The sequence below is a fragment of the Curtobacterium sp. MCLR17_031 genome (genome assembly GCF_003234775.2).
In the GTDB taxonomy this organism is placed as follows: domain Bacteria; phylum Actinomycetota; class Actinomycetes; order Actinomycetales; family Microbacteriaceae; genus Curtobacterium; species Curtobacterium flaccumfaciens.
On sequence record NZ_CP126270.1, the window covers coordinates 2,281,518 to 2,512,203 of the forward strand.

Sequence of the window (230,686 nt, forward strand, 5' to 3'; positions counted from 1 at the left end):
CTGAAGCCGTGGGACATCGCAGCCCTCGTCCCCATCGTCGAAGAGGCCGGTGGCCGCTTCACCTCGCTCGACGGCGATCCCGGGCCGTGGCACGGCAGCGCGCTCGCATCGAACGGCCTGGTGCACGACGCCGTCGTCGAGGTCATCCGCCGCGACTCCTAGGCACGGTCGGCGGGCAGGTCAGCCCCGCTCGGCGGACCCCGGCGCCTCGGTCCGCTCGGCGGATCCGTTCGCCCCGGCGCGCTCGGCGGACCCCGCAGCCGCGTCCGAGTGCTCGGCGTCCCCGTCCGACCGCCGCGCCGCCCGACGACGCGCCACCAGGTCCGCACCGGCCAGCACGAGCGCCAGCGCCATCAGCGACACCGTGAACGTCGTGCCGCTGCGGAACGCGTCGTGGTACGCGTCGAGACGAGCGCCGGAGCCACCGGAACCCGAGCCCGCCGCCTCGCTCCGCACGATCCCGTAGAAGATGCTCGTGGCGACGGCGGTGCCGATCGCGGTGCCGACACGCTGCCCGAGCTGCTGCATCGACCCCGCCACCCCGGACTGCTCGACGGGGATCTCGGCCAGGGTCAGGGTCTGGTTCGGCGACACCACGAACCCGCCACCGAGTCCGCCCACCAGGAACGCGCCCGCCATCGCCCACGGCGTGACCTCCGGCGGGGTGGCGACGGCGGCGACCATGAGCAGCAGGAAGCCGACGACGACCATCCCGAGCCCGGCGACGACCAGCGCCCGCCCGACCCGGTCGACGATCCGTCCGCCGACGTAGGAGCCCACGGCGCTCGTCGCGGCGAAGGGGATGCTCACCATGCCGGCGAACAGCGGCGAGAGCCCGAGGCCCTCCTGCAGGTACAGCGTGACCATGAGGAACGACGCCGGCAGCGCCGCGAAGTAGACGGCGACGATCGACAGCCCGTTGCGGTACGACGACAGCCGGAAGAGCTCGAAGTGCACCACGGGCGACTTGCCCTGCCGCTTGAACCGCTGCTCCCAGAGCACGAACAGCACGAGGAACACCGCGAAGCCGACCAGCCAGAACCAGCGGGTCGCGGAACCACCCCCGCCGCTGGTCAGCACGAACGGCAGCATCAGGGTGATGATCGCGGCGCCGAGCAGCAGGATGCCGACGATGTCCAGTTCACGGTCCTGCGCCTTCCCCTGGGCACCCTTCGGCAGCAGGCGGACGGCGAAGAGCAGTGCGGCGATCCCGAGGGGCACGTTCATCCAGAACAGCAGCCGCCAGCCGGACTCCTCGCCGCCGATCGCGATGAGGCCACCGCCGATGGTAGGCCCGAGGGCGGTGGAGATGCCGATCATCGCCCCGAAGAGCCCGAACGCGCGGCCCCGCTCCGGCCCGCGGAACAGCTGCTGCACGAGTCCGATGACCTGGGGCATCTGGATCCCGGCGGCGAAGCCCTGCAGGATCCGCGTGACGATCAGGACCTCGATGTTCGGTGCGACGGCGCACAGCAGGCTCGATCCGGTGAACGCGCTGAGCCCCACGATGAACATGACCCGTCGGCTCTTCAGGTCCCCGAGCCGACCAGCGGGCACGAGGGCGAGGCCGAACGCCAGCGCGTACCCCGCCACGATGAGCTGGAGCGACGAACTGGTGGCCCCGAGGGACTGCTCGATCGAGGGCAGCCCGACGTTCACCTTGGACAGGTCGAGGATCGTCAGGGCCGCCACCGCCACGCACACGGCGAAGGCCCGCCACCGGGTGCGGTCATCGAGGCGGGCGTCGGTCGGTTCGGCGTTGGACATCCCGTCCTGGCTACACCTGCGACGACGAACGAGGTCCGGACAGACCTGTACCCCGGTTCCGTCCGGAGGACCCGGATCGGGGTCAGGAGGGCGGGTGCCACTCCCCCGTCGTGGCCCCCCGTACTGGGGGCACCGTTCTGGACATCTGGTCGCGGGAGTCCGCCTCGCGGACCGGTACCTGAGTTATCGTGCTCCAGACGGCAGGTCACGTGATGCTCTCGGATTCCCTAGATCCGGACGGCGGAACAGACCGGTCGTGTTCGTCCGAAGACCCTAACCCGAGGGGTGATACAGACGATGACATCATCGTTCCCGAGCGGAACCGAGTGCACCCACACTCGTCGACCGCATCCAATCCACGACAGTTCCGGCGCGCGCTCAGTTGCCGCCGCTCGTCCGCACTCCGCCACGGTCACCCGCCGTGCAGCAGTCCGGTCCGCCTCCGTGCGCCCCGTCGCAGCGACCCCCGCGTTCGCCGACGCCCTCCTCGCAGCATCCGCCTCCGGACCCGGAGGCCGGTGAGTCATGGCACTCACCGGTCGACGTCTCGAGGTCGACCGGATCGCGACCCTCGCAGTGCTCCCACGGGAGTCCGCGATGGTCGTGGTCGGCGACCCTGGTTCCGGACGCAGCAGCGTCCTCGACGCGGTCTCGAACCGCGTTTCCCTCCCCGTCGTCCGGGTCGGTGTCAACGGGAGTGAATCCCGTTGGCCACTGGCCGGGGTGACCTCCCTGTTCACCGCGCTCGACGACCCCCGAGCGACCGCGCACATCGCCCACCTGCTGCAGGCCGGCGGGACCGCGGCCGCCGTGACGGCCGGGCTGGCGGCGGCGCACGACTTCCTCGACGCCGTGCACGCCCTGACCCTCCCGCCGACGCTCGTCCTCATCGACGACCTCGACCGGATGGACGCGGAGAGCCAGGAACTCATCGCGTTCCTCGCCGGACGACTCGCGGGCACCGCCCTGCGCGTCGTGGCGACGGTCCGTTCGGTGCCGTCGGACGGTCCGCTCGCGGCCCTGCCGACCCTGCGCATCGAACCGCTGGCATCGGACGAGGCATTGATCCTCGCCCGGGCCATGGCACCGGCCGAGGCGAACGACGGCGTCCTCGCCGTCCTCGCCGAGGAGACCGGCGGCAACCCCGGCGCGCTCCGCGAACAGCTCGCGGTGCTCACCCGGGAGCAGCTCACCGGCGCGGAGCCGATCGTGCTCCCGCTCCGACCCACTCCGACGACCGAGGCCATCGCGGCACTCGCACTCGGGCCCGCCGCGGGACGCGATCTGGACGTCCTCGCGAAGCTCGCCCTGGTGCCCGTCGCGAAGACCACGGCGTGGGACCGCGACGAGCTGGACGACCTGGTCGGGGCCGGTCTCGCGACCGTCCGCGGCCAGAGCGTCACCGTCCGGCACCCGCTGGTCCGTTCCGCGCTCTACTGGCGGATGCCCGCCCGTGACCGTCGTGCGGCACACGCCGAGCTGGCGACGGCGAGCGCGGAGACCGACCCGAGGTCGGCCGCGTGGCACCGGAGCTTCGTCGACGACGTCCCCGACGTGGTGGCGCTGCTCCAGGCCGCACGGTCGTACGTCGTGGACGGCAACGTGCACGCCGCGATCGCCCTGACCGAGCGTGCACTGCACGTCGGTGGCGGGACCGAGGACGAGCACGTCGCGCTCCTCGGGGTCGCGGAGGCCATGCTCGGCAAGCGCCTGCTCGGCTTCGCCGCGCGGTACCTCGCGGCGCTCCGTCCGTTCCGGACGACGCCGAACGAGGTCCGCCGGCTCCGCCTGCAGTACTCGGCCGAGTACCTCAGCGGTGACGCCGTGCACGCGGACGAGCTGCTCGTCCCCGTCGACGCGACCGACCCGGCCGAGGTGGACGCCGTCGCCGGGCTGATGGCCATGGTGGCGTGCTTCCGTGCCGAGGCGTGGGAGCTCGACCAGGCCAAGGACCTGCTGCACCGGATCGAACCGCTCGAGGGGTCGGCGTCCGCGCACACCCTCGAGATCGCGACGACCGCGCGGGAGCTCATCGCCGCCGTGGACGGCGTGCTGCCGCCCGACACCGAGCTGCACGACGGGCTCGCGACGTCGGAGCTCGTGGCGATGTCCGACCCGGCCCTGCTGCTCCTCGCCCACGCGCTGAGCATCGGAGAGCGCTACCGGAGCGCGCGACGGGTGTTCGCACTCGTGCTCGCCCGGGGGCAGGAGACCGCAGCGGTGTGGACCGAGGCGGCGCGCTACCTGACGGCCGAGAACGAGGTGCGCTCCGGGAACTTCCGGCAGGCGCTCCGCGCGATCGACGTGTGGGAGTCCGGTTCGTCCGTCGCCGAGCGGTTGCGTGAGCCCTCCAGGGCGATCACCGTCGCGTGGCGGCACTTCGCCGAGGGCCGTTCCGCCGAGGCGCTCGACGTCGTGGACCGGTGCCTCGCGCACCGTTCGACGAGTCGGCTCTGGGGTGCGACGGCGAAGCTGCACGCGCTCCGCGGCAAGGTCCTGCTGCTCGACGGCCGCCTCGACGAGGCAGCCACCGCGCTCGAGGCAGCCGACGCCATCGGTCGGTCGCTCCGGAACCCCGCGGTGCTCCGGCACCTCGGCGACCTGGTCGAGGCGTACGTGCGGCTCGGACGGATCGACGACGCCCGGACGATCACGGCCCGCCTGGCGGCGGACCACCACGCCCGGCCCGGACGCTGGGGTGCCCTGGTGCTGGCGCGGAGCCTCGCGCTCGTCGCCGACGACACCACCCGCGAGCCGGCCCGTCGCCGTGCGCTGGAGCTGTTCCAGCCGCACGACTCGCAGTACGAACGGGCTCGCACGTTCGCGGCGTTGGCCGCGGTCGGCAACCCGGCGGAACGGCCGCGTCTCGGCGCGGCGGCCGCAGCGGCGTACGAGGCGGCCGGCCTGCGTCGACCGCTCGTGACCCCGGCGCCGGCTGCGGCGATGCCGCAGTTCGGCACGGGCTCGTCGTCGATCCGGTCCGCACCGGTGCTCTCGCCGGCGTTCCCCGGGACGCCGCGCAGCGCCCCCGACGCGTCGGCGGTGCTCACGTCACTGACCGCCGAGGAGCGTGCGGTGGTGCAGAAGGTCACCGAGGGCTACCGCAACCGCGAGATCGCCTCGTCGCTGTTCATGTCGCAGCGCACGGTGGAGCTGCGGCTCACGCAGATCTACCGCAAGGTCGGCGCGCGGTCGCGATCGCACCTGGTCGCGCTCCTCACGTAGGAGACGCACCACAGGACGGACGGGAGGCCCGGTACCAGCTGGTACCGGGCCTCCCGTCCGTCGTCCCTCGCGTGGTGCGACGACGGTTGCGGGAGTCCGCACGCGACCGCAGCGCGGTGCGCCACCGCACGCGGGGAACCGCAAGAGCGTCCGACGGGTGTTGCCGTGTGGTCGGCGGCGGGTGAGGCTTCTCCTGCACCGACCGCCGTGCCCCTCCCCCGGGGGCCAGCCCGCGGTACCCCGTCCGGTACCCGAACCCCTCGGCCCAACGACACCGACGTCCGTCCTCGCCTGATCCGAGGACGGGCGTCGGATCCCGGGCCGGGAGGCCCCGGACGCGCGGCAGACCCGACGGCGGTCGGTGCCGCACCAGTCCCACCTCCCCGTTCCACCCACCCTCGTTCCCCCGAAGGGACAGCCGATGTGCGGCATCATCGCGGCCCGCGTGTCTGACGACGCGACCCCCTACCTGCTCGACGGACTCGAACGACTCGAGTACCGCGGGTACGACTCCGCCGGCATCGCCGTCCGGACGGCCGGCGGCCGCACCGAGACGATCCGCTCGGTCTCCCGCGTCGGCGACCTGCGGACGCTCGTCGCTGCACGCTCCGGTGACGCGCTCACCGGCGTCGGCATCGGTCACACCCGCTGGGCCACGCACGGTGCCGTGCGCGAGGCGAACGCACACCCGCACGCCGACTGCACCGGCCGGATCTCGATCGTGCACAACGGCATCGTCGAGAACGCGGAGCGGCTGCGGCAGACGCTCGAGGCGCAGGGCCACCGCTTCCGGTCCGACGTCGACTCCGAGGTCATCGCGCACCTGGTCGAGCGGGCGCTGGCGGTCGACCCGGACCTGATGCTCGCGGTGCAGATCGCGACGGCGCAGCTCGAGGGCTCGTGGGCGATCGTGGTCCTGGACGCCCGGGACGGCCGCATGGTCGTGGCGGCGGACCGTTCGCCGCTCGTCGTCGCCCGCTCCGGCCGCGGTGACTTCGTGGCGAGCGACATCGGCGCGATCGCCGAGTGGTGCGAGACCTTCGTGGCGCTGCGCGACGGCGACGTCGTCGAGCTCGGCGAGGCCTGGACCTGGTCGTCCGACGGCATCACGGTGCCCGTGCCGTTCCCCACGCCGTCCCCGTTCGCCGCCGCCGCGCTCGACCTCGGCGACCACACCGACCACATGGCGAAGGAGATCGACGAGCAGGCCGACGTCGTCGCCACGATCCTGGACCGGGTGACCCGCCGCACCGCCGACGGCAGCATGTGGGTGGGCCTCGGCCTGGCCGGCTTCCACCGGCTGGCGATCGTCGCCTGCGGCACGTCGCTGAACGCCGGCCAGGTGATCGCGACCGCACTGCGCGGGATCGGTGGTGTGCCGACCGACATCGTCGTCGCGAGCGAGGCCGACCAGGCCGTGCTCGGTCCGGGCACCCTGGTCGTCGCGATCAGCCAGTCCGGTGAGACGGCCGACGTGCTCCGCGCCCTGGACCGGTTCGAGGACCGCCACCCGGTGCTCGCGCTGACGAACAACATGCACTCCTCGCTCGCCCGACGCGCCGACGCCGTGCTCGACTGCCACGCCGGCCCGGAGATCGGGGTCGCGGCCACGAAGACGTTCACGGCGCAGGTCGTGGTGGGCGTCGCGGCGATGATCTCGGCGATGGTGGCGTCCGGCCGCATCGAACCGTCGCGCGCCCAGGTGCTCGTCGACGAGCTGCTCGACCTGCCCGCACGGATCGAGCACGCCGCGCGGGTGTCCGCCGAGCGGATGCCGCTGCTGGTGTCGAGCGTCAAGGAGGCCACGGGCTTCCTGTTCCTCGGCCGCGGTGCCGGGCTGCCGTACGCCGCCGAGGGGGCCCTGAAGCTCAAGGAGCTCAGCTACCGCTGGGCCGAGGCGTACCCCGCCGGCGAACTCAAGCACGGGCCGCTCGCCCTGGTGGACGACGGCACCCCGGTGGTCGTCATCGACCACGGTGAGCCGAAGATCCAGTCGGCGATCGCCGAGGTCCGGGCCCGCGGCGGCTTCGTCATCACGATCGGCGGCGAGTCCGCGGACATCCCCGCGCTCGGCCGCCGTGGCACCGGTGACCTGGCCTGGGGCGCGATGACCGCCCCGTGGGGTCCGCTCGAAGCCGTCGTGCCGCTGCAGATGCTGGCCCGCGAACTGGCCCTGCAGCTCGGGTGCGACGTCGACAAACCCCGGAACCTGGCGAAGTCGGTGACGGTCGAATAGCCGGGCGCCGACGCGTGAACCGTCTGACGGTCTTCCTCGCCGTCCTCACCGCCCTGGCGATCGCCGGCACCGTGGTCCTGGTCACGGTGGTGCTGACGACGCCCGGGCTCTCCTGACCGGATCCCGCAGGGTCTTCCTGGGCGGGGCTGCGATGCTGGTCACTTGACCACCGCAGCCCCGCCCCTCGTCTTCGTCGCGCTCCTCGTCGGCGCCGTCCTGCCGTTCGTGCCGTTCGTCGGCCGTGTGGCCCGCATCGCCGCGACCATCGCGCACGAGGTCGGGCACGCGATCGTCGTCGTGCCGTTCGGCGGGCGGATCCAGCGGATCGAGCTGCACCCGGACGGGTCCGGCGAGGCCTGGGTCCAGCTCGGCCGGGTGCCCGGCGGCATCCGGTGGCTCGTCCGGATCCTGAACCTGTACGCCGGGTACAGCGCACCCCTGTGGGCGGGCGTGCTCCTGGTGACCGGGGTGCTGCACGGCTCCCGCTGGCTGCCCGTGGTGGTGCTCGCGGTCATCGGGCTCGTGGCGCTGGCGTTCGTCCGGAACTGGTTCGGCCTGCTCGTCGTGCTCGGCTTCGACGCGCTCGCCCTGTGGGTGGCCGTCCGCCCGTCCGAGGCCACCGTCCTGGTGGTCGCCGCCGTCGGGGCGTTCTTCGTCGTCGACGGCCTGCGCTCGGTGGTGCAGGTCGGTCGCTGGCTCGTCACCGGCGCCCGGGTGCAGACCGACTTCCACATCGCCGCGGCCGAGATGCGGGTGCCGGCGTCCCTGTGGTTCGTGCTGTTCGTCGCCGTGAACGCCGTCGCCGTGTGGCTGGCGCGCGAGCCGCTGCTCCAGGTCTGGGACACCGTCGTCGCCGGAGTCCGCGCGCTCGTCTGAGGGGTCGCGGCCACGTAACCGGGGGCCGCAATCGCCTGTCCGCGCCGAGGGGCTGCGAGGCTACCGCCAGACGACCCCCGGAGGTGTCCCATGGCGACCGACGACCACGGCTTCGCGACCGAGCAGGTACACGGCGGCTTCGTGCCCGATGCCGGGCACGGCGCCCGGGTCCCCGCGATCCACATGTCCTCCGGGTTCCTGTTCGACGACTTCGACCAGGCCCGTGACCGCTTCGCCGACACCGACGACGGCTACACCTACACGCGCCTCGGCAACCCCACGAACGCGGACGTCGAGCGTCGCGTGGCGCTGCTCGAACGCGGTGTCCAGGCGATCCTGGTCGGCAGCGGTCAGGCTGCGGCGACCGTGGCGTTCCTCGGTCTGCTGCAGGCCGGCGACCACGTCGTCAGCGCCCGGAGCATCTACGAGGGCACGCGCGGGCTGCTGCTGCAGAACCTCGGCCGGCTCGGCATCGAGGTCGACTTCGTCACCGATGCCCGCGACCTCGACGCCTGGGCCGCCGCGGTCCGACCGAACACGAAGGCGTTCTTCGCCGAGACGATCCCGAACCCCAAGAACGACGTCCTCGACATCACCGGCGTCGCCGAGACCGCGCACCACGCCGGCGTCCCGCTGATCGTCGACAACACCCTCGCCACGCCGTACCTGGTGCGCCCGGTCGAGCACGGTGCGGACATCGTCGTGCACTCGGCGTCGAAGTTCCTGTCCGGCCACGGAGCCGGACTCGGCGGTGTGGTCGTCGACGGTGGCCGGTTCGACTGGTCCGCCGCCCCCGAGCGCTGGACCCACCTGACCAGCCCCGAACGGTCCCTCGGCGGCGAGAGCTACGTCGAGCGGTACGGCAACCGGGCCTTCGCCGTGTTCGCGCGCGACGTCGTCGCCGCACGCATCGGCCCGGCGCCGTCGCCGTTCAACGCGTTCCTGCTCCGCCAGGGCATCGAGACGCTGTCGCTGCGGGTGGAACGCCACTGCGCGAACGCGCTGGCCGTCGCGTCCTGGCTGGACCAGCAGCCGGAGGTGACGAGCGTCGACCACGCGGGCCTGGCCTCCAGTCCGTTCCACGACCTCGCCCAGCGCTACCTGCCCCGCGGGGCCGGGTCCGTCTTCGCCTTCACGCTCGCCGGTGGCGAAGCCGCCGCGCGGGCGTTCATCGACGCCGTGCAGCTGTTCAGCCGGATGACCCACCTGGGCGACGTCCGCTCGCTGATCCTGCACCCGGCGACCACCACGCACGCCGGCCGCACGCCGGAGGAGCGAGCCGAGCAGGGCATCGACGACGGCCTGATCCGCCTGTCGGTCGGCATCGAGGACGTCGCGGACCTGCTCCGCGACCTGGAACGCGGGCTCGACGCGGTGCGGTCCGCAGACGCCGCCGGCGGCCTGGAGGCACGTGGAGCGTCCGACGCGCACCGCACGGCGGTCGGTGGGCCGGCCCTCGATCGGCAGGGGCGCTGAATGGCCGAGCTGCAGCACTTCGGGTACTTCTTCTCCCGCGGCTTCGGCCCGCAGGCCTGGGGCCGGTCCGACTGGGACTGGGGCCACGACTGGACGAAGCCGGACCTGTACCAGCAGTCCGTCCGGACGCTCGAGCAGGCCGGCATGGACCTGGTCATCGCCGAGGACGCCGTCTCGCTCGGCTCCCCCGCCACCCTCGACCTGCGCATCCGGCAGGCGTACGGCGGCCCGAAGCACGACCCGCTGCTGCTCGCCCCGTACCTGTTCGCAGCGACCTCGCACATCGGCATCGCGCCGACCGTCAACGCGGGCATCACCCCGCCGTACCTGGCGGCACGGCAGTTCGCGACCCTGGCGCACCTGTCCTCGGACCGTCTGGGCATCAACGTCGTCACCGACGTCGGCAGCGCACGCCACGCCGGCCTGCCGCCGCTGCCGCACGACCAGGCGTACGACCGCGCCGAGGAGTGGATCACGCTGCTCCGTCGGCTCTGGCACTCGTGGGGCGACGCGTACGTCGGCGCACCGGACTCGTGGCACTTCGCGGACGGCGACGCGCTCGACGCGTTCCACCACGAGGGCACCCACTTCACCGCCGACGGTCCGCTCAACGCCCTGCCGCTGGCGTCGGACCCCGTGGTCGTCTCCCCCGGTGGCTCGGGCCGAGGGCTCGCGTTCGCCGGGACCCACTCGGACGTGCAGCTCGCGCTCGCGCCGCTGTCCGCCGCCGCGGTGACGGAGTACCGAGCCCGCGTGATCGCGGCAGCCGAGGCCGCAGGGCGCTCCACCGCGGACCTGCGGATCCTGTTCGTGCTCAAGCCCGTGATCGTGTCCTCGCCGGAGGAGGCCGACCGCATCGTCGCGGCATCCGAGCACCCCTCCGACGACGCCCTGCGTGCGGCGGCGATCGCGTGGTCGAGCGACTCCGAGACCGACCTGCTCGCGCTCGACCTGGACGCCCCGGTGCCCGACGGGACCTTCGGGGAGCACGTCTCGGCCGGCACGATCCGTGGGTTGCTCGGGGACACCCCGGACGCACCGCTGCGGGAGCTGCTCACCCGCAAGGCGCGGCAGGGGCGGATCGCGCCGGGGTCGGGATCACGGTCCGGGTTCGTCGGGACGGCGGACGAGTTCGCGGACTTCATCGAGGAGCTCGGCAGCGACGCCGACAACGACGGGATCATCTTCTCGGGCGACCTGCACCCGGCGCAGATCCACCGGATGTTCGGCGACCTGGTGCCGGTGCTCCGGCGCCGTGGGCTCCTGCGACGGGAGTACGGCGCCGGAGGGATCCGGGCGAACCTGTTCGACTTCTAGCGGGGCGGCTGCGAGCTACTTCTTCTTCTTGGACTTCTTCTTGCCGTCGTCGTCCTTCTTGGACTTCTTCTTGCCCTCGTCGTCCTTCTTGGACTTCTTCTTGCCCTCGTCGTCCTTCTTGGACTTCTTCTTGCCGTCGTCCTTCTTGGACTTCTTCTTCCCGTCGTCCTTCTTGGACTTCGCCTTGCTCGCACCCATCGGCAGCGGCAGGACGGCCGACACGGCCTCCGGCTCCGCCTGCGAGGCGTCGTCGGACGCAGCCTCGGTCTCCGGCGACTCCACCCCGTCGATCGGCTCGACGACCACGGCCGAGCCGGTGTCCAGCTCGACGTCGACCGCGTGCTCCTCGAGCACCGGCGCCAGGGCGTCGGCGACCCGCTCGACCGTCAGCACCGCGTCCGCCTCAGCGAGCCGGAGCAGGGCCTGCGCGGTCCGCACCCGGGTGGTCGCCTTGCGCGCGAGGACGTCGGATCGTGCCCCCTCGAGGAACGTGCGCAGGTCGCGTTCCACGGCGGAGCGTCCGCGCGGGGCAGCGCGGTCGAGCCGATCGAGTTCTCCGGCGACCCCGGAGACGTCGTCGGCGACGTGCTCGTGGCGGACCGACTCGATGAGCGCGGCGAGGGCAGCGGCGGCACGTTCGACCCCGGCGGAGCGCTGGTCGAGCACGACGAGCATCTCGACCACCGAGCCGTACGTGACGGTCTCGAGCCGCACCGGTTCGGCACCGCGGCCGCGCACGACCAGGCGGGTGTCGGGGTTCGGCAGCCATGCGGCGAGGGCGGCGACCGTGGCGACGGAGCCCACGATCCGCTCGTACTCGCTGAGCACCACTCGTTCCTGCTCCCGCAGACGGACACGGATCGCGATCTCCTGCACCACGTGCTGACCTCTCGTTCGGGTTCGACGCGAGCGTGTTCTGCGCGCCTGCTCCGGAGCGTAGTCCTCGGACGTGGCGGAACAGCGAACGCCCCGGCACTGTCCAGGGGACGGTGCCAGGGCGTTCAGGTGGCGCAGCGTGACAGCGGTTCGTCGTTCGGCGAATGGTGGAGATGGGGGGAATCGAACCCCCGTCCATCGCTGCAATTCGACGTCTTCTACGGGCGTATCCGGATAGTTCGTTCTGCTCGGCCCCGTCCTTTGCTACCGGCTTCTAGGACGACGGGCCCAGTCTCAGTGCAAGTCCCGCACGGCCCTGAGGCGCAACCGTGCAGCAAGTCCTCTGGATGACGTCGGGATCAGGTTAGAAGACGGTCACCTGGCCGACGGACTTCATGTGCTGGGCTGCTTACGCAGCGAGAGCGAAGTCAGTGCGCTTGGAATTGGCACTTGTTGTTTTCCACGGATCGTTTACGAGATAACCGTGGGTCCTCGGCCCGCTTCCCGTCGGCACACAGGCAATGTCGAAACCGATCATCCCCATGCGGGCCGGACGTGCGAGCCGCTGTCACGCTGTTGAGTTGCCAATGCCCCTGTCGGAGCAGTCCCTCAGTCTAGCCGAGGAGGTGCGTCGGCGCTACTCTCCGACGCGGTTCCGGGTGCGCATGGCCCGCTCGGCCTCACGCTTGTCGGTCTTCTCGCGCAGGGCCTGGCGCTTGTCGAACTCGCGCTTGCCCTTCGCCACGGCGATCTCGATCTTGGCCCGACCGTCGTGGAAGTAGATCTGGAGCGGCACGAGGGTGTAGCCGCCCTGGGCCGTCTTGTGCGAGATCTTCACGATCTGCTGCTTGTGCAGGAGCAGCTTGCGCTTCCGCCGCGGAGAGTGGTTGTTCCACGTGCCCTCGGTGTACTCCGGGATGTGCACGGCGTCGATCCACGCTTCGCCACCGTCGATGTAGGCGTACCCGTCGACCAGGGACGCGCGCCCCATCCGCAGGGACTTCACCTCGGTGCCGGACAGGACCATGCCCGCTTCGTACGTGTCCTCGATGAGGTAGTCGTGCCGGGCGCGACGGTTCGTCGCGACGATCTTCTCCCCGCGTTCCTTCGCCATGACGACTCCTCTCGATGGTGACCGGTGCAGTGCGCTGCGTGGGTGGTTCCGCGCAGCCCTACAGACTACTCAACACGAAGCGGGCGGCGCACCTTCCCGGCGCGCCGCCCGTTCGCGGATGCTGTGCTGCGTCAGACCTTCAGGTACCGGCGGATGGCGATCGACGCCGATGCCGCGGCGAGGAGCACCCCGATCACGATCACCGCGGGGACCACGATGGCCGCGTCTCCCATGCCGATGAACGCCGTGCCGGTGAAGCGCTCCGCCAGGAAGTTCCGGACGAAGAACCAGACCACGGCGGTGATGGCGCCTCCGGCCAGGACGGCTCCGATGGCGGCGGCGATCACCCCCTCGAGCACGAACGGTGTCTGGATGAACCGGTTCGACGCACCGACGAGCCGCATGATGCCGAGCTCTCGCCGTCGACTGAACGCCGACAGGCGGATCGTCGTCGCGATGAGCAGCACCGCGGCCACGAGCATGAGCGCCGCGATGCCGATCGCCGTGTACGACGAGGCGTTGAGCAGGTTGAAGATCGGCTGCAGGTACCCGCGTTGGTCGACGACGCTCTGCACGCCGGCGACCTTCGACAGGCTCTCGACCAGGACGTCTGCCTGCGAGGGGTTCTTCAGGTTCACCCAGAAGGTCTCGTTCAGGTACTCCGGCTTGACGAACTCCGTCGCGGCCGAGTCCTTGAACTGCTCCTTGAACCGGGTGAAGGCCTGGTCCTGGTTCTCGTAGTAGGTCTTCTCGATGTACGGCTTGAGCGTCGACGAGTCGAGCTGCGCCTGGACCTGCTCGCGCTGGTCCGCGGTGGCCTTCGCGCCGGTGCAGTTGCCCGTGGTGTCGGTGTCGGTGCACAGGTAGACGGCGACCTGCGCCCGGTCGTACCAGTACCCCTTCATCTGGTTGATCTGCATCTGGAGCAGGATCGCGGTGCCGACGAAGGTCAGGGAGATGAAGGTCACGAGGACGACGGAGACGACCATCGACGCATTGCGCCGCAGGCCCGAGCCGACCTCGGACATGACGAGCCCGAGCCTCATCGGATGAGCCCCGGGATCGTCTGGATGCCGGTGGTGTTGGACACGGTGCCTCGCTGGATCGGGACGGCCTGGGTCTGGTAGCCGCCGGACTGCTCGTCGCGCAGGACGGTGCCGTTCGAGAGCTCGATGACCCGACGCTGCATCTGGTTCACGATGCTGGCGTCGTGCGTCGCCATCAGCACGGTGGTGCCTCCCTGGTTGATGCGTTCGAGGAGCGCCATGATGCCGGCGGACGTGGTGGGGTCCAGGTTTCCGGTGGGCTCGTCGGCCAGCAGGATCGCCGGCTTGTTCACGACGGCGCGGGCGATGGCCACACGCTGCTGCTCACCACCGGAGAGTTCGTGCGGCATGCGGGAGGCCTTGCCGGCGAGACCGACGAGCTTCAGCACGTCGGTCACGGCCTCGCTGATGAAGCCCTTGCTCTTGCCGATGACCTGCAGCGAGAACGCCACGTTGTCGAACACGTTCTTGTTCGGCAGCAGACGGAAGTCCTGGAAGACCACGCCGAGGTTGCGGCGGAAGTACGGGACCTTCCGCGAGGCCAGGGACCCGAGGCGCTGCCCGAGCACGTGGATCTGCCCGCTGGTGGGCTTCTCCTCCTTGAGCACGAGGCGCAGGAAGCTGGACTTGCCGGAACCGGACGCGCCCACGAGGAACACGAACTCGCCCTTGAGGATCTCGAGGGTGAGGTTGTCGAGCGCCGGACTCGGGTTGCCCGAGTAGACCTTGGTGACCTGGTCGAATTTGATCATGACCGGATCAGGGTAGGTCGCCCCGCTTGGAAAGCAAGCGAGGCGCGCGGCTCAGGAACCCCTACTCGGCAGCGGATTGCTTGCGCCAGCGGATGCCCGCGTTGATGAAGCCGTCCAGATCGCCGTCGAACACGGCTGAGGGGTTGTTCACCTCGTGCTCCGTCCGGAGGTCCTTCACCATCTGGTACGGCGCCAGGACGTAGGAGCGGATCTGGTCGCCCCAGCTCGCCGTGATGTTGCCGGCGAGTTCCTTCTTCTTCGCGTTCTCCTCTTCCTTCTTCAGGAGGAGCAGGCGCGACTGCAGCACGCGCATGGCGGCCGCACGGTTCTGGATCTGCGACTTCTCGTTCTGCATCGAGACGACGGTGCCGGTCGGGATGTGCGTCAGGCGCACCGCGGAGTCGGTCGTGTTGACGGACTGCCCGCCGGGGCCCGACGAGCGGAACACGTCGACGCGGATGTCGTTCTCGGGGATGTCGATGACGGCGGTCTCCGGCATGAGCGGGATGACCTCGACCGCGGCGAAGGACGTCTGGCGCTTGCCGGCGGCACCGAACGGCGACATCCGCACCAGGCGGTGGGTGCCGGCCTCGACCGACAGCGTGCCGAACGCGTGCGGGGCGTCGATCTCGAACGTCGCGGACTTGATGCCCGCCTCTTCGGCGTACGAGGTGTCCATCACCGTGGTCTTGAAGTTGTGCTGCTCGGCGTACCGGAGGTACATCCGGAGGAGCATCTCGGCGAAGTCCGCCGCGTCGACCCCACCCGCGCCGGCGCGGATCGTGATGACCGCCGGGCGGTCGTCGTACTCACCGTCGAGGAGCGTCTGCACCTCGAAGTCGCCGATCATCTTCTGGATCGCCTTGAGCTCGGCGAGCGCTTCGTCGGCGGACTCCTGGTCGTCGCCCTCGTTCGCCATCTCGACCAGCACCTCGAGGTCGTCGATGCGCTGCTCGGTGTCGGTGATCTTCTTCAACTCCGACTGGCGGTGCGAGAGCGCGCTCGTCACCTGCTGCGCGTGGTCGACGTCGTCCCAGAGGTCCTGGGCCCCGGCCTGCTCGCTGAGGTCGGCGATCTCACGCTGCAGGCGGTCGACGTCGACCACCGAGCGGATGTTGCCGAAGGTCTCGCGAAGGGCGGAGAGCTGCTCGGTGAAGTCCAGTTCGACCATGGTCATCGATCCTACCGGCGCGAGTCCGACTCGGCCGACCGGGGTCAGTAGTCGATGTGCTCCGTCCGTGCCGACGACAGGGCACGAGTGGCCGCCTCGGCGATGGCCTGGGCCCTGAGCCCGTCCTCCAGGGAGACCGGCGGCTCGGATCCGGACTCGAGCGACGCGACGAAGGCGGCGAGCGTCGCGGCGTAGGTGGGCTGCACGCGCTCGAACCAGCCGTCGTGGAGTCCGTCCGCGACGATGTGCCCGTCGGTGTAACGAGCGACGTTCCCGCGGTGGTTCCGCCGCGACTCGACGAGTCCGGACGACCCCATGACCTCGATGCGCTCGTCGTAGCCGTAGCCGGTGCGCCGCACGCTGTCGATCTGCACGAGCGCGCCGGAGGGCATCGTGAGGGTCGTGACCGATGTGTCCACGTCGCCGAACTCGCGGATGGCCGGGTCGACGAGCGCCGAACCCGCCACCGCGACCGTCACCGGATCCTCGCCGGTGATCCACCGCACGAGGTCGAAGAAGTGCACGGTCTGGTCGCGGAGCTGGCCGCCGGAGACCCGCAGGTAGTCGAGCGGCGGCAGGGACGGGCCACGGGAGCTGAGCTGGAGGAGCTCGACCGCACCGATCTCCCCCGCGGCGACGATGCGTTGCAGCTCGGCGTGGTCACGGTCCCACCGCCGGTTGAAGTCGAGCATCGCCGGCACGCCGCTGGCACGCACGTGCTCCACCACCGCGACCGCGTCGGCGTACCCGGCAGCGATGGGTTTCTCGCAGAGCACGGCGATCCCGGCGTCGGCGGCAGCGTGCAGGTGCTGCGCGTGGGTGTCGGTGGAGGAAGCGACGAAGACCGCGTCGACCTGCGCCGCGTCGAACGCCTCGTCCTGGGTGAGCGCCCGCGTGCCGTGCCGTGCCGCCAGCGATGCAGCGCGGTCACGGTCGACGTCGTGGATCCCCACGAAGTCGACGTCGGGATGCGCTGCGAGGGACGCGGCGTGCACAGCGCCGATGAACCCGGCACCGACGAGTGCGAAGCGTTGCGTCATGATCAGCCCACCAGGATCGCGGTCAGGTCGTGCATGGTGCGTGCGACGACGGCGGGATCCTGTTCGTTCGCCCGGTCGGAGAACATCTCGGTGACCCACCATCCGTCGTACCCGGTGGCCTTGATCGCGTCGACCCACTGCTGCAGCGGGATCGCACCGCCTCCGATGACGACGTTCCGGTGGACGGCTTGGTCGGGAACCGTCCGGTCACGGTCCAGGTCGAACCCGTCCGACAGGTGGACGGCCTTGATGACCGACGCGGGTAGCGCTCGGACCTCGGCCAGCGTGTCCCCGGTCGTCCAGAAGTGCCAGGTGTCGAGTGCGATCCCCACGTTGTCGCGCCCGGCCTCCTCGATGATGTCCAGCGCGTGCCGGCATCGGTTGAGGTGCGCCCAGGCGAGGGGCTCCAGGTAGACCTCGAGCCCGTGGTCCGCGGCGATGTCCGCCGCCAGACGGACGTTCGCACCGGTGATGCGGACCGCTGCGTCCTCGTCGAGTCCGAGCGTCGCCCGGTACCGGGTGTCGTCGTCGGCCAGCCGGCCAGCGCGGTGGTCACGGACGACGGCGGAATCGACCGGCCCGGTGCACAACTGCACGATGGGCGCACCGACGGCGGTCGCCACACCGCACATGCGCTCGACCTCCGCGATGAAGTCGTCGCGACCGGCGCCTTGACGCTCGATGTCGAGCACGGCACCGAGCCCTGTCACTTCGAGACCCTCGAGCAGTGGCGGCAGTGTCTGGACGTCGTAGCCGGCATCGAGGTACCGGTAGAGCTTCGGGCTCTGCAGCTCGATGCCGCCGTAGCCGGCTTCCTTCGCGAGGCGGACGTCCTGGACGACGTTGCCGTGGAACGTCGTCGTGACGTTCATGGAGATCTTCGGGGGCATCTGCGCTCGCTTCGTTGGACAGCAATGGAACAAACTGGACCGGTCCAGAATAGGACTAGCCTGCTCTCATGTCGAGACCGCACCACGCTCCGACCATCCGGGACGTCGCCGAGCGCGCCGGGGTCTCGAAGTCGCTGGTCTCACTCGCGCTCCGCGGCGACCCAGGGGTCAGCGACGCCCGTCGGGCGGCCGTCGAGCGAGCAGTCGACGAACTCGGCTACCGACCGAACCGCGCAGCCAGGAGCCTCGGCGAGCAGCGGACGGGCACGGTCGGGGTGCTCCTGAACGACCTGCGGAACCCCTGGTTCGTCGACCTGCTCGCCGGCCTCACCGCGACACTCGACACCGTCGGACTGGCACCCATCCTCGTCGACTCGGCGACCACACGGCGCGTGGGCGGTTCGCCCGTGGACATGCTCCTGCGACAACAGGTGGACGGCATCGTCGTGGTCGGCACCACAGAGGACGACGCCGCCCTCCGTCGGGCGGTCCAGGAGGTCCCGGTGGTCCTCGCCGGGACGTACGAGCCTGACGACCTGCACGCCGACGTGGTCGTGAACGACGACCATGCCGGCGCGTCGATCGCGACCGAGCACCTCCTCGCGCTCGGACACACCCGGATCGGTCACCTCGTCGGCCCGGGGCGCGTCGGAGAGCTCCGCGAGCAGGGTTTCCGCGCGACCATGACCCGCCACGGTGCCGACGCCGTCGTGGTGCCGGCCGGCATGAGCGAGGAGAGCGGGTACGCGGCGGCCCGACGAGTCCTGGGCACGGCCGGCCGGCCGACCGCGCTCGTGGCCTACAACGACCTCGTCGCCATCGGCGCGTTGTCCGCGGCCGACGACCTCGGCCTCGTCGTCCCGGACGACGTGTCACTCGTCGGGTACGACGACACCTACCTCGGCAGCATCCGGCACATCTCGCTCACCACGGTCGACAACGGGACGTTCGCGATCGGGGCCCAGGCGGCACGGTGGCTCGGTGAACGCGTGCAGGGGCGAGACCCGGAGCCGCGCGTGCACCGAGTACCGGTGTCACTCGTGGTGCGGCGCACCACGAGCGGTCCGAGACCGACGGACGGCGACCGCTGACGACGACGTCGCCGACGGTCCGGGGTCCCAGCGCGCCCGCCTGTCCGGCGTGCACCCGGAAGGCCGACAGGGAGGCCCGGTGCGGGTCCGTCCCGCTTGTCGCGGTCTTCCTCCGCACGCCTCGCACCCCCGTCCCGGCCCCGTCATCCGGGCCTCCGGTGCGACCTGGCGATCGCGTACCGTCGCAGCCGCACACCCCCGCGGCGCTCGGTCGACAGCAGGACGGCGTCGTAGTGCTCCAACACCCCGACGGAGCCGTCGTTGTCATCACGGCAGACGGCGATCACCGGGTCGATCCCGACGCGCGATGCGTGCGCGAGCACCTGGCCCAGCGCCCAGGTCGCCACGCCTCGGCCCCTTGCCGAGGGGCGGATCCCGTACCCGACGTGGCCGAACCGCTGCACGCCGGCCGCGTCTCCCGGCGCCCGGAGTGCGATCCCGCCCAGGACGCGGCCGTCCTCGACGATCCACCAGAGCGCCCCAGGTCTGGCGTGCAGTCGGCCGACCCAGGTGCGGAACCCGTCCTCGTCGCCGACGTCGTCCTGCGCGGTGATCCCGAACCCGTCCTCGTGCACACCCGGCCCCCACTCGGCATGCGCTTCGGCCCACGCCTCGTACAACGCCGTCTGTGGCCTCACCAACTCGAGCATGTCCAAGTATCACAACGAAGCGGGTCGGTGGCGATCCCCTCGTGCGGATCAAACGGCAGTCGCTTCCGGAGTCGCACGCGCGACCCGGACCGACCGTGCGCCGTAGAGTCGAGAGACTCTCGACGTCAGGACCAGAACGATGACCAGCCCCGCAACCGACCCGGCCGGAGCCGAGCGGTGGGCAGCCGCCGCCCGGCTCGCCGACGGCCAGAGCGACGACGGGCTCCGCCGCCGCCGGACGGGCGTGTTCGTGTGGGTGGGGGCACTCGTCCTGGTCTCGTGGGCCGTCGGGGTGGTCCTGGCACTGGTGCTGGTGCCGGCCGCCGGGAGCAGCCACGCGAGTGGCGGCGGTGGCGTGCAGCTGCTCGTCCAGCTCGTGCTGTTGCTGCTCGGGCTGGTCGTCGGCATCGTCGGTTTCGTGTGGGCCTTGCGCTCCGGTCACTACGTCACTCGCTGGCGATCGGTGAGCAGCCCGCTCTCCCGCGCGGAGCAGCGGTCAGTGCGGCGCCAGATCGCCGGCAAGGAGCCGATCGACGCCGAGCACGCGGACATCGTCGCCGCGGTGGCCGCGGAGAACCGTCGAGCCACGCTCGGGATCCTGCCGATCTTCGGCGCCGTGATGCTGTTCGGCGCCTCGACAGCGGTGAGCACGGACAGTCTGCCCATCAAGCTGGTCGAGCTCGTCGCGTCGTTCGCGGTGGTGCTCGGGCTCGTGCAACTGGCCGTGCAGTACCGACGAGCCGGGCGGTTCCTCTCGGAGCGCCCCGTCAGCTGATGTCGTCCGGCTGGCCGCCCGCACCGCTCGACCGTCGGCGGCGTCGGCTCCTCAGGACGAGCAGGAGACCGACCAAGGACGCGGCGCTCCCGAGGAACACCCCCGCCCCGACCCACGTCGTGACGGACGTGCCGTGCCCGAAGAGCGCGTTGATGAGCATGCCGAGTCCGACGGCCACGCCGGTGAGCAACACCGCGCAGGTCGGTTCGAGCCACGGAGGCGACAGGAGCGACCGTCGGTCGACCGGGAAGCCGCTATCCAGTCGAGCACGTGCAGCTCGCTCGCGGTCCTGGATCGCGATCCCGATCGTCGGCCCCCAGAACGCCACCGTGGCCTGGCTGCCGTCGGGATCGACCAGGACCAGGATCGCCAGCGTCGCCACCGCACCGCCGAGGTACCACCAGGGGAAGACCCGACGGATCGGGACGGCCCAGCGGCTGTCCCGCCGGGTGCCGTTCCGCGGGTGGTGCTCGCCGCCACTCGTGGCCACGGTCAGCGCTCCCGGCGCAGCCCTCGGATGAGCAGGGCGGTGCACACCAGCATCGTGCCGGAGACCAGCACCGCGGCCCCGAGGACGGCTGTCGGCGTACTTCCTGCGGACACGAGCAGCACGATCCCGATGAGCGCGAGCGGAGCACCGGCGAGCAGACCCACCAGGTCGGCACTGCCCTGCGGTTTCGGAGTGGTCACGGGCTCAGGCTACCGGCGTGAGGGCCGGGATCGCGGCCGGGCGAACAGCGCATGCCCGGAGGGCTCCCACTACCGCCCGAGCAGCGGCTCCCGCGACGCCATCCCCGCGGCACCGGCCCGAGCGACGGCATCGGGCAGCGCCGTCAGGAACGCGTCGACGTCGGCATCGGTCGTCGTGTGGCCGAGCGTGATCCGGAGCGCACCACGGGCGTCCTGCTCCGACAGCCCCATCGCGAGCAGCACGTGCGACGCCTCGGGCACACCGGCCTGGCACGCCGACCCGGTCGAGACCGCGACCCCGGCTGCGTCGAGCAGGAACAGGAGCGAGTCGCCCTCGCACCCGGGGAACGTGAAGTGCGCGTTGCCCGGCAGCCGGTCGAGCGGGTCCCCCATCAGCACCGCTGACGGCACGGCCGCACGCACCCCGGCGACCAAACGGTCCCGCAGGGCGACGAGCGACGGGTGCGGCATCGGCTCGGCGACGACCGCGCCGGCCGCGACACCGAAGGCCGCAGCCGCCGGGGCGTCCTGCGTGCCGCTCCGCACCTGCCGCTGCTGCCCACCGCCGTGGATGAGGGGTTCGACGGTGGCCTTCCGTCCGAGCACGAGCGCACCGATCCCGACGGGCCCGCCGATCTTGTGCGCGGAGACGCTGAGGGCGTCGAGGCCGGACCCGGCGAACGACACCGGCACCTGCCCGTAGGCGGCGACCGCGTCGCTGTGCACGGGCACGCCGGCGGCGTGCGCGAGCTCGACGATCCGTGACACGGGCTGGATGGTGCCCACCTCGTTGTTCGCCCACAGGAACGTGACCAGGGCGACGTCCGAGGCGTCGGCGAGTCGCGCCTCCAGTCCGGCGAGGTCGACGCGACCCTGCGCGTCCAACGGGACCACGTCGATGACAGCGCCCTCGTGCGTCTCCAGCCAGGTCAGGGTGTCGACGGTGGCGTGGTGCTCGCCGCCCGGGACGACGATGCGGGGCCGCTGGCGGTCGCGCTGGCGAGCCCAGAACAGGCCCTTCACGGCGAGGTTGATGCTCTCGGTACCGCCGGAGGTGAACACGACCTCCACCGGGTCGGCGTCGAGCGAGCGGGCGACGGCGGCGCGGCCGTCCTCGAGCAGCATCTTGGCGCGCTGGCCGGCGCTGTGGATGGACGACGGGTTGCCGACGGTGCCCAGGGCATCGGTGAAGGCGGCGAGCGCCTCCGGCAGGATCGGCGTCGTCGCGGCATGGTCGAGGTAGACCGACAAATGCACCCCCTGGATCGAGCAGTGTCCAGGATACGCGCCGGTCCTCGTACCCTTGTCGCGTGCACGAGACAGCGATCGACCTGACGCCGGGGTTCTCCCTGGGCGGGACCGTCCCCCGGTTCACCCTGCGGTCCGCGACGGCGACGGGCGTCGTCCTGGTCGTGGCGAGCGCGGGGAGCGCCGACGGAGCCGACCCTTCCGACGTGCGGCCGACGCGGTACCCGCTCGAGCGCGTGCCGGACACGGACGAGTGGACCGGCGAGGTCCCCGGGATCGTGCCCGGCGACCGCTACCACCTGCTCGTCGACGGACCGGTCGGGCCGCGGCACGAGTTCGACCCGACGCGTCCGTTGCTCGACCCGTACGCGCGGGGCATCCTGCCGACCGGCGACGACGAAGCGGTCGGCCCCCGGTGGACCAGCGTGGTCGTCGACGACGCGTTCGACTGGGGCGGCGTCGTGAAGCCGCAGGTCCCGCTCGACCGTGCCGTCGTCTACGAGGCGAACGTCCGCACCCTGACGGCCGCGAACCCGCACCTGCCGGAGCACCTGCGCGGCACGTACGCCGGGGTCGCCCACGAGAGCACGATCGCGCACCTGCACCGCATCGGCGTCACGACGCTCGAACTGCTGCCCGTGCAGGCGTTCGACACCGAGCGGTGGCTCCGCGACGCCGGCCGGCAGAACGCCTGGGGCTACAACACGCTCGGGTTCTTCGCCCCGCACGCCGCGCACGCCTCGGCACCGGCGCAGCAGGAGGGCGCCGACGCCGTCCTGCGCGAGTTCAAGGGCATGGTCCGGCTGCTGCACCAGGCCGGCATCCAGGTCGTCCTCGACGTCGTCTACAACCACACCGCGGAAGAGGGCCTGGGTGGTCCGACGACGAGCCTGCGCGGCATCGACGGTGCGAACCGCTACCGCTGGGCGCGCTCCGCGTCACCGTACCGGGACAGCTACTACGACACCACCGGGTGCGGGAACACGCTGGACACCTCGGTCGAGGCGACGGCGGACCTCATCGTCGACAGCCTGGTGTACTGGGCGCGCGAGGTGCAGGTCGACGGGTTCCGCTTCGACCTGATGGCCGCCCTGGCCCGCGACGGCGAACACCGGTTCGACCCGTCGCACCCACTGCTCGAGCGCATCCGGAACCACCCCGACCTGCAGGACACCCTGGTGATCGCCGAGCCGTGGGACGTCGGCCCGGACGGCTGGAAGACCGGGGAGTTCGGCGCGGCCGGGCACCGCACGAGCGAGTGGAACGACGGGTTCCGCAACACGGTCCGCCAGTTCTGGCTCACCGACATCGCCGAGGAGCGCCGCACCGGCCTGCCGCAGACCGGGATCGGTGCGCTCGCCGGAGCCCTGACCGGCTCGCGTCACGTCTTCGGCGCCGATCGCGGCCCGCTGGCGAGCGTCAACTTCGTCACCGCGCACGACGGCTTCACCCTGCTCGACCTGGTGTCGTACGACGGCAAGCACAACGAGGCCAACGGCGAGGACAACCGCGACGGTTCGAACGACAACCGCTCGTTCAACCACGGCATCGAGGGCGACACCGCCGACCGCGGGGTCCGTGCCGCGCGCGGCCGGTCGATGCGCAACCTGGTGGCGACCCTGATGCTCTCCGCCGGGGTGCCGATGCTCACCGCCGGCGACGAGCGGAGCCGCACGCAGCACGGCAACAACAACGCCTACGTGGTGTCCGACGACCTGACCCCGGTGGACTGGTCCGACGACGAGGACGCCGAGACGATGACCGAGGCCGTCGCCGCGCTGGCCCGGTTCCGTCAGGCGCACCCGTCGCTCCGCCCCACCCGCTTCGGCGTCGAGGGACAGGAGACCCCCGGGGCCTCGCGGATGTCCTGGTACGGGCCGGACGGGCACCCGATGACGATCGAGGGCTGGGACCAGCCCGTGCACCGCGCCCTGCAGTACTTCGTCGAGTCGACGCCGGAGCACGAGCCCTTCGACCGCGTCCTGGTGGTCGTGCACGGCAGCGGCCGCACCCGCGACCTGACCCTGCCGGTGCGCGAGGACGTCCTCGGGTACCGCCTGGCCTGGTCGAGCGAGAAGCACCGCGACCACGAGCGCCTGCGTCCCGCCGGGCAGGTCTTCACCGCCTACGGCCCCGGCATCCACCTGTTCGAGGTGGCGTAGCGCCGAGCGGGCGGGTACGGCCCGGCGTCGCGACCGGATGGCGGACGGGAGGCCCGTGGCGGCCCCGCCACGGGCCTTGCGTCCGGTCCTCAACAGGCTCCACGGCGCGCCCGGCCCTCCACAGCGGGCCGATTCCGGGGAACGCGGAGCCGCTCGCCGGGTAGCGTCGCTTCCGTGGCCACCGCAGACCGACCCCGCCGCCCGAAGATCGGGCGCATCCCGATCACCGAGCTCGCCCCGAGGACGCCGAACGGCTTCCCCGGCAAGGCATTCGACGGCGAGGTGATCACGTTCGGTGCAACCGTCTTCCGAGAAGGACACGGCATCATCGGCGCCGACCTCGTCCTCGAACGCCCAGACGGTGGAACCCGCACCGTCCCCATGACCCTCGGTGCCCCCGGCACCGACCGCTACGAAGCCACGGTGCAGGTCGACCACGTCGGCGTCTGGACCTGGCACGTCGAGTCGTACTCCGACGACTGGGCGAGCTGGCTCCACGGCGCACGTCTGAAGATCGCGGCCGGCGTCGACACCGAGGCGACCCTGCTCGACGGTGCCGTGCTGCTCGACCGGCTGGCCGAGGAGACCGACTCCCCCGCCGCCACCCGTGCCGCCGCACGCGTCCGCGACACCGACCTCGACCCGGCCGAACGCCTGGCCGCCGTCGACGACCCGCGGATCGTCGCCGAGGTCGAGGAAGCCCCGCTCACCTCGCTCCGGACCCACTCCGCCACCCAGCTGCTCGACGTCGAACGCACCCGCGCCGGCGTCGGCGCCTGGTACGAGTTCTTCCCCCGCTCCGAAGGCGCGAAGAAGAACCCCGACGGCTCATGGAAGAGCGGCGACTTCCGCACCGCGGCCCGCCGCCTGCCCGCCGTCGCCCGGATGGGCTTCGACGTGATCTACCTGCCGCCGATCCACCCCATCGGCACCACCGCCCGCAAGGGGCCGAACAACACGCTCACGCCCGGGCCGAACGACCCCGGCAGCCCCTGGGCGATCGGCTCCCCCGAGGGCGGGCACGACGCGATCCACCCCGACCTCGGCACCGAGGACGACTTCCGCGACTTCGTCGAGACGGCGAAGAACACCGGCATGGAGGTCGCGCTCGACTTCGCACTGCAGTGCTCCCCCGACCACCCCTGGGTCACCCAGCACCCGGAGTGGTTCACGCAGCGCGCCGACGGCTCCATCGCGACCGCCGAGAACCCGCCGAAGCGCTACCAGGACATCTACCCGATCCAGTTCGACACCGACCCCGAGGGCCTGGTCACCGAGGTCGAGCGTGTCCTGCGCCACTGGATCGCATTCGGCATCCGCATCTTCCGCGTCGACAACCCGCACACCAAGCCGCTCTGGTTCTGGGAACGGGTCATCCGTGAGATCCGCGACGAGCACCCCGACACCGTGTTCCTCGCCGAGGCGTTCACCCGCCCGGCGATGATGCGCGCGCTCGCCGAGGCCGGGTTCCAGCAGTCGTACTCGTACTTCACCTGGCGCAACACCAAGGACGAGATCGAGGACTACTTCACGGAGCTCTCGCACGAGACGAGCGACTACCTGCGCCCGAACCTCTTCGTGAACACGCCCGACATCCTCACCGAGTACCTGCAGTTCGGCGGCCGTGCCGGCTACAAGGTGCGCGCGGCGCTCGCCGCCACCGGCGCTCCGACGTGGGGCATGTACGCCGGGTACGAGCTGTTCGAGGACGTCGCCCGTCCGGGCTCGGAAGAGAACATCGACAACGAGAAGTACGAGTACAAGCCGCGCGACTTCGCCCTGGCCGAGGCCGAGGGTGCGTCGCTCGCGCCGTACGTGACGATGCTCAACCGCCTCCGTGCGGCGCACCCCGCGCTGCGACAGCTGCGGAACCTGCACGTGCACGCCGCCGACGATCCGGCGATCGTCGTCTACTCGAAGCACCTGTCGGGCGAGTACATCCGGTCAGGACGCCCCGACACCGTGATCGTGGTCGCCAACGTCGACCCGCACTCCGCCCGTGAGACCACCGTGCACCTGGACCTCGCCGCACTCGGTCTGCCGACCGAGGGCCTGTTCGACGTCCGTGACGTCGTGACCGGTCAGCGCTGGACCTGGGGCGCGTCGAACTACGTCCGCCTGGACGCGTTCCAGGAGCCCGTGCACCTGCTCGTCGTGGAAGGACCCCACCGATGACCCCCGAACCGACCGACCCCACGAAGCGCGGACCGGCCGTCCCGCCGGTGCCGCCTCCGCCGCCGGCCGTGCCGCGGTACGAGCCGAAGGTGTCCGCGCCCGACGAGGACCTGCCCGGCGCTCCGCCGGTGCAGCGCGAGGCGCCCGACCGCGGCGTGGCGGAATCGGCCACGCTCGCCGGGCACCCCGCCGACCCGACGCACCCGCGGCAGCCGTCCGTGGCAGCCGCAGCATCGTCCGACGTCCCGACGGCCCCGACCGGAGGCGCTGCACCCCTGGTCCGCCCGGCCTCCGTCGACGCGCCCGTCGCCCCCGGCGCCGCTGCTTCGGCGCCGACTGCTGGCTCGGCTCCGGCCGCCGCTGCCGCCACCGGTACTGCCACGGATCCGCGTCCGGCTCCGATCGAGGACTGGCTGCGTCTGCAGGTGGCAGAGGGCCGCTGGTCCCAGCCGCACGACGTGCTCGGCCCGCACCCGGTCGACGGCGGCACCAGCGTCCGCGTCGTCCGGCACCTGGCCCGCGCGGTGCGCCTCGTGCGCCCCGACGGCGACGACATCGAGCTCACGCACGAGGGCGACGGGCTCTGGGCCGGCGCCACTGCCGAGACCCTCGGTCGCTACCGCGTCGAGTCGGAGTACGACTACGACGAGTCCACGGACGAGGACGACGCCACCTGGACCACCGACGACGCGTACCGGTTCGCCCCGACGCTCGGCGAGCTCGACCTGCACCTGTTCGGCGAGGGCCGTGACGAGCAGCTCTGGCACCACCTCGGCGCACACGCCCGCACGGTCGACGGTGTCGACGGTGTCGCGTTCGCCGTCTGGGCACCCCGGGCCACCGCCGTCCGCGTGATCGGTGACTTCGAGGGCTGGGAAGGCCGCACCACCGCGATGCGCCGTCTGAGCGACCTCGGCGTCTGGGAGCTGTTCTGGCCCGGCGCAGTCGTCGGCCAGCGCTACAAGTTCCAGATCCTCACCGACTCCGGCTGGGTGGAGCGGGCCGACCCGTTCGCCCGCGAGGCCGAGATCGCGCCCGCCACGGCCTCCGTCGTCACCGAGTCCACGTACACGTGGTCCGAGGGCGACGCCGCGTGGATGGAGCGCCGCGCGCAGACCACCACGCACGACGCCCCGATGAGCGTCTACGAGGTGCACCTCGGCTCGTGGCGCCCCGGCCTGTCGTACCGCGAGGTCGCCGACCAGCTCATCGGGCACATGGAGTACACCGGCTTCACGCACGTGGAGTTCCTGCCGCTCGCCGAGCACCCGTTCGGCGGGTCGTGGGGCTACCAGGTCACCGGGTACTACGCACCGACCGCGCGCTTCGGTTCGCCGGACGACCTGCGCTACCTGATCGACCGCCTGCACTCCGCCGGCATCGGCGTGATCATGGACTGGGTCCCCGGGCACTTCCCGAAGGACGAGTGGGCCCTCGGGCGCTTCGACGGCTACGCGCTGTTCGAGCACCCGGACCCCCGCCGCGGCGAGCAGCTCGACTGGGGCACCTACGTGTTCGACTTCGGACAGCCGCAGGTGCGCAACTTCCTGGTCGCGAACGCGCTGTACTGGTTCGAGGAGTTCCACATCGACGGCCTGCGGGTCGACGCGGTGGCCTCGATGCTGTACCTCGACTACTCCCGCACCGACTGGCTGCCGAACATCCACGGCGGCCGCGAGAACCTCGACGCGATCTCGTTCCTGCAGGAGACGAACGCGACGGCGTACAAGCGCTACCCCGGCATCGTGATGATCGCCGAGGAGAGCACCTCGTGGCCGGGCGTGACCCAGCCGACGAGCGCCGGCGGACTCGGCTTCGGGCAGAAGTGGAACATGGGCTGGATGCACGACTCGCTCGAGTACGTGCAGCGCGACCCCGCGTACCGCAGCTACCACCACGACGAGATCACGTTCTCGTTCGTCTACGCGTTCAGCGAGCAGTTCACGCTGCCGATCAGCCACGACGAGGTCGTGCACGGCAAGGGCTCCCTGTACGGCAAGATGCCCGGCGACGAGTGGCAGAAGCTCGCCAACGTGCGCGCCTACCTGGCGTTCATGTGGGCGCACCCCGGCAAGCAGCTGCTCTTCATGGGCCAGGAGTTCGCCCAGCCCGCCGAGTGGTCCGAGGCGAAGGGCCTCGACTGGTGGCTCCTCGACCAGCCCGGCCACCGCGGTGTGCAGGACCTCGTCGCGGAGCTGAACCGCGTGTACAAGGACTCCCCGGCGCTCTGGACACACGACTCGACGGCCGACGGCTTCGAGTGGCTCGAGGGCGGCGACGCACCGCACTCGACCCTCGGGTTCCTGCGGAAGGACGGCGACGACCGGGTCGCGGTGTTCGTGAACTTCTCCGGCGTGCCGGTGGAGCGTCGCTTCGGGCTGCCGACCGCCGGCGAGTGGCACGAGGTCCTCAACACCGATGCTGCCGAGTACGGCGGCTCCGGAGTCGGCAACCTCGGCGTCGTCACCGCAGAGGACACCCCGTGGGCGGGCCGCCCGGCCTCGGCACACCTCGTGGTGCCGCCGCTCGGCGCCGTCTGGCTGAAGCTCGCCCAGTAGCCCGGCCAGCGTCCGCGACGCGACCGACGGACAGACGGGAGGCCCGGTGCCAGCTGGCACCGGGCCTCCCGTCTGTCTCGTGCCGGGTCTAGTACAGCGCGTTCGCCAGGCGGCGACGCGCCGCGACGACGCGCGGGTCCTCACTGCCGATGAGCTCGAAGTACTCGACGAGCCGGACGCGCAGGGCCTCACGGTCGTCGCCGAACACCGTCGGCACCAGGTCCAGGAGACGCCCGAAGGCGTCGTCGACGTGCCCGCCGGAGATGTCGAGGTCGGCGACCGCGAGCTGTGCCTGGACGTCCTTCGGGCCGGCGGCAGCGGCCGCACGGATCTCGTCGGCCGTCCGGCCGCTCAGCCGGTCGAGCAGCGACACCTGTGCGAGCCCGGCCACGGCCATCTGGTCGTGCGGGTCCTGCAGGATCGCGGTCTTGTACTCCTCGATCGCGGTGGCGTAGTCGCCCTGCTCGATCGCGTCGTACGCGGCCTGGTGGTGCGGCGGGAGCGGCTCCGGCTCCGGCTCGCCCTGCTCAGCGTCGACCTCGGTCGCAGCGCCGTCGACGGTCACGCGACCGGCCACGCCGTTCTGCTCGGCGGCCTGGAGCACCTGCTCGTAGACATCGCGGACCTGCGCCTCGGGCAGTGCCCCGACGAAGAGCCCGAGCGGGCGTCCACCGATCACGGCTGCGACGGTCGGGATCGACTGCGCCTGGAACGCCTGCACGAGCTGCGGGTTCGTGTCGGCGTCCACCTTGGCGAGCACCACGCGGCCGTCGTACTCCGCGGTGAGCTGCTCGAGGATCGGCGAGAGCTGCTTGCACGGCCCGCACCACTCGGCCCAGATGTCCACGATGACCGGGACGACGTTCGACAGCTCCAGGACGTCCTGGAACGTCGCGTCGGTGACGTCGATCACGAGCGACGGGACGGTCAGGTCTGCACCGTTCACGGTGCCGGCCTCGGTGCCGGGAACGGCTCCGCCGGCGGAACCCGCCGAGGCCGGAGCACCGGACGGCTGGGGCGGCCGCTGTGCACGGTCGACGAGGGACGACAGGTCCACGGCTCCGCGGAGCCCGGACGGGGTCGGGGGGATGTTGCTCATTGCACCTCACTCGCTGCGGTCAGGCCCTGTGTGAACCCGAGCAGGACCACTTTGCCATCCGAGGCGACCGGCGGCACGTAGAAGAGCAGCTGGACGCTGTAGGTCGCGCTGATGCCCTTCTTGCTCGTGTCCACACCGGACAGTGCCTTGACGGCACCCTCGGTGTTCACCTCGGCGCCCGACGCGGTCGGGGTCACCTTCTCGATCTCGTCCAGGTCCGCGGAGACCAGGGCACCGGCGTCGTCGGTCGCGATCGCGACGGCGGAGTCGGCGGGCACCTCGGACGAGTACTCGATCTTCGCCGTGTCCGGCAGGGCCTTGGCCTTCTTGTCCTTGTACGCCTTGCCGATGGTGGTGCGGAGCGCATCGCCCTCGGTCGCGAACAGGTCGGCGTACTCGCTGGCGGTGTCCTTCGACAGGATGTCGCCGTAAGCGGTCGCGACCTGGTCGGGCTGGATCGTCAGGAGCTTCGACTCCGGCGCGAGCAGTGCGGCGCCGATCGTCGTCGGGGCGAGGCTCGGGATCTTCGCGTCGGCTTCGAGCGAGACGTCGTACGCCACCTTGTAGGGATCGCGGGCGGTGTCCTGCACCAGGGTCAGGGCCTGCGGCGCGGACTTGGCGTCACAGTCCTCGGCGACGATCGTGAAGACCGTCCGGGGCCAGGTGTCGGTCTGCTGCGGCAGCGCGACGCACACCTGCGCGGCCGAGATCGCTGGCGGTGCCTTGACGTCCGAGTCCTTGCCGCGGATCGAGTAGTTCGCCAGACGGAGGTCGAGCGCCGCTCCGGAGAACCGGGTCCGGACCAGGTCACGGTCGCGCGCCCCGTCGGCCTGCTTCGCGACGGCGGCGGTGCGCTGCACGATGCGGGTGATCTGCTGCTTGGTCGCAGCCGTCGGCTCGGTCGTCTCAGCAGCCCCCGTGGCGGTGGCCGTCGGGGTCGGCGTGGCGAGCGACGGGTCGCCGCCCTGCGGCCAGTAGTCCGAGGAACAGCCGGCCAGGGTCAGGGCGCCGACGAGCAGCACCGGGACGCCGACGAGGGCGCGCGTGCCGCGACGACCGCGGCGCGGTACCTGCGCTCCGGCGGCGGCGGCTCGACGGGACGCACGCACCCGCGGCGGGCGGCTGCCACCACTGCGACGGCGGGGACCGCGGCCACGGCGCTGGTGCAGGAAGGCGAGGACGAGCAACACGAGGCCTCCGAGGACGAACACGCCGCCGGCCACGAGCAGCGGACCGACCGCCGGCGTCGCGGTGTCCTGCGGCCAGGTGACGGACACGTCGCTCGGAGCCGCGGCCTTGCCGTCGCTCACGACGAGGACCGAGACGTCCTGCGGCAGGCGGACGGTGAACTGTCCGGCACCGTCGTACTCCTGGTACCAGAGGTCACTGCCCTTCGGCGAGGGGACGCTGGTCTCGCTGCCCGAGGTCGACCCGACCAGCGAGCCCTTCTCGGCGTCGAAGCGGAGCGTGGTGTGCTCGGCGTCACCGATCCAGGCGTCGACGTCGGCGGTCTTGCCGTAGGCCGCGAAGACCTTGCCGGAGCCGGACACGTTGATGCGCTGGTAGCCGGGGTTGGCGTTGAGCGTCGTCCCCGGGATCACGGTCACCGGGGCGGAACTGGTCGTCGAGCTCTCGGCCACGAGCGAGGACGGCGGCGCGAACACGGTCCGCTGTCCCACCGCCAGCGCCACGAGCAGCAGACCGATGACGAAACTGACGATCGCCAGGACGAATCGCACGAACTCTCTCCCTACCGCGCCGGGGTGGGGATGTCGGCGCGCGAATCAGCGACTCAGGATAGCGAGCAACGCTGGACAGCGCATCAATCCGCGCTGTCGCCGGACTCAGACGACCCGCTCCGGCCGCCACTACAATCGACCGCGGGCCGATCCAGGCCCTCCGCCGAGCACCCAGGAGCGACACGTGGCGAACGACGAGGCCGAGTTCGGGACCGAGCTGCGGGGGTACCGCCGCGACGAGGTGGAGCGTTCGCTGAACGACCTGCGCCGCGAGCTCATCAAGTCGAACAACGACCGCGCCGACGCCGCGAAGGAGATCCGTCTCCTGCAGGCCCGGGTCTCCGAACTGCAGGGCGAGCTCGACGAAGCCGGCACCCCCACGTACAGCGGACTGGGCACCCGCCTCGAGTCCACCCTGCGTGTGGCCGAGGAACAGTCGACCCGCCTCATCAGCCAGGCGGACATCGACGCCCAGCGGCTCCGTGCCTCGAGCCGCGCCGAAGCCGAGCGCACCGTCCGCGAGGCCCAGGAAGAAGCGCGCGACACCCTCGAGGACGCCCGCACCCGCGCCACCAACGAACTGACCCGCGCCCGCGCCGAGGCAGCCGACACCGTCGAACGCGCCCGCGCCGAGGCCGGTCTCCTCACGCAGGACGCCCGCAACGAAGCCGCCGCGATCCGCGGGGCAGCCGTGACCGAGGCCGCCGAGGTCCGTTCCGTCGCCATCCGCGAGACGAACGCGCTGCGCGCCCAGGTCGAGCACGAGGTCGCCGAGCTGCGCGAGATCGCCCAGCGCGAGTCAGCCGACGCCCGCACCGCCGCCGCCGAGCTCGACCGCGAGACCGAGCACCGCCGTTCGGTCTTCGAGGCCGACCACGCACGCCGTACCGAGGACCTCGACCGCGAGGAGACGACCCGACGCGAGGCCCTCGAGCGCGAGGTCACCGAGGGTCGTGCCGCCTGGCACCGCGAGCGTCACGAGGAGCAGCAGGCACACGCGCTGGCACTCGAGACCGGTCGCGCCGAACTCGAGTCCGAGGTCACCCGCCGTCGCGCCGAGCTCGACACCGAGGTCGCCGACCGCCGCCGCGAGCTCGACGAGGAACTCGCTGCCGCCCGAGCCCAGTGGGACCGCGAACTCGCCGCAGCCCGCACCGCACTCGAGCAGGAGATCGAGGCGGCCCACGCACAGCTCCGCGTCGACGAGGAGCAGACCCGCGTCGAGAACGCACGACTGGTGCAGGAGACCGCCGACCGGATCGCCCGTGAGCTCGAGGAGCACGACGCCCGGATCGCGCAGGAGCGCGCCGAGGCCGACGCAGCAGCCGAGCGTGCCGTCCGGGAGCACGAGAACGCCATCGCCGCCCGACGCGAGCGCGAGCACGCCGAGGTCGACACCGAGATCGCCGACCGCCGCACCGCCGAGCTCGGGGTGCTCGAGGCCGAGCGCACCGCCCTGCGGCAGGAGATCGACACCGCACGCGCCGCCCTGGTCAAGGAGCGCGACGAGGTCCGTGCCGAGATCGCCCGGGAGCGCGACGAGGCCCGCACGACGCTCGAGTCGGAACTCGCGTCCCGCCGCGACGACGCCGAGCAGGACTACCTGCGGAAGCACCACGAGACGGTGACCGAGACGCAGAAGTACCTGGACGAGGCCAACCTGCAGCTCGCCGAGGCCACGCGCCGCGCGACCGAGGCCCGCGAACGCGCGGAACGCCTGCAGCAGGAGGCCGACGACCTCGAGCGCACCAGCACGGCCGAGGCCCAGGAGCACGCCCGCACCATCGTCGCCGACGCGCAGGACCGGGTGCACCGGATGGTCGCCGACGCAGAGGAGCGTACCGCCGGCGTCATCGCCGAGGCCGAGGACCGCCTGGCGGCGATCCGCACCGAACGCGAAGCCGTCGCGGGCTACCTCGAGAACCTCCGCGGGGTCCTCACGAACGCCACGAGCCTGCTCGGCACGGCACCCGCCGCAGCGTCCACTGCGGACGCTTCCGACGACGTGGACGCGACCGACCGCTGACGGTCCACGGCCTGGAGGCGCGACCCGCGCCTCCAGGCCGTCCCACCTGGTGCAGGTGGCGGGCCGCAGGGCGTCGTGCAGACGTGCTCAGACGGGCCAGTGGGTCGGCAGCGGGGCGCTGCCCGGCACGACGAGGTCGGCGATCGCGTCGAGGACGATCCGCACGTACCGCTCCCCCACCCACAGGTGCTTCGCACCGTCGACGGGCACGACCCGAACGTTCGGGGCGAGCGCGAACCGTGCCGCCGCGGCCTCGGGCTGCAGGAAGTCGTCGTGCTCGGGGACGAGCGCCACGACCGGGACCCCGACGGCAGCCCAGCGGGCGAGCTCCTCGTCCGAGGTGCGGTGCAGCGGCGGGGACAGCAGGACGACACCGGCGACCGTGCCCGCCTCGACGTGTTCGAGCGCGTGCTTGAGGATCACCTCGGTGCCGAAGGACCACCCCACCAGCCACGGCGTCGGCAGGCCGCGGTCGACGACCTCGGCGACGGCGGCGCGCAGGTCGAAGCCCTCGGACACACCCTCGCCGAAGACGCCCTCGGACGTGCCGCGCGGGGACGTGACGGACCGGAAGTTGAACCGCAGCACCGCGATGTCGGCGAGGGCGGGCAACCGTGCAGCGGCCTTCTTCAGGACGTGCGAGTCCATGAACCCGTGCGCGGTCGGCAGGGGGTGGAGCGTGACGATGGTCCCGCGGGCCGGGGTGTCGGCCGGCTCGGCGAGTTCACCGACGAGCGTCAGGTGGTCGTCCGTGACGAGCTCGACCTCGGTGCGACGGGCCGGCAGCACGGTGGCGGATCGGATCTCGGTGTCGTGCGTCACGTCGTGCTCGGTCATGCGATGCTCCAGCAGTGGTTGTGCCAGTGCCGGCGCGACGCCAGGTCGGCGGCGTCACCGAGCACGCCGTCCGCACGCCAGACCACCACGTGGGCGGTGCCGGGAAGGACGCTTCCGCCGCACCCCGGGCAGATGTACTCCTTCTGCGCCGACGCGGCCGAGATCGGCTGCACCTGGTACTCGCGACCGTGACGGACCTCGGTGCGCTTCCACGAGCTCATCAGCCGGTCGAGGGTGGTCTCCTCGTCAGGCTCGACGTCGCGACCACGGGGACGCCGCGGTCGGTTGCTGCGCGGCACCCGAGCAGCCGATCAGTACCAGTTGTTGGCCTGGCTGTGTCCCCAGGCACCGCAGGGGGTGCCGTAGACGCCGGCGATGTAGTTGAGACCCCAGGTGATCTGCGTCGCCGGGTTGGTCTGCCAGTCGGCGCCGGCCGTCGCCATCTTGCTGCCGGGGAGGGCCTGCGGGATGCCGTACGCACCGCTGGGGTTGTAGGCGTTCACCCGCCAGCCGGACTCCTTGTTCCACAGCGAGACCAGGCAGTTGTACTGGTCGGTGCCCCAGCCACGAGCCGTGACCTGCTGCAGGGCGATCGCCTGTGCGCTGCCCGGGTCGGGCGTCGCGGCGGTGGCGGCGAGCGTGTTGGCGGCCGAGACCGGCTGGGTCTCGGTGGCCGCGGCGTCCGCGCTGTCGTCGGTGGTCTCGGCGTCGGCCTCGTCCTCTTCGATGACGGGCTTGACGACCTTCGGGGCCGGGACGGTGACGTCGTAGCCGTCACGGTCGGCGGCGGCCACGGCGTAGGTGCCGTGCGCTGTGTACTGCTGCGGCGCCGGCGGCGTCTTCACGAGCACCGGGGTGTCGACGGCGGCCTGTGCCACGTCGGCCTGCAGCGGGTTGAACAGCGAGCCGCCGACGAACAGGAACACGCCGACGAAGGACATCATCGGGGCGACCGCGCGCTTGCGGGCGACGGCGTTCACCGACGACGTGGTGGGCTTCACGAGCTTCGGCGTCGCACGGCGCTGCACCGTCGCGGTGCGCTGCTTCGCGGGACGCTGGTCGGCGTCGACCAGGGCGTCGTGGGCGAAGGACGCCACACGCTCGTCGGAGACGCGGTTCGCCGCCACCGACTTCGGCGTGGCGACCGGACCCGTCGTCGCGGGCGCTGCCTGCGAGGTCACCCCGAACGCCGACGTCTCCGTCGTGCGGGTTCGCTGCATTGCCGCGCGGCGCTCACCGGAAGCCTGGAGGCTGAGGTGCTCGCGGGTATCGCGGTCGGAGCTTGAGTCTGCCGTGTGCCTGCCCATGAGTAGGACCAGGGTAACGGAACGATCACGGAAAGCGAAGCACCTGGGGACAGCGCGTCGTCAGCGGACAGCGAGCATCACTTCGACGACGGCGTCGAGCAGTGCGTCGACCTGCGCCTCGCGGTACCCGCCGTGCTTCGGGCGGAAGACGATCGAGCGGACCTCGGTGAGGCTGAGCGGCTTGCCTTCGCGGAAGTACCCGGCGAGCCGGGCGGCGAACGCGTCGACGTCCTTCGGGTGGTAGCCGGTGCCGAGCACGCTGACCCGGCTGAACCGCTGCCCGTCGGGCCGCTCGAGCCGCGCCACGACGTCGGAGGCCTTCGTCCGTGCCTCGGCGTACCAGGCCTTCTTGCCGACCTCGCTCATCTCCCGCTCACGCTCGCGGGCCGCGAAGGCGTCCTCGAGTCGCTCGAGTGCGGCGTCGACGTGCGACGTGGAGTAGCCGCCCTTGCGCATCGAGAACGCCGTGGCGCGGATCTTCGCGGCCTCGATGCCGGGGGCGCTGTCGTCGGCGGAGTACGCGCGCCGGGCGTCCTCGAGGAAACGCTCGACTTCGTCGACGTCGTAACCGAGGGCGGAACGGGCTGCGGTCGGGAAGGTGGTGGCCACGGCGTCATTCTGCCAGTCCGGACCCCCGGCACAACCTGGACGCGCTGAGTGCGGCGTTCAGCCCGGCACGTGCGCGGTCAGTGGTTGACGACGAGGTACAGCACGTAGGCCACCGCGGCGGACGGCAGGATGCTGTCGATGCGGTCGAGCAGGCCGCCGTGACCGGGCAGGAACGACGAGATGTCCTTGATGCCGAGGTCGCGCTTGATCATCGACTCGGTGAGGTCGCCGAGCGTGGCCGAACCGGAGATGAGCACACCGAGCAGGACACCGGTCCACCAGGGCAGCCCGAGCATGAACACGGTCACCAGGATGCCGACGACGATGCTCGCCGCGACGGACCCGGCGAAGCCCTCCCACGTCTTCTTGGGACTGATGCGGGGTGCCATCGGGTGCTTGCCGAGGTTGAGGCCCGTGGCGTACGCGCCGGTGTCCACCGCGACCACCACCAGGATGAAGCCGATCACCCAGAGGTTGCCGGCCGGCTGGGCGGAGAGCAGCACGACGCACGCGCCGAGCAGGGAGATGTAGGCCTGGACGAACAGCCCGTTCGTGAGGTCACGGGCGACGTTGCCCGCCGGGGGCTTCTGCCGCGCGACGGCGACCTCGAGCAGTCGCCAGACGCTGATCAGGACGATGCCGCCGAGCAGGGTGAACAGCGCCGCCACCTGGCCGAGCAGGAACGCCGCCGGCACGATCGCGATCGCGACGGCGACGCTCGGGATCCGCGGGACGTCGCGGCCGGCGAACCGCATCGCGCTCGTGAGTTCGTAGACGCCGACGCCCAGCAGGAACGCCGCGACGACCATGAAGGACGGCGGCCAGAGGAGCAGCGTGCCGAGCATCACGACCGCGAACGCGAGCGCGATGCCGATCGCCGCCGGCAGGTTGCGCCCGGTCCGCGCGGTCAGCGCTTCGTTGCGCGCGCCGAAGTCGGCCTTCCGCTGGCGGAGCTGCGCCTCGAAGTCGGTGCGCGCCGCTCGTGCGCGCGCATCGAAGTCTTGACGGAGCCCCTTCTTCACGGGCCCGCTCGACGCGGGCCCGTGCTCTGCTGTGGGGCGGTCATCGCCCTGGTCGGAGCGACGCATCAGACCTCGAGGAGTTCGGCTTCCTTCTTCTTCAGCGACTCGTCGATCTGGTCGACGTGCTTCTTCGTCAGGGCCTCGAGGTCCTTGTCGCCGCGCGAGATCTCGTCGTCGGAGATCTCACCCTTGAGTGCGTCGAGGTCGTCCTTGGCCTTGCGGCGGATGTTCCGGACGACGACCTTGTGGTCCTCACCCTTCGTCCGCACGAGCTTGACGAACTCCTTGCGGCGGTCCTTCGTGAGCTCGGGGATCGTCACGCGGACGATGTCGCCGTCGTTCGTCGGGCTGGCGCCGAGGTTCGGGAAGGTCGCGATCGCGCGCTCGATCTCCTTGAGCGCCGTCTTGTCGTACGGCGTCACGATGAGCGTGCGGGCCTCGGGCGTCTGCAGCGACGCAAGCTGCGCGAGCGGCGTCGGCGTGCCGTAGTACTCGACCGGGATCTTCTGGAAGAGCGCCGCGTTGATGCGGCCGGTGCGGACGGTCGAGAAGTCGTCCTTGGCGACCTCGACAGCCTTCGCCATCTTCTCGGTGGCTTCGGTCAGGACATCACTGATCACGGTGTTACTCCTTCGGTACTGGCGTCGAGTCTAGTCAGCGCCGGGGGTCAGTTGCTGACGACGGTGCCGATGCGCTCGCCACGGATCGCGGCCTGGACGTTGCCGTCGCCCTCCATGCCGAAGACGTGCATCGGCATGCCGTTGTCCATGCAGAGCGAGAACGCGGTGGCGTCGACGACCTTGAGGCCCTTGAGCAGCGCGTCCTGGTAGGTCACGTGGTGCAGCTTCTCGGCGGTGGCGTCCTTCTTCGGGTCGGCGGTGTACACGCCGTCGACGCCGTTCTTGGCGACGAGGACCTCGTCCGCCTTGATCTCGAGCGCACGCTGCGCCGCCACCGTGTCGGTGGAGAAGTACGGCAGTCCGGCACCGGCGCCGAAGATGACGACCCGGCCCTTCTCGAGGTGCCGCTCGGCGCGCCGCGGGATGTACGGCTCGGCGACCTGGGTCATCGCGATGGCGGACTGCACGCGGGTCGCAGCGCCCGCCTGCTCGAGGAAGTCCTGCAGCGCGAGTGCGTTCATCACCGTGCCGAGCATGCCCATGTAGTCGGCCCGCCCGCGGTCCATGCCGCGCTGCGAGAGCTCTGCTCCGCGGAAGAAGTTGCCCCCGCCGACGACGATCGCGATCTCGACCTCGCGCGCGGCGACGGCGATCTCCTTGGCGATGGTGCCGATCACGTCGGGGTTCACCCCGAGGGAGCCGGCGCCGAACGCCTCTCCCGACAGCTTCAGCAGAACGCGGCGTCGTCCGGTCTTCTCGTCGGTCATCTGGTCCGCACCCTTCGTCGTGGTCTCGTGGAAATGTACTCGCGGATGTGTCGCGCGCGTGTCGTGCCGGCGCGCGCGAAAAACGGGGCCAGGAACCTGGTTGGTTCCTGACCCCGTCACGGGTTCGTTACGCGCCGACCTTGACGCGGGCGAAGCCCTGGATCGTGATGCCGGCGTTCTCGGCGGCCTTCGCGACGGAGATCTTGTTGTCCTTCGCGTAGTCCTGGTCGAGGAGCGACACCTGCTTGATGTAGGCGTTCACCCGGCCCTCGACGATCTTCGGGAGCGCAGCCTCGGGCTTGCCCTCTTCGCGCGTGATCGCCTCGACGGTCGCACGCTCCTTCTCGATGGCCTCGGCCGGGACCTCGTCGCGGGTCAGGTACGTCGGGTTCGCGAACGCGACGTGCTGTGCGATCGAACGTGCCTCGGCGGCGTTGTCACCCTCGTACGCGATGACGACGGCGATCTGCGGCGGCAGGTCCTGGCTGGTCTTGTGCAGGTAGATCTCGAAGGCCGAGCCCTCGACACGGCGGACCGTGCGGACCTCGAGCTTCTCGCCCAGCGCGGCAGCCGACTCGTTGACGACCTCGAGGACGGTCTTGCCGTCCAGCGGTGCGGCGTTGGCGGCAGCGACGTCGGCGGCCCCGGCAGCGGCGACCGCGCCCAGCACCTTGTCGGCGAGGGTCGTGAACTTCTCGTTCTTCGCGACGAAGTCGGTCTCGCTCGCGAGCTCGACGACCGTGGCGGCGCCGTTCTCGGAGGTCGCGACGACGACGCCCTCGGAGGTGGCACGGTCGTCGCGCTTGGCGACGGCCTTGGCACCCTTGATGCGGAGCAGCTCGACGGCCTTGTCGTAGTCGCCGTCGGCCTCGACGAGCGCGTTCTTCGCGTCCATCATGCCGGCGCCGAGGTCCTCGCGGAGCTTCTTCACGTCAGCAGCGGTGAAGTTTGCCATTGACTGGAGTCCTTTCTGGACTGTACGTGTGTGGAGAGTGGAGTGCAGTCGGGGCGCCGGACCCGGTGGGGTCCGACGCCCCGGCGACTCACTCGGCGGGGGTGGTCTCCGCGGCTGCCTCGGCCTCGGCCGTCGGCTCCGCGTTCTTCGCCTCGTCGGCGATCGGCTCGCCGATCTCCTTCGCGGCGACCTGCGCGTCAGCGTCGTTCTCCTCGACGGGGGCGGCGGGCGCCTCGGTCGTGGCGGCGGTCTCGCCACCGAGGAGCTCCTGCTCCCACTCGGCGAGGGGCTCGCTGGCCTCGTCCTCGTCGCCACCGTTGTGGCGGGTCTTCAGGCCCTCGGCCGCAGCGTCGGCGACGATGCGGGTCAGGAGGCCGACGGAGCGGATCGCGTCGTCGTTGCCCGGGATCGGGTACGTGATCTCGTCGGGGTCGCAGTTGGTGTCGAGGATGCCGATGATCGGGATACCGAGCTTCTGCGCCTCGTCGACTGCGAGGTGCTCCTTCTTGGTGTCGACGATCCAGAGCGCGCTCGGGGTCCGCGTGAGGTTGCGGATACCACCGAGGGTCTTGTGGAGCTTGTCCAGCTCGCGCTTCTTGATGAGGAGCTCCTTCTTGGTGAAGCCCTTCGTCGTGTCGTCGAAGTCGATCTCCTCGAGCTCCTTCATGCGCGCGAGGCGCTTGGAGACCGTCTGGAAGTTCGTGAGCAGACCGCCGAGCCAACGCTGGTTGACGTACGGCTGGCCGACGCGGGTCGCCTGCTCGGCGATGGAGCCCTGGGCCTGCTTCTTGGTGCCCACGAAGAGGATCGTGCCACCGTGCGCGACCGTCTCCTTGACGAAGTCGTACGCGCGGTCGATGAAGGCCAGCGACTGCTGCAGGTCGATGATGTGGATGCCCGAGCGCTCGGCGAGGATGAAGCGCTTCACCTTCGGGTTCCACCGACGGGTCTGGTGTCCGAAGTGGACGCCGCTGTCGAGCAGCTGGCGGATGGTGACGACGGCCATGTGCCGTCCTCCTTCTGTGTTCTCGGCGCGCAGCCGTGCTCTCGCACGTCGCTGCGGACCTGTTGCGGTTGTGTCGATCACGACCGTCGGTCGTGGTCCCTGGTGTCCTGGCACGCGACCGCCCGCTCGTGAGAGCGGGACCGGTGGTCGGGTACCGAGCCCGTGAGGGCCTGGTGGACACGCGAAGTCAGCGCGCATCAGCACGCTGCTGGATAGATGCTAACAGAAGGGAGGCCCGGATCACGCGCGCCTCGCGGCTGACGTGATCCGGGCCTCCTGTCCGGTCGATCCGGCGGATCCCGGCGGATCCGGCCGTCCTGATCAGGCCTTGGCGTTCACCGTGTCGCCGTCGGCGGAGATGCCCATCTCCTCGAGCGAGCGGCCCTTGGTCTCCGGGATCTTGGCGATGACGAAGAACAGCGACAGCAGCGCGAACAGCGCGTAGATGCCGTAGGTGACCGTCAGGTTGAAGCCGGACAGCACGGGGAACGAGATCGTCACGATGAAGTTCGCGATCCAGTTGGCGGCCGAGCCGATGCCCAGCGCCGTGGCGCGGATGCGGTTCGGGAACATCTCGCCGAGCAGGACCCACATGAGCGGGCCCCACGTGGCGCCGAAGGACACCACGAAGAGGTTCGCGAAGATCAGCGCGATGACGCCCCACGAGCCGGGGAGGCTCGGGCTGCCGTCGACGATCGTCGCCTGCGAGAACGCGATGGCGACCATGGTGAGCGAGACGAACATGCCCGCGGAACCGGCGACGAGCAGCGGCTTGCGGCCGACCTTGTCGACCAGGAAGATCGCGATGAAGGTGACGGCGACGTTGACCACCGAGGTGATCGTGGAGATGAGGAACGAGTCTTCTTCCTTGAAGCCGACGGCCTGCCAGAGCGTCGTCGAGTAGTAGAAGATCACGTTGATGCCGACGAACTGCTGCAGCACGGCCAGGATGATGCCCACCCAGACGATCGGCTGGAGCCCGAAGCGGTTGCCCCGGATGGAGCCCTTCTTCTCGTTGGCTTCCTTCTCGATGCCGTCCTGGATCTCCTCCAGGCTCGTGTTCACGGTGTCGCGCGGGACGATCTTGCCCATCACGACGCGCGCATCATCCGCACGGCCCTTGGTGAGCAGGTAGCGCGGGGACTCCGGCAGCGTGATCGCCAGGACGCCGTAGACGACCGAGGGGATCACCCCGACCAGGAACATCCAGCGCCAGGCGGCCAGGCCCCAGACCTCGGCCGAGGCGCTGCCCGCGGTGACGGCGAACAGCTGGTCGGACAGGAGCGCCGCGAAGATACCGAGCGTGATCGCCAGCTGCTGGAACGAGGCCAGCCGGCCGCGGATCGCCTTCGGGGAGACCTCGGAGATGTACGCCGGTGCGATGACCGAGGCGGTACCGATGCCGAGACCGCCGACGAGACGCCAGATCACGAGGTCCCACGTCGCGAACGCGAACGCCGAACCGATCGACGAGACGAAGAACAGCACGGCGGCCCAGAACATGATCCGGGTGCGGCCGTAGCGGTCGGCGAGGCGGCCGGCGAAGTAGGCGCCGAACGCGCAGCCGATCAGGGCCGATGCGACCGCGAAGCCGCTGGCCGCGTCGGAGAGGTTGAACTCGCCCTTGATCGCGTCGACGGCGCCGTTGATGACGGACGAGTCGAAGCCGAACAGGAAGCCACCGACCGCCGCCGCGATGGCGAACAGGGTGACCTTCCCCTTGAACGCACGGTCTTCGCCGTGCCCGGTGGTCGTGGTGGACACGATGCTCCTGGGTTCTGCCGCCGTGCCGGTGTGCAGCACGGTGCCCCGGCGGTCGGCTGGTTCGCCGTCCGAGCGGCGTTGCGTGTTCCGGAGCGGCCCCGACTGTACTCCTCGCTCGGGATCTGGTCATAACCGGGGGCGTGATCGGGACGGCGCGGGGTCGGGCGGGCTCGCTTGGGCGCCGACGCGGAACGACACTGTCGCCGTCGTACGACGTCGGTTCTGTCGTTTCCGTCCTCGGCACGTTCCTCCCCAGGCCTGGAGGCGCGACTCCCCCTCCACAGATCTCCTCGGTCCGCCCCGGGGCCGGGTTCCACTGCCCAGGCTGGTGACATGCGATCGAGCGCACGTCCCGTCCTGCTGTCCGTGGTGTGCGCGGCGGTGCTGGGCGGGGCCGTGGTGGTCGGTGCCGTGCCGTCGACGGGAGCCGGGGCGTCGGTGGGGTCCGGGGCATCGGTGGGCACTGCGACCGATTCGGGCCGGGTCGAGGCTCGCTGGGTCTGGCCCACCGGATCGCGGGTGGTCGAGCGCGCGTGGGAGGCACCGTCCTCGGACTACGCCGCCGGCCACCGGGGCCTCGACGTCCCGGCCGCCCTCGGCAGCACTGCCTCGGCGGTGGACGACGGCACCGTGGCGTTCGCCGGCGCGGTCGGTGGACGCACCGTCGTCACCATCGACCACGGCGACGGACTCGTCAGCACCCTCGACTCGGTGACGCCCCTGGTCGCCGCCGGAGACGAGGTCGTGCAGGGCTCGCCGGTCGGGCGCGTCTCGGTCGGGCACTGTCCGGCGTCGGCGCCGTGCCTGCACCTCGGTGCTCGTGTCGACGGTCGCTACGTCGACCCGATGGCGTACCTGCCAGCGGCTGAGTGGCCGGTGCTCCTGCCCGAGTCGGCCTGGCCCGGGTGAGCGGAGCCGCCCGGAGACCTCCCGGAGACCGACCGAAACCGACCGAAACGACCGGGAACCGACCGGAACGCACGTCGCTCCGCCGTCAGGCGCGCGGGTGCGCCGTCCGGTAGACCTCGCGCAGCCGCGCCGACGACACGTGCGTGTAGATCTGCGTCGTGCCGAGGCTGGCGTGGCCGAGGAGTTCCTGCACCGCGCGCAGGTCCGCTCCCCCGTCGAGCAGGTGTGTCGCCGCGGTGTGCCGGAAGGTGTGTGGCCCGCTCGGGCCCTCGCCCGGCAGGTCACCGAGCAACCGCGCCACCACGCGGTACGCGCTGCGGACGCCGAGTCGGGCACCACGGTCGCCGAGGAACAGCGCCGTGCTTGCAGGTCCCTCCACCCGTGCGGCGAGGGTGGGCCGTCCGCGCTCGAGCCACGCCTCGAGTGCGTCCCGCGCCGGCACCCCGAACGGCACCACGCGTTCCTTGCCGCCCTTGCCGAGCACCCGCACGGTCAAGCGTCCGCGATCGACGTCGGTCACGTCGATCCCGACGAGTTCGCTGACCCGGATGGCCGCCGCGTACAGGAGCTCGACCAGGGCCAGGTCCCGCAGCGCCGTCGGGTCGTCCGTCGCCGCTCGTGCACCGAGCCCGTCGAGCAGGACGCGCACCTGGTCGGCTGACACGACGCGGGGAAGGTGCGCCCCGCCCTTCGGCGCACGGAGCCGGACCCCGGCGTCGGTCGTGGTCACCCCGGTCTCGCTCGCCCACCGCGTGAACGCCCGCACGGACGAAGACCGCCGAGCGATCGTCGACCGAGCGAGCCCCCGGTGGTCGGCGTCCCACAGCCAGTCGCGCAGGAGCTCGAGCTCGACGTCGGCGACGCGGTCGACCCCTCGGGCGTCCGCGAAGGCCACGAGCTGCTCGAGGTCGTTGGCGTACGCGCGCAGGGTCTGCTCGCTGAGGCCACGCGCGTGCCGGGCGTGCCCGAGGAAGGTGTCCACCGCCACCACGAGTCGACCGTCCGTCCGCGCAACCACGACGCCAGCGTACGGCTGTCGACCGTCATGCCCGGCCCCACCCGCCGCCGCTCGCGACGACGAGTCCTTGCAGCTGCGCCAGGGCGAGCGCGTCGGCGACGTCGGCCGTCGACATGCCCGACCGGCGGGCGATCTCGGCCTCGGGCAGAGCGCGACGACCGAGCGCGTCGAGCACCCGGAGCACCTCGGGATCCTGCCGGCCGGACAGGAGCGGTTCGTCCCGCACCGCTCCACCCCTCGTCCCGGTCGCCGGTCTCGTCGCCGCGACCGGATCGCCGGGGTGCACGACGATCTGCGCCCGCCCCTGTGCGATGAGCCGGTGGCACCCGACCGATGCCGAGGACGCGAACGCTCCCGGCACCGCGAACACGGGCCGGCCGAGCTGTGCGGCGTGGTGGGCGGTGTTGAGCGCCCCGGAGCGGGCGCCCGCTTCGACCACGACCGTGACGTCGGCCAGCGCGGCGATCAGCCGGTTCCGGGCGAGGAAACGCCACCGCGTCGGTCGCGTCCCTGGTGCCGACTCGGCGAGCAGCGCCCCCTGCCGCGCAACGTTGTGGAGCAGCTGCGCGTTGCCCACCGGGTAGAGCTGGTCGATGCCGCCCGCCAGGACGGCGACCGTGGGCGTCCCGGCGGCGACGGCGACACGGTGCGCCACCGCGTCGATGCCGTAGGCACCCCCGCTCACGATGAGGCATCCCGCGTCCGCCGCCGTCGAGGTGATCTCCGCCGCGGCCTCGGCACCGGCCACCGTGTTCGCCCGGGACCCCACGACCCCGAGCGCCGGCATCCCGTCGCCGAGGCGTGCACCCGTGCTGCGTGTCCAGAGGACCACCGGGGCGTGCGGCCCGAGGTCGTTCATCGCGGACGGCCACCCGTCGCTCTCGGGGACCAGCAGTCCGGCACCGACCGCACCGGCCGCCGCGAGCACGTCGCCCACCTCGACAGCGGCCATTCGGGGCCGCCAGCGTTCCACCGCAGTCTGCAGCACGCCGAGCAGCACCGCTGGGTCCTCGGCACCCGGCACCTCGGCGTCGACGCAGCATCCCAGCAGCGAATCGAAGTCTCCGTCGGCGGCGAGCAGCACCGCACCGAGTGCGCGCTCGGGTCCGAGGCCGCTGAGGAGCTCTCCGGCGACGGAGTCCCCCGGTTCGACGATGGCCGACCAGGCAACCCGTGCCGCGGCCTGCACCGGATCCACCGCGGCACCGCTCCGTCCCAGCAGGCGCGCCACGGTGTCGAGGAGCTCCGTGCCCGCCGGCATCACAGCGCGCTCCGCAGGGCCAGGGCACCCCGGACGTGCGCTGCTGTTGGCCGCTCCACCGCGTCGAGGTCGGCGAGTGTCCACGCCAGGCGCATCACACGGTCCCACCCGCGCATCGTCAGGGTCCCGAGGTCGAGTGCGCGGTCGAGGTCCGCCGTCGACCCGGGTTCGATGCGTCCCTCAGCTCGGAGCCACGTCCCGGTGACCTCGGCATTGCGCGTCCATCCTGTGCCGTGCAGTCGCTCCGCCATGCGGGCTCGTGCTGCCGCGACCGCCGCACGCGCGACCGCCGTCGTCGGGGTGCTGCCGTCCGCGTCCCGCATCCGACCCGTCGTCACCCGGGGCACCAGCACCCGGATGTCCATCCGGTCGAGCAGCGGCCCGGACATGCGGCCGAGGTACCGGCGGACGGTGCTCGGCGAGCACTCGCACGGCTGCCCGTGCGCACCCCCGGCGTTGCCGCACGGACAGGGGTTCGCCGCCAGGACGACCTGGCAGCGTGCGGGGAACTCGGCCGCTCCCGCCGCACGGTGGATCGTGATCCGCCCGGACTCGAGCGGTTGCCGGAGCGCGTCGAGCACGGCCCGCGGGAACTCCGGCGCCTCGTCGAGGAACAGGATGCCCCCGGTGGCGCGCGACACGGCTCCGGGACGCAGGACCCCGGATCCACCGCCGATGAGCGACACCGCCGACGCGGAGTGGTGCGGGGCTTCCCACGGTGGCTTCGTGCTCCACGACGCGGGGCCCAGCCCGGCGACGGACCGGACCGCGGCGACCTCGAGCGCGGTCTCGTCGTCGAGGTCGGGCAGCAACCCGGGCAGCCGTTCGGCGAGCATCGTCTTGCCGGCGCCCGGCGGCCCGAGCAGCAGTGCATGGTGCCCACCGGCCGCCGCCGCGATGAGCGCTCGGACGCCGACCGGGTTCCCCACGACGTCCGACAGCTCGGCCACGGGACGCGGCACCGCTGTGACCGGGACCGGCAGCACCGGGTCGACCTCGACCGTCGGCAGGAGCGCCCCGGCGTCGATCGCCGCCGCCCGCAACGAGTCCACGCCCCGGATCCGGACCCCGCCGACCACACGGGCCTCGGTCAGGTTGCCGACGGGCAGCACGACGCGGTCCACACCGGCGTCGCGCGCGGCGAGCAACATCGGGATCACGCCGGGGACCGGACGCACCCGCCCGTCGAGGCCGAGTTCGCCGATGTAGACGATGCGCTCCGAGACGTCCGGCGCGAGACCGGCACCGGCGAGCACGGCCATCGCGATGGCGAGGTCGAACCCCGAACCGCGTTTCGGGATCGCCGCCGGGGTCAGGTTCACGGTGATCCGGCGGGCGGGCAGCGGACACCCCGCGTTCGCCGCCGCGGATCGCACGCGTTCCCGTGCCTCACCCAACGAGGTGTCGGGCAGACCGATGATGCTGAACGCCGGGAGCTGACTGGTCAGGTGCGCTTCGACCTCGATGCGGCGACCGGTGACCCCGAGCAGCGCGACCGCGGCAGCGCGACCGATGCCCGTCACAGCACACCCGCCAGGTGCTCGACGACGGTGCGGGGACCGTCGACGTGGACCGCGACGACGTCCACCCGGACCGCGCGCGCCGAGACCTCGGGATGCGCGTCGAACCACTCGGGCACGAGTCGTCGCATCCGGGTGAGCTTCGCCGCAGTGATCGCCTCGAACGGGTGACCGGTGGCGGCACCGGAACGGGTCTTCACCTCGATGAAGGCGAGCGTGCAGGAATCCCACGCGACGATGTCGATCTCACCGCGCGCACATCGCCAGTTCCGCTCGAGCACGCGGAATCCCCGGGCTTCGAGCCAGGCCACCGCTCGCTCTTCACCGAATCGTCCGAGTCGGCCGTTCCGGAGCGACCGCCCCGGTGCTCGTTGCACGTCTTGTTCCATGTCGTTGCCTCCACGACAACGATCTCCGGAACGCACACACCGATCGGCGAACTCGGAGACTCTGTGGAATCAGTGCGGACGAATTGCCCCTGTGGAGGAAAGAAGAAGGACCCGGGTGATCGAGATCACCCGGGTCCTGCTGCAACGAGCGTCAGTGCGCTGCTGCGTAGGCTTCCTGCACCTGCGTCGAGATGCGCCCGCGGGAGGAGACCTCGTACCCGTTCTCCTTGGCCCACTCGCGGATCTTGCCGAGTTCTTCGGAGTTGCCGCGCTTCGGGGCGGACTTCGGCGCGGAACCGCCGCCGGTGCGACGACCGGAGACCTTGCGCGCTGCGGCGATGTAGTCGGAGATCGCCTCGCGGAACTTGTCGACGTTGTCGTTCGACAGGTCGATCTCGTACGACGAACCGTCGAACGCGAATTCGACCGTCCGGCCTTCACCGGTGGTGATGGGGGAATCGTCGAGGTCGTCGACGAGCTGGACGGTGACCTTCTGTGCCATGGGGTGCTCCTGTTCGTGGGGCTGTTGTTTCCCCATCAGAATAGCGCGCGCATTTCCCGGACGGTCCGGATCAGCGGCGATTCACCGAGAAAGAAGCAGGAAAAAGGAAATTGACGATCACTCGTCGAGTGCGAGTTCCTTCGGCAGTTCGAGTTCCCGCGTCGTGAGTTCCTCGACATTCACGTCCTTGAACGTGAGTACCCGGACACCCTTGACGAACCGGTCGGAACGGTAGACGTCCCAGACCCAGACGTCGTTCATCGTCAGTTCGAAGTAGAAGTCGTGCTCCGTGTCACGGCGCACGAGTTCGACCTCGTTCGCCAGGTAGAAACGGCGCTCCGTCTCGACCACGTAACGGAACTGCGACACCACGTCGCGGTACTCGCGGTACAGGGCCAGCTCGACCTCGCGGTCGTAGTCGTCGAATTCGTCCTCATCCATTGCGCCCACAGTCTACGGCGACGGAGGCCCGTGCGGACGACGGGCTCAACCGGCGAGGGCGTCGAGTTCGTCGAACCCGTCCAGCGCGACGCTCGAGGCCTGGTGCAGCCACGACTTCCGGTGCAGCGCGTGCGCCCCGATCGCCCGGATCGCGTCGTAGTGCGCCGTCGACCCGTAGCCCTTGTTCGACACCCACCCGTAGTGCGGAGCCTCGTCGTGCGCGGAGATCATGAGCGCGTCACGAGCGACCTTGGCCACCACGGACGCCGCGGCCACCGAGGCGCAGTCGCGGTCGGCCTTGACCCGGACGACGACCTCGAGCGGATCGGCGGCCGGACGGAGCGACGCGGGCAGCGCACGGCTCAACCAGTCGAACGAGCCGTCGAGCACCACCACCGCGCCGTCGAGGGACACCCCGTCGGCGACCAGGGAGCCGAGCGCCTGCGCACCGGCTGCACCGAGAGCGGGCACGATGCCCTGCTGGTCGACGAAGTCCGCCGAGGCCATGCCGACCGCCGTGCGCGCCCAGCGCTGCACGACGGGCACGAGGTCGGTCCGGCGCGCCTCCGACAGCAGCTTCGAGTCCGCGAGCCCCTGGGGCACACGACCGATGTCGAGCGTCACCGCGGCCACACCGACGCCGACCGGACCGGCGATGGCGCCACGGCCGACCTCGTCCATGCCGATGACCGTCACGCGGCCCTCAGCGAGCAGACGTTTCTCGACCCGGAGCGACGGACGGACGGCGGTCACTCGTCGCGCTCCTCCACGCCGGCGAACACCTCAGGGTGGTCGTCGAGCCACGTCCAGCGGCTCGCCGGCCACGAGATGACGAACGCGCGACCCGTGACGTCGGACATCGGGACGAAGCCCTTCGACGGGGTGTCGCCGTTGTACCGGGAGTCCTTCGAGTCGTTCCGGTTGTCGCCCATCACCCAGATGGTGCCCTTCGGCACGGTGACCGAGAAGTCGGTCGCCGAGGCCGGTGCGCCGGCGGGGAGCTTCAGGTACGGCTCCTTGATCGGCACACCGTTCACCGACATCTGCCCGAGGTCGTTGCAGCAGGACACCTTGTCACCGGGCAGACCGATGACGCGCTTGATCAGGTGGTCGTCGCTGTCACCGGTGCCGAGACCGACCTGGGTCAGCGCCCAGTCGATGGCCTTCGCGGGCTGGGTGTCCGGCGTGACGCTCGGCACCTCGGACCCGGTGAGCCAACCGCCCGGGTCCTTGAAGACGACGACGTCTCCCCGCTTCAGCGCCACGGCGCCGGGGACGAGCTCGTTGACGATGACGCGGTCGTTGATCTGGAGCGTGTTCTCCATCGACGCCGACGGGATGTAGAACGACCGGATCAGGAACGTCTTCACCAGGAACGACACGAGCAGTGCCGCGATGAAGATGATGACGAGGTCGCGGAGGAATGTGAGGACACCGTTCCGTTGCTTCTCGGCACGTGGCCTGCGCCCGGAATCCTCTGTCGTGTCCGTCATTTCCGCTCTCGTTCGAACCACTGACTCCCCGCAAATGGGAAGAGCCCCCCGTCGATGCACAACCGTACATGGACGAGGGGCTCGCAGCGGCGTCCGGCTCGCGGACGTTCACTGTGAAGGCGATCAGGCGTCGCGCTTCTCCTTGATCTTGCGGCGGGCCGCCTTGCCGCGGAGCTCGCGCAGGTAGTAGAGCTTCGCACGACGGACGTCACCCTTGGTGACGATCTCGATGTGGTCGATGATCGGCGAGTGCACCGGGAACCAGCGCTCGACGCCGACCTGGAAGCTCACCTTGCGGACCTTGAAGGTCTCGCCGATGCCGTGGCCCTGACGGCCGATGACGACTCCCTGGAAGACCTGGATACGCGAGCGCGTGCCTTCGATGATGTTGACGTGCACCTTGATGGTGTCGCCGGGACGGAAGTCCGGGACGTCGGTACGCAGCGATGCTGCGTCGACGTTGTCGAGGAGCTGGCTCATGGTGGGTTTCACTCTCTGCGGACGCGCACGGGTCGCCGCGGATCGAAGGTTCGGAAAGTGGTGGTGCGTGCCCGGTGTCGGCGACTCCCCCGTGGCAGAGTCCAGCCAGGGCACAGCGTTCAATACTGCCACAGAGAGCGCGGGAGACAAAACGACGAGGATGGACCCATGATCGAACTCCGCACCCCCGCCGAGCTGGACGGACTGCGCGTCGCCGGCCGGTTCGTGGCCGACGTCCTCGACGAGCTGCTCGAGACCGTCGACGTCGGCGTCAACCTGCTCGACCTCGACCGCGTCGCGGCCCGGATGATCGCCGACCGGGGTGCCGAGAGCTGCTACGTCGACTACCACCCCTCGTTCGGCATGTCGCCGTTCGGCAAGAACCTCTGCACCTCGGTCAACGACGCCGCCCTGCACGGCCTGCCGCACGACCAAACCCTGCAGGACGGCGACCTCGTGAGCCTGGACTTCGCAGCGAGCGTGGACGGCTGGGTCGCGGACTCCGCCGTCAGCATCCAGGTCGGCACGCCGCGCGACGAGGACCAGGCACTGATCGCCACGGTCGAACGGGCACTGGCCGCCGGCATCGCCCAGGCAGCTCCCGGCAACAAGCTCGGCGACGTCTCGCACGCCATCGGTCACGTCGCACACCAGGCAGGCCACAAGGTGAACCTGCAGTTCGGCGGGCACGGCGTCGGTCGCACGATGCACGGGGACCCGCACGTGCCGAACGACGGCCGTCCGGGTCGCGGCCTGATGCTCCGGCCGGGTCTGGTCGTCGCGATCGAGCCGTGGCTCATGCAGACCACCGACGAGCTCTACCAGGACGACGACGGCTGGACGCTGCGCAGTGTCGACGGCTCACGTGCCGCGCACGTCGAGCACACCGTGGCGGTCACCGAGGCCGGCCCCGAGGTCCTGACCCTGCGTCGCGCCCAGCGCGACCAGTAGCGAGCCTGGAGGCGCGGCACCAGCTGGCACCGCGCCTCCAGTCCGTCACGCGTCGTCCCCACCCCACGGAGGCGACAGATCTCGCGGCCGCGGACCGTCACAACAGCGAAAGCGACAGATGTCCGCGGATGTTTCGCGGACATCTGTCGCTTTCGCGAGATGGGTGGCGCTACTCGTCGGGCAGCAGGTCCGGACGGACGCGCCGCGTCCGCTCCAACTGTTGCTCGTGCCGCCAGGCACCGACGCGGGCGTGGTGCCCGCTGAGCAGGACATCGGGGACGTCGAGGCCGCGCCACGACGCGGGCTTGGTGTACGAGGGGTACTCGAGCAGGCCGTCCTCGTGGGACTCCTCGACCAGCGACTCGGGGTTGCCGACGACGCCGGGGACGAGTCGTCCGACGGCCTCGATCATCGCCATCGCGGCGACCTCGCCGCCGTTCAGCACGTAGTCGCCGAGCGAGAGCTCGACGACGGTGGCGCGTGACGACGCCCACTCGAAGACGCGGGCGTCGATGCCCTCGTACCGCCCGCAGGCGAACACGAGGTGCTCCGACGTCGACGCGAGCGACCGTGCGATCGACTGTGTGAAGGGCGTGCCGGCCGGCGTCGGGACCACCAGGGTCGACGAGCCGTCGGGGCGGAAGAGCGCCTCGAGCGCCTGCGCCCACGGCTCCGGCTTCATCACCATGCCGGCGCCACCGCCGTACGGGGTGTCGTCGACGGTGCGGTGCCGGTCGGTCGTCCACGACCGCAGGTCGTGCACGTGCAGGTCGAGGAGACCGCCGGAGCGGGCCTTGCCCAGCAGGGACACGTCCAGCACGGAGAAGAACTCCGGGAAGATCGTGACGATGTCGATCCGCACGGGGACTAGTCCGTGACCGTCTCGGGGCGCGAGGTGTCCTCGGGATCCTCGAACAGGCCCTGCGGCGGCGTGACCGTGACGGTGCCGGCGGAGATGTCGACCGCGGGCACGATGGCCGAGACGAACGGCACGAGGACCTCGCCGCGGGACGGCGTGTCGATCGCGAGCAGGTCCTGTGCGGGCATGTGGTCCACACGGGCGACCGTGCCGACCTCGACGCCGTCACGCAGGACCTTGAGCCCGACGAGCTGGTGGTCGTACCAGGCGTCGTCCTCACCGGTCTCGGCGTCGGCGTCCTGCTCGACCCAGAGGATGATGCGAGCCAGGGACTCGGCCGCGGTGCGGTCGTCGATCCCGGCGAAGAACGCGACGGGGTGACCGTTGTACCAGCGGAGTTCGTCCAGCTCGAGGGTCTTGCCCGACCACGGTGAGTCGTCGGGGACCTGGAGCGTGAAGGTGGCGCCCGGGGTGAACCGACGATCCGGGTCGTCGGTGTAGAGCTCGAGCTTGATGCCGCCCTTGAGCCCGTGCGCCTTCGTGATTCGACCCACCCGGAGCTGGGTCGTCTCCCTAGGAATCGGTGTCCACCACGTCGACCCGCACGCGCTTGCCGTCGGCCAGGGCCGTGACGAGCGTGCGGAGCGCCTTGGCGGTGCGCCCGGCGCGACCGATCACGCGGCCGAGGTCCTCGGGGTGCACGCGCACCTCGAGGACCTCGCCGCGTGGGGAGGTGGAGCTGGCGACGCGCACGTCGTCAGGGTGATCGACGATCCCCTTGACGAGGTGCGTCAGCGCGGATTCGAGCAAGGACTACGCCTCGGTCGTCTCGTCGGCGGTCTCGGCGTCGTCGGCCTTGGCGGCGGGAGCCGTCTTCTCCGACTTCGGCTTGAGCACGGCCTTCTTCGAGGAGTCGACCTGGAAGGCCGGCTTCGGCTCGGCGACCTTGACCTTGGACTCGGTGTCCTTCTCGCCCTTGAACTTGGCCCAGTCGCCGGTCAGCTTGAGGAGGGCCGCGACCTGCTCGGTCGGCTGCGCGCCGACGCCGAGCCAGTAGAGCGCACGCTCGGACTCGATCTTGATGACCGAGGGCTCCTCGGTCGGGTGGTACTGACCGATCTCCTCGAGGACACGACCATCGCGCTTGGTGCGCGAGTCGGCGACGACGATGCGGTAGTAGGGCGCACGGATCTTACCGAGACGCTTCAGACGGATCTTGACAGCCACAATTGCTCCTGTTTGCTTTCGTTGTGGTTGAACTGGAACCGCGGGCGTGGGGGCACACACGGCGAAAGCTCGAGAGAGATCGCTCACAGCTGGATAGAGGGTCGAGCTGCGGCGATTCGACCGTTCATTCTTGCAGATTCCCGGCCGTGATGCGAGCCGACTCGCTACGGCGCGAGCCGCCGCACCGCTTCGAGGGCTTCGGACGTCGCCCGGACCGCGTCCACGCTCCGTGCGTCCCGCGCGCCACCGACGACGGCGTAGGGCACGCCGGCGGCCTGGAGGCCCGTGGCGAGTCCGTCGGGCGCGTCACCCCCGGCGTCGCTCGCGCGCTCCTGCCCGGCGCAGACCACGACGGTGTCCGCCGGCACGCCGACCTCGTCCCCGTGCTCGTCGCGGATCCAGAGCACCCCGGGTTCGATGCGCAGGTACTCCTGCACGCCGCCGACCATCCGCACCCCGGCGTCCCGCAGCCGACCGATCGCGACCCAGCGCGAGGTGATGCCGATCCCCTGGCCGAACTTGCCTGAACGCCGGAGCACCGTCACCTGCGACCCCGGTCGGGTGGTGCGCCGTACCGCGGGGAGGCGCTGCGGCACGTCGCCGACGAGCTCCTCGGACACGTCGAGGTCCCAGCGGGCCGCGAACTCGGCGGCCCGGACGACCTCGTCGGGTGACTCGGTCAGGAACGCCGCGGTGTCCACGCCGATGCCGCCGCCGCCGATGATCGCGACGGTGCCCTCGGGTACGCCGTTCCGCAGGGCCTGCTCGTAGGACAGCACGTGCGGCAGGTCGCTGCCGGGGACGTCGATGCTCCGCGGGACGACCCCGGCCGCGAGCACGACGGCGTCGCTGTCGACGAGGTCCCGAGCCGTCGCCGGGCGTCCGAGGTGGATCGTGGCGCCCCGCTCCGCGAGTTCGGCGCGGGCGGACCGCACCGTGGCGGCGTAGTCCTCCTTGCCCGGGACGAGTGCGGCGAGACCGAACTGGCCGCCGAGGCGGTCGGACGCCTCCCAGACGGTGACGTCGTGGCCCCGGCGGGCGGCGTCCACCGCGGCGGCGAGCCCGGCCGGTCCGCCACCGACGACGTCGACGCGCTTCGGGTCGGTGGTCGGGCGGGCGGGGAACGCGACCTCGCGGGCGGCACGGGGGTTCACCAGGCAGGACACCGGTGCGCCGATGATCGAACGGTCGAGGCACGCCTGGTTGCAGCCGATGCAGGTGTTCACCAGGGCGAACTCGCCCGCGAGCGAGCGCGACACGATGGCGGGGTCGGCGAGGAACGGTCGGGCGAGGGCGACGGCGTCGATGGTCCCGTCGGCGAGGACGGCCTCACCGTCCCGCAGGTCCGTCATCCGGTTCGAGGCGATCACGCGGACGTCCGGGTACGGGGACGCGCGCACCACCGCGGCGATCCGTGTCGCGTACGCCAGCCAGGCCCCGTGCGGCACCGAGGCCTGCACGGTCGGGGTGCGGGACTCGTGCCAGCCGATGCCGACCGAGATGCCGTCGAGCCCGAGCGGCAGCAGGTCGTGCACGAGCGCGTCGACCTCGTCCTCGGTCGACGAGCCGGGCATCAGGTCGGCGCCGGACAGCCGGATCGTCACGGCGAGCTCGGGCACCGCGGCGCGCACGGCCCGGACGACCTCGATCGCGAAGCGCCGACGCCGTTCCGCGTCACCGCCCCACTCGTCGTCGCGCAGGTTCGTCAGCGGCGACTGGAACTGGTTGATCAGGTACCCCTCGGACGCCATGATCTCGACGCCGTCGAACCCGATCGCGCGCGCGGTGCGGGCCGCGGCGGCGAAGTCCTCGATGGTCCGCACGACCTCGGCCGACGTCAGCTCGGTCGGCACCACCCCGCGGGCGGCCGCCCACGGCAGGGCCGAGGGCGCCACGACGCGCTGCGGGTCGCCGTGCCGGTCGACCATGCCCGACGCGAGCGCGTACCGCCCGGCGTGGAACAGCTGCGCGAGGATCGTCCCGCCCTCGTCGTGCACGGCGTCGACCGCCACCCGGAACCGCTCGTCGGCTCCCCCGACGCCGAACACCGCGAAGTCCGGACCGCCGCGGGCCTCGTCGTTCACCGCGATGCCGCCGGTGATGATGCACGCCGCCCCGCCGGCCGCCCGTTCGCGGTAGAAGGCGGCCATGCCTGCTCCGCCGTCGTCGTGCACCTCGAGCCCGGTGTGCATCGACCCCATCACCACCCGGTTCGCCAGGTGCAGGGGGCCGAGGGTCCAGGGTGACGCGACGGTCCGGAGGGACTCCGGCACGACGGGGGCGGAAGCGACGCTGCTCATGCGCCTATTCTGCGGTGTCCGCGGCCGGAGCGTCTGCCGGCAGCACCGCGTCGCGGAGGGGCGACGTCGTGTCCGACCAGTACGGCGGGGCGATGACCGTCAGCCCACCGTCGACCGAGAGCACCTGCCCGGTGATGTACCCGGCCTTGTCGGACAGCAGGAAGTCGACGGCGTCGGCCATGTCGTCGGCCGTCCCGGGGCGCTGCAGCGGGAGCTTCTCGAGCACGGTGTCCATCGGGGCCTGCCCGGGGACCTTCGTGTAGAAGTACTCGAGCGAGTCGGTGTCGATGAGGCCGCCGTTCACCGCGTTGACCGTGATCTGGCGCGGGCCGAACTCCACCGCCATGTACTTCATGTACGCCTCGCTCATGGCCTTGGCGGCACCGAGTGCGGCGTAGGTCGGGAACGCCCGGAGCGATCCGTACGACGTCACGACGACGATGCGGCCACCCCGGTCCATGAGTTCCGCGGCGCGCTGGGCGCCGAGCACGAACGAGCGGGCGTTCGTGGCGTAGCTGCGGTCGAGGTGGTGCAGCTTGAGGTCGGCGACGGGCTTGAACGCGCTGGCGGCGGCGTTCGCGACGAACATGTCGAGGCGTCCGTAGGTGTCGCGCACCAGGTCGAACAGGGCGTCGATCGACTCCGGCTGCTCGATGTCCACCTGCGCCGTGATGCCGTCGCCGCCGGCCGCCTTGACGTCGGCCAGGGACTCCTCGGCCAGGTCGGCGTTGCCCTTGTACGTCACCACGACGGTGACGCCGCGCTGGCCGAGCTTCTGCGCGAGCAGGCGGCCGATGCCGCGCGAAGCGCCGGTGATCAGTGCGATGGGCGAGCTGAGTGCGATGGGTGCGTTGGTGCTGTCGGTCACTGCGGTCCTTCAGGTGAGTGGGAGACGGACGGGAGGCACGGGGCGGGCCCGCCACGGGCCTCCTGTCCGGTGGTTGGGTGCGGTCTAGAACCCGGCCTGGCCGGTCACGACGGCGCGGCCGACGATCAGCTTCTGGATCTCGTTGGTGCCCTCTTCGAAGCGCTGCGCGCGTGCGTCGCGGTAGACGCGCTCGATGGCGTTGCGCTTCCAGTAGCCCTGCCCGCCGTGCACCTGCAGGGCCTTGTCGGTGACGCGCGCGAGCATGTCGACGGCGACCATCTTCGAGGCGCTGGAGAGCGTGCCGGCGTCGGGGCGGTCGTCCTCGTAGGCGCGGGCGGCCTCGAGCACCAGGGCGCGTGCTGCAGCGATGTCGGCGTAGTTCTCAGCCAGGTAGAACTGGATCGCCTGGCGGCTGGAGAGCTGTTTGCCGAAGGTCTCACGCTTGTTCGCGTACTCGACGGCGAGCTCGTTCGCCCGCTCCGCGAGCCCGACGGCGCTCATCGCGACGGACACCCGGCTCGGCAGCAGGAAGCCGCCGAGCGCGACCTCGAGGCCCTGGCCCTCCTCGCCCAGGCGGGCGCTGGCGGGGATCGGGGTCTCGGTGAACCGCAGGATCGCGTGGTCGGTGCCGCGGATGCCCATGGTGTCGGAGTCGTCGATCACCTCGGCGCCCGGCAGCCCGTTGTTCGGCATGAGGAACGCGACCGTGCCGTCCTGGCCGCTCGTCCCCTCGAGGCGGGCGGCGATGAGCCAGTGGTCGGCCTTGACGCCGAAGGTGATGAGGTGCTTCTCGCCGTTCATCACGTAGGTGTCGCCCTCGCGCCGGACGGTCGTGCGGATGTCCGCTCCGGTGCCCGCGGTGGCCTCGGTGAGGGTGAACGCGACGAGCGTGTCCCCCGCGACGGACGGCTTGACGACCTGCTCGATCTGCTCCGGCGTCGCGTAGGGAGCCATCGCGCGCCAGGTGCCGTTGATGACGTGCACGAGCATGCGGATGGAGGCGTGCGAGCGGGAGACGACCTCCATGATCTCGAGGTAGCGCGAGAAGGGGATCGCCCGTCCGCCGAGCTCCGTCGGGGCGGCGAGGCTGAGCCACCCCTTGTCCTTGAGCTCCTGGAACAGCTCGGGGGCGACCCGGCCGGTGCGCTCGATCTCGTCCGCCCACTCCTCGCCGGGGCCGCGGACCCACTCGGTGACCTCGGCCTTGAGCTGCTGGAAGGCGGCTTCGTCGAAGCCCGTGCTCGTCTGCTCGACGATCGTCATCGTGTCTCGTTCTCCTTCGTCGCGACGAGCGCGGCCGCCTGCTCGCGCAGGATGTTCTTCTGGACCTTGCCGACCGCGTTGCGCGGCAGCTCGGTGGTGTACTCGAGTCGTTCCGGCCAGTAGTACTTGCTCACGCCGGCCGTGTCGAGGTGCTGCTGCATCCCGGCGAAGTCGAGCGGCTCGTCCGCGCGGGCGTTCACGACCCAGGCGCAGGCACGCTCGCCGAGCCGCTCGTCCGGCATCGCGACGATCGCGACGTCCGTGACCAGCGGGTGCTGGTACAGCAGGTTCTCGATCTCGACGACGGGGATCTTCTCGCCGCCGCGGTTGATGACGTCCTTCACGCGCCCGGTGATCGACAGGAAGCCCTTCTCGTCGACCTTCGCCAGGTCGCCGGTCCGGTACCAGCCGTCCGCGGTGAACACGTCGTCGGTCAGGTCCGGGCGGTCGAGGTAGCCCGCGAACATCGTCGGCGAGTGCAGCTCGAAGTTGCCCTCGGTCCCGGCGGGCAGCTCGATCCCCGCGTCGTCGACGATGCGGATCGCGATGCCCGGCAGCGCCCGGCCGTCGTGACCGTACGCGTCGGCGGGGTCGTCGCTCGGGCTGGACAGGGCTCCGAGACACGTCTCGCTCGTCCCGAAGGCGCCGAGGATGGCGCTGCCGAGCACCGTGCTCGCTCGCTGGGCCAGTGCGCGGGGCACCGCGGCGCCCGTCGGCACGAAGATCCGGAGCGACTCGGGCTGCGGAGCACCGGCCTCGACCAGGTCGACGAGGTCGGTCAGGAACGGCGTCGCGCACTGCACGAAGGACGCCCGGGCGACCCCGAACGCCTGCTCGAGTGCGACGCGGCCGTCCCACACCGGCTGGATGACCTGCGGGGCACCGAGCCGGAACGCCAGCAGCATGCCGTACAGGAACCCGGTCTGGTGGGCGAGCGGCGACGGGATGTAGATGCGGTCGGCGCTGGTCAGACCGGACTGCGCCACGTGCATGGCGGTCGCGAGCCCGAGCGTGCGGTGCGGGTGCTGCACGCCCTTCGGCTCCCCCGTGGTGCCGGAGGTGAAGAGCAGCTGGCAGACGTCGTCCGGCCCGGGAGCGTGCGACGCGATCTCGTCCACGTCGACGTGCACGGCGGCGAGGGCGTTCTCGAAGTAGCGCCAGTGCCAGTCGCTCGCCACGACCCGTTCCAGGGCGTCGGCGGGCAGCGGCGGCTGGTTCGTCGGGGTGTCCCCCTGCCCGCGGGCCTCGGCGCGGAGCACGATCACGTGCTCGAGCGACAGGCGACGGTCCTGCGCGGCGGCCTCGTCGATGACGTCGAGGAGTTCGAGCGCGGGACGGCGCTTCCGGAACACGTTCGGCAGGAAGACCACGCGGGCCTTCGAACGCGCCAGCGTCATCGTGGTCTCGCGGGGACCGAACACCGGCATGATCGGGGTCGCGACGGCGCCGATCTGGATCGCACCGAGGGTGATCGACACGAACTCGCGCCAGTTCGGCAGCTGCATCGCGACGGATTCACCCGTGCGCACGCCGAGTTCGAGCAGCAGGGCGGAGACCCGGTCGGCCTCGTCCTGCAGCTCCTTCCACGTGGTGTTCGCGGGGGTCGCACCGCCGACCTCGATCACGGCGAGGCCGTCGGGGTCGGTCTGGGACAGGGCACGGACCCGCTCGCTCAGGACGAGCGGGTCGGCGTCGACGCCGGCGAGCTCGGGCACGGCGACGGCGGGCTGCGGGGCGGTGGCCTGCGCGGCGGGCTGCGGGGCGGTGGCCTGCGCGGCGGGCTGCGGGGCGGTGGGCTGCGCGAGCGGCTGCTCTGTTGGCTCGGGCGCCGCGGACGTCTCGAGGGGCATGCCCAGGTGCGTGCGGACCCCGTCGGCCTCGGCGGCGTCGATCCGGTCGTCCCGCGCCACCTGGGCTGCGAGCCGGTCGCCGACGGACATGTCGAGCCCGACGGAGTTCATCGCCTCGAGGAACGTCGGGTAGGAGATCCGGTAGGCACGCGGGTAGGTCAGGCCGGACACCCCGTCGGCACCCGACGCCGCGACCGCGAGCGACATCAGCACGCGGTGGTCGTTGAACGAGGACATCGGCGCACCGTGCAGCCCGGCCGCACCGACACCGGTGACCCGCAGCTCGTCCGCGCCCTGCTCGGCACGGCCGCCCATCCGGTTCAGCTGGAGCATCGCCGCCACGCGGTCGGACTCCTTCAGCCGGATGTGCGCCACGTTCCACAGTCGGCTCGTGCCCTCGGCGAAGGTGGCCATCGTCGACAGCACGGGCAGCAGGTCCGGGATCGGACGGCAGTCGACGTCGAGCGGCCGGAGCGGGGACCCGTCGTGCTCGATCCGGACGAAGCCGGTCTCCTCGTCGATCCGCATCGGGACGCCCATCGCGGTCGCGAGGTCCAGGAACTCGCTCTCCGGGTGGTCGGTCTCGGCCGTCGTCGTGGCCGTCATGCCGCGCAGCAGCACGTTCGACTCGCGGGTGCCGGCCGCCGCGATGCCGAACGCTGCGGAGCCGATGTCGGGCGGGATGACGTAGTCGTGCGGGGTGGCCTGCTGGCCCGCCGGGATCCGGTACTCGAGCCAGTCGTCGGAGACCTCGACCGTCAGGCCGAACTGCCGCATCATCCGCACGGTGAGCTCGACGTAGGGCTGCTCGTTGAGCCGCCCGCCGGTGATGTGGATCCGGGTCTCGTGCTCGGCGAACGGTGCCACCAGCAGCAGCCCGGACACCCACTGCGACAGGGTGCCGGCGATCGTCACGTCACCGCCGCGCGGACGCTTCGGCTGCACGGTGACGGGCGGGCAGTCGTTCGTCGCCTCGAGCTCCACCCCCATCTGCGTCAGCGAGGTGAGCAGCGCCTTGATCGGCCGGCGCTGGAAGTACTTCATGCCCGACAGGGTCATCGGGCGGTCGGCCAGCGAGGCGAGCCCGGTCATGAAGTAGAGCGTGGTGCCCGAGGACCCCATGTTGAGCAGTCCGTCGGCACCGCGCGAACCGTGGTCCACCACGTCGGTGGCCTGGTACCGGCCGCCCAGCCCGGTCACGTGGTACGCGTTCCCGCGCCGCTTGACGTCGACGCCGAGCGCGCGGAGCGTGCCCACGGTCCACTCCACCTGTCGCGTCGCGCTCACCCCGGAGACGACACTCGTCCCCTTCGCGAGCGACGCGAGCACCAGCGCGCGGTGCGCGTGGTACTTCGAGACCGGGATGTCCAGTTCTCCGACGAGCGGGGCGTTCGTCCCGCGCACCACCAACTGCATGCGTACCTCTTCCCTGTAGGAACATTTCAACGGTACGCCCACAGTGGAACTAGTTGCAGGACGATCCGCACGATCGGGACAACGCTTCGTTGTGCGTGTCCGACAAGGACCCGGGCAGGATGGACGGCATGGACATCCGCTTCACCGAGTCCCGCCCGTCGACCATCGGCGTCGAGTGGGAACTCCCCCTGGTCGACCGGTCGACCGGCGACCTCGCTCCCCGCGCCCCCGCCGTCATCGCCGCCGTGCACGAGCGGCTCGGTGACCACGACCGCGTCACCGAGGAGCTGCTGACCAACACGGTCGAGGTCGTCTCGAGCGTCCACGACCGCGTGGGGGCTGCGACCAGCGAGCTGTCCGGCATCATCGGCGAGGTCATCGACGCCGCCGAGCCGCTCGACGCCCAGGTGATGTGCTCGGGCACGCACCCGTTCGCGGTGTGGGACCAGCAGGAGATCACCCCGGACAGCGAGCACTACACGACCCTCATCGACCGCACCCGCTGGTGGGGACGCCAGATGCTCATCTGGGGCGTGCACGTGCACGTCGGCATCGACGACCGCGACAAGGCCGTCCCGATCATGAACGCGATGCTCGCCTACGTCCCGCACCTCCAGGCGTTCACCGCGTCGAGCCCGTTCTGGGGCGGCACCGACACCGGGTACGCCTCGAACCGCGCCCTCATGTTCCAGCAGCTCCCGACCGGCGGGCTCCCGCCGCAGCTCGGCGCCTGGGCGAACTTCGAAGAGGTCGTCGGCGACCTCACGCACACCGGCGTCATCGACGGCGTGAAGGACCTGCGCTGGGACATCCGCCCGTCGCCCGGCTGGGGCACCCTCGAGAACCGGGTGTCCGACGGCATCTCGACCCTGCACGAGGTCGGCGCCGTCACCGCGCTCGTCCAGTGCCTGGTCACCGCCTGCTCGGACCGGCTCGACGCCGGTGAGACCCTGCCCACCATGCAGCCGTGGTTCATCCGCGAGAACAAGTGGCGCGCGGCCCGCTACGGCATGGAGGCCGAGATCATCACGAACGTCGCCGGCGACGAGCGGCTCGTGACCGACGAGGTGCACGACCTGGTGCAGCGGCTCGACCCGATCGCCGAGCGGCTCGGCTGCCAGGACGAACTGCACCACCTCGACACGATGATCGAGCGCGGGGCCTCGTACCAGCGGCAGCTGCAGGTCGCGCAGGAGAACGGCGGCGACCTGCGCGAGGTCGTCCGCCACCTGGTGACGGAGTTCCGCGAAGCGCTCTAGCCGCGACCGCCCCGGATCGGGCGTACCTGGTCGAATCGGGCGTACCTGGTCGTTCCTCCCGACCAGGTACGCCCGATTCCACTTTCCATCGCGCGTGCGATGGGAAGGAACGTCGCGGCGCGACCACGAACGGACGGGAGGCCCGGTGCCAGCTGGCACCGGGCCTCCCGTCCTGGGGGCATCGGCAGTCCACGGCGAACGCTACAGTTCCCCTGTGGCGGGGGAGGCAGCACAGCGCGGACCGGCGACGGTGATCCGTGCCGGCGCGCTCGTCGACGCCGGTCGACCGGAACAGGCACTCGCCGAGGTCAGGGCGGTCGAGCACGACGAAGGCGAATCGATCGCCGGACAGCGCGTACGCGCCCTGGCGCTGCTCGCGCTCGACCAGCCGGATGCGGCGTGCGAAGCTGCTCGACGAGCGGTCGCTCTCGCGCCGGGTGACAGTACCTCCCTCCGCGTGCTGTCGACCGCCCTGCTCCGCTCTGGGGACCGGATCGGAGCGGTCGAGGCCGCCCGTCGTTCGGTCGCCGCGGACCCGGGATCGTGGCAGGCGCACGCTGCGCGAGTCGATGCCCTCTGGCTCGGCGAGCAGAACCGCTTGGAGGCGATGCGGGCGAGCTTCGAGGCCGTCCGCTTGGCTCCCACCGAACCGTTCGTGCACCGCCAGCACGGCGACCTCCTGCTCGCCGTCGGACGGCAACGGGAAGCGCAGGACGCGTACCGCCGGGGGCTCGCGCTCGCTCCGGAGGACCGAGGGGCACGGCACAACCTGGCGGTGTCACGGCTGCGACGTGGCCACGAGAGCGAGTCCGCGCTGGTCTTCGCGGGCATCCTGTCGACGAACCCGACGGACGCCACAGCACTGCGGAACCTCATGATCGGCGTCGTCAACCCACTCGCCCGCATCCGGGTGGCCCTCGGCGGCGCGGCAGTGATCACCGCCTTCGGCTTCCTGGCGACGATCGACAGCGGGGATCCGGGGACGGAGCGCTGGGCGACCACCTTCCCGCCGGTGACCGCCCTCGCCGTGATCGCCTTCATCGCCCTCCGGTTCACCTCCGAGGCACGGCCTCGCCTCGCCTTCCTCGTCTCGGTCGCTCGACGAGCGGTACCGGGTTGGGGACTCGTGGCGCTGGTCCTCGGTGTCGCGACCGCGATCTCCGTGACCGGGCTGTTCCTCCCACCGGTCGTTGCCCTCGTCGCGCAGGGTCTCGTGTTCGTCGGGGTCGTCATCGCGTCCGTCCTGATGAAGCGCATCCTGCGCGCCTTCCCGAGGACCCGCCCAGCGGTGCACGAGGACGACGATGACGACGGGTGACGAGCTCGCCCTCGCGACCGAACTGCGCCTGGCCTGACGCCGCGTCGCGCGACACCACCGAACCGACCGCTCCGAGAGGACTCCCGATGAACGACGACCCGGTCCACGACGACCCGGTGATCGGCGCGCTCCGACGCGCGGTCGACGGCGCGCCCCACGACGTCGCACTGCGTGTCCACCTCGGTCGTCTGCTCCTCGAAGCCGGACGTCCGGCTGAGGCGACCGCCGAAGCGGCAGCCGCACTCGCCATCGCACCGACCGACGCCGCGGCGGGCGCGCTCATGCTGGCGGTGCTGCGCCCGGGTGCCGCCACGGCACTCCCCGCGGACGCGCCGACCGACGCTCCCGCCGCTGGTGCGCCGTCCGACTTCGACTGGCACGCCGCGGAAGAGCAGGTCGAGCACATCGTCGAACCGTCCTTCGTCGAGGACTCGGCTCCCGACCCGGACCTGCCGTCGGCGTTCTCGGTCGAGCCGTCGGAGGTCCGGTTTGCGGACGTGGGCGGGATGGAGGCCGTCAAGCAGCGGCTCACCGTCGCGTTCCTCGCCCCGCTCGCGAACCCCGAGCTCCGGGCGTTGTACGGCAAGAGCCTCCGCGGCGGTCTGCTGCTGTACGGCCCTCCGGGGTGCGGGAAGACGTTCATCGCCCGGGCTGTCGCCGGCGAGCTCGGCGCACGCTTCATGAGCGTCTCCATCACCGACGTCCTCGACCCCTACCTCGGCGCGAGCGAGCAGAACATCAGGGCGGTCTTCGAGGCCGCACGCGCCGCGGCTCCATGCGTGGTGTTCTTCGACGAGGTCGACGCGCTCGGCCAGCGACGGAGCCAGACCCGCAGCTCGCACGTGCGCGGGATGGTGAACCAGCTGCTCACCGAACTCGACGGCGTCGACGGCGGGAACGAGGGCGTGTTCGTGCTGGCTGCGACGAACCAGCCGTGGGACGTCGACCCCGCGCTCCGTCGTCCGGGTCGGCTGGACCGGACGGTGCTCGTCCTGCCGCCGGACGCCCCGGCACGCGACGCGATCTTCCGCGGGCACCTCCGCGACCGACCGGTCGAGGGCATCGACCCCGCAGCGCTCGCCAAGCGGACCGAGGGCTTCTCCGGTGCGGACATCGCCTACGTGTGCGAGGTCGCCGCCGAGCACGCGCTCATGGACAGCATCACGACGGGCACTGCACGGCTCATCGGGATGCCGGATCTGCTCGCCGCCCTGAGTGAGGTCCGGCCCTCCACGAGCGCCTGGCTCGAGACGGCGCGGAGCGTCGTCCTGTTCGGCGAGGACGACGGGACGTACGCCGACCTGCGCGCGTACCTCAAGAAGTCCAAGCGCTGAGTGACGGACGGGAGGCCCGGTGCCAGCTGGCACCGGGCCTCCCGTCCGTCAGATGGTCGCGATCGCGAGCCGCGTCAGCGACCCAGGAACTTCTGCAGCGACGCGAGCTCTTCCTCGGTCGGCGCCTTGCCGCCCTTGGCGCCGCCGAGGCCGAGGCCGGACCCCTGTGGTGCCTGCTGCGGCGCGGCCGCCGCGCCGGCCGCGAGGGCTGCGCGCTTGGCGGGGTTGCCCACCTTCGACTTCTTCTTGCCGCCCTGCTGCTGCTTCTTGCCGCCGTGCATGCCCGGGATCGGCCCCATGCCCGGCATCTGCGGCACACCACCGCGGGCGACGGTCTTCATCATCTTGGCGGCCTGCTCGAAGCGGTTGACCAGCGCGTTGACCTCGGTGACCGTCGATCCGGCACCGCGCGCGATGCGGAGACGGCGCGAACCGTTCAGGAGCTTCGGGAGCTCGCGCTCCTGGGGCGTCATCGACTGGATGATCGCCTCGGTGCGGACGATCTCGCGCTCGTCGAAGTTGTCGAGCGCCTCGCGCATGCCCTTCGCTCCGGGGAGCATGCCGAGCATGCCCTTGATGGAGCCGGCCTTGCGGAGCTGCTGCATCTGCTGCAGGAAGTCGTTCAGCGTGAAGTTGTCGGTCGCGATCTTGTCCGCGACCTTGCGCGCCTCTTCCTCGTCGAAGGCGCCCTGCGCCTGCTCGATGAGGGACAGGATGTCGCCGAGGTCGAGGATGCGGCTCGCCATGCGGTCCGGGTGGAACGGCTCGAAGTCGTCGAGCGACTCACCCGTCGACGCGAACATGATCGGCCGGCCGGTCACGCTGGCCACCGACAGGGCTGCACCACCGCGGGCGTCACCGTCGAGCTTGGAGAGCACGACACCGGTGAAGTCGACGCCTTCCTGGAACGCACGCGCCGTGTTGACGGCGTCCTGACCGATCATCGCGTCGATGACGAACAGGACCTCGTCGGGGTCGACAGCCTTGCGGATGTTCGCGGCCTGCTTCATCAGCTCGGCATCGACACCGAGACGACCTGCGGTGTCCACGATGACGGTGTCGTACTGCTGGTCGATCGCGGCCTTGATGGCGTTCTTTGCGACCTTGACCGGGTCGCCGACACCGTTGCCGGGCTCGGGCGCGAAGACGTGCACGCCGGCCTGCTCGCCGACGACCTGCAGCTGCTGCACGGCGTTCGGACGCTGAAGGTCCGCCGCGACGAGCATCGGGGTGTGGCCGTCCTTCTTGAGCCACTTGCCGAGCTTGCCCGCGAGGGTGGTCTTACCGGCACCCTGCAGACCCGCGAGCATGATGACCGTCGGCGGCTTCTTCGCGAACTCGAGCCGTCGCTGCTGCCCGCCCAGGATGCCGACGAGTTCCTCGTTGACGATCTGGACGACCTGCTGTGCCGGGTTGAGCGCGCGGTTGACCTCGTCGGAGAGGGCACGCTCGCGCACCGATGCGGTGAACGCCTTGACGACCTCGAGCGCGACGTCGGCGTCGAGGAGCGCCCGCCGGATCTCGCGGACGGTGCCGTCGACGTCGGACGGAGTCAGCCGACCCTTGCTCCGCAGATTGCGGAAGGTCTCGGTCAGCCGATCGGAGAGTGAACCGAATTGCGCCATGATCCGTCGATTCTACAAGGCTCCCGCCGACGGCACCGGCCCGTTCACCGCAGGAGGACACCCTCGGTCAGTTCGAGCGGCACCCCGAGCCCCACGTCGATGACCACCGGCGCGCTCGACGGGCTCCGGTCACCGGTCGGGAACCAGCGTCGGTCGGGCGACACCAGGATCACGAGACCGTCCACGTCGCCGACCGCCGCGAAGGACTCCCCCGGCGGGTTGGCGTACGGATCGAGACCGGCGCGTCGCAGGGCCTCGACGGCGCCGAGGACGTCGGGGACGGGGACGCCGACCTCACTGACGGAGACGAGCGGGACGGCCGTGTTCTCGCCCACGTCTACGGGCAGGTCCCGCCGCTCGATGAGCTCGAGGAGCTGCTGGTCGGGCCCCTCGAAGTAGACCGACCGCGAGTTCCAGTTCGGCGGCCCCTCGAACTCGTCCTGGTCATCCGTACCGAGCACCGTCGTCAGCCCGGCGATCCAGGCCTTGGCCGCGTCGAAGGCCCCCGTGGGGATCGTGATCGCCAGGTGCAGGGCTCCGGTCATCTCCGGCAGTTCGCGGAACACGAGGAGCGTCGACCCCACCACGACGCGCACCGTGGCGTCGACGGCCTCCACCGGACACCCCAGTCGTTCGTAGAAGCGGGCGGTGTCGGCGAGCGATCGGGTGGCGAGCTGTACCTGTCGGATGTCCATGTCCACATCGGACCATCTCAACCTTTGTTGAGGTCAAGCACAAGGTTGTTGGACGCCGTCCAGAAACTGTCGTACGCTCGCGGCATGCCGGAACTCGAGATCGTGCGCCACCACGGCCCGCTGACCTACGCGGACGGCCTCGCCCTGCAGCGGGACCTGCACGCCGACGTCGTCGCCGGCCGCTCCCCCGGGGCCCTCGTCCTCTGCGAGCACCCGTCCGTGTACACCGCCGGACGCCGCACCGAACCGTCCGACCTGCCGACGAACGGTGCCCCGGTGGTCGACACCGACCGCGGTGGCCGCATCACCTGGCACGGCCCGGGGCAACTGGTCGCCTACCCGATCGTCCGGCTCGCCGAACCCCTCGACGTCGTCGCCTGGGTGCGCGACCTGGAGCAGGTCGTTATCGACGCCGCGGCTGCCGTCGGAGTGCACGCCGAACGGGTCGCGGGTCGCAGCGGCGCATGGGTTCAGGGGACGGACGGGTCCCCCGCCGCCAAGGTCGGCGCGATCGGCCTGCACGTCGCCGAGGGCGTGACGAGCCACGGCATCGCGATCAACTGCGACAACGCCCTCGACGCCTACGCCGCGATCGTCCCGTGCGGCATCGCGGACGCCGGGGTCACGACGCTGAGCGCCGCGGCGGCGCACGTGGGGCTCGCTCCCGTGACCGTCGACGACCTCGCACCCCTGGTAGCGCACGGCGCCCAACAGGCCGTCGACGGCATGCACAGCGGCCACCGGATCAGCACGACGACCCCCAGCACCAGCACGAGCACCAGCACCGCGCCCGCCCGACAGGAGACCCTCGTATGACCCTCGCCCCCGAAGGCCGCCGCATGCTCCGGGTCGAGGCCCGGAACGCCGAGACCCCGATCGAGACGAAGCCCGCGTGGATCAAGACCCGTGCCACCCAGGGTCCGGAGTTCCGCGAGCTGTCGAGCCTGGTGCGCGACAAGCAGCTGCACACCGTCTGCCAGGAGGCCGGCTGCCCGAACATCTTCGAGTGCTGGGAGGACCGCGAGGCCACCTTCCTGATCGGCGGCTCGCAGTGCACCCGTCGCTGCGACTTCTGCCAGATCGACACCGGCAAGCCCGAACCCCTCGACCGCGACGAGCCCCGCCGGGTCGCGGACTCCGTGGCCGAGATGGGCCTGCGGTACGCGACCGTGACCGGCGTCGCCCGCGACGACCTGCCCGACGGCGGCTCCTGGCTCTACGCCGAGACCATCCGGGCGATCCACGAACACTCCCCCGGCACCGGCGTCGAGATCCTGGTGCCGGACTTCAACGGACGACCGGACCAGCTGGGCCCGGTGTTCGACGCCCGCCCCGAGGTCTTCGCTCACAACGTCGAGACCGTCCCGCGGATCTTCAAGCGGATCCGGCCGGCGTTCACGTTCGAACGCTCCCTGGACGTCATCACCCAGGGCCGCGACGCCGGACTCGTCACGAAGTCGAACCTGATCCTCGGCATGGGCGAGGAGCGCATCGAGATCGAGGACGCCCTGCAGCGCCTCTACGACGCGGGCACGGACATCATCACGCTGACGCAGTACCTCCGCCCGTCGCCCCGGCACCTGCCGGTCGCGCGCTGGGTCAAGCCGGAGGAATTCGTCGAGCTCCGCCAGGTCGCCGAGCAGATGGGCTTCGCCGGGGTGCTCGCCGGACCGCTGGTCCGGTCGTCGTACCGGGCGGGCCGGCTCTGGGCGCGGGCGACGGTGGCCCGCGGCGGCTCGGTTCCCGAGCACCTGGCCCACCTGCTCGACGCGACCCCTGGTCGCCAGGCCGTCTGACGCGCGCGCGGCGCGGCCGGCGTTTCGCGCTGAGCGACAGTTCACGGGCTGCCGAGCACGTGAACTGTCGCTGAGGCCGAAATCCCGTGCGTGCGGACGACGCTCCGGACAGACGGGAGGCGCGGTGCCAGCTGGCACCGCGCCTCCTGTCCGTCAGGTGGTGACGGCTACTTCGCGTCGGCCTCGACCGACTCCTTCGGCTGGCCGGTCGGGGTGAGCCCGCGCTCCTGGCGGCGCTTCGAGACCACCAGCGACGCGGTCGTGGCGACCGCGATCGTCAGCGCGATGAAGCCCAGCGAGAACCAGATCGGGATCTCCGGCGCCCACTCGATGTGCTCGCCACCGTTGATGAAGGGCAGCTCGTTGACGTGCATGGCGTGGAAGACGAGCTTCACGCCGATGAACGCCAGGATGACGGCCAGGCCCTGGCCCAGGTAGATGAGGCGCTCGAGCAGGCCGGCGATCAGGAAGTACAGCTGCCGGAGACCGAGCAGCGAGAACGCGTTCGCCGTGAACACGATGAAGGCGTCCTGCGTCAGCCCGAAGATCGCGGGGATCGAGTCGAGCGCGAACAGCACGTCGGTCAGGCCGATGGCGACCATGACGAGCAGCATCGGGGTGAACAGCCGCTTGCCGTCGACGCGGGTGGTCAGGCGGTCGCCGTCGTAGTGGTCCGAGGTCGGGATGATGCGCTTGAGGATCCGGATGAGCCGGGATTCGCCCTCGCTGCCGTGGTCGTTGCCGCTGCGGGCCTGTGACCAGGCGAGCCAGAACAGCAGCGCACCGAAGAGGTAGAAGACCCACGAGAAGTTCTCGATGATCGTGACGCCGAGGGCGATGAAGACGCCGCGGGCGACGAGCGCGATCGCGACGCCGACCAGCAGGACCTTCTGCTGGAACTCCTTCGGCACGGCGAAGCTCGACATGATGATGAGGAAGACGAAGAGGTTGTCGACCGACAACGCCTTCTCGGTCAGCCAGCCGGCGAAGTACTCGCCACCGGCCTGTCCGCCGCCGAACACCAGGATCCCGATGCCGAACAGGATCGCCAGCCCGATGTAGAAGGCCGACCAGAACGCGGATTCGCGGATGTGGGGCACGTGCGGCGTACGCACGTGCGAGTAGAAGTCGAACACCAGCAGCGCGAGGATGCCGGCGATCGTGATGAGCCAGACGAAGAGTGGGACGTCCACGGTTTCCTTCAGGTAGGGCGCGCCGCTGCTGTGCGGGTACGCCGAGGCCTGAAGGTCTCTTCCGTCGCCCCGCACCGGAACCGGTGCCGCACGACCGGCGCCCCGGGGCCGGATCGTTCCGGACCGTACTGACGGGGTCACCGAGAGGGAATACTCCCCTTCGTGATCCCGAGCATACCGGGCACAGCGGACATGTGCCGCGCTCTAAGCTGGGAGCATGGCGAGTTCTTGGTCACTGTCCACACGGCTGCGCGGCCTCTTCCAGCGCAAGACGATCGACGAGACCACGTGGGAGGACCTGGAGACCGCCCTCATCGGCGCCGACTTCGGGCCCGACATCTCCGAGGAGATCATCGAGGACCTGCACGCCCGCGTCGACCGGTACGGCACGACCGACCCCGCCGACCTGCAGCGCATGCTCCGCGAGGTCCTCGAGGAACGGCTCTCCAAGCTCGACACCACCCTGAAGCTCAGCGCGCGGCCCGCCGTGGTGCTCGTCGTCGGGGTGAACGGCGTCGGCAAGACCACGACGATCGGCAAGTTCGCCAAGTTCCTGAAGACCTACGACCGCACCGTCCTCGTCGGCGCGGCGGACACGTTCCGCGCCGCGGCGGTCGAGCAGGTCGCCACCTGGGCCCAGCGCGCCGGTGTCGACGTCGTCCGTCCGTCGCAGCCCGGGCAGGACCCCGCGTCGGTGGCGTACCAGACCGTCGAGAAGGCGATCCGGGACCAGACCGAGATCGTCGTCATCGACACCGCCGGGCGGCTGCACACCAAGGCCGGCCTGATGGACGAGCTCACCAAGATCAAGCGCGTGGTCGAGAAGCAGACCGAGATCAGCGAGGTCCTGCTCGTCCTCGACGCGACGACCGGCCAGAACGGCCTCGCCCAGGCCCAGGCCTTCATCGAGGGAGCGGGCGTGACCGGGCTCGTCATCACGAAGCTCGACGGCTCGGCCAAGGCCGGCTTCGTGCTCAGCGTGCAGGAGAAGACCGGCATCCCGATCAAGCTCATCGGGCAGGGCGAGGGCATCAATGACCTGACCGGCTTCACGCCGCACGTGTTCGTGCAGAACCTCGTCGGCTGAGCGAACGCATCGGCACGCCGAGGAGTAGCGTCCCTGACGGTCCGGGCATCTGCTCGGTCTCGTTCCAGGGATAGGAGACCCTCATGCCCGCACTGCTGATCATCGCGATCATCGTCGGCCTCGTCCTGCTCTTCAGCGGCATCTTCGTCGGTGCGCTGAAGTTCCTGCTCTGGGTGGGCATCGTGCTCATCCTGCTGGCGGTCATCGGCTGGCTGCTCCGGACGATCCGCGGTCGCGCGTAGCGACCCGGCGTCCTGTCCGGACGCACCTGACAGAACGGGAGGCGCGGTGCCAGCTGGCACCGCGCCTCCCGTCTGTCCGTGGTGACGCGCACGGCTCTCCGAAAGCGACAGATCTCGGTACCGGCCCGAGGCGATCCTCGCGAAAGCGACAGATCGCCGCGAACTGTCGGCGGAGATCTGTCGCTTTCGCGAAACGGGGTGCGAAGCTCGGGCGGCTACGCGACCGCGTCGGCCGGCTCGCGCTTCTGCACCCGCTGGCCGACGACGGCGGAGACGCCGTCCTGCCGCATCGACACCCCGTACAGGGCGTCGGCGATCTCCATCGTCCGCTTCTGGTGCGTGATGACGATGAGCTGCGACGACTCGCGGAGCCGCTCGAACACGGTCAGCAGGCGGCCGAGGTTGGCGTCGTCGAGCGCCGCCTCGACCTCGTCCATGATGTAGAACGGCGACGGCCGAGCGGTGAAGATCGCGACGAGGAGCGCCACCGCCGCCAGGGACCGCTCGCCGCCGGACAGCAGGGTCAGGCGGTCGATCTTCTTGCCGGCGGGCTTCACCTGCACGTCGATCCCGGTGCCGAGCAGGTCGGTCGGGTCGGTCAGGTTGATGGACCCCGAGCCGCCCGGGAACAGGATCGGGAAGATGACGTCGAACGCTTCCTTCGTGTCGTTGAAAGCGGACTCGAAGATCGTCTGCATCTTCGTGTCGAGCTCGTCGATGATCGTCAGCAGGTCCGTCCGGGTCTTCTGCAGGTCCTCGAGCTGCTCGGCGAGGAACGCGTGCCGCTGCTCGAGCGCCTGGAACTCCTCGAGCGCGAGCGGGTTCACCTTGCCGAGCTGTCCGAGGTCGCGCTCGGCGGCCTTGAGTCGGCGCTCCTGCTCGGCACGGACGTAGGGCACGGTCTCGACGTCGGCGGGGTCGACCTCGTCGGTGGTGTCGAACTCGGGCAGGGCGGGGCCGCCGGGCAGCGTGGACTCGGCGTCCACGAGGGTCAGGTCGTCGGCGTCGGGACTCGCTTCTGCAGTTGCTTCCTCCGGTGCCTCCGGTTCGGTCGCACCCGCGGCCTCGGCCGCGGCGGCCGCCGCTGCGCGCTCCGCCTCGCGGTGCTTCCGCGCGCGCACCCGCGGGTCCACGAGCACGTCGACCGGCACCGGCACGTGCGGCCCGTACTCGGCCACCAGCACGGCCTCGGTCAGCCCGAGCTCGCTCTGCGCCCGGTCGAGGACGCCGGACACGTGCAGCTTCTTCTCGTAGATCTCCATCTCGAGCGAGTGCACGCCGTCGGTGATGGTCTGCAGGCGGTCGCGGAGCTCGCGCTCCTCGTTGCGGATCGTCTGCAGCTCGGTGTTGCGCTTCGACCGCTCGGCTTCTTCCGTCGCCAGCTGCACCCGGGCCTCGGCCAGCGAACGGTCGACCGCACCGAGCACCCCGGGCAGGTCGGCGAGCACGGCTTCCGCGGTCCGGATCTGGCCGCGTCGGATGACGGCGAGCCGCGCGGCCTCCTCGGCAGCGGCGCGCTCCGCCTCGAGCTGGCGTTCGAGCTGGTCGGCGCGGTTCCGTTCGGCGCGCACACGCTCGCGCACGGTCTCGACCTGGATCCGCTGCTCGACCTCGGCGGCACGTGCGGCCTCGAGCGCGTCCTGCAGCGCGGGACGCTCGGAGGCGTCGACCACGGGACGCTCCTGCTCGGTGAAGGCCCGGTGCGCCGACTCGGCTTCGGCCAGCACCGCCTCGGCGGTCTCGACGGCGCCGTCGGTCTCGGCCAGCGCGGCACGCAGCCGCTCGACCTCGGCCGCGGCGTTCTCCGCCTTCGCCCGCGACGACGCGCTCGTGCGGTCGTACTCGGCCTTCGCCCGCGTGTACGCGCGGGATGCTGCGTCGGCCTCGTCCGCACGGCGGCGTGCGTCCTCGACGGCACTGCGTGCGGCCTGGAGGCCCGTGGCCGCGTCCTCGGCGTCGGTCGCGATCGCGTCGCGGCGGGTCACGGCGTCGTCGCGCTCCGCGACGAGCTCGATGCGCGAGGTCACGCGCTCCCCGCCGCCGGTCACGCGGACCGCACGGACGAGGTCGCCGGACCGCGTGACCACCGTGGCGTGCGGGGCGGCGGTGAGCACCGCCTCCAGGTCGAGGTCGTCGGTCTCCGCGACCAGCATGTCGCGCAGGATCGACGCGAGCGCCGGCGGTCCCTGCACCAGGTCGGTGGCACGGCGGACGCCGGTCGGCAGGGTCTCGGGCAGGGCGGTGGTGACGGACGCGGCATCCGCGACGACGACGTCGATCCGGCCGAGGTCAGCAGCGCGGGCGTGGTCGACGGCGTCGAGCGCCGCACCCCGGTCGTCGGCGAGGACGGCGTCGGCGAGTCCCTCGAGCGCGGTGGCGATCGCGGCCTCGAACCCCGGCGACACCGTCAGGCTGTCGGCCAGGCGACCGACGATGCCCGCGCGACCGGCGTCGATCAGTGCCTGCGAACCGTCGCGGACCTCGATCGACATGCCGAGCGCGGTGACCCGGGCGTCGAGGGCGTCCCGCTCGCGTTCGAGGGTGTGGAGGCGGTCGCGCTGCTCGTCGCGCGTGGTCTGGGCCCGTTCGAGCTCGGCACGCGCCTGCTCCAGGGTCTGCGCGAGCGCGGTCTCGTCGACACCCTCGGACGGGTCGACACCGAGTTCGGCGAGGGCCGCCGCGGCACGCTCGGCACGCTCCCCGGCCTCGGCCAGTGCCCGCTCCCGCCGCTCGCGGTCGGCGACGGCGGAACCGCGCTTCGACCGGGCGACGTCGACGGCGCTGGCGAGCCGCTGCGCCTCGAGGTCGTGCTGCGAGACCCGGGCAGCCTGGACGGCGATGCGTTCGTCCAGGGCGTCCAGCGCGGCGCGTGCGTCCTGCACCGCGCGGGCGGTCGTCGCCGAGCCGCCCTGCATCTCGTCGGCGCGGGCGGCGAGACGGTCGGCCTCGGCACGGACCCCGGCGACCTGCTCCTGGGTGACGGTGGGGCCCTGCTGCGGGGCGTCGGCCTGCTGCGCGAGGAACATCAGGCGCTGGTTCGCCAGGCTCGACAGGCCGCGGAGGCGCTCCTGCACGCTCTCGAGCCGGTGCACCACGGTGCGGGCGCGGTCGACGTCGTCGCCGACCATGCTCTGCTCGACGTGCTGCTGGCGCACCCGGGTCTGGTCGAGCCGCTCGGTCAGGACGATGCGCTCGGACTTGCGGCCCGCCTCGACCTCCTGATGGTCGTGCAGCTCGCGGCGCAGGCGCACCACGTCGTCGGCCAGGATGCGGGCCTTGGCGTCGCGGAAGACCGCGGCGACCGACTGGGCCTTGCGCGCGACCTCGGCCTGGCGCCCGAGGGGCTTCAGCTGCCGCCGGATCTCACCGGCCAGGTCGGACAGGCGGGTCAGGTTCGTCTGCATCGCGTCGAGCTTGCGGAGGGTCTTCTCCTTGCGGCGACGGTGCTTCAGGATCCCCGCCGCCTCCTCGATGAAGCCGCGGCGGTCCTCGGGGGTGGCGTGCAGCACCTTGTCGAGCTGCCCCTGCCCGACGATGACGTGCATCTCACGGCCGAGGCCGGTGTCGCTCAGCAGCTCCTGCACGTCGAGCAGCCGGCAGTTCTCGCCGTTGATGGCGTACTCGCTGCCACCGTTGCGGAACAGCGTGCGCGCGATCGTCACCTCGGAGTACTCGATCGGCAGCAGACCGTCGCTGTTGTCGATGGTCAGCAGCACCTGGGCCCGACCGAGCGGACCGCGGGTCGAGGTGCCGGCGAAGATGACGTCCTCCATCTTGCCGCCGCGCAGGGTCTTCGCACCCTGCTCCCCCATCACCCAGGCCAGGGCGTCCACCACGTTCGACTTGCCGGAGCCGTTCGGGCCGACGATGCACGTCACGCCCGGCTCGAACGCGAACGTCGTCGGCTGCGCGAAGGACTTGAACCCCTTGATGGTCAGGCTCTTCAAGTACATGCGGTCTCCGGATGCTCTGGTTGGCGTCAGGCTAACGCGTGCGGGCGCGGGGACGGGGTTGGCACACGGGGCAGATGTGGCTCGACCGGTTCATGAAGGCCTCGCGCACGATCGTCGTGCCGCAGCGTGGGCACGGCTTCCCCTGCTGCCCGTAGACGTTCAGGCGCTGCGAGAAGTACCCGGACTGCCCGTTGACGTTGACGTACTGGGCGTCGAAGCTCGTGCCGCCGTCCTCGAGCGCCCGGCGCAGGATGGCGCGGACCTCGTCGAGCAGTCGTCGCAGGTCGGCACGGGTGAGGCGGTCGGCGGCGCGGTCGTAGTGCAGCTTCGCGGCCCAGAGCGACTCGTCGGCGTAGATGTTGCCGATGCCGCTCACGACGCCCTGGTCGAGCAGCACCCGCTTGATGCCGCTCGAACGCTTCCGGGCCATCGCGGTGAACCGGTCGTCGTCGAACGCGGGGTCGAGCGGGTCACGGGCGATGTGCGACACCTGCCCGGGCACCCACCGGCGCCACACGGCGTCGGGTTCGATCGCGTCGACCTGCCCACCGAACCCGGCGGGAGCACCGTCGATCGTCGGCACCATCGCGTCGATCGCCATCGAGCCGAACGTGCGCTGGTCGACGAACTCGAGTTCCACCGGGGGCTCCGCCGCACCCGAGCGGTCCGTGCCCGCGGGCTGCACGTCGATGAGGATCCGCCGGTGCTTGGCCGCCGGTCGACCACGGCCGAGCAGGATCTGCCCGCTCATGCCGAGGTGGGCGACGAGTGCCTCGGGGCGGTCCCCGTCGTGCTCGGGCTGCAGCGGCATCCAGAGGAACTTGCCCCGGCGGACGGCGGCGGCGATCGTGCGACCGATCAGTCGGTCAGCGAAGTCCTCGGCGGGGCCGTCGTGCCGGGTGAGGGCACGGTCGTCGACCACGTCGACGTGCAGGACCCGCGCGCCGCTGACGGCGGGTTCGAGGCCGGCGCGGACGACCTCGACCTCGGGGAGTTCGGGCACGCGGTCAGGCCGCTCGACCGGACAGCCGGGTCCAGGCGTCGAGCGCGGCGGCCATCTCGGCGGCCTTCTTGCTCGACCCGGTGCCGGTGGCGATGTCCTCGCCCTGCAGGACGACCGTCGCCATGAAGGTCTTGTCGTGGTCAGGGCCGGTCTCGGTGACGCGGTACGCCGGGTTGCCGAGCGAACGGCTCGAGGCGAGCTCCTGCAGGCTCGTCTTCGGGTCCATCGCGGCGCCGAAGCGGTCCGGGTCGATCATGAGGGGTTCGACCAGGCGGAGCACGAGCTCGGTGGCCGGGTCGGGACCGGCCGACAGGTACGTCGCGCCGATGACGGCTTCGACGGTGTCGGCCAGGATCGACGACTTGTCGCGCCCGCCGGTCTGTTCCTCGCCCTTGCCGAGGCGCAGGTAGCGGCCGAGCCCGATCATCCGGGCGATCTCGGCCAGCGCCACGGTCGACACCAGGCTCGCCCGTCGCTTGGCGAGGTCACCCTCGTCGAGGTCGGGGAACGACCGGTAGAGCTTCACGGTCACGGCCTGGCCGAGGATCGAGTCCCCGAGGAACTCGAGGCGCTCGTTGTGCTTGATGCCCCCGTGCTCGTAGGCGTAGGAGCGGTGCGTCAGGGCGAGCTGGAGCAACTCGAGGTCGATGTCGGCCCCGAGGATGCCCTGCAGACGAACGACGTCCGGCCCCGCGGGGCGAGACCCCGCAGCGCCGGACGTTGTCGTCATGCGTTCGGTCCGATCAGACGTCGGCGACCTTGCGGCCCTTGTACTCCATGTACAGGGGCGTGCCGGCCGAGTCCTCGACGACCTTCGCGCGGTGCGGGAGGCTGTAGGTGACCTGACCGTTCTCGATCGTCTTCACGAGCTGGATCGGCGTGGCCTTCCACTGCGAACGACGGGCGTGCGTGTTCGCACGGGACTGCTTGCGCTTGGGAACGGCCATGGTGAATCTCTTTCGGTTGGTCGGTGGTCGGTACGGGGGCTGGCGGTGTCGGGACCTACTCGGTCTCGGCCCGCTCCTCGCCCTCGGTGGTCTTCGGTGCGGTGGTGTCACCGTCGGTGCTGTCGTCGAGCTCGATCGCGCTGAGCGCTGCCCAGCGGGGATCCAGCACCTGACGAGCGGGCTGCTCGCCGAGGTCGGCCAGACGCTCACCCGTCACCGGGTCGAGTCCTGGGCAGTCCGGTCGGCAGACCGGCTGGAACGGCAGCGACAGCACCACCGCATCTCGAACGACCTGTTCGGTGTCCACGTGGTCATCGCGAACGAAGAAGTCGAAATCCTCCGAGGCATCATACGCGAACAGCTCGGCGAAATCGACCTCGATCGGTTCGCTGATGTCGATGAGGCAGCGCGAGCACTCCCCCGTGGCGTCGGCCGAAGCGTGTCCGGACACGAGGACGCCCTCGTGCAGGCCTTCGAGTTTGACGTCGATGTGCAGTTCGGCGCCCTGTCGGACGCCGATCAGACCGGCCCCCATCGCGTCGGGCACCTCGATGTCGAGCGAGTGCTCGCGCATCTCACCCGGCCGGTGCGCGAGGTCGCGCACGCGCAGGGCGTAGGGGCTGTTCACGGGGGAAGACACGATCGACAAGCCTAGCGCGATCGGGGCCGAGAGTCGAGGTGGCGACAGGCGTGTCCGGACGCGGTGGGCGCGGTGCGCGTGCTGGGCAGGCTGGCGGGTGTTCTCAGCGGGCGTGCTCAGCGGGCCGCGAGCGCGTCGGCGACCGTCTTCGGCACGTAGGGCGTGACGTCACCGCCGAGGGACGACACCTGGCGGATCAACGAGCTCGACACGTGCGCCCGCGACGCCTCGGGCAGCAGGAACACCGTCTCGACGTCGGCCAGGTGGCGGTTCATGATGGCCATCGGAGTCTCGTACGCGACGTCCTCGCCGGACCGCACGCCCTTCACCAGGACCTTCGCCCCGACCTGCCGGCAGTAGTCGACCAGCAGCCCGGACGTCCACTCGCCGACCGTGACCGTCTCCGGCGCGCCGACCTCGACCAGCGAGTCCTTGATGAGCCGGACCCGGTCGACCGCCTCGAACATCGCCGGCTTCTTGTCGGGGTTGTGCACCACGAGGACGTGCACCTCGTCGAAGAGCCCGGCCGCGCGGCCGATGACGTCGAGGTGCCCGAGGGTGACGGGGTCGAAGGAACCGGGGACCACCGCGATCTGCGCCATGGCAGCGACGATACCGCCCGCGACGCTGTGCCCCGGGGTCAGTTCTTGCCGAGGAACGCCGCGTCGGACTCGTCGAGGCGCCGGGCGAGGGCGTCGCGGAGGGCCGGGGACCCCTCGAGCTCGGGATCGGGTTCGAGCACGCGCTCCGCTTCTTCCCGCGCGTCGACGATGAGGTCGGCGTGCTCGACCACCCGGAGCAGGTTGAGCGAGGACCGCCCACCGGACTGCCGTTCGCCCAGGACGTCGCCTTCACGTCGGAGTTCGAGGTCGACCCGGGCGAGCTCGAACCCGTCGTCCGAGGCGGCCACGGCGTCGACGCGCTCGCGCGAGGTGGTCTCGAGCTCGGCCGAGGTGACGAGCAGGCAGACACCGGCCCACTGCCCACGACCGATGCGGCCGCGGAGCTGGTGGAGCTGCGAGACGCCGAACCGGTCGGCGTCGAGGACGGCCATCATCGCCGCGTTCGGGACGTCGACGCCGACCTCGATCACGGTGGTCGCCACGACCACGTCGAGGTCGCCGGCGGCGAAGGACGTCATCACGCGGTCCTTCTCGTCGGCGGTCATCCGGCCGTGCAGGACCGCGATCGAGCGCCCTTCGAGCACGGGCATGGTGCGCATCCGCTCGGCGGTGGCGAGCACGGTCGCCGGGGCGCGCTTGGGGGCGTCGTCCTCGCCCTCGGCCGGCTCCGGCTCGCCGTCGTCCTCGGTGTGCGCGTCGTCGATGGCCGGGCAGACGACGAACGCCTGGCGGCCCTTGGCGAGTTCCTCGGCCATGCGGGACCAGATCCGGGGTTCCCACCCGGGGTGCTCCGCCAGCGGGACCGTGAAGGTCTCGACGCCGGCGCGCCCCGACGGCATGCCCGTGATGGTCGAGACGTCGAGGTCGCCGAACACCGTCATCGCGACGGTGCGCGGGATCGGCGTCGCGGTGAGCACGAGCACGTGCGGCGGGGTCGTGCCCTTGGTGCGGAGGGCCTCGCGCTGCTCGACGCCGAAGCGGTGCTGTTCGTCGACCACCACGAGCCCCAGCTCGGCGAAGTCCACCCGGTCGCCCAGGAGCGCGTGGGTGCCGACGACCAGCCGTGAGCTGCCCGACACCGCCGCGAGCAGGGCCCTTCGACGTTCGTCGGTGGACTGCGACCCGGTCAGGATCACCGGTCGGAGCTCGGCGGCCAGGTCCGGCCCGAGGAACTTCACGATGGAGCGCAGGTGCTGGGCCGCCAGCACCTCGGTCGGGGCGATGAGCGCGGACTGGCCGCCGGACTCGGCCACCGTGAGCATCGCCCGGATCGCCACGAGGGTCTTGCCCGAACCGACCTCGCCCTGGATCAGCCGGTGCATGGGCCAGGTGCGGGCGAGGTCCTGGTCGATGTCGGCCCCGACGGCCCGCTGGTCGTCCGTCAACGTGAAGGGCAGGGTGGCGTCGAAGCGCTCGAGGATGCCACCGGGGGCGGCCACGCGCGGGGTGGCCGCGGTGCGACGGGCCGCGATCCGGCGCTGCACCAGGGCGGTCTGCAGCACGAACGCCTCGCGGTAGCGCAGGGCATCCTGCGCGCGCTTGAAGTCCGCGACCTTCTCGGGACGGTGCAGCAGCTCGAGGGCACGGCGGAACGGCACGAGATCGAGCCGGGACCGCGCGGACGCCGGCACCGGGTCGGGCAGGTCCGGCAGGGTGTCGAGGACGATCCCGATGGACTTCGCGATCTGCCAGGACGTGAGCGAGGCCGTCGCCGGGTAGATCGGGATCGGCTGGCGCGACCACCGGATCGCTTCGTCGGAACCGGGCTCCGCCGTGGCGCGGGGGTCGTCGGGGTCGAACAGCTCGTAGTCCGGGTGGGCGAGCTGCCGGGCACCCCGGTAGTCGCTGACCTTGCCGGAGAAGATCCCCCGGGCGCCGGGGACGAGGTCCTTCGTGCGCCACCCCTGGTTGAAGAACGTCAGGGTGAGCAGGCCCTTGCCGTCGCCGATCTTCGCTTCGAGGATCGAGCCGCGGCGCGCGCGCATGGTGCGTTCACGGACGTCGACCACCTCGGCCACGATGGTGACGGGTTCGCCGATCGCGAGCGAGTCGAGGGCCGTCAGGGCACCACGCTCGGCGTAGCGGCGGGGCGCGTGCTCGAGGAACTCCCCCACCGTGCGGTAGCCGAAGGCCTTCTCGATCGCGGTCGCCGTCCGACCGCCGAGCACGTTCGCGAGCCGCGCGTCGAGCGGCGCCGGACCGAGGTCGGGCGCGGCCGGCGCAGCGGGGGTTCCGGAGGTGACCACGTTCCAACGGTACCGGGCACGACCGACCCCACCCGCGCCTCCTGAGCGGCTTGTGGAGAACGCCGGACCGGACGCGTCGGGCCGATACGGTGGCTGCATGACCCGCATCATCGCCGGCGCCGCCGGCTCCCTGACGCTCCGGGTGCCGAAGTCCGGCACCCGCCCGACGAGCGACCGCGTGCGCGAGGCGCTGTTCTCGTCGCTCGAGGCACGGGGGCTCGTCGAGGCCACGTCGGTGGCCGACCTGTACGCGGGGACGGGCGCGCTCGGGCTCGAGGCGGCGTCCCGCGGTGCGGCCGAGGTGGTCCTGGTCGACCGGGCGTCCGCCGCCGCGCAGGCCTGCCGGGCGAACGCGAAGGCCGTGCAGCAGCGGGTGCCGGGCGTCCGGATCGATGTGCAGCCGCAGCCGGTGCTCGGGTACCTGCGCGGGACCGTCCGCACCTTCGACCTGGTGTTCATCGACCCGCCCTACGACGTCACCGAGCACGAGCTCGCCGAGGTGCTCGAGGCCCTGTCGCCGAAGCTGACGCCGGATGCCGTCGTCGTGGTGGAGCGGAGCAAGCGCTCCCCCGAGCCCACCTGGCCGGCGGGGCTCGCGCCGTTCAGCAAGCGCAGCTACGGCGAGACCGTCGCGTGGGAGGCCGTCGCCGCCGACTGAGGCAGCCGGTCAGCCCGGTCAGCCGGCGGCGCCGTCCCAGTCCGCGTAGGGGTCCCAGCCGGTCGTCGGCACCGGCGACCCGGCACGCAGCAGGTCCGCCTCAGCACGCTCCCGGACGACACCGATGCGCCGGAAACCCCCGGGCAGAGCCGTGCCTGCCGGGAACGTGGCGAGCAGTCCGTGGTCTTCGCCACCGTGCAGCGCGACCTCGTCGAGGTCGGTGGCGGCATCGAGTTCGAGCGTCACCCGGCTGGCACGGGCGAGCCGACCGGCGTCGATCGCCAGGCCGTCGGACAGGTCGAGCATCGCGGTGGCCCCGGCCCCGGCCGCGAGCGGCCCGTCAGCGATCGGGGGCACCGGGCGGCGCTGGCGTCCGACGTCGGCGTCGACATCCGCGCCGCTCACGACCGTCGCGGTGCGGTCCGGCTCGCCCCGGCCGTCGACGCCGTCGCGGAACAGCCGGGACAGCCCACGGGCGGCACGTCCGAGCTCGCCGGACACCGCGAGCACGTCACCGACGCCCGCGCCCGACCGCAGCACAGGCGCGCGGCCGAGCAGGTCACCGAAGGCGGTGACGGCCACGGTGAACGTCGCCGAGGTGGACAGGTCTCCCCCGACGACCCCGCACCCCGGCGCGAGTGCGTCGACGGCGAGCCGGAAGCCGTCGGCGATGCCTTCGAGGACGGCCACGGGGGTGTCCTGCGGTGCGGCGAGGGCGATCACGAGGCCGCTCGGCACGGCACCCATCGCGGCGACGTCGGAGAGGTTCGTGGCGGCCGCCTTCCAGCCGATGTCCGCCGGCGACGACCACGCCCACCGGAAGTCCGGACCGTGCACCATCATGTCCGTCGTGACGACGAACCGGCCGTCCGGAGCGGCCACGACCGCGCAGTCGTCACCGGGGCCGAGGATCGGCGTCCCCGCGGGCAGACGGCTCGTGATCCGGTCGAGGACGACGAGTTCGCCGAGCTCCCCCACCGTCGGTCCGGCCCAGGCGTCGTCCGTCGCATCCACACGAGAACGGTAGCCTGGACGGCGATGGACACCGCGCGCCGCACCCCTCGCACCCTCGCGATCGTGGGGGCCGTGATCACCCTCGCCGCCGGGCTGACCGGGTGCACGAACGCCGTGTCGATGTCGGCCGCCCCGTCGGCGAACGCAGCGGCGTGCGCGGCCGTGCAGGTCCGACTGCCCGCGACCGTGGACTCGAAGTTCGACCTGCGGAACACGAACGCGCAGGCGACCGCTGCCTGGGGCGACCCCGAGGTGGCGATCTACCACTGCGGTGTCGCCGTCCCCACCGTGTCCGACCTGCCGTGCTTCTCGCAGGGCGGCGTCGACTGGATCCGCGACGACCGCGGCGACCAGGTCGTCTACACGACGTTCGGTCGGTCACCGGCGGTGCAGGTCGTGGTCGACTCGACGAAGACCACGTCATCGGTCGTGCAGGAGCTGTCCGACGCCGTGTCGTCACTGCCGAAGGACGGACACGAGTGCCTCGACCCCGCCGACGTGCAGGGCTGACACCCGTCAGCGGACGGCGGCGCGACCCAGCTCGATGAGCTCCGTGATCAGCTCACCGTAGGACACCCCCGACGCCGCCCAGCAGCGCGGGTACATCGACAGCGGCGTGAAGCCCGGCATCGTGTTGACCTCGTTCACGACGAAGCCGTCGTCGGTCAGGAAGCAGTCGACACGAGCGAGCCCCGAACCACCGATGGCCTCGAACGCGCGGGCACCGATGGAGCGGATCTCGTCGGTCTGCTCGTCGGTCAGCGGTGCCGGGCAGAGCAGGGACTCGTCGCCGCCCAGGTACTTCGAGGCGAAGTCGTAGAAGCCGTCCTCGGCCACCACGATCTCGCCCGGCAGGCTCGTGCGCGGTACACCGTCACGACCCTCGAGCACGGCGACCTCGACCTCGCGGCCGACCACACGGGGCTCGACGATCACCTTGGAGTCGTGCTCGAACGCCAGGTCCATGGCAGCACCCAGCTGCGACGGCTCGTCGACGCGCGAGACACCCATGCTCGACCCGGCGCGGGCTGGCTTGACGAACAGCGGCCAGCCGTGGGCGGCGATCGTCTCGGCGATGTCCACCGGGTCGGCCGCCCACTGCCGACGGAGCACCGTGGTCCACGGGGCGACCCGGAGCCCGGCGTGCTCGAGCACGGCCTTGGCGACGTGCTTGTCCATCGCCAGGGCGCTCGCGAGCACGCCGTCGCCGACGTAGGGCAGCCCGGCGATCTCGAGCAGGCCCTGGATCGTGCCGTCCTCGCCGAAGGGGCCGTGCAGGATCGGGAACACCACGTCGACCGGGATCGCGGTGACCGTGCCGTCGGGGTGGGACACGACGAGTTCGTTGGTGGCCGGCGAAGTCGGGAACGCGATCCGCGTGCCGTTGTCGGGCACGGTCGGCAGCGCACCGTCGCGGATGGTCCACTGCGCCGGGTCGTCCGACTGCAGCGTGAAGGCACCGTCCTGGGTGATCCCGATCGGCACGAGGTCGTACTCGGCCCGGTCGACGACGTCCATGATGCCGCCGGCGGTCACGCAGCTGATCTCGTGCTCGCTCGAGCGACCGCCGAAGAGCACGGCGACGGTGGTCCTGGGCATGGGGGTTCCCTCGGGGATCGTGGGCACGGGAGTCCCTTCGTGACTCGGTGCGGGACCGGTCACTCGCCCTGCGGCTCGTCGGTCTCGGTGAGGTGCGGCGCGATGTTGCGCGGATCGAGCCTACCGGCGAGGACCTCGCCGACCTGGCTGACGATGGGCATGTCGACGCCGTTCGCCGCGGCCAGCTCGAGGATCGGGGCGACCGAGGCCAGCCCCTCCGCCGTCTGGTTCATCTGGCGGACGACCTCGTCGAACCGGTAGCCCTGGCCGAGCAACCGCCCGGCGGTGTTGTTCCGCGACAGCGGTGACTGGCACGTGGCGATGAGGTCGCCGAGGCCCGCGAGCCCGGACAGCGTGGACGACTGCGCGCCGAGCGACACCGCGAAGTCGGTCATCTCGGCGAGGCCGCGCGTGATGATCGAGGCCTTGGTGTTCTCGCCGTACCCGACCCCGTCGACGATGCCGATCGCGACGGCGATGAGGTTCTTCAGCACACCGCCGAACTCGGTGCCGATGACGTCGGTGTTGATGAACGACCGGAAGTACGGGTTCGTCGCGACGGCGGCGACGTCGGTGGCCGTCTCCAGCGAGGACGACGACACCACGGCGGCGGTCGGCTGCCGACGGGCGATCTCGAGCGCCAGGTTCGGGCCGCTGGCCACGGCGATGCGGTCCTGGTCGATGCCGAGGCCCTGCAGCAGGACCTCGCTCATCCGCAGACCCGTGCTCTTCTCGACGCCCTTCATGAGGCTGACGACCGGCACGTCGGCGGGCAGCAGCTCGCGGATCGCGGCGAGGTTGGAGCGCAGGGTCTGCGAGGGCACCGAGACGTACACCTGCGAGGCGCCGTCGAGCACGCGCTCGAGCGACGTCGAGGCGGTCAGGGTGCGGGGCAGGTTGATGCCGGGCAGGTAGTCCGAGTTGCGCTTGGTCTCGGTGATCTCGCGGGCGACCTCGGGGCGTCGTGCCCACACCACGGTGGAGGCACCGCCCTCGGCCAGCACCTTCGCGAACGTGGTGCCCCAGCTGCCGGCACCGATCACGGCCACCCGGGGCTTGTCGGTGGACTGCATGACCACCCGGATCGCGGCGGTGTCGAAGGCCCCCGGAGCCGCAGCGGCGGGGTCGGGTCGGTCGTCGTGGGGTCGGAGGTCACTCAAACCGGCCGGTCTCCTTCTGGTTGTTCGCCGCCGGGTCCCAGCGGGTCGCGGGTGCCCGTTCGCCACGGAGCACCTCGAGCAGCGCGGTGATCTCGCGCATGACGAGTTCGGTGGCCTCGCCGAGCATCTGCTGGTCGATCTGCCGACCGCGGTACGCCGAAAGGTCGACCGGGTCACCGATGATGACGTCGACGCGGGACGGCGGGAACAGCCGGAGCTTCTTGCCGTACCTGGCCATGATGTTCTGCGTGCCCCAGTGGGCCATCGGGATGAGCGGCACGTCGTTCTCGAGCGCGATCCGCACCGCGCCCGTCTTGCCGCGCATCGGCCACAGGTCGGGGTCGCGGGTGAGCGTGCCCTCGGGGTAGACGATGATCGCCCCACCCTGCTCGACCAGGGACCGGCCGCCACCGAGCGGGTCGCTCAGGCGCGTCCGGCCGGAGCGTTCGACCGGGATCTGCCCCATGCCGGACATGAGCTTGCCGACCACGGGGACCTTGAAGAGCGACGCCTTCGCGAGGAAGCGCGGCGCCCGCTTCGAGATGTACACGGCGGTGCCGACGACCAGGGGGTCGATGTTCGTGAAGTGGTTCGGCGCGAGCACGAACGCGCCCTCCGCCGGCAGGCGGTTCGGGCCGTGCCAGTGGTAGCGCGCCGAGAACCGGAACGTCGGGATGACGATCGAGGCGACGATCCGGAACGCCGTGTTCAGCTCGCCGCGGCGCCACCGGCGCCCACGGACGGGGAGGCCGGTCGCGACCTGCGCGTCGGAGCCGCCACGGGCCTCCAGATCGTCGCCATTTCCTTCTACCGGCACTGTGCCTACCCAGCGAAGTCGAAGTCGGCGCCGAGCTTGCGCAGCTTCGGGATGAAGTGCTCGTAGCCGCGGCTGATGATGCCGACGTTGGTGATGTGCGACTCGCCGTCGGCGGTCAGCGCCGCGATGAGGTGGCTGAACCCGCCGCGCAGGTCGGGGACGCGCACGTTGGCGGCGTGCAGCTTCGTCGGACCGGTGATGACGGCGGCCTGCTCGAACGGGCGGCGGGCGACACGGCGGTCGTGGCCGGGCAGCCCCTCCTTGTGCACGACGATGTCGGCACCCATCTCGTTCAGCGCGTCGGTGAAGCCGAAGCGGTTCTCGTAGACGGTCTCGTGCACGATGCTCTGGCCGTCGGCCTGGGTCAGCGCGACGATGAGCGGCTGCTGCCAGTCCGTCATGAAGCCGGGGTGCACGTCGGTCTCGATGACGACGGGCTTCAGGGTGTCCAGCTCACGGTAGAACCGGATGCCGTCCTCCTGGATGTCGAACCCGCCGCCGACCTTGCGGAAGACGTTGAGGAACGTCATGAGCTCCTGCTGGTTCGCGCCCTCGACGAAGATGTCGCCGTTGGTGGCGAGCGCGGCGGAAGCCCAGCTCGCGGCCTCGTTGCGGTCGTTGATCGCGCGGTGCGTGTAGCCGCGGAGCGACTCGACGCCCTCGATGAAGATGACGCGGTTCGGCTCGACCGAGACGATGGCGCCCATCTTCTGCAGGATCGCGATGAGGTCCATGATCTCGGGCTCGATCGCGGCGTTCCGCAGCTCCGTGACGCCCTTGGCGAGGGTCGCGGAGAGCAGGACCTGCTCGGTGGCGCCGACGCTCGGGTACGGCAGCTCGATCGAGGCGCCCTTCAGGCCGTCCGGGGCCGTCAGGTGGATGCCGTTGACCTGCTTGTCCACGACCGCACCCATGGCGCGGAGGGCGTCGAGGTGGAAGTCGATCGGGCGGTCGCCGATGCGGCAGCCGCCGAGGTCGGGGATGAACGCCTCGCCGAGCTTGTGCAGCAGCGGACCGCAGAACAGGATCGGGATGCGGCTCGAGCCGGCGTGCGCGTCGATCTCGGCGAAGTGCGCCGACTCGACCCGCGACGGGTCGAGGATGAGTTCGCCTCGTGCAGGATCGGTGATGCGCACGCCGTGCACCTCGAGCAGCCCGCGGACCACCTTGACGTCGGAGATGTCCGGCACGTCACGGAGGATCGACGGGGTGTCACCGAGCAGCGACGCCACCATGGCCTTGGTCGCGAGGTTCTTCGCCCCACGGACCTCGATGCGTCCCACGAGCGGCTTGCCCCCGCGGATGACGATCTCGTCCGACTTGAGGCCCACGCGCGCCCCTGCGGCCGCTGCGTCCTGTACGAGAGAGTTCACTACTTCACCGGCAATGTCTTCGGCCGCCAACTGGAGCGGCGGGATTCGAACTCCGTGATCGAGGTCTCGTCACGGAGGGTGAGCCCGATGTCGTCGAGCCCTTCCATCAACCGCCAACGAGTGTAAGCGTCGATCTCGAAGGGGACGTCCACATCCCCCAGCGACACGCGCTGCGTCACGAGGTCGACCGTCGCCTCGATGCCCGGGTTCGCCTCGATGGCGGCCCACAGGCGCTCGACCTCCGGTTCGGTCACGATCGCGGTGACCAGGCCCTGCTTGCCGGCGTTGCCCCGGAAGATGTCCGCGAACCGGGGCGAGATCACGACCGAGAAGCCGAAGTCACGGAGCGCCCAGACGGCGTGCTCGCGGGACGACCCGGTGCCGAAGTCGGGGCCGGCGATCAGGACGCGGGCACCCTGGTAGCGCTCCTGGTTCAGCACGAAGTCCGGGTCCTGGCGCCACCCGGAGAACAGGGCGTCCTCGAAGCCGGTCTTCGTGACGCGCTTCAGGTAGACCGCGGGGATGATCTGGTCGGTGTCGACGTTCGACCGCTTGAGCGGGGCCGCGATGCCGGTGACGGTGGTGATCTTGTCCATCAGAAGGTCCCCTCGGTGGCGGTGGCGGACGTCGCCGCCGCGATCTCGTCGTCGGTCTCCAGGTCCCACGGGCTCGACAGCGTGCCGCGCACCGCGGTGGCCGCGGCGACGAGCGGCGACACCAGGTGCGTGCGGCCGCCCTTGCCCTGGCGGCCCTCGAAGTTGCGGTTCGAGGTGCTCGCGCAGCGCTCCCCTGGTGCCAGCTGGTCCGGGTTCATCCCGAGGCACATCGAGCAGCCGGCGAACCGCCACTCGGCGCCGAACTCGGTGAAGACCTTGTCGAGCCCCTCGGCCTCGGCCTCGAGCCGGACGCGGGCGGAGCCGGGTACGACCATCACCCGGACGCCGTCGGCCTTGGTGCGGCCCTTGATGATCGACGCGAAGGCCCGCAGGTCCTCGATGCGTGAGTTCGTGCAGGACCCCATGAAGACCGCGTCGACGGCGATGTCCTTCATCGGGGTACCGGCGGTGATGTCCATGTACTCCAGGGCGCGGCGTGCGGCGGCCTGGTCGTTGGGGTCGCTGTAGGCGGCCGGGTCCGGCACGCTCTCGGACAGCGAGACGCCCTGGCCGGGGTTCGTGCCCCAGGTGACGAAGGGCTCGAGCTCGTCCGCGTCGATGAACACCTCGGCGTCGAACACGGCGTCGTCGTCGGTGGCGAGGGTCTCCCAGTACGCGACGGCGTCGTCCCAGTCCTGGCCGGTGGGCGCGTGGTCGCGGCCCTGCACGTAGTCGTAGGTGGTCTGGTCGGGGGCGACCATGCCGGCGCGGGCGCCGGCCTCGATCGACATGTTGCAGATCGTCATGCGGCCCTCCATCGAGAGCGCACGGATGGCGGAGCCGCGGTACTCGAGCACGTAGCCCTGCCCGCCGCCGGTGCCGATCTTCGCGATGACGGCCAGGATGATGTCCTTCGCCGTCACCCCCGGGCGCAGCGTGCCCTCGACCGTGATCGCCATCGTCTTGAAGGGCTTGAGCGGCAGGGTCTGCGTCGCCAGGACGTGCTCGACCTCGGACGTGCCGATGCCGAACGCCATCGCACCGAAGGCCCCGTGGGTGCTGGTGTGCGAGTCGCCGCAGACCACGGTGATGCCGGGCATGGTCAGGCCGAGCTGCGGGCCGACCACGTGGACGATGCCCTGCTCCTTGTCCCCCAGGGAGTGCAGCCGGACGCCGAACTCCTCACAGTTGCGACGGAGGGTCTCGATCTGGATCCGGCTCGTCGGGTCCGCGATGGGGCGGTCGATGGCGAGCGTCGGGGTGTTGTGGTCCTCGGTCGCGATCGTCAGGTCGAGGCGACGCACCGGTCGCCCGGCCTGCCGCAGGCCGTCGAACGCCTGCGGACTCGTCACCTCGTGCACGAGGTGGAGGTCGATGTAGAGGAGGTCGGGGTTGCCGTCCTCGCCCTTGACCACGACGTGGTCGTCCCACACCTTCTCGGCGAGCGTCTTTCCCATGAGCTCAGCCCTCCTCGTCCTCGTCGTTGCGCCGCGACCGCGGCGCGATCAGGCGACTCTACCATTGGTATACCAACGCGCGGCACCCCGCCCGCCGCGGGTCCGTCACCCCGCCGTCGCACGCCCGTCACCCTGTGACGGCACGGCCTGGAGGCCCGTGGCGACTCCCCGACACCTGTCGCGGTGGGAAGATGGTGACGACATGACGACACCTGCGCACTCGACCCGGACCATCAACCTCGAGGGCGCGGCACGCGCCGCGATCGCCGGTGGCGCACCGCTCGCGCTGCTCATCGCCCTCGGCATGCCGGGGTACGCCGCCTTCGCCATGTTCGCCGGGTTCACCGCCATCTTCGGTGCGACCGAGCCCTACCGGCAGCGTGCCGTCACCACCGGTGTCGCGGGCGCACTGCAGGCGCTGTGCATGTTCGCCGGTATCGGTGTCGGGCTCGTCGGGTCGCCGCTCTGGCTGCAGGCCGTGGGTCTCGTCGTCGTCCTGGTGGTCGCGGTCTGCACCCTCTCCACGCTCCGGGCGATCCCCGCGCAGCCGATCTTCCCGGTGTTCGCGTTCGTCGTGTCCGCACTCGTGCCGATGCGCCCGGCGGACGTCCCGCTCGTCACGACGATCATCGTCTGCTCGGTGGTCTGGGCCTGGCTGGTCGCGATGTCCGGTTCGGTGCTCCGCCGGGTGCTCCACCCGCACGCCCCGCACCGGTTCCGCCCGCTGGCCGACCGCAAGCACCGGTCGCTCGCGGTCCTGCGCACGCCGGCGCTGTGGGAGACCGTCGCGCTCAACGTCGTCGGGTCACTGGTCGCGGGCGCGGTCGCGGAGTCGATCCCCGGGCTCGGGCACCCGTACTGGGCGGTCATCGCGGTGGTGTCGACCCTGCCGGCGATCCGGCAGCGGCACACCGTGGTCCGCGCCGGGCAGCGTGTGGTCGGCACGATCGGCGGCACGGTGATCGCGGTCGGCATCCTGCTGCTCGAGCCGTCGGCGTGGTGGATCGTCGTGCTGGCCGTCGTCGGGCAGTTCTTCGCCGAGATCTTCGTCGCCCGGAACTACGCCGTGTGCCTGCTGTTCCTCACCCCGCTCGCCCTGGCGGTGTCGTGGCTGAGCCTGCCCGAGGCGCCCCAGCTGCTGGCGCTCGACCGCATCGCGCAGACCGTGCTCGGCGCCGTGGTCAGCGTGGGGCTGCTGCTCGTCGGGCGTGCGATCGAGCGCCGGCGTGGCCGCGCCCTCGGTGCGACGAGCGCGATCCGGACCGTCTGACGCGCCCGGTCGTTCCGGGCGTGCCTGGTCGAACCGGGCGTACCTCGTCGAATCGGGCGTACCGGGTCGATCCGGGCGTACCTCGTCGGATCGGGCGTACCGGGTCGATCCGGGCGTACCTCGTCGGATCGGGCGCACCAGGTCGTTCCTTTCGACCAGGAATGCCCGATTCCGCCTGCCATCGCGCGTGACAGGGGAAGGAACGTGCGCGGACGGCGGACGGGAGGCCCGTGGCGGCGCCGCCACGGGCCTCCCGTCCGTCCGTGGTCGCGACCACTGCCTCCTGCAAAAGCGACAGATCGCTGCGGAACAACCGCGGAAGTCTGTCGCCCTCGCGGACGGGACGGCACCGCGTGCCGCGGGTCTGTCGCTTTCGCGACCACCACACGCCCCGCCGCGTCAGTCGCGCGGCTGGATGTTCCAGGCGTCGATGACGGGGCGGCCGTGTTCGTAGCCGAGGATGCTGACCGAGGCGGTGCCGAGCTTCAGCACGGCGCCGTCCTGCGGCGCGAGTCGGATCCATGCGGCACCGAGCGCCCGCAGCACGTGGCCGTGGGCGATGAACACCGCGTCGTGGCCCTCGGCGAGCACCGGACGGGCACGGTTCAGGATGCGCTCGACGCGGACCCGGACCTCGGCGGCGTTCTCCCCGGGGGTGTCGCCGGCGGGGACGCCGTCGGTCCAGAGGTCCCACGGCCCGTGGCGCAGCACCTTGATCTGCGGGGTGGTGAGGCCCTCGTACGCGCCGTAGTCCCACTCGTACAGGTCCTCGTCGAGCTCCGGCTCGACGCCGATCAGGTGCGCGGTGTCGCGGGCGCGCTGCAGCGGGCTCGACAGCGCCAGCGCGAACGACCGGTCCCCGAGGTACCGGCCTGCACGCTTCGCCTGCTCGACACCGTTGTCGGTGAGCGGGATGTCGGTGCGGCCGGTGTGCTGCCCGCTCTTCGACCACTCCGTCTCTCCGTGACGGACGAGGACGAGTTCGCCGGGGCGTTCCGAGGTCATGAGTTCCTTCCGATCCAGAGGCCGAGCGCAGCTGCGCCGACCGAGACGACGAGCATCCCGAGGCCGTTCAGGACGGCGAGCCGGGTCTTGCCGGATCGGAGGAGCTGTACGGTCTCGACGCTCGCCGTCGAGAACGTCGTGTACCCACCCATCATGCCCGTCCCGAGCACAGCGACCGTCGAGGCGGGGATGGTGCCGGCCTGCCCGAGGCCCGTCAGGACCCCGAGCACGAGCGATCCGGACACGTTGATGAGCAGGGTCCCGACCGGGAACCCGGCGAACCGCGACCCGGCGACGCGGCCCTTGACGAGCCCGTCGAGCACGAAGCGCAGGGCGGCGCCGGCTCCCCCGCCGACGGCGACCAGGATCAGTTCCACCGGGGTCATCGGGCGTCCTCTCGGGGTTCGGGGCGGGTGCGGGGCCGGGTGGCTGCAGCGACCCACAGACCGAGGACGACCGCGACGAGTCCGAGCACGACCGACAGCAGCGCGTACCCGGTGCCCGCCGTCCAGCGCCCGAGGTCGAGCAGCTGCGCGGTGTCGTCCGCGAGCGTGCTGTAGGTCGTGAAACCGCCGAGGACGCCGGTGCCGACGAACAGCCGGACCGCGCGACGACGACCGACGTCCGGGCCGCGGCGTGCGAGCGCGTCGAGCAGGAACCCGAGGCAGAACGCCCCGACGACGTTGATCCCGAGGATGGTCCAGCTGATCCCGGCCTGCGCGGGGATCGCCGCAGCGAGCAGTGCGCGGACGGTGGTCCCGATCGCGCCGCCGAGGGCGACCAGGGCGATGAAGCCCCATCGCAGGTGTGGTGGGCGCTCATCGGTCATCGGTACTCCTATCGCCGAGCACGCCGGATCGTCTCCGTGCGTGCGGTGTTCGGGATAGGGACCGTTGGCGGCTGGTGCGCGGTTGGGTCCGGCAGGCCCCACTGCCGGGTCTGGCGACGTCGACAGCGTACCGCCCCACCCGCGGCGCCCGCGATCGCCCGCACCTGGACGGTGTGTGGATGCGCACATGTGCCGAGCCGGGTCGACACCGTCTGTCGGACGGGACGACGAAACCCCCGCAGAGCAGGAGCTCGGCGGGGGTTTCGTGTGCTGGTGACCCCAGCGGGATTCGAACCCGCGTTACCGCCGTGAGAGGGCAGCGTACTAGGCCGCTATACGATGGGGCCGCGGCTGTTGTCGGACTCGGAGCATGTCACCTGTGGTGACCCCAGCGGGATTCGAACCCGCGTTACCGCCGTGAGAGGGCAGCGTACTAGGCCGCTATACGATGGGGCCGTTCCGACAACTCGACAAGTATTGCACAAGCCCTGCATCCGTACCAAAACGGGGCGTGTCGCCCGGGTGCGCCGTCGTGCTGCGCCCGGCATACGGCGCTCGCTGCGCGTGCAGATTCCGACGGAACACCGGTCGAACGACGTGCGTTCTGTCGCATCCTGCACACGCATCCGTTGCGTGCGCATCGGTCGCGCGGCCGTGGACGCGACCGCCCCTCGGACGGGAGGCGCGTGGCGGGCCCGCCACGGGCCTCCCGTCCGACCGCGTGCCCGTCCGGAGCCGCACTTCGTGAGCAGGAACGGTCGCGTCGGTCACGCCCACCCGACCCGTTCTGCTCACGAAGCGAGCAGGGAGCCGCCCCACGCCGCCCCGCGCGGTCAGATCGTGAGCGACTCCCCCGGCCGCAGCACGACGAGCGACCCCGCGGGTTCGACGGCCTCGCGAAGCCGCCCCGTGTGCATGTCGTAGCCGACGTCGGAGAGCGTGGCCTCGTGGATCGGGTACGCGCGGGACGGCGCGATCGCCGCGACGGCGTCCATCATCTCGCCGACCTTGAGCCACGGTGCCCCGACGGGCGCTGCGAGGACCTCGACGGGGACCCCCGGGTCCGTGTACGAGTCCCCCGGGTGGAACAGCCGGCCGTTCACGAGCACGCCGGTGTTGTCGACGATCGGCACCGAGGAGTGGATGAGCTGGTGTCGGGTGCCGTGGAAGGAGAGCTCGAACGGGCCGACGGTGCGGTGGTCGCCGTCGGTCACGACCTCGACCGCGATGCCGGAGTCGGCGAGCGCCGCGCGGACGCCTTCGGGGCCGAACACCACGGCGTCGGGGTTGGCGGCGAGGATCCGGTGCAGCTGTTCGGGCGTGACGTGGTCCGGGTGCTCGTGGGTCACGGCGACGGCGACGACACCCGTGACGTCGACCGGGCGGGTGAAGTTGCCGGGGTCGAGCACCAGGCGGGTGTTGCCCTCGGTGATGATCTGGCAGGCGTGTTCGAGTTTCGTGACCTCCATGCGGGCGAGGCTACGCCGAGCCGAGCGAGGGAGGGCCGCGGGGGCTGCGTCGACTCGGAACGACATCTCCGTTGTCGTACGACATCGGGAACGTCGTTCCGAGTCGATCACGCCCACACCCACGCCACCCACGCGCCGCCGGCCTCACCCCGGCGGCGGCCCCGTGGTCGCGCGGACGACCAGGTGCGCGGGTGCCGCCGCGATCGGGCCGGCGACACCGCCGTCGACCTCGGCGAGCACCGCCCGTGCAGCGGTGCGTCCCTGCGCCACCGGGTCCTGCGCGACGGTGGTGAGTCCGACGGTGGCGCCGTACTCGTGGCCGTCGACCCCCATCACGGACACGTCCTCCGGGACCGCGAGTCCGGCTCGGCGTGCGGCGAGCAGGACGCCGAGGGCCATCTCGTCCGAGGCGCAGAGCACCGCCGTCGGTCGCTCCGACGCGGGCTCGGCGAACAGCACGGCCCCGGCGGCGGTCCCGCCGGCGAACGAGAACCGGCCGTCGAGCGACCACCGTTCCGGTACGGCCCGTCCCGACGACCGCACGGCGTCGAGGAACCCGTCCCGCCGCAGGTGCGGCACGGCGACGTTCATGCCGGCCTCGTCCTGCCCGCCGACGTAGGCGATGCGCCGGTGGCCGAGGCCGTGCAGGTGCTCGACCGCGATCCGGGTGACCTCGCGGTCGTCGACGCCCACGTTCCGCAGGCCCGGTGCCGGGCCGCCGATGACGACGATGGGGTGCCGGCTGAGTTCGAGTTCGGCCAGTTCGGTGGCGTCGAGCACCAGGGAGAGCAGCACGAGGCCGTCGACGCGGTGCCGCAGCATCGAGCGTCGGAACGCCCGGTCGCGGTCGCCGCCCGGGCCGCCGAGGTTGTAGAGGACCAGGTCGTACCCGGCCTGGCGGAGCTCCGCGTCGACACCGCCGAGTGCCTTGACGTAGAACCAGCGGTCGATGACGGGCACGACCACCCCGACGGCGCGCTGACGCCCGGTGGCGAGGCCGGCCGCCGCCGAACTCGGGACGTACCCGAGCTCGTCGGCGACCCGCTGCACCTGCTCGATCGTGGTGTCGGCCACGTTCGACATGCCGCGGAGTGCCCGCGACACCGTCGACTTCGACAGCCCCGTGACGGTCGCGATCTCCTGGATCCCCATCGGTGCGACCCGGGAGGCCCGTCAGCCGTCCGTGCCGTGCGTCACGTCCGCCGGTGCGTCGGGTCCACCCCGTCGGGCCGCCACCGCGGGCACGCCGCGGTCCGCCCGGCGTTGCGGGACCCGTGCGGGGCGCGCCGGCCGTCGTGCAGCAGCCGGTGCGACCTCGTCCCAGCCCGCGTGTTGGTGCACCCGTCCGTCCGCGCCGGGTCGGGGTCGGCGACCGGTGGGGTCGGTGACCGACGTGTGCACCGGGGCGACCGCGGGCGCAGCACCGACGCCCCGGGGTGCGGACGCACCCGTGCCGTCCTGCGGTGCGGTCCGGCGGAGGACGGCGACCCGCCACCGGTCCAGGGCGACGACGCCGAGCACGCACACGAGCAGGGTGAGCGCCCAGCCGAGCGCCGGTCGCCCGGTGAGCTCGCAGAACACCGTGACGCCGAGGAACAGGACGCCGAACATCCCGACGAAGCCGATGGCCTCCTCGATGTGGGCGGTGGGACGGGTGGGTCCGCGCTGGGCCATGGTCCTCAGCCCTTCACGCCGCCGGCGGTGAGCCCCGCCACGATGCGCCGCTGGAAGATCAGCACGAGGATGACGAGCGGGATCGTGACGATCGTGCCGGCGGCCATCACCGCCGTGTAGGGCTCCTGGTGCGGCTGCGACCCGGCGAACGAGGCGATCGCCACGGTCACCGGCTGTGTCGCGTCGCTCGAGAGCTGCGACGAGATGAGGTACTCGTTCCAGCTCGAGATGAACGCCAGGATCGCCGTCGTGAACACCGCCGGCGCCGCGAGCGGCAGGATGATCCGCCGGAACGCCTGCACCCGGGTGCACCCGTCGATGCGGGCTGCCTCCTCGAGGTCCCACGGCATCTCGCGGAAGAACGACGCGAGCGTGTACACGGTCAGCGGCAGCACGAACGAGATGCTCGGCAGGATGAGCGCCTGGTACGACCCCATCCACCCGATGTCGGTGAACAGCTGGAACAGCGGCGAGATGAGGGCGACGCCGGGGAACATCGACGCGGCCAGGATCGCGCCGGCGATGAGCGACTTGCCGCGGAACTCGAGCCGGGCGAGCGCGTACGCCGCCGTGGTGCCGACGAGCAGGGCGATGACGGTCACCGCGACCCCGATGAACACGCTGTTCAGGAGCGCTCGGCCGAGGTGGTTGCCCAGCGCGGTCGAGAACGCGGTCGCGTAGTTGTCGAGGGTCACGTGGGTGAACCACGGGGTGGCGTCGAACGTGTACCCGACCTCGCGGAAGCTCGTGACGACCATCCAGTAGAACGGCAGGAGGCACCACACGGCGATGACGACGGCCTGCACGGCGGTCCGGAGCTTCGGGCCCGTCTCACGCCGGACCCGCACGTCGGGACGGTCCGTCGCCCGGTCGCGGGTCGCGGCGGTGCGGCGGGGACGATCTGCTGCGAGGGTCACTTGAGTTCACCCTTCTGCTGGGCTGCCTGCGTCTGCACGACGTTCGCGCCGAGGAACCGGACGAAGACGAACGCGACGATGAAGACGATGAGGAACGTGATGGTGGACAGGGCCGATGCGGCGTTGAACCCCTGCCGGATCTGGTCGACGACCAGCACCGACAGCGACACGGTCGCGTTCCCGGAACCACCACCACCGCCGGTCATGATCGCGATGAGGTCGTAGATGCGCAGGGCATCGAGGACACGGAACAGGATGGCGACCATCAGGGCCGGCCGGACGAGCGGGAGCGTGATGAGGAAGAAGCGCTGGAGGGTCGAGGCGCCGTCCATCTTCCCCGCCTCGTAGACGTCCTCGGGGATGAGCTGCAGGCCAGCCAGGATGAGCAGCGCCATGAACGGCGTGGTCTTCCAGGTGTCGGCGATGACGATCGCGAACCGTGACGCCCATTCGTCGGAGAACCAGAGGACCTGGTGCCCGATCACGTGGTTGAGCACACCGTTCGCGTCGAAGATGAAGTACCAGAGCTTCGCGGTGACGGCGGTCGGGATCGCCCACGGCACCAGGATCGCGGCACGGACGAGGGCGCGGCCCTTGAAGTTGCGGTTCATGATGATGGCCATCCACAGACCGATGACGGTCTCGAGGATCACGGTCACGAACGTGAAGAAGAACGTGTTCCCGAAGGCGACCCAGAACTGGGAACCGAGGTTGCCGGGCGGGCACGCGACGTTGCCGCACCGCTGGCCGAGCCAGTGCGCGTAGTTCGTGACGCCGGCGAACCCGCCCTGCACGAACAGGCCGGTGGCCTTGTCGAGGCCCTGGTCGAGCTGGAACGACTGGATGACCGCGCTGACCACGGGGTACCCGATGACGACCGCGAGGAGCACGATCGTCGGGCCGATGAGGTACACGGCCCACCGGCCGTGCTCGGCGTTGAGTCCGCCCTTGCGCCGCCGGCGCTTCGGTTCCGTGCCCGTCGGGTTGGGGATGGCTGCGGGGATCTCGGTTGCTGCTGACACGTGTCGGCCTCCTTGCCGGGGGTGTCGGAACGCAAGTAGGGGGCGGACGGGAGGCCCGTGGCGGACCCGCCACGGGCCTCCCGTCCATCAAGCGGCGTGCGCCGCTAGCTGCTGGTCGCCGACTTCAGGGCGTCCTGCATGTCCTTCATGGCTTCGTCGACCGACTTCGATCCCTTGAGCGCCGCGTAGGTGTTGTCCTGGATCGCCTTCGTGACCGCCGGGTAGAACGGCGTGACCGGGCGCGGCTCCGCCGACTCGATCGACTTCAGGAGCGTCGGCAGGTAGGGCAGCTGCTTCGTCAGCTCGGGGTCGGTGTACAGGTCACCGACGACCGGTGCGAGCGAGCCCTGGGTCGCGAAGAACTTCTGCGTCTCGTCCGAGGTCAGGAACTCGAGGAAGTCGTGCGCCGTGGCCTTGTGCTTCGAGTACACGCTGATCGCCGCGTTGTGGCCGCCGAGCGTGGAGGCACCGACGCCGTCGGCACCGGGGATCGGCGCGATGCCGAAGGTGTCCTTGACCTTCGACGAGCCGTCGGTCTTGGCGAGGCTGTAGACGTACGGCCAGTTGCGCAGGAACAGCAGCTTGCCGGCTTCGAACGCGGTGCGGCCCTGCTCCTCCTGGTAGGTGATCGCCTCGGCCGGGATGTTCCCGTCCTCGAACGCGTCCACCAGGTTCTGCAGGCCGGCCTTCGCCTTGTCGGTGTCGACGTCGGGCGCACCGTCGCTGCCGAGCACCGAACCGCCGGAGCCGTTGATCGCCTCGGAGGCGTTCACCGTCAGGCCCTCGTACTTCGCGAACTGCCCCGCGTAGCAGCCGATGCCGGCGTCCTTCGCGATCTTGCAGTCGTCCATCATCTCGTCCCACGTCGTCGGGGGCGTCTTGACGAGGTCCTTGCGGTAGTAGAGCAGCGCGCCGTCCGACGTCTGCGGAGCGGCGTAGAGGGTGTCGTTGTAGGTGGCGGTCTTCACCGTCGACGGCAGGAGCTTCGAGGTGTCGATCTCCATGTCGCCGGTCAGCGGCGTCAGCCAGCTCTTCGCGGCGAACTCGGCGGTCCAGACGACGTCCACGTCGACGACGTCGTAGTTCTCGTCCTTCGCCTGGAAGTGCTGCACGAGGTCGTCGTGCTGCTGGTCGGCCTGGTCGGACTGTTCCTTGAAGGTGACCTTCTCGTCCGGGTGGGCCTTGTTCCACTTCGCGATGAGCGGGCGGACGACGTTCGAGTTGTCCTTGCCCTGCACGTAGGTGATGGGGCCGCGGCTGTCCTGGCCGCTCTTGGCGTCGTCCGATCCGGCGCCGGAGCTCCCGCTCGAGCAGCCGGTGAGCACGAGGCCGATGACGGCGACCCCGGCAACGGATGCGAACCGCACCCTGGAGCGTGTTGTCTTCACAGCGTTGTCTCCTCGTTGAGATCACCAGGGGGCATCGACCGGGTTCGACGACACTGCCCTGGAGCAGGCGCCGCTGCCTGCTGGTGGAGGAAGCTACGCCCGGTCCAGCGGGAGCGCAACCGGTTGCATCGGTTCCGTGTCCTGAGCGTGACCCATGAGGTTCCCGTGGCTTCCTGGGTGAGCGCTCACCCTCGTCCGGGGCACACGCACCGCACTGCGGAACCCCGCACGAACCCCGCCACTGCTGGTCCGCTCCGTTGTCCGGACACCGCGGGCGGTCGTAGCGTCCCGACCATGACCCTGCACTCCTCCGTCACCGTGCCCGGCCCCCGTCGGGTCGTCAGCGTCGACCTCGACGCTCCGCTGCCGCGCCTGGTCGCCGACGAGTCGGGTTCCTCCGCGCTCGTCGTCGGCTACCGCGACGGCTTCCCCGTCACCACCCTCGACGTGCTGCTCACCGCGGACCCGGCCGACGCCGCACGCGCGATGGCACCCCTGGTCGACGGCATCGCACGGACCTCCGGTGCGACGGAGACCCCCATCCCCGACCTCGAGCTCCCGCTCATCTCGATCGTCGTGTCGACCATCGTCACCCGGGTCGAGGACATCCGGAAGCTGCTCGACTTCCTCGAACACCTCGACTACCCGCGGTACGAGGTCATCCTCGTCGACAACCGCGTGAAGCTGCCCGAGGTCGACGCCCTGCCCGGGCTGCTCGAGGGCCGCGACGTCCGGCTGGTCACCGAACGCCGTCCGGGCTGCTCCGCCGGCCGCAACGCCGGAGTCGCGGCAGCGCACGGAGAGATCATCGCGTTCACGGACGACGACGTCCGGGTCGACGCACAGTGGCTCCGGTCAATCGGCACGCGCTTCGTCCGCGAGCCCGAGGTCGCCGCGGTCACCGGGATGATCCTGCCCGTCGAGCTCGAGACCCCCGCGCAGATCTGGTACGAGGCGTACTACGGCGGCTTCAGCGGCGAGCGCACCTTCCAGCCGGTGACGATCGTGCCGGACGACGTCCCCGGGGTCATGCGTCACGCGCAGGCCCGGGCCGTCCGACCCGACGGCTCGGTGCAGAAGCACTTCGCCGTGTACGGCATCGGCGGCTACGGCGCCGGCGCGAACTGGGCGGTCCGACGGTCGGCGTTCGACGCCGTCGGCGGGTTCGACCCCGTGCTCGGTGCCGGTGTGCCGGCCCGCGGCGGCGAGGACCTGGCGATCTTCATCGACATCCTGTGGAGCGGTGGCCGGATCGGCTTCGAACCCCGTGCGGTCGTGCACCACCGGCACCGGCAGGACCTCGCCGGGCTGCACGGGCAGCTCCACTCGAACGGCGTCGGGTTCACGGCGCTGATGTGCGAGCTCATCGCGAAGGACCGCCGGCACGCGATCGTGCTCGCGCGGCTGATGCCCCGCGCCGGCAAGATCAAGCTGAAGCAGCTGGTGTCGCGACTGGCCGGCCGGCGCGACGCCGCGGCCGAGAGCATCACCGAGGCCTCCACGACCCGGATCCCGCGTTCGCTGGCGTACCACGAGTTCCGCGGCTTCCCGGCGGGTCCGGCGGCGTACTTCCGCAGCCGTCGGTTCTGGCGCGAGGTCGAGGAGGGCCGCTTCCGCCCGTAGGCGGTGTGCAGGAGACGTCCGCACCGGACGGACGGGAGGCCCGTGGCAGCGTCGCCACGGGCCTCCCGTCTGTCCGGTGCGTGCGGTGCACGCGGTGTCTGCCGTGCGCGCCGCGCACGCGGAGCGCGGTCGCCCGCGCCGCGGTCACCCGCGTCGCGACCGCCCGACGACGTACCGCCACGGGCCACCGAGCGCCGCCACGAGCTCGACGCGCTTGAGACCGACCGTCGCCTCGCGGAACGCGTCGTCGACCGGCCACCCGCCCACGGCGTCCACCGCGGCGGACACCTGGTCGGCGTCGGCACCGGTGCCCTGTCCGAGCGCGCCGAGCTGCCGCAGCGCCCCGCCCGCCCGACGCAGCACGGCCAGTGCGGTGCGCGGTCGCAGCATGAGCTTCGCGACCCACGCGCCGAGGCCGGTGCCGTAGCCGAGCGCCTGCGAGCGCAGCGCCGCACGGTCCGGCCGGTGCTTGTGCCAGACGACGGCCGAGGGCTCCACGGCGAGCGCGCCGCCGGAGAACAGCACCCGGGTGAACAGGTCGGGGTCCTCGCCGGCGCGGGCCAGGGTGCCCGGGCCGAGCGCGACGTCGAACCCGCCCAGGGCGAGCGCGGCCGAGCGGCGGAGCGACATGTTGGCCCCGGTGCCGAACGCGCCCACGGAGAACGGGAACAGCGGCAGGTCGGCCGGCGGCGCCGACGTGCGGAACACCCGGCGGTCGGTGTTGCGCGCCCAGGTGACGCGCTCGTCGAAGTACCGCTGCGTGGGGGTCCGGAGTTCGCCGCTGGGCACGAGGCCGGTCACGCAGACGACGTCCGCGTCGCGGGCGTACGCGTCGGCGAGCGCTGCGAGCCAGTGCCGGTCGACGACCACGTCGTCGTCGACGAAGGCGACCACGGCCCCGGAAGCGAGGGCGAGTCCGGCGTTCCGTGCGCGCGAGACGCCGGGTCGGGCCTCCAGGACGTACCGCAGGCGCGGGTCCGCGAGCGACGTGACCACGTCGCGGGTGGCGGTGGTGGTGGGTGCGTTGTCGACGACCAGCACCTCGAAGTCGTCGTGCTCGGACGCGAGCACCGAGCGCACGCAGCGGCGCAGGTCGTCCGGCCGGTCGCGGGTGCCGATGACGACGGAGATGCGCCCGAGCGGCGTCCCCGCGGGGGCGGCCGGGAGGCCCGTGGTGCGCAGCGCGCGCAGGGCCGGTCCCAGCTCGGTCGGTTCCACGCCGCCGTCCGCGTCGACGCTGACGTCGACGAACCCGGCGATCTCGCGTCCGTCACGGACGAGCAGGCGGGCGCGGCGGAAGCCGGTGGCACCGGCGAGTTCGACGACGGACGCGGCGAGCGCCTCCTGCCGGTCGACGGCGCCGACCCAGGCCGCGCCGGCCCAGGCGGGCACGTCCGGGGACGGCATCGCGGGCGTGAGCGTGAGCACGCGGGTGGTGGTGGCCTGCTGGTCGGTCATGGTCCGATGCTCCGGTGGGCCTGCTGCGGGGTCAACGGCGGCCGCCCGCGGTTGCGGCGACGGACGTCCGACTTGCGGTTTGCCGCCAGTGCACACCCCCGGACGGTAGGATCGTGAGGACGACTCGGCGGCAGCACGCCGGGCACGAGGAGGACGCATGTCGATGGGCCCCACCGACGAGCTCGGCGCCGTGCTCCCCTCGGAACAGAGCGTCTTCGTGGTCGACGCCGTGACCTGCGTCTGCGGCCACGTGCAGGACGCCCACGAGCACTACCGTCCGGGCACGGACTGCGCCCTCTGCGACTGCCAGAAGTTCCGCAAGAAGCGCTGATCCGGCGCTTTCGAGCACTGACCGATCGGGGGCGGTGCGGGAAACCGCCGCTTCCCCGCAGACGGACAGGGGTCGCCTTGTCGGCCCCGGAACGCCGCGGTTAGCGTCGCGTCCATGGCCATCTCCCCCGCGGTCCCCGCGTGCATCGTCCTCGCCCACGAGGACCCGGCACACGTGCGCCGACTCGTCGAGGCGCTCGACCCGTTCCCGGTGTTCCTGCACTGCGACGCGCGCACCCCCGAGACGGTGTTCCGCGCCATGACCGACGGACTGCCGGACCGCGTCCGGCTGCTCCCCCGCATCCGGACCGGCTGGGCACGCTGGGAGAACGTCGCCGCCGAGGTGTCCGGCTACCGGGCCGCCCTGGCCGAGACCGACGCCTCGCACGTGGCCGTGCTGACCGGCAGCGACTACCCGCTCGCGAACCCCACCGAGATCACAGCCCTGCTCGAGGCCCACCGGGAGGAGTCGTTCATCTCGGTCAACCCGCTGCCGTTCGCACCGTGGGGCCGTGACGGCGGCATCTCCCGCATCCGGTTCCGGCACTGGGCGTGGCGCAAGCACATGCTCCGGCTGCCGGTCCCCCGCCGCGTGCCGGCGAACGTCTCCTTCGCCGGGGGCTCGCAGCTCAAGGTCCTCGCGCGCCGGCACGCCGCCGCCGTCGTGGACACCGTCGACCAGCGCCCCGACCTGGTCCGGTTCTGGCAGCGCACCTGGGTCGCCGACGAGACCTTCGTGCCGTCGGTGCTCAACTCGCCGTCGCTGACGCCGGGGTTCGCCGACGAGCACGTCTCCCAGCCGCTCTGGTGGATCGGGTGGGACGGCACCGCGCGGAAGAGCCCGCCGTGGTTGACCGTCGCCGACGCGGGGCAGCTGCTCGAGCGTCGGACGGACGCGGACGTCGAGGTGCAGCACCTGTTCGCGCGGAAGTTCTCGACCGACCGGAGCGGTGACCTGCTCGACGTCGTGGACGCTGCCTTCGGGCTGCGCCAGGGCGCGGGCGCGGGGTCGGGGTCGGGGTCGGCGTCGGGGTCGGGGTCGGCGTCGGCGTCCGCGTCCGCGTCCGCACGGCAGGATGCGGCAGCGGTGATCGCGCCGTGAGCTTCCCCCCGCAGACCCGCCGTGAGGCCCGCGCAGCGCGCGAGGCGCCCGTCCCCGTCGCCGCCGTGCCCGAGTCGCTCGACACCGGGTCGGTCGCGGTGCGGAAGGGCGCCTCCGTCCTGTTCGGCCGCGGCCTGCTGTACGTCGTCGTCTGGTCGATGCAGCTCGTCGTCTCGTCGCTCATCTCCCCGGTGCTCGCGCACCTCATGCCGCCGGCCGAGTTCGGCGTCCTCGCCTCGGCCATCGCCCTGTACCAGGCGCTCGTCGTCCTGGCCGTGCTCGGCATCGACCAGGCGTCGGTGCTGCAGCGCGCCGAGGACGGCGACGACCGCCGGGCGCGCGGCCTGCTCGCCGTCGGCATGGTCACCGCGGTCGTCGTCACCGTCGCCGCGCTCACCACGATCCCGGTCTGGGCCGACGCCGCCGGCTTCGTCGGCAACCACCCGCTGCTCCTCGTCGCGGTGCTCTGGACCGGCCCGGCCGCCATCGTGCAGATCTCCCTCGCGCTGCTCGTCGCCCAGGACCGCATCCGGGTCTTCGCGGTCACGAGCCTGCTGTCCTCGATCGGTGGCTCGGTCATCGGCCTCGGGCTCCTCACCTGGGTGCAGGCCGACGCGACCACCTACGCGTGGGGCGGCGTCGTCGCCCAGGGCGTGGCGATGGTCATCGGCATCGCGGCGACCCGCCCGCGTCTCGCCGGCCTGTTCGACCGCAAGACCACCGCCCGGGCGTTCCGCCTCGGCGTGCCGATCGCCCTCGGCAACCTGTCGTACTTCGTGCTGAACGCCGGCGACAGGATCGTCGTCCAGCGGCTGCTCGGCCCGGACGAGGTGGCCCGCTACCAGATCGCCTACGTCGTCGGCTCGGCCGTCATCCTCCTCCTGACCTTCACGAACCAGGCCTGGGCGCCGCACTTCGCCGCCCTCCGCGACCCGGTCGCCCGCCGACAGCTCGCGATGCACTCCCGCGACGAGCTGTACAAGATGCTCGGACCGGTCCTGCTCGCCGTGACCCTGGTGTCACCGGTCGCGCTGCCGATCCTCGCCCCGGCGTCGTACCGCGTGCAGGAGCTCTCCGTCGTCGTCTTCGTCGTCGCGATCACCGCGTTCCCCGTGGTCGCCAGCGGCGCGACCGGACGTCTGCTCCTGGTCGAACGCCGCGGTGTCGCCGTCGGGGTGATCGCCGCGATCGCCGGCGCCGTGAACATCGGCGCGAACCTCGTGCTCGTGCCCGTGCTCGGCATCGCCGGCGCGGGTCTCGCCACCGTCGTCGCCTACGCGATCCTGGCCGCCATGCAGCTGCTGGCCCTGCCCGATCGCCGCGAGTGGCGCGGACCGGGAGCCCGGATCGTCCTGACGACCCTCGCCGCGCTCGTCGTGGCCGCCGCGTCCCTGCTCCTGCCGCAGGACGTGCTCTGGAACTGGGTCCGCATCGCCGGGGTGGTCGCCTGCCTCCCCTGGTTCCTCCGCCGACTGAAGACCGCAAGGGGTGGTGTCTCGTGAGACCGCGACAGACTGCACACGACGGCACCCGCCGACTCCGCGTCGGCGTGCTGGTGACCGGACTCGCCATCACCGGCGGACTCGAACGCTGCGTGCTCGAGGACACCCGCGAGCTCGTCGCCGCCGGCCACGAGGTCGAGGTCTGGCACCGGAACGCCCAGTCCCCGCGCGCCGCCGAGGGCCCGCCGCCCTACGAGGCGATGGGCGTGCGCCTGGTGGAGGCCACCGACTACCGGTTCGGCATCACCACCGCGCTCCGCGACGCCTGGCGGTTCGCCCGCGAAGGGCTGCGGATCCGACGATCGCACCTCGACGTCCTCTGGTTGAACCGCCCCGAGTACCTGCCGTTCGGCCGCGTCGCGTCGCTCGTCTCCGGGGTCCCGCTCGCGGTGCACCTGCACCACGCGCCGAACTACCGGCGGCTCGGACCGATCGCCGGCGGCCGCACCCGCTACTTCGCCGTCTCGCACGCGATGGCGCGCGCCTGGGCGGCGTCCGGCGTACCGACGGACCGCATCACGATCGTGCCGAACGGCGTCGACACCGACGCGTTCCCGGCCGCGACCCCGGCGTCCGTGCACGACGCCCGCGCGGCACTCGGCATCGCCGAGGACACCCCGACGGTGCTCTACTACGGTCGGCTCACCCGGTCGAAGGGCGTGCTCGCCCTCCTGGAGGCGTGGGGTCGCGTCCGTACGACCGCCGCGGCACGCATGCCGGTCACCACTCCCCCGGTGGCCGGTCACACGGCGCCCGCGCCGCTCCTCGTGCTGGCCGGTGCCCTCTACCCGGAGGAAGCCGACGCCGTGCACGCCGCGATCGACGCGCTCCCCGCCGGTTCCGTGCTCGTGCTCCCCGAGCGGGACGACGTCGTCCCGCTCCTGCACGCCGCCGACGTCGTGGTGGCACCGTCCATCGAGCCCGAGGGCTTCGGCCGGGTCGTGGTCGAGGCGATGTCCGCCGGCCGTCCCGTCGTCGCGGCCGCATCGGGCGGCACCGGGGAGATCCTGTCGGGTGACTGGGCGCGGTACACCGTCGACCCGGCCGACCCGGACGCACTGGCGGAGAAGCTGCTCGACACCCTCGACGACGCCGAGCTCGACCCGTCCCTCGCCGCCCGGTGCCGCGCGTGGGTGCGTGACCGCTACGGGCGCGAGCCGCACGTGCGAGCGCTGCTGCAGGCGCTGCTGGCACACGCCCGGCGCTGACCGGGCCGGGCCCGGCGTCGTCTGCGCGCACCGGGCGGCGGCGTCGATCTGCGCCGGGCTCGGCGGCGTCAGCCGGCGGTCGGTTCCGTGGACGGCAGCGTGGCCCGGGGGCTCTCGCCGTCCGCGGGCACGTCGATCGTCATCCAGTCGACCAGCAACGACCCGGCGGCGTCCCGGGGCGGTAAGCCCTCGAGGGATCCCGTCTGCACGACCAGGTGCATGCGTTCCACAGGGATGTCCTGGGTGGTGCTCCCGACGACCTCGTCGTCGACCAGGAACGACATCCGTGAGGGCGTCCACTCGATCGTGTACGTGTGCCAATCGGCCAGCGATGCGTCGGTCTCGTGGTGGATGCACTTCTCGGCCGGGTCGACCAGGCAGTGCACGTTGAGCCAGGCGGGCGCACCGAGCGCACCCTCGGGGAAGTCGATCTCGCCGTGCGCCCAGACGTTCTCGTCACTCCAGAGCAGCACCGCCACCCCGTAGCCGTCGACCTCGTCGCTCTTCATCCGGATGCTGTACCGGCCGGAGGTCTGTCCGCCCCATCGTCCGTCGACGAGCGGCACGACCCCGCCGGCGAGCGGGGTGCCCGCCTTCGTCGTGCGGAGGTGCATGTCGAGCATCCCGTCGTGGGCGCTCAGCGTGGACGCCTGGTACCGACCGGTCCCCGCGGTGTCCGCGAAGCCGTGGTAGACGGTGAACCGGTCGTCGTAGGCCGCCTCGAACCCGCCGGACGGGGCGGACTCGTCGAAGTCCTCGGAGAACACCCGCTTCCAGCCGTCCCCGTCCCCGTCGCCGGTCGGCATCGCGACCCCGCTGGGTCCGGGGCCGACGGAGGTCGTGCCGGTGGTCGCCGCGGCGACGGCACCGACCGCGACCACCAGGGCGGCGGCCACGATCGCGACCCGTCGTCCCCGTGTCCGGAGCGGGGTGCGGTGACGGGAGGTGCCGAGGCCGTGCGCGGGTGGGGCGCCGTGCGCGGCGGCCGACTGCTCGGCGACGGGGCGGGGGCCGTCATCGTCCGGGGTCATCCAGCTGTCCATGCGCGGACCTCCGAGAGACCGACGTTGATCGTGCTGTTCGACACCCCGGTGGTGGTGAACCGCACCCACGTGACGTTGCGGGCGGTGAAGTCGACCGTCCGGGCGCTGCCGTCGTTCGGGAGCTCGCCCACGGCGACCTGGCTGCCGTCCGAGAACGTCAGCGTGCCGCTCGTGATCTGGTCGTCGCTGTTCGGACGGTCGTGCAGGACGATGCGCTGGAGCGCGACCGGGGTGGCCCAGTCGAGCTGGATCCAGATGCCGGTCCGTCCCCAGGGCACGGCCCACTCGGCGGTGTGGTCGACCGGGTGACCCGACACCACGCCGTCGACGGCCTTCGCGACGGTCTGGCCGTCGGCCGGGTTGTCGGCGATCGCCGTCGGGGTCGCCGAGCCGGTGACGTCCCGCAGGCCCGGAGTGGGCGTCGGCGTCGGGGTCGGCGTCGGCGTGGGGGTCGGGGTCGGCGTCGGCGTGGGGGTCGGCGTCGGGGTCGGGGTCGGGGTCGGGGTCGGGGTCGGCGTCGTACCGCCGCTGCTCGCCGGGGAGAACGCCCGGATCTCGGCGAGGCCCACGTTCTGCGTCCCGCCACTGACCGAGGTCACCGTGAACCGCACCCACGTGACACTGCGCGCCGCGAACGTGATCCGCTGCACCGCACCACCGTTGCTCAACGCCGGCACCGTCACACTCGAGCCGTCCGAGAACGTCAACGTCCCGCCCAGCACCTGGTCCACCGAGTTCGGCCGATCAGCGAGGTCGACCGCGTCCAACGCCGTCGCCCCCGCCCACCCGAGCTGGATCCACGTCCCCGCACGACCAGACGGCGCGACCCACTCCGCCGTCGGCGCATCCGGGTACCCGCTCACCACACCGTCGACCGCCTTCACGGCCGTCTGACCATCAGCCGGGTTCTCCGCACTCGCCGTCACCGACGCCGAACCCGTCACGTCCGTCCGGGTCGGGGCCGGCGGTGGCGTCGTCGTGTCGGCCGGGGCCAGCGCGCGGATCTCGGCGAGGCCCACGTTCTGCGTCCCGCCACTGACCGAGGTCACCGTGAACCGCACCCACGTGACACTGCGCGCCGCGAACGTGATCCGCTGCACCGCACCACCGTTGCTCAACGCCGGCACCGTCACACTCGAGCCGTCCGAGAACGTCAACGTCCCGCCCAGCACCTGGTCCACCGCGTTCGGCCGATCAGCGAGGTCGACCGCGTCCAACGCCGTCGCCTTCGCCCACCCGAGCTGGATCCACGTCCCCGCACGACCAGACGGCGCGACCCACTCCGCCGTCGGCGCATCCGGGTACCCGCTCACCACACCGTCGACCGCCTTCACGGCCGTCTGACCGTCAGCCGGGTTCTCCGCACTCGCCGTCACCGACGCCGAACCCGTCACGTCCGTGTGGGTGGGGGTCGGGTCGGTGGGGTCGGTGGGGTCGGTGGGGTCGGTGGGGTCCGTCGGCACCGGCGAGCCAGCGGTGTACTGCCGGCTGAGCCACGAGGTCTCGGGTCGCGCCGAGCAGGCCTCGTACGAGGCGCAGGTCTCACTGTCGTGCGCGGCGTAGGTGAAGAACGCGTCGGCCTTCGCCTGGGTCTCGGCCATCGTCAGGTTCGCCGGACGGTCGGCGATCGGGTACCCCATGTACCCGGTGAAGCCGTGCGTGCCGGTGTACTGCTGCTGCACCTGGTCGGTCAGGTACGCGACCGTGTGGTGGTCGCTGTGGTCCCCGTCGCCGTACTCGCCCTCGTGGTCGAGGGTGTGGATGTCCGTCGGTGCGAAGTCCTGCACGATCCCCTGCAGCGTCGCCCGGAGCTGCGCGAGCGTGTACGTGGCGGCGTGCGGGGCGTCCGCGACGGTGTGCAGCGTGTCCATGTCGCCCGTGTACAGGCGCTGGAGGCTCTCGTAGCCGTTCGCCCAGAAGCCGTTGCCCTCGACGTTGCCGTCCGGCAGGTCCATGAAGACCAGGCTGATCCGCGGGTCGGCGGTCAGGGTCTCGGTGAGCAGGGTCCGTCCGGCGACCGTCGTGGAGCCGGTCGTCGACGCCGGGTCGACGCCCGCCATGCTCGCGTAGGCGGCCATCAGTCCCACCTGGCGTTCCTGCCAGTACCAGTCGGGCTTGCCGGCGTCACCGGCCGTGACGATCACCGAGCGCACGCAGCGCCCCGCGTCGATGTCCTTCCGCAGGTCCGTGCCCTGGAAGAGCAGGTCGTCGTCGGGGTGGGCGACGACGTTGAGCACCCGCCCGGCGCTGCAGTCCGCAGCCGCGGCCACGGCGGGTTGGACGGCGAGGTTCGGCGCGACCAGCACGGCGAGCACCGTGGCGAGCACGCCCGCGACGGACGCGACGGTGGCCCGTCGCGTCCGTCGCGGTCTGTCGGAGGTCGGTTCAGTCGGTCGCATGGCGCAGGCCCTCCGTCGTCAGCTCGTACATCGCGGTCGTCCCCGACGACCAGACACGCTTCCAGTAGGGCGAGGACGCCATGGCGGCGGCGAGCTCCTGGTAGTCGGCGTCGCTCTGGTAGCCGTACCGCTCGTCGTAGGCGCCGAAGGGCTCCGCGACCAGGGCGTAGTAGCCGGTGGCCGACCAGTTCACGACGAGCTCCCGCGTCACGTTCGACAGGTCCGCCTCGGCGTCGTAGCCGCCGGTCGGGTCCGGGTACGGGCCGAGTGCTTCGCGGGACAGGTAGCCCACGTCGAAGTACCGTGCGCCGGTGTTGCTCGGGACGGCGTTGGCCGACCCGGTGAGCAGCATCACGGAGCCCGCGGGTGCCGTGCGGTCGTAGTACTGCGTCGCCGCGGACTGGCTCCGGGTCATGACGCGGTTCCAGTCGAGCGAGGTCTGCCCGAACGCACCGATCGCGACGAGCGCCGCCACCGCTGCTCCGGCGACCGCGAACCGGACGGCGGACGGGCGCATCCCCCGCTGCAGGACCGCCCCGACCGGGGCGAACCGACCGGCGGGCATCGGGAGCGCCGCCGCCAGGATCGCGATCCACGGCGTCGCGAAGAGCACGACGCGGAAGACGCCCTCCTGGCCGTAGTTCGTGGCGACGAGCAGCGAGATCGGGCTCGCGGCGGTGGCGAGGAGCGCCCAGTGCGTCCGGTCGCGCCGCATCAGCACGGTCACCAGGGCGATGAGCCCGAGCACCACGAGCGCGGCTGCCGGGATGTCGAACGCCAGGCGCGTGACGAGCGGCTTCGGCAGGACCGTCATGTCGTGCGCGGGCGGCTGCACGTTGTCGAGCACGCGTCCGACCGCCGCGAGCGACAGGAACCGTCCGAGGATGTCACCGTTCAGCGCGGCGAAGACCACCGCCGGCACGAGCACGACGACGGGCAGCCACCAGGGGCGGAGCATCCGGAAGACGATGAGCGTGACGAGTGCGGCGACCGTCAGGTACGGCGAGATCTGGTGCGTCACGGCGAGCACGATGCCGATGAGGGTGATCGCGACGATCCGCGAGAGCCCCACCCGCCGTGCCCGCGGCTTGGCGGCGACGGAGCCGTCGGCGGTGGTCACGGCGGCGTCGCGCAGCGGTCCGGTGGCGAGCACGAGGATCACGATCGACATCAGGATGCCGGTCGACTGCGGCGAGAAGTACGTGGTGTTGAGCGAACCGGTCATCGCGGTCAGCAGCGCTGCGATCCACGGCCGACGGGCGCCGGGCAGCCAGTGCGCCGCCAGGACGCCGACCGCGATGGTCGTGCTGAAGGCGAGCAGGACCGGCACCCACGCGGCGATGAGGATCGTGTTGACGATGCCCCCGACGTCGGCGACCCAGGCGGCGCCGGCGAACAGGCCGGACCAGGTCTGGAAGATGTCGGCCGACGGGTTGGTCCCACCGAACTGGCGGATGTACTCGACGACACCGATGTGCCGCGCGGCGGCGGTCACGGTGGGCACGCCGTACGTGATCGCCTGGGCGAGCTGCACGACACCGCCGAGCACGACGACGGGCACGGCGAGCGCGCGGCCGCGGACCAGGGCGATGACCGCCGCTGCGACGACGAGCACGAGGCCGACGACCAGGCCGGGGCCGAGCGAGCCGAACAGGCCTGCGGGCACCGGGTCGCCCATGTGGGTGAGCGCGGCGACGACCACCACGACGAGTCCGCCGAGCGAGAGCGCCGTCACCGTGGCGGTCGTGCTCCACCGGGGCCGGGCGGTCTCGCGGCGCACGAGGCCGGCGCGACGGAGCTCCGCCACGTCACGGGGTACCGAGACGGCGAGCGCCGCCGCGGTGAGCACGACGACACCGACGAAGGGGACCGTCGGCGCCCAGATGTGGAAGGTCGCCATGGTGTAGCCGATGCCGATCGTGCCGACGAGCGACCCGGTGACGGCGAGGACGGCGAACCGGGCGAGGGACATCGGACGGACGAGCAGCATCGGGGCGACCCCGAGCAGCGCGAACAGGAAGACCGCGACGGCGCTCGCCCGCAGGGTGGGCAGCGCGACGACGCTGCCGACGGCGGCCAGCACGAGCGTCAGCACGACGATCGCGGCGGCACCGAGTCGCGCCGACGGGCTCATCGCGCCACCGGGGGTCGGTCGTGCCGGCCCCGCGGTGTCGAGGCCGCGCTGCAGCTCGTGGCGACCGTGCGCCGTCCGGTCGATCGTCCCCGCGCCGCCCATGCGTTCGCGGAGCGCCAGGACCGGTGCGGTGAGCACGGATCGCCGCTCGACGCGACGCAACCGGCGCTTCGTCGCCGCGAACTCCGCGTCGACGGCGTCGACGGTGTCCGCGTCACGCGCGGCGCCCGTCCCGTGGCCGTTCGCCGGAGCAGCGTCGGCAGCGTCGTCGCCCTGCTCGAGGCCGAGGCGTGCGAAGGCGCTGATGGCCTCCGGAGCCGCGTCCACCGAGGCGGTCAGCGTGTCGCGGTCGAGTGCGTTCTTGGTCATCCAGGCTCCGAGTCCGTGGCCGTGCGCGGCAGCGGCGGCGCGGAGCGACGCGACGTCGTCCGCCGATCGCTGCCACGCGATCGCGGCCGGTTCGACGGCGATCGCGGATCCGGCGAACAGCAGTCGTGTGAAGAGGTCGAGGTCGTCGCCACCGCCGACGCGCGTGCCGGGCCCGAAGGCGGTGTCGAACCCACCGATCCGGAGCGCGGTCGCGCGGTGCACGGCGAGGTTCGCGCCGGTGCCGTAGGCCGAGGCGGCGAAGGGGTGCAGCGGGAGGTCGTCGACCGGGTCGTCGAGCCGGAAGACCCGCCGGCGGACGGTCCGCCCACCGGGGGTGCGGTCGTCGTGCCAGCGCTGCGCCGGCGTCCGGAGCTCGGCACTCGGCACGAGCCCGGTGACGCAGGCCACGTCGGGGTCGGCCGCGAAGGCACGGGCGATGGCGGCGATCCAGTCGCCGTCCACGACGGCACCCTCGTCCACGAACGCGACGACGTCGCCGGTCGCGACGAGCAGGCCGGCGTTCCGCGCGGCGGCGAGGCCGCCCTCGGGCGCCGGGATGGTGGTGACGCGACGTCCGCTGATGTCGACCGTCGCCACGCCGCCGTCGTCGGCGCCGTGCGAGACGACGACGACGTCGAAGTCGGGGTGCCCGTTCGCGAGCACCGACCGCATGGTCGTGCCGGCGGCGCCGTCCGTGCAGAGCACCACGGTGACGGACGGCAGCACCAGACCTGCTGCCGGCCGACGCTCGGGTGCCGGCATGGGCCGGATCGCGCGCAGGAGCGCACGGACGTCGATGGTGCCGCCGATGCGGCGGCGTTCGGTGATCTCGGTCTCGACGAAGCCGAGCGGCTCACCGTGGTCGCGGACGAGCAGGCGGGCACGCCCGTACCCGGCCGATCCCTGCAGGGCGATGACGTCCCGGTGGCTCGATGCGTGCACGTCGGCACGGTCGACCTCGCCGACCCAGAGCGCGCCGTCCCAGGTGGGGACGAGCGGCCCGGTCACGACCGGCGAGAGGACCATCGCCAGGGTCGCGCGGGTCACGGGGTGCCCACCGGCTGCGGGAGCGGTGCGGGTGCGGGCGGGGTCCGCACGACGACCGTGCCGAGGACCCGGCCGACGGCGTAGCCCGCGACCGTCGAGACGACGGAGAGCGCGATGGCGTACGCCCGCAGGCCTCCGCCACGACCGACGTGGCGCAGTTCGCGCAGCACGGCGCCCGGGATCACCCGGGTCAGGTAGGTCGACTCGCTGGCGAGCGAGTCGCCGGTGCCGACCCGACGGCTCAGCACGGCCTTCGAGATGCCCTCGTAGTAGCTGCGGCGGCGCAGGTAGCGCATCGTCACACGGTCCGGGGAGACCCGGTGCGAGACGTTCGAGCGCGGTTCGTGCCGGATCCGCGTGCCGGGACGGGCCTGGGCGATGCGGATGCAGAGTTCGGTCTCCTCGCAGCCGAGCGGCTGGTTGCCGACGCGGCCGATGCCGGAGCGGAAACCGCCGGCGAGCAGGATCGCGTCGCGGCGGAACGCCATGCTCGACCCGATGACGTTGCGGACGTCGCCCGGGGTCTCGGGCAGCCCGCGGTACGAGCACCCGACGATCCAGAGCAGTTCGTCGGCGTACGGGCCGGCGCCGGTCGCGGTCGGCCAGGACGGCGTGGCACGACCGCCGACACCGACGACGTCGGGGTCCTCGAGCGCGGTGAGCATGTACCCGAGCCAGTCGGGGTCCGCGGTGGCGTCGTCGTCCAGGAACGCGACGACGTCGGCGTCGGTCAGGGCGACACCGGTGTTCCGGGCCCCGGAGAGTCCGCGGTCCTCGGTGTTCGGGACGACCCGGAGTTCCGGCCAGCGCGCGGCGGCGCGGGCCAGGAGCTCGGGCTCGTGGTCGATGACGACGACGACCTCGGGGCCCTCGGGCTGGCGCTTCGCCGACTCGACGCTGTCCTGCAGGTCACCCCAGCGCTGCTGGGTGTAGGCGCAGATGACGACCGCGACGGTCGTCACGCGACGTCCTCCTCGAGGGCGACGACGGACGCGACGACGGCAGCCCCGGCGACGGCGGACGCGGCGACCGGGGTCGCGACGGACGCACCGACCGGCGCAGCGGCGACGGGCGTCGCAGCGACGGGAACAGCGACGGGAGCAGCAGCAACCGGCGCAGCAGCCGGCGCGGCCAGCTGCTCGGCCGGCGGCACGACGCTCATCGCCGCGCGGCGGACCTCGGCACGGCCGATCGCGGCACGACGACGCTCGTGCATGATCGACTTCAGCACGCGGATGCCGTCGGTCACGGCGTTGAGGTTGCTGGAACCGTGCACCCGGAGCTTCTCGTGGCTCGGCACCTCGGTGATCGCGAGCTCGGCAGCCGACCAGCGGCAGGTCAGGACGGTCTCGATCTCGAACCCGTCGCCCCACAGCATCGAACCATCGGCCGGCTTCGGCAGCTCGGACGACAGCAGACCGATCTCCGGCAGGACGTCCGCCCAGAAGGCGTTGTAGCCGTAGCAGAGGTCGCTGTAGCGGGTGCCGAGGATGATGTTGCAGAGCATGTTCAGGCCGCGGTTGCCCATGTTCCGGACGATCGTGATGTCGTCGCTGCCACCGCCGAGCGAGTACCGGGTGCCCTTCGCGACGTCGGCGCCGTCGACGAGCGCCTGGACGAACCGCGGGATCTCGTCGGGGTCCGCGGAGCAGTCGGCGTCGAACATGACGACGATGTCGCCGGTGACGGCCTCGAAGCCGCAGGCCAGAGCGTTGCCCTTGCCCTTGCGGGTCTGGTGCACGACGCGGATGTCGGGCATCACGCGCTGGGCGGCGGCGATGGTGTCGTCGACGGAGTTGCCGTCGACCAGGATCACCTCGTACACGGGCGGGAGCTTCGGGAGGATGATCTCGAGGTTGCGGGCCTCGTTCCGTGCCGGGATGACGACGGAGACCCTCGGGTCTGCAGGGCGAACGGTACGTGCGGGCATGGCGCGGTCCTGTCGGGTCAGGGTTGCTGTCGGGTGGTGGCTCGTCGAGACGAGCGGCGCGTCCTCGGATGACGCATCGACGACGGTGACCGTCGTCGGTCGAGCAGCGGGACGCGGGTACGACGCCGCCTGCTTGCCGCGGGTGAGTGGGTACTCTCCCCCGCGGTTCCAACCATCGCCGTGGCCAGCGGGAGGGTCAATGCGCGGTGCGGTCCCTTGCGGACACCCGGGTGCGGATACGGAAACCCGCAACGGTCGTGCAGGTTCGCGGTCCGGCGCGGCGGCCGGCGGGTGGTGGACGCAGGACGAGCGGACGGGCGCGCCCCGCAGAGCGGCAACGCGAAGCGTTGCGCGGGGCGCGCTGACCGAGCCTGCGAGGGAGGTGTGCCAGCTGGCACCGCGCCTCCCGTCCGCCCGTGGGCCGGTCTCAGACCTGCGGCACGTCCGCCGTCTCGAAGGCGGCCCGCAGCGCCACCGCCAGCTCGGCGACGTGCGGTTCCCGCAGCAGCGACGTGTGCTCGCTCGCGATCCGCACCATCTCGGTGGGCCCGCGCAGCAGGGCGGACCACCCGGCGGCGTCGGGGTTGGCGTCGGCGAGGACGTAGGTGGCGCGCCCGTGGAACGGCGTCGGGTGGTGGCGCCTGGTGACGATCTCGGCCTGGTCGAAGAAGGCGTCGAAGTCCTTCTGCCCACCGTGCCGCAGCACGCCGGCGGTGTAGGCACGGAGCCGCTTGGCGAACAGTGCCCCGTACGGCACACCCGCGGGCAGGACCCGCCGGACGGCGCGGTCGAGCCCCCGCTGCACGGCACGGACGGCGGTGTTCGGCTGGTCGCGCGGCTCCATCCGGCCGAAGTGCAGGCGGGCCTGTTCGGACTTCGTGCGGGGCAGGTAGGTGTCGAGCAGGACGACGTGTTCCACCTGCTCGCCGCTCTCGGTCAGGAGCCGGGCGATCTCGAGCGCGACGAGTCCGCCGAGCGAGTGCCCGACGAGCAGGTAGGGGCCGCGGGGCTGGACGATGCGCATCAGGGCGAGGTAGCGGCGGGCGCTCCGCTCGATGTTCCAGTCCGGCACCCCGCGGCGTTCGAGGGCGTGCTGCTGGAACGCGTACAGGTCGTGCGCGGGCAGGTGCCGCGAGAGCGGCAGGAACGTCAGCGCCAGGGCACCGCCACCGGCGAAGCAGAACACCGGCGGACGGCCGCCCTCTCGCGCCTCGGACACCTTCACGACGTCGGGGTGGCTCGGCAGCGCGCTCGTCCCGCTCCGCACCCGTCGGGCGAAGGCGCGGAGCGTCGGGTGCTCGAGCACGTCCGAGGAGCGCAGGTCGACCCCGAGCCGGTCCTGCACGACGGCGAGCATCTCCTCGGCGGACAGCGAGTCGCCGCCGAGGGCGGAGAAGTCCTCGTCCAGGTGCACACCCCGGAGCCCGAGCACCTCGGCCCAGATCTGCCCGACGACGAGCTCCCACTGGTCGTACTCGCCCTCGACCATCTCGGTCTCGACGCTCGGCGCCCCGGGGAGTTCGGCCCGGTCGACCTTGCCGCGCTCGTTCCGCGGCAGTTCGGTCATCGGCACGATCGACGCCGGCACCATGTACTCGGGCAGCCGCTCACGGAGCGCCCGTCGGAGCGCACCCGGTGCCGGGGTGCGGTGCCCCGGGCGACCGACCACGTAGGCGACGAGCCGGGTGACGGAACCGGGGTCGACCTGTGCCGTCACGACCGCGTCGTGCACCTCGGGGACCGCGCGGAGCGCCGCCTCGACCTCACTCGGCTCGACCAGGTAGCCGCGGACCTTCACGGCGTCGTCGGATCGGCCGAGCAGCACGAGCCGCCCGTCGGGGTCGACGCGTGCCAGGTCGCCCTGCCGCCAGCTCGGGGTCCCGACGGGGATGCCGGCAGCGGCCTCGGCCTCGCCGGTGCGTCCGGCCCGTTCGGCGGTCTTCTCCGGCGCACCCCAGTAGCCCGCGGTCAGGGCGTCGGAGACCACGACGAGCTCGCCGGTCTCCCCCGGGTCGGCAGGGCTGCCGTCCTCGCGGAGCACGAGGACCGTCTTGCCGGGCAACGGCCACCCGGCGGGCACGACGCCCTCGGGCACCGGCTCCCCCGGGGCCACCGGGCAGTACGCGACGCACGCGGTCTCGCTCGAGCCGAAGGCGTTCAGGAGCAGCGTGTCCGGGTCCAGGTGGGGTCGGGCCGCGGCGAGGTCGGCGCCCGTGACGGACTCGCCCGTGGTCATCAGGAAGCGCAGTCCGCCGAGCACCGGTGCGGTCCCGGCCGCCGTCCCGTGCGACCCGGGGGCGTTCTGCGACCCGATGATCGAGCGCAGCAGGTGCGGGGTGCAGACGAGCACGTTCACGTCGTCGTCCCGGAACCGCCCGAGCAGCCGCTCGACACCGAGCTCACGCGGCTCGAGCAGCACGATGGTGCCGCCGCAGAGCAACGTGTCGAACGAGAACAGGAGCCCGGCCGCGAAGGAGAGCGGCAGGACGACACCGAGCCGGTCGCCGGGGCCGAGGCCGAGCGCGACCGCGTCCTGCTCGGCGTCGGCGATCTGCTGCCGGTGCGTCAGGACGACGCCCTTCGGCATGCCGGTCGAGCCGGAGGTGAAGACGATGGCGAAGGGGTCTCGCCCGCCGGGGCGCACGCCGACGGTGTCCGCCGACGGGGCCGCGCCCGGTTCACCCGCGTCCAGCAGTTCGCCGAGTGCGTGCACCCGGCCGCCCCGTTCCGCGACGACGTCGGCGGCCAGCGTCGCACGCTCGGTGTCGGCGACGATCTCGTCGACGCCGGCGAGGCGGGCCACGTGTGCCAGCCGTGCTGCGGGCAGGTGGTCGTCGAGCACCACCACGGTCCGTCCGGCACGCACCAGTGCGAGGATGCCGATCACGGCCTCGGTCGACTGCCCGGCCATCAGCCCGACCGGCTTCGATGCCCCGCCCGGGGTGTCGCCGACACCGGCGCCGCTGTGGTCGTCGGGTCGGAGCGTCACGGACAGGGCTGAGGCCAGCGCGCGCGAGGCCCGGTCCGCTTCGGCGTAGGTGTACGGACGGCCGTCCCCCGCGAGGGCGGCGGCGTCGCCCCGGAGTGCCACCACGCGGTCCCAGCGGTCCAGTACGGAGTGGTCGGCCGCCGCGGGCACGGCTGCGGGGTGGTTCCAGGGATCGACGGTCGTCAGCGGGTCGACGGAGGTCACGATGACACCTCGGGTGCTCAGCAGCGGACCGCCACGACTCCCGCGACGGTCTTCCGACCGTAGGTCCGCGTTCCCCCGCCCGCGAGCAGGCGTCTGCCCGGTGCGGGGAACCGCAACCTGCCTGGAGGCGCGGCCTGCGCCCGCCAAGGACGGTACGACTCCGGAACGACCGGTCCACCGCCGTGGGCGCCTCCCGCACGGCGGCTCGCCCGGCTCGGGGATCGTGCGGTTCCGCGCAACCTCCGGATCAGCCGTGGTGTGACCGTGGATGCGCCGTGCATCGCCGATGAGGACGCTCGGAACGAGAAGGTCCCGGAAACGAGAACAGCCCCCGGGATGTCCCGGGGGCTGTTCGTAGAGTGCTGGGGTACCTGGACTCGAACCAAGAACGACGGTACCAGAAACCGCTGTGTTGCCAATTACACCATACCCCAAAAGGCCTGTCGGCCTTCTGGCCCGGTCACCCGGGGCACGATCAACTACTGTACAGCATCCCGGAGGTCCGCAAGACCACCCACCAGGTCTCGGTGCACGGCGGCGGCGGTCGCGGCTCCGTGTCCGGCGGCGACGATGAGCTGCTCCGGCCCGGGAGGTGTGACGTCTCCCACGGCGTAGAGCCCCGGGACGGACGTCCGGCCCACCCGGTCGACCACGAGGAGTCCCTGCGTGTCGCGCTGGAGCCCGTCGAGCGCCTCGGGCGTGTCGTCGTTCGCGGCCGTGTTCCCGCTCGTTGCGCTCGGACTCGTGGTGGCGCTCGTTGCGCTCGGACTCGTGGTGGCGCTGGTGCGCAGCCAGTCGAGGTCGGCGTGCCACACGGGTCGGACGAACCCGCCGGCCCGTGGCTCGACGTGGCCGTCGGCGAGCCGGACACCGGTCATCCCGGTGCGATCGCCCTCGAGGTCCTCGACGACCCGCTCGTCCACGACGACCCCCGCGGCCGCCAGTCGAGCGCGGCCGGCGTCGTCGAGCGGTGCCACGCCGTTCGTGTAGACGATCAGGTCGTCGGTCCACGCGGCGATGAGCAGTGCGCGGTCGACGACGTCGTCGGTCTCGCAGATGAACGCGAGCGGCTGCCCGGCCTTGTCGTACGCATCGCACTCGACGCAGCTGTGCACCGCGGTGCCGTAGAACGCACGCAGCATCGGCAGCGCCGGGAACTCCTCACGCAACCCCGTCGCCACGACGACCGTCCGGGCCCGGGCCTCGAGCTCGGTGCCCCGCCACGAACCGTGCACCCGCCAGGTGTCCGTGTCGGGGTCCGGGGTCACCAGGTCGACGACGGACTGCACGACCGTCGCCTCCGGGTACCGCTCGACCTCGGTCCGCCCGAGCTTGCGGAGTTCGAGCGGCGAGATGCCATCGCGCGTCAGGAACCCGTGCGACCGCAGCGTCGCGGCGTTCCGGGGTCGGTTCGCGTCGACGAGCAGCACGGTCCGCTTCGCCCGGACCAGGTTGAGCGCAGCGCTCAGCCCGGCCGGCCCGGCGCCGATGACCGCGACGTCGTGCACGACCTGGTCGGCGTGCTCCGTGCTGCTCACGGTCGGTCAGCGCGCCGCGAGGGCGCGGAGCCGAGTCAGGGTGGACTCCTTGCCCAGGATCTCCATCGACTCGAACAATGGCGGACTGATGCGACGCCCGGACACTGCCACGCGCAGCGGGCCGAAGGCGACGCGGGGCTTCAGGCCGAGCTCGTCGATGAGGGCCGAACGGAGCGCACCCTCGATGGCCTCGGTGGTCCAGTCCTGGACACCCTCGAGCGCGGCGGTGCTCGCGTTCAGGACCGTCGCCGTGTCGCCCTTGAGCGAGGCCAGCGCGTCGTCCTCGACCACGAGGTCGGCGTCGGAGGTGAACAGGAAGCCGAGCATCGCCGGTGCCTCGCCGAGCAGCTGCATGCGCTCCTGCACGAGCGGAGCCGCCTTGGTCAGGACCTCGAGCTGCTCCGGTGTCGCCGGGTCGCTGATGAACTCCGACAGGTACGGCAGCAGGCGCGACCGGAAGTCCTCCGGCGCCAGCAGACGGATGTGGTCCCCGTTGATCGCCTCGGCCTTCTTGTGGTCGAAGCGGGCCGGATTCGGGTTCACGTCGGTGACGTCGAACGCCGCGACCATCTCGTCGATCGAGAACACGTCGCGGTCGGGGCCGATCGACCAGCCGAGCAGCGCCAGGTAGTTGACGAGCCCCTCCGGGATCATGCCGGCGGCGCGGTGGTGGAACAGGTTCGACTCGGGGTCACGCTTCGAGAGCTTCTTGTTGCCCTCCCCCATCACGTACGGGAGGTGTCCGAACACGGGGATGGAGGGCGCGAGGCCGATCTCGTACAGCGCCTCGTACAGGGCGATCTGGCGCGGGGTCGACGACAGCAGGTCCTCGCCCCGGAGCACGTGCGTGATGCCCATCAGGGCGTCGTCGACCGGGTTCGTGAACGTGTACAGCGGCGTGCCGTTCGGGCGGACCACCACGAAGTCGGGGAACGTGCCCTGCTTGAAGGTGATCTCGCCGCGCACCAGGTCGTCGAAGCTCAGGTCACGATCGGGCACCCGCAGCCGGAGTGCCGGCTCGCGGCCCTCGTCGCGGAAGGCCTGGCGTTCGGCATCGGTCAGGTCACGCTCGTGGTTGTCGTAGCCCTGCTTGGGGTCACGCCCGGCGGCCTTGTTGCGGGCCTCCATCTCGTCCGGCGTGACGAAGGACTCGTAGATGTGACCCGACGCCTTGAGCTTCGCGATCACGTCGTCGTAGATCGCGGTTCGCTCGGACTGCCGGTACGGTCCGTGCTCGCCGCCGGCGTCCACGCCTTCGTCCCAGTCGAGCCGCAGCCAGCGGAGCGCGTCGAGGATCTGCGCGTACGACTCTTCGCTGTCGCGGGCGGCGTCGGTGTCCTCGATGCGGAACACGAGCTTGCCGCCGGTGTGGCGGGCGTAGGCCCAGTTGAAGAGCGCGGTGCGGATGAGCCCCACGTGCGGGGTCCCCGTCGGGCTCGGGCAGAAGCGGACGCGGATGTCGGAGCCGGAGGCAGTGGTGAATGGCGCAGTCATGACCCGACAACCCTACCGCGGCGTCTGTCCATGCCACCTGCCCTGTGGACGGGCGGGAAACGCAGAAAACCCCTGACCACGAATGGTCAGGGGTTCCCTGGTGTTACTACGTTAAGTCCGGCGGCGTCCTACTCTCCCACAAGGTCCCCCTTGCAGTACCATCGGCGCTGAGAGGCTTAGCTTCCGGGTTCGGAATGTGACCGGGCGTTTCCCTCTCGCTATGACCACCGGAACACTCTCGACCAGATAATACATTGGTCTCAAAGCTGTCCCGACTACCACCCTCCGTGAAGAGGGCAGAGCGGTGTATTCAGTCTCGATTCCCGATCGTCTGTCGGGAACCACAAAGTGGACGCGAGCCCGTGCAACAAGTGCACGGAAATCAGTGTGTTATCAAGTCTTCGGCTTATTAGTACCGGTCAGCTCCACGGGTCGTTAGTCCCCGCTTCCACATCCGGCCTATCAACCCAGTAGTCTGCTGGGAGCCTCTCACACTCAAGGTGCATGGAAATCTCATCTCGAAGACGGCTTCCCGCTTAGATGCTTTCAGCGGTTATCCGGTCCGAACGTAGCTAATCAGCGGTGCCCTTGGCAGAACAACTGACACACCAGAGGTTCGTCCATCCCGGTCCTCTCGTACTAGGGATAGATCTTCTCAAATTTCCAACGCGCGCAGCGGATAGGGACCGAACTGTCTCACGACGTTCTAAACCCAGCTCGCGTACCGCTTTAATGGGCGAACAGCCCAACCCTTGGGACCTACTCCAGCCCCAGGATGCGACGAGCCGACATCGAGGTGCCAAACCATGCCGTCGATATGGACTCTTGGGCAAGATCAGCCTGTTATCCCCGAGGTACCTTTTATCCGTTGAGCGACAGCGCTTCCACAAGCCACTGCCGGATCACTAGTCCCGACTTTCGTCCCTGCTCGACCTGTCAGTCTCACAGTCAAGCTCCCTTGTGCACTTACACTCGCCACCTGATTGCCAACCAGGTTGAGGGAACCTTTGGGCGCCTCCGTTACTCTTTGGGAGGCAACCGCCCCAGTTAAACTACCCATCAGGCACTGTCCATGAACCCGATCAGGGTCCTACGTTAGACATCCAAAGTGACCAGAGTGGTATTTCAACAATGACTCCACGAACACTAGCGTGCCCGCTTCACAGTCTCCCACCTATCCTACACAAGCCACTCCGAACACCAATACCAAACTGTAGTAAAGGTCACGGGGTCTTTCCGTCCTGCTGCGCGTAACGAGCATCTTTACTCGTAGTGCAATTTCGCCGAGTTCGCGGTTGAGACAGCTGGGAAGTCGTTACGCCATTCGTGCAGGTCGGAACTTACCCGACAAGGAATTTCGCTACCTTAGGATGGTTATAGTTACCACCGCCGTTTACTGGGGCTTAAATTCAGAGCTTCGCCCAAAGGCTAACCCTTCCTCTTAACCTTCCAGCACCGGGCAGGCGTCAGTCCGTATACATCGTCTTGCGACTTCGCACGGACCTGTGTTTTTAGTAAACAGTCGCTTCCCACTGGTCTCTGCGGCCTTCAACGCTCACGGAGTAAATCCGGTCACGTGTCCGGCCCCCCTTCTCCCGAAGTTACGGGGGCATTTTGCCGAGTTCCTTAACCACGATTCTCTCGATCTCCTTGGTATTCTCTACCTGACCACCTGAGTCGGTTTCGGGTACGGGCGGCTGCAACCTCGCGTCGATGCTTTTCTCGGCAGCATAGGATCACTGATTTCCCCTTACGGGTACGCGTCGGATCTCAGGCATACAGACGACGGATTTGCCTATCGTCAGCCCTACATCCTTACACCAGGTTCACCTTACGGATACCATCGCCTGGCTCAGCTACCTTCCTGCGTCACACCTGTTCATACGCTAACCGCACCAGCATGGGGTCGAGCGTTAGACCGGCCACCATCACCCCGAAGGGATCCGGTTGTACCGGGTTAGGACTCTTAGCACCACTGGATTAGCTTGGGCGGTTGTTCGCCGGTACGGGAATATCAACCCGTTGTCCATCGACTACGCCTGTCGGCCTCGCCTTAGGTCCCGACTTACCCAGGGCGGATTAACCTGGCCCTGGAACCCTTGGTCTTTCGGAGGACGGGTTTCTCACCCGTCTTTCGCTACTCATGCCTGCATTCTCACTCGTGTAGCGTCCACGGCTGGATCACTCCGCCGCTTCACTCGCCACACGACGCTCTCCTACCACTCCGCACGACTGAACCACGAAGGCTTGTCTATAGTGCGAAATCTACAACTTCGGTGGTGTGCTTGAGCCCCGTTACATTGTCGGCGCGGAATCACTTGACCAGTGAGCTATTACGCACTCTTTCAAGGGTGGCTGCTTCTAAGCCAACCTCCTGGTTGTCTGTGCAACTCCACATCCTTTCCCACTTAGCACACGCTTAGGGACCTTAGTTGGTAGTCTGGGTTGTTTCCCTCTCGACGATGAAGCTTATCCCCCACCGTCTCACTGCTGCGCTCTCACTCACCGGCATTCGGAGTTTGGCTGACGTCAGTAACCTGTTGAGGCCCATCGGCCATCCAGTAGCTCTACCTCCGGCGAGAAACACGCAACGCTGCACCTAAATGCATTTCGGAGAGAACCAGCTATCACGAAGTTTGATTGGCCTTTCACCCCTATCCACAGCTCATCCCCTCCATTTTCAACTGAAGTGGGTTCGGTCCTCCACGACGTCTTACCGTCGCTTCAACCTGGCCATGGATAGATCACTTCGCTTCGGGTCTAGAACATGCGACTCAAACGCCCTATTCAGACTCGCTTTCGCTACGGCTGCCCCTCACGGGTTAACCTCGCCACATATCACTAACTCGCAGGCTCATTCTTCAAAAGGCACGCCGTCACCCCTACTAAGGAGGCTCCGACGGTTTGTAAGCAAACGGTTTCAGGTACTATTTCACTCCCCTCCCGGGGTACTTTTCACCTTTCCCTCACGGTACTTGTCCGCTATCGGTCATCTGGGAGTATTTAGGCTTATCAGGTGGTCCTGACAGATTCACACGGGATTTCTCGGGCCCCGTGCTACTTGGGATACACATCCGGCCATAACACCATTTCGTCTACGGGGCTGGCACCCACTACGGCCCGGCTTTCAAACCGGTTCGACTATGATGCGCTGTAACCGTCCCAGTCCGGCAGAACTGAGTGACGTGTCCCACAACCCCGACCATGCAACGCCCGCCGGCTATCACACATGATCGGTTTAGCCTCATCCGCTTTCGCTCGCCACTACTCACGGAATCACATGTTGTTTTCTCTTCCTGTGGGTACTGAGATGTTTCACTTCCCCACGTTCCCTCTACCCGCCCTATATATTCAGGCGGGAGTCACCAGGTCGCAAAAGCGCCTGGCGGGGTTTCCCCATTCGGAAATCCTCGGATCGAGGCTCGATTATCAGCTCCCCGAGGCTTATCGCAGATTTCTACGTCCTTCATCGGCTCCAGATGCCAAGGCATCCACCGTTTGCTCTTAGAAACTTGACCACAAAGATTAAAATTGCGATCCAACGTCACCACTCAACAACCCGAAGGCTGATCATGGATGACGCGAATCAAAGATGCTCGCGTCCACTGTGTAGTTCTCAACATACGATCGGCACCAGCACTCCCCCACCACAACAGTAGGTTCACCCTGGCCCGACGAAGGACCCGTAGGCCCAACCCCCACCACCACTCACGTAGCAGCAGGAAGCCTGGTCCCTCAGGACCCAACAACGTGCACCAGCTGGCAGCTCCACCCCGACCCGTCCCAACCCTGCAAGCAGAGCGTACTGAGGTCGGAAGCATCACTCCCAACTGCACTGTCAATGTTCCACCCATGAGCTACCCGTCGGACACGTTCGGTCCGAAACAGGCGCCTGGACCAGCAACCAACCACCCATGATGGGCGACCAGCACTGACCAGATGCTCCTTAGAAAGGAGGTGATCCAGCCGCACCTTCCGGTACGGCTACCTTGTTACGACTTAGTCCTAATCACCGATCCCACCTTCGACGGCTCCTTCCACAAGGGTTAGGCCACCGGCTTCGGGTGTTACCGACTTTCATGACTTGACGGGCGGTGTGTACAAGGCCCGGGAACGTATTCACCGCAGCGTTGCTGATCTGCGATTACTAGCGACTCCGACTTCATGAGGTCGAGTTGCAGACCTCAATCCGAACTGAGACCGGCTTTTTGGGATTCGCTCCACCTTACGGTATCGCAGCCCTTTGTACCGGCCATTGTAGCATGCGTGAAGCCCAAGACATAAGGGGCATGATGATTTGACGTCATCCCCACCTTCCTCCGAGTTGACCCCGGCAGTCTCCTATGAGTCCCCGGCATAACCCGCTGGCAACATAGAACGAGGGTTGCGCTCGTTGCGGGACTTAACCCAACATCTCACGACACGAGCTGACGACAACCATGCACCACCTGTACACCGACCACAAGGGGGCGACCATCTCTGGCCGTTTCCGGTGTATGTCAAGCCTTGGTAAGGTTCTTCGCGTTGCATCGAATTAATCCGCATGCTCCGCCGCTTGTGCGGGCCCCCGTCAATTCCTTTGAGTTTTAGCCTTGCGGCCGTACTCCCCAGGCGGGGCGCTTAATGCGTTAGCTACGACACAGAAACCGTGGAAAGGTCCCTACATCTAGCGCCCAACGTTTACGGCATGGACTACCAGGGTATCTAATCCTGTTCGCTCCCCATGCTTTCGCTCCTCAGCGTCAGTTACGGCCCAGAGATCTGCCTTCGCCATCGGTGTTCCTCCTGATATCTGCGCATTCCACCGCTACACCAGGAATTCCAATCTCCCCTACCGCACTCTAGTCTGCCCGTACCCACTGCAAGCCCGAGGTTGAGCCTCGGGATTTCACAGCAGACGCGACAAACCGCCTACGAGCTCTTTACGCCCAATAATTCCGGACAACGCTTGCACCCTACGTATTACCGCGGCTGCTGGCACGTAGTTAGCCGGTGCTTTTTCTGCAGGTACCGTCACTTTCGCTTCTTCCCTACTAAAAGAGGTTTACAACCCGAAGGCCGTCATCCCTCACGCGGCGTTGCTGCATCAGGCTTTCGCCCATTGTGCAATATTCCCCACTGCTGCCTCCCGTAGGAGTCTGGGCCGTGTCTCAGTCCCAGTGTGGCCGGTCACCCTCTCAGGCCGGCTACCCGTCGTCGCCTTGGTGAGCCATTACCTCACCAACAAGCTGATAGGCCGCGAGTCCATCCCCAACCAAAAAATCTTTCCACCACCAGACCATGCGGCCAGTGATCATATCCAGTATTAGACGTCGTTTCCAACGCTTATCCCAGAGTCAGGGGCAGGTTACTCACGTGTTACTCACCCGTTCGCCACTAATCCACCCAGCAAGCTGGGCATCATCGTTCGACTTGCATGTGTTAAGCACGCCGCCAGCGTTCGTCCTGAGCCAGGATCAAACTCTCCGTAAAAAAATACAGACCCAACACCCGAAGGCATCAGACCGAGTTGATTCTGACTGTTGACTGTCTACTGACAATCTTCAATCCAAAAGGAATTGCTTCATGACCCGGTCAGCAAGCCGACCAGGCACGAGGTCAATCAATAAATTGGCATTGACAATGTGCACGCTGTTGAGTTCTCAAGGACCAGACGCACTCCCCGCTCGACCCCGAAAGGTTCCGCCAGAGAGGCATTCGTCTTGCACAACATCCTGGGCGCACAACCAGAGGTCGTGTTTCCGAGGAGTTGGTTGCCTGAGCGGGACCCCGTCCGGACTGCATCTCCAGGTGTTCAACCCGGTGATCGTCTCGGCCGTTCCGTTCTCCGCCTCAGCGGCAACGAGTGATTACTTTACGCAGAGGTGAACGGCAGCGCCAAGCCGGCCCACATCCCGGGCGTGTCGCCCTCTGCGCCGCTGTTGGGGTACTCCCCCGGCAACGACGAACGGCCCGCTCCCCACCAGGGGGAACGGGCCGTTCGGGAGCGCTGTCAGTGCCGCGCGATGACCGGGTTCTTGAGCGAACCGATGCCGGAGATGGTGACCTCGACGATCTCGCCGTCGCGGATCTGCCCGACACCGGCCGGAGTCCCGGTCAGGATGACGTCACCGGGCAGGAGGGTCCAGATCGAGGACACGAACTCGACGAGCGACGGGATGTCGTGCACCATCTCGTTCGTCGAGGCCGCCTGCCGGAGGTCACCGTCGACGCGGGTCTCGATGCGGATGTCCGACGGGTCGATCTCGGTCTCGATCACGGGGCCGAGCGGGCAGAAGGTGTCGAAGCCCTTTGCCCGGGTCCACTGACCGTCGCGAGCCTGCAGGTCTCGGGCGGTCACGTCGTTGGCGATCGTGTAGCCGAGGATGACGCTCGCGAAGTCTTCACGTCGGACGTTCTTCGCGAGTGAGCCGATCACGATGGCGAGTTCGCCCTCGTGGTCGACGCGTCCGATGTCGGCGGGGAGGCGGATGGGCTCGTCCGGACCGATCACCGAGGTGTTCGGCTTGAGGAACACCACCGGGTCGTCGCCGGCACGCTCGTCCATCTCGGAGGCGTGCTCCGAGTAGTTGAGCCCGACGCCGATGACCTTCGACCGCGGGATGACGGGGGCGAGGAGCTTGGCGTCGGCGAGTGCCACGCGCTCCCCCGTGGTCTCGAACCCCTGGTACATCGGGTCCCCCGCGAGCACCACCAGAGCGCGCTCGTCGAGGATGCCGTACCGGGGGTCTTCACCCTTGCTGCTGAACCGTGCGATCTTCACCGTTCGACCCTACCCACGCCCGCCGGTCGATCAGGACGCGGCAGTCAGCTTGGTCATCCACCCGTGCGGGTCGGGACGACGGCCGTACTGGATGTCGGTGAGTTCATCGCGCAGGGACATCGTGAGTTCCCCGGCCCCCACGGTCGGCGAACCGATCGTGAACCCGTCACCCCGGAGTTCGGCGATCGGGGTCACCACGGCGGCGGTTCCGCACGCGAAGGCCTCGGTGATCGAGCCGTCGGCGACGCCGTCCCGCCACTCGTCGAGGGTCACGCGGCGCTTCTCGACGGTCAGGCCGCGGTCCTCGGCCAACTGCAGGATCGAGTCACGCGTGATCCCCTCGAGGATCGAGTCGGAGTCGGGCGTGACGAGGGTGCCGTCGGACTTGACCAGGACGACGTTCATCCCGCCGAGCTCTTCGAGGTACTTGCCCTCCACCGAGTCGAGGAACATCACCTGCTGGCAGCCGTGCTCGTAGGCCTCTTGCTGGGGCAGCAGCGACGAGGCGTAGTTGCCGCCGGTCTTCGCCGCACCGGTCCCGCCCTTGCCAGCGCGCGCGTACTGCGTCGACAGCCAGATCGACACCGGCTTCGGGCCCGAGGTGAAGTACGCACCGGCGGGGCTCGCGATGCAGTGGTACGCGACGGCCTGTGCCGCGCGGACCCCGAGGAACGACTCCGTCGCGATCATGAACGGCCGCAGGTACAGGCTGGTCTCGGGTGCCGAGGGCACCCAGTCGACGTCGGTCTGCACGAGCTGCCGGATCGACTCGACGAACGCCTCGACCGGGAGCTCCGGGAGCGCCAGGCGTCGGGCGGACCGCTGGAAGCGTCGGGCGTTGGCGTCCGGCCGGAACGACCACACCGAGCCGTCCGCGTGCCGATAGGCCTTGAGTCCCTCGAAGATCTCCTGGGCGTAGTGCAGGACGCTCGCGCTCGGGTCGAGGGACAGCGGCCCGTAGGGGTGGATCGACGCACTGTGCCAGCCGTCGTCGAGCGTCCACTCGACCGTCGCCATGTGGTCGGTGAAGTGCTTGCCGAAGCCCGGGTCGGCGAGGATCTGCTCACGCTCGGCGGCCGCGCGGCGGTCGGCGGACGGGGTGCTGGCGAACTCGAGTCCGAAGGCGGTGTCGGTGCTCATGGGGAGGACTCCTTCTCAGGCGGTGGTGGTGCGTGCCGTGGCCGCGGCGGCGATCGCGTCGCCGATCTCGGCCGTGCGACGCGGCGTGGTGCCCCGGTCGGCGAGGTCGGACTCCACCGCAGCTGTCACCGCGGCCGCCAGGTCACCGCGACCGAGGTGGTCGAGCAACAGGGCGACGGAACGGATCGCGGCGGTGGGGTCGGCCAGCTGCTGACCTGCGATGTCCGGCGCGGAACCGTGGACCGGCTCGAACATGCTGGGGAAGGTGCCGTCCGGGTTGATGTTGCCCGAGGCCGCCAGACCGATGCCGCCGCTGATCGCGCCGGCCAGGTCGGTGATGATGTCGCCGAACAGGTTGTCGGTGACGATGACGTCGAACCGTGCGGGGTCGCGGACCATGTGGATGGTGACCGCGTCCACGTGCTGGTAGTCGACCGTGACGTCCGGGTACTCGGCGCCGACGGCCGCGACGGTGCGCTGCCAGAGGGCTCCGGCGTGCACAAGGACGTTGCTCTTGTGCACGAGGGTCAGGTGCCGACGCGGGCGTCGGTCCGCCAGCGCGAAGGCGTACCGCACGACCCGTTCGACACCGAAGGCGGTGTTCAACGAGACCTCGGTCGCGATCTCGTGCGGGGTACCGGTCCGGATGGCACCGCCGTTGCCGACGTAGGGGCCCTCGGTGCCTTCGCGGACGACCACGAAGTCGACCTCGCCGGGGTCGGCGAGCGGCGTCGGGACGGCCGGGTGCACCGTCGTCGGCCGGAGGTTCACGTAGTGGTCGAACGCGAAGCGGAGCTTGAGGAGCAGCCCGCGCTCGATGATGCCGCCGGCGAGCCGCGGGTCACGCGGGTCACCGCCGACAGCACCGAGCAGGATCGCGTCGTGCTGCGCGATCGCCGCCATGTCGTCGTCGGTCAGGACGTCGCCGGTCTCCAGGTACCGTGCGGCACCGAGGGAGAACGGGGTCTCCTGCACCACGAGGTCATCCGGCAGGACCGCGTGCAGGACCTTCAGGGCCTCGTCGACGACCTCGGGGCCGATGCCGTCCCCACGGATGACCGCGAGTCGGATCGTCTGCGCGCTGCTCATGTCCGCCACTCCCCTAGAGCGTGATGTCGATCTCGCGGAGCGAGGACGCGTCGATCGCCGAGCGGACGTGCTCGAGGATCTCGGCCGGGACCGGCGAGTCGACGGTCAGGACGCTCAGTGCCTGGCCACCGGCGGCTTCGCGGGAGATCTGCATCGCGGCGATGTTGATGCCGGCCTGGCCGAACTCCTTGCCGTAGACCGCGACGATGCCCGGACGGTCGGTGTACTCCATGACCACGTGGTGCCGGTCGAGCGGCACCTCGACGTCGTGCCCGTTGATCTCGACGAGCTTCTCGACCTGCTTCGGGCCGGTGAGCGTGCCGGAGACGCTGATCGCCGGGCCGTCCGACTGGGCACCGCGGATCGTCAGCACGTTGCGGTACTCGGGGCTGTCGGTCTCGGTGATGAGGCGGACGGTGACCCCGCGCTGCTCGGCGATGAGCGGAGCGTTGACGTAGGAGACCTGGTCGCTCACGACGTCGGTGAAGACGCCCTTGAGCGCCGCGAGCTTCAGCACGCTGACGTCGTACTCGGCGAGTTCGCCGTGCACCTCGACGTCGATGCTCGTGACCGGTGAGGTCGCGAGGGCGGTGAAGACCTGGCCGAGCTTCTCGACGAGCGGGATGCCGGGGCGCACGTACGGGTCGATGACCCCGCCGGCGACGTTGACCGCGTCGGGCACGAGCTCGCCGCCGAGGGCGAGACGGACCGACTTGGCGACCGAGACGCCTGCTTTCTCCTGCGCTTCGTCGGTGGAGGCGCCGAGGTGCGGCGTCACGACGACGTTCGGGAGCGCCAGGAGCGGCGAGTCCTTCGGGGGCTCGGCGACGAAGACGTCGAGGCCGGCGCCGGCGATGGTGTTCGACGTGAGGGCCCGGTGCAGGGCGTCCTCGTCGATCAGGCCACCGCGGGCCACGTTCACGACGAACGCGGTCGGCTTCATCAGGGCGAACTGGGCGTCCGAGATCATGCCGAGGGTCTCCGGCGTCCTCGGCATGTGGATCGTGGTGAAGTCCGCCCGACGCAGCAGGTCGTCGAGGGAGACGAGCTCGACCCCGAGCTGCTGCGCACGTGCCGTGGTGACGTACGGGTCGTACGCGATGACCGTCACGCCGAAGGCCTGCAGTCGCTGGGTGATGAGGGCGCCGATGCGGCCGAGGCCGATGATGCCGACGGTCTTCTCGTAGAGCTCGACACCGGTGTACGACGAGCGCTTCCACGCACCGGCGGCCAGCGAGGCGTGGGCGGCCGGGATGTGCCGCGCGAGCGACAGGATGTGCCCGACCGTGAGCTCCGCCGCCGAGATGATGTTCGAGGTCGGGGCGTTCACCACCATCACGCCGGCGGTCGTCGCGGCCTTGATGTCGACGTTGTCGAGGCCGACGCCGGCACGGGCGACGACCTTGAGGACCGGTGCCGCGGCGATCGCCTCGGCGTCGATCTTGGTGGCGGACCGCACGAGGACGGCGTGCGCGTCGGACAGCGCCGCCAGGAGCGCCGGACGGTCGGTGCCGTCCACGTTCCGGATCTCGAAGTCGGGCCCGAGGGCGTCGACCGTTGCGGGCGAGAGTTCTTCGGCGATCAGGACGACCGGCTTCGACACAGCAGCTGTTTCCTCACTCGAGACGGTTGGTATCCCACCATGCTATCGACGCGGGCCGGTGGTTACGACCGCGGGAGCGGTCCTGTGGAGAACCACACGACGGCCGGGAGGCGCGGGGCGGGGCCGCACCGCGCCTCCTGGCCGTCGGCGGGTCGCGTCAGAAGTCCAGCAGCGTCGGGACGAACAGCTGGAGGTCGAGCCAGAGGGCGCCGGCGCCCGCGAAGGCGACCACGAACACCGCGATCGTGACGGGCAGGCTCGAACTTCGGGTGATGACGATCGCCGCGACGAACGCGACCGGCGCGATGAGGATGTCGAGCACGAGCCACAGCCACGGGGTGCTGGTCTGCAGCGAGTCGCCGCCCGAGGTCGTCTGGAGGAACGCGTTGAAGGCGTCCACCCGCTGGTTGATCTGCGTGAGGTTGCCGACGGCCTGCACCGTCATGTACGCGAACAGCGCCGCGAACACGACCCAGACCACGATCTTCGCGACCACGGGGGCGCTGCTCCGGCGGGTCGTCGCCGGCACTGCCCCGGTCACCCGAAGCTCCGCGTCAGGAGGAACGGCCAGGGGAAGAGCACGACGGCACCGAGGAGCATCCAGAGCAGACGGGTCCGCGTGCGGCTGCTGCGCGCCGCCCACAGCACCACCGTGAACCAGAGTGCCGGCGCGAGGATCGCCAGGAAGCGGAGTACCTCGACGAAGAGCGTGAGGACCGTGTCGACGCCGGAGACGTACGCGGTCGACGCGGTGAGGAGCCAGGCCACAGTGTAGAGGAGGTAGAGGCCCCCGAAGACACCGAACCCGACGAGCGCGCCGGAGGTCTCGGGCGCCTCGGGGTCCCGCTCGCCGCGCTCGCGCACCGCCACCGGGTTGTGCGCCGCGTCGACGTGGGTGGCGTCGTCGGCGTCACCCCAACTGAGAGCGGCGTCGTCGGTGTCGACGGCGTTCGGCACGTCCGGGTCGATCGACCCGTCTGGTGGGGATGCTGCCGTGGTCATGCCCCGATTCTACGAGGGACACGACACCGGGAGGACCAGCGACGGCCGGGAGGCCGAGGTCAGACGTCGGCCGGCTGCGTCGCGAGGACCTCGGCGACGACGTCGCGGACGGCCGGGAAGAGCGGGTGGCTCTCCATCAGGCCCGTGAGGATCTCGGTCAGCGCGTGCGCGGTCGCCCCGGAACGCAGGAGTGCGTGCAGCTCGATCGACTCCGGGTCGTTCTCGTCGTCGAACGCGAGCGCCACGCGGACGGCACCGAGCAGGTGCTCGACGGGCAGGCCGCGCTCGGCCAGCTGCGACGCCGGGCCGACGAAGCGTTCACGACGGCCGAGCTTGCGGAGCGGGTTGCGGCCGACGCGCGCGGTGGAGTCCGGCAGGTGCGGGTTCGCGATGCGGGAGAGGTTCGCGGCGACGTAGCGCGCGTGGTCCTCGGGGTCGAAGCCGTGCTTCGCGATCAGCAGTGCGGTGGTCTCGGCCAGCACCCCGTCGACCTCGGCGCGGACGGCGTCGTCCTCGAGTGCTTCGCGGATGAGCCGGATTCCCCGCACGTAGCCGTGGTAGGCCGCGGTGGCGTGCGCCGTGTTGACCGTGTAGAGCTTGCGCTCGACGAACGGCTGCAGGTCGTCGACCCAGGTGACGCCCTCGATCGTCGGCGGTTCGGCGTCGGAGCCGAGGAACGGGGTGCGCTCGATGACCCACTCGTAGAACGGTTCGAGCACGACGTCGAGGCCGCCGGACTGACCGAGCACCCCGGACTGGTCCGGGACGATGCGGTCGATCGCGCAGTTCGCGAAGACGGCGGCGATGTCGCGGTCTTCGAGGATCGGGGCGCGGCGGATGCTGGCGTGCAGGGAATCGGTCGCGTTGAACGCGTTCTCGCAGGCGACGATCGTGACGTCACCGCGCTCGAGCGGGCGTGCCGCGAGCCCTTCGGCGATGAGCGGCGCGACGAGCGGGAGCGTGCGTGCGCCCACGGCGGTGGTCACGACGTCGGCCTCGGCGATGGCCTGCACCACACGCTCACGGTCGGTCTTGCTGCTGAGCGCACGGAACCCGTAGACGAGGTGCTCGACCGGCATCTCGCCGACCTCGTGCACCACGAACCGGCCGGCTTCGTTCAGGGCCGAGACCACGCGTTCGTCGACGTCGACGAAGGTGAGCTCGTAGCCGCTCGCCACGAGGAACTGGCCCACGAACCCGCGCCCGATCTTGCCGGCGCCGATGTGGACCGCTCGCTTCGTCACCGCCATCCGACGATCATCCCATGCTGGTCGGGGCGGTCCTGACCGCGGGTGCGCACCACGGCCGACGGGTGTCGGGAATCGTGCGCGCGCACGGCGGAGGGACGCCGGTCCGCGGCGTCGGGGCTGGAGAAGAGCTGCTGCATAACGTTCGGGTCACATCGCGAGGCGGCGGTGCAGGTGCACCGCCGCCTCGACGTCGAGTGGTCCTCGGAAGACTACCGCGCGGCCGAGCCGTCCACGTAGTCGCCGTCGTTCTGCTTCCACGCGAAGAGCGCGCGGAGCTCACGGCCGGTGGCCTCGATCGGGTGGCCCTCGCCCTTGGCACGGAGCGCCTTGAACTCCGGAGCGCCGGCGTCCTGGTCCTCGATGAAGCGCTTCGCGAAGGCACCGTTCTGGATGTCCGCGAGCACCGCCTTCATGTTCTCCTTGACGTCCGGCGAGATCACGCGCGGGCCGGAGACGTAGTCACCGAACTCGGCGGTGTCGGAGATCGACCAGCGCTGCTTGGTGAGGCCGCCCTCCCAGATGAGGTCGACGATGAGCTTGAGCTCGTGCAGGACCTCGAAGTAGGCGATCTGCGGCTGGTAGCCCGCCTCGACCAGGGTCTCGAAGCCGTACTGGATGAGCTGCGAGGTGCCACCGCAGAGGACGGCCTGCTCGCCGAACAGGTCGGTCTCGGTCTCCTCGGTGAAGGTCGTCTTGATGCCGCCGGAGCGGAGGCCACCGATGGCCTTGGAGTACGACCACGCGAGGTCCCAGGCGGAACCGGACGCGTCGACCTCGACGGCGACGATCACGGGGACGCCACGGCCGGCCTCGTACTCCCGGCGGACGGTGTGCCCCGGGCCCTTCGGCGCGACGAGCGACACGTCGACGCCCTCGGGCGCCTCGATGTAGCCGAAGCGGATGTTGAAGCCGTGGCCGAAGACGAGCGTCGCGCCCGGCTTGAGGTTCGGGCGGATGTCCTCGGCGTAGACGATGCGCTGGACCTGGTCCGGCGCGAGGATGACGACGACGTCGGCCCAGGCGGTGGCGTCGCCCGGGGTGTGGACCTCGAAGCCCGCCTCTTCGGCCTTCTGCCGGCTCTTCGAGCCCTCCTGCAGGCCGATCTTCACCTCGACACCCGAGTCACGGAGGTTGAGGGCGTGGGCGTGGCCCTGCGAGCCGTAGCCGATGACGGCGACCTTCTTGCCCTGGATGAGCGTCAGGTCGGCGTCGGCGTCGTACACGATGTCAGTCACGAGGGTGTGTCTCCTTGGTTCTGTGGTCTGTGCCGGGCACCATCGGCGCCCGGGAGGGGTGTGACGGGCGCTCAGCGCACCCGGTCGGTGATGCTCTTCGGTCCGCGGCCCATGCCGAGGAGGCCCGCGCGGGCGAGCTCCTTGACGCCGTAGGGCTCGAGCACGCGGAGGATCGCCTGGATCTTGCCGGGGTCGCCGGTCACCTCGACGATCAGGGAGTCGGTCGCCACGTCGACGACCTGGGCACGGAACAGGTTCACTGCTTCGAGCACCGCCGAGCGCGTCTGGTTGTCGACGCGCACCTTCACGAGCATGTGCTCGCGCTGGACCGACTGCGAGAAGTCCAGTTCGACGATCTTGATGACGTTCACCAGCTTGTTGAGCTGCTTCGTCACCTGTTCCAGCGGGAGGTCCTCGACGTCGACGACGACGGTGATCCGGCTGAGGCCGTCCACCTCGGTGTTGCCGACGGCGAGCGACTCGATGTTGAACCCGCGGCGCGCGAAGAGTCCGGCCACACGGGTCAGCAGACCGGGCTTGTCCTCCACGAGGAGGGAGAGGACGTGGCTCATGCGGTTTCTCCCGTCATGTCGGCGTCCTCGTCGTCCCAGGTGGGCGCGAGTGCCTGGGCGTACTCGATGGACGAGTTGCTGACGCCCTGCGGGACCATCGGCCACACCATCGAGTCACGGCTCACGACGAAGTCGATCACCACCGGGCGGTCGTTGGTCGCGAGGGCGAGCTCGATCGCGGCGTCGACCTCGTCGGCCTTCTCGACGCGGATGCCGAGGGCACCGTAGGCGTCGGCCAGCTTCACGAAGTCCGGGACGCGGCGCGAGGCGTGCCCCGTCTCGAGGTCGGTGAAGGAGTGCCGACCGTCGTAGAACAGCGTCTGCCACTGCCGGACCATGCCGAGCGACGAGTTGTTGATGATCGCGACCTTGATCGGGATGTCGTTGATGACGCAGGTCGCGAGCTCCTGGTTCGTCATCTGGAAGCAGCCGTCGCCGTCGATCGCCCAGACCACCCGGTCCGGCTGGGCGACCTTCGCGCCCATGGCCGCGGGGACCGAGTAGCCCATGGTGCCGGCACCACCGGAGTTGAGCCAGGCGTTGGGCCGCTCGTACTTGATGAACTGCGCGGACCACATCTGGTGCTGGCCGACACCGGAGGCGTAGACGGCCTCGGGACCGGAGAGCTCACCGATGCGCTTGATGATGCCCTGCGGCGCGAGGAGTCCGTCGGTCGGCTCGGCGTACCCGAGCGGGAAGTCGGTCTTGAGCTGGTGGAGCTTCGCCCACCACTCGTCGGTCGACGCGCGGTCCTCGACGGCGATGCCACCCCAGGCGTCGAGCAGGTCGACCAGGACCTCGCGGGCGTCACCGACGATCGGGACGTCGGCGAAGCGGATCTTCGAGATCTCGGCCGGGTCGATGTCGACGTGCACGACCTTGGCGTCCGGGGCGAACTCGTCGGCCTTGCCGGTCACGCGGTCGTCGAAGCGTGCCCCGAGGGCGACGATGAGGTCGCTGTCCTGCAGGCCGAGCACCGCGGGCACCGTGCCGTGCATGCCGGGCATGCCGAGGTGCTGCGGGTGCGAGTCCGGGAACGCGCCGCGCGCCATCAGGGTCGTGACGACCGGCGCACCGGTCGCCTCGGCGAAGCGGAGGAGCTCGGCGGTCGCGCGGGAGCGGATGACGCCGCCGCCGACGTAGAGCACCGGGCGCTTCGCCTCGGACAGCAGCTGCGCCGCCGCGGTGATCTGCTTGCCGTGCGCCTTGGTCACCGGGCGGTAGCCGGGCAGGTCGATCTTGGGCGGCCACACGTAGGGCGCCGACTTCTGCTGGGCGTCCTTCGTGATGTCCACCAGCACGGGGCCGGGCCGACCGGTCGTCGCGATGAGGTGCGCCGCGGCGAGGGTCGCCGGCACGTCGGCCGGGTCGGTGACCAGGAACGAGTGCTTCGTGATGGGCATCGTGATGCCGACGATGTCGGCTTCCTGGAACGCGTCGGTGCCCATCAGCGTCGAGAACACCTGACCGGTGATCGCGATGAACGGCACCGAGTCCATGTAGGCGTCGGCGATGGCCGTGACGAGGTTCGTCGCGCCGGGGCCCGACGTGGCGATGGCGACGCCGACCTTGCCGGACGACGAGGCGTAGCCCTCGGCGGCGTGGCCGGCGCCCTGCTCGTGACGGACGAGGATGTGGCGGATCGTGGTCGACGCCATCAGCTCGTCGTAGAACGGGATGATCGCGCCGCCGGGCAGGCCGAAGACGTCGGTGATCCCGAGGTGCTCGAGCGTCCGGAGGACGGCTCCCGAGCCGGTGAGGATCTCCGGCGACCGGCGTGCACCGGCGGCCGCGGACAACGGAGTTGCTTCCGTGGGCATGAGTGGTCCTTGCCTGAGTGGTGGCGGTGGTGCGGGTGTCGGACGCTAGCCCGTGACCGCGCCCTGGGCGGCGGACTTCACGAGCTTGGCGTACTTCGCGAGGACTCCGCGGGTGTAGCGCGGGGGCAGCGGGGCCCAGCCGTCACGGCGGGCCTCCAGCTCGGCCGGGTCGACCAGTAGGTCGAGCGAGCGAGCCGCGATGTCGACACGGATGCGGTCGCCATCACGAACGAAAGCGACTGGACCTGCGTCCACTGCTTCCGGTGCGATGTGGCCGATGCACAGGCCGGTTGTGCCGCCTGAGAATCGACCGTCGGTCAAGAGTAGTACATCCTTGCCGAGGCCCGCGCCCTTGATGGCCGCGGTGATGGCGAGCATCTCGCGCATGCCCGGGCCGCCCTTGGGGCCCTCGTAGCGGATGACGACGACGTCGCCCTTCTCGATCCCGCCCTCGGTCAGAGCGTCCATCGCCGCGCGTTCGCGGTCGAACACGCGGGCAGGGCCCTCGAAGACGGAGGCGTCGAAGCCCGCGGTCTTCACCACGGCACCCTCGGGGGCGAAGGAGCCCTGCAGGACGGTGAGGCCACCGGTCTCGTGGATCGGGTTGTCGAGCGTGCGGAAGACCTCGCCGTCGAGTGCCGGCGGGTCGATCTCGGCCAGGTTCTCGGCGACGGTCTTGCCCGTCACCGTCATGCAGTCGCCGTGCAGCAGGCCCGCGTCGAGCAGCGCCTTCATGATCACGGGGATGCCCCCGTTGCGGTCGACGTCGACCATGACGTACTTGCCGAAGGGCTTCATGTCGGCAAGGTGCGGGACCTTGGAACCGATGCGGTTGAAGTCGTCCAGCGACAGCTCGACCTCGGCCTCGTAGGCGATCGCGAGCAGGTGCAGGATGACGTTGGTCGAGCCGCCGAGGGCCATCGCGACGGCGATGGCGTTCTCGAAGGCTTCCTTGGTGAGGATCTGCCGCGCGGTGATGCCGTGCTCGAGCATGTTCACCACAGCCTCGCCGGAGCGGTGCGCGTAGTAGTCACGGCGACGGTCCGCGCTCGGCGGAGCTGCGGAGCCCGGGAGCGACATGCCGAGGGCCTCGGCGACGGAGGCCATCGTGTTCGCCGTGTACATGCCACCGCAGGCACCCTCGCCCGGGACGATGGCGCACTCGATCTTCTTGAGCTCTTCCTCGCTCATCGTGCCGGCCTTGCAGGCACCGACACCCTCGAAGGAGTCGATGATCGTGACTTCCTTCATCGTGCCGTCCGCCTGCTTCACGTAGCCCGGCATGACCGAACCGGCGTAGAGGAACACGCTCGCCAGGTCGAGGCGTGCGGCGGCCATCAGCATGCCGGGCAGCGACTTGTCGCAGCCGGCGAGCAGGACCGTGCCGTCGAGGCGCTCGGCGTTGACGACGGTCTCGACGCTGTCCGCGATGACCTCACGCGAGACGAGGGAGAAGTGCATGCCCTCGTGGCCCATCGAGATGCCGTCCGAGACGGAGATGGTGCCGAACTGCAGCGGGTAGCCGCCACCGGAGTGCACGCCCTCCTTCGCACCCTGTGCGAGGCGGTCGAGCGACAGGTTGCACGGCGTGATCTCGTTCCACGAGGACGCGATGCCGATCTGCGGCTTGCTCCAGTCCTCGTCTCCCATACCGACGGCCCGCAGCATGCCACGCGAGGTGGTTGCTTCGATCCCGTCGGTGACGACCCGGCTGCGCGGCTTGACGTCGATATCAGGCATGGGATGAGTCTAGGACGGTTTGGGATACCAGCCGTGCACCCCCGTGCTTTCTCATGCTCCGGGGCCGCGATCAGCGGGTGGCGCGGAGCCTCGCCAGCTGCTTCAGGACCCCGGTCAGGGCCGCCGGGTCGGCGATGCGGTACCCGGCGCGGGTCTCCCCCGGCCCGACCTTCACCCCGACGTCGCCGTCGCCGAGCACGCGGAAGGCGTCCTCGTCGGTGACGTCGTCGCCGGCGAAGAACACCGCGTCGGCACCGTGCAGGTCGCGGAGCCGGGCGATCGCGTCGCCCTTCGTGACGTGGCGCACCGCGAACTCGACGATGTCCTTGCCACCGCGCTCGAGCACCTCGGGGTCGGCCTCGTGCGCCGCGCGGCTCGCCGCCGCGTTCGCCTCGGCCGCGACCTCGGCGGAGACACGGCGCGTGTGCACCCCGTGCCCGGCGGGCTTGTGCTCGATGACGACACCCGGGAACCGTTCGCCGACCGCGTCGAGCGCCGCACCGATCCGTGCCACACGCTCGACCTCGTCATCGGACAGCGCGGCCTCGTCGTGGCCGGCCACGCGCCACTCGACACCGTGCGAGCCGACGAGCGCCATGTCCTCGGGCGCGTGGGTCACCGCGGCCAGGCTGCCGAGGGGACGCCCGGACACGAGCACCACCTCGGTGTCCTTCGCACGGTGCAGGGTCAGGACCGCGGCCCACGACCCGGGCAGCGCCCCGACCTGCGAGGGGTCGTCGGCGAAGGGGGCCAGCGTGCCGTCGAAGTCGAGGGCGACGATCAGTCGCGGCGCAGCCGCGAGCGTCTCGAGGGCCGCGTCGATGGCGGACTGGTCGGTGGTGGTCTCAGTCATCACGTGCCTCCCGGGTGTCCTCGGCAGCCCTGGCGGACTGCGCGTCCTGGTCGAAGATCGACATGTTGTCGGTCTGCGCCTCACGGTGCTGTTCGCGCGGGTCGGCGGCGGACGGGTCGATCTGGGCGTTCCGCGGCGCGTGCCGGTCGAGCGCCTCGAGGAACGAGCGCGACCAGCGCGCCACGTCGTTGTCGCGGACGCGCTTGCGGAGCGCGCGCATGCGCGTCGACCGCTCGCGACGCGGCATCTGGATGGCGCGCTCGATCGAGTCCTTGAGCGCACCGATGTCGTGCGGGTTGACGATCACGGCCTGCTTGAGCTCGTCGGCGGCACCGGCGAACTCGGACAGGATGAGCACCCCGTCGTTGTCGAAGCGGGCGGCGACGTACTCCTTCGCGACGAGGTTCATGCCGTCGCGCAATGCGGTGACGAGCATGATGTCGGCGGCCAAGTAGAGCGCCACCATCTCCTCGCGTGGGTAGCCGTGGTGCAGGTACGAGATCGGCTGGTGGCCGATGACGCCGAGGTCGCCGTTGATGCGGCCGACGCTCAGCTCGATCTCGTCACGGAGCGCAGCGTACGAGTCGACACGCTCGCGGCTCGGGCTCGCCACCTGGATCAGGGTGGCGTCCTCGACCGCGATGCGGCCGTCCTCCACCAGCTCGCCGAACGCCTTGATGCGGTGGCGGATGCCCTTGGTGTAGTCGAGCCGGTCGACGCCGAGCAGCACCGTCTTCGGGTTGCCGAGGCTCTCGCGGATCTCGCGCGCACGCTCCTGCACCTCGGGCTTGCGGGCGATCGCCTCGAAGCTCTCGGCGTCGATGGAGATCGGGAAGTGCCTGGCCTCGACGTGGCGGACCGTGATGCCCTTGCGGCTGCGCGGGGCTGCCGGGTCGTCCACCGGGACGTCGATCGTGGTGCCCTTGGTCGTGTAGCCCTTGATGTGGCGGACCGCTCGGAGGAAGTCGCTGGCGTCGTCGTGGCGCTGGAAGCCGATGACGTCGGCGCCGAGCAGCCCGTCGAGGATCTGCGCACGCCACGGCAGCTGCGCGTAGATGCCGACCGGCGGGAACGGGATGTGGTTGAAGAAGCCGATCGTCAGGTCGGGGCGCTTGGCGCGGAGCAGGGCCGGCACGAGCTGCAGCTGGTAGTCCTGCACCCAGACGATGCCGTCCTGCTCGACGATCTCGGCGATCTGCGCGGCGAAGCGCTCGTTCACGCGCTTGTACGCGTTCCACCAGTCACGGTGGTAGCTCGGGTGCTCGATGACGTCGTGGTACAGCGGCCAGAGCGTGTCGTTGCTGAAGCCCTCGTAGTACTCCTCGACGTCGTCGTCGGAGAGTGGGACGGGGACGATGTGGATGCCCTCGTTGTCGAACGGTGCGACCTCGACCTCGGCCTGCCCCACCCAGCCGACCCAGGCTCCGTCGTTCGCGCGCATCACGGGTTCGAGGGCGGTGACGAGGCCGCCCGGCGAGTGCCGCCAGCCCTCGTTGCCGTCCTGGTCGACGACGCGGTCAACCGGGAGTCGGTTGGAGGCGACGACGAACGAGTAGCGGGTCTGTTCGGTGCGGTCTGCAGGCATGGGGTGGTGTGATCTCCGTTCCGCCCGGCCGGGGCCGGGTGCGTCGGGTGCGTCGTGCGTCGGGTGCGACGGCCGGCGTGGTGCGCCGGGTGGTCCGGCGTGCTGCGCCGGGTGCGCTGCCGAAGTTACCAGCGTGGGGACAGCGTATTCACGGCGGATCGGCGGGTCCGCTACGCTGCAGGCACGTGTCGGGGGGACACGGGTGCTGGAGTGCGGCGCCGGCCTCCCGGTCGGAGAGGACCCCCAGCCGTGAGCGAGAACCCGCCCAACCAGCCCGTCCCGCCGTCGCAGCCCGGTCCGGGCCAGCCCGGTACCGGCCAGCCCGCCTGGAACGGCCAGCCCGCTTCCGGCCAGCCTGCCTGGAACGGCCAGCCCGCCTGGCAGCAGCAGCCTGGAGGCCCGCAGCAGTGGTCGGGTCAGCCCGCCCCCGCCGCGCAGCCGTCCGATGCGTTCGGTCGCTTCCTGCGGTCCGTGTCCGGTCGCGACTGGCTGGCGGCCGTGCTCGCCGCCGTCGGCGGCTGGGTCGCGGCGTACGTCGTCGCCGGGCTCTCGCTGCTCATCACCGTCGGACTGCTCGCGTCGGGCGGCAGCGGGTCGGCCGCTCCGTCCACCGGGTCCGGCACCGACCTCGGCGCGGGCTCGGCTCCCGACGTGGAGTCCCTGCTCTCCGGCGTGAGCGTCCTGCTCGGCGCGCCGGCGCAGCTCGTGGCCCTCGCCGACCTCGGCCGACTGCACCTGTCCGGGTCGATCGGGTTCCTCGGTTCCGGCTCGGGCTCGCTCGCCGTGGTGCCTGCGCTGGTGCTCGCCGCGCAGGTCGTCCTGGCCGTCGTGCTCACCCGCCGGATCCGCACGCGTGGCCTCGGCCGCACGCAGGTGCTCGTCACCGCGGTGGTCTCCGGCCTCGTCACCACCGTGCTCACGAACGTCGCGGCCGGCCTCTTCGCGATCCGGTTCCCGTCGGTGTCCGGCGCGGTCATCGAGCCGGTGCACGCCGTCGGTTTCGGCAGCATCATCGGTGCGTTCGTCATCGGGGCCCTGGCGGCACTCCTCGCCCGGCCCTCCGTCCTCGCCGGGCGCAACGTCTTCACCGCCCGCCTGCTCGGCACGCTCCGGGTCGCCGCGTCGCAGCTCACGGTCCTCGTCGTGCTGGTCGCCCTCGTCGTCATCGTCGTCGCCCTGATCGCCCAGCCGTCCTACGGCTCCGCGTTGCCGCTGCTGCTCGGGAACGTCGCGATCGGACTGACCGCGCTCGGGTTCTTCGGTGGTGTGGGGACGTCCGGCTTCGGGTCCGCCAGCGACACCGCCTCCGTGTTCGGCGGAGCCGGCGGCTGGACCTGGCTCGTCGTGCTGTTCGTCGTCGTCACCTCGGTCGCGGCCGGGCTCGCCCTCGCCGTCCGCCGCAACGACCGGATCCGCACGACGCTCGACTGGGTCGTCACGCCGCTGGTGTGGTTCGCACTCGGTCTGCTCTGCTTCGTCCTCGGCACCGGCGTCGTCTCGTACCAGGTGAGCAGCACGAGCTCCGTGGACGGGTCGGGGTCGATCGGCATCGCACCGTGGACGCCGATCGTCTTCGCCCTGTGGGGCGGCGCGATCGAGGTCGTCGCCCGGTACCTCGCCCCGGTGCTCCTGCCCCGCCTCGGCGGAGCCGTGGTGCTCCGGACGTCCCGCCTGGTCGGAGCGGACCCCCGCCCCGTCGTGCCGCCGGCGTTCCCGGCCGGGCCCGCCGCCGGCCCGGGTGCGCCCGTCGCGCCCACCGCGACCGTCGACCCGGCCACGCCCGGTGCGCCCGGCGCTCCTGCCGCCGCCGACGCACCGGCTGCCGCCGCGTGGAACACTCCCCCGGCCGCCGACCAGCACGTGCCGTACCCGCCGGCCGGGCCCGCCCAGGAGCCCGCGTACGGCGTGCAGTCGATCTCCGGCGCGCAGCCGGCGGCCGGGTCGCAGCCGCCCTACGGCACGCTGCCCCCGTACGGCGCACCACCGGCCGACGGGTCGCAGCCGTTCATCGGCGGTGGTGCCCCCGCTCCGGCACCGATGTCCCCGCGGGCCAAGAAGATCCTGGTCCGTTCGCTCATCGCCGGTGGCGCCGTCATCGTCGTCGTCATCGCCGGTGCGGTCACGACGAGCGTCCTCCGCGCCAACGTCTGGGGTCCGGCACCGACCGTGAAGTCCTACGTGCAGGCCATCGCCAGCGGTGACGCCGACACCGCCGCCGACCTGAGCGAGATCCCCGACGACGCAGCGATGCTCGACTCGAAGGTGCTCGGGAGTGCGAAGGACCGCCCGTCGGACATCCGCGTCGGCCGGGTCGCCCGGACCGGTGACACCGCCATCGCCACCCTGAGCTACACCCAGGACGGCAAGAACCGCTCCGGCCAGGTGTCGCTGCGGCGCACGGGCACCTCGTTCCTGGTGAAGGACGAGTGGCGTGTCACGCAGCCGCTTGCCCAGCAGGTGACCCTGACGGCCTCCGACGTCCTCGAGGGTGCTCCGGTGACCGTCGGCGGCAAGGAGATCGGGAAGATCAGCGACGGCAAGTTCACGTCCCTCGCCTACCCCGGCACCTACCAGGTCTCGGTCGGCGGGACGAAGTACTTCACCGGCGGCACCGAGAAGGTCGCCGTGGGTGCGGTCACGTCGGGCTACGTCGACTTCGCGCCGAAGGCGACCAAGGCACTCGAGCAGGACGCCGAGCAGTACGTGACCGACCTCATCGACGACTGCGCCGAGAAGACCGAGCTCCGGGCCCTGAGCGGCTGCCCCTGGTACGGGCCCTACGACGCCGACGGCGGCGTGCAGTACGACGTCACGTCGATGCCCGAGCTGGAGGTCGAGGCGTCCCGCGCCGGCACCGTGATGGTGACGAGCACGAAGGACGGGAGCGTCTCGTACAGCTACACCTCGTACCTCGGTGACAAGAAGCGCGGCGAGGACTCGTTCGATGTGAACCAGTACCTGAAGGTGGAGGACGGCAAGCTCGTCTCCGCCTACTGAGCAGGAGCCGGCTGAGCAGGAGCCGGCTGACGGCTCCGCAGCACCACGACGGCCGACCCGGGAGATCCCGGGTCGGCCGTCTCAGTAGGCTGACGAGCATGGTCAGGACACGGGCGTGGTGCAAGGGCGACACGGTCGAACGGGACTTCCCCGTCGACCGGATCTCCGACCTCGTCGCCGACCCGGACACCTTCGTCTGGATCGACTACACCGACCCGACGGCGGCCGACCTCGAGCAGATCGAGGAGGAGCTCGGCATCCATGCGCTCGCGGTCGAGGACGCCGTCGAGCACGGACAGCGGCCGAAGCTCGACCGGTACCGGGACAGCCTGTTCCTGGTCGTCTACGACGTGGGCGGCACGGACGACGAGGGTGACCTGATCACGCACGAGGTCAAGGCCTTCGTCACCGAACGGGCGCTCGTCACCATCCACGGGTCCGACGTCGACACCACCCCGATGGAGCACCGGCTCACGGCGAACTCCGACATCGCCGAACACGGCGTGCCCTGGCTCGTCTGGGCGCTGCTCGACGCGGTCGTCGACCGGGCCACCGACACCGTCGAGGACCTCGAACGACAGATCGATGCGCTCGAGGACGACCTGTTCGAACCGGGGGACCCCCGCGAGCAGCAGATCCAGCGGCGGTCGTTCCGGCTCCGCAAGACCCTCGGGGTGCTCCGACGGCTGGTCGTCCCGACGCGGGACAGCGTCGCCTCGTTGCTGCACGGTGACGCGGAGACGATCTCGAACGGCATCCGGCCGTACTTCCGCGACGTCGAGGACCACCTCGTCTCGATCGCCGACTCCGTCGAACAGCTCCGTGACGCCGTGTCGAGCGTGCTCGACACGACCCTGAACCTGGCGTCGAACCGGCAGAACACCGTCATGAAGAAGGTCACGAGCTGGGCGGCGATCATCGCGATCCCCACCGGTGTGACGAGCTTCTTCGGGCAGAACGTGAAGTTCCCGGGCGAGGGCGCCTGGAGTGGTCTCTGGGCCTCGCTCGCGATCATCACCGCGTCGTCGCTCGTGCTCTACCGCGTCTTCAAGACCCGCGACTGGCTCTGACCGCGCACGGCACCGGTACCGGCACCGCCTCGGCACCGGGCTCCGCCGGCGTCAGATCGCGAGCGCCAGGACCCCGGCGACCACGGTGAGCGGCGCGACGACGCACCCGAGCGCCATGTACCGGCCCCAGGACAGGTGCACGCCCTCGGCCGACAGCCGTGCGTGCCACAGCAGCGTCGCGAGCGAGGCCCACGGCGTGATGAGGCAGCCGGCGTTGACGCCGATGAGCAGTGCCGCGTACCGGACGGCCTCGTGCCCGGCGGCCGGTTCGAGCACCAGGTAGGCCGGCAGGTTGTCGATGCCGTTCGCGGCGACCGCGCCCGCACCGCCGAGCAGCAGCAGCGGACCGGCCCCGGTGCCGCCCTGCAGCGCGTGCACGATCGGGTCGGTGATGCCCGTCGTGTGCAGCGCCTCGACCACCACGAAGAGCCCGGCGGCGAACAGCAGGGTCGACCACGGCACGCGGGACACCCGGAGTTCGGACGGTGACCGGAACGCCGCGACCAAGACGAGCACCACGGCGGCCAGGACCGCGGCGATCCACACGGTCACCCCGGCCGTCAGGGCGACGACGAGCGCGACGAGCACCGCGGAGGCAGCCCAGAAGAACACCGGGTCCTTCGGCGTGCGGACGGACACCGGCGAGTAGCGGCCGAACAGCTTGCCGCGGAACACCACGAGCAGGACGACGCACGGCACGACCACCCCGGCGACCGCGGGCCAGGCCATCAGCCCGGCGAACGGCAGCGGGCCGCCGAGCCCCATCCGGTCGACGGCGAGCAGGTTCGTCAGGTTCGACACCGGCAGCAGCAGCGAGGCCGTGTTCGCGAGCCAGACCGTGGTCAGGGCGAACGGCATCGGGGGCAGCCCCACGCGCCGTGCGAGCGAGATGACGATGGGGGTGAGGAGCACCGCGGTGGTGTCGATCGACAGGAAGACGGTGCAGAGCACGGCGAGCACGACGACCGCGCCCCAGAGGCCGATGGTGCGCCCGCCACCGACCCGGGCGGCGACGTCGGCGAGGCGGTCGAACACCCCGGCGTCCGCGGCGAGCTCGGCGACGACGGTCAGCCCGAGCACGAACCCGAGGACCGGCAGGACCCGGTCGGCGAGCACGGCGAGGTCGTCGAGGGGCAGCAGCCCGAACACGACGCAGACCGCGCCGACCACGAGCAGGGCCGCTCCGATGACCGCTTGACGCACGAACACTCCTCCGGCAGACACCGCGGCAGGGTGACCGGCGGCGCTCCAATGTACGGGCCGGTAGCGTTGTCAGCACGACGACAGGAGGCCTCTGTGCGCAAGTTCATGTTCAACGGTGCGGTGTGGAGTTCGCTCATCAGCGGCTACAGCGTGCTGCAGACCACCCGCCAGGGACCGCGTGACTGGCGGCTCGCGCTGACCTGGGTCGCGTGGCTCGCCACGACGATCGTGGCGATCGGCACGGTCGTCGAGGACGACCGCGCGGTCAAGGCGCGCCAGTAGCTCGAGACGCGGCAGGGGGTCGCGGACGCGACCGGCCTGACGGACGGGAGGCCCGGTGCCAGCTGGCACCGGGCCTCCCGTCCGTCGTCCGTCCCGTGCACGGCACGCGGTCACGTCACCGGGTCAACGCTCGGACTCCGGGATGCCGGACGTCTGGATCGGTCCGGTGAAGAGCGCGCCGCGCTCGTCGTCACCGAACAGCTGCGAGTCCCCCTCTGCCGGACGTCCGCGTCGGCGCGGTGCCGCCGCACCCGGCTGGGTGAGCTGCACCCGCTGGACCGGCAGGGCGTCCGGGTGGGTGCGCTGGATCCACTCGACCATCTCCTCGCGGACGTAGCAGCGGAGGTCGAACAGGCCGCCGGCGTCGGGGGCCGTCACGAGGATGCGAACCCGGACCAGTCCTCCGACGGCGTCCGTGACCTGGAGCACCTTGACCCGGCGGTCCCAGATCGTCGAGGTGTCGAGGATCCGGTCGAGCTCCGCCCGCATGTCCGCCGGGCTCACCCGCCAGTCGAGGTCGAACTCGACGGCACCGAGCAGTTCGCTGCCGGTCCGGGTCCAGTTCTCGAACGGCGTGCTCGTGAAGTACGTCGACGGCAGCACGAACCGACGGTCGTCCCACAGGTGCACGACGACGTAGGTCAGCGTGATCTCCTCGATCCGTCCCCACTGCTGCTCGACCACGACGACGTCGTCGACCCGGATCGACCCGGAGAACGCCAGCTGCATGCCGGCGAACACGTTGCCGAGCGTGGACTGCGCGGCGAGGCCCGCGACCACGGAGATGAGGCCGGCGCTGGCGAGCACGCTCGCGCCCGCGGCCTCGACCCCGTCGAAGGTCAGCAGGATCGCGCCGACCGCGATGATGACGAGCAGGGCGACGGTGAGGCGCCGGATGATGAGCACCTGGGTGCGGATGCGACGCGCCTGCCGGTTGTCGGGGACGTCGATGCGGAAGCGGTGCAGCCCGAGGTCCTCGAGGAAGATCGCGACGTGGCACGCGAGCCAGCAGCCGACCGCGATCGTGACGATGAGGAAGCCGTGCACGACCTCGTCGCGCCACGGGTAGGCGTCGGGGTTCCGCGGGATGCTCGACGTGAACGCGATCCAGAGCAGGACCACCAGCAGCACGGTGCGGAAGGGGTGCTTCGTCCGGCGTGAGAGCACGCCGGCCCACCGTTCCCGGCGCGCGATCGCCCGGAGGACCAGGTGCAGGACGAGGGCGACGACGGCGGTCACGAGCAGGGCGAACCCGATCGCGACGAGGAGTCGGAGGAGGATGTCCATCCCTCCATGCAAGCAACGGACGACGGTCGTCGTTCAGGTTCGGGCCGCCGTCGGCTGTGCGGACGTTCAGCAGCTGCGGTTCGACCGAGCCGGGGTTTGCGTGACGCCCCGGTCCGGTGCGCATGTAGGTTCTCTCGCATGACAGCGCAGAACGACACGGGTGGCAACCGAGCGCCGGCGAACGACTTCTCGCACGAGCAGGAGGGCTACCAGCACGGTCTGAAGCCCCGGCAACTGCAGATGATCGCGATCGGCGGCGCGATCGGCACCGGCCTCTTCCTCGGTGCCGGTGGACGCCTGCACACCGCGGGCCCCGCGCTCGCGCTGACCTACCTGGTCGCCGGGATCTTCGCCTTCTTCATCCTGCGGGCCCTGGGCGAGCTGGTGCTGCACCGCCCGTCCTCGGGGTCGTTCATCTCGTACGCCCGCGAGTTCTACGGCGAGAAGTTCGCGTACGCCGCCGGCTGGATGTACTTCCTGAACTGGGCGATGACCTCGATCGTCGACACCACCGCCGTCGCGATCTACCTGCAGTACTGGTCGGCCTTCACCGCGGCGCCGCAGTGGCTGCTCGCGCTGATCGCCCTGATCGTCGTCCTCGCGGCGAACATGGTCGCCGTGAAGGTGTTCGGCGAGCTCGAGTTCTGGTTCGCCCTGATCAAGGTCGCCGCGCTCGTGGCGTTCCTCCTCGTCGCGATCATCTGGCTCGTCTTCGCGTTCCCCGTCGAGGCCGGTGGCGAGGCCGTCCGGACCGGCTTCACGATCTGGGGCGACAACGGCGGGCTGTTCCCGAACGGGCTGCTCCCCGCGGTCATCGTGATCCAGGGTGTCGTCTTCGCCTACGCCGCGATCGAACTCGTCGGCACGGCATCGGGTGAGACGCAGAACGCCGAGAAGGTCATCCCGCGCGCGATCAACTCCGTCGTCTTCCGCATCGCGGTCTTCTACGTCGGATCGATCATCCTGCTCTCCCTGCTGCTGCCGTACACGGCCTACAAGGAGGGCGAGAGCCCCTTCGTGACGTTCTTCTCGTCGCTCGGCAACCCGCACGTCGGCGCGATCGTCGGCGGCATCATGAACTTCGTCGTGCTCACCGCCGCGTTGTCGTCGCTGAACGCCGGCCTGTACTCCACCGGACGCGCGCTCCACTCGATGGGCATGAACGGTTCGGCGCCGAAGTGGACCACGAAGATGTCGAAGGGCGGCGTCCCCTACGCCGGCATCCTGCTCACCGCGGCGTTCACCGTCGCGGGCGTCGTGCTGAACTACTTCGTCCCGAAGCAGGCGTTCGAGATCGCGCTGAACATCGCCAGCCTCGGCATCATCACCGCGTGGGGCACGATCATCCTGTGCCAGATGCGGCTGCGCCAGTGGGCCAAGCAGGGGCTCGCGAAGGAACCCTCGTTCAAGCTCCCCGGGGCGCCGGTCACCGCCTGGCTGACCCTGGCGTTCCTCGCCTCGGTCATCGTCCTGATGGCGATCGACTACCCCGTCGGCACGTACACGATCGCGTCGCTCGTCATCATCATCCCGCTGCTCGTCGTCGGCTGGTTCCTGCAGCGTGACCGCATCCTGCGCATCGCCGCCCTGCGCGAGGGCGTCACGGGCCCGTACCCGATCGGCGTCCGCAACCCCGCCGCCTCGGTGCGACGCGACGGCGACGGGAGCTAGCGCTCCGCTTGTCCCCGGAACGCAAGGCCCCAGCGCCGAACACGAGCGGTCCGGCACCCGTCGCTACCATCAGCGGGTGCCGGACCGCTCTCCTTCTCCCACCCTCGACCTGCAGCTCAGCTGGCGAGGTGCCTACGGACGCCTCCGGGTGTTCGCGGATCGTCTCGAGGCCGAGACCGACTACCAGCGCGAGACGCGCACCGTGGTGCCGATGGACGCGGTGCAGGGGTGGCGCCTCGGACCGTGCGACGAGGACGCCGTCTGCGTCGAGTTCATCGCCGGGCAGGACACCTACCGGGTGCTGCTCGACACCCCGGACGAGCAGCTCGCTGCGCTGGCGATCCGGAAGGTGCTCGGCCCGCCGCTGGAGTCCTGAGGGCGCCGGGCCCCGGTTGCCCGGTTGCCCGGTTGCCCGGGGGTCCGGGTCAGTCGTCGGTGTCGACGCGGTCGGTGACGACGTCACCGGAGCCGGCGTCGATGCGCACGCTGTGCTTGGTTCCGGACAAGTCGAGCACGTCACCCTCCCAGACGACCGTGCCGACGTGGTCGTCGAGTCCGAGCTCGGTCACGGTCCCCGCGTGCAGGTCCTGGAAGGCGTCGACGGCCTGCTTGACGCTCAGGTCGGCGGCGGCGACGAAGCGCTCGTGCTCGGCCTTGTCATCGGCGTCGGCGGCCTCGGTCTGCGGGGTGCCGGCGACCGCGGAACCGTCGGCGTTCGTGTGCACCTCGTGCTCGGTGCCGTCCTTCGTCACGACCAGGACCTCGTAGGCGGAGGCGCCCTGCTCCTGCTCGACCGAGATGACGGTGCCCGAGCCCACCTCACCGCGTGCGGTGGCGACGGCGGCGAGCAGGGCCTTGTTCGAGCCGGCGGACGCCGAGCCGGACGACGACGTGCCGGTGCCGGTGCCGGTGCCGGTGCCGGCCGAGTCCGTCGCCGACGAGCCGACCGAACCGGAGCCGGCCGAGCCGGTGTCGTCGTCGGAGTCGTCGCTGGCGCACCCGGTGAGTGCGAGCGCCGCGACGATCGGCAGGGCGGCGAACGCGGCGATGCGGCGGGCGGAGGGCTTCTGGTGCTGGGTACGGAAGTTCATGTGGACGAGCATCGCGGCGGGGTGCTGAAGCAGCCCTGAAGCCGCCTGTTCAGCCGCCGAGTGCGATGCGGACGACGAACCGTGCGCCACCGAGCGGGGACGCGACCACGGTCGTGTCGCCGCCGTGCGCCCGCACGGCGTCGCGGACGATGGCGAGGCCGAGCCCCGCGCCGCCGGCATCGCGGCTGCGGGCCTCGTCGAGACGGACGAACCGCTCGAAGACGCGCTCGCGCTCGTCCTCGGGGACGCCGGTGCCGTCGTCGTCGACCGTGAGCACCGCGGACCCGTCGTGCTCGGTGAGCGACACGGCGACGCGTGTGCTCGCGTGCCGGACGGCGTTGTCGACGAGGTTCCGGACCACCCCCGCCAGCACGCGCTCGTCACCGAGGACGCGCGCTGCCGAGATCGCCGAGCCGTCCACCCGCACCGTCGGGGCGTCGCCGTCCCGCGCCGGCGCGACACCGGCCGTCGACCGCGCCCGAGCCCGAGCCACCGCGTCGAGCGCCAGGTCGTCGAGGTCGACGGGGCGCCGCGTGCGGATCCCGCCCTCGTCGAGGCGGGAGAGCTCGAGCAGCCCGGTCACCAGGTCCTGCAGGCGCACCGCCTCGGAGCGGACGACGTCAGCGAGGTCCGCCACCTCGGTCCGTTCCGGGTGCGCGACGGCGACCTCGGCGTGCTGCCGGATCGACGCGATCGGCGACCGGAGTTCGTGGGAGGCATCGGACACGAAGCGCCGCTGGCTCTCGGCGGACCGTTCGAGGCGGTCGAGCATGGCGTTCATGGTGCTCGCGAGCCGGGCGACCTCGTCGCCGGTGTCCGGCACGTCGACCCGGGCGTCGGGACGGGCCGCCCGGATCGTCTCGACCTCGGTGCGCATCCGTTCCACCGGCCGCAGCGAGCGCCCGGTGACGGCCCAGGTGACCGCGACCAGCAGGAGCACCAGCACGGGCACCCCCACGGCGAGGAGCACGACGGCGGTGCGGACCGCGGTGTCGGCCTGGTCGAGCGTGGCGCCGTAGACGAGCGTCGCCTCGCCGCCGCCGGGCAGGTCCACGTCGTCCGCCACGAGCAGCCAGCGTTCGCCGTCGTGCGTCCACCGGGACTCGTCGGCGGTCGGGAGGGCGTCCCCGTCGGCGTCCTCGCCGTGTGCGAGCACCGCACCGCCGTCGCCGATCACCTGCACCAGGACGTCCTCGTAGCCGGTCACCGCGGCCGCACCGTCCGCCTCGACCCGGGAGGACACCTGCTCGAGACCAGCCTCGGCCGAGGTCCGCACGCCGTCGAGCAGCACGAGCCGCAGCACGACGACGAAGGCGACGGCACCGATCACCAGTGCCGCGAGGACAACGGCACCGGCGCCGAGCGTGGTGCGGGCCCGGACCGACCGGGCGCGCCGTGGCCTGCTTCGTGCGGCTCCGCTCGCACGCGGCTTCGGCCGCTCAGCCACCGTCCGCCGCCAAGCGGTACCCGGCACCACGGACCGTCTCGATCGCGGCGCGCCCGAACGGTCGGTCGAGCTTCCGGCGCAGGTGCCCGACGTACACCTCGACGATGTTCGGGTCGCCCTCGAAGTCGACGTCCCAGACGTTCTCGATGACGTCGCGCTTCGACCGGACCTGTCCCGGGTGCCGTGCGAGGTACTCGAGCACGGCGAACTCTCGGCTGGTCAGTTCGACGGGGGTCTCGCCGCGGGCCACGGTGCGCGCAGCGGGGTCGACCACCAGGTCGCCGAGGGTCAGCACGGTGGGGCGCTCACGGGCACCCCGTCGGACGAGCGCCCGCAGCCGTGCGACGAGCACCGGGTGCGAGAACGGCTTGGTGACGTAGTCGTCGGCCCCCGCGTCGAGCGCCTCGACCTGGTCCCACTCGCCGTCCTTGGCCGTCAGCATGAGCACGGGGGTCCAGTCGCCGTCGGCGCGGAGCTGCGCGCACACGGCCCAGCCGCTCAGGCCCGGCATCATCAGGTCGAGCACGATCGCGTCGTAGCGGAACTCACGCGCGTGCCACAGACCGTCCACGCCGTCGTTCGCGACGTCGACCGCCCACCCCTCGGCCTCGAGGCCGCGGCGCACGCCGTCGGCGAGCCGGACCTCGTCGTCGACCACCAGCACCCGCATGGGGTCGATCCTGCCGTGCCCCGCTGAAGCAGGGCTGAAGCGGCCCGCCAGCGCGGCTCGCGACGGTGCCCGGGGCGGACGGGAGGCCCGTGGCGGCGCCGCCACGGGCCTCCCGTCCGGCGGTGGTCCGGACCAGGGCCGCCGACCCGGCGTGCTCAGACCAGCAGCAGGATCCCGGCGATCACGGACGCGACGGCGATCGCGAGCGCGATGAGCAGGAGCACGAGGTGCACCGTGTAGAACGTCGTCGGCTTGCCGGCGGCGTCGCGGGCACGCGAGTCCTTCGCGACGCGCTGGAAGAAGCGCGGCCAGGTGACGACGTTGAAGACGGCGCCGATGAACAGGACGACTGCGGCGAAGACGAGCACGGGACGATCCTAGTGAACGTCGGCGACGACGATGCCGGGCGGGTGGTGCTCGGCCGCCCCCAACGCGGCCGAGTCCCGACCCGGCAGGCCACAGGATCTGTAGCACTTGCTACAGACTGTACACGGCCTGTTCGGCAGCGTCGAGGGACTACGCCGTCTCGAGCGCGGCCTCGGCGTCGGCGAGGGCGGCACGCTCGGCGTCGGTCAGGGACGCCCGTGCTCCCCGGACGCCGTCGTTGATCTCGACGATGCGGCGGCTGAGCCGGGTCGCGGGGTCGTCGGTCGGCGGGTAGGCGTTGTCCACGCCGATCCGTTCGTGCAGCGGCGCCAGGCGGCGGAGCGCATCGTCCACACGGCGGGCACGGCGGCGGCGGGAGATACGGTGCCCGACGACGAGCAGGAGCATGCCGGACGCCACGCACAGCACGGCTCCCGGCGTGGTGACGTCGTAGGGCAGCGAGAGCGCGTGCGTGACGTCCAGGTCGCCGGCGACGTGGGCGACGTCCATCACGACGACCACGACCATGCGGACGACCCCGAGCACCCCACCGAGGACCAGGACCCACAGCCCCACCAGGTCGGTGGTCGTCCGGGCTTCGCGCAGCCGGAGCACGCAGATGAAGCCCGTCGCGCCGAGGGCCACTCCGAGGTACACCGTCTGCGCGATCGAGTAGACGGTGGCCGCCGGGTGGGAGCCGGCGTCGAGCATGAAGGTCGTCGTGGTCGCGGGTTTGTCGAGCACGGTGAACGCGACGACGACCACCACGACGACCACGGCGAAGGACACGACGACCGCGTTCCGGAGCCAGGGCCGCGCCGCGCCGACCGCCTTCGCCACGCCCCACAGCAGCGTGCTCGTGCCGGCCACCATCAGGCAGTCGCTGATGACGGTCACGACGTTGAACCCACCGAGCAGCGGGTCGAGCCACCGGTACAGCGGGTCGACGTTCGTCACGATGGTGGCGGCGAAGAGCAGGAACGTGAACGCCAGGGTGCGGTCCTGCCCGCGTTGCAGGACCAACAGCACGATCGTCCCGACGATGAGCAGCACCGCCTGGACGACGGCGACGATCACCCGAAGACCCCGCGGAAGGCGCTCGGGCGGCCGCGGTGCTGGCGGATCACGGTGGCCAGACGGTCGGCGAAGACCTCGGCCTCGTGCTCGTAGGTGTTCGAGAACAGCCCCCGGGCGAGCGCCCGCTCGACCTTGTACTCGGGCAGGTCGGGGATGACGTCACGGATGTAGGCGCTCTGCGGGGCGTGCTCCTGGTGCCGGTGCAGGACGTGCCCGAGCTCGTGCCCGATCACGAACGACCGGAACGTCGGCGAGGTCGTCGGCGAGATCATCACGAGGTGCGCGTGCTCGAGGGTGGCCACGAAGCCGCACACGGGTTCCGCGGCCAGGAACGACTCCTCGCGCACCACGATCGGCTTGCCGACGACGTCAGCGGCGGCGGCGACGGCCTGGTCGACGTCCGACCACCCCTCGGCGGCACCACGAGCCCAGAACGCCTCGACGAGGGCGTCGGTCATGCGACGCTCCCCCGCTGCGATTCCTCCTCGAGCACCTCGGCGATGCGCCGCAGCGCGTCGGGTGAGAGCTCACCGGGGAAGGTCCGGGCCGCGAAGCCGCTCACCCGGGCGGACCGCAGGGACCGGACGAGGGCGAGCTGGGCACCGATCCGTTCCGGTACCTCGCTGTCCTCGAGCAGGAAGCGTTCGTCGACCTCGAAGTACCCGGCCAGCAGGCGCAGGAGCTCGGTGTCGCGGTTGCGGCGGCCGTCGCCGGAGAGCATGTAGGTCCACTTCGCCCGCGACAGCGAGCCGCCGTGCGCCGCGACGTACTCCTCGATCGAGGAGAACGGCACCGGGGCGCCACGCTGCGACTCCTCGAAGTCGAGGAGCAGGTTGAGGCGGCGCGCGAGCTCGGCGGCGTCGAGCGCCCCGCCCTTCAGATCACCCGTGTCCATCTCGGACTCCTCCCCAGCCGTGTCCGCGCGACCTGTGGGTCCGGCGCGTGGACGCCATGCTAGCGCGGGTGCCCGGCACGCGCGCCGCTACCCTCGTGGGCATGCCCCGCCGCTTCCCCGCCACCGTCGCGGCACCGGTCGAGCACGAGATCGTCATCACGAAGTCGCGGTTCATCACGACCGTGGCACCGGTCTCCGGCGTCGAGGACGCCGACCGCGTGATCGCCGAGGTCCGCCGTCGGTACTGGGACGCCCGGCACAACTGCACGGCGATGGTCACCGGCGTGCTCGGCGACCAGGCCCGTTCCTCGGACGACGGCGAGCCCTCCGGCACCGCGGGCGTCCCGATGCTCGAGGTCCTGCGACGCCGCGGGCTGACCGACGTCGTCACGGTCGTCACGCGGTACTTCGGCGGGGTGAAGCTCGGTGCCGGCGGACTGGTCCGGGCCTACTCGACCTCGGTGTCCGAGGCGCTCGACACGGCGGTCGTCGTCCGTCGCGAGGCCCTGACGCAGGTGCGCTTCGACGTCGACCACGCCGACGCCGGGCGGCTCGACAACGTGCTGCGCGACTGGGTCCGGCACCACCACGCGACGCTCGGCCCGACCGACTACGGGCAGGCGGCGACCTTCGAGGTGTGGGTCCCCCACGAGGCGCTCGGCGCCCTGACCGCCGACCTCGCCGCCGCGTCGGCCGGTTCGCTCGAACCCGTCATCGGCGAGGAGCGGATCGTCGACGTCCGCGCCGGCTGACGTCCCCGCGGACGCAATTCGCGGTTCCTGCACGCCTCGGGCGTGTCTCCGCGTCGGCGTGGAAACCTGCCCGGAACGCACGAACGCCCCGACTCGATGAGCCAGGGCGTTCGTCCTGCGGTGCACCCCCTCGGACTTGAACCGAGAACCCACTGATTAAGAGTCAGTTGCTCTGCCAATTGAGCTAGAGGTGCATGTTCCGGCTTCCGTGCCGCAACGGGAATCAACAATAGCATGGGTTTCGCGCGCCCACGACCACTCGCGGGCGCACGACGCGAACAGGAGCACCATGACCGACCGTCTCGTCCCCGGCGACACCGCCCCCGACTTCACGCTGCCCGACCAGGACGGCGTCGAGCACTCCCTCGCTGCCCTCCGCGGCAAGAAGGTCATCGTGTACTTCTACCCGGCGGCGTCCACCCCGGGCTGCACCACCGAGGCCTGCGACTTCCGCGACAACATGTCCTCGCTGCAGGCCGCCGGCTACGAGGTCCTCGGCGTCTCGAAGGACGAGCAGGCGAAGCTCAAGACGTTCCAGCACGAGCAGGCGCTGACCTTCCCGCTGCTGAGCGACCCCGACCTCGCCGTGCACAAGGCCTACGCGGCGTGGGGTGAGAAGAACAACTACGGCAAGATCGTCACCGGCACGATCCGGTCCACGATCGTGGTCGACGAGGACGGCACCGTGCAGCTGCCGCTCTACAACGTCAAAGCCACCGGGCACGTGGCGAGCCTGCGGAAGAAGCTCGGCCTGGTCTGAGGGCCGGCCACGCACTGGAGGCCCGGTGCCGGTTCCGAGAACCGGCACCGGGCCTCCAGTGCGTGGCGGACCAGACCGTCTACTCGGCCGGACGCGCGAGCGCGGCCGTCACCGACCGCGACAGCACCAGCGTGATGCCGAGCAGGGCCGGGACGAGCAGCACCCAGCCGACCGCGGCGACCCGGAAGACGCCCTGGAACGCCCCGATCGCGATGGCGCCCTGCAGGACCTGCCAGACGATGATGCCGGAGCGCACCCACGCCCGGCCCTGCCACAGGCCGTTCAGCAGCGCACCGAGCCAGAGCGCAGCGATGGCGACGAGGACGGTGAGGGCGATGCCGGACGCGATGCTCGTGGCCGGGGCGACGACCAGTTCGACGACCAGGACGACGGTCACGACCACCACCGCGAGGAACTCGAGGCCGACCACTGCGAGCAGCCCCAGCATCGCCGGCGACCGACGCGCGACGGGTGCGGAGGGTTCGGTGTCGTTCGGGGTGTCGTCGTGCACAGTGATCCTCCAGCATCGGAACCCTTGATTTGGCCCTACCAGTATGGAACGATATTGGAGGTCGTTTGGACGGCACGATGTGGTGTGCGTCTCCCGTGGTTCATCGCTCCTCCCCCGAGCGTCTCGCGGGCGTCAGACACGCTTCCTGCGGACTCCTCCCCACAGTTGTCCCCTCCATGCCGCATGCATGGTCAGCGGTCCGATCCCCCGAGCCACGGCCCCGGCCTGCCGTTCGAGCATCGACATCAAGGAGCACCACACATGGACTGGCGTGACAAGGCTGCCTGCCTCACCGCAGACCCCGAGCTCTTCTTCCCCGTCGGGAACACCGGGCCCGCCGTCGACCAGATCGAGAAGGCCAAGTCGGTCTGTGCGCGTTGCACGGTCACCGAGATGTGCCTGCAGTACGCACTCGAGAACAACCAGGACTCGGGTGTCTGGGGTGGTCTCAGCGAGGACGAGCGTCGCGCGCTGAAGCGTCGCGCCGCCCGCGCTCGCCGCGCGTCCTGACCCCGGTCGTCTGACACCACGACGCCCGTCGTCCCCTCGGGGACGGCGGGCGTCGTCGTGCGCGCGGGGCGGGATTCTGCGGCACCCGGACTACGCGGCGGGGGCGGTCAGCCAGCGGAACGGGATGGTGATCGTCACCTCGGTGCCGCTGCCCGTCAGGGTGTGCCAGTCGATGGTGCCGCCGAGCTCGCCCTGGATGAGCGTGCGGACGATCTGCGTGCCGAGCCCCGAGCCGACCTTGCCCTCGGGGAGCCCCACGCCGTTGTCGCGCACCTCGATCTCCAGGTGGTCGTCGAAGCGGCGGGCGACGATCTCGACCTCGCCGTCACGGCCGTCCAGCCCGTGCTCGACGGCGTTCGTCACGAGCTCGGTGAGTCCGAGGGCGAGCGGCGTCGCGGCCTCCGACGGCAGCACCCCGAACTCGCCGGTCTTCTTCGGGTGCACGGTGGTGTTGTGTGACGCGGCGACCTCGGTCACCAGCTTGAGCACCGAGTCGAACACCTCGTCGAAGTCCACCGTCTGGCTGAGCCCGCTCGACAGGGTGTCGTGCACGACGGCGATGGCGGCGACACGGCGCATGGCGTTCTGCAGCGAGGTCCGCGCCTCGTCCGAGTGCGTGCGACGTGCCTGGATCCGCAGCAGGGACGCCACCGTCTGCAGGTTGTTCTTCACGCGGTGGTGGATCTCGCGGATGGTGGCGTCCTTGGTGATGAGCTCGCGCTCCTGGTGCCGCAGCTCGGACACGTCGCGGCAGAGCACGATGGCACCGATGCGCTCACCGTGGTCGCGGAGCGGGATCGAGCGGAGCGACACCGTGACGCCCTTCGACTCGATGTCCGCCCGCCACGGTGCGCGGCCGGTGACGACGAGCGGCAGGGACTCGTCGACGTCGAGCTGGGCACCGATGAGCTCGGTGGTGACCTCGGCGAGGGACTTCCGCTCGAGCTCGCCCTCGAAGCCCATCCGGTTGAACGCGCTCAGGCCGTTCGGGCTCGCGAACGTGACGATGCCGGCGGTGTCGAGGCGCAGCAGGCCGTCGCTGGCCCGGGGCGCACCACGACGGGGGCCGGCCGGTGCTCCGAGGTCGGGGAAGTCACCGGTGGCGATCATGCCGAACAGGTCGTTCGCGCTCGCGGTGAAGTTGAGCTCCTGGCGGCTCGGGGTCCGCATCTCGTCCTGGTTGGAGTGCCGGGTGACGACGGCGATCGGCCGCTCGGTGGTCTCGGCGCTCTTCGCGCTCAGGCGGCGGAGCACCGGGATCGCGCGGACGCGGGTCGGGGTGTCCTCGTACCAGTCCGGCTCGGCGGAGTCGACGACGCGTGACCCGGCGAAGCTCTCGGTCACCTGGCCGCGCCACTCCTCGCGGATCTCCTGGCCGACGATGTCCCGGTAGAACAGCGTCGCCGCGGAGCTCGGGCGGGCGTGGGCGACGGCCACGAACGAACCGTCCTCGGCGGTCGGGACCCAGAGCACCATGTCGGCGAAGGACAGGTCGGCGAGTAGCTGCCAGTCCCCCACGAGCAGGTGGAGCCACTCCACGTCTGCTTCCGAGGAACGGCCTTGCGCGAGGACGAGGTCACTGAGGGTCGACACCCAGCCAGTCTAGGTCCGCTGCCTTGTGGAGAACGTCGCCCTCTCCACAGGGCAGACCAGTGTGTATTTCGTATGTCGCACGCCCCATACGCTCGCTCCAACGACGGAAGGGGCAGGGGTGGCAGAGCAGGCACGCCGCATCGATCACGAAACGACGACGGCGCACCCGCCGCCGCTGCGGATCGTCGAACCGGCACCGGAGCCCGCCGTGACCGGCCTCGCGGACCCGGCGACGACCGCACGGGCGCTCGGGCTCTGCGTCGCCGAGGTGCTCACCGGCGCACGGGAGGTCGACAGCATCGCCCGGTGGATCAGCGACGACGTGCAGCGCCACCTGCAGCAGCGGGCCGCGGTGGCCGCGCACGCCCGGGGCTCCGGTCGGCGGGCACGCGGACGACCGGTGCTCCGGGTCGGTAGCGTCCTCGTCTGCCGCCCCGCGGCGGGCGTCGCCGAGGCGACGGTGGTCGTGCACACGCGCAGTCATGCGCGAGCGGTCGCCATGCGGCTCGAAGAGCGGCACGGAAGGTGGCAGGCGACCGCGATCGGCGTCCTGTAGCCGGGTGGCGGACGGACGGGAGGCCCGGTGCCAGCTGGCACCGGGCCTCCCGTCCGTCGTCGGTCACGCTTGGTGAGCAGGAATGGTCGGGTCCCGACATGGGACCCGACCATTCCTGCTCACGATGCGCTCGCGCGCGGACGCTAGTTCTTCTTGGCCGCCTGGCGACGCTCGGCGCGGTTGCTCGCCGCGGCCTGACCGGAGGCGGTGGCCGCGTTGCCGAACGCGGAGCCCTGCTCCGGCTCGGCGGCCGCTTCGGCCTCTGCCTGGGCTCGCTGCGCACGAGCGGTCGCGGCCTGCTCGAGGCGACCCTTCTCGTCGCGGACCTCGACCTCGCCGTCGATCGACGGTGCCGAGTACTCGAGGCCGGAGACTTCGTCCTCGCCGAGACCCTTGGCCTCGATCACCGCGTTCTCGCCGTCGGACTGCACCTGGACCTCGAGGTTGAACAGGTAGCCCACGGACTCTTCGCGGATCTGCCCCATCATCGTCTGGAACAGGGCGTAGCCCTCGCGCTGGTACTCGACCAGCGGGTCGCGCTGCGCCATCGCGCGGAGGCCGATGCCGTCCTTCAGGTAGTCCATCTCGTACAGGTGGTCGCGCCAGCGGCGGTCGATCACCGAGAGCACCACGCGACGCTCGAGCTCACGCATCGCCTCGTCGCCGAGGAGCTCCTCGCGCTGCTGGTAGGCCAGCTTGGCGTCGGAGAGGATCTCGCGGGCCAGGAAGTCACGCGACGCCTTGCCCTTCGAGCCGGCCTCGGTGATCACCTCGTCGATGGAGATCGAGATCGGGTAGAGCGTGCCGAGCTCGGTCCACATGGCGTCGAGGTCCCAGTCGTCCGGGGAGCCTTCGCCGGTGTGGCTGTCGATCACGTCGTCGATAACGGCCTTGAGGAACGACTGCGCGCGGTCGTGCAGGTCGTCGCCCTCGAGGATGTGGCGGCGGTCGCTGTAGATCGCCTCGCGCTGGCGGTTCAGGACGTCGTCGTACTTCAGGACGTTCTTGCGGATCTCGGCGTTGCGGCCCTCGACCTGCGCCTGGGCGGACCGGATCGCACGGCCGACGAGCTTGTTCTCGATCGCCAGGTCGTCCGGCACGTTCGAGCGGCCCATCAGGCTCTCGGCGGCACCGGAGTTGAACAGGCGCATCAGGTCGTCGGTCAGCGACAGGTAGAAGCGGCTCTCGCCCGGGTCACCCTGGCGGCCGGAACGACCACGCAGCTGGTTGTCGATGCGGCGCGACTCGTGGCGCTCGGTGCCGAGCACGTACAGGCCGCCGACGGCGCGGACCTTGTCGCCCTCTTCCTCGACCTCGGCCTTGACGCGGGCGAACACGTCGTCCCACTCGGCCTCGTACTCGTCGGGGGTCTCGGTCGGCGAGAGGCCCTTGGCGTGCATCTCCTGCACGGCGAGGAACTCCGCGTTGCCGCCGAGCATGATGTCGGTACCACGACCAGCCATGTTCGTCGCGACGGTCACGGCGCCGAAGCGACCGGCCTGGGCGACGATCGCGGCTTCACGTGCGTGGTTCTTCGCGTTGAGGACCTCGTGCTTGACGCCCTGCTTGGCGAGGAGCTTCGACAGGTACTCGGACTTCTCGACGCTCGTGGTGCCGACGAGGACGGGCTGGCCCTTCTCGTGGCGCTCCGCGATGTCCTCGGCGACCTGCTCGAACTTCGCCTTCTCGTTCTTGTAGACGAGGTCGGTCTGGTCGATGCGCTGCATCGGCTTGTTCGTCGGGATGGGCACGACGCCGAGCTTGTAGGTCGACATGAACTCGGCCGCCTCGGTCTCGGCGGTACCGGTCATGCCGGAGAGCTTCTGGTAGAGGCGGAAGTAGTTCTGCAGCGTGACGGTGGCGAGGGTCTGGTTCTCGGCCTTGACCTCGACACCTTCCTTCGCCTCGATCGCCTGGTGGATGCCCTCGTTGTAGCGGCGGCCCATCAGGATGCGACCGGTGTGCTCGTCGACGATGAGCACCTCGCCGTTCATCACGACGTAGTCCTTGTCCTTCTTGAACAGGGCGACGGCCTTGATGGAGTTGTTCAGGAACGAGATGAGCGGGGTGTTCGCCGACTCGTACAGGTTCTCGATGCCGAGGTAGTCCTCGACCTTCTCGATGCCGGGCTCGAGGACACCGACGGTGCGCTTCTTCTCGTCGACCTCGTAGTCCTCGCCCGGGGTGAGGCGCTTGGCGATCGAGGCGAACTCGGTGAACCAGCGGTTGGCCTCGCCCGAGGACGGACCGGAGATGATGAGCGGCGTGCGGGCCTCGTCGATGAGGATCGAGTCGACCTCGTCCACGACGGCGAAGAAGTGGCCGCGCTGCACCATGTCGGACGCCTGCCACGCCATGTTGTCGCGCAGGTAGTCGAAGCCGAACTCGTTGTTCGTGCCGTACGTGATGTCGGCGGCGTACTGCTCGCGGCGCTCGGCCGGGGTCTGGTTCGCGATGATGCAGCCGGTGGTCATGCCCAGCGCGCGGAAGACGCGCCCCATGATCTCGGACTGGTACGACGCCAGGTAGTCGTTGACCGTGATGACGTGCACGCCGCGCGACGGGATCGCGTTGAGGTACGCGGCGGTCGTCGCGACGAGGGTCTTGCCCTCACCGGTCTTCATCTCGGCGATGTTGCCGAGGTGCAGTGCCGCGCCGCCCATGAGCTGCACGTCGAAGTGCCGCATGCCCAGGGTCCGCTTCGCGGCTTCACGCACGGCGGCGAACGCCTCGGGCAGGAGGTCGTCGAGGGTCTCGCCGTTGGCGTACCGCTCGCGCAGCTCCTTGGTCTCGTCGTGGAGTTCCTCGTCGGTGAGGCTCGAGAAGTCGTCCTCGAGGTCGTTGATGGCCGAGGCGTACGCCTTCAGCCGGCGGAGGGTTCGTCCTTCGCCGATGCGGAGGACCTTCTCCAGCACGTTTGCCACGTGAACTCCTTACGAGGTCGTCGCGCGCGACCTGCACGCCCGATCGACCAGTCATGCTAGCAACCCGCGAACCCACGGCGCTGTGAGCGGCGCGGCTGTCGCGGACACGGGTGTGCGCGGCCCGCGAACGGACCGCGCACACGGTGCGGGACCGGAGGTCCCGAGTCGGATCAGGCGATCGCGGCTGCGCGCTCCGCGTCGGCGTCGACCGCGGCCGGTGCCTGGCCTGCGGGCACCTCGTCGATGCCGATCACGCCGTAGTCCCAGCCCTTGCGTCGGTACACGACACTCGGACGGCGGGTCTCGGCGTCGAGGAACAGGTAGAAGTCGTGCCCGACGAGCTCCATGTAGTACAGGGCGTCGTCGACCGTCATCGGGGCGGCCTCGAAGACCTTGTGCCGGATGACGACCGGGCTGTAGACCTCGTTCTCGTCCTCGGCGGCCTCTTGGTCGACGACCGGGACGGCACCGGTCGCGACGTCCTCGATGAGCTTGCCGTCGGCCGGGACGACGCCCATGCCGTCGAACCCGCTGCCGGCGGCCTCGGCGACCGAGGTGGGGCGGTGCCGGCCGTGGTGCACCTTGCGGCGGTCACGCGCCCGACGGAGGCGTTCCATGATCCGCGCGAAGGCGAGGTCGAAGGCGGCGTACTTGTCCGACGCCGCGGACTCGGCCCGTACGAGCGGCCCCGGTCCGATCAGCGTGAGCTCCACGCGGTCCTCGCCCTGGCTGCCGCTCGACTTCTCGTGGTGGCGGCTGATGCGCACCTCGAAGGCGAGGGCGCGGTCGGCGAGCACGTCGATCTTCTCGGACTTCTGTTCGACGTAGGTGCGGAAACGGTCGGTGACCCCGACGTTCCGGCCCGTGATCGTCACGTCCATGTGGCGGCTCCCATCCAGTGTCGGCGCGTCGCCTCCGTCCGGCGACCCGAACGCCTTGTCGCGAGGCTAGACCCGGCGCACCCTCGGCGTCACGGGGAGGCGGCGAGTCCGTCGGACACTCACCGGACACACAGCGGCCACCGGGTGTTCACCGATCATCAGTCGTCGACGCTCGCCACGGCGACGCAGCGCACCACCCGACCGCCCGCCGCCCGCACCGCTCGGACGCCCTCGGCCATCGTGACGCCCGTCGTCACGACGTCGTCGACGAGCACGACGTCGCGGCCGTCGACACCGGTCGCCCGCAGGGTCCCGACGGTCGCGGCGACGCGTTCCACCGCCGACCGCTCCTTCTGCCCCCGTCCGGATCGCCGTCGTCCGGCAGGGGTCCGGCCGAGGCGCCCCGTGTGCCGGACACCACCACGGGCGAGCAGCAGCACCACCGGGTCGAACCCACGGCGTCGGGCACCCGCGCGGGACGGAGGCACCCGGAGCACCACGGTGCCGTCCGGGGCCGCGGCGAGCGCCGCACGGACGAGGGCACCGAAGCGGACGCCGAGCGGACGGGCGACGTCGACCCGGCCCCGGAGCTTGAGTTCGAGCACCAGGGTGCGGACCAGCCCCTCGTACTCGAAGGCCGCGTCGAGCCGGACGCCGGCGACCAGCCGGACACGCCGGGGCCGTGCGTCGAGCGCCGCGCGGCAGGGCGGGCAGAGCGCGCGGTCCGGGCGGCCGCAGCCCAGGCAGGCGACGGGCAGGAAGAGCGCGAGCACGGCGAGCAGGGCGTCACGCCACGGGGTGGGGGCGTCGTCAGGGGGCATGCCACGAGTGTGGTGGTGACCGGACGACGGCGGTGGGCCGGCATGCCGGACGGTGGACGGGCCTCCAGGCCGGGTGGGGTGTGGAGGACGGTGTGTCAGCGCTGGACGCCGAGCACGTCGGCGGTGACGCCCGTCGAGTCCCAGCCGCCCCCGGTGGACTGCAGGACGTCGCCGCTCGACATCCGCAGCAGCAGGGCGCCGCCGCTGCCGCCGCTGATCGCGGTGGCGCGCCCGTCGGGCTTCGGCAGGGTGCTCGACTTGCCGCCGATGGTGGTGCGGACGATGTTCGGACCGGTCGGCGTCTGCCCGACCGAGGCGACGTCGGTGTCGTTCACCCACGTGGCGTCGACCGCGGTGCCGCTGGCGGCCTGCACCCGGACCGGGGCACCGAACGAGGTCGGTGACCGGTCGGAACCGCGGATGATCGCCATCACGTAGAGGCCGGGGCCGTCCGCGGTCTCGATGAGTGCGAGGGCCCGGGTGGAGTCGCGGGACACCTGGAACGACACGAGGTCGCCGCGCGGCAGGGTGGTGCGCACCTGGTGGGGGTCACCGCCGAGGCCGTAGGCGGTGATGTGACGGGTGTCGGACTGCTGCCCCACCCAGACGAAGCCGAGGTCGTCGACGGCGGGGGCGACGAGGTCCTCGCGGGCGTCGACGCGCAGGCGGTCCTTACCACGCACGACGACGACGCCGTCCCGGTTGCCGACGGCTGCGGTGGTGCCGGACGCCGACAGGGCGATCGAGGTCGGGTCGAGGCCGGCGATCGCGGCCCCGACGCCGCTGCCGAGTTCGGCGACCTTGCCGGTGCCCGAGGCGGCGTAGCCGACGACGCCGTCCTCGTCGACCAGGGGTCGGGGGTCGACGTCGGGGTTCTGCTGGGCGTCCGCTCCCCCGGAGTCCGGCACCGACAGCGTCGCGCCCTCGATCGTCATCGACACCGACGAGATGGTGGCGACCGAGGCGAGGGACTTGCTGAGCTGTTCGCGCATCCGGACCTTGTCGATGGTGCTCGCGCCCAGGGCGTCCCTCGACAGGTCGACCAGGGCGGTGCCGCTGTCGATCGTCACGGCGTTGAGGGACAACTGGGTGCCCTCCGGGAACGACGAGACGACGGCGCCCTTCAGCCAGTCGGCGGGGCCGGCGAGCAGGGCGCTGGCGATGCGCGTGCTCGTGGAGGAGCGTGCGAGGAACCAGCGCTGGTCGGGCACCAGGAAGCGGTAGGTCGGGTCGTAGAAGTACAGGGCGTGCGCCTGGAACACCGACTCGAAGCTGACCGGCGACAGGATGATGCCGTCCGGGGCGTAGGCGATGCGCCACTCGCCGTCCTCGCGGACGAACTGGAACGTCAGCGTCGACGAGGTCGGGCGGACCGCCTGGGTGTACTCCCCGTCGGAGTCGACCGTGGCGCTGGCCGTCATCGTGTAGGTGAGCTCGCGGTCGTCGGCGCGCTCGACGGTGCCGCTGCCGTCCCGGATCGTGACGCCCTGCCGCGGGTTCCACCGCTGGGCGAAGTCGGCTGCCAGGAACTGCCGGGCGATCGCGTAGTTGTCCTGGGCGCCGGTGGCGGCGGCGATGAACCCGCGGAGGATCGCGGTCTGGTCGGAGCCGGTGATCGGCTTGTCCGGCCGGAAGTCGACGCCCGAGAGCGACTCGTCCTTGATGGTCTGCCCGGTGCGCACGGCACCGTCGGTCGGGATGGCCGCGCAGGCGGTGACCGCGAGCAGGCTGACCGCGGCGAGCGCGACGGCGAGGACGTGGCGGATCCGGTGGCGCATCAGGACTCCTCTCGCACGGCGCGGGGGCCGTCGTACGACTCGTCGAGCTCGGGCAGCGGGATGGCCGAGGTGGCTGTGGTGCCCTGTTCGTTGCGGGGCAGGGTGAGCACGAACGTCGATCCCGCGCCCGGTCGGGACCACACGTCGATGCGCCCGCCGTGGAGCTTCGCGTCGCCGAGGCTGATCGCGAGGCCGAGGCCGGTGCCGCCGATGGTGCGCTTGCGGCTCGGGTCGGCCCGCCAGAAGCGGTCGAACACCCGTGCGGCGTCCTCCGGCGGCATGCCGACGCCCTGGTCGCGGACGGCGATGGCGACGGTGCGTGCGTCGCTGTCGACGACGACCTGCACGGGCTTCGCGTCGCCGTGCTCGATGGCGTTGCCGACGAGGTTGCGCAGGATCCGTCGGACCCGCTTGGCGTCGAGCCGCATCGTGGTGTGGCCGCCGGGGGTCGCGAGCTGCAGGTCGATGCCGGCGCGTTCGGCCAGCGGGCGGAACTCCTCGACGATGTCCGCGGCGAGGGAGGCCGGCACGACGGGTGCGGTGTCGAGCTGCACGGCCTGGGCGTCGTACCGGGAGATCTCGAGCAGGTCGGCGAGGAGCATCTCGAAGCGCTCCACCTGGGCGTGCAGGAGCTCGGCGGACCGGCCGACCGACGGTTCGAACGCGTGCCGGGAGTCGTAGAGCATGTCGCCGGCGAGCCGGATCGTGGTGAGCGGGGTACGGAGCTCGTGCGACACGTCGGAGACGAACCGCTGCTGCACGCGGGAGAGCTCGGCGAGCTGGGTGATCTGGCGGCTGACCGCCTCGGCCATCCCGTTGAAGCTCCGTGCCAGGGTCGCCAGGTCGTCCTGGCCGCGCACCGGGATGCGCTCGTCGAGGCGCCCCGCGGCGATCTTCCGGCTCGTCTCGGCGGCACCGCGGATCGGCACGACGACGAGCCGGACGACGAGCGAGGTGACCAGGGCGATGAGCACCATGAGCGCCACACCGCCGATGGAGAGCGTCTGGGAGACGAAGTCCAGGGTCTGCTGCGCGTCGGAGAGGTCGTAGACCAGGTAGAGCTCGTACTGGCCGGCGCTCGGGATCTGCAGCGTGGACCCGACGGCGAGGCCCGGCACCCGGCGCCCGTCGTCGTCGAGCTCGACGGGCTGCAGGCTCAGCCGACCGGTGTTCTGCGCGACCTCCTTGCGCAGGGCGTCGGTGATCACCGCGTCCGGGAAGCCCTGACTGGCGATCGTCTGCAGCGTCTGCGGGGTGGACTGGTCCGGGCTCCGCTCGATCGCGATGCTCGTGCCACCCGGACTCGTCGTGTTCGACAGGATCGCCTGCCGTGCCTCGTTCTGCAGCGTCTCGAGCTCGGACTGGTTGTTGTCCTCGCCCGCGGTCGCCGCGTCGAAGATCCCCTGGGCGACGATGGTGGCCCGGGCCGACTCCGACTCGATCTGGTCACGGCGCTGCGAGTAGACGTTCGTCGAGATGCTCACCATGACCGCGGTGCCGATGATCCCCACCGCGAGCCCGGTCGTCATCACGGTGATGGCGACGGAGCGGAACATCAGCGAGCGCCGCCACAGGTAGGCGATCGGACGCCAGGCGCGTCGGAGCCAGCGCCGCATCCGGCGACGGCTGCGGTCGACGACGCCGATCGAGACGGTGGTGCTGCCGGACCCACCGGCGCCGCCGGCCCCGCTGACACGGCCGGCCCCGCCGGCCCGGCCCGAGCGTGCCGAGCCCGACGGGCGCGTCGAGGGCGGCACGGTGCTCAGGCTCCTCCGGCGCGGTACCCGACGCCGCGGACCGTGGTGACGGTCTTCGGGTTGTCCGGGTCGTGCTCGATCTTCGCGCGGAGCCGCTGCACGTGCACGTTGACCAGGCGGGTGTCCGCCTTGTAGTGGTAGCCCCAGACCTGCTCGAGCAGCATCTCGCGGGTGAACACCTGGTTCGGCTTCTCGGCGAGCGCCCGGAGCAGGTCGAACTCGAGCGGCGTGAGCGCGATCACGGTGTCACCGCGGCGCACCTCGTGCCCGGCGACGTCGACCGTGACGTCGCCGACGTGCAGGACGGTGGCGTCGGACGCGCTCGGCCGCAGGCGGGTCCGGATGCGCGCGACGAGCTCCTTCGGGTTGAAGGGCTTCACGACGTAGTCGTCGGCACCGTTCTCGAGCCCGAGGACGACGTCGGCGGTGTCGCTCTTCGCCGTGAGCATGATGATCGGCGTGCCGCTCTCGGCACGGATGCGCTTGCACACCTCGATGCCGTCGATGCCGGGCAGCATGACGTCGAGCAGGACGAGGTCCGGCTTGGTGGCGTGGAACGCGTCGACGGCGTCGTTGCCGTCGGCGCTGAACTCGGGTTCGTACCCCTCGGAGCGGAGCACGATGCCGATCATCTCGGAGAGGGCCTGGTCGTCGTCGACGACGAGGATGCGCGGTGTCATGTGATCTGGACTCCGGGTGGCGTGCGGGTGCCGTGGTCGGCACGTGTCCCCACACGATAGCCGAGGCCCCGCCGCGCCGGGTTTTCCGCCAGGATGGGGGTGGACCGTGCATCGCTGGCTCGGTCCGACACGACGAGGGGGCTGGAGTCATGTCCGAATGGCACACACCGGGCGGTGGGCAGCAGGGTGCGCCGACGCCGCCGGCGTCCGGACCGGCGCAGGGACCAGGACCCCAGCCTGGAGGCCCGCCCCGCTTCTCCGTGCCGCCGCAGCCCGCCCCGCGGCCGGGTCCGGGGCGACCGGGCGGCCCGTCAGGTGGCTCGCGTCCGGTGATCCCGCTGCGCCCGCTCGGTCTCGGTGACATCCTGGCCGGCGCGTTCACGGTCTTCCGCCGGAACGCCCGCGTGCTGCTGCTCTGGAGCGTGCTGCTGAGCGGTGTGCTCGGCCTGCTCTCGACGCTGGCCAGCACGTTCGGGCAGCAGGCGCTGCAGTCGCGGATGTTCTCCGCCCTCGACGGCGGCAGCGGTGCCGACTCGGTGGTCGCGGGCACGCTGACGCTCACGGCACTGCTCTCGGTCGTGCTGCCGTTCCTCGCCTACCTCGGTCGCGGGTTCCTGGTGGCGCCGGTCGCCGCCGACACCGGGCAGCGGGTCCTCGGCCGTCGCGCCACGTTCCGAGGGCTGTGGGCGCTGCTCGCCGGCCGCCGGTGGTCCGTCGTCGCGTGGATGCTCGTGCAGATCGGGGCCGGTGCGGTCCTCGCGATCCTGGCCGGACTCGTGTTCTTCGGGGTGTTCGCGGCCATGGGTGCCGCCGGCTCCGGCACCGGGTGGTTCGTGCTGGCGCTCGTGCTGTTCGTGCTCGGCATCGGTGTCGTCGTCGTGTGGCTCGCCACGCGCTTCGTGCTCACCGTCCCGACCATCGCGCTCGAGGGCCGGCCGGTCTTCGCCGCAGCCGCACAGTCGTGGCGCCTGACCCGCGGGGCCTTCTGGCGGACCTTCGGCATCCTGCTGCTCGTGCAGCTGATGTTCGGGTTCGCGGCGTCCATCGCGTCGATCCCGCTCACCATCGGCGCCGTGCTCGTCGGGGGCACCTTCGACCCCCTCGGGCAGACGGACGGCACGTCGGGAGCCGGCACCGGTGCGGTCATCGCCATCGTCGTCGGCAGCCTGCTCGCGATCGCGGTGCAGTGCATCACCGACGTGCTGAGCGCCTCGATCACCACGTTCCTCGCCATCGACCGGCGGATCCGCACCGAGGCCCTCGACCAGCGGATCGCATCGCACCTGGACTCCGGGCAGCCGACCGACCCGTTCGCGCCGTCCGAGCCCGTCGCACGCCCGCCGTGGCCGCCGCAGCAGCAGTGGGGTGGCCAGCAGTGGCAGGCGCAGCAGCAGCAGTGGCCGGGGCAGCAACAGTGGCAGCCGGCCCAGCAGCAGCCGTGGCAGCCCGGTCAGCAGCAGCAACCCTGGCAGCCCGGTCAGCAGCAGCAGCCGTGGCAGCCCGGTCAGCAGCAGCAGCCGTGGCAGCAGGGTCCGGGCCAGGCGCCGCCGAACGGCTCCGCGTGACGGCGGTCGACCCGGACGAGGCGCGTCGCCTGCTCGAACGCGAGCTCGACCGGTCCGCCTACGACGCTGCCCGGCCGACGTGGTGGGACCGTGCCTCGCGCTCCTTCCTCGACTGGCTCGGGTCGCTCCGCGCCGACGGCATCGACTCCCCCACTGCGGCCCGCACCGCACTGGTGATCGCGATCGTCGTGCTCGTCGCGGTCGTCGTGCTCGTCGTCGTCGCACGCGGACTCCCCCGCCGGCGCGCCCGGGCCGGTGACGGTGACACCGGCGGGGTGTTCGACGCCGACGACCTGCGCTCCGCCCGGGAACTCCTCGAAGCGGCCCAGGCCGCCGTCCGTCGCGCCGACTGGTCGGCAGCGGTGCTCGACGGGTTCCGCGCGATCGCCAGGGGGCTCGGCGAACGCGACCTGGTGCCCGACGTGCCCGGAGCCACCGCGCGGACGATCGCCGCGCGGGGTGCCGTGCCGTTCCCCGCGTCGGCCGGTGCACTCGACGCGGCAGCGACCGCCTTCGACGCGGTCCGGTACCTCGGTGCCGAGGCCGACGAAGCCGCGGCCCTGCGCGTGCTCGACACCGAGCGGACCGTCCGGCAGGCCCGGCCCGCCCGGGCCGAGGAACCGGTGGTGCCGGCATGACGACCGACACCGCCACACGGACGAGCGCCGGACCGACTCCTGCTCGGGCTCCGGCTCCTGCTCCGGCCGAGGGACGCCGGTTCCGCATCGGGTTCTGGGTCGCGATCGTCCTGGTCGGCGTCCTGCTCGCCGCGCTGACCGCCCTCGTGCAGGGCACCGACCCGGACGCACCGCGCGCACTCGACCCGACCTCGACGACGGCCAGTGGTTCGGCCGCGCTCGTCCGGGTGCTCGAGCAGCGGGGCACCGCGGTCGCCGTCACCGACACCGTCGACGGCGTCGGCGGGATCGACGGCGGCACGGTGTTCATCGACGACGCCGACGGGGCGCTCGACCCCGCCGTCGCGGAACGCATCGCCCGCACGGCCCGGCACGTCGTGGTCGTCGGGACGAGCGGCGCAGCCCTCGATGCGCTGCTCGGGTTCCCGGTCGACCCGCCCGCCCAGATCGACGGTGACGCCACCGTCTCGACGGCCTCGTGCGGGATCCCGGCGGCGGCCTCGGCAGCGCGGGTGACGACCGCCGGCTCCGGGTACACCGTGCAGGACGCGACCGCCGAGCGGTGTGCGCCGACCGGCGAGGGCGCCTCCCGGGTCTGGGGCCTCGTGCGCACCACGACCCCGGGCGGCGACGTCACCCTGCTCGGCACGACCTCGGCGTTCCGGAACGACACGATCGCCACCGCCGGGAACGCCGCGCTCGCCCTCGGGCTGCTCGGCGCCGACGAGCGACTCGTCTGGTACACCCCGGCCGTCGGCACCCCCGACGCCGCACCGACCCTCGGCGAGCTCGCCCCGCCGTGGGTCCCGAGCGCCCTCGCACTGCTCGCCCTCGTCGCCGTCGCGGCCGGTGTCTGGCGGGGCCGACGGCTCGGCCCGCTCGTCGTCGAGCGGTTGCCCGTCGTCGTCCGTGCTGCCGAGACCACCGAGGGTCGCGCCCGCATGTACGCCCGCACCCGTGACCGCACCCACGCCCTCGACACCCTGCGCGTCGCAGCCGTCCGCCGCATCGGCCGGATGCTCGGACTTCCCCGATCGGCCCACGTCGACGAGGTCGTCCGGACCGCGGCCCAGGCCACCGGCATCCCGCACACCCGTGTCGGCGCCGTGCTCGTCGGCGGGACCACCGACGACGACCGTGCACTCGTCGACGGCACCGCCGCGCTCGACGACCTCGAACGCGCCGTCCGCCGGGCGACCTCCGGTGACCGACCGACCTCCGACCCCGACCGACCAGGAGCACGACCGTGACCGACCTGCCCCCTGCCACCACCGAGCACACCGCACCGGAGCACGACCCGGCGACCGCGGCCGGCACCGACCTGCGCGACGCGTTCGGCCGGGTCCGCACCGAGGTCGCCAAGGCCGTCGTCGGCCAGGAGGGCGCGGTCTCCGGCATGATCGTCGGACTCCTCGCACAGGGGCACGTGCTGCTCGAGGGTGTCCCCGGTGTCGCGAAGACCCTGCTCGTCCGCAGCCTCGCCGCCGCGATGACGCTCGACACGAAGCGCATCCAGTTCACGCCGGACCTGATGCCCGGCGACGTCACCGGGTCGCTCGTCTACGACGCCTCGACCGGCACGTTCCCGTTCCGCGAGGGCCCCGTCTTCACGAACGTCCTGCTCGCCGACGAGGTCAACCGCACGCCGCCGAAGACCCAGTCGGCCCTGCTCGAGGCCATGGAGGAACGCCAGGTGAGCGTCGACGGCGACGCCCGGGCCCTGCCCGACCCCTTCTTCGTCGCCGCGACGATGAACCCGATCGAGTTCGAGGGCACCTACACGCTGCCCGAGGCGCAGCTCGACCGGTTCCTGATGAAGCTGACGCTCGACATCCCGCCGCGCGACGTCGAGTGGCAGGTGCTCCGGCGCCACGCCGACGGGTTCGTCCCGCGCGACGTCCGGTCGGCCGGCATCACCCCGGTGGTCGGCGTCGACGAGGTCGTCCGTGCGCAGCGTGCCGTCCGCGGCGTCGGGGCCCGCGACGACGTGCTCGCGTACATCGTCGACCTCGCCCGGGCCACCCGGCAGGCACCGTCCGTCCGCGTCGGGGTGAGCCCCCGCGGAGCGACGGCACTGCTCGCGGCCGCCAAGGCCTGGGCCTGGCTCACCGGCTACGACGCGATCACCCCGGACCACGTGCAGGCCATGGCCCTGCCGGTCTGGCGGCACCGCCTGCGGGTCGCTGCCGACGCCGAGCTCGAGGGCGTCGGTGCCGACGGCGTGCTCCAGCAGGTGCTCGAGCAGGTGCGGGTGCCGATCTAGTGGCGGTCTCCGGCCGGTTCGTCGCGCTCCTCGCCGTCGCCCTCGTGCCCACCGTGCTGCTCGGCAGCGGGTGGGCCGGTCTGGCGTGGGTCGGGGTGGTGCTGCTCGCCGCGGCGCTCGACGTCGTGCTCGCCGCCGACCTGCGACGGGTCCGCGTGGAGCGGCGGATGCCCCGGCTCGCTCGACGCGACAGCACCGCGGACGGCACCCTCGTGCTCGCCAACGACGGCTCCAGGACGGTCCGCGGTGTGGTCCGCGACATGTGGGAGCCGTCGGCCGGCCACCGTCCCCGTCGGATCCGGATGACCGTCCCCGCCGGGGAGCGACGGACGGCCCGGATGCGCTTCACACCGTTCCGTCGTGGTCGACGCCGCACCACCGGGGTCGCCGTGCGGTCCTTCGGTCCCCTGGGCCTCGCCGCACGCCAGCGGGTCCTCGCGGCACCGGGCGAACTCGTCGTGACGCCGCCGTTCCGCTCCCGGCGGCACCTGCCGTCACGGTTGGCACGGCTCCGCGAGCTCGACGGCGAGACCACGCTGCAGCTCCGCGGGCACGGCACCGAGTTCGACTCGCTGCGCGACTACGTGCGCGGTGACGACGTGCGCTCCATCGACTGGCGCGCCACCGCGCGGCGGCAGGACCTCGTCGTCCGCACCTGGCGACCGGAACGCGACCGACGCGTCGTCGTCGTGGTCGACGCGGGCCGGGCGGGTGCCGGCCGCGTCGCCGACGAACCCCGACTCGACACCTTCATCGAGTCGGCGCTGCTCCTCGGTGCCCTCGCGGCAGCCGCCGGTGACCGCGTCGACCTGGTGGTCCTCGACGACACCGCACACGACCGCGTGCACGGCGCCACCCGCACCGACGTCGTGCAGCGCTTCGGTGAGGCCCTCGCGATGGCCGAGCCCGGGCTCGCCGCGACCGACTGGGCTTCCGTCCCCGCACTCGTCGACTCGATCACGACCTCGCGCGCCATGGTCGTCCTCGCCTCGAGCCTCGACTCCGTCGGCGCCTCGGGCGACCTGCTCGCCGTGCTCCCCCGACTGTCCCGACGGCACGCGGTCGTCGTGACGAGCATCGAGGACCCGGCCGTCCAGCGGATGGCGCGCGGCGGGGTGGACCCGACCACGGCGATCCGCACCGCGCGGGGCGGACGGGTGCCGGGCCTCCCGACCGGCGCGGAGCGCGACGTCTACCGACGCGCCGCCGCCGAACGCACCCTGCTCGACGCGGACGGTGCGGCCGACGTCGCACGGCGCTCCGGCGCCGAGGTCGTGCGCGGCGCACCGGCGGACGTCCCGCCGCTCGTCGCCGACGCCTACATCCGGGCGAAGGCCACCGGCCGGCTCTGAACCGGGACGGACGTCAGCCGGCCACCAGAGCGGTGGAGCCGCGCTCGAACTCCTCGAGGTCGCCGCGCTCCCCCGCTCGGTACGCGCGGCCGCCGAGCACCCACTGGTAGGCGAGCACCGCGACCAGGGCGAGGGTGCCGATGCCGATCTTGATCGGCCACGGCCAGTCCTGCCGCGTCACCACGCCCTCGACGATGCCGGACAGCAGCAGGGTCAGGGTCAGGCCGATCGCGATGGTGATGAGTGCACGGCCGTCCTCGGCGAGGGCCTGGGCGCGCGTCCGTCCGGGCCCGGGAGCCACCCACGACCAGAAGATCATCAGCCCCGCACCGCCCGCGAGGAACACCGAGTAGAGCTCGAGCTGCCCGTGCGGGGAGATGTAGAGGAAGAAGTCGGCCAGGCGGCCCTGGGAGTGCATGATCGCGGCAGAGACCCCGAGGCTGACGGCGTTCTGCATGATCGAGAACGGCACGAAGACCCCGGTGATGCCGAACGCCACCATCGTCGCGGCGATGTAGGCGTTGTTCGTCCAGACCTGCGCGGTGAAGGCCCCGAGGCCACGGTCGGAGTAGTAGTCGACGAAGTCCTGCGTGGCGTACCGGCGCAGGGCCTCGTCGCTGCCGAACGTCGCCGTCGCACCCGGGGTGGTGGTGATCCAGACGGCGACGATCGCCCCGATCGCCACCGTCGCGAGTGCGACCCAGATCGTCACCCAGCGGATCCGGTAGAGCGCCGCGGGCAGCTGCCGCGTGAAGAACAGGGCGACGGCGGTCAGCGGGTCGACGGGCGTGCCGGTGAAGCGCAGACGGGCGCGGAACAGCGTGAGCGAGAGCCGGTCGCCGGTCACGGTGCGCGGTGCGGCGCCCCGGATGCGGGCGAGGTCGGTCGCGGCCTCCTGGTAGCCGGCGACGAGCCGGTCGACGTCTGCGCCGGACCGGTGCCGGGCACGCGCCAGACGGTCGAGCTCCTGCCACCGGTCACGGTGCACCTCGGTGTAGGCATCCAGGTCCACGTGTTCCCCCTCAGGTCGCGCGATCTCCGACAGAATGATCCCATGCCGAAGCCCCGCACGCCGCGTGACCTCGCCGACGCCCGGTTCTCGCGCGACCTCGACGAGACCGCCGACGAGCTGGTGGTGGGCGAGGGCGTCGCGCTCGACGTCCAGCCCGCCGGACTCGTGCTGCGGCTCGCGGCCGCGCTGCTGGACGGCCTGTGCGTCCTCGTCCTGTTCGTGCTCGCGCTGTTCGGCGTCTGGCGGCTCTGGCCGAGGGGACTCGAGCCGGCCTGGGGTGCTGCGCTCAACATCGTGCTGCTCGTCGTCGTGCTCGTGCTGGTGCCCGCGGCGGTCGAGACCGTGACGAAGGGGCGGAGCGTCGGACGGTTCGCCACCGGCACCCGCGTCGTCCGGCTCGACGGCGGCGCGATCGGGTTCCGGCACGCCTTTACCCGGTCGCTCGTCGGCCTGTTCGAGCTCTGGATGACGTTCGGCTCGGTCGCCCTGCTCGTCGCGCTGTTCGGCAGTCGGCCTCGGCGCCTCGGGGACCTGCTGGCGGGCACGATCGTGCAGCACGAGCGGCTGCCGAAGCAGCGGGACCCCGAGGTGCTGCTGCCCCCGGAGCTGACGGCGTGGGCCGGTGTCGCGGACGTCTCGGCGCTGCCGCAGCGGTTGGAGAACCGCCTCGGTGCGTTCTTCCGCTGGGCTGCACTGATGCGCCCCGAACTGCGCGAGGCGGCGGCGCAGGCCCTGGCGGCCGAGGTGTCCCCGTTCGCACACCCGGTGCCGCCCGTCCCGCCGGAGGTCTTCCTGGCCGGGGTCGTCGTGCTGCGGCGTCGTCGGGACGTCCGGGCGCTGGGTGCCCGCGCGGAGCTGCTGACCGCCGCGGGGGCGACCGCGGCGGCACCCCCGCCGGGCTTCCCGCGCTGACGCGCGGAGCCGCGCTGACTGCCCCCGCGCAACACCGCGGAACGGACACAGCACCGCGGAGATCCACGGTGCTGTGTCCGGAACCAGGTTCAGCCGGCCCCAGGCCGCCCCGCCGCGCTCAGTAGCGGTAGTGGTCCGGCTTGAACGGGCCCTCGACCGGCACACCGATGTACGCCGCCTGCTCCGGTCGCAGCGACGTCAGCTGCACCCCGAGGGCGTCGAGGTGCAGCCGCGCGACCTTCTCGTCCAGGTGCTTCGGCAGCACGTACACGCCGGTCGGGTACTCCTCGCGCCGGGTGTGCAGCTCGATCTGCGCGAGCACCTGGTTCGTGAACGAGTTGCTCATCACGAACGACGGGTGCCCGGTCGCGTTGCCGAGGTTCATGAGCCGTCCCTCGGACAGCACCAGGATCGACCGCCCGGTCGGCAGCCGCCACTCGTGCACCTGCGGCTTGATCTCGACCTTCGAGACACCGGGCAGGGCCTCGAGCCCCGCCATGTCGATCTCGTTGTCGAAGTGCCCCACGTTCGCCACGATCGCCAGGTGCTTCAGCCCGAGCATCTCGTCGACCCCGACGACGCCCAGGTTGCCGGTGCACGTGATGACCATGTCGACGGTGTCGACGACGTCCGCCAGGCGCGCGACCTGGTAACCGTCCATCGCCGCCTGCAGCGCGCAGATCGGGTCGACCTCGCTGACGATGACACGGGCCCCCTGCCCGCGGAGCGCCTCGGCCGCACCCTTGCCGACGTCGCCGTAGCCGACGACGAAGGCGACCTTGCCGCCGATGAGCACGTCGGTGGCGCGGTTCAGGCCGTCGGGCAGCGAGTGCCGGATGCCGTACTTGTTGTCGAACTTCGACTTCGTCACCGAGTCGTTGACGTTGATCGCCGGGAACTTCAGCTCGCCGTTCCGGAACAGCTCGTACAGGCGGTGCACGCCCGTGGTGGTCTCCTCGGTGACGCCCTGGATGTCCGCCGCGATGCGGGTCCAGCGGTCCGACGACGTCTCGAGCGACCTCGCGACGGTGTCGAGCACGATCTTCCACTCGGTGCTCGCGTCCGGCTCGGCGACCGGAGCGGCACCGGCCGCCTCGGCGTCGGCGCCGGTGTGCACGAGCATCGTGGCGTCACCGCCGTCGTCGAGGATCAGGTTCGGCCCGGTCCAGTCGGCACTCGCCGCAGCGGCTTCGTCGCTCCAGTCGAAGATGCGGCTGGTGCACCACCAGTACTCCTCGAGCGTCTCGCCCTTCCACGCGAACACCGGGACGCCGGCGGGGGCGTCCGGGGTACCGGTGGGTCCGACGGCGACGGCGGCAGCGGCCTCGTCCTGGGTGGAGAAGATGTTGCAGCTGGCCCAGCGCACCTGCGCGCCGAGGGCGACGAGCGTCTCGATGAGCACCGCGGTCTGCACCGTCATGTGCAGGGACCCGGCGATGCGTGCCCCGGCGAGCGGCTGCGCCGCGGCGAACTCGTCACGCAGGGACATCAGGCCCGGCATCTCGTTCTCGGCGAGGCGGATCTGGTGCCGGCCGGCCTCGGCGAGGGACAGGTCGGCGACGCGGAACGCAGCAGCGGTGCGGGTTTCGGTGGGCATGCCCACCAGTCTTCCATGCCGGGAGGCGCGGATCACCAGCCGATCCCGGTCACGTTCCCCGGGCCTCCAGGTCGACCCCCGCACCCACGTCGCGGACGTGCGCCGTCAGTCGGCGTCGCGCGGGAGCGGCTCGCGCCGCACCACCTGCCAGCCGCGCGGGACGCGCAGGGAGGCAGCGTGCCGGGCGCAGAGGTCGTAGCCGTGCGGCTCGACCCGGGTCGACAGCGGACCGACGACCACCATGGAGTCGCCGTAGTCGTACGTCAGGGTCGACGAAGCGCTGTTGGCACACGCCACCTTGCTGCAGATCCGCACGTCCATCTCGACAGGGAGCCTAGCGGAGCGTCCGGCGCGCACCCGTCCCCGCGTACGATGTGGGGATGCGTCGGAAGCCTCGCCTCGTCACCCCGGTCGACCGCGGTCGGGGGCGCTCCCGGCACGGCCGCGGTGGGCGCTCGAGCGTCACCGGCCCCGAGCTCGCGCCGATCATCACCCGCGCCGAGGCGTTCGAGCGGATCGTCGGCGACAGCGCGCACTACCTGCTCGGACTCTGGCCCGAGGAGCTCTCCGGCGTCGTGTTCCAGGTGGCGGACATGCCGAGCGACACGACCCTGCCGGACGAGATGCCGCGCTGGCGGATCGACCGCGACACCCGCCGCGTGACCGTCTTCCGGATCCCCGTCGAGCGGGTGAACCGGAGCCCCGAGAAGGACGACTCGGACCGCCGCATCATCATCGAGACCGCGGTGTTCCGCGCGGTCGGCGAGCTGATCGGCAAGGACCCCTGGGACCTGGCGCCGGACCGCTACCGACACTGGTGAGCCGGGCGGACCGCGCCGGGCGTCAGGGGTAGACGCGGACCGGGGTGGAGACGTCGGTCGCCGGACGCACCGGGAACCCGGCGATGCCGTCGGCCCCGCGGTAGGTCACGCCCGCGACGATGCCCTCCGTCCCGGTCAGCGTGAGCTGCTTCGCGGTCTGCACCGGAAGCGTCACGGTCGCACCGGACAGGATCTTCAGCGTGCGCCGCTCGTCGCCCGACCGCACCGTGACGGAGCGGTCCTGGCGGGTGGGGTTCACGAAGTTCAGCCGCACGCCCTCGCCCGGGGCGATGGCGGTGATCGTCCGGTCGCCCAGCGGCTCGGCCGAGGCGAACCACCCGAGGTCGGTGCCGCTGCTCGCACCGTCGGTCGGCGTCGTGGTGCGCGCACCGGTGACGACCGGCTCGGTCGAGGTGACGGTGAACGAGTAGCGGCCGTCCGGGAAGTCGTCGAGCGCGACGTCAGTGACGACCCCGGGCTCGGCGGTGGCGTTGACGGTCGTGCCGCCGCCGTCGGCCGTGCTGATGCCGAGCGTGACGCGCGCCGACTTCGTGCCGGGGACGAACAGCCGGACGATCGGCGCCGCGTCGGCCGTGTCGTCGCCGCGCTGGGCGGCCTGCGCATCGGCGAGGACGACGGCGGGGATCACCTGCGAGCGGGACGGCGCGGCCCCACCGGAGACGATGTCGTAGCCGCCCGGGGTGAGGGTGCGGACGACGGACTCCTGCATGTGCGCGACGATCTGGCCGCCGGACGACGTGACGTGCACGACGGTCGAGGCGGCGTCGGACACGAAGCCCGACAGCGGGACGACCTTCTGCGTGTTCGGCGCGACGACGATGCCGGTGGTCCCGGGTGCACTGACCGTCCCCGAGCCGTCGAAGATCGACAGGTCGACCGTGGCGTTCACGTCGGTCGGGTTCGAGAGCGTGACGAGGCTCGTCCGACCGGTCTCCGTCGAGCCGCCGACGAGCCACGTGGACTGGGTCGGGTCGTCGCACGAGGCAGCGCCCGCCCCCACGAGGTCGCCGCTCGAGACGCTCTGGAAGCTGCTGCCCGCGACCTGCGGCGTCGTCTCGCCAGCGGGGGCGGTCAGGAGCCGGGGGTCGCTGCCGCCGGTGGTCGAGGAGTCGAGCGAGGACCGCTCGACCGTCGAACCGGTCGTCGCGGTCGCGACGGTCGCGGTGCCGACGGTGCTCGCCTGCGTCGCGTCGTTGCCGGCGTCGTCGGACAGGCGCAGCGCACTGCCGGCGCAGACACGCTCGGCAGCCGCGGGGACCGGCGTGACGGTGCGCCCGGCCGGTCGACCCGGTTCGGACTCGGTGCCGATGGCGTGGGCCGCGGTGACGGCACCCGCGGCGACGACGACGGCGACGGCCGTGGCGGTGCCGCGGACGATCCAGCGACGGACCGAGGAGGGGTTGGTGCTCATTCGTCGCGCTCCTCGTCGAAGGTGGTGGCGGGTTCCTCGGCCTCGATGACGTTCGAGGTGGCACGGCGGCGGCGCGGGGCCGTCGGGACCGCGAGGAGTGCCGCGGCGCCGAAGACCACGCCGAGCACGACGAGGTACAGCACGTGGGTGGCCTGGGTCGCCGCGGAGCCGGAGCGGGTGCGGTCGACCTCGCCCTCGTAGTGGAACAGCTGGCCGTTCGTGGTCTCGCCGATGCTCGTGAAGAGCGCGTTCTGACCGATCGCGCCGGCGGCCCGGTCGTGCACGGTCTGCGCCTCGGGGTCGTCACCGGCGTCGTCGATGAGCACGAAGCTCACGCCGAGCTCGCGGAGCGCCGGCCGGGGGTCGTACCCGCTGCGGCTCGCCAGGTTGCCGGCGAGCGTCGTCAGCCGTGCGCCGGACTCGCTCAGCCGGAGCGCGGTGGCGTCGAGCGTCGACTGGTCGTCGAGGGTGGAACCCTGCCCGCGCTCGAGCGTGACGGCGAGCGAACCGTCGTCCTGCGGGACGACCACGAGCGTGCCGACGTCCGGGTTCGCCTGGGCCTCGGCGTTCACGTACGCGCTGAGCACCCGGCCGGTGGTCGGCTCGATCGTGGCGGTGCCGAGGTAGAACGCCGCGAAGGCCGGAGCCACGGCCACGCCGGCGAGCACGGTCGCGACGAGCCCGGTGACCGGAGCGGCCTTCGGCAGCACGTCGATGCCGATGCAGGCCGCGACCACGAGGGCGAGCCAGTACACGGACAGCCCGCTGCCGGGCCAGACGATGGTGGTGGTCGACCCGACACCGGTCACCGTGACGTGGGTGGCGGCGAAGGCCGTGGCGAAGCCGAGGAGCGCGATGACGAGCGCCGAGCCCGCGACCGCCCAGCGGTGGCCGAGCATCGCCCCGATCGCGGCGGCGGCCACGGGGAGCGCGAGGACGGCCATCACGATCGGCAGGACCGTGGCGACCAGTGCGAGTCCGGACGTCGCGGGGAGCCAGCCGCTCCAGTCGGGCAGGGGCTGTCCGATGGCCAGCTGGAGCGCGGACGGCGCCCGGGTCGCGGACGGCGCACCCGGATCGGCGAACACCGCGAGCAGGTTGCCGCGTGCCACCTGCGCCAGGATCAGCGGCAGGAAGAGCACCGCGGTCGGGACCGGGATGAACAGACGACGGTGGGCCCGGCGCCAGCCGACCAGGAGCGCCACGAGCCAGCCGACCAGCAGGACCGGCAGCAGCGACGGCGCCGAGGCGGCGACGACGGCGAACAGGAGCGACGCTCCCGAGGCCCAGGCCCACGAGCGGTGCGCCTCGAGCACGGCGACGAACAGCCACGGCAGCACCAGGTGCGCGATCACGGCGCCGAGGTGACCGGTCGTCACGGCTCCGACGAGCGACGGGGCGATCGCGTAGAGCGACGCACCGATGACCGGCACCCAGGTGCGGGTCGTGACCTTGCGGACCGCGAACCAGGCGCCGAGTGCGGACAGCGGGAACGCGACGAGCATGACGAGCACGACCGCGGTGGACGGCGACCAGAACACGATCGAGCCGAGCACGGCGAGCACCGCGGCGAAGGGGTCCGACGGGCCGGTGAAGCCCGTACCGAGCGAGTGGAAGCCGTACCCGACGTTCTGCCAGAGCTGTCCCGGCGTCGCGGAGAGCGGCAGGAGTCCCCCGCCGGTCAGGGCCGGCGACCCGAGCAGCGGGTAGAGCGTCACGACGCTGAGGACCGCCGCGGCCAGGACCACCCAGATGCCGCCGTCGCTCAGGAACGACGCCCGGGCGATCGGGGCGTCCTCCGCCCGGGCGAGTTCGACGTCCCGCGAGGTGGTGCGGTGCTCGTGCACCCGACGCCAGCTCACCCGGAGCGGTTCGACGGCGGCCCAGCCGAGCTTCTTCGTGCGGGCGAGGTTCTTGCGCGCACGCCCCGTGCCGCCGCCGAACGCGACGGCGAACGCGGCGGAGAGCTCGGGGACCACGGCGGCGGGGTGCTTCGCGACCAGGTGTCCGAGCGCGCGGCCGATCGCGAACGGCACGAGCGTGAGCCAGTGCAGCCAGACCAGCGCGGCGGGCGCGTACGTCATCCGGCGGTGCAGCTGCGCCTGCCGGTGCATCCGGACGCGCCGCGCCTCGGACACACGCTTGCGGCCGAACTCCTCGATCGGTCCGGCGCTGGTGACCTTGGCCTCCGGTACGAGGGCGACGCGGTGTCCGGCGAGGCGGACCCGCACCGAGAAGTCGAGGGCCGCGTCGACGTCCGGCAGCGCCGGGTCGAAGCCGCCGAGTTCGATCCAGACCGAGCGGCGCACGAGCATGCCGCCCGCGGCGACACCGAGGACGTCGGTGTTGCGGTCGTGCTGGCCCTGGTCGAGCTCGTCCTGCACCAGCACGATCGACCGGCCGAAGCGGGTCATGCTCTCGCCGAAGGCGCGGATGAGCGAGGGGTCGTCGTCGGCGACGAGCTTCGGACCGGCGACGACGACCGACGGCGCGATCTCGACGGCGGACAGCAGGTCGGCGAGCGCGGTCGGTGCCGGCGCGTTGTCGTGGCCGAGGACCCACAGCCACTCGTCGACCGGCTCGTCGGTCGCCACGGGCGGCGCGCTGCGCTCGCCCTGGCGGACGGCGTCACCGAACGCGGTACCGCCGGGCAGCCGGACGAGCTGCGCGGACCCGCCGAAGGACAGTTCGGCGGTCGATCCGTCGGTCGTGCCGACGTCGACGACCACCAGGTTCTCGGGGTGGCGGGTCTGGGCGGCGAGCGCGTCCAGGGTCCGGTCGAGGTGGGCCGCCCCGTTGGCGGCGACGAGGATCGCGGTGACTCTGGGCTGCATGACGGGCGTCACTCTACGGTCTGGAGGCGCGGTGTCGGCTGCGGACGGCGGCGCGCCGTGAACCTGTGGGCGCGCTCACTGCACGGTGCGGGGCGGGCGCTCCACGCGCCTCCCGGACGGGGTGGGGCGGCTACGCCCTTTTCCGCAACTTGCGGCGTTCGCGCTCGGAGAGGCCACCCCAGATGCCGAAGCGTTCGTCGTTCTCGAGCGCGTACTCGAGGCACTGCGCCCGCACCTCGCACGAGGTGCAGATCTTCTTCGCCTCGCGCGTGGAGCCGCCCTTCTCGGGGAAGAACGCCTCGGGGTCGGTCTGCGCGCAGAGCGAGTCGACCTGCCAGGCGAGCGGGTTCTCCTCGTCGTCGGTCTCCGGACGTCGGACACCCGGGACGCCGAGCGCCACGGGATCGACGTGCCAGTCCTCCGGAACTCCGGCGTGGAACTCGGAACCGTTCACCCTGATCACCCCTGCCGCCTCGACAACGAACCCCAACTCTTGCGGCCGTTGCCTGTAATTACAGCGGTGTCATTCGCCTGAGTCAAGTCGCGGATCATAGAAGGCACTGACCGCTCCAGCGTGTCATGTCCCCCGTTTGGGCGTGTCGCTCCGCTCGGGTGGGCCTTCCGGGGGACAACTGACTCGTCCTCAGGCGCTCAGGAGGCGCTGCGACGGGCCTCCCAGGCGCTCGACACCATCTCGTCGAGGGAGTGCCGCATGGCCCACTCGAGGTCACGGGCGGCGGCTTCGCCGGTCGCGACGATGCGGGCCGGGTCGCCGGGGCGCCGCGGTGCGATCTCGGGGTCGAAGGCGATCCCGGTGCCCGACGCCATCGCGTCCATGATCTGGCGGACGCTCACGCCGTCGCCGCTGCCGAGGTTGTAGGCACGCTCGAGCGGCTCCCCCGCCTCGAGCTTCCGCGCGGCCACCGCGTGCGAGTGCGCCAGGTCGGCCACGTGCACGTAGTCGCGGACGCAGGTGCCGTCCGGGGTGGCGTAGTCGTCGCCGTTGATCCGCGGGGTCCGGCCGGCGAGCAGCGCGTCGAAGACCAGCGGGAACAGGTTGTGCGGGCTGGCGTCGTACAGGTCGGGCTCCCCCGAACCGACGACGTTGAAGTACCGGAGCGACGTGGTGGTGAAGCCCGCGGCGACCTCCATGTCGCGCAGCAGCCACTCGCCGATGAGCTTCGACTCGCCGTACGGCGACTCCGGGTTCTTCGGGGTGGACTCGACCACGGTCTCGACGTCCGGCGTGCCGTAGACCGCCGCGCTGGACGAGAAGACCGCCTTGGTGACGCCGGTCTCGGCCATCGCGCGCAGCAGGGTCGCCATGCCGGTGACGTTCTGCTCGTAGGTGTGCAGCGGGCGCTCGACCGAGACGCCGGCGTACTTGAACCCCGCGACGTGGACCACGCCGGTGACCTCGTGCTCGCGCAGCGTGCGTGCGACGAGCTCGCCGTCGAGGATCGTGCCCTCGACGAACGGCACGTCGTCCGGGACGAACGCGCGGAAGCCGCTCGACAGATCGTCGAACGCGACCGTGTCGATGCCGGCCGAGCGCAGTGCTCGGACGACGTGGGACCCGATGTACCCGGCACCGCCGGTGACCAGCCAACTCATGCTCGCCACGCTAGCGGACGTCGGCGACGCCCCGGTGGCGGTGTGCGGGTCCACGCCACGGCGTGCGGCCCCGCGCCGGTCCCGGCGCCGGTCCGCGCCCCTAGGCGCCGGTGGCGATGAACACGGTCGACGTGATGCCGTCGGAGGAGTCCGCCTCGACCGTCACGTCGCCCTCGTCCGGGGTGATGAAGCACGCCTCGCCCTTGCGGAGCAGGGTCGCCGACTGCGCGCCGACGAGCGTGACGACGCCCTCGGTGCAGATCGCGATCGACGGCCCCACGAGCGGGGCGACCCCGCCGGTGCTCAGTCCCACCGGGCGACCGTCGCCGTCCACCCGCAGCAGTGCGAAGCCGACGCCGTCCGGCGCGAACCGGTCGACGCCCGGGGCGATGCGCTCGGCCTCGAGCACCGGCGCCGGGTACGCGGTGAAGTCGAGCACCCGCAGGAGCTCCGGCACGTCGACGTGCTTCGGCGTCAGCCCGCCGCGCAGCACGTTGTCCGACGGCGCCATCAGCTCGATGCCGAGCCCGTCCAGGTACGCGTGGATGTTGCCGGCGGGCAGGTACATGGCCTGCCCCGCGGTGAGCGTCACCCGGTGCATGAGCAGGGAGACGACGATGCCGGGGTCACCGGGCCAGCTGGTCGCCAGGTCGCGGACGGTCGCGGTGTTCGGGGTGAGCCGGTCATCGTCGAGCGAGACGGCCAGGTCGCTCGCGGCCTGCACCACGGCGAGCGCGGACTCGTCGGCGGTCTCGAGCCAGCGGACGGTGTCCTCGAGCCCGTGCAGCAGGTGTACCTCGAGCGGACCGAGGCGTCCGGTGCCGGCGTCGAGCACGCGGACCTCGGCCAGGGTCTCCTCGACCGGGCGGAAGCCGCTCAGCGCCTCGAACCGCTCGCTCAGCGCGACGACGAGCTCGGGCTTCGGGAACGGGTCCTTGTAGTTGCGGGCCGGGTCGTCGAGCGGGATCCCCTCGCGCTCCTCGCGGGCGAAGCCCTCCTCTGCCTGCTCCGGGGTCGGGTGCGCCTGCAGCGAGAGCGGTGCCGCAGCCGCGAGCACCTTGAGCAGGAAGGGCAGGCCGGTGCGGTCCGGACCGAGTGCGGTCTCCGGCTCGTCGGCGATCCAGTCGCGGAGCGTGTCGGCCCCGCCGACCATGGCAGGGTTGACGACGACACTGGGGCTGCCGGCGTGGGCGCCGAGCCAGAGCTCCGCCTGCGGGGCACCCGTGACGGTGCGGCCGAGGAGCTCCGGGATCGCGGTGACCGAGCCCCAGGCGTAGTCGCGGGGGGTGTTCGTGATGCCGAGGAACATGGGCCAGAGCCTACCGGCGCTGCCGGTGGAGTCCTGCGGACGGCGACCGGCCGGTAGCCTGGCGTCGTGACGAACACCTGGCCGCTGGCGCGCGGGACCGTACCGGAGCGCGAGGCGTTCGCCTTCGGGGCGACGACCCTGTTCGTGCTGTTCGCGGGCGACGCCGTGCCGAACACCCTGACCTGGGTCGGGGCCGGCGTCCTCTGGGCCCTCGTCGCGGCGTGGGGCATCACGATCCTGGTCCGGGCGAAGCCACCGCTCGTCCGCACCCCCTGGGCGCTCTGGGCGTTCCTCGGCTGGTGCCTGGTGACCCTGGTCTGGTCGCACTGGCGCTTCGCGACGATCTCGAGCCTGACCGTGCAGGTGATCTGCGCGGCCGTGGCGTTCACGATCGCCTCGACCCTGACGTGGCGCCGGATCACCGATGCCCTGAGCCTCGCGCTCCGCTGGGTCCTCATGCTCTCGCTCCTGTTCGAGGCCGCCGTCGCGGTGTTCGTCCGGCACCCGATCGCTCCGATCTGGACGGACTACGGCGACCGCGACGTCCCCGACGCCTTCTACTTCTCGCGCGCCGAGCTCTTCACCGGTGGTCGGATCCAGGGGCTGCCCGGCAACGCCAACCTGCTCGCGATGGTGGCCCTGCTGGTCGCGATCGTGGTCGCCGTGCAGTTCGCCGAGGGTCGGATCCGCCGGAACCAGGCGATCGGCTGGCTCGTCGTCGCGGCACTCGGCTTCGTCCTCACCCGCTCGTCGACGGTCATCGCCGCCGCACTCGTGGTCGCCGTGGTCGCACTCGCCGCCGTCTGGATGCGCCGCGTCCCGACGGAGCGCCGCACCCCGCGCTACCTGCTGCTGGCCGTGGGTGCCGTCGTCGCCGCCGTCGCCGCGTTCGTGCTGCGCGGCCCGGTGTCCGAGCTGCTCGGCAAGGGCTCGGACGCCACCGGACGCGGGGAGATCTGGGCCAAGGTGCTCGGCCTGATCGACCAGCACCCCGTGGGCGGCTGGGGCTGGATCGGGTACTGGTGGCCGGGCATCCCGACGCTCGCCGACCTGGCGCAACGCAAGGGCGTCACGTACCTGCAGGCCCACGACGCCTACCTGGACGTCTGGATGCAGACCGGGATCATCGGCCTGGTGCTCTTCGCGATCTACGTGGTCACGACGCTGTCCCGCTCGTGGGCCTGCGCGACCCGCATCGGGTACGACGCCGCGCTGCGTCCGCGGCCCTTCGACCCGGTGTCGCTCCTGCCGCTCCTGGTCGTCGTCGCGCTGCTCGTGCAGTCCGTCGCCGAGTCCCGCCTGCTCTACCAGGGGAACTGGGTGCTCTTCGCCCTGCTCGCGATCAAGACGCGCATCGTGCTGACCGGCGAGGAGCCGGTGTCCACCGGCGACGGTCCGCGCACGCCGCCCGCCAAGCGCGAGTTCCGCTGGGCCGGCACGCGCTGACCCGGACACTCCCTCAGCGCGACAGCCACGAGCACGACACCGGGGACGACCACGGGTTCGACTTCACCCGGGCGACCTCGAGCGTCGGGTCCGCGTCGCACGCCGCCACCGCCGCCGGCAGCTGCCCCGCCCACACCGGGCCGCCGCTCCGCCGCGTGTCCGTCGGCGCGACGTGCAGGACCGCCGACGCGACGACGGCGGTGACCACGCACCAACCGGCCAGCGCGCCGACGAGGCGACCCGGGCCTCCCGTCCGTCCGGCAGCACGCGACCAGCTGCGAGCGTCCACGAGCGCGGCTGCGGCGACCACCGCGGCGCTCACCAGCAGCAGGCCGGCGGCCGCGGCGTAGCGCTGCGGCGGCACGGCGGCCATCGCGGCGACCGGCGCCGACCAGCGGAGGCCGTCACCGCCGTTGGCGAGCAGGGCCACCCACCACACCGCGACGGAGCCGACGGCGAGGGCTGCGACCATCCACCGGGTGCGTGCCGGCCCGACCACGACGGCCGCCACCAGGACGACGAGCAGCAGGGCTGCGGGCACCACGACCACCGCCCAGCCGTGCTCGACCACCGCCGTCAGCACAGCACCGAGGTCCGGGTCCCAGGCACCCGCCACGGGACGCAGCAGATACCCCGCGAGCACGTCGCGCGCCGCCGGCGACCCCGTGGCGAGGGCCCGCGGGCTCGTCAGGGTCGTGATGCCCTGCACCGCCAGGGCGACGACCACGACGAGCGTGACCGGCAGCGCGGTCCACCGGCCAGCCGGTCCGGGCGCACGGCCACGCGGCGTCCAGGCGAGCAGCAGCAGGGGCGCGAACAGGGCGGTGAGCGGTTCGGTGAGCACGGCCGCACCCGCGACCACGGCGAGTGCCCCGGCCGCCCACCACGACCGAGCACGCCACGCGAAGACCCACGGCACCAGGACGAGCAGGAACCAGTGCAGGTTCGCCGCGTTGCCGCTGATCTCGTACGGGGCGAGCGGCAGGACGACGGGGACGGCGGCGAGCACCAGCCGCAACGGCCACGGGCGGACGACGTCGCGGGACAGCACGAACACCAGGGCGCAGACCCCGCCGACGACCGTGCACGCGGCGAGCGCCACCACCTGCGCGTACCGCTCGGGCGGCAGCGTGTACCCGAGGTCGACGATGAGCCGGGGCAGCAGGTGCACGTACCCGGCGTAGGGGTGCAGCAGGGTGTCGACGGGACCCATCGCGATCCGTTCGCGCAGGAACACGCCGCCGTCCTCGGCCCAGACGGTGTTCCGCGGCACCGGGCCGAGCCGGTACCAGGCCAGGGCGGTCGTGAGCAGGCCGACGACGACCGCGACGAGGGGGACGCCGGCGACCCTGCGCGCGAGGTCCATCCGGTGAGGATAGTTCGGTCATCACGCATCGTCGATACAGCCACACCGCGATGCGGTGTGCTCGTCACAAGGTCGTGCGCCAAGATGGACGCGTGACGGACGGCCGGGTGAGCAGACAGGTGCTCGGGCGCCGGTACCTCTCCGCCTGGATCGGCTTCTCGGCCGGTGGACGGTTCAGCCAGGCGCTCGCGACGGTCATCGTGCTGTTCGGGTTCGGCCAGCCCACCGTCGAGGCCCTGGTCGGCCGGGCGGGGACCTGGGCGGTGCTCGTGACGCTGTTCGTGCTCGCGGGGCTGAGCCTGCTCGGCCAGCGCTACCGGATCGAGTGGCACGGGGTCCTCCCCCTCTCGCTGCTGGCCTTCGTCGGCTACTGCGCGTTGAGCGTGCTCTGGAGCGAGTACTCCTGGGTGGCGCTCCGCGGACTGGTGCAGACCGTGTGCTTCATCGGCCTCGGGCTGTACCTGGCCCTCGGCCGCGACCTGGTGCAGGTGATCCGGGCCTCGGGCGACGCCTTCCGGATCCTGCTCGTGACGGCCCTCGGACTCGAGGTCCTGTCCGGCCTGGTCCTCGACGTCCCGTTCCCGGCGTTCGGCATCCGCGGCGACATCGCGTACGGCGGCCCGATCCAGGGCATCGGCGGCACCCGCAACTTCATGGGCTTCATCGCCGCGATGGCCCTGGTCACCTTCGTGGTCGAGTTCCTCACCCGGTCGGTCACGGTCTGGCGCGCGATCGCCTCGACGTCGCTCGCCGTCATCGCCCTGATGCTCGTGCAGTCCCCCATCACCGGGCTCGCGATGATCGCGCTCGCCGTCACCGCGCTGGCGCTCTGGTCGCTCCGGCACGCACGACCGGCGACCAGACCGGTGGTCAACGGCGTCCTCGGCGCGGTCGTCCTGCTGACGCTGGCCGTCGGGGTGCTCGCCCGGCACCGCCTGCTCGCCGAGATCGGGGCGGCCGGCGGCACGGCCACCCGGACGGACCTGTGGTCGCAGATCCGGGTCCTGGTGGAGCGCTACCCGATCCAGGGCTGGGGCTGGGTGGGCACGTGGCCGACCGAGCCCGTCGTGCCCTACGTCACGCTCATCGACCCCGCCGGCGTCCGGTTCACCTCGGGCCTCAACGCCTTCGTGGACGCCTGGCTGCAGATCGGGTTCGCGGGCACGCTCATCCTCGGCATCACGGCGCTGCTCGCGTTCGCGCGTGCCTGGGTGACGGCGACGACGTTCCCCGGGGTGGCGTACGTGTGGCCGGCCGCCGTGCTCGTGCTGCTCGCCGTCACCAGCACGGCGGAGAGCTACCTGCTGCACGGTGCGGGCCTGATGTTCTTCGTGACGGTCCTCGTCATCGCCGCGCGGCGCCGCTCGTGGCGCCGGCACCTGCCACGCGTGTAGCGCGGACGCTGCGCGCTGCGCGCCGTGGCGCTTCGTGAGCAGGAATGGTCGCCTCCGCGGAGGCGACTCGACCGTTGCTGCTCACGAAGCGGCGGTACGGCGCGACCCACCGCCGGCCGGGAGGCCCGTGGCGGCCCCGCACCGCGCCTCCAGGCTGTCGCGCCGAGCGTTCCGTGCCCGCGCATCGTGAGCAGGAACGGTCGCCTCCGCGGAGGCGACCCGACCGTTCCTGCTCACGAAGCGAGCGAGCGAGCGCCCTACGGGCGCGTGCGGCGACCGAGGCGGCGCTGCACGCCCCACTGGGTGACGCGGAGCATCGCCTCGAGGACGATGGACCGGCTCATCTTGGAGACGCCGTGCACGCGGTCACGGAAGCGGATGGGCACCTCGACGATGCGGCCGCCGAGGGCGTCCACGCGCAGCGTCATGTCCACCTGGAAGCAGTACCCCTTCGAGTCCACCAACCCGAGGTCCATCCGCGCGATCGCCGACGAGCGGTACACGCGGTAGCCGGCGGTGATGTCGCGCACGTCGAGCCCGAGCACCAGGCGGGCGTAGGTGTTGGCCCCGCGGCTGAGCGCCTGGCGCCGGAGCGGCCAGTCGACGACCGACCCACCGGGGACCCAGCGGGACCCGATGGCGAGCAGGACGTCGTCGGACGCGGTCACGGCGTCGACCAGGGCCGGCAACCGGTCGGCCGGGTGCGAGCCGTCCGCGTCCATCTCGACCAGCAGCGGGTACCCGCGCTCCAGACCCCACCGGAACCCGGCGACGTACGCCGTGCCGAGCCCGAGCTTGCCGGAGCGCTGCAGCAGGTGCACCCGGTCGTCCGCGGCCGCCAGGGACCGCACGATGTCCCCGGTGCCGTCCGGGCTGCCGTCGTCGACGACGAGCACGTGGGCACCGGGCACCGCCGCCAGCACGGCGGCGGTGATCGCACGGATGTTCTCGGCCTCGTCGTACGTCGGGACGATGACGAGGGCGGTGGTCTCCCCCGGGGTCACCGGTTCAGGCGCCGCTTCACCTTGCCGGCGACGCTCCGGGGACCCTCGGTGCGCAGGTAGTGCACGGCACGGCCGAGGTCGTAGCGGACGCCGGAGAGCTTCTTGCGCTCCGGGACGCGGACGCGCATCTTGTGCGGCTCGATCGACGACGCGGTGTCGCGCACCGACTTGTCCGCAGCGCGGATCGGGTTCCGGCAGAACTCGACGAGGGGGGCGAGGACGTTCTCCCACGTGAACTGCTCGCGCACGCGGTCGACGTTGCGGATGAACTCGGTGCGGGCCTTCTTGTCGAAGAGCGCCGTCTCGAGCGCGGTGGCCAGGCCGTCGATGTCCTGCTCGTGCACCGCGATGCCGAGCTTCTCTTCTGCGACGAGGTCACCGAACGAGTCGCCGGCCGTCGTGACGATCGGCAGACGTGCCCACAGGTAGTCGAGGATGCGGGTCCGGAACGAGAAGGTGGTCTCGAGGTGCTCGTAGTGCGTCGAGACGCCGGCGTCGGCCTCGAGCAGGTAGGCGCCGCGCTCCTCGTACGGGATCCACTGGTCGTTGAAGAACACGTGCTTGCCGGTGAGACCGAGCGCGTCGGCCTCGGCGCGGACCTTCGCGACGATGTCCATCTCGGGGACGTCGGGGTTCGGGTGCTGCACGCCCATGAAGAAGAGCTTCACCGACGGACGGCGCTCGGCGAGCTGGGCGATCGAGCGGACCAGGGTGATCGGGTCGAACCAGTCGTAGATCCCACCGCCCCAGACGACGAGCTTGTCGTTCTTGCCGATGCCCGGCACGACGCCCTTGACACGCTGCTGGTCGTGGACCGGCGGCGTCGAGGACAGGCCGAACGGCACGACGCCGATGAGCGAGCGCAGGTCGGCGTCGCGCGAGTAGGTGCGGGCGTTCACGCGGCCGGAGCCGGCGAGCTGCCCGAGCCAGAACATCCGCTGGCGCTCGGAGGCGCAGATGAAGTAGTCGCCGAGCTCGAGCTGGTGGTTGAGCGTGTCCGAGGCGTCGAGGATCTGGCGGTTCCACTTGTCGACGTCGTCGCTGCGGCCCTGTTCGAGCTGCTCGAGGTGCAGCGGGTCGTAGACGTCGACGACCAGGATCTTGCTGGTCGACTCGAGCACCGGGAACAGCCGGAGCGCGTGGCCCTGCACGATGATGACGTCGGCCCAGCCCTCGTGCTCGACCATCTGGCGCGGGTGCCGGTGCGGGACCGTGACGACCTCGTACGACGGGTCGATCGGCGACGAGCGGGTCAGGCTGACCACGCGGACGTCGTGCTCGGACGCCAGCTGCTTGGCCATCTGGGTGGCACGGATCGCCGGACCGGCCATCTTCGCGCCGATCGAGTCGCCCGTGATGATGAGGACACGGCGACGGGTGCCGACCTCGAGCACGCCGAGGGAGTGCACGATCTTGTCGTAGCCGGCCAGGTAGTTCTCGATCGGGTACGCGGGCTCGTCGCGGTTGCCGAACAGGCGGAGGAGCTCGCGGTCGGACCGGACGCGGGTCGCCTGGATCTGGCGGCGGGACTCGGTCATCGATGGCAGCTGCTCGACGAACTGGTCGACGCCGTAGATCCCCGCCATGCTCGTCTTCGGCACCGGGATGGTCGGGACGCTGTCGTCGCCGGGGTTGCGCAGGTCGAGCTCGGTGGAGTCGAGCTCCCCGCGGCCCACGGCACGGCGGACGGCGAGTGCCAGGGAACCGGGGAGCGCCGCGGCGAGCTGCTCGTCACCGAGGTTCTTGTAGAGCGTGAACAGTGCGTTCCGCTCGAGCAGGTAGGTCTCGCGGAAGTCGCCGAACTTGTTCATCGACGCGTGGTGCTTGTGGAACGCGACCGACTTCGGCTGGTACCGGAATCGCCAGCCGAGCAGGTTGAGCCGCCAGCCGAGGTCGACGTCCTCGTAGAACATGAAGTAGCGGTCGTCGAAGCCGTCGAGCTGCTCGAAGAGCTCGGCGCGGATGAACATCGCGGCGCCGGTGCCGAACAGGACGTCGGTCTCGCTCTCCCACCGACCGGTGTCCGGCGACCCGGCGAAGGGCTTGTAGCCCATGCCGTACCAGGTCATCGCGGCCTCGGTGAAGTCGACGTTGACGCCTTCCCAGTCGAGGACCTTCGAGGCGACGGCACCGATGTCGGCACCGGAGGCGAAGGTGGCCATCGCCTCGCGCACCCAGCCGGTGTCCGGGCGGGCGTCGTTGTTGAGGAACGCCACGACCTCGCCGGAGGACTTCTCGACGCCGAGGTTGCAGCCACCGGTGAACCCGAGGTTCGCGCCCGCGTCGATCAGGGTGAAGTCGAGGCTCGAGGCCTTGAGACGCCCGAGGTGCTCGGGGCCCGAACCGTTCTCGACGACGATCACCTCGAGCTTGTCCTGCGGCCAGTCCTGCTTGCGGAGTTCCGCGATGCTCGTCAGGGTGTCGTCCGTGCCCTTGTAGTTCACGAGGATGACGGACACGACTCCCGGCTTGCGCTCTGTCACGCGAGTTCCTCCAGCAGCTGCCGCGCACCGGGCGCGGGTCGATGGGTCGGCCGACGGGGTGCCGCGGGCCGATGACACCCTACAAGGCGCGCCCAGGGACTCCCTGCCGCCGCTGCGGAGTCGTGCAGAATGGCGTGCGTGACCGCAGTGATCCCGAGCACCCCCATGTCCTCTCCCCTCCGCGAGGACTACGCGGCCCTCGCGGCCGACGAGCACGCCGAAGGCCCCCGCGGCACGATCCGCTTCGCGGTGTCGACCGCCGATCCGTCCGAGGGCAAGGGCGACCTGTTCGTCGCGCTCGGGCTGGCGCGGGCGCTCCGGGCCGAGGGCTGGGGCGTCGCGATGTGGCCGCTCGAGCGCTGGGGTGAGGAGCTCCCCGCCGACACCGCCGTCGTGGTCAGCATGATCGAGTCCTTCGTGCCGGGGTACGTCCCCGCCGGCACCGCCCTGGTGGCGTGGGTGCGGAACTGGACCGCCAAGTGGGCCGCCCTGCCCTACCTCGACGAGTTCGACGCGGTCTGGACGTCGTCCGGGATCGCCCGCGACGCGATCGCGGCCGCGTACTCCGGCCCCGTCGAGGTGGTGCCGATCGGCGTCGACACCGAGCTGTTCACGATCGACGCCCCCGCACCGCGCGAGCGCACGGACCGCGCCGTGACCACCGTCAACTTCTGGGGCGTCCGCCGCCGGGTGCAGGACGTCCTGGCCGAGGTCGCCCCGGCCGAACCGATCGTCTGGTTCGCCGCGAACGTCGACCACGTCGAGGCCTCCGCGGGCGTCGAGCTCCGCCCGGCCGTGTCCTACTTCGCCCTGCCCGAGGTCTACCGCGCCGCCGGCTTCGTCGTCGACGACGTCATCGAGCCGGCCGCCGAGTACGGCACCCTGAACTCCCGCCTGTACGAGTCGCTCGCGTCCGGTGCACTGCCGGTCACCGACTGCGCGCTGGGGCTCGACGAGCTCGGCCTGTCCGACGTGCCGGTGTTCGACGACGCCGACTCGCTCGAGCGCGTGCTCGCGATGCCCCGCGACGAGCGCACCGCCCTGGTCGCCCGGCTCCGCGCCGTCGTGGTCGAGCGGCACTCGTTCCGCAGCCGCGCCGAGCAGGTCGGTCCGTCGCTCGACGCCGCCGTCGCCGCCGCCTCGGGCCGGAGCGGCGAGCGTGGCGCGTTCCTGCGGTGGGCCACCGCCCAGCGCGAGACGCTCCGGCAGACCGAGCACGACCGCGACGTCCACCTTGCCGGCGTGCACGACATCAACGCGCGCCTGGTCGCGTCGGAGCAGAAGGTCGGCGCGTACGACACCGCCCGTCGCCTGGCCGAAGCGGAGCGCGACCAGATCGCGGCCCGCTTCGAGGGCCTCACGCGCTCCCCCGAGTACCGGCTGCTGCACGGCGTGGGCCTGATGGCGCGGCGCGCGCGCCGCTGACGGCGGTCGACGCGACCGGAGACGGACGGGAGGCCCGGTACCAGCTGGTACCGGGCCTCCCGTCCGTCGTGTAGTGACCGTCTACTGCACGGTGACGGTCTTCGTGCCGAAGCTCTTGTAGGTGCCGCTCGGCAGGTCCTGGAAGTAGACGCGCACGGTGTGCGTGCCCTTCTTCACCCCGGTGAACTTCCGCGACAGCCCGACGTCCGAACCCCAGTCCGGGTGCACGGCCTGCACGTCGGTGCGGGTCGCGTTGACGGTGCCCGGCGAGACGGCGACGCCGTCCAGGTGGATCTTGTACTTGACCGGGTCCCAGACGTCCGGGTCGATCGCCCAGCCGGCCACGGTGATGGTGCCCGTGCCGCCGGTGACGGACTCGTACAGGCCCTTGACCGAGCCGGTCTTGCCCGTCTTGCCGGTGGTCGGCGGGTCGGTGACCGTCACGCTCTTCGTGCCGAAGCTCTTGTACGTGCCGCTCGGCAGCTCCCGGAAGTACACGCGCACGGTGTGCGTGCCGGCGGTCAGCTCGGGGATCTTCAGCGAGAGGCCGACGTCCGAGCCCCACGCGGGGTGCACGGCCTCGACGTCGGTCCGCTTCGCGTTCGCGGTCCCGGGGGCGATGGCGACACCGTCGACGTGGATCTTGTAGGCGACGGGGTCCCAGACGTCGGGGTCGATCGCCCAGCCGCGCACCGTGGCGCTGTTCACGCCACCGACCACGGACTCGAACGCACCCTTGACCGAGCCGGTCTTGCCCGTCTTGCCGGTCGTCCCCGACGCGTCGGGTTCGGCGGTCGACGCGGCGGTCACGGTCACGGACTTGGTACCGAAGCTGACGTACTTGCCGCCCTGCAGGTCCTGGAAGTAGACGCGCACGGTGTGCTTGCCCGCCTTCAGGCCGGTGAGCCGGAGCGTCAGACCGACGTCGGAGCCCCACGTCGGGTGCGTCGCCTCGACGTCGGTGCGGGTGGCGTCCGCGACCCCGCTGTTCGTGCTCACGCCGTCGACGTGGATCTTGTACTTGACCGGGTCCCACACGTCCGGGTCGATCGCCCAGCCGCGCACGGTGGCCGTGCCGACGCCGCCGGTGACGGAGTCGTACGACCCGCGCACGGCACCGGTCTTGCCGGTCTTGCCGGTGGTCGGGGCGTCCACGACGACCGACTTCGACGCGACCTTCACGTACTTCGTACCGGGCTTGTCCATCACGTACAGCGTCACGGCGCGCGAGCCCGCGCTGATGCCGCCGATCGTCTTCGAGAAGCCGAGGGTGCTGCCGACGCCCGGGTAGACCTTCGCCACGTCGGTGCGGGTCTTGTCCGCGGTGCCGGTCGCCTTGCTCACGCCGTCGACGAGGATCTTCCACGAGCCGGGCTTGGACGAGTCGGGGTCGAGGACCCAGCCGGTCGCCGAGATCGTGCCGACGCCGCCGGTCAGCGAGTCGAGGACGCCCTTGGGTGCCGCGCTCGTGATGGTCCGGGTGTAACAGCCGAGCAGGGTGTTCGCCCCGCGGCCCTGGTTGATGGCGTAGCTGCAGACGGAGTGCTTGCCGAGGCTCAGCCCGGTCAGTTCGGCCGAGAACCCGTGGCGGGTGTTGTTCGCGCCGAGGGTGCCGGCGAGGTCGCTCCGGGTCTTGTCCGCCGTGACGGTCTTCGCGCCGGCGCCGTCGACGTAGAACGCGACGCGCAGGGCGTTGGTGGTGTCCGGGTCGGCCGCCCAGCCGGTGACCGTGATCGACGAGGTGGAGGTCGCGGTCACGGAGTCGACGTCGCCGTAGGGGTTGCCGCCGCCGGCCGCAGCACCGAACCAGTCGGTGTACATGCGCCAGAAGTTGCGGTTGCCGTAGGCGGAGCAGCTGTCGCCGGAGCCGTAGAGGTTCGACATGGCCGCGGCGTTCGGGGTGTACGGGGTGTAGATGTACAGGCTCGCGGTCGCCTGGTTCTGGATGTAGACGGACTTCCGACCGCAGGCCGCGTTCGGGTTGAGCAGGATCGAGTTCGTCCGGCCCGCCTGGTACGCCCACGAGGTCGGCGTCGCCTGGTACCGCTTGAACTGCAGGGCCGCGGCGTAGACCTGCTGGCCGAAGCCGAAGTACGCCGGGTCGCACGGGGCGGTGTCCGGGCACGCGAAGCCGGTGGCGTGCAGGTACATGTAGGACGTCGGCGAGGACGTCGTGACGATGCCCTGCTCCTTCTGCAGGAGCACGAGGAGCACCTTCTGGCTGATGCCGCACGCCGCACCGACCTGGGCGATCATCGTCGCGGCCGACTTGGTGCCTCCCGCGATGGCCGCGCACCGGCCGGAGACGGCACCGATCGAGCTCATCTTCTGCGAGAAGTCCTTCAGGCAGGCGGGGCCGCTCGACGACTTCCGGCAGTTCGGCGCGACGCTCGTCAGGAACGACTGCACGGCGGCGGCGTTCATCGCCGAGCCGTTGTAGAAGTTCGCGTCGCTGATGATGTTGCCCGGGTCGAAGTCCGAGGCCACCGCGGCCGAGGCCGACTGGGTCGTGGTCTGCTCCGCGAGCACCGTGCCGAACGTCAGGCCGCTCACCGCGACGGCGAACGCCGCCACCAGGGCGAGGGAGCTCCGGAGGGAACGACGGGAGCGTGCTGCTCGGGGGGAACGGGTGGTGCGGGGGGAACGGGGGGTGCGGGGGTTGCGCATCACGGGACCTCGGCGGTCAGGGGGTCGGACGTCGTCGACGCGGAACCGACGGCGTAGGTCAGGGTGACGGACCAGGTGCCGCTCGACACCTTCGCCGCGGGGAACGACACCTGCGCGCAGTTCACCGACGAGGCACTCGCCTGTGCGGTGCTCGTGGCGGTGCGGGTGACGCCGTCCTTCGTCGCGGTGAAGGTGCACTTCCCGCTCGTGTCGGTCGTGCCGGAGACCAGGCCACCGGCCTGGAGGGTCTTCGAGCCGGTGTCCCAGCCGGCGAACGTGACGACGGACGTGGCCGGGTACTCCGAGGGGTCGGTGTCCGGCTGGTTCGTCGCGCCGCTGCCCGGGAACGCACCGGGGGTGTCGTCGTCGGAGGCGCCGGCATCGTCGCCGTCACCGTCGTCGGACCCACCGTCGGTCGGCGTCGAGGCCGTACCGGTGGGGGCCGCGGTCGCCGAGTCGTCGTCCGTCGGGGTCGCACTCGGGGTGCGTGAGACGGACGCGGACGGCGACGGGGTGGCGTCGTCGCCACCACCGGAACAACCGGCCAAGAGGAGACTGAGGGCACCGACCACCGCGAACGCAGCGATCGGCCTGGATGCGAGGAGCATGCTGACGGGCCGTCCTGTGGATGTTGACAAGGGTCCGGGTTGCAACAACGGTAACTCGAAAGTGAAGGTTGAGGGTTGGATCGGCCGGAATCACCCCCACTCGGGGTGCACGACGACCGTCGCCCAACCCCGTCCCGCGGGCCCGGTGAGTATGCTGTTCCGGTCCTGCCCCCACGAACGAAGAGACGTATGGTCGACCAAGCCCGCATGACCGCGCTCGCGAAGGAACCCCTCGTCGTGATCGGCGCTCCGACGAGCGCCTTCCGCGGGACCTTCCGTGAGCTGCGCGACGTCTTCCGGCAGCGCGAGATGCTCGGCATGCTCGTCCGGCGTGACCTGAAGGCCCGGTACAAGGACTCGGCACTCGGGTTCGTGTGGACGCTCGTGCGCCCGCTGACCCAGCTGCTCATCTACTACTTCGTCATCGGCAAGGTCCTCGGCGCCGCCAACGGCATCGACAACTTCGCGATCTACGTCTTCACCGGCCTGACCGCCTACACGCTCTTCAGCGAGATCGTCGCCGGGTCGACCGGGTCGATCGTCGGCAACTCCGGGCTGATCAAGAAGGTCTACGTCCCGAGAGAGGTCTTCCCGCTCGCCAGCGTGGGCGCGGCCCTGGTGAACTTCACCATCCAGTTCGCGATCCTGCTGGCGGCGACGGTCGTCATCGGCGTCTTCCCGTGGCACGAGGGCCTGGTCTACCTGATCCCCTCGCTCGCCGTGATCCTGGTCTACGGCGCGGCCATCGGCCTAGTGCTGTCCGCGCTCAACGTGTACCTGCGCGACGTGCAGTTCGTCATCGACGTCGGCCTGATGGTCCTGCTCTGGGCCTCACCGATCGTCTACTCGTACTCGCGCGTGGTCGCGACCGTGAACGCCGACTGGCTCCTCACCCTCTACACGAACAACCCGCTGACCCTGTCGGTGCTGGGCCTGCAGAACGCGATCTGGCTGCACGACCCGGCCGACGTCACGTACCCGGACCACCTGATGCTGCGGCTGGGGATCGCGTTCGTGATCGGCCTCCTCTGCCTCATCGGTGCGCAGCGGATCTTCTCCCGCCTGCAGGGCAACTTCGCGCAGGAGCTCTAGACCATGGCCATCAGCACCCCCGTCGCCCCGACGACCGCCGGCGAGACCGCCGAGCGTCCCGACGTCATCGTCATCGACCACGTCCGCAAGCGCTTCACCGTCCGCAAGGACAACACCCTGCGCGAGCGCATCGTCACGCTCGGCCGCGCCGGGCGGAAGCACCGCCAGGACTTCTGGGCCCTCGACGACGTCACGGTGTCGATCCAGGCCGGCTCGACCGTCGGGCTCATCGGCCAGAACGGCTCCGGCAAGTCGACCCTGCTCAAGGCCATCGGCGGCATCATCCAGCCGACCTCCGGCACGGTGTCCCGCCGCGGTCGCCTCGCCGCCCTGCTCGAGCTCGGCGCCGGGTTCCACCCCGACCTGTCCGGCCGCGAGAACGTCTACCTCAACGCGAGCCTGCTCGGCCTGAGCCGCAAGCAGACCGACGAGAAGTTCGACGACATCCTGGCGTTCTCGGGCATCGGGGACTTCATCGACACCCAGGTGAAGTTCTACTCATCGGGCATGTACGTGCGGCTCGCGTTCGCCGTCGCCGTGCACACCGACCCCGACGTCCTCCTCGTCGACGAGGTCCTGGCCGTCGGTGACGAGGCCTTCCAGCGCAAGTGCCTCGACCGCATCCGCACCTTCCAGGAGGCCGGCAAGACGATCATCATCGTCACGCACTCCCTCAGCCAGGTGCAGGAGATGTGCGACCGCGTCGTCCTGCTCAACAAGGGCAAGGTGCTGCACGACGGTGACCCCGTCCAGGCCGTGAGCATGTTCCGCGAGGTGCTCGAGGAACGCCGTCAGGGCGAGCTCAGCACCGACGTCGCCGTCGGCCGGGGCAAGGTCATCGGCGCGAGCGTGCGCGTCGACGGCAAGGAGCCCCGCGCCGAGGTCATGCCGGGCGACGACCTCGTCGTGGACATGGAGTTCGAGCACCTGGACGGCATCGCCGACTGGGAGGCCGCGGTCCAGATCAACAACGCCGGTGGCCAGGTCGTCTACGGCACCACCACCGGCATCATGGGCCTCGAACTGCAGCCGCTGCACGGTCGCCGGAAGCTCCGCCTGCGGATCGCCGACACCGCGTTCGGCACCGGCAAGTACTTCATCAACGTGTCGATGATGGACTCCGCCGGGCGCCACCTGCACGACATGCCGGAGTGCGACTCGTTCGAGGTCCCCGGGTTCGAGCACGCCGTGGGCACGGTCTACGCCGAACCCTCGATCGAGGAGCTCGACTGACCCCGGACGACGGCGACACCGGGTCCCGCGCCGACGGCACGACCCGTGCCGACTCCGCGCCCCGGGCCGACGGCACGCTCCGCACCGCGGTCGTCGTCGTCAACTGGAACCGCGCCGACCTGACCACCGCGGCCGTCCGCGCCGTGCTCGACGAGGGCACGGCCGACGACGTCATCGTCGTCGACAACGGGTCGTCCGACGACTCCGTCGCGGTGCTCCGTCGTGCCCTGCCGGACGTCACCGTCATCGCACGCGGCGACAACGGCGGCTTCGCGGCCGGGGCCAACACCGGCATCCGGCACACGGACGCCGAGGTCGTCGTGCTCCTGAACAACGACGCCGTGCCCGCACCGGGCTTCGTCGCGGCGCTCCGCGACCACCTGGCGCACGCCGGGCCCGAGGTCGCCGCGGTGACGGGCCGCATCGTGCTCGCCGGACGCTGGACGGGCCTCCCGGCCGGGGTGGAGCCAGCACCCGGCCAGCGCGTGCTGCGCGACCACGACGGTCGTCGCTGGACGCCGTCGGCGGACGGCGAGGTGCGGCTCAACTCGACCGGCGTCCGTGTCGACCGCGACGGCAACGGGATGGACCGCGACTGGTTCGCGCCCGTCGACCGGGTCGCCGACGTCGACGTCTTCGGGTTCTCCGGCGGCGCGTCCGCGCTGCGCCGCACGGCCCTGGACGACGTCGGCCTGCTCGACGAGTCCCTGTTCATGTACTACGAGGACACCGAGCTCGCCTGGCGGCTGCGCCGCCGCGGCTGGCGCGTCGAGCACGCGGCCGACGCGGTCGTCGAGCACGACCACTCGGCGTCGTCCGGCGTGCAGAGCGACCTGTTCGTCTTCCGGAACGCGCGCAACCGCATCGTCGTCGCGCTCTGGCACGCTCCGTGGCCGACGGTCGCGCGGGCGAGCGTCCGCACCCTGGTGCGCGGCCTGCGCGGGCTGGCTTCCGGTCGCACCCGCCGGGAGGCGCGGCTCGTCCTGACGGCGTTCGCGGACGTCGCGGGGACCCTGCCGGTCCACCTCGCGCGCCGGCTGCGCGAGACCCGGCGCGCGTCCGTCCCGCGCCGCAGCGTGGACCCGGGCGCATGAGTGCAGCGGGCTATCCTGGACACTCCCCCGTCGAGGGCCCCGGCCCCGACGTCCCCGCCCGGAAGGAACCACGCGTGCCGCAGCTCACCGTCCTCGTCGACGGGACCGCGGTACCGCAGGCGCTCGGCGGCGTCGGACGCTACGTCGAGGGGGTCGTCTCGCACCTGAACGACCCGTCGCTCGACGTCCACCTGGTCGTCCGCCCCGTGCACGCTCCGCACTTCGCCGCCGTCGCGCCGCACGCGACCGTGCACACGGCGCCGGGCTGGACCGACTCGGTGCCCCTGCGGTTCCTGTGGGAGCAGACCGGGCTGCCGGCGCTCGGCCGTCGGATCGGGGCGCAGGTGCTGCACTCCCCGCACTACACGTTCCCGTTCGGCTGGCGCGGTGGGTCCGTCGTCACGCTGCACGACGCCACGTTCTTCTCGAACCCCGAGTGGCACTCGCGCCTGAAGCGCACCTTCTTCACCTGGTGGAGCCGCCGGTCCCTCCGCACCCGACCCGTCGTCATCGTGCCGAGCGCCGCGACCGCGACCGAGGCCGCCCGGGTCGTGACCGGCATCCGCGCCGACGTCCGGGTCGCACCGCTCGGCGTCGACCGCACGGTGTTCCACGAGCCCGACATCGCCGCGGTCGAGGACGCCCGGATCGCCGCCACCCTGCCCGAGGGTGCCCCGTGGATCGCGTTCCTCGGCACCATCGAACCGCGGAAGAACGTCACGGCGCTGCTCGACGCGTACGCCTCGGTGCGCGCCGCGCGCGCGGCTGCCGGGTCCGACGGCGGTCCGGATGCGGAGACCCCGTGGCTCGTGCTGTCCGGGGCCCGCGGCTGGGACGAGTCGGCCATCGCGCGACTCGACGCCCTGCAGCCCACCGACCACGTCATCGAGGCCGGCTACCTGCCGCTCGCGGACCTCGCCGGGTTCCTCGGCGGTGCCGAGTTCGTCGTCTACCCGTCCCTCGGCGAGGGCTTCGGGCTGCCCGTGGTCGAGGCGATGGCCTCCGGGGCGTGCGTCCTGACCACCCGGCGGCTGTCCCTGCCCGAGGTCGGCGGTGACGCGGCCGTCTACAGCGAGCCCGACGCGACCGCGCTGGCGTCCGCGATGACGGCGCTGCTGGACGATCCCGCGCTGGTGGCCTCGCACCGTGCGGCGGCGCTGACGCGGGCCTCCTCGTTCACCTGGGAGGCCACCGCCGCCGTGCACGTCGAGGCCTACGAGTCCGTCGCCGGGGGTGCGCGGTGATCCGGGTCGCGGTGCTGACGGTCACCTACAACACCGGCGAGACCATCCGGCCGTTCCTGGCGAGCGTCGCCGGTGCCTCGAAGGACCCGGTCGCCGTCGTCATCGCGGACAACGGCTCGGCCGACATCGACGCACTCCGGGCGATCGGTGAGTCCTACGGCGCCGTCGTGGTGTCCTCCGGCGGCAACCGCGGCTACGGCGGTGGGATCGACGCGGCCCTGAGCGCCCTCGACGACGTGCTGCCGGACGTCCGCCCGGAGTTCCTGCTCGTGACGAACCCTGACGTCGTGCTCGGTGAGGGCTCGATCGACGAACTCGTGGCCGCCGCCGACCGGTTGCCGTCCGGTGGGTCGTTCGGGCCCCGGATCCTCGACGACCAGGGCGAGACCTACCCGTCCGCCCGGCAGCTCCCCTCGCTCCGGACCGGCCTCGGCCACGCGGCGTTCTCGCGGTTCTGGCCGGCGAACCCGTGGAGCCAGCGGTACTGGTCCACCACGAAGGTCGTCGAGCGCGAGGCCGGCTGGCTCTCCGGCGCGTGCTTCCTCATCCGGACGTCGCTCTTCCGCGAACTCGACGGGTTCGACGAGTCGTACTTCATGTACTTCGAGGACGTCGACCTCGGGCAGCGCGTCGGACGGTCGGGTCGGGCGAACGTGTACGTGCCCTCGGCGGTCGTCACCCACACCGGAGCCCACTCGACGTCGTCCAACCGGCGCCGGATGGAGATCGAGCACCACCGCAGCGCCTACCGGTTCCTGTCGCGGAAGTACCGGGCGTGGTGGCTCTGGCCCCTGCGCGTCGTGCTGCACGCGGGCCTGTCGCTCCGCGCCCGCTGGGTCACGCGCAAGTAGCTCCCGCTCGCGGGAACCAGGTTCCGGACACAGCACCACGGATCTTCACGGTGCGGTGTCCGAAACCTGGTTCCGGCGGGTGTGCAGGCGCGCGCGCTCGGCGCGGGCCGCCGCCAGCAGCACGGCGGCGCGGGCGTCGAAGGAGTGCTCGGCGGCGATGCGCTCGGCCACGGCGGCCCGCTCGGCAGCCGACGGCCACGGGCGCGCCGGGTCGAGCAGGTCGGCCAGCTCGTCACGGGAGCGCGCGACCGCGAGCGTCGGGACGTCCAGCACGTCGAGCACGTCGGACAGCCCGGCCACCGAGTCGGTCACGACGACTCCCCCGGACGCCAGCACGTCGAACACCCGGTTCGACACGAAGCCCCCGGCGGCCATGTCGGGCCAGTGGTCGTTGAGCACCACACGCGCCGAGGCGTAGGCCGCCGCGACCTCGGCCCGGGTCAGCGACGGTTCGCCGAGCGACTCTGCCGGGACGACCTCGTCCCACCCCGGACCGTGCACGCGCAGATCGGCACCGAGCGCGACCGCGTCGGTCACCATGGGTCGCGCGGCGCCGCGAGTCGAGCCGACGAACACCACGCGGTCGGCATCGGGGCTCGTCGCCGTGCGCGCGCCCGGGTGGAACACGGCCGGCTCGGTCGCCTGCAGCAGCGTCCGGACCGGCACGCCCGCACGCGCAGCGGCTGCGGCTGCCCACACCGACCCGGCCGCGAACACCGCGTCGAACGACCGCAGTTCGGTGTCGGCGACGTCGTCGGGGTGACTGATCACCCAGAGCAGGTTCACCGACGCCGGGTTCGGCGGCACCCGGTCGAGGCCCCGGATCACCAGCGTGACGTCGTCCGAGGCATCGTCGGCCCGCACGTGGGCGTCACGTCGGTCGATCCGGACGCGCTGCCCCAGCCGCTCGAGTGCCCCGGCGAGCTCGGCGGCGAAGTGCACGTCGCCCCAGCCGTCGCCCTCCGGCCCGGCGGGCGCAGCGATCTTGAGCGACCAGTTGAGGTGTTCGGCGTCACCGCCGGTCACGCGCGCGGCCGGGGCCACCGGCCGGGCACCCCAGGGCGGCAGGGGCGGTCCGGCGACGACACCGTCGCCCTCGGACGCGCGGTCACGCCAGGCGGCGAACGCGTCGACGGTGGCGTCGTCGACCGTGCGGCCGGCCTCGACCGAGCGGGTCGCCTCGCCGACGACGCGCACCGGTCCGCCGTGGGCATCGGCGACCGCGCGGCTCCAGGCCGTCAGGGTCATGCGTTCGTCCGGAAGGCACGGTGCCGGCACCAGCGCCGCCCCCGGCACCGAGAGCACCGGCTGGTCCGCCGCGAAGACGGTGTCGACGTCGGTCACGGCGTCGGCGCGGTCGTCCGACCAGGGCAGGGCACCAGGGCGCAGCAGCCGGGCCCCGGAGCGGAGCGTGCCGTCCGGCATCCGGACCCGGGCCTGCGCGACCGAGCCCGCCGCCGCCAGCGCGTGCAGTGCCGGCGCGTCGACCGAGACCGAGGTGTCGACCACCACGAGCGTCCGGCCCACACCGGCTGCGACACCGGCGTTGATCGCCGAGCCGAGGCCGTCGACGGGTCCCGGTCGGACCCACGGCAGGCGACGGCCGAACGGGTCGACCGGCGACGCGTCCGCGACGTAGCTCACGGCCCGGACGTCGACCCCGCGACCGAAGGCATCACGGGCGACCGACACGAGCCGGGCGACCTCGGCGTGCCGGTCCGAACGGGTCGTGACGAGGACCGTGACGTCGTGGTCGAGCCGCGGCAGCGGGTCCGGGAACCCGGTCACGGGAACGACGGACGCCGCCGTCACGGACGCGGGACGGGCCTCCTGGCCGGGGTGGCCGGGGTGGCCGGGGTGGCCGGAGGTCGTCGCATCCGGACGGCGGCGTCGACCGAACCAACCGGGGGTGGGGGTCACGTGCGGAGCTAGACGCCGAGGAGTCGCTGCAGGTAGACGCCGTAGCCGCCCTTGACCAGCGGCGCGGCGAGCTCGGCGAGCTGCGCGTCGTCGATCCAGCCGTTCCGCCAGGCGATCTCCTCGATGCAGCCGATCTTGAAGCCCTGACGGTCCTCGATGACCTTCACGTACTCCGACGCCTGCATCATCGACTCGAACGTGCCGGTGTCGAGCCACGCGGTGCCGCGGTCGAGGACCTGGACGCCGAGCTCGCCGGCCTCGAGGTAGCGCTCGTTGACCGTGGAGATCTCGAGCTCGCCGCGGGCGCTCGGCTCGATCGTCTTGGCGATCTCGATGACCTTGTTGTCGTAGAAGTACAGGCCGGGGACGGCGTAGTTCGACTTCGGCTCGGCCGGCTTCTCCTCGATGGAGACGGCGGTGAAGTCGTCGTCGAACTCCACGACGCCGTACGCCTTCGGATCGGCCACGTGGTACGCGAAGATCGTCGCACCCTGGACGTCGGTGTTCTTCCGGAGGTTCGTGCCGAGGCCGGTGCCGTGGAAGATGTTGTCGCCGAGGACGAGCGCGACGCTGTCGTCACCGATGAACTCCTCGCCGATGACGAAGGCCTGGGCCAGACCGTCCGGGGACGGCTGCACGGCGTACTCGATCTCCATGCCGAACGCCGACCCGTCGCCGAGCAGGGCCCGGAACTGGTCGTTGTACTCCGGCGTCGTGATGACCAGCACCTGTCGGATGCCGGCCATCATCAGGGTCGACAGCGGGTAGTAGACCATCGGCTTGTCGTAGATCGGCATGAGCTGCTTGCTGATGCCCTTGGTGATGGGCCAGAGGCGCGTGCCGGAACCGCCGGCGAGGATGATGCCCTTCATCGGTGTCCCGTCCCTTACTTCTTCGTCCGGAGCGATTCGGTGTACGCGACGCACTCCTCGTACGTCGGCAGCAGGCCCTGTGCCGCGGCTTCCTCGAGGGTGGGGGCGCTGGTGTCCTTCTCGGACAGCACCAGCTCGCCGAGGCCCTCGGGCAGGTCGAGCCCGACCGTCGGGTCGAGGATCGTGATCCCCTTCTCGCGCTCGGGGTCGTAGTGCGCGCTGACCAGGTAGTTCACGGTCGACTGGTCCTCGAGCGCGACGATCGCGTGGCCGAGCCCCTCGGACAGGTAGACGGCCTTGCGGTCGACGTCGTCGATCCGGACGGAGTCCCACTGGCCGAACGTCGGGGACCCGACGCGGATGTCGACGATGTAGTCGATGAACGCCCCGCGCACGGCGGTGACGTACTTCGCCTGGCTCGGCGCGACGAGGGCGTAGTGGATGCCGCGGGCGACACCGGCCGCGGAGATCGACATGTTCACCTGGCGGAGGTCGAGCGGGTGACCGACGGTCTCCTCGACCACGTCGGCGCGGTACGCCTCGAGGAATGCTCCTCGTGCGTCGCCGTGCTGGACGGGCGTGAACTCCCACGCGCCAGGGATCTTCAGTTCGCGGATCTGCACCGGGGAAGCCTAGCAAGCCGTGAGTTCGCATAGGCTGTCCTGGTTCTGTGCCCCGCGCCCCGCGCGCTGCGACTCCCGAAACGAGACCAAGCGAGCCCGTGAAGCTATTCGTCCAGATCCCCTGCCTCAACGAGGAGAACACCCTCGCCAGCGTCATCGACTCCATCCCGCGGGAGATCGACGGCATCGACGAGATCGAGATCCTCGTGATCAACGACGGCAGCACCGACCGCACCGTCGAGGTCGCCAAGGAGCACGGCGTCAAGCACTTCGTGCACCACACCACGAACATGGGCCTCGCCCGCTCGTTCCGTGACGGGGTCGACTACGCACTGCTGCACGGTGCGGACATCGTCGTGAACACCGACGGGGACAACCAGTACCCGCAGGCACAGATCGCCGAGCTCGTGCAGCCGATCCTCCGGAAGGAAGCCGAGATCGTCATCGGCGACCGGCAGACGCGCACCATCGAGCACTTCTCCGGCTTCAAGAAGGTCATGCAGCGCTTCGGCTCGTGGGTCGCCAGCCGCGCTGCCGGGCTCGACCTGCCCGACGCGGCGAGCGGGTTCCGCGCGTACTCGAAGTACTCGCTCATCCGCCTGAACATCGTGACGCGCTTCAGCTACTGCATGGAGACCATCGTGCAGGCCGGCTACAAGCGCCTGGCGATCGCGTCGGTGCCGATCACGACGAACCCGAAGACCCGCGAGTCGCGGCTCTTCAACAACATCTTCCAGCACATGTTCGAGTCCGGCTCGGCGATCGCCCGCGTCTACCTGATGTACCGGCCCATGGCACTGTTCCTCTGGGTCGCCGCGGTGCTCGGTGCACTCGGACTCTGGCCGCTCATCCGCTACCTGGTGCTCCTGGCGATGCAGACGGGCGGCAACCACCTGCAGTCGATCATCCTCGGTGTCGTCCTGCTCATCACGGCGCTCCTGTCCATAGTCATCGGCGTCGTGGCCGATCTCACCCGCCTCAACCGCACGCTGGCCGAGGAGCAGCTCGACCTGCAGAAACTGCAGCGGTATGGCGACTGACACGGCCCCGGCCGTGTCGCGCTCCGACGTCCGACCCGCGGTCGGGCGGCGCGAGCGCATCCTCGTGATCGCGTTGACGGTGGCGTTCGCCGCCGTCCTCGCGGTCTGGGCCGTCGTCACCACGACGTACAAGGCCCCGGACGAGCCGACCCACGTCGACGCCGTGCTGCACCTGGCGATCGGTGACGGCTGGCCAGCGCCCGGCGCGATGCACTACCTCAACGCGGTGCACGACACCCAGATCAGCAACATGCGGCAGTCGACCGACGTGAACCAGACGTGGGGCGAGCTGCTCCGCGAGTTCCCGGGCGTGCACCCGACGAGCATCGACCAGATGTCGCAGCATCCCGCCACGTACTACGCCCTGGCCGCCGGGGTCCTGCAGCTGGTGCACTTCGAGGACCTCCGCTGGGACCTCGCCGTGATGGTGCTGCGACTGTTCGACGCCCTGCTCGTCCTGCCGCTGCCGTTCCTGGCGTGGGCGACCGTGCGTCGGCTGACGCGGTCACCACGGGCCGCCCTGGTCGGCGGTGCCGCGGTGTTCGCCCTGCCCGAGGTCGCCTCGATCGGCACCTCGGTCACGAACGACGCGCTCATGCTGCCCTTGGCCGGGGCGCTCGTGTACTTCGTGGTGCGACTGCTCACCGGCGACCTGCGGGTCCGCACGACCATCTGGATCGGGCTGCTGCTCGGCGCGATGCTGCTCGTCAAGGGCACCGCGCTCCCCGCGATCCCGTTCGTGGGCATCGCCGTGATGGCCGCCGGCTGCACCCGGGCGACCGTCTGGCGGAACGCGCTCCGGACGCTGTGGACCCTGGGGCTCGCCGCCGTCGTCGGCGGCTGGTGGTGGTTGCGGAACATCCTCGTGTACCGCGACATCCAGCCGGACGGCATGGCCGGCGCACGTCCGCCGATGCCGTTCCCGGCCGGCACCGCGGCCAGCCCCGAGGTGTTCCTCCGCGACTACTGGAACGGCGTCACCCGGACCTTCTGGGGCAGCGTCGGTGGTCTCACCCAGTTCCAGCTCGCCCAGGTCCTGATCGACGGGCTGACCATCGCGTCGCTCGTCGGCATCGTCGTCTGGGGCTTCCGCCGCGGTCCGTCGCTCCGCCCGGCGATCGTGCTGGCGTCGTTCCCCGTCATCCTCATCGCCCTGCACCTGCAGAGCGGGTGGGGCGGGTACGTCCGGAGCACCATCGTCGCCGGCACCCAGGGGCGCTACTACTACCCGACGCTCATCGCCCTCATCGCCCTGAGCGCCCTCGCCTGGCGCCGGGTCACCGTGACGGCAGCCGGCACCACCCGGCTCGCCGTCGGGATGTCGATCGCGGCGATGGCCATCGCGCTGTACGGCGTCGTCTACGCGCTGCGGGCCTTCGGGCGCGACGCCGCCTTCTGGGTCGACGAGTTCGCGGTCGGCCGGTTCGACCGCTACGGCATGGTGCCCGCCGGCACGAACTTCACCCTCGTCGCCGTCGCCGCGGTCGCACTGACCGTCACCGCCGTGCTGCTCGTCCGGTTCATGCGCCGTCCGGAGGTGCCCGCGTGAGCGCCCCGCGACCGCTCGTCGGCCGGCACGAGTGGGTCCTGCTCGGCACCGTGACGCTGGCCTGGCTCGCCTTCCTGCTGACCTTCGCCCTCGTCACCCCGGCCTTCGGGGCACCCGACGAGCCCGCACACGTCGACGCCGCGTTCCGCCTCGCGCTCGGACTCGGCTGGCCGCACGGCGGCGAGATGCACTACCTCGCCGCCGTGCGGCAGATCGTCGAGCACCCGGCACCTGCCGTCGACCGCCCCACGGTCGACGCGCTGCTGGCGGCGGTGCCCGGGGACTCCCCCGCGATCGACCCGATGTCCCAGAACCCGCCGACGTACTGGTTGGTGGCCGCCGGGATCCTGCGCGTCATCCGGTTCGGCTCGCACGACTGGGCGACCTCGGTGCTCGTGCTCCGCGTGTTCGACGTGCTGCTCGTCACCGCGCTGCCGGTCCTGGTCTGGGCGACGGTCCGTCGGGTGACCCGCTCGCCCCGCACCGCACTCGTCGCCCCGGTCCTGCTCTTCGCCGTCCCGCAGTTGGCGCAGGTCGCCTCCGGCGTCACGGTGTGGGCACCGGTCGTCCTGCTCGGCGCCGTGCTCGTCTGGCTGAGCGCACGCGTGCTGACCGGCGACCGTTCGTGGTGGACCACCGCCGGGCTCGCCGTCGCCGTCACCGGGCTGGCCGCACTGAACGCGCTCGGGCTCCTGGCGATCCCGTTCGTCGTCCTCGTGTCCGTCCTGGCACCGGGCCGGACGTGGGGTCGCCGGGCCCTGCACGCCGGCGTGGTCGTCCTCGCTGCCGTCGCCGTGTCCGGCTGGTGGTGGGTGCGGACGCTGCTCGTGAGCGGGACGCCCCTGCCCGACGCCCTGCGCGCCGTCACGACCGTGCAGCCGTACCCGGCGGGCGGTGCGAACCCCGGGGCGTTCGCCGGGCGCCAGTGGGACGGCCTGACCGCCTCGTTCTTCGGCGCACTCGGTGCGAACCAGTGGCCGTTGCCGGCGATGGTCATCGACACGCTCGCGGTCGTCGGACTGGCCGTCATCGGGTGGTCGTACGCGCGCCGGGCTCCGGGCCGCCGGGTGACCACGATCCTGCTCGTCTGGCCGACCGTCGTCCTCGTCGCGACCCTCGCCTACAACTGGCGGAACTACCTCGGCACGCACCAGGGCAACGGGCTGCAGGGCCGGTTCCTGTTCGTCGCGGTCGTCGCGCTCGTGCTCGCCCAGGCGGTCGCGTGGCACGCCCTCGTCGTCCGTCCGGAGCTCCGCCGACGCCTGGCCCGGCTGGCGGTCGTCGGTTCGCTCGCGATCGGCACGTACGGCATCGGCCTGACCTACCGCGGCGGGTGGGAGAACACGCAGTTCCGCATCACGCCCGGCGGGATCTCCGCGATGGCCGGCGGCGCAGTCACCGGGCCGTTCGTGATCCTGCTGGTCGCCATCGTGTTCGCGGCCGCCGCCGTCGCCACCGTCGTCCTGGTGTGGCGCACCTCCGCCGACCCCACCAGCGGCCCGCTAGAATCGCCGCCGACCCACGAACCGACCGTCAGGAAAGAGAACTCGTGAAGATCCTCGTCACCGGAGGAGCCGGCTTCATCGGCTCGAACTTCGTCCGCCGCACGCTGGAGGACGCGTACCCCGGCCTCGAGGGCGCCGAGGTCGTCGTCTACGACGCACTGACCTACTCCGGCAACGAAGCGAACCTCGCCCCGGTCGCCGACTCCCCCCGCTACACCTTCGTGCACGGCGACATCCGCGACGCCGCGAAGCTCGACGAGGTCGTCCCGACCGTCGACGCCATCGTGCACTTCGCCGCCGAGTCCCACGTCGACCGCTCGGTCCGCGACTCCGGCATCTTCGTCGAGACCAACGTCGTGGGCACCCAGCGCCTGCTCGACGCCGCGCTCCGCCACGGCACCGAGCGCTTCGTGCACGTCTCCACCGACGAGGTCTACGGCTCCATCAGCGAGGGCTCGTGGGACGAGGAGCGCCCGCTCGAGCCGAACTCGCCGTACTCGGCGTCGAAGGCCGGCAGCGACCTGCTCGCCCGCAGCTACCACCGCACGCACGGGCTGAACCTCTCGATCACGCGCTGCTCGAACAACTACGGGCCGTACCACTTCCCCGAGAAGGTCATCCCGCTCTTCGTCACCAACCTCATCGACGACGTGCACGTGCCGCTGTACGGCGAGGGCAACAACATCCGCGACTGGCTGCACGTCGACGACCACACCCGTGGCATCGCGATGGTCCTGACCCGTGGCCGCGCCGGCGAGATCTACAACATCGGCGGCGGCACCGAGCTGACCAACAAGGAGCTCACGCAGCTGCTGCTCGACGCGACCGGCAAGGACTGGTCGTACGTCGACCGCGTCGCCGACCGTCTCGGCCACGACCTGCGCTACTCGGTCGACATCTCGAAGATCCAGGCCGAGCTCGGCTACGAGCCACTCGTGCCGTTCGAGCAGGGCCTGGCCGACGTCGTGCAGTGGTACCGCGACAACCGCGCCTGGTGGGAGCCGCTCAAGCAGCGTGCGGCCCTGAGCTGAACCGGCACACCGTGACCAGGTACCTCATCACCGGCGCCGCCGGCATGCTCGGCCAGGACCTCCAGGCCGCACTCGCCGGCCGCGACGTCACCGCGCTGTCGCGGGCGGACCTCGACATCACCGACCCGGCCGCGGTGGACGCCGCCGTCGCCGGGCACGACGTCGTGATCAACTCGGCCGCCTACACGAAGGTCGACGACGCGGAAGACCACGAGGACGACGCCCACGCGGTCAACGCGACGGGGCCGAAGCTCCTGGCCCAGGCCGCGGTCCGTCACGGCGCGAAGCTCGTCACCGTGTCGACCGACTACGTCTTCGACGGCAACGGCACCGCGCCCTACGCCGAGGACGCCCCGACCGACCCGATCAACGCCTACGGCCGCACCAAGGCCGCCGGCGAGGCGTTCGTGCGCGCGATCGCCCCGGACACCTCGTTCGTCGTCCGCACCGCGTGGATCTACGGCGCGCACGGGCCGAACTTCGCCGCGACGATGCTCCGGCTCGCGGGATCGCACGACACCGTCAGCGTCGTCACCGACCAGGTCGGCCAGCCGACGTGGACGGGCGACCTCGCCGCGCGGATCGTCGAGCTCGTCGACGGGGACGCCCCCGCGGGCATCTACCACGGGACGAACGCCGGCCAGGGTTCCTGGTTCGACTTCACGCAGGCCATCTACCGCGAACTCGGGCTCGACCCGGAGCGCGTGCTGCCCACCGACAGCGCCGCCTTCGTCCGGCCGGCGCCGCGCCCGGCGTACAGCGTGCTCGGCCACGACGGCTGGTCGCGTGCCGGACTCGCGCCGATGCGCGACTGGCGCGACGCGTTGCACGCTGCGGTCGCGGCGGGTGCGCTGACGGCGTAGGCACGGCTCTCGACCGGGAGGCGCGGGTCGGGTTCCGCACACCGCGGACCCGACCCGCGCCTCCTGTCCGACCACCGACCGCGCCCAGGGGGCGCCGGGACCACCCTGGTAGTGTCGGGCAGCCGAGCGCGGGGCCGGCCCTCGGCCCCCTGACCACGGGTCCACGAACCACGACGAGGAGCACAGCACCATGACCACCCTCCACGTCATCGTCGACCAGATCGTCGCGCCCGTGCCGGGCGGCATCGGGCGCTACGCCGAGGAGCTCGCGCGACACCTCGTCGAGCACGCGCCGAGCGGCTGCGAGGTCGCGGGTGTGGTCTCCGCCGTCGGGTCCGACGAAATGGCGCACCTGCGGACGCTCCTGCCCGGACTGTCCGACCTGCAGCGACTGCCGCTGCCACGTCGTGAGCTGTCGCTCGCCTGGCAGGGCGGGTTCGTGGGCGGCATCGCGAAGGGGATGGTGCACGCGCCGAGCGTGCTCGCACCACTGGTGAAGCACGACCGTTTCCAGGACCCGGGCCGGCAGACCGTGGTGACCGTGCACGACGTGGTGCCGTGGACCAACCCCGAGACGCTCACGCCGCGCGGCGTCCACTTCCACAAGGCGATGGTGAAGCGGGCGTGGAAGCACGCCGACGCCGTCGTGGTGCCGACCCACGCCGTGGCGGGGGCGCTGAACGAGATCCACCGGTTCGACGACCGGCTCCGCGTGATCGGCGGTGCCCCGAGCGGACGCCTCCGCCTGCCCGTCGACGCCGACCTGCGCGCCGAGCGCCTCGGCCTGCCCGAACGCTACGTGCTCGCGGTCGGCACGCTCGAGCCGCGCAAGGCCCTCGCGTCCTTGATCGAGGCGATGGCCCACCCGGACGCCCCCGCCGACGTGCCCCTCGTCATCTCCGGTCCGGACGGCTGGGGCGACGTCGACGTGTACGGCACCGCGGAGCGCGCGGGACTGTCGCGCGACCGGGTGAAGGTCCTCGGCCGCATCGACGACGCGGACCTCGCGGTGGTCTACGACCGTGCGACGGTGTTCGTGTTCCCCAGCCTCGCCGAGGGCTTCGGCCTGCCCGTGATCGAGGCGATGAGCTTCGGCACCCCGGTGATCCACTCCGACGACCCTGCCGTGGCCGAGGTCGCGTCGGACGCCGGCGTCACCGTCGCCCGGTCACCGCGGGAGTCCTACCCCACACGGCTCGCACAGGCCGTCTACCAGGTCGTGAACGACCCGCAACTGTCCAGCCGGCTGGCCGTGGCGGGGCCGGACCGTGCACGCATGTACGACTGGTCCGACTCCGCCGCGGAGACCTGGCAGCTGCACGCCGACCTCTGACGGCCGGAGCGCGTCAGCCCTTGTACGCGTAGGTGCTGACCCAGTCGATGTACAGGTGCCCCGCGTCGCCCCAGTCGCCCACCTGGAACATGTAGCGGTGCGCGGTCTTCGGCACGTGGGTCGTGATCGTCTTGATCACCTTGCCGTCGAGGCGGTACCGCACGGACTTCCCGGGCACCCACTCGATGGAGTACGTGTGCCACGAGCGCCACGAGACGCCGGTGCTCAGGCTCGTCGCGTTGGCCTCCTGGCCCGCGATCATCGAGTGGTGGTGCAGCATCGGCTGCTGGTCGAAGTTGGCCTCGGGGTAGTCGATCTCCCCGTCGGCCCAGCGGTCGGACGACGGCCAGAGCATGAAGGCCGCGCCGTTGCCGGCACCGCCCGTGGCCTTGGCGCGGACGATGAACTTGCCGCCCTTGTGGCCCCAGGCTCCCGTCGGCGTGCCGAAGGTGCCGGCGGCGCCGTGCTTGCCGTCGAGCTTGACGTCCATGTACCCGTTGTGGGAGCTGATCTGCGAGCCCGAGTAGTACATGCCGCCGGTCCCGTCCGGGTACGGCTGCCACGAGTTGGCGTACTTCTTGGCGAAGGCGCCCTTGGCGCTGGCCGCGGTGCTGAACTGCTCGCGGAAGGTCTGCTTGAAGTTCCCGACGTCGCCGAGCGGTGCCGAGCTGGCGGTCGCTGCGGTCCCCTGACCGAGCGGTCCGGCGACGAGTGCTGCTCCGAGGAGCACGACGGCGAGTGCGGCCCTCCTGGTGGTGCGCTTCTGCATGAGGTCGGTCACTCCCTGACGTGACTGTTCGCACCCGTTCCCGTGGATGCCGGACGCCGGATCTCGGCTACCCGGCGTTCACGGTAGTTGCTGTCCACAATCTGCGCCCGGGGGTTGACACGACTGAGCACCCCCAGTACACGGGGCTTGCGCGAGGATCTGCCGTCGGGCAAGAAGCCCTGGTCAGTGCGCGTGGCGTGGCATCGGCATCGTTCGGATCAGCTGCGCGCCGACGTCGCGTGGTGAGGTCAGGGCCGTGCGCGACGGCGCCGAGCGACCACGGCGAGCACGACGGCGGCCACCACGGCGAGGACGGCGACGACCGCTGCGGTCTCGGCGACGTGGAGTGCCGCGAACCACGAGTCGAACTGCGACTTCGTCGCCACGACGTCCTGGCCCGCGCCACGGAACCACCCCGCCACGGGGTTCACCGGTCCGGCCGCGCCCGCAGCGACCACGCAGACCACCGCGGCGACGACGGCGACCGCGGAGAGGACGAGGACGGGGACGGCACGGCGCATCCCGCTACCGTAGCGCGGCTCGGACCCCGCAGCGGCGGCCTCAGAGCGAGTCGCGGAGGCGCGCCGCCTTCTCCTCGACCAGGCGCTCGAGCCCGTCGGCGTACTCGGTCAGGCGAGCGGCGACGACCGGCTCCGAGGAACCGATGATGCGCGCGGCCAGCAGACCGGCGTTGGCGGCACCGTTGATCGCCATCGTCGCGACCGGGATCCCCGCCGGCATCTGCACGATCGAGAGCAGCGAGTCGAGGCCGTCGAGACGCGCGAGCTGCACCGGGACACCGATCACCGGGAGCGTCGTCATCGAGGCCACCATGCCCGGCAGGTGTGCCGCGCCACCGGCCCCGGCGATGACGACCCGGATGCCACGAGCAGCGGCGCCGCGGGCGAAGCGGGTCATCTTGTCCGGCGTGCGGTGCGCCGACACGACGTCCGCCTCGAACGCGATGCCGAGTTCGGTGAGGATGTCCGCCGCGGCACGCATGGTCGGCCAGTCGGAGTCCGACCCCATGATGATCGAGACGAGCGGCTGTGCGGGTGCGGCGGTGTCGGTCACGCGACGAGCCTAGCCGAGCAGCACGCGTCGCCAGGTGTCGCCGTCACGGCCGATCGTGCGCTCCTCGGCGACCCAGCGGGCCGCCCCCTCGTCCAACCGGCCACGTTCGACGGCGGTCCGGACGGCGTCCCGCCACGCCGACACGTCGTCCGGCACGGCCACGGCCCCGTGGGCCCGTGCGACGGCGTAGGACGGACGGTCGGACACCACGGCGGGCAGCCCGAGCGCGGTGTACTCGAGGAACTTCAGGTCGCTCTTCGCGCGGTTGAACTCCTCGTCGCGGAGCGGTGCGACGCCCGCCCGCCAGCGCTCCCGGTGCGCAACGAGCCATCGGGAGAACGCCGGGTAGTGCCCGTCGGGGACCTCGACCCGGCGGAACCAGTCGGCACCGCCCTCGTCGGTCACCCCGATGACCTCGAGCCGGATCGGGGTGCCGTCGGCGGTGGTGAGGTCGGCGAAGACGTCACGCAGGAGCTCGAGGTCGGCGGCGTGGGTGAGCGTGCCCATGTACAGCACGCGGTGCTCCCCCGCGGGCCGCTCGTCGTCGTCCGCGGTGGGGCCGGCAGTCCAGATCGTCGGGTCGAGGGCGTTCGGCACGACGACGACGTCCCGCGCCACCGGACGGACCACGTCGGCGAGTTCGGGCGTGCTCACGACGACGGTGTCGGCACCGCGCACCAGGGCATCGATCGAGGCGAGCCGGTCGGGGTCGTACTCGGCGCGGGCCAGACGTGCGCGTCCGGACTCGGTGAAGAAGTCGTCGTCGACCTCGGCCACGACGCGGATGCCCCGGGAAGCGGCTGCCGCCAGGAAGGCCTGCACGTCGGCACGGGGAAGGATGTCCCGCTGCACCAGGAGTGCGGCGTAGGGCGCCTGGTCGGAGCCGTCGACGAACGCTGCCGGGTCCACCTGCCGCACCTCGGCGGTGCCGCTCGCGGCCAGGTGCTCGGTGCGGCGGACGACACGGACGTGTGCCGAGGCCGGGTGGGCGCCGCCACCGCCCGCGACGACGTAGCCGAGGACGGGCAGGGGCGCCGGCTGCGGTGGGGCACCTGCGACGGCGCGGCGCAGGCGTCCCGCGGCCCGGCGGACGAGATCACGCGGCATGCGCCCATCCTCTCGCACCTGGCACCTGGCACCGTGCGAGGTCAGTCACGAACGGTGCGGGGTTCCGTGCGCGGTGCGAGCCGCAGAGCCTCCCACCGACGACGGAACCTCGCACCGCACGGCGAACGCCGCACGGCGGACGCCGCACGGCGAACGCCGCACGGAGAAGACCCCCTCAGCGCACCGTCACCGTCCGGCACGGCGACGCCCTGCGGTCCGCTCCGCTCCCGGTGTTGTGGACGACCGCGCAGACGGTGTGCTTGCCCACCGCAGCCCGGACGGTGCCCGCGAAGCCGTGCGACCCACCGGAGCCCCAGGTCGCGTCCACGTCGGCGCGCTTCCGACCGGCGTCCAGCGACGTCACCCGCTTGCCGTCGACGGTGATCGCCACCCGGCTCGCCGAGGCCACCGCGTCGCCGTCGAACGCCCAGCCGCGCACCGCGATGCCCCGGGTCACGGCCTTCGCGGACTCCAGTTCGGCGTACGGGTCGTGCCGGTAGGCGCGGACGGTCGAGCACCCGAGCGGGGTGTCCGATCCCGCGCCGATGTTCACCGCGGTGACGCAGACGCGGCGAGCGCCGGCCGCGGTGGGCACCACGACGTCGAAGCCGTGGGTCGCGCCGACGCCGGAGCGCGCGTCGACGTCCGGCCGGTCGAGCCCGGCGGTGGTGACGCTGGCCGGGACACCGTCGACGGTGGCCCGGACCCGCACGGGCTGCGTGGGGTCGTCCTCGTCGTAGGCCCACCCGGACACGCGGACGCCGCCGCCGGTGCCGGCGACGGCTTCGAGCGTGCCACGGGGGGTCAGGTCGGCGGCGGGGACACCCAGGCGTGCGTTCGCGACGAGGGCCTGTGCGTAGGTCGGGAACCACTTGCCGGCGGCCGGGGCCCCGTTGCAGGTGCCGTCGCTCGCGCCGGGGGTCTTCACCCACAGCAGGGCGTCGAGCGCCGTACCGTCGGACACCACCCGGGGCGAGGTGCCGAGCCCGGCCCCCGGCCCGTTGCACCAGGTGCCACGCCAGCCCTGCCCGTTGCGCGAAGTGTCGATCACGTAGTGCGAGCCCCCGGTGGCGGCGGACACCTTCTGCGCGTACGCCTGCTCCTGGGCGGTCGGGTAGTAGTTCGCGACGTTCGTGAAGAACCCGCGGGCCTGCTGCACGCCCGCGCTGTTCAGCCGCGACGCCATCAGCGCGGGCTGCACCCAGTTCGAGTTGCCGGCGTCCAGGTAGGCGGGGACCCCGGCGGCGGTCAGCCCGGCGACGGTGCGGGACAGGATCCGGTAGCGCTGCTCGTCGAGCGCGGTGCTGCACTTGGCGTTGCTGAGCATCGCGAGCGAGTCCGGTTCGACGATGACGGCTGCACGGTGCCCGGCGAGCGCCGCGGTGACCTGGTCGACCCAGGCGTCGTAGGACCCCTCGTCGAAGCCGCCGGCGGAGTACCCGCCGCAGTCACGGTCGGGGATCGCGTAGAGCACGAACACGGGGGTGGTGCCGGACTGTTCGGCACCGGTGAGGGCGGTGCTGATGGTCTTGGTCAGCTGCGTCCCCTGACTCCAGTCGCCGAGCCAGGTCGCGACGGGGTACCCGGCGATCTTCGCCGCCGCAGCGGCCCCGGCCGGGTCGGTGGCGGCCAGGGCGGCCTGCGCCTTCGCGGCCTCGCTCGTCGGCGACCGGTACGGCCCGGCGCCGTAGAGCGACGCGGACGTGGCCGAGCGGATGGTCGAGGCCGAGGTCGCTGCGGACGCGGTCGCGGTCGGCAGCAGGCCGGCGACGGCTGCGACGAGGGCGATGGCTGCGCCGCAGACGGCGGCACGACGCGGACGGCGGCGCATGGGGGCTCCCTGGACGGTGGGCACGGACTGTACCAGGGGAACATGCGCTCCCAGCCCCCGCCAGCCTCCCGAGCGGGTGCCACCCGAGGGGGTGTCCGCAGAGCGACCGACGAGTGTGTCCCGCACCCGTGACGGACGGGAGGCCCGTGGCGGCGTCGCCACGGGCCTCCCGTCCGTCAGCCGGTCACGTCGAGGACGCGACCCGGTGTCGCGGACACCGTCTCAGTCGTCGAAGTGCGCCGCGGCCGCGCGGGCACGGTAGACGACGTCGTCGACGTCGTCGCCGAGCACCGTGACGTGCCCGATCTTCCGGCCGGGCCGGGGTGCCTTGCCGTAGAAGTGGTACTTCGCCTCGGGGAAGGCCTCGAGCGCTGCGGGGTACCGGGCGGCGAGGTCGCCGTCCGCGGGTCCGCCGAGCACGTTCACCATGACGGACGCGGGGGCGAACGAGCCGGTGGCACCGAGCGGCAGGTCGAGGACGGCGCGCAGGTGCTGTTCGAACTGGCTCGTGGTGGCGCCGTCGATGGTCCAGTGCCCGGTGTTGTGCGGACGCATCGCGAGCTCGTTGATGAGGATGCGCTCGTCGTCGGTCTGGAACAGCTCGACCGCCAGCACACCGGTCACACCGAGCTCTTCCGCGATGCGGACGGCGATCGACTCGGTCAGGTCCGCGATCCGGCCGGCGCTGTCCGGGGCCGGTGCGATGACCTCGGCGCAGACCCCGTCGCGCTGCACGGTCTCGACGAGTGGCCAGGCGACGACCTGCCCGGAGGGACGGCGTGCCACGGACTGCGCGAGCTCGCGGGTGAAGGGGACGAGCTCCTCGACCAGGAGCGCCTGGTCACCGCCGGCCTCGGCCACGGCGATGAACCAGTCGTCGACGTCGGACGCGTCGGAGACGACCCGGACGCCCTTGCCGTCGTACCCGCCCCGCGGCGTCTTGACGACGGCACGGCCACCGTGGTCCGCCAGGAACGCTCGGAGGTCGTCGGGCCCCTGCACGGCGGCCCAGTCGGGCACCGGCAGCCCGAGTTCGCTCAGCCGGCGACGCATGGTGATCTTGTCCTGGGCGACGGCCAGCGCGTCCGGTCCGGGGTGGACCGACACGCCCGCGTCGACCAGGCTGCGCAGGACGTCCTGCGGCACGTGCTCGTGGTCGAAGGTCACGACGTCGACCTGTCGGGCGAACTCGAGCACCGTGGCGGCGTCGTGGTAGTCGCCCTCGGCGGTGGCAGCGATCGCGGCGGACATGCCCGGCCCCTCGGCGAGCACCCGGATGTCGATCCCCAGTTCGACCGCGGCCGGCACCATCATCCGTGCCAGCTGTCCCCCACCGATGACCCCGACGCGCAACGCCATGCTGTGTGATCCTTCCGGCGCTCCCACCGTGCGGTGGGAACGCGTTGTCTACAATCGCTGTTCGGGTCGTGCTCTGCACGACCGGTCACAACTCTACGGATCCTGGAGGGCTCGTGCGGCGCCTCATCGCCCAGCTGGCACGCTTCGGCGTCGTCGGTGCCGTCGGCTTCGTCGTGGACACCACGGTGTTCAACGTGCTGCGCATCACCCTCCTGAACCCCGAGGACGTCCACTCGGGGCCGTTCTGGGCGAAGGTCATCTCCACCGTCGTGGCGATCTTCGTCAACTGGATGGGCAACCGGTACTGGACGTTCCGCGAGCAGCGTCGCGCCGTGGCCACCCGCGAGGGCATCGAGTTCGTCGTCGTGTCGCTCGGTGGCATGGTCATCGCGCTCGCCTGCCTCGGGGTGTCGCACTACGCGATGGGGCTCACCTCGGTGCTGGCCGACAACGTCGCGAACATCATCGGGCTCGTGCTCGGCACGGTCTTCCGGTTCTGGCTCTACAAGGTCTGGGTCTACCACCCCGAGCGCACGGCCACGCAGCCGGCCGCCGCGGACGAGTCGGTGTCCGACGGCCCGCGGGTCCCCCACGACGCCTGACCTAGGATCGGTGGGGTGACGGCCGAGACGACCACCACCCCCGCCCCACCCCGCACCGCGCGCTGGGAACGTGTCGCGATCGCGGTGATCACGGCGACCTTCGGACTCTGGCTGGTGGCGTGGGCGTTGCTCGTCCCGGTGTTCGAGGCCCCGGACGAGACCGCGCACATCGACGCCGCCGTGCACGTCGCCCTCGGGGACGCCTGGGCGGCCCCCGGCGAGCTGCACGTCACCAACGCCGTGCAGGCCGCGAAGGTCGAGCAGGCGACGAAGCCGTCGGACGAGTGGTCGACGGTGAGCGAGCTGCTGCAGAACGCACCAGGACCCTCGGCGACGGTCAACCAGATGACCCAGCACCCGCCGACCGCCTACCTGGCCGGAGCCGCCGTGCTCCGGGCCGTCGACTTCGGCGAGCTCCGCTGGGACCACGCGTTCATCGCGCTCCGCCTGGCCGACGTGCTGGCCGTCACCGCGCTCCCCCTGCTCGCCTGGGCGTCGGTGCGCCGGGTGACCCGCAGCCCCCGCGCCGCGCTGATCGGGGCCCTCGCCGTGTTCGCGACGCCCGAGCTCGCGTCCATCGGCTCGTCGTTCTCGAACGACGCCCCGGTGCTGCTCGTCGCCGGGATCGTCGTCTGGCTCGCCACCCGTCTGCTCACCGGCGACACCCGCTGGCGCACCACGATCGCACTGGCGGTGGTCCTCGGGGCCCTGGTCTGGATCAAGGGCACCGGGTTGCCGGCGGTGCCGTTCGTCGCGGTGGTGGTGCTGTTCGCCGGTGCCGGGGTGCTGTCCCTGCGGCAACGGATCGTCCGCACGGTCGTCACGATGGCGGTCTCCGGCGGCATCGGTGCCTGGTGGTGGCTGCACAACCTCGTGTCGTACGGCCGGATCCAGCCGAACGGCTACACGGCGATGCGGCCCCCGAAGGACTTCCCGCCGGGCGAGAGCCCCACGCTCGGACACTTCCTCGACGTCAGCTGGGGCACCCTGTCGCGCACGTTCTGGGGCAGCTTCGGCGGTCGGGCCCAGGTGACCATCGGCGACCTGCTCACCGCCGTCCTGACCCTGGTCGCCCTCGTGGTGCTCGTCGGCTGGGCGTTCCGCCGGGGCCCGGACCTGCGGGTGGCCCTGTGCCTCGCGGTGTTCCCGGCGCTCCTGATCGGCATCCAGAACCGCACGAGCGCGCACTCGTACCTCACCACCACCGAGGTCGCCGCCACCCAGGGCCGGTACTACTTCCCCGCGATCGTCTGCCTGATCGTGCTGAGCGCGCTCGCGTGGCGACGCCTGGTGCCGGCCGGTCGGGCACGCACCTGGGCAGCAGTGGCGCTGGCCGTCGTGCTGCCCGCGGTGGGCGTGTACGGCTTCGCGGTGGCGTCGGCCTGGTTCTGGAACGCGGCGCTGTTCCCGGTGACCGGCCGCGGGCTGCTGCGGTACTCCGAGATCGGCCCGGTGCCGCCTGCGGTGCTCGCCGTCGTCGTGGCCCTGGTCGCGGTGGGGCTCGTCGCGTCGGTCGTGCAGGTCGCGCGCGCCGACCACAGGGCCCTGTCGACGACGGTTCCCGTCCACTGACACGCCCGGCCGCGGAGCGCCGGGGTGGCACGACGTGCCGCAGGCGCGGCCCCGAGGGGTCGCGAACGGTCGGCAGGCGAGGCCGCAGCCGACACTTCGTGACCCCTCGGCGGACGCGCGCGGCGTGCGGTGGGCGCACCCACGAGACGGACGGGAGGCCCGGTGCCAGCTGGCACCGGGCCTCCCGTCCGTCGTCACGCGCGACCGGTGCCCCACTCCGTGAGCAGGAATGGTCGGGTCCGTCATCCGGACCTGACCATTGCTGCTCACGAAGCGACGCGCGCGACGCGCGTCAGGCGGCGGGGACGCCGCCCTCGACCGCGGAGGGGTCGTCGGTCGGGCGGTTGCGCCGGAACCATGTCGGGGCCGCGGCGCAGAGCAGGAAGAGTCCGTCGACCGCCAGGCTCCAGACACGGGTGACGACGACCACGACCAGTGCGATGGACGGTGGCATGACGAGGGTGAGGAGCAGGGCCTGCACACCCTCGCGGACGCCGAGTCCACCGGGGGCGAAGACGGCCAACATGCTGATCGCCGAGGCCATGCTCGCGGCACCGATCACGAAGGCCGCGTCGGTGAGCTTCAGCGACGGGTACACCCCGAGGGTGATGAAGTAGTACGCCGTGCCGGAGAGCACCGCACCCGCGACGTACAGCCCGGCTCCGCCGAGGACGGTGCCGAGGTTCGGACGGACGTCGGCCTCGAGCGGCTTGCGCCGCAGGATCTTCAGCGCGATCCCGATCAGGAACACGAACACGCGCGGGATCAGGCAGACAACGCAGCCGACGAACGCCGCGATCATCAGGACGATGAGCCACGGGTCGAGGTTGTGCGTCCGCGGGTCGATGAGCAGCAGCACGAGCGCCAGGGCCAGGGTCGCGGCGATCTGCAGGGCGCCCTCGAGCAGCCCGCTCACTCCGAGGCGGGCCTTCGAGACGCCGTGCTTCGAGGCGAAGTAGACCTTGCCGATGATCCAGGTCGCGGCACCGGGGATGTAGCGGCCCATCCAGGACTTCGCGTACACGTAGGTCAGGGTGACGCCGCTGCCCTTGAGCCCGGTCGCGCCGAGCCGTCGCAGCAGGTAGAACCAGATGCCGACGCCCCAGTACCGGAAGCCGAGGCTGATCACCGTCGCGAGGATCACCCACGACCACTGCCAGTCGAGCCCGGCGAGCTGTCCCCAGTCGACGCTGCGGACGTACAGCACGAGGAACACCGCGAGCAGGACGTAGAAGGCGATGGGGATCGCCTTGCCGAGGAACCGTCGTCGCTTCGACGGACGCTTCCCCTCGGGCGCGGGGGTGTCGCTGGTGCTTGCGGACAAACGGGTCTCCTGCTCAGGTCACGGGCTCAGGTCATGGTAGACGCTGGGGTGGGCCGCTCCCTGCGGTGCTGCCGCAGGGAGCGGGTGCCGGGGACGTCACCGGTCGAGCGTCACCGGGCGAGCTTGACGATCTGCACGCGGCAGGGGATCTCCGGGTCGGTGGAGCGGTCGGCGCTGCACGAGATCGTCGCGTTGTACGTGCCGACCAGCTTGCCGGCCACTGAGTAGTCACGCGCCGGGGCCGTCGCCGGGTCGAACTGCACGAAGTACTGCACGCCCTCGTCGATGAACAGGTTGCGCATCGCGTCCGAGTGGTACGTGTAGCCCTGACCTGAGCGACCGTACACACGCGTGTCGGTCAGGAACGCGAGCGAGGAGAGCGAGCGGTAGTTCGAGCCGATGACGGTGGCGTCCTCGGGCAGCGCGCCGCTCGCCCGGATCTGGTCGGCGAGCCGGACGATCTCCGGCACGTCGGTCGGCCCGAAGACGCGCAGCGCCTCGGTGCGGTTGACCGACGGGTAGAACGGCGCCGGGGACCCGAACCAGTTCTGCGTGTACGAGGCGATCGGCACGACCGCGATCGCGATGCACGCCACGATCGTCCGGACCACGCCCCGGCGGCGCACCAGCCGCCAGACGGCCGGCAGCATGAGCGCCCCGATCATCGCCGTCAGGTAGAACAGCGGCCAGTAGTACCGGGCGTTGCCGCCGCCGCTCGACGACGAGGTGATCATGCCGTAGCCGACGAAGTACACCAGGGTCGTCGCCGCGACGATGCAGGTGAACGCGTAGCGGCGGAACCGCACGACACCGATGACGAGTGCCGCCGCGAAGAGCAGGGCGATCGGCGCCGCGAACGGGGCGAAGGTGCTGATCTTCTGCAGGTAGTACGGCAGGGCGAGCATGCGCTCGTGCAGGTAGTACCCGGCACGAGCCGCGATGCCGGACTCCTTCGTGACCTTCGGCGCGGTGTCCTCGGTGGTCGACTGCGTGGGCGGCGGCACCACGGCGGGGTCCGGGTTGTCCATCGGGCCCTGCTTGTAGACCGACGGGGTGAAGTCCTCGTTGGGCGAGAAGGCGTGGTCGTTGGGCGGGACCGGCAGGAAGGGCCAGTCCGTGGCACGGCCGCCGTCGTCGAACTTCGAACCGATGTTGACCGACAGCGACGACCCGAGCGTCACCGTGCCGTACTTGAGGGTCAGTGCGCCGACCCACGGGGCGATGACGACGGCGAACACGACGATCGTGGCGACCGGGGCCGGCCACCAGTGCCGGACGGGCTCACGGCGGCGACGGGCGGACCAGACGCGCAGCAGCAGCCAGAGGATCACCGCACCGACGGCCACGGGCAGCAGGAAGAGCTTGGTGAAGTACCCGAGCGCGGCCACGACGCCGAGCACCGCGCCGGAGGCGACCCGCGCACGCGTCGAACCGTGCAGCGCCTGGTCGGCCCACCGGAGCGCCCAGAGGAACCCGACGATCCACGCGACGACGAGCAGGTCCGGGGTCTGCACCGACACGGCGCTCATCAGGGCGGGGATCGCGGTGACCATGAAGAGCACGGCGGGGACGATGCGGTGGTTCTGCGACCAGACGAGCCACCCGCCGATGCCGAGCACGACGGCCACGGCGAAGCAGTTCACGATCGCGAAGGCCGTCTGCATGCCGAGGCCGAGGGCGATGAACGGCGCCATCATCCACGAGACCAGCGGCGACCAGTACGCGTTGATCGCGTCGGGCAGCCAGCCGTTCGCGTACTCGCGCGCGATGCCCATGTAGGAGATGCCGTCGACGTTCGTCACGCCGAGGCGGTTGTGGTACGCCACGGCGGCGCTCAGGGCGACCCCGATCACCACGAGGACGCCCAGGATCAGGGGTGCGACGACGTGCCGGTACCGTCGCGCACCCGCCCCCGAACGCCGTCCTGCGGGCTCGTGGGTGCTCTGCGGTGCTGCGGTCGTCGTCACGGTCACGTGCTTCATCATGACATCCGTTCGCTTGCCGGACCGCACCGAGGCGGATCGCGGGCCCCGCTCGGCGTGTGGGAGACTGCCGGGGACCCCGCTCCGACCACCTCGAGGACGTTCGTTGGCCACCGAAACCCGCGCAGCCGAATCCGCAGCCGAACCGACGGCGGCCGCTCCCCGCGCAGGGGGCCGGCTCGAGTTCCCGTACCTGGACGGGCTCCGCGGACTCGCCGCCCTGGCCGTGGTGTTCTACCACGCGTACCTCTTCACCGGGACGACCGGCACCGGGCCGACCGAATTGCCGTGGCTCCGACCGTTCATCGGGTGGGGCTACCTCGGCGTCCCGCTGTTCATCGTCCTGTCCGGCTACGTCCTGATGCTGCCCGTCGTGACCCGGTTCGACCGCTACCGGTTGCCTGGCGGCTTCTGGAAGTTCATCTGGCGCCGCGCCCGACGGATCATCCCGCCGTACTGGGCGTCGCTCGTCGTCTTCGCGCTCATCATCCTGTTCGTCCCGGTGATGGGGCAGCCCGGCGGCACCCAGTGGGACACGAAGCTGCCGATGGGCTGGGGCACGTTCCTCACGCACTTCTTCCTGGTGCACGACTTCTTCCCGCAGTACATCGGCAAGATCAACGGCCCGATGTGGACGGTCGCGGTCGAGTGGCAGATCTACTTCCTCATGCCGCTGCTGATCCTGCCGCTCTGGAAGGTCTTCGGCGGGTGGGCGACCGCGTCCTCGCTGGTCCTCATCGGCATGTGGATGGGCTCCGAGAGCCGCTACTCGTGGATGCACCCGTGGTTCGTCGGCCTCTTCGCGGTCGGCATGCTCGCCGCCGAGCTCACCGTGAAGGCCCGTGACGAGCACCTGACCGGCAAGCTCAACAGCTCGAAGCTCGGCGGGCCGCGGTGGCAGAGCGGCGTGTTCGTGGCCGCGATGTTCGTGGGCATGCTCCTCGTCTTCTTCCGCAACCGCGACTACTGGCAGCACCAGACCTGGCCGTCCGAGGTCGTCCTCGGCATCTTCGCCGGCATCCTGCTGACCTGGATGGGTCGCAAGGCGGTCACCGGGGAGCACACCTGGCTCGCACGCTTCTTCGCGTGGAAGCCGTTCGTGCTCGCCGGCCTCGTGTCCTACACGATCTACCTCTTCCACAGCCCGTTGCTCGGACTCGGCAACCTGCTGCTCCTGCCGATGGGCCTGTACCCGAAGTGGCAGTTCCTGATGATGGTCTTCGTGGTGATCCCGATCACCCTGGCGATCTGCGTCGGGATGTGGTGGCTCGTGGAGCGCAACTTCCTAAACCGCCGGCAGAAGCACGCCACCCGCGAGGTCTCCTCGCGCGGGCGCCTGCCCGAGGTCGAGACGGACGACGAGGGCACCCGCACCGCCCGCTAGCCCCGACAGCGGACACCGCATCCGACGCTGCAGCAGACGCTGCCCGGGTGCGTCTCACGGACAGGTGTCGCCGAGCCCGGGTAGCATCGCTCGGACCGCGGCGTGGGTGATCAGGCCCACGGCATCTCGACAGGGAAGACGAGACCACATGCGCGCACCCATCAGCAGGATCCTCGGGCTCGGCACCGCTGCCGCCGTCGCCGGGGTCATCACCTTCGGCAGTGGCCCGGCGGTCGGCGCGAGCGCGACCGCCACCGAACCCGCCGGCACCGACACCGGTCAGCAGCTCTCCATCGCCGAGATGGACCGCACCGGCAACCACACCATGGGTGCCGGCATCGCCGCCCACGCCGGTGAGACCCACGTGACGACCTCCCCCGACGCGACCTCGGGCGGCGGCGTGAGCGCACAGTCCCTCAGCTCGTCGGCCGCTGCCGCCACCGCCGGCGGCCCACCCCCCGGCCGGGTGCAGGGCTTCGACATCAGCGCGTGGCAGCCGAGCGTCAACTTCCTGCAGGCCTACCGCAACGGCGCCCGGTTCGTGTACGTCAAGGCGACCGAGGGCACCTCGTACGTCAGCTCCACCTACAAGCAGCAGTACGCCACCGCCAAGCAGCGCAACCTGTACCGCGGCGGCTACGTCTACGCCCAGCCGAGCCAGGCGAGCGGCGCCGCGACCGCGAACTACTTCTTCGCCCACGGCGGCCAGTGGAGCAAGGACGGCAAGACCCTGCCGCCGCTGCTCGACATCGAGTACGGCAGCGCCGCCCAGGGCACCTGCTACGGCAAGTCGTGGGGCGCGATGCGCACCTGGATCAAGGACTTCAACCGGACCGTCGTCGCCAAGACGGGTCGGTACCCCGCGATCTACACCACGACCGACTGGTGGAAGCGCTGCACGAACAACAGCAACCAGTTCTCGAAGAACCCGCTGTTCGTCGCGATCTACCCGGTGAAGAACTTCACCACCCCCGGAACCCTCGGACGCAGCTGGTCGAAGTGGACCTTCTGGCAGTGGGCGGCCAGCGGCACGCTCCCCGGCGACCAGGACGTCTACCGCAACGACATCACGTACCTGAAGCGCTTCGCGTCCCGGACGAGCTGACGCCCGTCAGAGGCGGCGCTGCGACCGACGGCCCTGCCACCAGCCGACGGCGAACAGCACCGCGCCGACGAGCAGGAACGGCCCACCCGCGAAGACGAGGAACGCCGCACCGAACGGGAAGCTCCCGCCGGTCACGGCGTAC

Annotated in this window: 194 protein-coding genes, 4 tRNA genes, 3 rRNA genes and 1 other RNA gene (2 of these 202 only partly in view); 63 read left to right on the forward strand and 139 right to left on the reverse strand. The window is 71.2% G+C overall.

The window, feature by feature from the left end:
- Positions 1 to 162, forward strand: partial view of an inositol monophosphatase family protein gene (locus tag DEI96_RS10820; protein WP_111024011.1) — the 3' end only. 627 nt of this gene lie to the left of the window's left edge; only the last 162 of its 789 coding nucleotides appear in the window; its start codon lies beyond the left edge, outside the window; its stop codon occupies positions 160 to 162.
- A gap of 18 nt (positions 163 to 180) precedes the next feature.
- Here the strand turns inward: DEI96_RS10820 and DEI96_RS10825 are convergent, their stop codons facing one another.
- Positions 181 to 1,767 carry an MFS transporter gene (locus tag DEI96_RS10825; protein WP_111024003.1) on the reverse strand — a complete coding sequence of 529 codons (1,587 nt, stop codon included), beginning with the start codon at positions 1,765 to 1,767 and terminating at the stop codon, positions 181 to 183.
- Between the two features lie 525 nt (positions 1,768 to 2,292).
- Here DEI96_RS10825 and DEI96_RS10830 point away from each other — a divergent pair.
- The 5 genes from DEI96_RS10830 (at position 2,293) to DEI96_RS10850 (ending at position 10,897) form a co-directional block, all read left to right on the forward strand.
- Positions 2,293 to 4,992: a helix-turn-helix transcriptional regulator gene (locus DEI96_RS10830; protein ID WP_111024002.1), complete on the forward strand. Its 2,700-nt coding sequence runs from the start codon at positions 2,293 to 2,295 to the stop codon at positions 4,990 to 4,992.
- Positions 4,993 to 5,413: 421 nt separating this feature from the next.
- The gene (gene glmS, locus DEI96_RS10835) at positions 5,414 to 7,228 is read left to right on the forward strand and encodes a glutamine--fructose-6-phosphate transaminase (isomerizing) (protein WP_111024001.1); all 1,815 of its coding nucleotides are present in this window, start codon (positions 5,414 to 5,416) and stop codon (positions 7,226 to 7,228) included.
- 162 nt (positions 7,229 to 7,390) lie between these two features.
- Positions 7,391 to 8,104 carry a M50 family metallopeptidase gene (locus tag DEI96_RS10840; protein ID WP_181433267.1) on the forward strand — a complete coding sequence of 238 codons (714 nt, stop codon included), beginning with the start codon at positions 7,391 to 7,393 and terminating at the stop codon, positions 8,102 to 8,104.
- A gap of 90 nt (positions 8,105 to 8,194) precedes the next feature.
- Positions 8,195 to 9,580, forward strand: coding sequence for an O-acetylhomoserine aminocarboxypropyltransferase/cysteine synthase family protein (locus DEI96_RS10845; RefSeq protein ID WP_111023999.1), 1,386 nt, complete (start codon positions 8,195 to 8,197; stop codon positions 9,578 to 9,580).
- Complete coding sequence (locus tag DEI96_RS10850; RefSeq protein ID WP_111023998.1) at positions 9,581 to 10,897, forward strand: LLM class flavin-dependent oxidoreductase; 1,317 nt, start codon at positions 9,581 to 9,583, stop codon at positions 10,895 to 10,897.
- 15 nt (positions 10,898 to 10,912) lie between these two features.
- Here the strand turns inward: DEI96_RS10850 and DEI96_RS10855 are convergent, their stop codons facing one another.
- The 8 genes from DEI96_RS10855 to DEI96_RS10890 all read right to left on the reverse strand — a co-directional run bounded on the left by DEI96_RS10855 (position 10,913) and on the right by DEI96_RS10890 (position 17,786).
- Positions 10,913 to 11,776, reverse strand: a complete 864-nt coding sequence (locus tag DEI96_RS10855; protein ID WP_111023997.1) for a hypothetical protein — start codon at positions 11,774 to 11,776, stop codon at positions 10,913 to 10,915.
- Between the two features lie 162 nt (positions 11,777 to 11,938).
- Positions 11,939 to 12,315: a transfer-messenger RNA gene (ssrA, locus tag DEI96_RS10860) on the reverse strand.
- 95 nt (positions 12,316 to 12,410) lie between these two features.
- Positions 12,411 to 12,887 (reverse strand): SsrA-binding protein SmpB, encoded by a 477-nt coding sequence (gene smpB / locus DEI96_RS10865; RefSeq protein ID WP_027465851.1) that lies wholly within the window; start codon positions 12,885 to 12,887, stop codon positions 12,411 to 12,413.
- A 131-nt stretch (positions 12,888 to 13,018) separates the two neighbouring features.
- On the reverse strand, positions 13,019 to 13,933 hold the full coding sequence (ftsX, locus tag DEI96_RS10870; protein WP_027465852.1) for a permease-like cell division protein FtsX: 915 nt from the start codon (positions 13,931 to 13,933) through the stop codon (positions 13,019 to 13,021).
- Entirely contained in the window at positions 13,930 to 14,685 is a 756-nt protein-coding gene (ftsE, locus tag DEI96_RS10875; RefSeq protein WP_111023996.1) for a cell division ATP-binding protein FtsE, read from the reverse strand. Before ftsE ends, ftsX begins: the two co-directional genes overlap by 4 nt.
- Positions 14,686 to 14,746: 61 nt before the next feature.
- Entirely contained in the window at positions 14,747 to 15,856 is a 1,110-nt protein-coding gene (gene prfB / locus DEI96_RS10880; RefSeq protein ID WP_071244840.1) for a peptide chain release factor 2, read from the reverse strand.
- Positions 15,857 to 15,900: 44 nt separating this feature from the next.
- Positions 15,901 to 16,896 carry a Gfo/Idh/MocA family oxidoreductase gene (locus DEI96_RS10885; protein WP_111023995.1) on the reverse strand — a complete coding sequence of 332 codons (996 nt, stop codon included), beginning with the start codon at positions 16,894 to 16,896 and terminating at the stop codon, positions 15,901 to 15,903.
- A gap of 2 nt (positions 16,897 to 16,898) precedes the next feature.
- The gene (locus DEI96_RS10890) at positions 16,899 to 17,786 is read right to left on the reverse strand and encodes a sugar phosphate isomerase/epimerase family protein (protein ID WP_111023994.1); all 888 of its coding nucleotides are present in this window, start codon (positions 17,784 to 17,786) and stop codon (positions 16,899 to 16,901) included.
- 68 nt (positions 17,787 to 17,854) lie between these two features.
- On the opposite strand from DEI96_RS10890, the gene DEI96_RS10895 reads away from it, so the two are divergent.
- Positions 17,855 to 18,877 carry a LacI family DNA-binding transcriptional regulator gene (locus tag DEI96_RS10895; protein ID WP_111023993.1) on the forward strand — a complete coding sequence of 341 codons (1,023 nt, stop codon included), beginning with the start codon at positions 17,855 to 17,857 and terminating at the stop codon, positions 18,875 to 18,877.
- A 143-nt stretch (positions 18,878 to 19,020) separates the two neighbouring features.
- Here the strand turns inward: DEI96_RS10895 and DEI96_RS10900 are convergent, their stop codons facing one another.
- Complete coding sequence (locus tag DEI96_RS10900) at positions 19,021 to 19,515, reverse strand: GNAT family N-acetyltransferase (protein ID WP_220039130.1); 495 nt, start codon at positions 19,513 to 19,515, stop codon at positions 19,021 to 19,023.
- A 151-nt stretch (positions 19,516 to 19,666) separates the two neighbouring features.
- Between DEI96_RS10900 and DEI96_RS10905 the strand changes: the two genes are divergently transcribed.
- Positions 19,667 to 20,302, forward strand: coding sequence for a hypothetical protein (locus DEI96_RS10905; protein ID WP_111023991.1), 636 nt, complete (start codon positions 19,667 to 19,669; stop codon positions 20,300 to 20,302).
- Here the strand turns inward: DEI96_RS10905 and DEI96_RS10910 are convergent.
- The 3 genes from DEI96_RS10910 to DEI96_RS10920 all read right to left on the reverse strand — a co-directional run bounded on the left by DEI96_RS10910 (position 20,295) and on the right by DEI96_RS10920 (position 22,243).
- Positions 20,295 to 20,792, reverse strand: coding sequence for a hypothetical protein (locus DEI96_RS10910; protein ID WP_111023990.1), 498 nt, complete (start codon positions 20,790 to 20,792; stop codon positions 20,295 to 20,297). The genes DEI96_RS10905 and DEI96_RS10910 overlap by 8 nt on opposite strands.
- A gap of 2 nt (positions 20,793 to 20,794) precedes the next feature.
- A complete protein-coding gene (locus tag DEI96_RS10915; RefSeq protein WP_146246923.1) occupies positions 20,795 to 20,992 on the reverse strand; it encodes a hypothetical protein in 198 nt (65 codons plus the stop codon).
- Between the two features lie 69 nt (positions 20,993 to 21,061).
- Positions 21,062 to 22,243, reverse strand: a complete 1,182-nt coding sequence (locus tag DEI96_RS10920) for a cysteine desulfurase family protein (RefSeq protein ID WP_111023989.1) — start codon at positions 22,241 to 22,243, stop codon at positions 21,062 to 21,064.
- Positions 22,244 to 22,302: 59 nt separating this feature from the next.
- On the opposite strand from DEI96_RS10920, the gene DEI96_RS10925 reads away from it, so the two are divergent.
- The 3 genes from DEI96_RS10925 to glgB all read left to right on the forward strand — a co-directional run bounded on the left by DEI96_RS10925 (position 22,303) and on the right by glgB (position 29,135).
- On the forward strand, positions 22,303 to 24,402 hold the full coding sequence (locus tag DEI96_RS10925) for a glycogen debranching protein (RefSeq protein ID WP_111023988.1): 2,100 nt from the start codon (positions 22,303 to 22,305) through the stop codon (positions 24,400 to 24,402).
- A 174-nt stretch (positions 24,403 to 24,576) separates the two neighbouring features.
- Positions 24,577 to 26,577: an alpha-1,4-glucan--maltose-1-phosphate maltosyltransferase gene (locus DEI96_RS10930; protein WP_171907870.1), complete on the forward strand. Its 2,001-nt coding sequence runs from the start codon at positions 24,577 to 24,579 to the stop codon at positions 26,575 to 26,577.
- Entirely contained in the window at positions 26,574 to 29,135 is a 2,562-nt protein-coding gene (gene glgB / locus DEI96_RS10935) for a 1,4-alpha-glucan branching protein GlgB (RefSeq protein ID WP_111023987.1), read from the forward strand. The genes DEI96_RS10930 and glgB overlap by 4 nt, the downstream gene beginning before the upstream one ends.
- Before the next feature lie 88 nt (positions 29,136 to 29,223).
- On the opposite strand, the gene DEI96_RS10940 is transcribed toward glgB, so the two are convergent.
- Together DEI96_RS10940 and DEI96_RS10945 are read right to left on the reverse strand one after the other, a co-directional pair.
- Positions 29,224 to 30,234, reverse strand: coding sequence for a tetratricopeptide repeat protein (locus DEI96_RS10940; RefSeq protein ID WP_111023986.1), 1,011 nt, complete (start codon positions 30,232 to 30,234; stop codon positions 29,224 to 29,226).
- Positions 30,231 to 31,973, reverse strand: coding sequence for a DUF8094 domain-containing protein (locus DEI96_RS10945; RefSeq protein ID WP_111023985.1), 1,743 nt, complete (start codon positions 31,971 to 31,973; stop codon positions 30,231 to 30,233). Before DEI96_RS10945 ends, DEI96_RS10940 begins: the two co-directional genes overlap by 4 nt.
- Before the next feature lie 184 nt (positions 31,974 to 32,157).
- Between DEI96_RS10945 and DEI96_RS10950 the strand changes: the two genes are divergently transcribed.
- Complete coding sequence (locus tag DEI96_RS10950) at positions 32,158 to 33,999, forward strand: coiled-coil domain-containing protein (RefSeq protein ID WP_111023984.1); 1,842 nt, start codon at positions 32,158 to 32,160, stop codon at positions 33,997 to 33,999.
- Positions 34,000 to 34,086: 87 nt separating this feature from the next.
- Here DEI96_RS10950 and DEI96_RS10955 read toward each other — a convergent pair whose 3' ends face one another.
- From DEI96_RS10955 to DEI96_RS11000, 10 genes are all read right to left on the reverse strand, one after another.
- On the reverse strand, positions 34,087 to 34,836 hold the full coding sequence (locus DEI96_RS10955; protein ID WP_111023983.1) for an alpha/beta hydrolase: 750 nt from the start codon (positions 34,834 to 34,836) through the stop codon (positions 34,087 to 34,089).
- Complete coding sequence (locus tag DEI96_RS10960) at positions 34,833 to 35,135, reverse strand: Rv1322 family protein (RefSeq protein WP_110863985.1); 303 nt, start codon at positions 35,133 to 35,135, stop codon at positions 34,833 to 34,835. The genes DEI96_RS10955 and DEI96_RS10960 overlap by 4 nt, the downstream gene beginning before the upstream one ends.
- 12 nt (positions 35,136 to 35,147) lie before the next feature.
- Positions 35,148 to 36,056: an aggregation-promoting factor C-terminal-like domain-containing protein gene (locus DEI96_RS10965; protein WP_258372863.1), complete on the reverse strand. Its 909-nt coding sequence runs from the start codon at positions 36,054 to 36,056 to the stop codon at positions 35,148 to 35,150.
- A 147-nt stretch (positions 36,057 to 36,203) separates the two neighbouring features.
- Positions 36,204 to 36,752, reverse strand: coding sequence for a DivIVA domain-containing protein (locus DEI96_RS10970; RefSeq protein WP_071406375.1), 549 nt, complete (start codon positions 36,750 to 36,752; stop codon positions 36,204 to 36,206).
- A gap of 77 nt (positions 36,753 to 36,829) precedes the next feature.
- A complete protein-coding gene (locus DEI96_RS10975; protein ID WP_228513836.1) occupies positions 36,830 to 37,840 on the reverse strand; it encodes a phosphatidate cytidylyltransferase in 1,011 nt (336 codons plus the stop codon).
- A complete protein-coding gene (gene frr / locus DEI96_RS10980) occupies positions 37,840 to 38,394 on the reverse strand; it encodes a ribosome recycling factor (RefSeq protein WP_027465871.1) in 555 nt (184 codons plus the stop codon). The genes DEI96_RS10975 and frr overlap by 1 nt, the downstream gene beginning before the upstream one ends.
- 47 nt (positions 38,395 to 38,441) lie before the next feature.
- Complete coding sequence (gene pyrH / locus DEI96_RS10985) at positions 38,442 to 39,161, reverse strand: UMP kinase (protein ID WP_071406376.1); 720 nt, start codon at positions 39,159 to 39,161, stop codon at positions 38,442 to 38,444.
- A gap of 127 nt (positions 39,162 to 39,288) precedes the next feature.
- Entirely contained in the window at positions 39,289 to 40,116 is an 828-nt protein-coding gene (tsf, locus tag DEI96_RS10990) for a translation elongation factor Ts (RefSeq protein WP_027465873.1), read from the reverse strand.
- An 88-nt stretch (positions 40,117 to 40,204) separates the two neighbouring features.
- Complete coding sequence (rpsB, locus tag DEI96_RS10995; RefSeq protein WP_027465874.1) at positions 40,205 to 41,122, reverse strand: 30S ribosomal protein S2; 918 nt, start codon at positions 41,120 to 41,122, stop codon at positions 40,205 to 40,207.
- Positions 41,123 to 41,443: 321 nt separating this feature from the next.
- A complete protein-coding gene (locus DEI96_RS11000; protein WP_258372862.1) occupies positions 41,444 to 42,886 on the reverse strand; it encodes a sugar porter family MFS transporter in 1,443 nt (480 codons plus the stop codon).
- A gap of 333 nt (positions 42,887 to 43,219) precedes the next feature.
- Here DEI96_RS11000 and DEI96_RS11005 point away from each other — a divergent pair, with 333 nt between their 5' ends.
- Positions 43,220 to 43,795 (forward strand): murein hydrolase activator EnvC family protein, encoded by a 576-nt coding sequence (locus DEI96_RS11005; RefSeq protein WP_111023981.1) that lies wholly within the window; start codon positions 43,220 to 43,222, stop codon positions 43,793 to 43,795.
- Between the two features lie 85 nt (positions 43,796 to 43,880).
- On the opposite strand, the gene DEI96_RS11010 is transcribed toward DEI96_RS11005, so the two are convergent.
- From DEI96_RS11010 to rplS, 9 genes are all read right to left on the reverse strand, one after another.
- Positions 43,881 to 44,813: a tyrosine recombinase XerC gene (locus DEI96_RS11010; protein ID WP_372439486.1), complete on the reverse strand. Its 933-nt coding sequence runs from the start codon at positions 44,811 to 44,813 to the stop codon at positions 43,881 to 43,883.
- Positions 44,814 to 44,838: 25 nt separating this feature from the next.
- The gene (gene dprA / locus DEI96_RS11015) at positions 44,839 to 46,074 is read right to left on the reverse strand and encodes a DNA-processing protein DprA (RefSeq protein WP_111023979.1); all 1,236 of its coding nucleotides are present in this window, start codon (positions 46,072 to 46,074) and stop codon (positions 44,839 to 44,841) included.
- The gene (locus DEI96_RS11020; protein WP_111023978.1) at positions 46,074 to 47,597 is read right to left on the reverse strand and encodes a YifB family Mg chelatase-like AAA ATPase; all 1,524 of its coding nucleotides are present in this window, start codon (positions 47,595 to 47,597) and stop codon (positions 46,074 to 46,076) included. Before DEI96_RS11020 ends, dprA begins: the two co-directional genes overlap by 1 nt.
- On the reverse strand, positions 47,594 to 47,971 hold the full coding sequence (locus DEI96_RS11025) for a YraN family protein (protein ID WP_244993148.1): 378 nt from the start codon (positions 47,969 to 47,971) through the stop codon (positions 47,594 to 47,596). Before DEI96_RS11025 ends, DEI96_RS11020 begins: the two co-directional genes overlap by 4 nt.
- 163 nt (positions 47,972 to 48,134) lie before the next feature.
- Complete coding sequence (locus DEI96_RS11030) at positions 48,135 to 48,485, reverse strand: histone-like nucleoid-structuring protein Lsr2 (protein WP_017888250.1); 351 nt, start codon at positions 48,483 to 48,485, stop codon at positions 48,135 to 48,137.
- 117 nt (positions 48,486 to 48,602) lie between these two features.
- Positions 48,603 to 48,926, reverse strand: a complete 324-nt coding sequence (locus DEI96_RS11035; protein WP_017888251.1) for a DUF2469 family protein — start codon at positions 48,924 to 48,926, stop codon at positions 48,603 to 48,605.
- 45 nt (positions 48,927 to 48,971) lie between these two features.
- Positions 48,972 to 49,679: a ribonuclease HII gene (rnhB, locus tag DEI96_RS11040; RefSeq protein WP_111023976.1), complete on the reverse strand. Its 708-nt coding sequence runs from the start codon at positions 49,677 to 49,679 to the stop codon at positions 48,972 to 48,974.
- On the reverse strand, positions 49,676 to 50,419 hold the full coding sequence (gene lepB, locus DEI96_RS11045; RefSeq protein ID WP_027465880.1) for a signal peptidase I: 744 nt from the start codon (positions 50,417 to 50,419) through the stop codon (positions 49,676 to 49,678). Before lepB ends, rnhB begins: the two co-directional genes overlap by 4 nt.
- 123 nt (positions 50,420 to 50,542) lie before the next feature.
- Entirely contained in the window at positions 50,543 to 50,899 is a 357-nt protein-coding gene (rplS, locus tag DEI96_RS11050) for a 50S ribosomal protein L19 (protein WP_017888254.1), read from the reverse strand.
- Positions 50,900 to 51,067: 168 nt separating this feature from the next.
- Here rplS and map point away from each other — a divergent pair, with 168 nt between their 5' ends.
- Positions 51,068 to 51,850 carry a type I methionyl aminopeptidase gene (map, locus tag DEI96_RS11055; protein ID WP_111023975.1) on the forward strand — a complete coding sequence of 261 codons (783 nt, stop codon included), beginning with the start codon at positions 51,068 to 51,070 and terminating at the stop codon, positions 51,848 to 51,850.
- Positions 51,851 to 52,019: 169 nt separating this feature from the next.
- Here map and trmD read toward each other — a convergent pair whose 3' ends face one another.
- The 8 genes from trmD to aroA form a co-directional block, all read right to left on the reverse strand.
- Positions 52,020 to 52,712 carry a tRNA (guanosine(37)-N1)-methyltransferase TrmD gene (gene trmD, locus DEI96_RS11060; RefSeq protein ID WP_111023974.1) on the reverse strand — a complete coding sequence of 231 codons (693 nt, stop codon included), beginning with the start codon at positions 52,710 to 52,712 and terminating at the stop codon, positions 52,020 to 52,022.
- Between the two features lie 5 nt (positions 52,713 to 52,717).
- Entirely contained in the window at positions 52,718 to 53,263 is a 546-nt protein-coding gene (rimM, locus tag DEI96_RS11065; protein WP_181421130.1) for a ribosome maturation factor RimM, read from the reverse strand.
- 19 nt (positions 53,264 to 53,282) lie between these two features.
- Positions 53,283 to 53,519: an RNA-binding protein gene (locus tag DEI96_RS11070; RefSeq protein ID WP_017888258.1), complete on the reverse strand. Its 237-nt coding sequence runs from the start codon at positions 53,517 to 53,519 to the stop codon at positions 53,283 to 53,285.
- A 3-nt stretch (positions 53,520 to 53,522) separates the two neighbouring features.
- Complete coding sequence (gene rpsP, locus DEI96_RS11075; protein WP_027465884.1) at positions 53,523 to 53,936, reverse strand: 30S ribosomal protein S16; 414 nt, start codon at positions 53,934 to 53,936, stop codon at positions 53,523 to 53,525.
- 164 nt (positions 53,937 to 54,100) lie between these two features.
- Complete coding sequence (locus DEI96_RS11080; protein ID WP_111023973.1) at positions 54,101 to 56,236, reverse strand: oxidoreductase; 2,136 nt, start codon at positions 56,234 to 56,236, stop codon at positions 54,101 to 54,103.
- Between the two features lie 4 nt (positions 56,237 to 56,240).
- On the reverse strand, positions 56,241 to 57,104 hold the full coding sequence (locus tag DEI96_RS11085; RefSeq protein WP_111023972.1) for an SDR family oxidoreductase: 864 nt from the start codon (positions 57,102 to 57,104) through the stop codon (positions 56,241 to 56,243).
- Between the two features lie 84 nt (positions 57,105 to 57,188).
- A complete protein-coding gene (locus tag DEI96_RS11090) occupies positions 57,189 to 58,367 on the reverse strand; it encodes an acyl-CoA dehydrogenase family protein (protein ID WP_111023971.1) in 1,179 nt (392 codons plus the stop codon).
- Positions 58,364 to 61,633: a 3-phosphoshikimate 1-carboxyvinyltransferase gene (gene aroA / locus DEI96_RS11095; protein ID WP_111023970.1), complete on the reverse strand. Its 3,270-nt coding sequence runs from the start codon at positions 61,631 to 61,633 to the stop codon at positions 58,364 to 58,366. The genes DEI96_RS11090 and aroA overlap by 4 nt, the downstream gene beginning before the upstream one ends.
- Before the next feature lie 119 nt (positions 61,634 to 61,752).
- Here aroA and DEI96_RS11100 point away from each other — a divergent pair, with 119 nt between their 5' ends.
- The 3 genes from DEI96_RS11100 to DEI96_RS11110 all read left to right on the forward strand — a co-directional run bounded on the left by DEI96_RS11100 (position 61,753) and on the right by DEI96_RS11110 (position 65,544).
- Positions 61,753 to 62,892, forward strand: a complete 1,140-nt coding sequence (locus DEI96_RS11100; protein WP_181433023.1) for a glutamate--cysteine ligase — start codon at positions 61,753 to 61,755, stop codon at positions 62,890 to 62,892.
- 214 nt (positions 62,893 to 63,106) lie between these two features.
- Positions 63,107 to 64,210 (forward strand): tetratricopeptide repeat protein, encoded by a 1,104-nt coding sequence (locus DEI96_RS11105; RefSeq protein WP_146246922.1) that lies wholly within the window; start codon positions 63,107 to 63,109, stop codon positions 64,208 to 64,210.
- Positions 64,211 to 64,296: 86 nt separating this feature from the next.
- The gene (locus DEI96_RS11110; protein WP_111023968.1) at positions 64,297 to 65,544 is read left to right on the forward strand and encodes an ATP-binding protein; all 1,248 of its coding nucleotides are present in this window, start codon (positions 64,297 to 64,299) and stop codon (positions 65,542 to 65,544) included.
- A 74-nt stretch (positions 65,545 to 65,618) separates the two neighbouring features.
- On the opposite strand, the gene ffh is transcribed toward DEI96_RS11110, so the two are convergent.
- Positions 65,619 to 67,169, reverse strand: coding sequence for a signal recognition particle protein (gene ffh, locus DEI96_RS11115; protein WP_027465889.1), 1,551 nt, complete (start codon positions 67,167 to 67,169; stop codon positions 65,619 to 65,621).
- Positions 67,170 to 67,213: 44 nt separating this feature from the next.
- Positions 67,214 to 67,864: a VOC family protein gene (locus DEI96_RS11120; protein ID WP_111023967.1), complete on the reverse strand. Its 651-nt coding sequence runs from the start codon at positions 67,862 to 67,864 to the stop codon at positions 67,214 to 67,216.
- Positions 67,865 to 67,948: 84 nt separating this feature from the next.
- Between DEI96_RS11120 and lipB the strand changes: the two genes are divergently transcribed.
- A complete protein-coding gene (gene lipB / locus DEI96_RS11125) occupies positions 67,949 to 68,680 on the forward strand; it encodes a lipoyl(octanoyl) transferase LipB (protein ID WP_111024007.1) in 732 nt (243 codons plus the stop codon).
- Positions 68,677 to 69,660 carry a lipoyl synthase gene (gene lipA, locus DEI96_RS11130; protein ID WP_111023966.1) on the forward strand — a complete coding sequence of 328 codons (984 nt, stop codon included), beginning with the start codon at positions 68,677 to 68,679 and terminating at the stop codon, positions 69,658 to 69,660. Before lipB ends, lipA begins: the two co-directional genes overlap by 4 nt.
- A gap of 167 nt (positions 69,661 to 69,827) precedes the next feature.
- Here lipA and DEI96_RS11135 read toward each other — a convergent pair whose 3' ends face one another.
- Positions 69,828 to 70,853, reverse strand: a complete 1,026-nt coding sequence (locus DEI96_RS11135; protein WP_110859106.1) for a TerC family protein — start codon at positions 70,851 to 70,853, stop codon at positions 69,828 to 69,830.
- Between the two features lie 217 nt (positions 70,854 to 71,070).
- On the opposite strand from DEI96_RS11135, the gene ftsY reads away from it, so the two are divergent.
- Together ftsY and DEI96_RS11145 are read left to right on the forward strand one after the other, a co-directional pair.
- Complete coding sequence (gene ftsY, locus DEI96_RS11140; RefSeq protein WP_017888268.1) at positions 71,071 to 71,940, forward strand: signal recognition particle-docking protein FtsY; 870 nt, start codon at positions 71,071 to 71,073, stop codon at positions 71,938 to 71,940.
- A gap of 83 nt (positions 71,941 to 72,023) precedes the next feature.
- Positions 72,024 to 72,182 carry a hypothetical protein gene (locus tag DEI96_RS11145; RefSeq protein ID WP_171907827.1) on the forward strand — a complete coding sequence of 53 codons (159 nt, stop codon included), beginning with the start codon at positions 72,024 to 72,026 and terminating at the stop codon, positions 72,180 to 72,182.
- 215 nt (positions 72,183 to 72,397) lie between these two features.
- Here the strand turns inward: DEI96_RS11145 and DEI96_RS11150 are convergent, their stop codons facing one another.
- From DEI96_RS11150 to DEI96_RS11180, 7 genes are all read right to left on the reverse strand, one after another.
- On the reverse strand, positions 72,398 to 76,135 hold the full coding sequence (locus DEI96_RS11150) for an AAA family ATPase (protein ID WP_111023965.1): 3,738 nt from the start codon (positions 76,133 to 76,135) through the stop codon (positions 72,398 to 72,400).
- Between the two features lie 31 nt (positions 76,136 to 76,166).
- Positions 76,167 to 77,138 (reverse strand): bifunctional DNA-formamidopyrimidine glycosylase/DNA-(apurinic or apyrimidinic site) lyase, encoded by a 972-nt coding sequence (gene mutM / locus DEI96_RS11155; protein ID WP_111023964.1) that lies wholly within the window; start codon positions 77,136 to 77,138, stop codon positions 76,167 to 76,169.
- Positions 77,139 to 77,142: 4 nt separating this feature from the next.
- Positions 77,143 to 77,868 (reverse strand): ribonuclease III, encoded by a 726-nt coding sequence (gene rnc / locus DEI96_RS11160; protein WP_173034235.1) that lies wholly within the window; start codon positions 77,866 to 77,868, stop codon positions 77,143 to 77,145.
- Between the two features lie 13 nt (positions 77,869 to 77,881).
- Complete coding sequence (rpmF, locus tag DEI96_RS11165; protein ID WP_017888273.1) at positions 77,882 to 78,085, reverse strand: 50S ribosomal protein L32; 204 nt, start codon at positions 78,083 to 78,085, stop codon at positions 77,882 to 77,884.
- A 55-nt stretch (positions 78,086 to 78,140) separates the two neighbouring features.
- Positions 78,141 to 78,713, reverse strand: a complete 573-nt coding sequence (locus DEI96_RS11170) for a YceD family protein (protein WP_071405664.1) — start codon at positions 78,711 to 78,713, stop codon at positions 78,141 to 78,143.
- 128 nt (positions 78,714 to 78,841) lie between these two features.
- The gene (coaD, locus tag DEI96_RS11175) at positions 78,842 to 79,327 is read right to left on the reverse strand and encodes a pantetheine-phosphate adenylyltransferase (RefSeq protein WP_110863963.1); all 486 of its coding nucleotides are present in this window, start codon (positions 79,325 to 79,327) and stop codon (positions 78,842 to 78,844) included.
- A gap of 38 nt (positions 79,328 to 79,365) precedes the next feature.
- Entirely contained in the window at positions 79,366 to 81,594 is a 2,229-nt protein-coding gene (locus DEI96_RS11180) for an ATP-dependent DNA helicase RecG (RefSeq protein WP_244993152.1), read from the reverse strand.
- A 97-nt stretch (positions 81,595 to 81,691) separates the two neighbouring features.
- Between DEI96_RS11180 and DEI96_RS11185 the strand changes: the two genes are divergently transcribed.
- On the forward strand, positions 81,692 to 82,252 hold the full coding sequence (locus tag DEI96_RS11185; protein WP_111023963.1) for an RsmD family RNA methyltransferase: 561 nt from the start codon (positions 81,692 to 81,694) through the stop codon (positions 82,250 to 82,252).
- Between the two features lie 18 nt (positions 82,253 to 82,270).
- Here the strand turns inward: DEI96_RS11185 and thiL are convergent, their stop codons facing one another.
- Positions 82,271 to 83,266 (reverse strand): thiamine-phosphate kinase, encoded by a 996-nt coding sequence (gene thiL / locus DEI96_RS11190; protein ID WP_111023962.1) that lies wholly within the window; start codon positions 83,264 to 83,266, stop codon positions 82,271 to 82,273.
- 24 nt (positions 83,267 to 83,290) lie between these two features.
- Between thiL and DEI96_RS11195 the strand changes: the two genes are divergently transcribed.
- Positions 83,291 to 83,776, forward strand: coding sequence for a DUF3515 family protein (locus tag DEI96_RS11195; RefSeq protein WP_111023961.1), 486 nt, complete (start codon positions 83,291 to 83,293; stop codon positions 83,774 to 83,776).
- Positions 83,777 to 83,782: 6 nt separating this feature from the next.
- Here the strand turns inward: DEI96_RS11195 and DEI96_RS11200 are convergent, their stop codons facing one another.
- The 6 genes from DEI96_RS11200 to leuC form a co-directional block, all read right to left on the reverse strand.
- On the reverse strand, positions 83,783 to 84,865 hold the full coding sequence (locus DEI96_RS11200) for a D-alanine--D-alanine ligase family protein (protein ID WP_111023960.1): 1,083 nt from the start codon (positions 84,863 to 84,865) through the stop codon (positions 83,783 to 83,785).
- A 59-nt stretch (positions 84,866 to 84,924) separates the two neighbouring features.
- Positions 84,925 to 85,938, reverse strand: coding sequence for an NAD(P)H-dependent glycerol-3-phosphate dehydrogenase (locus tag DEI96_RS11205; RefSeq protein ID WP_031259730.1), 1,014 nt, complete (start codon positions 85,936 to 85,938; stop codon positions 84,925 to 84,927).
- Positions 85,939 to 86,017: 79 nt separating this feature from the next.
- Entirely contained in the window at positions 86,018 to 86,842 is an 825-nt protein-coding gene (locus DEI96_RS11210) for a lysophospholipid acyltransferase family protein (protein WP_111023959.1), read from the reverse strand.
- 5 nt (positions 86,843 to 86,847) lie between these two features.
- A complete protein-coding gene (murA, locus tag DEI96_RS11215) occupies positions 86,848 to 88,215 on the reverse strand; it encodes a UDP-N-acetylglucosamine 1-carboxyvinyltransferase (RefSeq protein WP_111023958.1) in 1,368 nt (455 codons plus the stop codon).
- Entirely contained in the window at positions 88,215 to 88,811 is a 597-nt protein-coding gene (gene leuD, locus DEI96_RS11220; RefSeq protein ID WP_111023957.1) for a 3-isopropylmalate dehydratase small subunit, read from the reverse strand. Before leuD ends, murA begins: the two co-directional genes overlap by 1 nt.
- On the reverse strand, positions 88,811 to 90,268 hold the full coding sequence (gene leuC, locus DEI96_RS11225; RefSeq protein WP_071405674.1) for a 3-isopropylmalate dehydratase large subunit: 1,458 nt from the start codon (positions 90,266 to 90,268) through the stop codon (positions 88,811 to 88,813). The genes leuD and leuC overlap by 1 nt, the downstream gene beginning before the upstream one ends.
- Positions 90,269 to 90,470: 202 nt before the next feature.
- Between leuC and DEI96_RS11230 the strand changes: the two genes are divergently transcribed.
- Positions 90,471 to 91,538 (forward strand): FUSC family protein, encoded by a 1,068-nt coding sequence (locus DEI96_RS11230; RefSeq protein WP_111023956.1) that lies wholly within the window; start codon positions 90,471 to 90,473, stop codon positions 91,536 to 91,538.
- Positions 91,539 to 91,937: 399 nt separating this feature from the next.
- Here DEI96_RS11230 and DEI96_RS11235 read toward each other — a convergent pair whose 3' ends face one another.
- From DEI96_RS11235 to DEI96_RS11285, 11 genes are all read right to left on the reverse strand, one after another.
- Positions 91,938 to 92,543, reverse strand: coding sequence for a histidine phosphatase family protein (locus DEI96_RS11235; protein WP_027465908.1), 606 nt, complete (start codon positions 92,541 to 92,543; stop codon positions 91,938 to 91,940).
- Complete coding sequence (gene crcB, locus DEI96_RS11240) at positions 92,540 to 92,929, reverse strand: fluoride efflux transporter CrcB (RefSeq protein ID WP_111023955.1); 390 nt, start codon at positions 92,927 to 92,929, stop codon at positions 92,540 to 92,542. Before crcB ends, DEI96_RS11235 begins: the two co-directional genes overlap by 4 nt.
- Entirely contained in the window at positions 92,926 to 93,372 is a 447-nt protein-coding gene (locus DEI96_RS11245) for a fluoride efflux transporter FluC (protein ID WP_111023954.1), read from the reverse strand. Before DEI96_RS11245 ends, crcB begins: the two co-directional genes overlap by 4 nt.
- A 271-nt stretch (positions 93,373 to 93,643) precedes the next feature.
- A tRNA-Glu gene (locus DEI96_RS11250) sits at positions 93,644 to 93,719 on the reverse strand.
- 33 nt (positions 93,720 to 93,752) lie between these two features.
- Positions 93,753 to 93,828: transfer RNA gene (locus DEI96_RS11255), tRNA-Glu, on the reverse strand.
- Between the two features lie 377 nt (positions 93,829 to 94,205).
- Positions 94,206 to 94,841 carry an MBL fold metallo-hydrolase gene (locus DEI96_RS11260; RefSeq protein ID WP_111023953.1) on the reverse strand — a complete coding sequence of 212 codons (636 nt, stop codon included), beginning with the start codon at positions 94,839 to 94,841 and terminating at the stop codon, positions 94,206 to 94,208.
- Between the two features lie 144 nt (positions 94,842 to 94,985).
- A complete protein-coding gene (locus DEI96_RS11265) occupies positions 94,986 to 95,993 on the reverse strand; it encodes a LacI family DNA-binding transcriptional regulator (RefSeq protein WP_111023952.1) in 1,008 nt (335 codons plus the stop codon).
- 21 nt (positions 95,994 to 96,014) lie between these two features.
- A complete protein-coding gene (locus tag DEI96_RS11270; RefSeq protein WP_111023951.1) occupies positions 96,015 to 96,515 on the reverse strand; it encodes a hypothetical protein in 501 nt (166 codons plus the stop codon).
- A 5-nt stretch (positions 96,516 to 96,520) separates the two neighbouring features.
- Positions 96,521 to 97,363, reverse strand: coding sequence for a carbohydrate ABC transporter permease (locus DEI96_RS11275; protein ID WP_071405697.1), 843 nt, complete (start codon positions 97,361 to 97,363; stop codon positions 96,521 to 96,523).
- A gap of 65 nt (positions 97,364 to 97,428) precedes the next feature.
- Positions 97,429 to 98,454, reverse strand: a complete 1,026-nt coding sequence (locus DEI96_RS11280; RefSeq protein ID WP_111023950.1) for a carbohydrate ABC transporter permease — start codon at positions 98,452 to 98,454, stop codon at positions 97,429 to 97,431.
- A gap of 104 nt (positions 98,455 to 98,558) precedes the next feature.
- A complete protein-coding gene (locus DEI96_RS11285; RefSeq protein ID WP_111023949.1) occupies positions 98,559 to 99,842 on the reverse strand; it encodes an ABC transporter substrate-binding protein in 1,284 nt (427 codons plus the stop codon).
- Positions 99,843 to 100,136: 294 nt separating this feature from the next.
- Between DEI96_RS11285 and DEI96_RS11290 the strand changes: the two genes are divergently transcribed.
- Entirely contained in the window at positions 100,137 to 101,465 is a 1,329-nt protein-coding gene (locus DEI96_RS11290; RefSeq protein WP_111023947.1) for a glycosyltransferase, read from the forward strand.
- 144 nt (positions 101,466 to 101,609) lie between these two features.
- Here DEI96_RS11290 and DEI96_RS11295 read toward each other — a convergent pair whose 3' ends face one another.
- Complete coding sequence (locus DEI96_RS11295; RefSeq protein WP_181440549.1) at positions 101,610 to 102,923, reverse strand: glycosyltransferase family 2 protein; 1,314 nt, start codon at positions 102,921 to 102,923, stop codon at positions 101,610 to 101,612.
- Between the two features lie 157 nt (positions 102,924 to 103,080).
- On the opposite strand from DEI96_RS11295, the gene DEI96_RS11300 reads away from it, so the two are divergent.
- From DEI96_RS11300 to DEI96_RS11315, 4 genes are all read left to right on the forward strand, one after another.
- Positions 103,081 to 103,254: a hypothetical protein gene (locus DEI96_RS11300; protein WP_163343513.1), complete on the forward strand. Its 174-nt coding sequence runs from the start codon at positions 103,081 to 103,083 to the stop codon at positions 103,252 to 103,254.
- 114 nt (positions 103,255 to 103,368) lie between these two features.
- The gene (locus DEI96_RS11305) at positions 103,369 to 104,355 is read left to right on the forward strand and encodes a beta-1,6-N-acetylglucosaminyltransferase (RefSeq protein ID WP_284183602.1); all 987 of its coding nucleotides are present in this window, start codon (positions 103,369 to 103,371) and stop codon (positions 104,353 to 104,355) included.
- Complete coding sequence (locus tag DEI96_RS11310; protein ID WP_110863942.1) at positions 104,352 to 105,857, forward strand: lipopolysaccharide biosynthesis protein; 1,506 nt, start codon at positions 104,352 to 104,354, stop codon at positions 105,855 to 105,857. The genes DEI96_RS11305 and DEI96_RS11310 overlap by 4 nt, the downstream gene beginning before the upstream one ends.
- A complete protein-coding gene (locus DEI96_RS11315; RefSeq protein WP_181440611.1) occupies positions 105,854 to 107,065 on the forward strand; it encodes a glycosyltransferase family 4 protein in 1,212 nt (403 codons plus the stop codon). The genes DEI96_RS11310 and DEI96_RS11315 overlap by 4 nt, the downstream gene beginning before the upstream one ends.
- A gap of 68 nt (positions 107,066 to 107,133) precedes the next feature.
- Here DEI96_RS11315 and DEI96_RS11320 read toward each other — a convergent pair whose 3' ends face one another.
- The 25 genes from DEI96_RS11320 to otsA all read right to left on the reverse strand — a co-directional run bounded on the left by DEI96_RS11320 (position 107,134) and on the right by otsA (position 142,864).
- Positions 107,134 to 108,108 (reverse strand): glycoside hydrolase family 16 protein, encoded by a 975-nt coding sequence (locus DEI96_RS11320; RefSeq protein ID WP_111025043.1) that lies wholly within the window; start codon positions 108,106 to 108,108, stop codon positions 107,134 to 107,136.
- A complete protein-coding gene (locus DEI96_RS11325) occupies positions 108,093 to 110,435 on the reverse strand; it encodes a PIG-L family deacetylase (RefSeq protein ID WP_284183603.1) in 2,343 nt (780 codons plus the stop codon). The genes DEI96_RS11320 and DEI96_RS11325 overlap by 16 nt, the downstream gene beginning before the upstream one ends.
- A 58-nt stretch (positions 110,436 to 110,493) precedes the next feature.
- Positions 110,494 to 114,057: a glycosyltransferase gene (locus tag DEI96_RS11330; protein ID WP_111025029.1), complete on the reverse strand. Its 3,564-nt coding sequence runs from the start codon at positions 114,055 to 114,057 to the stop codon at positions 110,494 to 110,496.
- Complete coding sequence (locus tag DEI96_RS11335; RefSeq protein ID WP_111025028.1) at positions 114,054 to 115,019, reverse strand: glycosyltransferase family 2 protein; 966 nt, start codon at positions 115,017 to 115,019, stop codon at positions 114,054 to 114,056. The genes DEI96_RS11330 and DEI96_RS11335 overlap by 4 nt, the downstream gene beginning before the upstream one ends.
- On the reverse strand, positions 115,016 to 115,987 hold the full coding sequence (locus DEI96_RS11340) for a glycosyltransferase family 2 protein (RefSeq protein WP_245165670.1): 972 nt from the start codon (positions 115,985 to 115,987) through the stop codon (positions 115,016 to 115,018). The genes DEI96_RS11335 and DEI96_RS11340 overlap by 4 nt, the downstream gene beginning before the upstream one ends.
- 427 nt (positions 115,988 to 116,414) lie before the next feature.
- Entirely contained in the window at positions 116,415 to 119,180 is a 2,766-nt protein-coding gene (locus DEI96_RS11345) for a non-ribosomal peptide synthetase (protein ID WP_146246987.1), read from the reverse strand.
- A gap of 362 nt (positions 119,181 to 119,542) precedes the next feature.
- Positions 119,543 to 119,614: transfer RNA gene (locus DEI96_RS11350), tRNA-Gln, on the reverse strand.
- A gap of 45 nt (positions 119,615 to 119,659) precedes the next feature.
- Positions 119,660 to 120,718 carry an NAD(P)/FAD-dependent oxidoreductase gene (locus DEI96_RS11355; RefSeq protein WP_111025026.1) on the reverse strand — a complete coding sequence of 353 codons (1,059 nt, stop codon included), beginning with the start codon at positions 120,716 to 120,718 and terminating at the stop codon, positions 119,660 to 119,662.
- Positions 120,719 to 120,724: 6 nt separating this feature from the next.
- Complete coding sequence (gltX, locus tag DEI96_RS11360) at positions 120,725 to 122,212, reverse strand: glutamate--tRNA ligase (protein WP_111025025.1); 1,488 nt, start codon at positions 122,210 to 122,212, stop codon at positions 120,725 to 120,727.
- A gap of 115 nt (positions 122,213 to 122,327) precedes the next feature.
- Positions 122,328 to 122,444, reverse strand: a 5S ribosomal RNA gene (gene rrf, locus DEI96_RS11365).
- A gap of 157 nt (positions 122,445 to 122,601) precedes the next feature.
- Positions 122,602 to 125,730: ribosomal RNA gene (locus tag DEI96_RS11370) — 23S ribosomal RNA — on the reverse strand.
- Positions 125,731 to 126,162: 432 nt separating this feature from the next.
- Positions 126,163 to 127,684, reverse strand: a 16S ribosomal RNA gene (locus tag DEI96_RS11375).
- Together the 16S, 23S and 5S rRNA genes form the textbook arrangement of a ribosomal RNA operon.
- Positions 127,685 to 128,204: 520 nt before the next feature.
- Positions 128,205 to 128,975 carry a fumarylacetoacetate hydrolase family protein gene (locus DEI96_RS11380; protein ID WP_027466538.1) on the reverse strand — a complete coding sequence of 257 codons (771 nt, stop codon included), beginning with the start codon at positions 128,973 to 128,975 and terminating at the stop codon, positions 128,205 to 128,207.
- A gap of 30 nt (positions 128,976 to 129,005) precedes the next feature.
- Entirely contained in the window at positions 129,006 to 130,115 is a 1,110-nt protein-coding gene (locus DEI96_RS11385) for a branched-chain amino acid aminotransferase (RefSeq protein ID WP_111024381.1), read from the reverse strand.
- Positions 130,116 to 130,130: 15 nt separating this feature from the next.
- Positions 130,131 to 131,204, reverse strand: a complete 1,074-nt coding sequence (locus tag DEI96_RS11390; RefSeq protein ID WP_110862911.1) for a 3-isopropylmalate dehydrogenase — start codon at positions 131,202 to 131,204, stop codon at positions 130,131 to 130,133.
- A gap of 13 nt (positions 131,205 to 131,217) precedes the next feature.
- A complete protein-coding gene (serA, locus tag DEI96_RS11395; protein WP_056070972.1) occupies positions 131,218 to 132,807 on the reverse strand; it encodes a phosphoglycerate dehydrogenase in 1,590 nt (529 codons plus the stop codon).
- A gap of 157 nt (positions 132,808 to 132,964) precedes the next feature.
- The gene (locus tag DEI96_RS11400; RefSeq protein WP_146246945.1) at positions 132,965 to 133,348 is read right to left on the reverse strand and encodes a hypothetical protein; all 384 of its coding nucleotides are present in this window, start codon (positions 133,346 to 133,348) and stop codon (positions 132,965 to 132,967) included.
- Positions 133,345 to 133,809, reverse strand: a complete 465-nt coding sequence (locus DEI96_RS11405) for a hypothetical protein (protein WP_111047588.1) — start codon at positions 133,807 to 133,809, stop codon at positions 133,345 to 133,347. Before DEI96_RS11405 ends, DEI96_RS11400 begins: the two co-directional genes overlap by 4 nt.
- A 59-nt stretch (positions 133,810 to 133,868) precedes the next feature.
- Complete coding sequence (locus DEI96_RS11410) at positions 133,869 to 135,059, reverse strand: mannitol-1-phosphate 5-dehydrogenase (RefSeq protein WP_071405813.1); 1,191 nt, start codon at positions 135,057 to 135,059, stop codon at positions 133,869 to 133,871.
- Positions 135,060 to 135,268: 209 nt separating this feature from the next.
- Complete coding sequence (ilvC, locus tag DEI96_RS11415) at positions 135,269 to 136,294, reverse strand: ketol-acid reductoisomerase (RefSeq protein ID WP_027466530.1); 1,026 nt, start codon at positions 136,292 to 136,294, stop codon at positions 135,269 to 135,271.
- 71 nt (positions 136,295 to 136,365) lie between these two features.
- The gene (gene ilvN, locus DEI96_RS11420) at positions 136,366 to 136,866 is read right to left on the reverse strand and encodes an acetolactate synthase small subunit (RefSeq protein WP_017888842.1); all 501 of its coding nucleotides are present in this window, start codon (positions 136,864 to 136,866) and stop codon (positions 136,366 to 136,368) included.
- The gene (locus DEI96_RS11425; protein WP_111024378.1) at positions 136,863 to 138,686 is read right to left on the reverse strand and encodes an acetolactate synthase large subunit; all 1,824 of its coding nucleotides are present in this window, start codon (positions 138,684 to 138,686) and stop codon (positions 136,863 to 136,865) included. Before DEI96_RS11425 ends, ilvN begins: the two co-directional genes overlap by 4 nt.
- Positions 138,687 to 138,731: 45 nt before the next feature.
- Positions 138,732 to 140,426: a dihydroxy-acid dehydratase gene (gene ilvD / locus DEI96_RS11430; protein WP_111024377.1), complete on the reverse strand. Its 1,695-nt coding sequence runs from the start codon at positions 140,424 to 140,426 to the stop codon at positions 138,732 to 138,734.
- A 70-nt stretch (positions 140,427 to 140,496) separates the two neighbouring features.
- Complete coding sequence (gene otsB / locus DEI96_RS11435; protein WP_111024376.1) at positions 140,497 to 141,279, reverse strand: trehalose-phosphatase; 783 nt, start codon at positions 141,277 to 141,279, stop codon at positions 140,497 to 140,499.
- Positions 141,272 to 142,864, reverse strand: a complete 1,593-nt coding sequence (otsA, locus tag DEI96_RS11440; protein WP_071405817.1) for an alpha,alpha-trehalose-phosphate synthase (UDP-forming) — start codon at positions 142,862 to 142,864, stop codon at positions 141,272 to 141,274. The genes otsB and otsA overlap by 8 nt, the downstream gene beginning before the upstream one ends.
- Positions 142,865 to 143,113: 249 nt before the next feature.
- Here otsA and DEI96_RS11445 point away from each other — a divergent pair, with 249 nt between their 5' ends.
- Positions 143,114 to 145,861, forward strand: a complete 2,748-nt coding sequence (locus DEI96_RS11445; RefSeq protein ID WP_111024375.1) for a hypothetical protein — start codon at positions 143,114 to 143,116, stop codon at positions 145,859 to 145,861.
- Between the two features lie 98 nt (positions 145,862 to 145,959).
- Positions 145,960 to 146,931: a magnesium transporter CorA family protein gene (locus DEI96_RS11450; protein WP_111024374.1), complete on the forward strand. Its 972-nt coding sequence runs from the start codon at positions 145,960 to 145,962 to the stop codon at positions 146,929 to 146,931.
- A 51-nt stretch (positions 146,932 to 146,982) separates the two neighbouring features.
- On the opposite strand, the gene DEI96_RS11455 is transcribed toward DEI96_RS11450, so the two are convergent.
- Positions 146,983 to 148,134, reverse strand: coding sequence for an SLC13 family permease (locus DEI96_RS11455; protein WP_111024385.1), 1,152 nt, complete (start codon positions 148,132 to 148,134; stop codon positions 146,983 to 146,985).
- A gap of 93 nt (positions 148,135 to 148,227) precedes the next feature.
- Here DEI96_RS11455 and DEI96_RS11460 point away from each other — a divergent pair, with 93 nt between their 5' ends.
- Positions 148,228 to 148,416, forward strand: coding sequence for a hypothetical protein (locus tag DEI96_RS11460; protein ID WP_027466522.1), 189 nt, complete (start codon positions 148,228 to 148,230; stop codon positions 148,414 to 148,416).
- A gap of 123 nt (positions 148,417 to 148,539) precedes the next feature.
- On the opposite strand, the gene DEI96_RS11465 is transcribed toward DEI96_RS11460, so the two are convergent.
- A complete protein-coding gene (locus DEI96_RS11465) occupies positions 148,540 to 149,703 on the reverse strand; it encodes a mechanosensitive ion channel family protein (RefSeq protein WP_111024373.1) in 1,164 nt (387 codons plus the stop codon).
- 138 nt (positions 149,704 to 149,841) lie between these two features.
- Between DEI96_RS11465 and DEI96_RS11470 the strand changes: the two genes are divergently transcribed.
- Positions 149,842 to 151,374, forward strand: a complete 1,533-nt coding sequence (locus tag DEI96_RS11470) for an amino acid permease (RefSeq protein WP_111024372.1) — start codon at positions 149,842 to 149,844, stop codon at positions 151,372 to 151,374.
- A gap of 76 nt (positions 151,375 to 151,450) precedes the next feature.
- On the forward strand, positions 151,451 to 151,750 hold the full coding sequence (locus tag DEI96_RS11475; RefSeq protein WP_128780676.1) for a hypothetical protein: 300 nt from the start codon (positions 151,451 to 151,453) through the stop codon (positions 151,748 to 151,750).
- 49 nt (positions 151,751 to 151,799) lie between these two features.
- Here the strand turns inward: DEI96_RS11475 and DEI96_RS11480 are convergent, their stop codons facing one another.
- From DEI96_RS11480 to DEI96_RS11510, 7 genes are all read right to left on the reverse strand, one after another.
- Entirely contained in the window at positions 151,800 to 152,465 is a 666-nt protein-coding gene (locus DEI96_RS11480) for a PepSY domain-containing protein (RefSeq protein WP_181440567.1), read from the reverse strand.
- A 49-nt stretch (positions 152,466 to 152,514) separates the two neighbouring features.
- Entirely contained in the window at positions 152,515 to 153,912 is a 1,398-nt protein-coding gene (locus tag DEI96_RS11485) for a sensor histidine kinase (protein ID WP_111024369.1), read from the reverse strand.
- Entirely contained in the window at positions 153,905 to 154,582 is a 678-nt protein-coding gene (locus DEI96_RS11490) for a response regulator transcription factor (protein ID WP_110865386.1), read from the reverse strand. Before DEI96_RS11490 ends, DEI96_RS11485 begins: the two co-directional genes overlap by 8 nt.
- A 155-nt stretch (positions 154,583 to 154,737) precedes the next feature.
- Positions 154,738 to 154,950: an SCO4848 family membrane protein gene (locus DEI96_RS11495; protein ID WP_027466517.1), complete on the reverse strand. Its 213-nt coding sequence runs from the start codon at positions 154,948 to 154,950 to the stop codon at positions 154,738 to 154,740.
- 148 nt (positions 154,951 to 155,098) lie between these two features.
- On the reverse strand, positions 155,099 to 156,025 hold the full coding sequence (locus DEI96_RS11500; protein ID WP_111024368.1) for a hypothetical protein: 927 nt from the start codon (positions 156,023 to 156,025) through the stop codon (positions 155,099 to 155,101).
- The gene (locus tag DEI96_RS11505) at positions 156,022 to 156,483 is read right to left on the reverse strand and encodes an ImmA/IrrE family metallo-endopeptidase (protein WP_111024367.1); all 462 of its coding nucleotides are present in this window, start codon (positions 156,481 to 156,483) and stop codon (positions 156,022 to 156,024) included. The genes DEI96_RS11500 and DEI96_RS11505 overlap by 4 nt, the downstream gene beginning before the upstream one ends.
- Positions 156,480 to 156,920 carry a hypothetical protein gene (locus tag DEI96_RS11510; RefSeq protein ID WP_051596928.1) on the reverse strand — a complete coding sequence of 147 codons (441 nt, stop codon included), beginning with the start codon at positions 156,918 to 156,920 and terminating at the stop codon, positions 156,480 to 156,482. Before DEI96_RS11510 ends, DEI96_RS11505 begins: the two co-directional genes overlap by 4 nt.
- A 101-nt stretch (positions 156,921 to 157,021) precedes the next feature.
- Here DEI96_RS11510 and DEI96_RS11515 point away from each other — a divergent pair, with 101 nt between their 5' ends.
- The gene (locus DEI96_RS11515) at positions 157,022 to 157,672 is read left to right on the forward strand and encodes a YigZ family protein (RefSeq protein ID WP_502866281.1); all 651 of its coding nucleotides are present in this window, start codon (positions 157,022 to 157,024) and stop codon (positions 157,670 to 157,672) included.
- 121 nt (positions 157,673 to 157,793) lie between these two features.
- Here DEI96_RS11515 and DEI96_RS11520 read toward each other — a convergent pair.
- A tRNA-Lys gene (locus tag DEI96_RS11520) sits at positions 157,794 to 157,866 on the reverse strand.
- 95 nt (positions 157,867 to 157,961) lie between these two features.
- On the opposite strand from DEI96_RS11520, the gene bcp reads away from it, so the two are divergent.
- Complete coding sequence (gene bcp, locus DEI96_RS11525) at positions 157,962 to 158,432, forward strand: thioredoxin-dependent thiol peroxidase (protein ID WP_027466512.1); 471 nt, start codon at positions 157,962 to 157,964, stop codon at positions 158,430 to 158,432.
- Positions 158,433 to 158,511: 79 nt separating this feature from the next.
- Here bcp and DEI96_RS11530 read toward each other — a convergent pair whose 3' ends face one another.
- Positions 158,512 to 158,943 carry a hypothetical protein gene (locus DEI96_RS11530; RefSeq protein ID WP_111024366.1) on the reverse strand — a complete coding sequence of 144 codons (432 nt, stop codon included), beginning with the start codon at positions 158,941 to 158,943 and terminating at the stop codon, positions 158,512 to 158,514.
- Between the two features lie 261 nt (positions 158,944 to 159,204).
- On the opposite strand from DEI96_RS11530, the gene DEI96_RS11535 reads away from it, so the two are divergent.
- Positions 159,205 to 159,453 carry a WhiB family transcriptional regulator gene (locus tag DEI96_RS11535; protein WP_017888820.1) on the forward strand — a complete coding sequence of 83 codons (249 nt, stop codon included), beginning with the start codon at positions 159,205 to 159,207 and terminating at the stop codon, positions 159,451 to 159,453.
- A 90-nt stretch (positions 159,454 to 159,543) separates the two neighbouring features.
- Here DEI96_RS11535 and DEI96_RS11540 read toward each other — a convergent pair whose 3' ends face one another.
- Positions 159,544 to 161,046 carry a sensor histidine kinase gene (locus DEI96_RS11540; RefSeq protein ID WP_110865382.1) on the reverse strand — a complete coding sequence of 501 codons (1,503 nt, stop codon included), beginning with the start codon at positions 161,044 to 161,046 and terminating at the stop codon, positions 159,544 to 159,546.
- A 118-nt stretch (positions 161,047 to 161,164) separates the two neighbouring features.
- Between DEI96_RS11540 and DEI96_RS11545 the strand changes: the two genes are divergently transcribed.
- A complete protein-coding gene (locus DEI96_RS11545; protein WP_111024365.1) occupies positions 161,165 to 161,602 on the forward strand; it encodes an Rv3235 family protein in 438 nt (145 codons plus the stop codon).
- Positions 161,603 to 161,745: 143 nt separating this feature from the next.
- Here the strand turns inward: DEI96_RS11545 and secA are convergent, their stop codons facing one another.
- The 6 genes from secA to mtrA form a co-directional block, all read right to left on the reverse strand.
- Complete coding sequence (secA, locus tag DEI96_RS11550; protein WP_111024364.1) at positions 161,746 to 164,526, reverse strand: preprotein translocase subunit SecA; 2,781 nt, start codon at positions 164,524 to 164,526, stop codon at positions 161,746 to 161,748.
- A gap of 170 nt (positions 164,527 to 164,696) precedes the next feature.
- Positions 164,697 to 165,407: a ribosome hibernation-promoting factor, HPF/YfiA family gene (hpf, locus tag DEI96_RS11555; RefSeq protein ID WP_111024363.1), complete on the reverse strand. Its 711-nt coding sequence runs from the start codon at positions 165,405 to 165,407 to the stop codon at positions 164,697 to 164,699.
- Between the two features lie 158 nt (positions 165,408 to 165,565).
- Positions 165,566 to 166,228: a ComF family protein gene (locus DEI96_RS11560; protein ID WP_111024362.1), complete on the reverse strand. Its 663-nt coding sequence runs from the start codon at positions 166,226 to 166,228 to the stop codon at positions 165,566 to 165,568.
- A gap of 95 nt (positions 166,229 to 166,323) precedes the next feature.
- The gene (locus DEI96_RS11565) at positions 166,324 to 168,006 is read right to left on the reverse strand and encodes an LpqB family beta-propeller domain-containing protein (RefSeq protein WP_111024361.1); all 1,683 of its coding nucleotides are present in this window, start codon (positions 168,004 to 168,006) and stop codon (positions 166,324 to 166,326) included.
- Positions 168,006 to 169,763 (reverse strand): MtrAB system histidine kinase MtrB, encoded by a 1,758-nt coding sequence (gene mtrB / locus DEI96_RS11570; RefSeq protein ID WP_258372923.1) that lies wholly within the window; start codon positions 169,761 to 169,763, stop codon positions 168,006 to 168,008. The genes DEI96_RS11565 and mtrB overlap by 1 nt, the downstream gene beginning before the upstream one ends.
- A 5-nt stretch (positions 169,764 to 169,768) precedes the next feature.
- Complete coding sequence (mtrA, locus tag DEI96_RS11575) at positions 169,769 to 170,443, reverse strand: MtrAB system response regulator MtrA (RefSeq protein WP_017888813.1); 675 nt, start codon at positions 170,441 to 170,443, stop codon at positions 169,769 to 169,771.
- Positions 170,444 to 170,772: 329 nt separating this feature from the next.
- Here mtrA and DEI96_RS11580 point away from each other — a divergent pair, with 329 nt between their 5' ends.
- Genes DEI96_RS11580 through DEI96_RS11600 form a run of 5 tightly spaced genes read left to right on the forward strand, consistent with a single transcriptional unit; the run spans position 170,773 to position 176,261 of the window.
- Positions 170,773 to 172,008, forward strand: a complete 1,236-nt coding sequence (locus DEI96_RS11580; protein WP_181440566.1) for a glycerophosphoryl diester phosphodiesterase membrane domain-containing protein — start codon at positions 170,773 to 170,775, stop codon at positions 172,006 to 172,008.
- A complete protein-coding gene (locus DEI96_RS11585; RefSeq protein ID WP_146246943.1) occupies positions 171,963 to 172,646 on the forward strand; it encodes a DUF4129 domain-containing protein in 684 nt (227 codons plus the stop codon). Before DEI96_RS11580 ends, DEI96_RS11585 begins: the two co-directional genes overlap by 46 nt.
- On the forward strand, positions 172,643 to 173,896 hold the full coding sequence (locus DEI96_RS11590) for a DUF4350 domain-containing protein (RefSeq protein WP_111024358.1): 1,254 nt from the start codon (positions 172,643 to 172,645) through the stop codon (positions 173,894 to 173,896). Before DEI96_RS11585 ends, DEI96_RS11590 begins: the two co-directional genes overlap by 4 nt.
- A gap of 5 nt (positions 173,897 to 173,901) precedes the next feature.
- Positions 173,902 to 174,909, forward strand: a complete 1,008-nt coding sequence (locus DEI96_RS11595; protein WP_502866298.1) for an AAA family ATPase — start codon at positions 173,902 to 173,904, stop codon at positions 174,907 to 174,909.
- Positions 174,909 to 176,261: a DUF58 domain-containing protein gene (locus tag DEI96_RS11600; protein WP_111024357.1), complete on the forward strand. Its 1,353-nt coding sequence runs from the start codon at positions 174,909 to 174,911 to the stop codon at positions 176,259 to 176,261. The genes DEI96_RS11595 and DEI96_RS11600 overlap by 1 nt, the downstream gene beginning before the upstream one ends.
- A gap of 13 nt (positions 176,262 to 176,274) precedes the next feature.
- On the opposite strand, the gene DEI96_RS11605 is transcribed toward DEI96_RS11600, so the two are convergent.
- The gene (locus DEI96_RS11605) at positions 176,275 to 177,273 is read right to left on the reverse strand and encodes a stage II sporulation protein M (RefSeq protein WP_111024356.1); all 999 of its coding nucleotides are present in this window, start codon (positions 177,271 to 177,273) and stop codon (positions 176,275 to 176,277) included.
- Positions 177,274 to 177,315: 42 nt separating this feature from the next.
- On the opposite strand from DEI96_RS11605, the gene DEI96_RS11610 reads away from it, so the two are divergent.
- Entirely contained in the window at positions 177,316 to 178,185 is an 870-nt protein-coding gene (locus DEI96_RS11610) for an RDD family protein (protein WP_111024355.1), read from the forward strand.
- A gap of 118 nt (positions 178,186 to 178,303) precedes the next feature.
- Here the strand turns inward: DEI96_RS11610 and ahcY are convergent, their stop codons facing one another.
- Positions 178,304 to 179,782, reverse strand: coding sequence for an adenosylhomocysteinase (gene ahcY, locus DEI96_RS11615; protein WP_111024382.1), 1,479 nt, complete (start codon positions 179,780 to 179,782; stop codon positions 178,304 to 178,306).
- A gap of 105 nt (positions 179,783 to 179,887) precedes the next feature.
- Complete coding sequence (locus tag DEI96_RS11620) at positions 179,888 to 180,103, reverse strand: DUF3499 family protein (protein WP_111024354.1); 216 nt, start codon at positions 180,101 to 180,103, stop codon at positions 179,888 to 179,890.
- A 59-nt stretch (positions 180,104 to 180,162) separates the two neighbouring features.
- Between DEI96_RS11620 and DEI96_RS11625 the strand changes: the two genes are divergently transcribed.
- Positions 180,163 to 180,603 (forward strand): metallopeptidase family protein, encoded by a 441-nt coding sequence (locus DEI96_RS11625; protein WP_111024353.1) that lies wholly within the window; start codon positions 180,163 to 180,165, stop codon positions 180,601 to 180,603.
- A 22-nt stretch (positions 180,604 to 180,625) separates the two neighbouring features.
- Here DEI96_RS11625 and DEI96_RS11630 read toward each other — a convergent pair whose 3' ends face one another.
- From DEI96_RS11630 to manA, 5 genes are all read right to left on the reverse strand, one after another.
- Positions 180,626 to 182,035: a DUF5719 family protein gene (locus DEI96_RS11630; RefSeq protein ID WP_111024352.1), complete on the reverse strand. Its 1,410-nt coding sequence runs from the start codon at positions 182,033 to 182,035 to the stop codon at positions 180,626 to 180,628.
- Entirely contained in the window at positions 182,032 to 184,869 is a 2,838-nt protein-coding gene (locus DEI96_RS11635) for a glycosyltransferase (RefSeq protein ID WP_111024351.1), read from the reverse strand. The genes DEI96_RS11630 and DEI96_RS11635 overlap by 4 nt, the downstream gene beginning before the upstream one ends.
- Before the next feature lie 130 nt (positions 184,870 to 184,999).
- The gene (locus tag DEI96_RS11640) at positions 185,000 to 185,332 is read right to left on the reverse strand and encodes a WhiB family transcriptional regulator (RefSeq protein ID WP_081827389.1); all 333 of its coding nucleotides are present in this window, start codon (positions 185,330 to 185,332) and stop codon (positions 185,000 to 185,002) included.
- A gap of 188 nt (positions 185,333 to 185,520) precedes the next feature.
- Positions 185,521 to 186,483, reverse strand: a complete 963-nt coding sequence (gene galE / locus DEI96_RS11645) for a UDP-glucose 4-epimerase GalE (RefSeq protein ID WP_071405789.1) — start codon at positions 186,481 to 186,483, stop codon at positions 185,521 to 185,523.
- A gap of 100 nt (positions 186,484 to 186,583) precedes the next feature.
- Entirely contained in the window at positions 186,584 to 187,792 is a 1,209-nt protein-coding gene (manA, locus tag DEI96_RS11650) for a mannose-6-phosphate isomerase, class I (RefSeq protein ID WP_111024350.1), read from the reverse strand.
- 66 nt (positions 187,793 to 187,858) lie between these two features.
- Between manA and DEI96_RS11655 the strand changes: the two genes are divergently transcribed.
- Entirely contained in the window at positions 187,859 to 189,238 is a 1,380-nt protein-coding gene (locus tag DEI96_RS11655; RefSeq protein ID WP_111024349.1) for an O-antigen ligase family protein, read from the forward strand.
- 13 nt (positions 189,239 to 189,251) lie between these two features.
- Here the strand turns inward: DEI96_RS11655 and DEI96_RS11660 are convergent, their stop codons facing one another.
- Positions 189,252 to 190,604: a hypothetical protein gene (locus tag DEI96_RS11660; RefSeq protein WP_111024348.1), complete on the reverse strand. Its 1,353-nt coding sequence runs from the start codon at positions 190,602 to 190,604 to the stop codon at positions 189,252 to 189,254.
- A gap of 107 nt (positions 190,605 to 190,711) precedes the next feature.
- On the opposite strand from DEI96_RS11660, the gene DEI96_RS11665 reads away from it, so the two are divergent.
- On the forward strand, positions 190,712 to 191,998 hold the full coding sequence (locus DEI96_RS11665; protein WP_128780653.1) for an O-antigen ligase family protein: 1,287 nt from the start codon (positions 190,712 to 190,714) through the stop codon (positions 191,996 to 191,998).
- A gap of 257 nt (positions 191,999 to 192,255) precedes the next feature.
- On the opposite strand, the gene DEI96_RS11670 is transcribed toward DEI96_RS11665, so the two are convergent.
- Together DEI96_RS11670 and DEI96_RS11675 are read right to left on the reverse strand one after the other, a co-directional pair.
- Complete coding sequence (locus DEI96_RS11670; RefSeq protein WP_111024346.1) at positions 192,256 to 193,002, reverse strand: polyprenol monophosphomannose synthase; 747 nt, start codon at positions 193,000 to 193,002, stop codon at positions 192,256 to 192,258.
- Complete coding sequence (locus tag DEI96_RS11675) at positions 192,999 to 195,485, reverse strand: glycosyltransferase (RefSeq protein WP_111024345.1); 2,487 nt, start codon at positions 195,483 to 195,485, stop codon at positions 192,999 to 193,001. Before DEI96_RS11675 ends, DEI96_RS11670 begins: the two co-directional genes overlap by 4 nt.
- Positions 195,486 to 195,623: 138 nt before the next feature.
- On the opposite strand from DEI96_RS11675, the gene DEI96_RS11680 reads away from it, so the two are divergent.
- A complete protein-coding gene (locus DEI96_RS11680; protein WP_146246942.1) occupies positions 195,624 to 196,910 on the forward strand; it encodes a glycosyltransferase family protein in 1,287 nt (428 codons plus the stop codon).
- 81 nt (positions 196,911 to 196,991) lie between these two features.
- On the opposite strand, the gene DEI96_RS11685 is transcribed toward DEI96_RS11680, so the two are convergent.
- Both DEI96_RS11685 and DEI96_RS11690 read right to left on the reverse strand, forming a co-directional pair.
- Positions 196,992 to 199,484 carry a hypothetical protein gene (locus DEI96_RS11685; protein WP_111024343.1) on the reverse strand — a complete coding sequence of 831 codons (2,493 nt, stop codon included), beginning with the start codon at positions 199,482 to 199,484 and terminating at the stop codon, positions 196,992 to 196,994.
- Positions 199,485 to 199,576: 92 nt separating this feature from the next.
- Positions 199,577 to 200,185 (reverse strand): hypothetical protein, encoded by a 609-nt coding sequence (locus DEI96_RS11690; RefSeq protein WP_111022342.1) that lies wholly within the window; start codon positions 200,183 to 200,185, stop codon positions 199,577 to 199,579.
- A gap of 189 nt (positions 200,186 to 200,374) precedes the next feature.
- On the opposite strand from DEI96_RS11690, the gene DEI96_RS11695 reads away from it, so the two are divergent.
- The 5 genes from DEI96_RS11695 (at position 200,375) to DEI96_RS11715 (ending at position 205,699) form a co-directional block, all read left to right on the forward strand.
- Positions 200,375 to 201,277 (forward strand): ABC transporter permease, encoded by a 903-nt coding sequence (locus DEI96_RS11695; protein ID WP_111022341.1) that lies wholly within the window; start codon positions 200,375 to 200,377, stop codon positions 201,275 to 201,277.
- A gap of 3 nt (positions 201,278 to 201,280) precedes the next feature.
- Positions 201,281 to 202,510, forward strand: coding sequence for an ABC transporter ATP-binding protein (locus DEI96_RS11700; RefSeq protein WP_111022340.1), 1,230 nt, complete (start codon positions 201,281 to 201,283; stop codon positions 202,508 to 202,510).
- Complete coding sequence (locus DEI96_RS11705) at positions 202,429 to 203,604, forward strand: glycosyltransferase family 2 protein (protein WP_220039101.1); 1,176 nt, start codon at positions 202,429 to 202,431, stop codon at positions 203,602 to 203,604. Before DEI96_RS11700 ends, DEI96_RS11705 begins: the two co-directional genes overlap by 82 nt.
- A 74-nt stretch (positions 203,605 to 203,678) precedes the next feature.
- A complete protein-coding gene (locus DEI96_RS11710) occupies positions 203,679 to 204,848 on the forward strand; it encodes a glycosyltransferase family 4 protein (RefSeq protein ID WP_220039100.1) in 1,170 nt (389 codons plus the stop codon).
- Entirely contained in the window at positions 204,845 to 205,699 is an 855-nt protein-coding gene (locus tag DEI96_RS11715) for a glycosyltransferase family 2 protein (RefSeq protein WP_071406439.1), read from the forward strand. Before DEI96_RS11710 ends, DEI96_RS11715 begins: the two co-directional genes overlap by 4 nt.
- Before the next feature lie 45 nt (positions 205,700 to 205,744).
- Here the strand turns inward: DEI96_RS11715 and DEI96_RS11720 are convergent, their stop codons facing one another.
- From DEI96_RS11720 to DEI96_RS11730, 3 genes are all read right to left on the reverse strand, one after another.
- A complete protein-coding gene (locus tag DEI96_RS11720; RefSeq protein ID WP_146246843.1) occupies positions 205,745 to 207,487 on the reverse strand; it encodes a glycosyltransferase in 1,743 nt (580 codons plus the stop codon).
- Positions 207,488 to 207,627: 140 nt separating this feature from the next.
- On the reverse strand, positions 207,628 to 208,491 hold the full coding sequence (gene rfbA, locus DEI96_RS11725) for a glucose-1-phosphate thymidylyltransferase RfbA (protein ID WP_110863310.1): 864 nt from the start codon (positions 208,489 to 208,491) through the stop codon (positions 207,628 to 207,630).
- Positions 208,492 to 208,505: 14 nt separating this feature from the next.
- Positions 208,506 to 209,114 carry a dTDP-4-dehydrorhamnose 3,5-epimerase family protein gene (locus DEI96_RS11730; RefSeq protein WP_110892675.1) on the reverse strand — a complete coding sequence of 203 codons (609 nt, stop codon included), beginning with the start codon at positions 209,112 to 209,114 and terminating at the stop codon, positions 208,506 to 208,508.
- A gap of 98 nt (positions 209,115 to 209,212) precedes the next feature.
- On the opposite strand from DEI96_RS11730, the gene DEI96_RS11735 reads away from it, so the two are divergent.
- The 6 genes from DEI96_RS11735 to DEI96_RS11760 all read left to right on the forward strand — a co-directional run bounded on the left by DEI96_RS11735 (position 209,213) and on the right by DEI96_RS11760 (position 216,435).
- Entirely contained in the window at positions 209,213 to 210,154 is a 942-nt protein-coding gene (locus tag DEI96_RS11735) for a glycosyltransferase family 2 protein (RefSeq protein ID WP_071406435.1), read from the forward strand.
- Positions 210,144 to 211,703, forward strand: a complete 1,560-nt coding sequence (locus tag DEI96_RS11740) for an ArnT family glycosyltransferase (protein ID WP_111022337.1) — start codon at positions 210,144 to 210,146, stop codon at positions 211,701 to 211,703. Before DEI96_RS11735 ends, DEI96_RS11740 begins: the two co-directional genes overlap by 11 nt.
- Entirely contained in the window at positions 211,700 to 213,256 is a 1,557-nt protein-coding gene (locus tag DEI96_RS11745) for a glycosyltransferase family 39 protein (RefSeq protein WP_111022336.1), read from the forward strand. The genes DEI96_RS11740 and DEI96_RS11745 overlap by 4 nt, the downstream gene beginning before the upstream one ends.
- Complete coding sequence (rfbB, locus tag DEI96_RS11750; protein ID WP_071406432.1) at positions 213,253 to 214,239, forward strand: dTDP-glucose 4,6-dehydratase; 987 nt, start codon at positions 213,253 to 213,255, stop codon at positions 214,237 to 214,239. Before DEI96_RS11745 ends, rfbB begins: the two co-directional genes overlap by 4 nt.
- Before the next feature lie 11 nt (positions 214,240 to 214,250).
- A complete protein-coding gene (rfbD, locus tag DEI96_RS11755; protein WP_111022335.1) occupies positions 214,251 to 215,102 on the forward strand; it encodes a dTDP-4-dehydrorhamnose reductase in 852 nt (283 codons plus the stop codon).
- 190 nt (positions 215,103 to 215,292) lie between these two features.
- Positions 215,293 to 216,435 carry a glycosyltransferase family 4 protein gene (locus DEI96_RS11760; protein ID WP_111022334.1) on the forward strand — a complete coding sequence of 381 codons (1,143 nt, stop codon included), beginning with the start codon at positions 215,293 to 215,295 and terminating at the stop codon, positions 216,433 to 216,435.
- Positions 216,436 to 216,448: 13 nt separating this feature from the next.
- Here the strand turns inward: DEI96_RS11760 and DEI96_RS11765 are convergent, their stop codons facing one another.
- The 6 genes from DEI96_RS11765 to DEI96_RS11790 form a co-directional block, all read right to left on the reverse strand.
- Positions 216,449 to 217,216: a family 16 glycosylhydrolase gene (locus DEI96_RS11765; RefSeq protein WP_111022333.1), complete on the reverse strand. Its 768-nt coding sequence runs from the start codon at positions 217,214 to 217,216 to the stop codon at positions 216,449 to 216,451.
- Positions 217,217 to 217,452: 236 nt separating this feature from the next.
- Entirely contained in the window at positions 217,453 to 217,725 is a 273-nt protein-coding gene (locus DEI96_RS11770) for a hypothetical protein (RefSeq protein ID WP_111022332.1), read from the reverse strand.
- A 40-nt stretch (positions 217,726 to 217,765) separates the two neighbouring features.
- Positions 217,766 to 218,278 carry a 5-(carboxyamino)imidazole ribonucleotide mutase gene (purE, locus tag DEI96_RS11775; RefSeq protein ID WP_220039099.1) on the reverse strand — a complete coding sequence of 171 codons (513 nt, stop codon included), beginning with the start codon at positions 218,276 to 218,278 and terminating at the stop codon, positions 217,766 to 217,768.
- A 9-nt stretch (positions 218,279 to 218,287) separates the two neighbouring features.
- Positions 218,288 to 219,385 carry a glycosyltransferase gene (locus tag DEI96_RS11780; protein WP_111022331.1) on the reverse strand — a complete coding sequence of 366 codons (1,098 nt, stop codon included), beginning with the start codon at positions 219,383 to 219,385 and terminating at the stop codon, positions 218,288 to 218,290.
- A gap of 175 nt (positions 219,386 to 219,560) precedes the next feature.
- Positions 219,561 to 221,216 (reverse strand): glycoside hydrolase family 6 protein, encoded by a 1,656-nt coding sequence (locus DEI96_RS11785; protein WP_220039098.1) that lies wholly within the window; start codon positions 221,214 to 221,216, stop codon positions 219,561 to 219,563.
- 222 nt (positions 221,217 to 221,438) lie between these two features.
- The gene (locus tag DEI96_RS11790; protein ID WP_111022330.1) at positions 221,439 to 222,575 is read right to left on the reverse strand and encodes a 5-(carboxyamino)imidazole ribonucleotide synthase; all 1,137 of its coding nucleotides are present in this window, start codon (positions 222,573 to 222,575) and stop codon (positions 221,439 to 221,441) included.
- 113 nt (positions 222,576 to 222,688) lie between these two features.
- Between DEI96_RS11790 and DEI96_RS11795 the strand changes: the two genes are divergently transcribed.
- Both DEI96_RS11795 and DEI96_RS11800 read left to right on the forward strand, forming a co-directional pair.
- Complete coding sequence (locus tag DEI96_RS11795; protein ID WP_111022329.1) at positions 222,689 to 223,177, forward strand: GtrA family protein; 489 nt, start codon at positions 222,689 to 222,691, stop codon at positions 223,175 to 223,177.
- Positions 223,178 to 223,192: 15 nt separating this feature from the next.
- Positions 223,193 to 224,749 (forward strand): DUF2142 domain-containing protein, encoded by a 1,557-nt coding sequence (locus DEI96_RS11800; protein WP_111022328.1) that lies wholly within the window; start codon positions 223,193 to 223,195, stop codon positions 224,747 to 224,749.
- 292 nt (positions 224,750 to 225,041) lie between these two features.
- Here the strand turns inward: DEI96_RS11800 and DEI96_RS11805 are convergent, their stop codons facing one another.
- Positions 225,042 to 226,073: a lysylphosphatidylglycerol synthase domain-containing protein gene (locus DEI96_RS11805; RefSeq protein WP_111022327.1), complete on the reverse strand. Its 1,032-nt coding sequence runs from the start codon at positions 226,071 to 226,073 to the stop codon at positions 225,042 to 225,044.
- 110 nt (positions 226,074 to 226,183) lie between these two features.
- Positions 226,184 to 228,055, reverse strand: a complete 1,872-nt coding sequence (locus DEI96_RS11810; protein WP_181440442.1) for an ArnT family glycosyltransferase — start codon at positions 228,053 to 228,055, stop codon at positions 226,184 to 226,186.
- A gap of 106 nt (positions 228,056 to 228,161) precedes the next feature.
- On the opposite strand from DEI96_RS11810, the gene DEI96_RS11815 reads away from it, so the two are divergent.
- Both DEI96_RS11815 and DEI96_RS11820 read left to right on the forward strand, forming a co-directional pair.
- Positions 228,162 to 229,439, forward strand: a complete 1,278-nt coding sequence (locus tag DEI96_RS11815) for an acyltransferase family protein (RefSeq protein ID WP_181440441.1) — start codon at positions 228,162 to 228,164, stop codon at positions 229,437 to 229,439.
- A 148-nt stretch (positions 229,440 to 229,587) separates the two neighbouring features.
- Positions 229,588 to 230,544 carry a GH25 family lysozyme gene (locus tag DEI96_RS11820; RefSeq protein WP_111022324.1) on the forward strand — a complete coding sequence of 319 codons (957 nt, stop codon included), beginning with the start codon at positions 229,588 to 229,590 and terminating at the stop codon, positions 230,542 to 230,544.
- A gap of 6 nt (positions 230,545 to 230,550) precedes the next feature.
- Here the strand turns inward: DEI96_RS11820 and DEI96_RS11825 are convergent, their stop codons facing one another.
- A protein-coding gene (locus DEI96_RS11825) for a hypothetical protein (protein ID WP_111022323.1) crosses the window boundary here: on the reverse strand, positions 230,551 to 230,686 show its 3' portion. 92 nt of this gene lie beyond the right edge of the window; 136 of the gene's 228 nt are visible here — the last part of the coding sequence; its start codon lies off the right edge, out of view; its stop codon occupies positions 230,551 to 230,553.

Coding starts and splice junctions, on each gene's coding strand:
- DEI96_RS11700 (WP_111022340.1), top strand. CDS start 201,281: ATGGCCATCAGCACCCCCGTCGCCCCGACGACCGCCGGCGAGACCGCC.
- DEI96_RS11145 (WP_171907827.1), top strand. CDS start 72,024: ATGCCCGCACTGCTGATCATCGCGATCATCGTCGGCCTCGTCCTGCTC.
- rpmF (WP_017888273.1), bottom strand. CDS start 78,085: ATGGCCGTTCCCAAGCGCAAGCAGTCCCGTGCGAACACGCACGCCCGT.
- DEI96_RS11290 (WP_111023947.1), top strand. CDS start 100,137: ATGACCCTGCACTCCTCCGTCACCGTGCCCGGCCCCCGTCGGGTCGTC.
- ftsX (WP_027465852.1), bottom strand. CDS start 13,933: ATGAGGCTCGGGCTCGTCATGTCCGAGGTCGGCTCGGGCCTGCGGCGC.
- DEI96_RS11205 (WP_031259730.1), bottom strand. CDS start 85,938: ATGCAGTCCACCGACAAGCCCCGGGTGGCCGTGATCGGTGCCGGCAGC.
- otsA (WP_071405817.1), bottom strand. CDS start 142,864: ATGCCTGCAGACCGCACCGAACAGACCCGCTACTCGTTCGTCGTCGCC.
- DEI96_RS11245 (WP_111023954.1), bottom strand. CDS start 93,372: ATGACCGATGAGCGCCCACCACACCTGCGATGGGGCTTCATCGCCCTG.
- DEI96_RS11305 (WP_284183602.1), top strand. CDS start 103,369: ATGGCCATCTCCCCCGCGGTCCCCGCGTGCATCGTCCTCGCCCACGAG.
- rnc (WP_173034235.1), bottom strand. CDS start 77,868: ATGACGACAACGTCCGGCGCTGCGGGGTCTCGCCCCGCGGGGCCGGAC.
- pyrH (WP_071406376.1), bottom strand. CDS start 39,161: ATGACCGACGAGAAGACCGGACGACGCCGCGTTCTGCTGAAGCTGTCG.
- ftsY (WP_017888268.1), top strand. CDS start 71,071: ATGGCGAGTTCTTGGTCACTGTCCACACGGCTGCGCGGCCTCTTCCAG.
- DEI96_RS11450 (WP_111024374.1), top strand. CDS start 145,960: ATGGTCAGGACACGGGCGTGGTGCAAGGGCGACACGGTCGAACGGGAC.
- DEI96_RS11505 (WP_111024367.1), bottom strand. CDS start 156,483: ATGACCGACGCCCTCGTCGAGGCGTTCTGGGCTCGTGGTGCCGCCGAG.
- tsf (WP_027465873.1), bottom strand. CDS start 40,116: ATGGCAAACTTCACCGCTGCTGACGTGAAGAAGCTCCGCGAGGACCTC.
- DEI96_RS10975 (WP_228513836.1), bottom strand. CDS start 37,840: ATGCGTCGCTCCGACCAGGGCGATGACCGCCCCACAGCAGAGCACGGG.
- DEI96_RS11635 (WP_111024351.1), bottom strand. CDS start 184,869: ATGCAGCCCAGAGTCACCGCGATCCTCGTCGCCGCCAACGGGGCGGCC.
- ilvD (WP_111024377.1), bottom strand. CDS start 140,426: ATGCCTGATATCGACGTCAAGCCGCGCAGCCGGGTCGTCACCGACGGG.
- DEI96_RS11565 (WP_111024361.1), bottom strand. CDS start 168,006: ATGCGCCACCGGATCCGCCACGTCCTCGCCGTCGCGCTCGCCGCGGTC.
- DEI96_RS11760 (WP_111022334.1), top strand. CDS start 215,293: ATGACCACCCTCCACGTCATCGTCGACCAGATCGTCGCGCCCGTGCCG.
- aroA (WP_111023970.1), bottom strand. CDS start 61,633: ATGCAGTTGGTGGTGCGCGGGACGAACGCCCCGCTCGTCGGAGAACTG.
- coaD (WP_110863963.1), bottom strand. CDS start 79,327: ATGGCGCAGATCGCGGTGGTCCCCGGTTCCTTCGACCCCGTCACCCTC.
- DEI96_RS11080 (WP_111023973.1), bottom strand. CDS start 56,236: ATGAGCAGCGTCGCTTCCGCCCCCGTCGTGCCGGAGTCCCTCCGGACC.
- DEI96_RS11100 (WP_181433023.1), top strand. CDS start 61,753: ATGGACGGCATGGACATCCGCTTCACCGAGTCCCGCCCGTCGACCATC.
- DEI96_RS11470 (WP_111024372.1), top strand. CDS start 149,842: ATGACAGCGCAGAACGACACGGGTGGCAACCGAGCGCCGGCGAACGAC.
- smpB (WP_027465851.1), bottom strand. CDS start 12,887: ATGGCGAAGGAACGCGGGGAGAAGATCGTCGCGACGAACCGTCGCGCC.
- DEI96_RS11340 (WP_245165670.1), bottom strand. CDS start 115,987: ATGCCCGCACGTACCGTTCGCCCTGCAGACCCGAGGGTCTCCGTCGTC.
- map (WP_111023975.1), top strand. CDS start 51,068: ATGATCGAACTCCGCACCCCCGCCGAGCTGGACGGACTGCGCGTCGCC.
- ftsE (WP_111023996.1), bottom strand. CDS start 14,685: ATGATCAAATTCGACCAGGTCACCAAGGTCTACTCGGGCAACCCGAGT.
- glmS (WP_111024001.1), top strand. CDS start 5,414: ATGTGCGGCATCATCGCGGCCCGCGTGTCTGACGACGCGACCCCCTAC.
- lepB (WP_027465880.1), bottom strand. CDS start 50,419: ATGACGGACACGACAGAGGATTCCGGGCGCAGGCCACGTGCCGAGAAG.
- DEI96_RS11090 (WP_111023971.1), bottom strand. CDS start 58,367: ATGACGATCGTCGAGCAGACGAGCACGGGCTTCGACGAAGCCGCCTTC.
- DEI96_RS10890 (WP_111023994.1), bottom strand. CDS start 17,786: ATGCCCCCGAAGATCTCCATGAACGTCACGACGACGTTCCACGGCAAC.
- DEI96_RS11120 (WP_111023967.1), bottom strand. CDS start 67,864: ATGGACATCCGACAGGTACAGCTCGCCACCCGATCGCTCGCCGACACC.
- DEI96_RS10905 (WP_111023991.1), top strand. CDS start 19,667: ATGACCAGCCCCGCAACCGACCCGGCCGGAGCCGAGCGGTGGGCAGCC.
- DEI96_RS11510 (WP_051596928.1), bottom strand. CDS start 156,920: ATGGACACGGGTGATCTGAAGGGCGGGGCGCTCGACGCCGCCGAGCTC.
- prfB (WP_071244840.1), bottom strand. CDS start 15,856: ATGGTCGAACTGGACTTCACCGAGCAGCTCTCCGCCCTTCGCGAGACC.
- DEI96_RS11110 (WP_111023968.1), top strand. CDS start 64,297: ATGAACGACGACCCGGTCCACGACGACCCGGTGATCGGCGCGCTCCGA.
- dprA (WP_111023979.1), bottom strand. CDS start 46,074: ATGCCGGCGGGCACGGAGCTCCTCGACACCGTGGCGCGCCTGCTGGGA.
- rfbA (WP_110863310.1), bottom strand. CDS start 208,491: ATGAAGGGCATCATCCTCGCCGGCGGTTCCGGCACGCGCCTCTGGCCC.
- DEI96_RS11740 (WP_111022337.1), top strand. CDS start 210,144: ATGGCGACTGACACGGCCCCGGCCGTGTCGCGCTCCGACGTCCGACCC.
- DEI96_RS10895 (WP_111023993.1), top strand. CDS start 17,855: ATGTCGAGACCGCACCACGCTCCGACCATCCGGGACGTCGCCGAGCGC.
- DEI96_RS11780 (WP_111022331.1), bottom strand. CDS start 219,385: ATGCCGCGTGATCTCGTCCGCCGGGCCGCGGGACGCCTGCGCCGCGCC.
- DEI96_RS11150 (WP_111023965.1), bottom strand. CDS start 76,135: ATGTACTTGAAGAGCCTGACCATCAAGGGGTTCAAGTCCTTCGCGCAG.
- DEI96_RS11260 (WP_111023953.1), bottom strand. CDS start 94,841: ATGGAGGTCACGAAACTCGAACACGCCTGCCAGATCATCACCGAGGGC.
- leuC (WP_071405674.1), bottom strand. CDS start 90,268: ATGGGAAAGACGCTCGCCGAGAAGGTGTGGGACGACCACGTCGTGGTC.
- DEI96_RS11265 (WP_111023952.1), bottom strand. CDS start 95,993: ATGGGGATCCAGGAGATCGCGACCGTCACGGGGCTGTCGAAGTCGACG.
- DEI96_RS11410 (WP_071405813.1), bottom strand. CDS start 135,059: ATGGCGGTGACGAAGCGAGCGGTCCACATCGGCGCCGGCAAGATCGGG.
- DEI96_RS10850 (WP_111023998.1), top strand. CDS start 9,581: ATGGCCGAGCTGCAGCACTTCGGGTACTTCTTCTCCCGCGGCTTCGGC.
- DEI96_RS11810 (WP_181440442.1), bottom strand. CDS start 228,055: ATGAAGCACGTGACCGTGACGACGACCGCAGCACCGCAGAGCACCCAC.
- DEI96_RS11005 (WP_111023981.1), top strand. CDS start 43,220: ATGCGATCGAGCGCACGTCCCGTCCTGCTGTCCGTGGTGTGCGCGGCG.
- DEI96_RS11560 (WP_111024362.1), bottom strand. CDS start 166,228: ATGCCCCCTGACGACGCCCCCACCCCGTGGCGTGACGCCCTGCTCGCC.
- DEI96_RS10825 (WP_111024003.1), bottom strand. CDS start 1,767: ATGTCCAACGCCGAACCGACCGACGCCCGCCTCGATGACCGCACCCGG.
- DEI96_RS11610 (WP_111024355.1), top strand. CDS start 177,316: ATGCCGAAGCCCCGCACGCCGCGTGACCTCGCCGACGCCCGGTTCTCG.
- DEI96_RS11785 (WP_220039098.1), bottom strand. CDS start 221,216: ATGCGCCGCCGTCCGCGTCGTGCCGCCGTCTGCGGCGCAGCCATCGCC.
- DEI96_RS11235 (WP_027465908.1), bottom strand. CDS start 92,543: ATGACCTCGGAACGCCCCGGCGAACTCGTCCTCGTCCGTCACGGAGAG.
- DEI96_RS11690 (WP_111022342.1), bottom strand. CDS start 200,185: ATGCTCCTCGCATCCAGGCCGATCGCTGCGTTCGCGGTGGTCGGTGCC.
- rplS (WP_017888254.1), bottom strand. CDS start 50,899: ATGAGCCAGCTCCTCGACAACGTCGACGCAGCATCGCTGCGTACCGAC.
- DEI96_RS11465 (WP_111024373.1), bottom strand. CDS start 149,703: ATGGACATCCTCCTCCGACTCCTCGTCGCGATCGGGTTCGCCCTGCTC.
- glgB (WP_111023987.1), top strand. CDS start 26,574: ATGACCCCCGAACCGACCGACCCCACGAAGCGCGGACCGGCCGTCCCG.
- manA (WP_111024350.1), bottom strand. CDS start 187,792: ATGTTCCTCGGCATCACGAACACCCCCCGCGACTACGCCTGGGGCTCG.
- DEI96_RS11300 (WP_163343513.1), top strand. CDS start 103,081: ATGTCGATGGGCCCCACCGACGAGCTCGGCGCCGTGCTCCCCTCGGAA.
- DEI96_RS10965 (WP_258372863.1), bottom strand. CDS start 36,056: ATGCAGCGAACCCGCACGACGGAGACGTCGGCGTTCGGGGTGACCTCG.
- DEI96_RS11030 (WP_017888250.1), bottom strand. CDS start 48,485: ATGGCACAGAAGGTCACCGTCCAGCTCGTCGACGACCTCGACGATTCC.
- DEI96_RS11790 (WP_111022330.1), bottom strand. CDS start 222,575: ATGGCGTTGCGCGTCGGGGTCATCGGTGGGGGACAGCTGGCACGGATG.
- ilvN (WP_017888842.1), bottom strand. CDS start 136,866: ATGAGCCACGTCCTCTCCCTCCTCGTGGAGGACAAGCCCGGTCTGCTG.
- DEI96_RS11295 (WP_181440549.1), bottom strand. CDS start 102,923: ATGACCGACCAGCAGGCCACCACCACCCGCGTGCTCACGCTCACGCCC.
- DEI96_RS11230 (WP_111023956.1), top strand. CDS start 90,471: ATGACGACACCTGCGCACTCGACCCGGACCATCAACCTCGAGGGCGCG.
- crcB (WP_111023955.1), bottom strand. CDS start 92,929: ATGACCCCGGTGGAACTGATCCTGGTCGCCGTCGGCGGGGGAGCCGGC.
- DEI96_RS11480 (WP_181440567.1), bottom strand. CDS start 152,465: ATGAACTTCCGTACCCAGCACCAGAAGCCCTCCGCCCGCCGCATCGCC.
- rpsB (WP_027465874.1), bottom strand. CDS start 41,122: ATGGCCGTCGTCACCATCCGCCAGCTGCTCGACAGCGGCGTCCACTTC.
- DEI96_RS11535 (WP_017888820.1), top strand. CDS start 159,205: ATGGACTGGCGTGACAAGGCTGCCTGCCTCACCGCAGACCCCGAGCTC.
- DEI96_RS11200 (WP_111023960.1), bottom strand. CDS start 84,865: ATGCCCAGGACCACCGTCGCCGTGCTCTTCGGCGGTCGCTCGAGCGAG.
- DEI96_RS10845 (WP_111023999.1), top strand. CDS start 8,195: ATGGCGACCGACGACCACGGCTTCGCGACCGAGCAGGTACACGGCGGC.
- ahcY (WP_111024382.1), bottom strand. CDS start 179,782: ATGCCCACCGAAACCCGCACCGCTGCTGCGTTCCGCGTCGCCGACCTG.
- bcp (WP_027466512.1), top strand. CDS start 157,962: ATGACCGACCGTCTCGTCCCCGGCGACACCGCCCCCGACTTCACGCTG.
- DEI96_RS11270 (WP_111023951.1), bottom strand. CDS start 96,515: ATGGCCCAGCGCGGACCCACCCGTCCCACCGCCCACATCGAGGAGGCC.
- DEI96_RS11625 (WP_111024353.1), top strand. CDS start 180,163: ATGCGTCGGAAGCCTCGCCTCGTCACCCCGGTCGACCGCGGTCGGGGG.
- DEI96_RS11195 (WP_111023961.1), top strand. CDS start 83,291: ATGGACACCGCGCGCCGCACCCCTCGCACCCTCGCGATCGTGGGGGCC.
- DEI96_RS11770 (WP_111022332.1), bottom strand. CDS start 217,725: ATGCGCCGTGCCGTCCCCGTCCTCGTCCTCTCCGCGGTCGCCGTCGTC.
- lipB (WP_111024007.1), top strand. CDS start 67,949: ATGCCGGAACTCGAGATCGTGCGCCACCACGGCCCGCTGACCTACGCG.
- DEI96_RS11035 (WP_017888251.1), bottom strand. CDS start 48,926: ATGGATGAGGACGAATTCGACGACTACGACCGCGAGGTCGAGCTGGCC.
- otsB (WP_111024376.1), bottom strand. CDS start 141,279: ATGACTGAGACCACCACCGACCAGTCCGCCATCGACGCGGCCCTCGAG.
- DEI96_RS10955 (WP_111023983.1), bottom strand. CDS start 34,836: ATGACCGAGCACGACGTGACGCACGACACCGAGATCCGATCCGCCACC.
- DEI96_RS11515 (WP_502866281.1), top strand. CDS start 157,022: ATGCCCCGCCGCTTCCCCGCCACCGTCGCGGCACCGGTCGAGCACGAG.
- DEI96_RS11185 (WP_111023963.1), top strand. CDS start 81,692: ATGACCCGCATCATCGCCGGCGCCGCCGGCTCCCTGACGCTCCGGGTG.
- DEI96_RS11590 (WP_111024358.1), top strand. CDS start 172,643: ATGACGACCGACACCGCCACACGGACGAGCGCCGGACCGACTCCTGCT.
- DEI96_RS11695 (WP_111022341.1), top strand. CDS start 200,375: ATGGTCGACCAAGCCCGCATGACCGCGCTCGCGAAGGAACCCCTCGTC.
- DEI96_RS11490 (WP_110865386.1), bottom strand. CDS start 154,582: ATGCGGGTGCTGGTGGTCGACGACGAGGTCCGGCTCGCCGACGGCGTG.
- DEI96_RS11630 (WP_111024352.1), bottom strand. CDS start 182,035: ATGAGCACCAACCCCTCCTCGGTCCGTCGCTGGATCGTCCGCGGCACC.
- DEI96_RS11820 (WP_111022324.1), top strand. CDS start 229,588: ATGCGCGCACCCATCAGCAGGATCCTCGGGCTCGGCACCGCTGCCGCC.
- ffh (WP_027465889.1), bottom strand. CDS start 67,169: ATGGCGCAATTCGGTTCACTCTCCGATCGGCTGACCGAGACCTTCCGC.
- DEI96_RS10885 (WP_111023995.1), bottom strand. CDS start 16,896: ATGACGCAACGCTTCGCACTCGTCGGTGCCGGGTTCATCGGCGCTGTG.
- DEI96_RS11620 (WP_111024354.1), bottom strand. CDS start 180,103: ATGGACGTGCGGATCTGCAGCAAGGTGGCGTGTGCCAACAGCGCTTCG.
- leuD (WP_111023957.1), bottom strand. CDS start 88,811: ATGGACAAGATCACCACCGTCACCGGCATCGCGGCCCCGCTCAAGCGG.
- DEI96_RS10940 (WP_111023986.1), bottom strand. CDS start 30,234: ATGAGCAACATCCCCCCGACCCCGTCCGGGCTCCGCGGAGCCGTGGAC.
- gltX (WP_111025025.1), bottom strand. CDS start 122,212: ATGACTGCGCCATTCACCACTGCCTCCGGCTCCGACATCCGCGTCCGC.
- hpf (WP_111024363.1), bottom strand. CDS start 165,407: ATGGACGTGACGATCACGGGCCGGAACGTCGGGGTCACCGACCGTTTC.
- lipA (WP_111023966.1), top strand. CDS start 68,677: ATGACCCTCGCCCCCGAAGGCCGCCGCATGCTCCGGGTCGAGGCCCGG.
- DEI96_RS11320 (WP_111025043.1), bottom strand. CDS start 108,108: ATGGACAGCTGGATGACCCCGGACGATGACGGCCCCCGCCCCGTCGCC.
- DEI96_RS11405 (WP_111047588.1), bottom strand. CDS start 133,809: ATGACCACGGCAGCATCCCCACCAGACGGGTCGATCGACCCGGACGTG.
- DEI96_RS11385 (WP_111024381.1), bottom strand. CDS start 130,115: ATGAGCACCGACACCGCCTTCGGACTCGAGTTCGCCAGCACCCCGTCC.
- DEI96_RS10830 (WP_111024002.1), top strand. CDS start 2,293: ATGGCACTCACCGGTCGACGTCTCGAGGTCGACCGGATCGCGACCCTC.
- DEI96_RS11425 (WP_111024378.1), bottom strand. CDS start 138,686: ATGCCCACGGAAGCAACTCCGTTGTCCGCGGCCGCCGGTGCACGCCGG.
- DEI96_RS11390 (WP_110862911.1), bottom strand. CDS start 131,204: ATGAGCAGCGCGCAGACGATCCGACTCGCGGTCATCCGTGGGGACGGC.
- galE (WP_071405789.1), bottom strand. CDS start 186,483: ATGAGTTGGCTGGTCACCGGCGGTGCCGGGTACATCGGGTCCCACGTC.
- mtrA (WP_017888813.1), bottom strand. CDS start 170,443: ATGACACCGCGCATCCTCGTCGTCGACGACGACCAGGCCCTCTCCGAG.
- DEI96_RS11660 (WP_111024348.1), bottom strand. CDS start 190,604: ATGGACCTCGCGCGCAGGGTCGCCGGCGTCCCCCTCGTCGCGGTCGTC.